Genomic DNA, 224,391 nt, shown 5'->3' with positions numbered 1-224,391 from the left:
GCAACCGAACAGGCATCCTCTGCCGAAGAAGCCTCCGCTTCGATGGAAGAGATGGCCGCCAACATCAAGCAGAACGCGGACAACGCGGCCCAGACCGAGAAGATCGCTCGCCAGTCCTCCAAGGATGCAGAGGCAAGCGGTGAAGCCGTCGGCCGTGCTGTCGTCGCCATGCGCACGATTGCGCAGAAGATTTCCATCGTTCAGGAAATCGCACGTCAGACCGACCTTCTGGCACTGAATGCCGCTGTTGAAGCCGCGCGAGCCGGTGAGCATGGCAAGGGCTTCGCCGTCGTCGCCTCCGAAGTGCGCAAGCTGGCAGAACGCAGCCAGGCGGCAGCCGCTGAAATCTCCTCGCTCTCCGGCGAGACGGTTCAGGTCGCGACCGAAGCCGGCGAAATGCTGAACCGTCTGGTTCCAGATATTCGCAAGACCGCGGAACTGGTTTCGGAGATCTCTGCCGCATGCCGCGAACAGGATATCGGAGCAAGTCAGATCAACGAAGCAATCCAGCAGCTCGACAAGGTGACGCAGCAGAACTCAGGTGCTTCCGAAGAAGTCTCTGCCACGTCCGAAGAACTGGCTGCGCAAGCCGAAGAGCTTCAGGCGAGCATCGCCTTCTTCAAGGTCGAACGCGCCGATGCACCTGCGGTTCGTCCAACGCCTCTCCATCAAGCATCGCCGGTGACAGCACTACGAAGTGCTGGAAAACCCGCAACGCCAGGCCGTCGCCCTGCCCCGACGAGTGCGGTCCATGCCCAACAAGCGCGTGCCAAGGGTTTTGCCTTGGACATGTCCATGGGCGGCCCGGATGAGAACGACGGCGATTTCCGCCATGCTGGCTAACGAACACTATGGATGTGGGCCCCAGGCCCGCCTCCCCTGACCTGACGTAACAACCGCTCAATCGGCAATGTCGACCAAGACTTCTGGAGAAGACGCAAATGGCGAGCCCTACATCTACCATGCAATACGTGACGTTCAGCCTTGGCGAGGAAGTTTTCGCGGTTCCTGTGGACGTTGTTCGTGAAATCCTCGACCACGAAGAAGCCTTCAAGATCCCCCACGGCCCTGATTACCTGCTCGGCCTGAGGGATGTGCGCGGACAGGGCGTTCCGGTCATCGACCTTCGCCTGCGCCTTGGCATGACCAAGACCGTTAAGACCTCGCACACGCGCATTCTGGTGCTCGACATTCCTTTCGTCGACAAGGTGCTGGCGCTTGGTCTCGTTGCCGACAAGGTTTTTGAAGTCGCGCCTTTCAGGCAGGACCAGATCGAGACCGCACCAGACATCGGCATTCGCTGGAACTCCAGCTACATCGCCGGTGTCGTTCGCCGCGAAAGCGATTTCGTCGTCATCATCGATCTCGCAAAGCTTTTCTCTGGCGACGCCGGTGAGCTTGCCAAGGTCGACAACGGCCCGATGCGCGCAGCCTGAAAGGACGAGTCATTGAGTACCGCTGTTAGCGTCAACTTCGAAGATAGTCTGAGCACCCGCGATTTCCGCCAGCTATCCAGTTTCATTTATGATTATTGCGGGATCAAGATGACGGACGCCAAGCGTTCGATGCTGGAAGGCCGTCTGCGCAAGCGCTTGCGCGCAACAGGCTTTCGATCCTTTGGCGACTACTGCGAATACCTGTTCCGCCAGGACGGTCTGAAAGACGAGGTCATCTATCTCATCGACGTGGTGACGACGAACAAAACGGACTTCTTCCGCGAACCGAACCATTTTGATTTCCTCGAAAAAACCGCTCTTCCTACGCTCGCCAAGCAGGGGATCAGACAGCCCCGGACGTGGAGCTCCGCATGTTCGACGGGTGCTGAACCCTACACGATGGCGATGGTCATGGCGGAAGCCGTGGAGAGGGGTGTGATCTCCGATTTCAGCATTCTCGCGACGGACCTCTCGACAGACGTTTTGAAGAAGGCGCATTCCGGCATTTACAATCGTGACCTTCTGGAGCCTGTACCCTCCGCCTTGCAGCGCAAATACGTGATGCAGGCACGCGACAAACATCGCAGCGACGTCAGGATCTCGCCGAAGCTGCGCACCAAGGTCGGCTTCGCCCGCATGAACCTTATGAACCCGTCCTATGAGATCGGCGCGCCGGTCCATGTCATCTTCTGCCGCAACGTGCTGATCTACTTCGACAAGAAGACGCAGACCCACGTGCTGACCGAGCTTTGCAAGTGCCTGGCGCCGGGCGGTTACCTGATGATCGGGCATTCGGAATCTGTCACCGGCATCAATCTGCCGGTCAAGCAGGTCGCCAACACGGTTTTCCTCAAGCAGTAGGTTATCATGGTCAAAAAAGTACGCGTCCTCATTGTTGATGACTCTGCCAGCGTGAGACAGACGCTGACCGCGGTGCTAGAGGCAGATCCTGCGATCGAGGTCATTGGGGCAGCGTCTGATCCGTTCATGGCGGCGAAGAGGATCCAGGAAGACCTGCCCGACGTCATCACGCTCGATGTCGAAATGCCGCGCATGGACGGCATAACCTTTCTGCGGAAGATCATGTCGCAGCACCCGATCCCGGTCGTCATGTGCTCCTCCTTGACCGAAGCAGGCTCCGAAACGCTGATTCAGGCGCTGGAAGCCGGTGCCGTCGACGTCATTCTCAAGCCGCGCATCGGCGCTGCCGATCATCTGGCAGAATCCGCCTTGCGCATCTGCGAAGTCGTCAAGAGTGCGGCACATGCGCGCGTCAAGAGCGTGCGCGCCCAGCCTCGCGGGTCGAGCTCGCTTGGCACCCAGGCCAAGTTGACGGCAGATGCCGTGCTGCCGCCGCCGTCCGGCAAGGCGATGGCGCGCACCACCGAAATGGTGATCTGTGTCGGCGCCTCCACAGGCGGTACAGAAGCTTTGCGCGAAATGCTGGAGAGACTGCCGGCAAACTCACCGGGCATGGTCATCGTCCAGCATATGCCGGAAAAGTTCACAGCGGCATTCGCCAAGCGCCTGAATGGTCTTTGCGAAGTCGAGATCAAGGAAGCGGAAGATGGCGATCCGGTTTTGCGCGGCCACGTGCTGATCGCACCGGGCGACAAGCACATGCTTCTGGAGCGCCAGGGCGCGCGCTACCATGTGTCGGTCAGAAACGGCCCGCTCGTCTCCCGGCACCGGCCGTCGGTCGATGTTCTATTCCGCTCCGCCGCCCGCTCCGCCGGGTCTAACGCCATGGGCGTGATCATGACGGGCATGGGGGACGATGGCGCGCGCGGGATGCTGGAAATGCATCAGGCCGGAGCCTACACGATTGCGCAGGATGAAGCCTCCTGCATCGTCTTTGGCATGCCCAAGGAAGCGATTGCGCATGGCGGCGTCGACAAGATCGTTCCGCTCGATCAGATCGCCCGTGAAATCATGGCGGAAGACCACAGACGCTGACTTCTCGCACTTTCTCTTCAGACGCTGTTAACCATATTGTTGAATGATCGAACCGCACCATGAGATGGGTGCGGTTTCCTGCGCGATGATCGCCGCCTCCCTCTTTTTACGCTCGGGTTCATCATGGCAGTCATCACGTTCGCAAACACCAAGGGCGGTGCAGGCAAGACAACCGCAGTTCTTCTCTTGGCATCGGAGCTTGCGCGGCGGGGCTTGCGCGTCTGCGTGATCGACACCGACCCGCAGCGCTGGCTCTCGAAGTGGCGCGATAATGCCGACCACCGCATTGACCTTACGGTCATCACCTATGTTTCGATAACCACGCTGCAACAGCATGTGCTCGACAACCGCAAGAAGTTCGACCATGTGATCGTCGATCTGCCGGGCGCCCAGTCCCCGCTTCTGGCGACGGCAGTTGGCCTCTCCAATCACGTCATCATTCCGGTCCAGGGCAGCACGATGGATGCGCAGGGCGCAGCACAGGTGCTGGAACTGCTGCGCTATCTCGACGATCGCGCAGGCATCAAGATCCCGCACTCGGTGCTTTTGTCACGCGTGAATTCCATGGTGACCACGCGCGCGTTGCTGGCAGCAAAGGCGCTTCTGGCCAAGCGCGACGTCAACGTCCTCAACACGCCGATCATCGAACGTGCCGCCTTCCGCGACATGTTCGAGTTCCGCGGCTATCTCCACATGATGAACCCGTCACAGGTCAGCAACCTCGACAAGGCGCTTCAAAACAGCATGGCCTATGCCGATGAAGTGCTGAGACTTCTGCCGGCACAGGGAACTGTCAGGCTGTCTTCCGCAGCCTGATCCGGTCCACGTTCCGGGACGCCGATGCCTTAATCCTCTACTCGCGCTTGTAGTCGTCGTGCAGGCGGACGATATCGTCTTCGCCAAGATAGGAGCCGGTCTGGATTTCGATCAGTTCCAGCGGGATCTGGCCCTCATTTGCCAGGCGATGCGGCTTGCCGATCGGGATATAGACCGACTCGTTTTCCGTCAGAAGGCGGGTCTGGTCTTCAATCGTGACCGTCGCGGTGCCGCGAACGACGATCCAATGCTCTGAACGGTGATAGTGTTGCTGCAGCGAGATCCGGTGGCCCGGCTCGACCTTGACGTGGCTGACACGATAGCGGTGCCCGGAATCCGTCTGCTCGATATGACCCCATGGACGGTAGGCGCGCTTGTGCCGCTCCGTTTTCAAGGAATGATCGCCACTTTTCAGAGTTTCCACCAGGCCCTTGACGTCCTGAACACGATTCTTCGGCGTGACAAGAACCGCATCCTTCGTGGCAACGACGACGAGATCCTTGGCGCCGACGACAGTCGTCAACAGGCCGTTGGAATGCACGAGGCAACCTTCGGAATCGATAATGATCCCTTGCCCCTCGATCGCATTGTCAGCGCCATGCTTGTCGGCAATCTCCCAAATGGCATCCCAGCTACCAATATCGGACCAACGGAAATGCCCCCGCACGACGGCCATGCGTTTGGTGTTCTCGATGACAGCATAGTCGATCGAGTTCTTCGGCGAGGACTCAAAGCTTTCCTTGTGCAGGCGAACGAAACCGAGATCGACTTCCTGGTTCTCCACGGCCGCCTGAACTGCGGCCAGGATCTCTGGAGCATGGCTCCTCAACTCTTCGATCATGATGTCGGAGCGAAACAGGAAGTTGCCGGAATTCCAGAGATAGCCCTTCTCAACGTAGCTGACAGCACGCGCCTCATCCGGCTTTTCGACGAACGCTTCGACAACGCAAAGGTCCGGATTTCCGTTGATAGCTTCGCCAGGATTGATGTAGCCATAGGACGTACGCGGCTCGGTGGGCGTCAGGCCGAAGACCACGATGTTGCCCTGCTCTGCCGCTTGCGCACCCAGCCTCACGGCATCGGCGAAAAGATCACTGTCCAGCACCACATGGTCTGCCGCGAGCGCCAAAACGAGCGACCCTTTCTCGCGCCGATCCGCCAGCAATGCTGCGGCAGCCATGGCGGCAGCGCTGTCACGGCGCGCCGGTTCCAGAACGACGGTTGCTGGCAGATCGATCTCTTCGGCCTGTCGTCTTGCGAAGAAGCGAAAATCCTCGTTGGTGATCACCAGCGGTTCCGCATAGAGGCTTTTGTCGCTGACGCGCTTTAAGGTCTGCTGATATGTCGAAAGCTCTCCGACAAGAGGCTGGAACTGTTTGGGCAACTGATCCCGTGATACTGGCCAAAGTCTAGATCCAGCGCCGCCTGCCAGAAGTACTGGGGTGATCTTTCGAGATAGTTCCTTCACAAATAAAACCTTTCCAAGCTAAAAATGCCTGCGCCGACCATATAGATATTTCCCAACATCGCTATGACCGTTCTTGGGCGAATACGAAACTTATCAGCTCAACCCGTCAATAGTCTGTTGATCGAAATGGTTACTGCCCGACGCGGGGCCCCTAACGCCCTCCAAAGTGAGCGGTTCCGGCGGTATTCTGCTCTCCAAAACACACGAACCCGGGATTGCTCCCGGGTCCGATCGTCATTCATTGCATCTTGTCGTCATCATTCCGGCAGCGCGTAAGCGATGACGTAATCGCCGCGGTCGGGAGACTGGCGCGCGCCGCCAGCCGAAATAACGATGTACTGCTTGCCGGTCTTTGGCGACTTGTAGCTCATCGGGCCGCCCTGGCTGCCCACGGGAAGGCGGGCTTTCCATACTTCCTTGCCGGTCGCGGTGTCGAAGGCACGCAGATAGTAATCCTGCGTTCCGGCGATGAAGACAAGACCGCCCTGCGTGGCGAGCGTACCACCAAGGGTCGGCATGCCAATCGGGATCGGAAGACCCATCTTGATCCCGAGCGGGCCGGTATCTTCGACAGTGCCGACAGGAACCTGCCACTTGATCTGCTGTGTCTTCATGTCGATGGCGGTCATCGTGCCGTAGGGCGGCGCCTGGCAGGGAATGCCGAGTGCGGACAGGAAGCGGTTCTTGTCGACGGCATAAGGCGTTCCCTTCATCGGCACGAGGCCCATGCCGGTATTGACGCTCTCGCCACCGCTTGCTGTTGCCTTGGTCGGTGCGGCTTCCTTCATCTGGATCCACAGGCCGAGACGCATGTCGTTGACGAAGATGGTGTTCGTCGTCGGATCGGTCGATAGACCGCCCCAGTTCATACCACCAAGCGAGCCCGGGAAGCTGAGCGACAGGTCAGTGCCAGGCGCGGTATAGAGGCCGTCATAGCGCATGCCCTTGAAAGCAATGCGGCACAGAAGCTGATCGAATGGGGTCGCGCCCCACATATCCGCTTCGGTGAGCGTCTGCGCACCGATTTGCGGCATGCCGACGGAGCGTGGCTGTGTTGGCGCGTAACGCTCGTTTGGAATATTGGCCGGCTTGACCGGGACGTCTTCCACCTTGGTTAATGGCTGACCCGTGGCACGGTCGAGGACGTAGATCTGGCCAGCCTTGGTGCCGAAAACGAGAGCGGGCACGGTCGTACCATCCGTCTTCGGGAAGTCGATGAAGCTTGGCTGCATCGGCACGTCGAAATCCCAGAGGTCGTTGTGAACCGTCTGGTAAACCCACTTCTCACGACCCGTCGTGGCGTCAAGAGCGAGCATCGATGCGCCGTATTTATGGTCGAGCGGCGTGCGCGTTGCACCGTAAAGATCGACGGAGGGGCTGCCGACCGGCATGAAGACAGTGTTCAGCGCCGGATCATAGGACATTGCGGCCCACACATTCGGCGTGGAGCGCGTATAGGTCTGGCCTTCGGGCGGCAGCTTGGTGATCTCGGGGTTGCCCGGGTCGAAGGCCCAGCGCAGTTCGCCGGTCATCACATCGAAGCCACGCATCACGCCACCTGGCATATCGACCTGAACGTTGTCGGCGATGCGACCACCGACCACGACCGTGGTGCCCGCAAGCGTTGGTGCGGAGGTGAGCACATATTGCGGATCAGGCGCGTTGCCGAGCCCGACCTTCAAATCGACGCGACCATTGGTGCCAAAGTCCGGGCAAAACGCTCCAGTATCGGCATCAAGCGCAATCAGCTCAGCCGTGATCGTGTTCATTAGAATACGGCGCTGGCAAAGCGCACCGTCTGCAACAGTTACGGGCGTGACAGGCGTTGAGCCAGGTACGGTCGGCTGTTCCAACGGTGCCTTAGCATCGAAATAGGCAAGACCGCGGCAACGCATCCAGACGGACGACTTGGCGTTGATTTCCGTCTTCCACTTCTGAGCACCCGTATCGGCATCGAGAGCGATGACATTGTTGTGGGGTGTGCAAAGGAAAACGGTGTCGCCCACCTGTAGCGGCGTTTCCTGATCTTCCGCACCATTTGCACCGGGGCTGATCGGCGTATCGCCAGTGTGATAAGTCCAGGCGACCTTGAGGTCTTTGACATTGTCACGGGTGATCTGATCCAGAGCCACGAAACGGCTGCCGCCTACGGTATTGCCGTAATGCTCCCAGTTCTTCTGTTCATTGCCAGCCGTCACCGGAGTCAATTGAGCCGCCTCGCCCTTGAAGGCGACAGTTGGATGCGGCACGAACATGCCGGCAAAACCGGCACCGGAGGCGATGGCCAAGATGGCAGCAATGGCAAAGGAGGAACCATAGGCAGGTGTCTTACCCTGCGCGCGCCGCAAAAGCGGATAGGATAGCGCAACCACCGTTGCACCGACGCCGATCGCCAGCAAACGCGAGATCAGCGGCCAGAAGTGTAACCCTGCTTCCCACACCGCCCAGATGGCGGTGCCGATGAAAACAAGGCCGAAAAGAAGAGCGCCGGCAGGCTTGCGCAGGATGATCAGCAGGCCCGAGATGACGAGCGCTCCACCAGCCGTGACGAAATAGGGGCTGCCGCCAAGCGCAAAGAGCTTGCCGCCGCCGATGGCGAAGAACAAGCCCGCGGCAAGGATGACCACGCCCAGCACCAACAGCCATAATCTGGCTGGAAGTGAAAGTGAATTTGCAGATTTATTCATAGAGTCAATATCCGGTTGGAGAGCCACCGAAAAAAGGAAGGCTCGATAATCATTCGGTTTCCGGCACCGCCGGGACAGTTCGCAGGAAGAGTTTCTGGACGGAACCTCGATGAGGTTGGCGCAACCGAACAAGGACGATTGAGGGGAAAGACGTCCGCCGTGACAGTCATATCGATCCATTCATTGCATAGATCGTCGCCGACCCTGTGGCCGACGACCAAAATACCAGAACAAATCCTCCCAGGGTTCGGAGGACGAGACATTGCCGTCATCCAAAACCACTACCGGCGGTATAGCGTCGTCTGGGCCGGAATGACAATGGCGAAAGAGTCATTTTCATAAGGAGGACTTATCAATAGTCCCTCGGGCAGAAAAGCCTGTAAGCGGCGCAAACCACGAACTCCCGATGGTGTGGACGCGACATCAGCACAAGAGCGGCATTGCTCTCGCCCGTTATCCACACTGCGCCTGACGTCCGAAGCAAAGATTAACAAGAGGAATTGCAAACTAATCGATTGAATCTGTCTCGGTGGTTCTCGTCTTCAATTTTGCTGCAGTGAACAACATTCAGTCCTTGGCACCAGCGCCGAAAATACAATAACTACGGCAGAGATTTTATACTGTTGATAGCCGGAAAGTACCGCAAGCTCATGTCAGACTCGTCAAAGCCCGCCAGCACAAGAACATCGGTTACGGATCAGGAAGCCCTGGATTTCCATTCGGAAGGCCGTCCCGGCAAGCTTGAAATCGTTCCGACCAAGCCGATGGCAACGCAGCGGGATTTGTCGCTTGCCTATTCCCCTGGCGTCGCAGTCCCGGTGAAAGCGATCGCGGAAGATCCTGCCACCGCTTATGACTACACCACGCGCGGCAACATGGTGGCGGTCATTTCCAACGGAACTGCCATCCTTGGCCTCGGAAACCTCGGTGCGCTGGCGTCCAAACCGGTGATGGAAGGCAAATCCGTCCTCTTCAAGCGCTTTGCTGATGTCGACTCCATCGATCTGGAAGTGGACACGGAAGATGCAGACGCCTTCATCAATTGCGTGCGCTATCTCGGCCCTTCCTTCGGCGGCATCAACCTCGAAGATATCAAGGCGCCGGAATGTTTCATCATCGAAAGCCGTCTGCGCGAACTCATGGACATTCCGGTGTTCCATGATGATCAGCACGGTACCGCCATTATTGCTGCTGCCGGCCTCATCAATGCCATTGCGCTGACGGGCCGCGACTTCAACACCACCAAGCTCGTCTGCAACGGCGCAGGCGCGGCAGCGATCGCCTGTATGGACCTGATCAAGGCTATGGGTTTCAACCCTGCCAACATCACCATGTGCGATACCAAGGGCGTCATCTATCAGGGACGCACCGAGGGCATGAACCAGTGGAAGTCGGCTCATGCAACGAAGACCGACAACCGCACACTCGCAGAAGCGATGAAGGGTGCGGATGTGGTGTTCGGTCTCTCGCAGAAGGGCGCCTTCACCGAAGAGATGATCCGCTCCATGGCACCGAAGCCGATCATTTTCGCCATGGCCAATCCCGATCCGGAAATCACACCGGAAGAAGTCTCGCGCATTCGCGATGACGCCATCATGGCAACCGGGCGTTCGGATTATCCAAACCAGGTCAACAACGTTCTCGGCTTCCCTTACATCTTCCGCGGCGCGCTCGATGTGCGTGCAAGTCAGATCAATGACGAGATGAAGATCGCAGCCGCCCAGGCGCTCGCCGATCTCGCCCGCGAAGACGTGCCGGACGATGTGGCTGCTGCCTATCAGGGCAACCGTCCCCGCTTCGGGGCGCAATATATCATCCCTGTTCCCTTCGACCCCCGCCTGATTTCGGCGATCCCGGTCGCCGTCGCGAAGGCTGCAATCGAGACCGGCGTTGCGCGTCGCGTGCTCCCCGATCTCGATGCCTATGCCCGCGAACTATCTGCACGCCGCGACCCGATGGCATCCACCACGCAGCGCCTCTACGAGCGCATCCGCCGCTCGCCAAAGCGCGTGGTCTTCGCCGAAGCCGAAGAAGAGCAGGTCATGCGCGCGGCGATCTCGTTTACCGCGCAAGGGCTTGGCACCGCCATCCTTCTTGGGCGCGACGACATCATCAAGGCTAACGCCGAGCGCGCTGGCATCGATCTCGACCGTCCGAACATCAAGATCACCAACGCGCGCCTGTCCGAGCGGGTCGATTCCTACATCGATTACCTTTATGCCCGCCTGCAGCGCAAAGGCTTGCTGCTGCGCGATGTCCAGCGCCTGATCCACAACGACCGAAACCATTTTGCGTCTTGCATGGTGGCGATGGGCGATGCGGACGCGATGGTGACCGGCACGACACGAAACTACTCCACAGCGCTTGAAGATGTGCGCCGCTGCATCGACGTCAAGCCCGGCCACCGCGTCATCGGCGTCTCTCTTGTCGTCTCGCGCAATCGCACCGTCTTCGTCGCCGATACGGCCGTTCACGACATGCCGTCCGCCGAAGACCTAGCGGATATCGCGGAAGAAGCGGCAGGACTGGCGCGGCGTTTCGGCTACGAGCCGCGCGTTGCGATGCTTGCCTATTCCACCTTCGGCCATCCCGTTGGTGAGCGCTCCGACAAGGTTCGCGAAGCGGTTCGCATTCTCGACAAGCGCAATGTGAGCTTCGAGGTGGACGGTGAAATGGCGGCAGACATCGCCCTCAACCACCAAAAGATGCAGAGCCAGTATCCGTTCGCACGGCTCTCTGGACCGGCCAATGTTCTCGTCATGCCGGCGATCCATTCCGCGTCGATCTCGACGAAGATGCTGCAGGAACTTGGCGGTGCTACCGTGATCGGTCCGCTGCTGGTCGGTCTCGACAAGTCGGTGCAGATCACCGCCATGGGTGCAAAGGACAGCGATATCGTCAACATGGCCGCGATCGCGGCCTACAACGCCGGACGCTAATGCCAAGGGGGGTGCCCGGTGGGCCGGGCATCCTCGCTACGCGAAAGATCCCCTAGAATTTTCTGTCTCGAAAGCGTGATTTTTCGCGCGCAAAATAATTAGTCCATGCTAAAACGCCCCGCAAACATTCTCCAGTCTGGCGAATGCGCATGACGAAAAGCTGGATCCATAATGGCACTCTGCACAGGTCTGGAGCATAGAGCGTCGGGCATAAACAGTCTCTACAGGCGACTCACAAGCTCTCTGGTGAACAATCCGAACGCGGTGATTGCCCTTTTTGGCGTCTACTTTCTCATTCAGATCGCCGTTCGTCTCCTGCTCCCTCCGGCACTACGCATAGACGAAGCGCAGCAGGTGCTGTTTGCCCAGTGGCTGGCGTTTGGCTATGACGCCCAGCCGCCGCTCTACAACTGGTATCAGCAGGCAATCTTTGCGATCTTCGGCACCTCGATGCTGGGTCTCGCCGTTGCCAAGAACCTCATTCTTTTTCTGGTATTTGCGACCTATGTGAAACTGTCGGACCTCGTCTTGAGAGAGAAGTCTCTGGTCCTGGTTGCGTCACTGGCGTTCTTCGTGAGCCCTCAACTGTTCTGGCAAGCGCAGCGCGATCTCACCCACACGACAATGCTGATGCTGACCAGCCTTTGGGCGATCTATCTGAGCGTCCGGCTTCTTAAGACGCCAACCACGATGGGCTATGTGCTGACCGGAGTTGCGGTCGGCCTTGGGATGCTGTCGAAATACAATTTCGTTCTCATCCTTCCCGCGATCCTCCTTGCCGTCTGGCTTCATCCAAAGGGGCGCGAGCGCATCTTCGATTGGCGCATTCTGCTGACGATCGGGATCAGCCTGCTCGTCTTCCTGCCGCATTCGATATGGCTCTTCGACAACCTGCAATTTGCCTCGGATGTGACACTGCGGCGGATGGCGGAAGAGGCACCGGAAAGCCGGTGGATGCAGATCCTGACGGGCATCGCGCACGTCTTTTCGGGATCGGCGATTGTGATGATCCTGCCTGCACTGGTGCTTTTTGCGTCAAGTGTGAAGAGGACGGACACCACAGCCGGCGAGCAACAGGTCTCGCCTTGGCTCCGCTTCTTCCTGCATTACTTCATCGCGCTTGCAGCGGTTCTCCTCATCGTCATCATAGCAACGACGATGACGGAGGTGAGAGACAGATGGTTGCTCCCGCTCGTCATGCCATTCCCGATCCTCGCAGCGCTGTGGCTTGAACAGAGGTCATTCGATCCGGCCGTTTTCGTCAAGAAAGTTCTCCCCGTCTGCCTCGTCGTAATGGCCATTTTGCCAGTCGCTTTGATCGTCTCCGTGCCGGTCCAGGCGATGCTCGGCAAGACATCGAGATCCAACAACGACTGGCAGGTGTTCCGGCAGCATATTCAAGAGAAGGGAATCTCGCCTTCTCTCATCGTGACCTCCGACTGGTACACCGGTGGAAACCTGCGGTTTGTCTTTCCAGACACCACGGTTGCCACCACCACCTATGACGACTTCGATCCGGCCTTCGCGCTGTCGAGCGATCATCCCGTGTTGTTTGTCTGGGTTACCGGACGCGACCAGTCGGCTGGCATGGTGGATTGGCTGCAGGCGCAAATGGGTGTGACGTTGAGCGACGTAAGCGTCAACACATTCGAGGCGCCGATGTACTTTCCTGTCGAAGGCAAGATGCAGCGGTTCAGCTATGCTTTGATCACGCCGGACAATGTGGTGAAATCCCCGAAGTAGCCCTGAAGCACGACGCTGGCTCTTGAACTGCTGGGCGTGGACTTCCACGAAACGCCCCAGTCGACAAACAATATTCAAAAATGGTAGGCAAGCGACGGATTTGCGATCGGCGCTTATCTCGTTCCGAATGGATGAGACATGGATAGAAACGGCTCTCTGGGCAAATGCGAAGTGCTGGTTATCGGCACGGGGATCGTCGGCGTCATGTCGGCGCTTTATTTGCAGAATGAAGGGAAGTCCGTCACGCTTCTGGAGCGCGGCGAAATTGCCCGCGGCGCCAGTGCCGGCAATGCCGGCATCCTGGCCTTTCCGGAAATCATTCCGATGCCAGCCCCCGGGATCATGAAGAAGGCGCCGAAGTGGCTGATCGATCCGCTCGGCCCGCTCAGCGTTCCGCCGGCCTACGCCCACAAAATCGCACCTTGGCTATGGCGTTTCTGGAAAGCCAGTTCGCCGCGCATGTTCGAACATGGCATGCGGGTGCAGACGCGGATGATGGCGCTTGCCGCATCCGAGATGCAGCATGTGGCCGCGATGCCGGAACTGTCCTCCTTCATCTCCAACACCGGCACGCTCGATCTCTACGATACGAGCGCGAGCTTCGATGCGTCCAGCCATCACTGGGATGAGAAGGCCAAAGCCGGTTTCGTCTTCTCCAAGATCGGCCGCACCGAGATCGATGAGCTGCAGCCTGGTCTCGCGCCGCAGTTCAAGCACGCGGTCTATACGCCGTCAGGCCTTCAGGTCAGCGACCCTCACGAGTTTACCAAAGCCATAGCCGAACTCGTAATTGCGCGCGGTGCTAGCTTCAGAAAAGGTGAAGCCGTAAGGATCGAAGCGGTGGGCGAAAGCACCATCGTGACGCTTGCCAATGGCGACAAGATCGACGCTGACAAGGTGATCCTGGCAGCTGGCGCCTGGTCGAAGCCGCTTGCCGCATCTCTTGGCAATGACGTTCCGCTGGAAACCGAGCGTGGATACAACACCACCCTTCCCGCAGGCAGCTTCGATTTGAAACGCCAGATCTACTTCAACGACCATGCCTTTGTCGTCACGCCACTGTCGAGCGGCGTGCGTGTGGGGGGTGCCGTCGAACTCGGCGGCCTCGACCTTCCGCCGAACTTCCGCCGCTCCGAAGCGATGCTGAAGAAGGCGAGCCGCTTCCTGCCCGGCTTGAAAACCGAAGGCGGTCAGCAATGGATGGGGTTCCGCCCCTCGCTGCCGGACAGTCTTCCAGTGATTGGGCCGTCGCGCGCCGCGCGCTCCGTCATCTACGCCTTCGGCCACGGCCATCTCGGACTGACGCAATCAGCGGCCACAGCACGTCTTGTCACGGAACTGGTCTGCGAGCGCGATACGTCGATCACCGTCGACCCCTTCCGCGCCAATCGCTTCTCTTGAGCGACAGCATTGTGAAGTAAATTGACCTTACAGCATCGGCCCGAAAATCGGAATCGCTTTTCGGAAAGCACGATGCGTATATCAAAGAAGATGGTGCGCCCAACACGGCGCAGGGTGCTCTAAACGCAAAAGGCCCGCTTCGACAGCGGGCCTCTCATCATATGCTTCGATACGATCAGAACGGCGAATCCGGGAAGTAGAAGTCCTTCGCGTTGTCCTTCGTCACCAGCGTGGCATCCAGGATATAGGTGCCGCGAACCGGAACCTGATCGTAGAAGTTGGCAGCGGTCAGCTCCATGGCGGTTGCCACCATCGACGGCGGATAGAGAACGTCGACCGGGATCATCTTGTCGCCATCCATGACCTTCTTGATCATGTCCTTGGAGCCTGCACCGGCAACGACATACTGAATGTCGGTACGCTTGGCCTGCTCGATGGCCTGCAGAACGCCAACGGCCATGTCGTCATCCTGGCACCATACGACGTCGATCTTCGGATACTTCGTCAGATAGTCCTGCATCACCTTGAAGGCATCGTCGCGGTTCCAGTTGCCGAACTGGCGGTCGAGAACCTTCACCTTGGAGCCGGCAATGCCCTTGTCGAAACCGTCCTGGCGCTGCTGATCAATCGGGATCGGAAGACCGCGAATGATGACGACTTCAGCTTCTGGTGTCTTTTCCGCGATGTATTTGCCAGCGACTTCGCCGAGTGCCGGGTTGTTGCCGGCGACGTAGAGATCGCGCACGGTGTCGTCATTGACGCTTGGAGCGCGGTCAACGAGGGCGACGAACTTGCCGTTGCCTTTGACTTCCTTGATGGCGTTGACCAGCGGATCAGGATCGGACGGCAGGATGACCAGCGCATCGATGCCCTGGGTCTCGAGATCCTGTACCGCATTCGCCTGGGTTGCTGCATCGGGCGATGTCTTGACGATCACGTTGAGCCCCGGATGCTCCTGCATCAGAAGCTTGGCAACACGTTCGGCATGAAACACCACGCCCGATGTCCAGCCATGGTCGGCGGCCGGGATCGAAACGCCGATCGTGACCTTCTTGTCTTCCGCATGTGCTGCCCCCGCCAGCGCCACCATGGCGACAGCCATTCCCAACAGTCTTTTACGCATGTGTCTTCCTCCCAACAGATAAGGTCTCGATTCCGAAGCCGGGCGACCTTTCGACCCGGTGTTTCCGGAGCGCTTTGCGTCCGATGGACAATCAGAAGCGCTCCAAGACTTTGAGCAAGCCGCCCCGCCTTGGGGCAGCCAGCTGTCACCGCTGGCGCATCAGCGAACGCTGTACCAACATGGCGATGATGATGATCGCACCCTGGATGGCACCAATCAGATACTCGCTGATGAAGTTGGAGAGCAGCATGATGTTGCCGACGAGTTCGAGAATGAAAGCGCCGCAAATGGTGCCCCATACGCGCCCTGCCCCGCCCTTCAGCGCCGTGCCACCAACGACGACGGCCGTAATCGCCTGCAATTCCCACATCATGCCCGTCGTGGCGGATGTGGAGCCAAGGCGCGGTACGTAGAGAAGGACGGCGATCGCGACGCAAAGTCCCTGGATAACGAAAGCGATGGTGCGGACGCGGTTGACGGCGACGCCCGAATATTTGGCAACGTCGCGGTTCGATCCGACTGCGGTCACATGCCGGCCATAGCGCGTGCGGTAGAGGATGAAAGCCGCAATCGCCGTCACCGCGAGAATGACGATGATCGGAACGGGAATGCCGAAGATCGTACCAAAATAGGCAGGTCGATACATGCTCTGCAACTGTGGTTCGCGCAGCGTGATCGCGCCGCCCTGGGACAGCCATGTCGTCAGGCCGCGAAAAACGCCCATCGTGCCAAGCGTTGCAATGAAAGGCTCGATCTTGCCGACCGTTGTGATCAGGCCGTTGGCAAGACCACAGAGCGAACCGGCAATGACGGTGAACACGATCGCCGCTGTCAGCATCAGTGCGGGGTCGGTAATCGTGCCGGAATTCATCAGCAGGATCATAAGGCTTGCAACGAAGGCAACCATGGATCCAACCGAGAGATCGAGGTCTCCGGCGGAGATGACGAAGGTGGCGCCGACGGCGATGATCGCAATGAAAGCGCTACGGGTTGCGACATTGGCCAGATTGTTGATGCTGATGAAGTTCGGGTTGACCAGCGCGCCGACGATCAAAAGCAGTAACAGCGCAACAAAGGGCGCCACGGCGCGTAAATCCACGTCACGAAAGGATCGCGACCGGCGGACACTCTTTTCCTTGCCGTCTTCACTTACACTCATACCCACAACAGACCTCCCGTCCTGCCCCTGTTGCCCGCGACGACCCCTTAATTGACAGGGTCGTTCAGGCGGCTGTTTTTGTTTTCAATCCGGCGGCATAGCGCATGATTTCGTGTTCGTTGATCTCGTCACCCTCGAGCATGCCGACGATCCGACCTTCGCGCATCACCGCAACGCGGGTGCAAAGTCCGATGACTTCCTGCATTTCGGAAGAGACGACGATGATCGAATGACCGTCTCGCGCAAGCGCCGAGATGAAATGATAAATTTGCTGCTTGGTACCGACATCGATGCCGCGTGTCGGCTCGTCGATGATGATGATCTTCGGCTCGGTCTCCATGACTTTCGCCAACAGAAGCTTCTGCTGGTTGCCACCGGACATGCGGCCAACCATCACATTGCCGTCTCGCACACGGATGTCGAAGCGACGGCGCGCCTTTTCCAGCGCTCTCGCCTCACTGCCGGAGCTGAGATAGCCGAAGCGGCCATGCCGGTCGAGCGATTGCAAGGTGAGATTGAGACCCATTCCCGAGCCAAGCAAGAGGCCCTTGGATTTGCGATCCTTGGTCATGTAAGCCAGCCCCGCATCGATCGACGCGTGCAGATCATGCGACGGCAGCGTGATGCCATTGGCCTCCACCTCTCCCGCCTGGCTTGCCTTGATACCGACGATCGCCTCCATCAACTCCGTTCGGCCGGAGCCGATCAGACCGGAGAAGCCGAGGATTTCGCCTTTGCGCAGTTCGAAACTGGCGTCCTTCACATAACCCGTGGAGAGGCCTTTGACATTGAGCACAATCTGTTCGTCGACGTCCGGCTCGCGTTTTGCAGGGTAGAGGCTCGAAAGCTCGCGACCCACCATAAGCTGGGCGATCGCCTCGCCATCCAGCATCGAGGTGGGCGCAGTCTTCACCCAATGGCCGTCGCGAAGCACGGTCACCCGGTCGGTCAGTTCCATCACCTCATCCAGCTTGTGCGAGACGAAGACAAAACTGGTCCCCTGGTCGCGCAGCTTACGCACCTGTTTGAAGAGGTAATTCGTCTCCTCGCGGGAAAGAACGGCGGTTGGCTCATCCATGAAGACGATGCGCGCTTCCCGGCTAATAGCCTTGGCGATCTCCACCATCTGTTTTTCCGCGATGGAGAGGCTCGAGATCATCGCGTCTTCATCGACATGACAGTTGAGGATATCGAGAATGCGCCGCGTCTCCGCCCGCATGAACTTTCTGTCGAGCACGCCGAAGCGGGTCACCTCGCGGCCGAGGAAGATGCTTTCGGCCACGGTCAGGTGGTCCGCAAGGTTGAATTCCTGATGAATGATGACGATGCCGAGTGCCTCTGCGGCGCCGTTTGGCGGCAGCTTCACAGGATGCCCGTCCAGAAGGATTTCACCGGAGTTTGGCTGCTCGAAGCCGGAGAGGACCTTGACCAGCGTCGATTTACCGGCACCGTTCTCACCCATCAATGCATGGATCTCGCCTGCCTTCAGCTCAAAATTGACGCTGAAGAGGACCTGAACTCCATTGAACGATTTTGAAACCCGGCGCGCGCATAGCACAGCATTGCCGTTCTCGACGGTTTCCATCCCACTCCTCCATGCGGCTCCCATTCCGCAAGGCTGGTGTAAACCTTTACATGATCGATGTAAAGGTTTACATTCGCAGTTGTTACACAGATGTGATCAATCCATTTGACGCAACGCGCGGCGTGTGTAGTGTCCGGTCGCAGATAGACCCGAGGCTTATCTTTGTCCAATTCGCCACCAGCCACGATAGAAGATGTAGCCCGTATTGCGGAGGTATCGATTGCCACCGTGTCGCGCGCCATCCACAACCCTGAAAAGGTTGCCAATTCTACACGGTTGAAGGTCAATCAAGCCATTGCCGTCACAGGCTACACCACCAACGCGGTGGCGCGTAGCCTGAGACTCGGCCGCTCGAATATGATTCTTGTGGTCGCACCCGATATCGGCGACCCCAACTTTTCCAATATTCTCATTGGACTGGAGAACGAGGCAAGGGCGCACGGCTATGGCATATTGATCGGCCACACCCAGAACGATGCCCAACGCGGTCTGGAATATCTGAAATTCCTCAACGCCAACCAGACGGCCGGCCTTATCCTTTTTACCGGCATATTGCCCTTCGGCCATCAGGCCATGACGGCGCGCCTTCCACCGAGCGTCGGCGTTTTCGAGCCGATCTTCAATGGCGGGATCCCCTATGTCGGCGTCAACGATACCGCAGGCGCTCGAAAAGTCGTGGATATGCTGATTGCCGAGGGCCACGAGCACATCGCCTTCATTGGCGATTCCAGAGTCCGCCTTGCCTATATGCGAAGACGCGCAGGGTTCGACGAAGGGATGGACGCGGCTGGACTTCCCAAAAGTAGCCGCATGATCCTGGAAGGTGATGGGACACTGGAAAGCGGCAGGCTGGCGGTGGAGCAGCTGTTCATGCGCGACAGGTTGCCGACGGCCTTCATGTGCGTCAACGACCAGACAGCCATTGGCGTCATGATCGGCCTCTCCGCCCGCGGCTATGATGTGCCGGACGATTTTTCGGTCACGGGCTTTGACGATATTCCGCAAGCCGTCTTCATGTCGCCGCCGCTCACGACCATTCGCCAGCCCCGCAGCGCCATCGGCAAACATGCAATGGCGCTTCTGTTGCAGCTTCTCAACAATGAAGAGCCGACCCAACAGGAAGTGTTGCTGACACCCGATCTGGTGGTGAGAAACTCCGTCGCAGCACCTTCTCGGCGCAGCCACAAGTCACGCGACAAAAGCTAGACGCCGATCGACGGATTACGAGAGGCCTTTAGTACGTATCGCGGCGTGCGGCTTCTTCGGTCTGGGATTGCGCCCAGAGCTGCGCCTGGACCGCGTTCTGGAATTCCATGACCTCGTGGCGCATGGCTGTGTCGTCGTAGCCAAGTTCTGTCAGATGCGCAGCAAGCGCGCGGCACTCATCCCGCCAGAACCGATTGGCCTGATCCCCTTGGAGGGTCTCCAGCATGTCAACGCAACGCTGAATGTCGCGGACACGATTTTTGACGGGAAACGCAATTACTTCGGAACGCTTGGACACACGTACACCTGACAGCTTGAGAATCGGTTCCCAAGTTTTACGGTCTACATAGTTAACGAAGTCTGCAGAGGCGAAGCGGAACCGGTTATCGGCAACGGGACGTCACGGTTTGCTTAGGATTCTCGTCACGGGCGACCGCGCGAGGGTGCATTCTCTGATGCGAAAATATCCTTGTTGAGCAGATTTTTACCTTGAAACCTTACCTGAATTTCATGTTCAGCGGGGTATTTGAGCCTATTACTTGGTTGAAACGATGCCAATTTGCCCATATATTTTATGGAAAAAGAACCGATGAAAAATTGTATCCCACAAACTGGGATAGCATCAGGCGAGGAGAGAGACATGTACGCGCCCCGCGTTTTCGTCAGCATGATCTGCGCCTTACTGGTGTTCGCAGTGGCGACCTATTGGATCCATGGCTCGTTCTACACGACGTTGATACAGACGGCCATCTCGCTTGTCGTCATTCAGATCTGCTACTTCATCGGTGTCGTCTTCATGGTATCGCGCGAGAAGAAGCGCATGCGCAAGACACTGGAATTTCAGAAGGATCGACCTGCTTCAGCCGACCAGGCAGGCCCGGACCCCATCTCGGCCGTCAGTCGTCATCGCCCGACGCTGAAGGACATCTGACCGCGCTGACCTCCTTAAGCGCTTTGAATATATTTCGCAGGTGCGAAATAGCACTTTCCTCTCCTCATCCCTGACATGTTTTCTCGGCAGTAATCGTGTCGAATGCTGAAGAACGGGAGCGAAGTCATGGGCTCACAATCCATCTGCGTCATCATAGCGGCTAAAAACGCGTCATCGACGATCGCCGAGGCGATCCGATCAGCGCTGGTGGAGCCGGAAGTCTCGGAGGTCGTTGTCATCGATGATGCATCCACCGACGACACGTTTCAGGTTGCGAAGCAATGCGATGATGGAACGGGACGGCTGATTGTCGAGCGCTTCGATATCAATCGCGGTCCCTCTGCCGCGCGCAATCATGCGATCGGCATTTCGTCGGCGCCGCTGATCAGCATTCTGGATGCTGACGATTTCTTTTTCCAAGGCCGCTTTGCTGCAATGGTTGCGGAGGACGACTGGGATCTGGTCGCGGACAATATTGCCTTCATTCAGCAAGGGTCACCTTCGGCCACCAATATCATTCCCCGTCGCTTTGCTCCCCAGCATCACTTCCTGACGCTTACGGAATTCGTGACGGGGAATATTTCGACGAGAGGAATTGAGCGCGGTGAAACCGGCTTTCTGAAACCCGTCATCCGCCGATCGTTTCTCGACCAGCACCAGCTTCGCTATGACGAAGCTCTGCGGCTTGGTGAGGATTACGAACTCTACGTTCGGGCACTCGCCTCAGGCGCACGATACAAGGTCATCCGCAATTGCGGTTACGGTGCCATCGTGCGCGGCAATTCTTTGAGCGGACGACACAGCACGCAGGATCTGAGGCTGCTCTACGAGGCCGATCGCAAGATTCTTGCCGACTACGCTCTCTCTGCGGAAGAACAATCGGTGCTGAAGGAGCATGAGCGGCACATTCGGGAGAAGTTCGAGTTACGGGATTTCCTCGACGCCAAATCACAGCGTGGCTTGGGTGGCGCCATGGTTCATGCATTGCGGCGCCTTCCCGCCGTTCCTGCCATCACTAACGGGATTTGGCACGACAAGACAGCGCGCTTGCGCAAGAAGCCCACTCAGCCCGCCGATATCCGTTATCTCCTGAAAGGAACGCCGCTGTCTTCCTGAAGGAAAAAGCGGCGTGTTTCGTTTCAGAAGTAGTCGCGCTTGACTGTCTCGAGAACCGCCTGAAAGCGCTCCTTACGCTCTTCCAGCCGTCCGTCGGGGCTCAGTCTTGGCTCTGCGCGGCTTGCCTGCCATAGCGCCAGAATCGACGGAGCGGCGAGAACCTGCTTTGCCAGTTTGCGCAGCGGGCGTTGGGTCTCGGCACGGACAAGCACATCGCCATCGTCATGTGGCGCTGCAGGTGTGTGTTCGACGATGACCGGCGGTGGCGGCGGCGGAAAGCTCATGCCCCAGAACTTCGAACCCTTCTTTGCAGCTTCTGCGCGTGTGGACACGGGAATGTAACGAGGCTCGTAGGTGACGCCGACGCTTCCTGCCCAGTCACTCCACTTGAAGCTGTTGATCGATTGCGAGGTGCTGACCGCTACCCAGGGAACGCGAAACGCATCGGCAAGGATCGCGCCATGCATGGATTCGGCAACGATCATTTCCGACTGGGCAATCTGCTTGATGACGGATTTCGCCTCTCCTCTCGGATCGAGATAGGTGAGACCAGCCGGTTCGCACACAGTGTCCCACATGCCGAACTCCGCCGATTCCCAATGAGGAACGAAGGTCTTTTTATAGATCTTCTGCAGGTTCTGGAACTCCTGCATCTCCGTCACCATCACGGCAGGATCGACGATGCCCTTCTCGGGCGCCAGTCCAAGCTTGGCGGCGGTCATTTCACCGCGCACGCAACGAATATCCCAGAGATCGGGGTTTGATGTATCGGGCACGGCCCCATAGCCATATCCGCTGCCGATCACCAGCTTGCGCTGGCCGGGGGGGAAGAGCACATCGTTGAGAACGGTGCCGACGCCGACGAGCAGAACATCCGGATGAACATCGCGAAGCCCCGGCAGCAGGAAATCCCAGAGCCAGAGATTGAGGTCGTCGCCGAAATTCCCGTGATGGGATTCCCAATGGTAAGGTTTCATGGATTTCTCCTGAGTGAAAAAAGGGCCTGAAAGAAAGCCGCGAAAGAGACGATCACTTCGAGCGGACGATCTTGCCGGCCCCAAGTTCGAAGGCTGCACGCAAGATCGCAGGATCACGCATCATCCACTTGAACAGAAGGCCAAGCTCCGGCGCCTTGCGACGCCTCAGCTTGCCGGCCTGGCTCCAGAGTGCCTGTCTGCGCGCCGTATTCTTGTAGGAGGCGATGGAAGCCACATCGGCAGGACGTTTGGAAAAACGACTTTGCAAGGTGTCGAGTGCGACCCAGGTGTTGAACTGCTGACGCAGAAATTCCGGCGAGGTGTTGTCGATGCTGTGGAAGATGTTCACACCCATGCCGCGTGCCGCACCGGCATCGTCACATAGAAGGGTGCGCCTGGATGCAAGAATGCAGTCGCAGAAGAAGAGCACGTCCTCTGCCGCCAGCCGAAGCGCGGGATCGAAACGGATCTTTTCGAAGAGCGGCCTGCCGATGACCATGCAGGAAAGATGGAGGAAGCTCCAGTTGCGCAGCATGACGCTGGCGAGATCCGGCAGCTCGATGACACGCGGTGATTCGCTCAGACGGGCGGCACCCTCGTTCTTTTCGAGCTCCGACATGGCGAAGTGATAATAGAACTCATCGCTTGCCTGCATGGACGCCCAGTAGCATTCGCCTTCGAACCGATCGAGGCTGAGCTCTGCATTTTTCAGGTGCTCCGGCGTCCAGATATCGTCCGAATCAAGAAAGGCCACATAGCGCGTTTCGGCCGGCACATGATCGAGCCCGGTATTGCGCGCACCACCTGGACCGGCATTTGCCTGCTTGACCACCTTAATGCGGTTTTTCTGCTCTTCAGTCAGCTCCGCCAGTTCATTTTCAATGGGATACGGCGATTCGTCGTCGACAATGACGAGATCGAAATCCTGGCACGCTTGAGAAAAAACTGATGCGAGCGCTCGACCGAGTATGCCATGCTTCTTCTGGTAGTATGGAATAACGACTGTAAATTTCGCCATTGTTTCGCCCCTTGTTTCATCAAGAAGTGTCGGGCCCGCCGTAGACTTACGGCCCCGATGAGTGGCAACCCTCCCGCCGGCTCCACGATTTTTGCCGGCCTCCAGACACAGGATGGACCCATGCCTCCAGCCCCAAGCGTCAAAACCATCACGGCCAATGTCGGCTGGAGCGTGCTCTCAAAGACAGGCACATTCGGGCTTAAATTTGTCACAGTCCCGATTCTTGCACGTTTGCTGACACCGGAAGAATTCGGCGTTGTCGCTGTCGGGCTCACTGTTGTGCAGTTTTTGACGATGATTGCAGGCGCTGGTCTGACCTCCGCTCTGATTGTGGAAAAGGAAGAGGATATGGATACGATCCATACGGTCTTCTGGGCCAATCTGGCGATTTCCTGCACCATGGCAGCCATCCTCTACTTTGGCGCAGAGTTCTTCGGTGGCCTCTTGGGTGCCGTGGAAAGCGCCTATCTGCTGCGCATCATGGCTTTCCTCATTCCGCTGCAACTGGCAGGCGATGTTGCCTATTCGCTTCTGGCGCGGCGGATGAATTTCAGCAAGGACGCCATCTGGAGCATGACGTCGGAAAGTGCTGCGGCCATCCTCGCCGTCGTGCTGGCCTTTGCCGGCTTCGGCGTTTGGGCTCTGATCATCCAGCTTTTCGCCGCAGCCCTCATCCGGCTTGTCGGGCTCTATGCCGTGTCGCGCTATACGCCGCGCCTCGTCATGAAGCCCAGACGGTTGATCCCGTTGCTCGGCTTCAGCTCGGGCCTGATGGGCTCGGAGATCGCCAACTTCGTCACCTTCCAGTCGCCGATGGTGATCATCGCCCGCTATCTCGGGCTTGCCGATGCTGGCGCCTATTCCGCCTCCAATCGCTTTGCCAGCATTCCCAACCAGGTCGTGCTTTCTGCAGTTATGGGCGTTCTTTTCCCGGCCTTCAGCCGCATGATGGACGACCGGCAGCGGCGGCGCGAAGCGCTGATGTTCAGTACGCAGGTGTTGACCGTCATCCTGGCACCGATGATGTTCGGCCTTTGGGCCGTTGCAGAACCGGCAATGCTGGTGATCTTCGGCCAGAACTGGGCCTATGCGTGGCCTGTGCTCGGCCTTCTTGCTCTGTCGAAAGCCATCCTCACCCCATGCAGCACCTTCATCCCCTATCTGAAGGGTGCCGGCTATGGGCGCGTGCTGTTCTGGTCAGCCACGATCCGCGCTGTCGTGACCACCGCTGCAGTCTGGGTTGCCGCTGTCTACGGATCGCTTATCGACGCGATGATCTGGCTCTGCATCGTCAATGCAGCAACGTTGATTGCCTATTCCTGGGCCGTGTTCAAGGCGAGCGAAACCCCCTTCTTCTCGGGCCTCTATGTCAGCAGCCGGCCAATGATCTCGGCTTTCGTCATGGCTCTTGCGGTCCGTTACATTCTGCAATGGACGGGCGACGCGCTGCCGCACGCATACATGCAGGTGCTCGTCGGCGCTGTTGCTGGCGGTGTGATCTACGGCGTTCTGATCCTGCTGACCGAACGCACATTGCTGCAAAAGATCATCGGTCTCGTAAGATCGCGCAAAGACCACGGGGCCCCTGCCCCGATCACCAGCTAATGGGGCGGCACGGGCTGTCGAAGCGATTCTGTCGTCAATGCCGTGAGAAAATACGGCGGACTCCGGAGTTTATTTTGCAATGCAGCATTACAGCTCTCCTCTCTTCAGCCTCAGGACACACCTCTGATGGCGGCACGATAGAGAAAATAAGAAAATAAAATCATACGCTTAGGACGAATAATCTGTTTTAGTAAAGTAGCATCCAGACATTTACCCCTAATATCTTGCGGCGCGATTTTCCCGCGCTGCCACATTTTGCCCTTAAGTGAAAACCAGACTTTTGCGCACGGGCTTCAAGTTCGCTCTGTGTGAAACGCGGTGAGGGGAGACACCGCCCAACTAGGGTAACTGATGTGACTGTTGATCAGAACCTATCTTCCCGTATCAATTTGATGCGCATAATTTTAATATCCGGCATCGTGTTCGTTCACGTGCCGCACGATCCGGAGACAAGTCCGTTTCTGGGTCTTTACGGATTTTTCGACTGGGTCCGGGTGTTTCTTGGTGATGCCCTGTTCCGCATTGGTGTGCCGTGCCTGAGCGCTATCTCGGGCTATCTGCTGTTCCGACGCGGCTGGAATGCCTTCAGCTATCCGGCAACGATCAAGTCCAAGACCAAGACGGTGCTTCTGCCATTCCTGCTGTGGAATGGTGGGCTTTTCATTGCGGTCATGCTGCTTCAGCGTGCAGGTATTGGCGTTGGCTATTTTCCTGACCTGTGGAATGCCAGCCCGCGCGAAATGCTGAGCCACGGCGTCGCGGTGGAAGAGCTGCCCGTCAATGTGCCGCTCTACTTCCTGCGCGATCTCTTCGTCTGCATTCTACTGTCGCCGCTTTTGGCGCTGCTGGTTCGTCGCTTTGCGCCACCGACGCTTGCCATTCTCTTGCTCCTGACGGCGATCCCGGATCTCAGTCTGCTGATCGTACAGAAGAAATCCATCCTGTTCAGCTTCACGCTCGGCATTGCGCTCGCACTCCACAAGATCGACCTGAAGATGCTCGATCCTTATGCCAAGCCGCTGACAGTGGTCACGCTGATCGTCGCCGCCGCGCTTGCCACCGCGCTCTATTGGACCGGCCCGGAATTTACCTTCGGCCTCAATCTCATGCGCAATTTGCTGGCCGTTTTCGGCGTGCTGGGCTTCTGGGTCGCCTCGTCCCTGCTCGTGCAAAACCGTCTTGGCCAGCGTCTATCGCAAACCGGCAGCCTGAGCTTCTGGATTTTCTGCGCCCATTATCCCCTGCTCGTCATCCTCTGGATGGTGTGGAACAAGGGAGATCTCGATTTCTATCCCGCCTTCTATATCGGCGCGGTGGCTTTGACCTTCGTGCTGCTGATCATCAGCAATGCGCAGGTCCGCGCCCGGCTGCCCTCGCTCTATGCAGTCCTGACCGGCAGCCGCAGCGGCAAGCCGAAGCCCCTTGCCTATAACGACGCGGCGGAAGCTGCCGCCGCTCGCCAATCTTCTGCCAATCCCGCCTATACGCAACGACGGAGGTAACACATGACCTACCCCGCCCTGTGCCAGCCGCGCATCATGGCTGCCGCATTGATCGCTATCACGCTCGGCTCATCTCCTGCCTTTTCCCAGGAAGAGAACGGCAAGTCCTTCATCGAGAACTTCGACAGCATGGACCGCTCTTTCTGGTACGTTTCCGATGGCTGGAACAACGGCCCGCACCAGAACTGCACGTGGTCCAAGAAGCTGGTCGCCTTCGAAAGCGGCCATCTGGAACTCGGCTTCAGCAATGAAAAGGCCGTAGACCGCAACTATTCCTGCGGAGAAATCCAGACCAAGGGCCGCTATCGCTACGGCACCTACGAAGCGCGCATCAAGACCGCGCCGGGCTCCGGCCTGAATTCGGCTTTCTTCACCTATATCGGGCCAACCGATAAGAAGCCGCACGACGAGATCGACATGGAGATCCTGGGCAAGAACAGCAATCAGGTCCAGCTGAACCAGTATATCTCGGCAAAGGGCGGCAACGAAAAGCTGGTGGATGTGCCGGGTGGTGCCGACAAGGGCTTTAATGATTACGCCTTCGTCTGGGAGCCGCAGCGACTGCGCTACTACGTGAACGGAAAGATGGTTCACGAGGTCACAGACCCATCGAAGATTCCGCAAAACGCCCAGAAAATCTTCTTCAGCCTGTGGGGTACCGATACGCTGAAAAGCTGGATGGGCAAGTTCGACTATTCCGGTCCTGTGACCATGCAGGTCGATCGCTTCGCCTTCACCGCGCTCGGCGACAAGTGCCAGTTTTCGGAATCCGTCGCCTGCCAAACCAACTGATGCAGACTGCCCAAAGTCAGACGAAGATGAACGGATCGGACATGACCCACATTCTCTATTTTGCGCATGATCTGGCAGACCCTGCCATCCGTCGTCGCGTCATGACGCTGCGGGCCGGTGGCGCGACCGTCAGCCTCGCGGGTTTCAAGCGCGCGGATAACGGGCTGGCCGACGTCGATGGCCTTGCCCCGATCGATCTCGGACAAACGGCCGATGGCCGATTTGCCCAGCGGATCGCCTGCGTGGCAAAAGCAAGCCTCACGCTTTCGAGCAAACTGTCTGCGGTGAAGAAGCCCGACGTCATCATCGCACGCAATCTGGAAATGCTGTCGCTTGCCCGGCGCGCCGTGAGCCATTTCGGTGCGGACGTCCCGGTCGTCTACGAGTGTCTCGACATCCACAGGCTTCTTTTGAACGACGGGCTGCCTGGCAAACTGCTGAACGCTGTTCAGCGTGCGCTTGGCCGGAACGTCAAACTCCTCATCACCAGTTCACCGGCATTCGTGGAGAATTATTTCAAGCCGCGTTCCGGTCTGAACCTTCCTGTGCTTTTGCAGGAAAACAAGGTCCTGGCGTTGGATGGCGGCGACATCAGCGCCCCGTCCCCGCGCCTGCCACAAGCGGGAGAGCCGTGGAAGATCGGCTGGTTCGGGGCGTTGCGCTGCCGCAAATCACTCCAGATCCTGGCCGATTTCGCCGCAAAGATGGACGGCAAGGTCGAAGTGGTCTTGCGCGGCCGCCCGGCCTATTCCGAATTCGATGACTTCGACGGCTTCGTTGAACGCGCGCCTCATCTTGCGTTCCACGGCGCCTATAGAAATCCGGAGGATCTGGCGTCGATCTACAACGATGTCCAGTTCACCTGGGCCATCGACTTTTTCGAAGAAGGGCAGAACTCAAGCTGGCTCTTGCCAAACCGGCTTTATGAAGGCTGCCTCCATGGTGCCCTGCCAATTGCGGTCGCCGGCACCGAAACCGCGCGCTTTCTGCAGCAGCGTAATATCGGGCATATTCTTGAGACGGCCGACGTCGCGTCGCTTGAAACACTGTTTTCTAAATTGAGCGATGCCTCCTATCTCCAAAGCTTCCAAAGGCTCGCAGCAATCGACCGGCAGCAATGGATCACCGATCGAAACGACTGCCGCGAGCTTGTCCGCGTGCTTCAGTCCTTGACCATGCGAACCGACGGTCGGCCGGTCGATGCAGTTCCTTCGATGGCTTTGAGCGGGAGGACATCATGAAATCAGTCTCTGTTCCCGGGGTGAAGACTTTGATCGTCATTCCCTGCCTCAACGAGGCACGAACGATCGACGATCTGCTGTTGAAATTTTCCAGCACGTTGAACCATCCGGAAGATCGCATCATCGTCGCAGACGGCGGCAGCACGGATGGAACGCGTGACATCGTTGCCGATTTTTCCCGGCAGGATCAGCGTGTCATTCTGCTTGCCAACCCAAAGCGCATCCAGAGCGCGGGCATCAACCTCGCGGTCGAAGTCTTCGGAGAGGGCTACGACTATATGATCCGTATCGATGCGCATGGCGACTATCCTGACGATTATTGCCATCGCCTGCTGGAAGATGCCGTCGCGACGGGTGCGGATTCCGTTGTTGTCGCCATGGATACGGTCGGCCATGGCACGTTCCAGAAGGCCACGGCGGTTGCGCAGAATTCCAAGCTCGGCAATGGCGGTTCGAAGCATCGCGAAGGCGCCAAGGGTCGCTGGATCGATCACGGCCACCATGCCCTGATGCGGATCGAGGCGTTCAAGGCCGTCGGCGGCTATGATGAAAGCTTCAGTCACAATGAAGACGCCGAGCTGGACCACCGCTTGCGCAAGGCGGGCTTTCGCATCTGGATGACCGACAAGACGCGCATGACCTACTATCCGCGTGCCAGCATCGGTCCGCTCTTCCGCCAATATATGGCTTATGGCCGAGGCCGGGCGAAGAACCTCTTGAAGCACCGCACCATTCCAAAAATCCGCCAGATGATCCCGCTTGCGGTGCTGCCCTGTGCTGCGCTTGCGCTCTTCGGCTTCGTCCACTGGATCGCCCTTGTCCCGCTTTGCCTCTGGATTGCCGCATGTCTGGCTTATGGGGTGTGGATGGCAATTGCAGAGAAAAACCCCCACGGGCCGCTCGCGGCCGTTTCGGCTATGACCATGCATCTGGCCTGGTCGACAGGTTTCTGGCGTGAGCTTCTGGGCTCCATCACCACGCTCCAGCCACTGGCAGGAAAGGCTGTCTCGTGACGTATGATCCCGTAACTCCTGTGAAAGTCGATATCGGCATCTGCACCTATCGCCGCCCGATGGTGGTGGATACGCTGCTCTCGCTGTTTCGGCTTGACGTTCCGCAGCGCGTGTCGGTGCGCCTGATCGTGGCGGATAATGACGCCGAACCCTCGGCGCGCGCGTTGATCGACGCGTTGCGCGAGCGTTCACCCTTCCCGATCCATTACGTCCATTGCCCGAAGTCCAACATTTCCATTGCCCGAAACGCTTGCCTTTCTGAATGCGACGCCGATTTTCTGGCCTTCATCGACGATGATGAAACGGCACCGGCAAACTGGCTGACCGAGCTTTTGAAGACGGCGCAGGAGACGCAAGCCGATGCCGTGCTCGGCCCTGTGACAGCGCTCTATGCCAATGATGCGCCGGGCTGGATGAAGAAGGGCGACTTCCACTCCACCCGGCCTGTCTGGGTGAGTGGGGAGATCATCACCGGCTACACATGCAACACACTGCTGCGCATGGCGTCCCCTGCGGTGAATGGTCGGCGCTTCGCCCTGTCGCTCGGACAAAGCGGCGGGGAAGACACGCATTTCTTCACGAATATGCATCTGGACGGTGGACGCATCGCTTATTCGGAAAACGCCCTGCTGACAGAACCGGTACCGCAAAGCCGCGCCAGCTTTATGTGGCTTGCGAAGCGGCGTTTTCGCTCCGGCCAGACGCATGGACGGTTGCAGGCGGAGCAGAGGACAGGGCTCCGGCGCTTGCCGCTGATCGTTTCGACGGCGGCAAAGATCACCTATTGCGCCACCACCACGCTAGTCACCGCTTTCGATCCCGTCCGTCGCAGCCGTTCGGCTCTGCGCACCGCACTTCATGCCGGATCGCTGAGCGGCATCTTTGGCGTTCGTGAAATCCGCCAATACGGCGCCGTGGAGGCTGCATGAGCGCATTGCCGACCGAACCGGATGTGACCTTCGTCATCGCCGCCTACAACGCCGCCGACACGATTGTCGCTGCCATCGACAGCGCTCTTGCGCAAGACAATGTCACGCTTGAGGTCGTAGTGGTGGATGACTGCTCGCCGGACGACACGCGCGCTGTCGTACAGGCAGTTGTCGAGCGCGATCCCCGTGTCAAGCTGATTGCCCTCGACAACAATCTTGGCCCCGGCGGTGCGCGCAATGCCGGGATCGATGCCGCGCAGGGGCGTTGGATCGCGGTGCTCGATTCCGACGACATGGTCTATTCGGATCGCATGGCGCAGATGATCTTGCGCGCTGAAAAAGCCAATGCGGATATCGCCGTCGATAATCTGGATGTCGTTTACAGCGACGGACGCCCGCGCGAGACGATGTTCGATCCCGCCTTTCTTGAAGCGAAACGGGTCCTCACACTTGAAGACTTCATCCGCTCCAACATCCTCTTCAAGTCCACTTTCAATTTTGGCTACATAAAGCCGATTTTCCGTCGTGAGTTCCTAAACGACCACGGCCTCCGCTTCCGCCATGACCTGCGCATCGGCGAGGATTACCTTCTTCTGGCGTCAGCGCTCGCGTCCGGTGCCTCCTGTGTCATCGAACCGATGCCGGGATATGTTTATAATATCCGGCAGGGCTCCATTTCGCGCGTGCTCGAACTCCATCATGTTGATGCGATGATCGCCGCAGACAAGGAATTCCTGCGCCAGTTCACGCTTCTGCCGGCGGCGATGGACGCGCAGGTCGAGCGAACAAAAAGTCTTATCCAGGCGAGGCACTTCCTGATGCTGGTCGACAGCATCAAACGGCGCTCCGTCCCAGACACGATCAGGATCGCGCTTCGCGACCCTGCCGCACTCAAACACCTCCGCATGCCGATTTCCGTCAGACTGCAAAAGCTCAAGAAAACGCTTCTTCCTTCAGCCTTATCTTCGGCAACGCCGGCCAGAAACTGAACGCTGCGGTGAGTAAGCGAGGCAATCAACTGCCGCGCGTCCCGCGCCCATAAAAATGACAAGGTAGGTCCATGAACCAGAAAACCTTTAGATCGAACGGCCATTTTCCGGATCCTGCAAAGGATTCCGACACCTTTATCGACCTCGACCGCCTATGGGCTGCTGTGGTGCGCCGGGCCAATATCATTGGCGCTTGCGTCGTTGCAAGCATGGTTCTGGCTGGACTTTATCTCGTTCTGGCGACCCCTGTTTATACCGCGATGACCCAGGTGCTTCTTGATGAAAGCCTGTCTCGTTACGCTGAGGAGGAAAGCCCCGTCCCCGCGGCCCAGGTCATCGACAACCGGATTGCCAGCGCTGTCGAAATCCTGAAGTCGAAAGAGATGGCTCTGACCGTCGTGGACAAGGCAAGGCTTGACGAGAACGACACCATCGTCAACCCGCCGACTGGCCCGGTCGAACTTGTCAAATCTTCCGTCAAGGCCGTGGTCGATCTCGTGACACCGAGCGACACGCCCGCGTCGGAAGAGGCGATCCGCAACGGCAAGCGGGAAAAGGCGGCTGCCGTGATCCAGCAGGCTTTGACGGTGGAACGCGTCGGCCGGAGCTCGGTCATCGCAATCTCGATCCGCTCCACGGACCGCCAGCTTGCCGCCAACATCGCCAAGACCTATGCGAATTCCTATCTGACCGAGCAGTTGAACGCCAATTTCGACGCTTCGGAACGCGCTTCGGTCTGGCTGCAGGAACGTCTGACGGATCTCAACCAGCGCGCCCAAGCCGCTTCTCTGGCCGTCGAGAAATACAAGGCCGACAACAACATCGTATCCTCACGCGGGGAGTTGATGTCCGAAGGTCAGCTTGCCGATCTGAATGGGCAACTGATTGCTGCCCAGGCCGATGCGGCGACGGCACAGGCCCGCTACTCTCAGTACAAATCGATCATCGATCAGGGCCCGGACAACGCGGTCAATAACGCGGTGGTGTCGGCACGTGACACGGACAATACGGTCATTCAGGACCTGCGCAAACGCTACATCGGCATTTCGGACCGAGAGCGCGGCGTGATCCAGCAGTTTGGCAAGGATCACCCGCAGGCCATCGCTCTCGAGGCTGAGAAAAAGGATCTGGCGGGCCAGATCTACCAGGAACTTCAGCAGTTGACTGGTAGCTTCAAGAATGAATACGATGTCACCCAGTCGCGTGTGCAGTCGCTGCGCGATAACATTGATCGCGTTGCCGGCAGCAATTCCCAGACCAATATGACGATGGTCAAACTTCGGGAACTGGAACAGCAGGCTACCGCGCTGAAGACGCTTTACGAATCCTATCTCGGCCGCTTCGAGGAGGCATCGCAGAAGCAGTCCTTCCCGATTGCCAAGGCACGCGTCATTTCAGAAGCCGGCCTGCCGACATCGCCCTCCAGCCCGAAGAAGACCATGACGATGGCGCTTTCGATCGTGCTGGGCCTGATGCTGGGTGGCGGTCTGGCGGCGGTGCTGGAATTCCGCGATCGCTATTTCCACACCGGCGCCGACGTGCGTGACAATCTGCGGATGCGCTTCCTGGGCTACCTGCCGTTCATTGGCGAGAAGGGGGTCGAGACCGGAAAGTCGGAAACTGGCGCGGCCACGCCGGATGTGCCTGATACCAATATCGAAGATAACGGGCAGGTCTCATTCCAAAAGATGCTGCGGCTTGCCGTCGACAGCCCGCGCTCCAGCTTCACCGAGACGCTGCGCAACGTGAAACTGACAGCCGATGTGGTGATCCAGGAGCGGCAGTGCCGCGTGATCGGCGTGATCTCCTGCCTGCCAAATGAAGGCAAGTCGGTCGTCGCACTCAATCTCGCGGGGCTCATTGCCACCACCGGCAAGCGCACGCTGGTGGTGGATGCCGATATTCGCAATCCTGGTCTCAGCCGTATGCTGACCACGCGCCAGTCGGCCGGTCTTGTCGAAGTGGTTTTGGATGATGTTCCTTGGACCAAAGCCGTCAAGGTCGATAGCCGAACCAAGATGGGCATTCTGCCAGTCTCCGTCAGCAACCAGTTTGCCCATTCGAGCGAGCTGCTGGCATCTGCTGGCATGCGCAAGTTCATGGAGTCTGCGCGTGAAGCCTGCGACTACATCATCGTCGACTTGGCGCCTGTCGTTCCGGTGATCGATGCCAAGGCCTTCGCCTCGCAGGTGGATGGATTCGTCTTCGTCACAGAATGGGGCAAGACGCCAATCCAGATGGTTCAGAACCTGATGAACCACGAACCGGAAATCGCCAGCAAGACGCTCGGCATCGTTCTGAACAAGACGGATATGACAGAGCTTCAGCGCTATGCAGACCCGGGCGGCTCGGAACATTACCACGAGCAGTTCGGCGCCTATTACGGCGATGCGAAGAAGCCCGTGCCGGAAACGGTCTGATCAAGCAACAAGATGCCCGCCCTCAAGCGGGCATTTTCTTGTTCCCAAGCGCTATCGCGGGGTGGATTTCGAATTCTTTTTCCGACTTTATGTGGGCTCAGCCGATCTCACGCAGGATGATGACCCATGACCTCGCCTATCGCTTACGTTTCCCGCGCAACCGATGACGAGGAGGCGAGTTGGATCGACACCCTGGCGAAGGCAATGCCGGAAGAAAAGATCGTCTCCATTCGACAGATGACGGACGCCGAACGTCACGCCGCCGAGGTCGCCATCGTCGCCAATCCTGATCCCGCCGATATCGCCCAGCTCCCCGGATTGACATGGATCCACAGCCTTTGGGCGGGCGTGGAGCGCATTGTTTCGGAACTCGGGCCGACAGCGCCGCCCATTGTGCGTCTGACCGATCCGGAACTGGCGCGCGTCATGGGAGAGGCGGTGCTCGCCTGGACCTATTACCTGCATCGCGACATGCCGGCCTACCGCCAGCAGCAGGAAAAGAAGGTCTGGAAAGATCTCGAATACCGCCATCCGAAAGACGTGACGGTTGGTCTTGTCGGGCTAGGCCTGCTCGGCACCGAATCTGCAAAACGCCTGCGGGGCGCCGGCTTCAATGTCATGGGCTGGAGCCGCTCGCTCAAAGACCTGGAAGGCGTGACAACACGGTCTGGTGAAGATGGGCTGAACGAGCTTCTCGAAAAAAGCGATATCGTCGTCTGCCTCGTTCCGTTGACTTCCGAGACCCGCGGCCTGATCAATGCCGGCCGTTTGCAGCGTATGAAGGCGGGCGCATCGATCATCAATTTCGCCAGGGGAGCTGTTATCGTCGCCGATGACCTCTTGGCATCGCTTGAGAGTGGCCATCTCGGTCATGCCGTGCTCGATGTTTTCGAGAAAGAACCGCTCGACGAAGGTTCACCGTTCTGGAGCCATCCGAGCGTTACGGTCCTCCCCCACATCTCGGCACCGACCGACCGCAGCTCCTCTGCCGCAATCGTCGCGCAGAATATTCGCGACTGGCGGAGGACGGGAGAATTGCCGACGACGGTCGATATGCAAAAAGGCTACTGACGCAGGCAAGGCATCGGCTTCAAGCGTATCGCGATCTGAAAGACCGCGACACGTGCTCATGACGGATCAGGAATTGCTCATCGCCTGACCGATGGCGTAGCGCACATCGTTTTCGTTGTAAGGCTTGCAAAGCAGGACGGCACCGGCCGGTGCATTCTTCGGCAGGAAATTGTCCCCCGTGGCGAAGACCACGGCGATCTCCGGCTTGCGCTGCTTGACGAGCACGGCAAGCTCCGCACCGCCCATATCCGGCAGCCCGAGATCGGTCACCAGAATGTCGATCTCCTCCCGATCCAGCAGATCGAGCGCCTGCGTTGCGTTCGCGGCTTCGACCACTGCATGGCCGACTTCGGTCAGAATGTCCGTGGTGTTCATACGGATCAGGTCGTCATCCTCGACCAGCAGGACACGCAACGCGTCCTTAGCCTCGACCTTCGCAGTCGGTTCGCTCGCCACCGCCTGATCAGGGGCGCGGTCACGGGTCGATTCGGCTCTCTGCTTCTGATTGGCAATCACATGGCGCAGTCGGCGTGCCAGCGCTTCGCGCGTATAGGGCTTTGAGAGGAGCTCGACGCCAGGATCCAGCTTGCCGCCATGGACGATGGAGTTTTCCGTATAGCCGGAGGTAAAGAGGATGGCGAGATGCGGCATGCGCTCCTTGACGCGGCGCGCCATCTCGCTGCTCTTCAATGGCCCAGGCATGACGACATCGGTAAAGATGACGTCGATCGGCACGCCGCTTTCGGCAACCGTTAGGCCGGCCTGCGCGTCGCGCGCCGTCAGAACCCGGTAGCCAAGATCGGTCAGCATCTCGACGACAGTGCCGCGGACTTCGTCGTCATCCTCCACGACGAGCACCGTTTCCGAACCGCCGACGACGGGCCCGTTGTGAACGACAATCTCTCTGTCTTCGTCCGCCATGGAGCGTGGCAGATAGATGCGTACAGTGGTTCCCTGCCCCAGCTCCGAGTAAATCTTCACATGGCCGCCCGACTGCTTGACGAACCCATAGACCATCGACAGGCCAAGGCCGGTGCCCTTGCCTTCCGGCTTGGTGGAGAAGAAGGGTTCGAAGACGCGGTCGAGGATTTCCGGTTTCATGCCGGAGCCGGTATCGGTCACCGCGAGCATGACATATTGGCCAGGCTCTACCTCCGCATGATTGCGCGCATAGTCCATATCAAGCGAGGCATTGCCAACTTCGATCGTCAGCTTGCCTGTCCCTTCCATGGCGTCGCGCGCGTTGATCGCGAGGTTGAGAAGTGCGTTTTCGACCTGGGTCGGATCGGCATAGGTATTCCACAGGCCGCCAGCGGTGATGACCTCGACCTCGACGGCCTCGCCAAGCGAGCGTCTCAAAAGATCGTCCATGCCGGCGACGAAGCGACCGACATTGATGACGCGTGGCTCAAGTGCCTGACGACGACCGAAGGCCAGAAGCTGGCTTGCGAGCTTCGCACCGCGACTGACGCCAGCAAGCGCATTGCCGACGCGGCGTTCGGCTCTTTCATTGCCGGCCACATCCTTGGCAAGAAGCTGGAGATTTCCGGCTATGACCTGGAGCAGGTTGTTGAAATCATGCGCGACGCCGCCGGTCAGTTGGCCGATCGCTTCCATCTTCTGCGCCTGCTGCAACGCAAGTTCTGTCTGACGACGCTCGGCAATTTCTTTCTCGACGCGGGCTTCAAGCCCTTCGTTCAGCTGACGAAGCTGGTCTTCGGCGCGAATACGGTGACGGATTTCGCGCTCAAGACTGGCGGCATGCTCCTTCAGCGCCACCTCGGCGCTGCGCTGCTCGGTAATATCGGTATGAACGCCCACCCACTCGGTGATCTCGCCATGCGCATCGATGATCGGCACGCCGCGAATGGCAAAGGTGCGATAAACGCCATCGCGCCGGCGGACGCGATGCTCCCAGACATAAGTTGCCTTTGCCGCGACGGCACGGTTCCAGCTGTCGATCGATCCTTCACGATCTCCAGGATGAACCGCTTCTGCCCAGCCGAAGCCTTGATATTCGTCGTAGCTTTGACCGGTCAGTTGCGACCAGGCGGGCTGTTCACCACTCATCCGGCCTTCGGGGCTGTTCGTCCATAGAACACCGTGGACGGCTTCGACAGCAGCCTTGAACCGACTGTTGCTGAGGAGGATTTCGCGCTCGGCCTGCTTCCTCGTCTCGATATCGATGATCAGGATGTAGCAGCCGTCCACCTCGCCCCTGTGGTCGTGTCTCGGCACGTATCGGATTTCAGCCGCATGCTGCTTGCCGTCAGGACGCTGTATGCTGGTGTCGGAGACGATATGCTCGCCTGCCATGGAGCGCTGAATGAATGGCTTGCGCTCGTTGAAGAATGCCTCACCCACGACGTCCACGACGCGTTTGCCAAGCACGTCTTCTGGTGCCCAACCGAACCAGTCGAGATAGCCCTGATTGGCAAAGCGATAGGTGTAGTTGAGGTCGATAAAACCGACGAGGATCGGCAAGGCAGAGGTGAGACGGCTCAGTTCTTCGCGACTAGCGGCCAGTGCCTGGACAGTCTTCACCTTCTCGGTGTTTTCAAGAACAGTGCACAGGACGCCTTCGACGATGCCTACATCATTGTAGATCGGCGTGTAGAAGAGATCGAAGACGACCTCCTCCGGCGTACCGTTGCGGTTAAGGACCATTTTCTGATCGCGAAAGGACTGCACCTCTCCACGAAAACCCGCCTCCAGGATCTTTTCGTTCCAGTCCCAGATTTCCGGCCATATGCCGTTGACCGTGCCGCCGAGCGCGTGCGGATGATAGTTCCCGGCAATTTCGGTGTAGCCGTCATTATAGATCATCACATGATCCGGCCCCCACATCAAAACCTGCGGGATGGGTGAGTTGACCACCGAGTTCACCTTCAGGCGAAGGATCTGCGGCCATTCGGCAATCGGCCCGAGCGACGTCTTCGACCAGTCAAAAGCGCGTACCAAGGCACCCGCCTCTCCGCCACCGACAGGCCAACTCGCAAACGCACCCATATCAGTCATGCAAATTCACCAACAAGAACTTCGACTTGCCACGCCAAGTCTTGAATACAGGAAATGGAAGCAGGCTCTCGCTTATCCATTTGAATGGACTTATCAAGCTCTTTTTCATGTGTGATGCAAGAGGTATGACGATCATATGACTAACCGATGTCTGTCAACCGGTTCAGCAGACCTCTTGCTGCCGCCTTTCCTGTGGCAAAACAGGCTGTTAGAAGGTATCCACCGGTGGTTGCCTCCCAGTCCAGCATCTCGCCTGCGACGAAGAATCCCGGCAAGGATTTCAGCATATAGTTCTGATCGATACCTTCCCAGCGAATCCCACCAGCACTTGATATCGCCTCGGCAATTGGACGAGGTGCGGAAACAGCAAGTGGAACCGCCTTGATCAACCGAGCCAGCTCGCTCGCGGACATCTCCTGTGGTGATGCGCATTCGCGCAACAGCGCGACCTTGACGGGAGACAGCCCGACGCTTTTACGAAGCCTGTTCGAGAAACTGTCCTTGCTGGAGGCCCGCGCCAGATCCCGCGCAACGCGCTCCTCGGAGCGACCAGGGGCCAGATCGATCGTGAGGACAGTCCGACGGCCTTCGCGAAGACTGTCTCGCAAAGCGGCAGCGTGCGCATAGATCAGGGCACCCTCGACCCCGTGCCGGGTGATGACGAACTCTCCTTCGAAGCGACCCGCATCGGACGTGGTGACGACGGATTTGAGCGGCTCGCCAGAAAAGCGCTCGCGAAAATGCTCGCTCCAGGCGACATCGAAGCCGCAATTGGCTGGCTGGAAATCCGCAACGTCCACGCCTGCTTCCCGCAGTCCCTGCACCCACTCACCCGTCGAGCCAAGCCTCGGCCAGCTTGCGCCACCGAGCGCAAGCAAAACAGCATCCGGCTTGATTTCGATTTTCCCATCCGGCGTCTCGAAAAGAAGCGCGCCGTCATGCAGCCCGACCCAGCGATGGCGCACCTTGACCGCAACGCCCCGCTCTGTGAGTCGGTTGAGCCACGCCCGCAACAAAGGCGAGCCTTTCATCGCCTTCGGAAAGACACGGCCGGAGGTTCCGACAAAAGTCTCCTGCCCCAGCCCCCCCGCCCAGTCGCGCAGCATCTGCGGTGTAAACGCGTCCAGCGCGCTTTTAAGGCGGGCTTCTGAAGCGCCAAAGCGCGTGGTAAAGCGGGCGTAATCCTCGCCATGGGTGATGTTGAGGCCGGACTTTCCGGCCATCAGAAATTTGCGCGCGACGGTCGGCATCGATTCATAAACAGTCACGTCCACGTCCGACGTAGATAGTTCCTCGGCAGCCATCAGACCTGCCGGACCTCCACCGATGATCGCAATCTGTTTTCTGTGCATTGCCAACGACTATCCTTCGACTGTTCGATGTTCTTAAAGCATGTCGCGCAAAACTGTGCAGCGGTTTTACGAGAACGACATGCGACAAGACAAAGAATGAAGGCGTGAGGGGGAATCTGAAAGATCGCCACGTGCTTTCGAACGTTTGCCGCAACGCGTATATGCGCTATTGAGGCGTCATGTTCACGCTGATCCGGACGGAAACTTTCGAACAGGACATCAAGAAGAGTCGCTTTATCGCGACGGCAGGCCCTGTTGCCAATGAGGAAGCCGCAAGACGCTTCATCGCCGACCATTCGGACCCGGCGGCCAACCACAATTGCTGGGCATGGCGCATCGGCCAAAGTTATCGTTTCAACGACGACGGCGAACCATCAGGAACAGCGGGCAAGCCAATCCTCCAGGCGATCGACGGGAACGAACTCGACAGCATCGCAGTGGTCGTCACACGCTGGTTCGGCGGAATCCTGCTGGGCAGTGGCGGCCTTGTGCGCGCCTATGGCGGAACGGCGGCGTCCTGTCTGAGGGATGCCGAGAAAACCGTCATTATTCCCGCCTATCAACTGACTTTGACCTGCGGCTTTTCCGACCTCGCGCTGGTCAAGTCCCGCCTTCTATCCGTTGAGCATCTGGTCATCGAGGACGAGACATTCACGGGCGCGGGGGCAGACCTCAGCGTCAGTGTGCCTTCGAGCGAAGCGCAACGCGTTGCGCGCATGATTCAGGACATCACCAGTGGGCGTATCCTTCTGCCGTTGCCGGAATAGGGCCATCCCCCGCCGCGCTGGCGTGTGGCGCAAATCATGCTATGAGGCTTCGCATGTCTGGCCAATTGCAAAACCCGATCTATAATCCGCCGCTGGAGCCCTATATCTCGATCCTTCACCGGGATGAGAGCCTGCTGGTGCTGGACAAGCCAAGCGGGCTGCTGTCGGTACCAGGGCGAGATCCCGCACTTGCCGACAGCCTCGCAACTCGCGTTCAAAAACAGTTCCCCTCTGCCTTGATGATCAACCGGCTCGACAAGGATACCTCCGGCATCGTCTTGATGTCGTTGCACAAAAAGGCCCATGCTGCCATCGCGAGCCAGTTCGAAAGCCGGACGACGAAAAAAATCTACCAGGCAATCGTCTGGGGCGAAGTGAAGGGCGAAAGTGGCGACATCGATCTTCCGCTGGCGATCGACCCGGACAACAAGCCGCGGCACCGGGTGGACCAGGATAATGGACGTCCGTCACAGACGCAGTGGCGTGTTCTGGAACGCCTGCCGCTTCCCGCGACGCGTCTCGAACTGCGTCCTCTAACCGGCCGAACGCATCAGCTGCGAGTGCATCTGAAGGCGCTTGGTCATCCTATTCTTGGCGATGAATTCTACGCCAGCGGCGAGGCCCTTGCCGCATCGGAGCGGCTTCTTCTGCACGCCGAAGAACTGAGCTTCCAACATCCGGACGGTCACGATGTGACCTTTCACGTCCCCGCGCCCTTCTGAGACGAGCCATGGCAAGGAAAGATGAAAGTCAAGAATTTGTCGTTGATTTCGTCGGCGGAGCAGTCGGTCACCGATTGCGCTCGGGTGAAGGGCGGGGACAGGCTTTGCCGAAGGCCGCCGGTTTCACCAAAGGCCGCACGCCCACAATCGTCGACGCGACGGCGGGTCTCGGCCGCGACGCGTTTCTGCTTGCCTCGCTTGGCGCGCATGTCACGCTGATCGAGCGGTCTCCGGAGATGCATGCCCATCTGCAAGATGGAATTGCCAGAGCGCTCGCCGCAGGCGGCATTTATCAAGAGATCGCCTCCAGAATGACGCTTCGTCACGGGGACTCCAGAGAGTTGCTGAAGACCTTGTCGCCAGACGTGGTGGTGGTCGATCCGATGCACCCGCCCCGCCACAACAGCGCGCTGGTGAAAAAAGAAATGCGGGTGCTGCGCGATGTGGTGGGTTCAGACCCGGACCAGCTGGAACTGATGGAAGCGGCGTTGCAGTCCGCGAACAAAAGAGTGGTCCTGAAATGGCCGCTTCGGGCGGCGCTTATGGAGGGGCTTCAAAAGCCCTCCCATCAGATTTGCGGAAAGAACACGCGCTATGACGTGTTCATGGTGTTCAGAGCTGAGGTTTCCGACGATTAACGGAACACCGGCTTGCGCTGCGCGTTCATCAAAAGCTCATGACGCGAGGCAAAATCACCGAAAAGTTTGCGAAGACGCTTCTCTTCGGTCTCATCCAGTCGATAGCGACGGCAAAACTCCATCACGCTCAAAATTGGCTTGACCTCGGTAGTGTCAAGCTCGTCCTTGTCCAATCTTTGCATAATGCCCTCCTAACCGACGCAGCTAAACGCCGCTCGCAGAAGAACGTTCCAAGGTAAATCGTGTGGACGAGAAATTACATAAGACTGTACACGCGCCGATCAAGTTTTCTTGACGGACGTTGATGCAACTTAAAAAGCGCCGAAATGTTCCCGGTCGGCTCAATTAAACCGGAAGGGAGTTCCATGCCGCGCGTTCGAAACCTGCTGACCACCACACTTCTGTCTGCCATCCTTGCCGTTCCAGGCTACGCCTTGGCGCAATCTGCGAGCCCTGTAGAAACGAACCCACCGCATGGGACGAACCAGAAGCCCGCTTTTGAAGGACAGACACGCGCACCACAGCCGGACAAAATGCCGTCGCTGCAAAAGACCGTTGTTGCCGATGACCTTCCCCATCTCTGGTCGATGGCTCTCTTGCCAGATGGCCGGATGCTCGTCTTGGCGAAGGAAGGTGCCATGCACATCGTCAAGGATGGCAAGGCCGGACCTGCGATCGAGGGCGTGCCCGAAGTCGCCTCTGACGGCCAGGGTGGTCTTCTCGACATTGCGTTGGCGCCTGATTTCGAAACGTCAGGAATGATCTACTTCTCCTTCTCCGAACCGCGCGATGGCGGCAACGGCACGTCGGTGGCTTCGGCAAAGCTGGTCGAGAAGGATGGCACGGCAGCGCTTGAGAACACCGCAGTCATCTTCCGTCAAACGCCCACCTATGACGGAGACAAGCACTTCGGCTCTCGTCTCGTCTTCGGAAATAATGGCGAGCTTTATGTCACCGTTGGCGAGCGTTCCGACAAGGAGCCACGCGTCCAAGCGCAGGATCTCTCCAGCGGACTGGGCAAGGTGTTCCGCATCGACACCAGCGGTAAAGCACTCCAGGATAATCCTTTCGTCGGCCGCGAAAACGCCCTGCCCGAAATCTGGAGCTATGGTCATCGCAACATCCAATCCGCAGCCCTCGATGGCGAAGGGCGCCTTTGGACCGTCGAACACGGTCCGAAGGGCGGTGATGAGTTGAACCTTCCAAAGGCCGGACTGAACTATGGCTGGCCGGTCATCACCTACGGCATCGAATATAGCGGCGACAAGGTCGGTGAAGGCGCGACCGCCAAGGAAGGCATGGAGCAGCCCACCTACTACTGGGATCCGGTCGTCGGCCCCTCTGGCATGGTCTACTATAATGGCGATGCCATTCCGGAGTGGAAGGGCTCGTTCCTGATCGGCGGCCTGGTCACTCAGGGTCTCGTGGTTCTGAAGATGGATGGCGACAAGGTGGTTTCGGAAGGCCGTCTGCCGTTGGAAGCGCGCATACGCGATGTCGAGCTCGGCAAGGACGGCGCAATCTACGCCGTGACCGAAGAGCGCGGCGGCGGAAAGTCACAGATCATCCGTCTGGCGCCGGACGCCTGATCCTCCGGAGTCTGATCAAATTCACAGGAGCGGGCATGTCCCGCTCCTTTTTCTGGAACGGACACCTGTTCAGCGCAGTTATTTGAGAAAACTCGAAGGCAGCGCCAAATCATGAACCAGCACCCCGCCCGGCTCCTCAAGAAAATCGGTCTAACCTATGTCAGCGACCAGGAACCCGGCATCGCCCGTGAGCGGCGCGGCAAGGGATTTTCCTACAGGCTTCCAGACGGAACATTGCTTTCCGACAAGATCGAAATTACACGCATACGGTCACTTGCCATCCCGCCCGCCTATCAACGCGTCTGGATCTGCATCGAGCCCTCGGGCCATCTTCAGGCGACCGGCTTCGATGCGAGAGGGCGAAAGCAGTATCGCTATCATGTCGACTGGCACGCATTTCGCGGTGAAACCAAGTTCTTCCAGTTGAAGTCGTTCGGCGAGGCATTGCCCGCCATTCGCCGCCGGGCGCTCTCCGATATCGAGAAGGACATCAACAGCCAGAACAGAACGCTCGCAGCGTTGGTTCTTCTTCTTGACGCGGCCTACCTGCGCGTTGGTAACAAGACCTATCTTGAAAGCAACGGCACCTATGGTGCAACGACGCTTCTGAAGCGCCATGTGTCGCTCGGCGAGACGATTGAACTTCGTTTTATCGCCAAGGGTGGACAGAAGGTGCGCCGCAGCCTTCGGCACCCAAAGCTGCAAAAGATTCTGGAAGAGATCGCTGATCTGCCCGGCAAACAGCTTTTCGTTTGGCAGGATGAAAACCACATGGTCCATCCCATCGATTCCAGCGCACTCAATAGCTACCTGTCCGAAACAGCGGGCGAAGGCATTTCAGCCAAGACCTTCCGCACCTGGGGCGGCACGCTGGCTGGCTTTTGCCACGCTGCAGAGCGCCTCGCGAGCGGCAGCGCGCCGACCATCAAGAGCATCTGCGAAGCAGCGGCAGAAGAGCTTTCCAACACGCCAGCCATCTGCCGCAAAAGCTATGTCCACCCATCCGTACTGGATCTTGCCACCGAGCCGAAAGCGATCAAACGGCTTGAGACCGTTTTGGAAACGCCGACAAAAGCCATATCGGGGCTAAGGGCAGACGAGCGTCGGCTTATCTCCTACCTCACCTAATTAAGCACTATCTTGATAACCAGGTTGAACCGTTCAGCCTCGTGTCAGCAAATCTCTCCAGAAGGCCTTCATTAGCCGGAAAAGTAAAAAGCGCTCATGCGCGCCCGGTACACTGATTGGCACGAGGAGAATGGGCGCGTGGCACCATTGACGGATCACCTGGACAGCAGCAAACTTCGCCGTCCTGAAATTGGCAGCATTACATTGAGCGTTATCACCGCTCTGTATTTGCTGTTCTTCATGAACCAGACATTCTGGTCGAAGGTGAACACCCATCTGTCTGCCTATCCCGTCGCGATCTACGCGCTCTATGTGGCCATGGGAGCGCTTTTTGCCGCACTCCTCATCACCTTCTCGGCGAAGTACATCATGAAGCCGGTTCTGATGGTGGTGATCGTCATTTCCGCGCTCTGCTCCTGGTTCATGGATCGCTTCGGTGCGGTGATCGACCGCGACATGGTGCGCAATGCCTTCGAGACCACAACCGGCGAAGCGAACAATCTGATCACCTCCGCCTTCCTCCTGCACATGGCGATCTACGCACTACTCCCCATCGTGCTTCTTGCTTTCGTGCGCATCCGCCACCGCCCGATCCTTGGAAAGCTATTCTGGAATACGCTGAGCGTCATCGCCTGCCTCGTCATCATTGGCGGCATGGCCGCGATGAATTCCAAGACCTTTACCACAGCGATCCGTCAGCACCGGGATATCGTCAAAAGCCTCAATCCAATTTCGCCGATGTTCGCCACGGCGCATTACTTCCAGATCGCCAACAAGGAAGCGCAGTTGACGGTGACGCAGACCGGTCTCGACGCGAGGGTACAGCCTCCTGTCGTTGCGGTCGGCAAGCCGCGTGTGACCGTGGTCGTGGCAGGGGAAACCGCGCGTGCTGCCAATTTCTCGCTGAATGGCTATGGCCGCGAAACCAACCCCGAACTCAAAAAGAAAGATGTGTTCTATTTTCCAAGCACGGTCAGTTGCGGCACCTCCACGGCAATCTCGCTTCCCTGCATGTTCTCTAAGTTCACCCGCTCGGAATATACCCACAGCAAGGCCCTTTCCAATGAGAACCTCATGGATGTTCTGGTGCATGCCGGGGTCGATGCGCAGTGGCTGGACAATGATACCGGAAGCAAGGGCGTAGCGGATCGCATTCCCTATTTCGATCTCAGCGCCACCCGCGATCCCACCTTCTGCAAGACGGGCGAATGCAGTGACGATATCTTCCTCGACAGGCTCGACAGCTGGCTCGACCGCGTCACCAAGGACAGCGTCATCGTGATCCACCAACTCGGCAGCCACGGTCCGTCCTACTACCTCCGTTATGGCGATCAGTTCAGGACATTCACGCCGGATTGCCGGACCTCGGAACTCGGCAATTGCAAGGACGAAGAGATCGTCAACGCCTACGACAATACGATCCTCTATACCGACCATTTCCTCTCTGCCATCATCGACAAGCTGAAGGCCCGCTCTGACAAGCTTGCGACCGGTATGCTCTACGCCTCCGACCATGGCGAGTCGCTTGGCGAAAACGGTCTCTATCTGCATGGTGCGCCTTACATGCTGGCACCGGCAGAGCAGACCCACGTGCCCTTCCTGGTATGGATGGACAATGACTTCGCACGTTCCATGGGTGTGGACCGGGCCTGCCTTGCCGATGAGGCAAAGGCTGGTGGCAAATCCCACGACAATTTCTTCCATAGTATTCTCGGGATGATGAACGTCTCCACCTCGGTCTACGACTCGTCGCTCGACGTCTTCCACGCCTGCCAGTCGAAGCCCACGACATGATGCGCCTGTGCCTTGACGACGAACCGCACGAAGCGATACGCATTGGCAGTTCGGGAGTGAGGTTGGTGTGCGCGTTCTGCTGGTTGAAGACGATCATGTGCTGGGAGAAGCACTAAGGGATCACGTGGCGGCAGCAGGGCATGCCGTGGATTGGTTCAAGACATTGGGCGAAGCCATGGCGGCGACCGAGACCGTGAGCTATGGTCTCATCCTGCTGGATTTGCGACTTCCCGATGGCGAGGGGCTCAGCCTCTTGCGGGCATTGCGCAAAGCCAACAATGCCGTCCCCGTAATCATCCTGACGGCCCATGATCAGGTCTCCGACCGGATCGAGGGCCTGAATGCCGGGGCGGACGACTATCTGGTCAAACCGTTCAATCTCGGCGAGCTGACAGCCCGGATGCTTGCCGTGTCCCGGCGCTATGAGGGACGCTCGACGCCGATCGTCAGATTGCCCGGCATTGAAATCGATCAGGCGGCCAAAAGTATTACGGTCAATGACCGCTCACTGACGCTGAGTGCGCGGGAATGGGCGGTGCTGGAAAAGCTCGTCGAGAGACCGGGCGCGCTTATCTCGAAAGCGCAGTTGCAGGAAACCTTGTATGAGTTCGGTGCCGAAATCGAGAGCAACACTGTCGAGGTCTATATCAGTCGGCTGCGCAAGAAGATCGGTTCCGATCGCGTGGAAACCGTAAGAGGGCTTGGTTATACAATTCGCTGATCTCATACCGTTTAAAACGGAGCCTCGTAAAACGAGCATGACGCGCCGGATGGTGCTCGCGCTGGTCAGCGTGCTGGCTATTTCCTGGATGGTCGCATCCGCCCTTGGCGTGATGGTCATGGAGGAAGAGTTTGCGGAAATCTTCGACAGCGGCGTCCAGGAAACAGCCGACCGGCTGCTACCGCTCGTGGCAGAAGATCTTCGCGAACGCAGCCCCGAAGCGCAACGGCGTCTCGGCCAGCCAACGACCGGCTCGGAATATCTGACCTATCAGGTGCGCGATCGCGACGGTGCTGTGCTGCTGCACTCGCATGAGAGCGCCAGAGAAGGCTTCGACGTGCCGCTGAGGCCGGGTTTTGCCGATACGGATACCCAACGAATCTATACCGTCGTTACGCCGGAGGGAGATCTTTATCTTCAGGTGGCCGACGCTTTCGCCAATCGCCGCGAAGCGATTGAGGAAGCGTCAACGGCGCTCATCCTTCCCGTTCTTGTCCTCATCCCGGCCAGCATCATTGCCGTCATTCTCGTCATCCGTCGCACGTTGGTGCCGATCCAGACGCTGAGAGACGACATTGCCCGCAAGGATGGCGGCAATCTCGCGCCGGTCGATTCCGGTTGCCTTCCGACCGAACTGGATCCGATCGCCCGCTCGGTCAATCTGCTGCTGGAGAGGTTGCGTTCAGCGCTGGAAGCAGAGCGTTCCTTCGCCTCCAACAGCGCGCATGAATTGCGAACGCCGATCGCCGGAGCGCTTGCCCAGGCGCAACGCTTAAAGGCGGATATTCCACCACACCTTGCCCCGCGCGTCGATCAGATCGAATTGTCGCTCTCCAATCTCGCGCAATTGTCCGAGAAGCTTTTGCAGATGTCACGCGCGGAGGCCGGTATCGGCATCTCCGATACGATCATCGATCTTCTCCCGGTGCTGGAACTCGTGGTGGAGGATATGAGCCGCTCAGAACTTGGCGCCGGACGCATTCACCTGCACCTTCCGGAGGACGGGCCGCTGAAAGCCAAGGTCGATCCGGACGCTTTCGGTATCGTTATTCGAAATCTCCTGGAAAATGCGCTGACGCATAGTCCCGAGGATTCGCCGGTCGATATCTATGTCGATAAGGACAGGTCCATTCGGATCGTCAATGACGGAACGCCGATCGATCCAGCACTTCTGCCGAGACTGACGACCCGCTTCATGCGCGGCCAGACCCAGGCGTCTGGGTCTGGCCTTGGCCTTGCGATCGTCGACAATCTGGCAAAGCGCATGAATGCGTCGCTTACTCTATCCTCGCCCGCCCCAGGTCGAGAAGAGGGCTTCGAAGCGAAGATCGATCTGCCGAAGCAGGCGTGAGGCCCTGGAGACAGCTCCAAGCCTCTTAGACTTTATCTTCTTGGATGTGAACATCGGTTGAAAGTGAACAGCCAGGATTGCTTTCACTCCGGTCTATCCTTTAAGTGATTCCAATGACCTATGAGTTCTCTTTATTGAAAGCCACAAGGCTCCTGCAGTCCCTGACGCGGGCTGGCGAGGCTTTGGCGCGTCTCGATGAAAGAGTCAGCCGATCTCCGATCAGAGACGGATTTCTGCAGCGACAGAATTTCCACGATGCCGTTTCCTCGCTTTGGGTCGATGGAGAACTGGTCCATGTCGAGGATCTCGTCTTGCACGATGCACGTATGGACATTCGAGCCCCGACGAACGAGATCGTCAATGCCCACCGTATTCTGAGGGCAAGGCGGCTGATGGAAAGTCATCCGCCGCAATGGGCGCTGAGCGATCACGGCATCGATCTCCTCCGCGGGAAAAACGTCCAGCCGCAGGCCGCCCCATCAAACCTGGTTTCGGATGGCGAAGAGGCGGACTTCAAAGAGCCAGAAGACGCGGACAAAGCTCTTGCCGATGAGCTGGCTCAGATGGACGCTGTGCTGTCACGCAGCACCGCCCTTGTCACAGATGCCTTGAGCTATCGCGGCCAGTCGGAGACGTCGATCCACAGCCCTGCCGGCGAACAATCAGATGAAGATAGCGAGGAAGAAAGACTTCATCGATGGCGGAAGCTTGTCGATCGCTATTCGGACTATCCGGCGGCGCTGCAGGCTGCCATTCTCCTCGATGCCTGGCGCGATATCCAGGTGTCGGACCGAAGCCCATGGCTGGGTCGGCAACTCGCAGCCGCGTCGCTGCGTGCCAGTGGTTTGACAATCCTGCCGGCGCTCAATAGCGGACTTCGCGCCATTCACAGAGAACGGCGCCATTCGCGCGACCAGGAAGAACGACTGGTCGCGATCCTTGATGGAATGATCGAAGCGGCCGAACTCGGCATGAAGGAACACGACCGTCTTTTGAACGGCAAGAGCCGGATGGAAAGACGGTTGGTCGGAAAGCGGTCAAATTCGCGACTGCCGGATCTGGTCGAACTGGTTCTGGCAAACCCAGTCGTCTCCACATCCATGATCGTCAAGGAACTTGGTACCACGCCACAGGGCGCGATGGTCCTTGCCAACCAGCTGGAGCTGCGCGAAATGACAGGCCGCGGACGTTTTAGGGCCTGGGGGATTTTGTAAGCCCTTTGCCACTACGGCATTGGCCCGAAAATCGGAACCGATTTCTGGAAAGCACGATGGGTCGGATCAAAAAGATAGAGCCCCGTGCCTCCCAAAGGACGCACGGGAGCTCTCGTTTCTAAATCGCAGATCAGCTTGCTATGGCGTAGCGCGCGTGGGAAAAGTTCGAGGCGAGCCTCGTATCTGCGCTGACGCGGAAGCGTCCCACCATGCTCGCAAGGTTTTCGGTTTCCTGCGACAGGCTTTGAGCAGCAGCGGTGGTTTCTTCCACCATCGCTGCGTTCTGCTGCGTAACCTTATCCATCTGATCGGCCGCCGACGAGACTTCTTTCAAGCTGACAGCCTGCTCACGGGCACCGGCTGCAATCTGGTTGATGGTCTGGCTCATCCCGAGAACCTGTTTGACGATCTTGCCAAGCGAATCGCCCGTTTCTTCAACCAGATGAACGCCGGTTTCGACCTGGCTGGACGAGGTGGAGATCAAGCCCTTGATCTCCTTTGCGGCATTGGCGGAGCGCTGCGCCAGTTCACGCACTTCCTGCGCAACCACCGCAAATCCCTTGCCTGCTTCGCCAGCGCGTGCGGCTTCGACACCCGCATTCAGCGCGAGAAGGTTCGTCTGGAATGCGATTTCATCGATGACGCTGATGATATTGCCAATCTTGCTGGACGATCCCTGGATTTCGGTCATCGCTGCGACGGCGCGGGCAACGACGTCGCCACCCCTTTCAGCATCCGCCCTGGCGCCATTAACGGTCGTTTGCGCATCCGTTGCACCATCGGCGGTGTCGTTCACACCACGAGTGACCTCGCTTAGGGCCGCAACGGTCTCTTCCAGAGCGGCGGCCTGCTGTTCGGTACGGCGAGCCAGATCGTTCGACGCGGTGGAGATTTCGCTCAGACCGGAGCGGATCGTGTAGACTGCGCTTACGACATTGCTGATCGTTTCTTCCAGCGCAGAAACCGAGATGTTGAAATTCTGGCGGATCGTGTCGAATTCAGGGGCGACCTTCTCGTTCATGCGAACCGTGAGGTCACCGCTTGCCAGAGAATTCAAGCGGCTCTGAACCAGCTCGACGAAGTGTCGGAGATCTTCAGCCTTGGCATTGTCGATGTCGCTCTGACGCTTGCGATCGGTTTCGACCTGGCGCTGGAGTTCTTCTTGCTCGGCCTGAACGTCTTCGCCGCGGGCAAGCGCAAAACGGAACTTTTCAAGTGATGCGGCCAGATTGCCAAGTTCATCCTGCTTGCCCGTCTGGGCAACCTGATCCTTGTAATTGCCATTGGCCATCTTGCCGACGGAACCCAGAACGGATGTCAGAGGCTTCTTGATCAGGATCTGCGTGGCAACGAGGATCACGCCAAGCGTCACTGCGAGAATGATCAGGCCACCGATCAGCATGCTATAGATCTGCTGCCAGACTGGCCCGGAGAAGACGGCCGAAGGCACATCCAGGACCGTTGCCCAGGTGGTGTTCATGCCGGGTGCCGTGAAGGGGTAGACGAGACGGACAGAACCGTCCGGGAGCCCCTCGATCACACGCATCTTGCCGTCGGCCAAGGCCTGCTTGACGAGATCGGCGCCGACATCGGAATAATCCTTCATCAGATTGTCGGCGTTGTCGTGGGCGAGCCACTTACCGTTGTTCGCGACCAGCATGACGTCGCCACCTTCGAACGGCTTGATCTGCGCCAAGCTCTTTGTCAGATCGCCGAGCTTGATATCAACGCCTGCGATGCCGACCATCGTTCCTGCGGCCTTGACTGGCACGGAGACGGAGGTGACGAGCTGCTTCGTGTTGGTCAGATAGGGCGAGGTGATGAGCGGTTTACCGGTCTTCACCACACCGCCGTAATATTCGTCCTCTGGCTTGATCTTCCAGGTTGAGAGACCGATCTTGCCACTGTCGTCCTTTGTCCAGTAGGGCGTGAAGATGCCCTCCTCGTTCAGAGCTTCCTTGCCGACCGTCGGCTTCGGGCTCTTGCCGTCGATCAGTTCACACATCCACGCGCCAAACACGTTCGGATATTGCGGCGCGACGGTCTCGATCATTGAAACGATGTCGGCGCGGCTGCGCGAACCGTTTTCGATGAAACCACCGATCGTGGCAGCAAGCGTTGCGCCTGCGGATGTTGCGACGGAGATGTCTCCAGCGATCTTCTCGCTGACTGAAGCAGCCTTCTCGGTTGCGAGCGCCATCACGTCACGCTCGGTCGCTGACTTCACGTTCATCACGTTAACCGCCGTGTAAGCAATCATGATGCCGGCAATAGCTGTTCCGGTAGCTAAGATAAGCTTTCCGGAAACGGAATTGAGAATCTTCTTCATGCGACGAGCCCCTCTAATTTTGGGGCGACGTTAATGTAAGATTTTAAACAATTCGCAAACAAACCGCGAAAAGAATAGTGCTGTCTGGCATTTAGGAATTTTGCACGATCGCCTCTGAGCTTAAGCGAAACGCGCGATTCTCTGCTTGAACTCTATTCCATCGCGATCGGCAAATCAGTTTCCGCGTCCGGGTCTGAAATAAAAAAGAGGCGGCCGTCGTCTGGCCGCCTGCTAGATGTTTGAACCGTAAGGTATAGCACGAAGAACGAGACTTGATGCACAGCGCAATTCTTGGCAATCGCGTCATGCGTCGAAGTCGGTAGTAGTCACGCCGAATAACGCGATGCGTACCAGTTTTGGAACAAGGTGTATTGGCTTTCCAGATGACGGCGCTGCGAGGCGCTCAATTCATCCGTCTCGTTGAAATGCAGCGTGTATTCGGTATCGCCGTTCAGAACCATCAGATACTTGTAGTGCAGAACGAGGTCAGGACCTTCATCATAGGTCGAGAGCACCGTCAGCGCCTCTTCCAGCTCGCGCGCTTCAACCCGTGCCGCTGCATCGCCCTTCGCGGCCTTTTCGCACAGAGCGACCAGATGCAGCACTTCCTTTGGCAGCGCGTTACCGATGCCGGTGATGGCACCGCCTGCACCGCAATTGACGAAGCCGTGGTAGACGCCCGTATCGACGCCGACCATGAGCGTCAGATCATCGTCACCGGCGGTGATGTTTTCCGCAGCGTAGGTCATGTCCTGCTTGCCCCCGAATTCCTTGAAGCCGATGAGGTTCGAATAGCGCGAGCGCAGATCGAAAAACAGATCAGCGCGGGTCGCAAAGCCATAATAGGGGCTGTTGTAGATCACCGCCGGAAGTCCGTTTGCCGCTTCGAGAATGGCGGAGAAATGGGCCTTCTGCGCAGAAACGGAAGACCCGCGGGAGAGAACGCGCGGAATGACCATCAAGCCCTTGGCGCCAACCTTTGCAGCGTGAGCAGCGTGGCTGACGGCCGACTTGGTGTTGATGGCGCCGGTGCCGACGATGACCGGAACACCCGCTTCAGCAAGACGCTGCACGCCTTCCTGGCGCTGCTCGTCTGTCAACAGCGGCCAATCGCCCATGGAGCCGCAATAGACGACTGCCGACATGCCGGCCGCGATGAGTTCCTTGCCCTTCTTCACCAGCAGGTCGAAGTCAGGCGTTCTGTCCGCCTTGCAAGGCGTCATGAGGGCGGGGATGCATCCGGTGAAGATCGTGCTGGCCATGGTTTCCAATCCTTTTGCGGCACCATAGCCGCCTGATACGCAGCCCTTGTAGCACCGGATTTCGATCTTGTCGACAAATAAAATACATGAAATCTGGGCGCAAATGCTGGGCGTTCCGCCAAAGGCGCTCTTTTTGAATTTAAAGGCTGAGATTGGCGCTTTGGCGAGTATCGGCCGTGATGTAGGAGCGGATCTGTGTGACGATCTGATCGGCATGCGCCCTGGCAAGCGCGTCCGCCTTTTCGACGTCCCGGTCGATGATCGCCTGAATCATGTCTTCATGCTCGCTGACATACTGGTTGGGCAGGACATCATTGAACGAGGAGTAGTAGAGGCGAAGGATGCGCCGTCCCTCGTCGAGCAGCCGAGTGAAGAGCTCGACATAGTGACGGTTGCCGCCAGCCTGCGCGATCGCGACATGAAAATCGCGGTTGGTGGAAATCATCGCAAGCGCGTCGCGTTGCTCGACAGCCAAGGCAAAGGCGCTTTGCAGGGTGCGGATCTGCGCGATATCAGCCTCTGTATGATTGGCCGCAGCAAGCCGAGTCGTAACGCGATACATCAGGGTCAATGCGTCGAAGAATTCCGGCAATCCGAGAAAATCGATCTGCGAGACGATGGTGGCGCGGTTGGTCAGCGTCGTGATCAGCCCTTCGGCGGAAAGACGGACCAGCGCCTCACGAATGGGCGTGCGCGACAGCGAAAAACGTTCGGAGAGTTGCAGTTCATCGATCGGACTGCCGGGCGCAAGCCGCAATTCGATGATCTCGTTGCGTAGCGTCTCGTAGACGGTGGAAACGCCAAAGCCTCTTCGGTGGGTCTGTTTTTCCCGCTCGTCCGCCTTCTCCACCTCTGCCATCAAACCATCCTTCAGTCTCGATCAAGACAGGCTTAGTCCAGAATCGCGCCTGATGGAAAGATCAAACCGCCCAACGATAACGCCGGGACAGTGCCCGGCGTTATCTTGATCGAGTTAGGCAGCGCGAAGCGACGCGCTCAATGGAATTTCGACATCGATTTCCAGTAGCGACATATGCTCGTCGCTGTCCATTTTCACATGGACCTTATCGCTATCGATCTGCACATGCTTGGCGATCGCCGCCAGAATTTCCTCACGCAGAATGACGACCAGATCCGAACCCTGATTGGTGCGCTCATGCGCAAGAAGGACTTGCAACCGTTCGCGTGCGACGGGTGCGGACTTCTGTTTGCGGAAAAGGTTGAAGATGCTCATGCGGCCCTCCCGAAAATCTTGGCAAAGATGCCGCGCTTTTCGCCGGGAATGGAAACCGGAATGTCTTCGCCCGACAGACGTCGTGCCGCATCGAAATAGGCCATGGCTGGCGCCGACTTGGCATCGGCTAGCGTGACCGGTGCACCAACGTTGGAAGCACGCAGCACGTCCATGCTTTCGGGAATGATGCCGATCAGCGGAATGGAAAGGATTTCCAGAACGTCATCGACCTTGAGCATGTCGCCGCGCTCGGCGCGGGCGGCATCGTAACGGGTCAGAAGCAGGTGCTTTTCCATCCGCTCGCCCCGTTCAGCCTTGATCGTCTTGGAATCAAGAAGGCCGATGATGCGGTCGGAGTCACGCACAGACGAGACTTCCGGATTGGTAACGACGACGGCGATATCCGCGTGCCGCATGGCAAGCGTTGCGCCGCGTTCGATACCCGCGGGACTATCGCAGATCACCCAATCGAAGTGCTTCTTGAGTTCGCTGATGACCCACTCGACACCTTCCGGCGTCAGATTGTCCTTGTCGCGCGTTTGCGAAGCCGGCAGCAGGAACAGCGTATCGAGACGCTTGTCGCGGATGAGCGCCTGCGTCAGCTTGGCGTCGCCCTGAATGACATTGACCAGATCGTAGACCACACGACGTTCCGCACCCATGACCAGATCGAGGTTGCGAAGACCGACGTCGAAATCCACGACGACGACCTTTTCCTTGTTCTGTGCCAGCGCTGCACCGAGGGCTGCGGTCGACGTCGTCTTTCCGACGCCTCCCTTTCCGGAGGTAACGACTACTACCTTCCCCATCCTGATCTCCTGTTTCCTGCCGCTTACGGCTTAATTGAGTTTGTCCGCCTTGATCGTATCGTTTTCCAGCCAGAGCTGGACGGCCTGCCCCCGAAGCTTCGGGTCGATATCTTCCGCAACCTTGTAAACACCGTCGATGGCAAGAAGCTCGGCTTCCAGCTTCTTGCAGAAAATGCGTGCCGAGGCGTTGCCGAGTGAACCCGCCATGGCGCGTCCGCGCAGCGCGCCATAGATATGGATCGAACCGCCGGCGATCACTTCTGCGCCGGAGGCGACGGAACCGACGATCGTCACATCGCCTTCCGGGAAGATGATCGACTGGCCCGAGCGCACCGGCTCGCTGATCATCAGCGACTGCACGACGCTGCGGATTTCGGTCACGGGTGCTCTTTGCTCCGCCGGCGCTTCCACCTCGGCAAGCGCCACCGGTTCAACCTCGACATCCGAGGCCGGCTTTCCGCCCTTGAGCGCGGGCGGCATACCGGTTTCGATCATCGACGGGCGTGCGCCCTCGATGCCCATGATGGCAACGTTGCGATTGTAAAGCTCGGCAAGCAAGGACTTCAGGCCCGCCTTGTCGAGCTTCAGGTCCGCCACATCCAGCACCACCGGACGTGACAGAAAGAACCCGGCAGAGCGCGCTGCCAGATCGTCCAGCCGCTCCAGCCAGACATCCAGCGGCGACTCGGGAGAAAGAACGACCGCCAGAAATGAGCGGCCCTTGATACGGATCGAACGCGAGTCTGTTAGCACTTTGGTCATCTTGGTAAAGAAATCGTTGATAGAGAGGTAGCGGTGATTTGGTTAACAAATGGTTAACGCGCGCCCTTGGCGGCGGCTAAAATTAACTTCGAGACCCCCTTGACCGAGCACCGGACTGAGTCGGTCGATCCGTGTGAAAAAGCCTGCTTATGCAGCTGCGGGAACCGGCCTCAATCCAGAAGGTTATAGGCCTATTCCGGGGGGATAAAATGGCCGAGAGTGCGACACGGGATTCATCGAAGGAACGGGAGTTTCTGATCGGTCTCGCGCGTGGCGTGGGCGGTGCGCTTCTCTTTGCGCTTCCCATGTTGATGACGATGGAGCTGTGGTTTCTCGGCTTCTACATGTCGCGGGAGAAACTGCTGCTTCTTTGCGTTCTCAACATCCCACTTCTGGTGGTGCTGGCAAAGCGTGTCGGCTTTGAGAAAACCTCCTCCTGGATCGAGGCGATCCGGGATGCGGTGACGGCCTATGGCCTTGCAATCATCGTCAGCGCCGCCATTCTTGCCCTCTTCGGCTTGATCAACCACCAGGCGACGACGAGCACGACGGTGGCAAAGATCGCGCTTCAGGCCGTTCCCGCCAGTATTGGCGCGCTTCTTGGCCGCAGCCAACTTGGCATGCATTCCGAAGACGATGACGAAGGCGACGACGCCGAGACGGAGACCAGCTACTTTGTTGAGCTGTTCATGATGATGGTCGGCGCTCTCTTCCTCGCGCTCAATGTCGCGCCGACTGAGGAGATGATCCTGATCGCCTACAAGATCACGCCCTATCAGACGCTGCTCACCGTACTCCTGTCGCTCACTCTGATGCATGGGTTTGTCTATGCCCTCCATTTCAAGGGCGGGCACGGCCACGCAGAAGACAGCGCCTGGTGGCACACCTTCATCCGCTTTACCATGCCGGGCTATGTCATCGCGCTTGGCATCAGCCTCTACTGCCTGTGGAGCTTCGAACGACTGACGGGAACATCCCTGTCGCAGATCGTCGCGGCCGTCGTCATCTTGGGTTTCCCCGCAGCCATCGGCGCTGCTTCGGCCCGCCTCGTGCTATGAGAACGCCATGACCAAATCCTCCGCAGACGGCCATATGGAAACATCCTCGCCCCACTGGATAGAGTGGGTCACCGGCATCATCTCATCGTTGCTCGTGATAGCACTCCTCGGCTGGATATCATGGGACATCTATCGCTATGACGACGCGAAAGCGGATTTCGAACTTTCCGTTGTCTCCGTAGAGCCCGCCAGCAACGGCTTCAGGGTGAACTTCGATATCCACAATGTCAGCCAGACAACCGCCGCAACGGTGCATGTGGTCGGCTCGCTGCGCAGCGCAGACGGAATGACGGATACGGCGGATGTGACCTTCGATTATGTTGCAGCCGAATCCCATGACAACGGGACGCTCTTCTTCAAGAGCGATCCGCAATCGGGCACGCTGGATCTGCGCGTAGGAGGCTTTACCGATCCTTGAAGATCAGAGCCGCTGTTCGGTTTCATGGTCGAACAGATGCAACGACGCTGGATCGATATTGAAGCCGACGCTGTCCCCCGCTTTCACATTGCTTCTTCCCTGAAGCGCCACCGTCATTTCCGGTTGCGTCGCCGTTGTCACGGAGGTCGCGGAGCCTGTGGTTTCCACAATGCCGACCGGCAGGGTGATCGTCGACGATCCGGGCGGTGCGAGCGTGATATGCTCCGGCCGGATACCTACGGTCACGCGTGCGCCCGGCGTGAAGGCGACGGGGGACATGATCGTCTGAGGTTCAGCCTTTCCACCAAAATTCAAAACCAGCGTTCGTCCGTCTTCCGCAGCGATAGCCGCTACAAAGTTCATCGCAGGAGAACCGATGAACCCTGCGACGAAGCGGTTGACCGGTCGATCGTAAAGCTCAAGCGGCGCGCCCTGCTGCTCGATTACGCCGGCGCGCATGACGACGACATGATCGGCCATGGTCATGGCTTCGATCTGGTCATGCGTGACATAGACGGAAGTTGCTCCGAGGCTGTTGTGCAATTTGCGAATTTCAGCGCGCATGTGAACGCGAAGCGCCGCGTCGAGATTGGACAGCGGCTCGTCGAAGAGAAACGCCTTGGGATTGCGGATGATGGCCCGCCCCATTGCGACGCGCTGGCGCTGGCCACCGGAAAGCTCACGCGGATAGCGGTTGAGGAGCGTGGTGAGGCCGGTGATCTGGGCGATCTCCTCCGCCTTTCGGCGTGCCTCGGCCTTAGAAACACCCTTCAACCGCAGCGAATAGGTGAGGTTCTTTTCCACTGTCATATGCGGATAGAGTGCATAGGACTGAAACACCATGGCGATATCGCGCATGCGCGGCGGCTGGCGGGTGATATCTTCGCCTTCGATGCGGATCGTGCCGCTCGAGATCGCCTCCAGCCCCGCAAGGGTGCGCAGCAGGGTCGACTTGCCACAGCCGGATGGCCCGACAAGCGCCACGAACTGGCCTTTCGGGATGGCGATATCGATGCCGCGCAGCGCGTGGTAGGCGCCGTAGTGTTTCTGGATGCCAGACAGTTCGATCTGCAATGTCATTTGAGCGCTCCGGATGTCAGACCGCTGACGATGCGGCGCTGAAGCAGGACGAAGATGATGAGAATGGGCGTTACATAGATCGCCGCGAAGGTCATGATGCCGGTCCAGTCGGAGGCATTCGGCCCGACGAAGAACTGCAGGCCGACCGTCGCAGGCTGGAAGGCCCTGTCGGTGATCAGCGAGCGCGAATAGACATATTCGCCCAAGGACTGAAGAAAGATGAGGATCGCCGAAACCAGAATGCCATTGCGGGCAAGCGGTACCGAGATGCGAAGGAATGCGCCAATGCGGCTGTTGCCATCCACCAGCGCTGCCTCTTCAAGCTCGCGCGGCACCTGGGTGAAGGCTGCCCGCACCAGAACGATATAGAGCGGCAGCTTGTTGGCAGCCGTTGCCAGGATGACGCCAGTGCGCGGCCATGACAGCAGGCCTAGCTGACTGAAAGCGACGAAGATCGGCGTCACCATCAGGGATGGCGGAAGGACCTGCAGCATCAGAACGAGGAAGAGTGCCAGATCCATCCAGACCGAGCGGACACGCGCCAGAGCGTAGGCACAACCCGTGCCGAAGAGCACGACAAGCGAGACCGTACCGAAAGCGATGATCAGCGAGTTCTGGATGAAGGTGTCCATGCCCATGTCGTTCCAGACACGGGTAACCTTCAACTCGGGATGATGCGGCCAGAGTGTCGGCGGGTTGGCGAAGGTCTCGGTGTTGGTCTTCAGCGCCGTGACATACATCCAATAGAGCGGGAAGAGGTAGATCGCGACGATAGCGATGGCGATGGCCAGCAGGAGCCAGCGTTTCCAGGGGGTGCTAGACAACATGTTCGTGCCTCGTCGAGCGGACATAAGCGGTGGCGACGACGATGACCAGAAGGGTCATCACGACGGAAACGACCGAGCCATGGCCGATGCGGTATTCGCGGAAGGCAAGCTCCCAGGACCAGTATTGCAGCACGTTGGAGGCATTCGACGGACCGCCTTGTGTCAGCGCCGCGAAAAGGTCGAACTGCTGCAGGGTGAAAATGATGCCAAGCGAAATGACGGCACCGAGCTGCGCCCGCATCATCGGCAGGGTGATGGTGAAGAAGCGCTGCAGCCGCGTCGCTCCATCCAGTTCCGCCGCCTCGTAGACGTCATCGGGGATCGAGGCGAGACCGACCGACAACAGGATCATGTTGAAGGGAACGCCGAGCCAGATATTGGCGATGATGACGGAGTAGATCGAGATCGATGGATCGGAGAGCCAGAAGATTTTCTGCTGGGTGATACCGAGTGATTGCAGGAGCCAGTTCACCACGCCGAAGTCACCGGCCAGAATCCAGCCCCAGATGGCACCGACCACCAGTCCCGGCATGATCCAGCCCGCAAGAAACAGGCCACGAAGCCATGAGGCGCCCGGAAAATCGAGCCGGAAGAACAATGCAAGCGCCAGGCCGATCCCCAGTTGGAAGATGACGGACAGGAAAACAAACAGGAAGGTGTTGCGCACGATCGGCATGAACAGCGGATCGTCGATGATTTCGCGGTAGTTATCGAGACCGACAAACGGGCGGTCGAAGGTGGCAATGGTGAAGAGATCGACGCTCTGGAACGAGATGACCAGATTGTATATCAACGGGAAAGCGGAAAAGGTAACGAGATAGGCGAGCGCGAACAGAACGAGCGCGCTGTCAAACCCGCCACCATCGCGGAAAACTCGATTGAAACGGAGCATTTCGCCTCCCGACATCTCATATGCGCGTTCCACCAAGTCGGACCGTGCGCTTCATCAGTTTGGAAACTGGCTGCGGACGTGGACGCGCCCGCAGCCTCTCGATCAAAGGACCGGACGTCCAGCCTATTTGAGGATCTTGTCGATCGACTTCTGCGCCGTCGTCAACGCATTTTCCGCTGTGGCTTGGCCGGTCAGCGTCGTTTGGATTGCGGTCTGGATCGCCTTTGAAATCTTCGACCAATCGGGGCTGGGGCCGCGATTGCGCGCAAACTTCATCGACTCCTCGAACACCTTGTACGCTTGCGGATATTTCGGATCCTCGACCTTCACCGGATAGGCGGGCACATAGCCGAAGTCGTTCCAGACACGCGGCATCTGCTCATACATATATTCGATGAACTTGAACGCTTCCTTCGGGTGCTTGGAGTTGGCAACGATGACGTTGTCGCCTTCACCCAGAGCCGAAGCATGCGGTGCTCCTTCTTTGGGAACAGGCAGGATCGCGACGCGATAATCGAATTTCGCATCTTTGCTCATGCGCGGCAGTTCCCATGGGCCGGAAATGCTCATGGCGGCGTTGCCGGCATTGAAGGTACCGGTCGAGTCCCACTGGCCGCGGATCAGCGTGTCCTTGGAGGCAAGTCCCTCATCGATGAACTTCTTCCAGAGTGTCAGCGCTTCCACACCGCCCGGAACATTGACCTTGTTGTAATCGCCGCCGGCCATCTGCAGCCATGGCAGGAACTGGAAGGTCCCTTCTTCGGTCGCTGCGGCGGAGAATGCCAAGCCATAAACGCCCTTATCGGGCTGCGTCAGCTTCTTGGCGGCATCATAAAGCTCGTTCCATGTCTGCGGCGGCTTGTCCGGGTCGAGCCCTGCGGCCTTGTACATGTCGGCATTGTAGTAGAGCGCGATGGTGTTTGCCCCGCGCGGAATGCCGTAGACGCCATCCTTGTAAATGACGGAGGCGAGCGGGCCAGGCAGGATCTGATCGAGCTTGATCACCGAGCTTTTGTCGATCATCGGCTTCATGTCGAGTAGCAGCTTGCGCGATGCAAAGAGCGCGACATCCGGGTTGTCGATATAGGTGACGTCCGGCGCTTCGCCTGTCGCCATGGCCTTGGCCAACTCGTTGACCATGTCCGGAAACTGGACCGATCGGACATTGACCTTGATGTCCGGGTTCTTCGCGGAAAATTCCTCCGCCATCTTGTAATGATATTCGCCCGGCCGATCGACGGTCCAGAGATTGATTTGAACCTGCTCGGCCCATGCGGGCGTCGACAATGCGGCAAGTGCAACTGCACCCATTAGCTTTGCAATAGTCATGATACTCCTCCTTTGATCATGATTGCGATGCCGGTTCCCCCCGGCTTGAGTCTTACAAAAGCGACGGGTCGCCGCCTCCATATTCTGCGGCGAGATCGACGAAGGACCCTCCCCGGCTGTGCTTCAGATAGTTGAGCGCATGAACCTGGCCCGTCATTTCCAGGCGATCGCGATAGACCGGATCATGCCAGCCTTCGATGTCGATGGAACCGGACCAGCTGGCCAGCCGAAGCTCGGAAATGATGTCGATCCAATTGCTGTCGCCAAAGCCCGGTGTGCGCATGAAGACAAAGGGATGCTTGCCAAAGATGCCGTGCTCCTTGATCACATCCCAACGGATGGTCGCGTCCTTGCCGTGGACGTGGAAAATCTTGTGCGCCCATTTGCGGATCTGCGGCAACGGGTCGATCAGATAGACCATCTGGTGGCAGGGCTCCCACTCCAGACCGATATTGTCATCCGGCGTCTCGTTGAACATCAGTTCCCAGGCATCCGGATTGTGGGCAATGTTCCAATCACCCGTTTGCCAATTGCCGTCCATGGCGCAGTTTTCAAAGGCGATCTTCACGCCCTTGTCGGCAGCGCGCTTCGCCAGTTCGCTCCATATTTCCCTGTAGCGTGGAAGGCTCTCCGGCAAGGGCTTGCCCCGGACGCGGCCGGTGAAGCCTGCCACACAGGTGGCGCCGAAATGATGGGCGTTGTCGATGCAGTCCTTCCAGCCTTGAAGGGTCTGGAGGTCCATCTCCGTCTCTTCCAGCGGATTGCCGAACATGCCGAGCGTCGAAATGGTGATGTCGCGGTCGCCGATGGCTTCGACGCAGCGCTTGCCAAGTTCCGCAAGGTCCTGGCCATTGGTCGTCTGCCAGAAAAACGGCTCAAAGCTCTCGAATCCAAGGTCGCCGATTTCCGAGATGCGTTCGGCGGCGTCCCCTTTTGTGGCACTGACCATGGTGCCGATGCGGACGGATTTTGCTGGATCGCTCATATTAGACCTCAAATCTCGATAGGAACACGCTGACCGGTGCGGGCGCTTTCAATCGCGCCCATGACCATGGCCAGGCTTTTGATATTGTCGGAAGATACGGTCTCTGGAACCGTCCCATTTTCGATGGCACGCAGGAATGACAAGAGCACGCTGGCATGCCCTTCCGTCTGCTCTTCACTCACATTTTCAGAAACGTTTACGGCGGAAGTTCCGCGCAGAAGCCCTTCGTCGCTTCCCGCTACGTTTGCCGAGAAACCATCCTCACCATCCCAAAGGATCATGCCCTTCGATCCGACCAGCCGCCACGTGCTTTCCCAGCTTGTCCGCTCGCCTTCGGCGCACCACGAGCCGCGATAGGTGAAGACCACGTCATTTGAAAGTTCGAAGATGGCGTTGGCCGATGCGCCATGGGCGTACCATGAGCCGGCTGGATTTCTCTCCACGCAGTAGACCGCCAGCGGGTTTTGATCGGCGACGAAACGCGCTGCATCGAAGGTGTGGATCGCCATATCCAGCAGCAACACATTTTGCATTTCCTCGCGGAAGCCGCCAAAGTGCGGCGCCAGGAAGAAGTCGCAATGAATGGCGGTCAACTCGCCGATCACGCCGTCCTGAACGGCGCGATGCAGACGGCGTATCCCCCTGATATAACGCCTGTTTTGAACAATGGCGTGGATTTTACCGGCACTTTCGGCAAGCTCCAGCAGCGTCTTCGCCTCTTCCAGGGAAGGCGCCATCGGCTTTTCGCTTAACACATGGCAGCCAGCAGCCAGACCAGTAGCAACCACGCCGAAACGGGCATCGGGGATAACGACGTCGAAAACCACGTCAGCTTTGGTCTTGGTGAGGACGTCTTCGAGATCGCTGCCGATAACGACGTCCTGGAGCGCGAACTCGTCGGCCAGCGCCTGGGCGACCTTCTCGTTCAGATCGACAAGACCGCATATGCGGATCGACGATTGCAAATCTGGATGTGAGGCGATCGCGCGCAGCCAGCCTTTGGCCATAGCTCCGCACCCGCACAAAACGGCATTCAATGTCACATTGTCCTCCCTGCCGCCCGCAAACTCCTCTTTGCGGAACCAGCTTTCGTAAACGTTTACGAGACTATGCTTAAGGTGCTAGATGTGTCAAGACCGTAGTGAAGGGCTTCTCTGGTTTGGAGCCGGGAGGACATGCATGAAGGGTATCCGCCAGCTCGCAGACTATCTGGACATCTCCATCGGCACCGTATCCCGCGCCTTGAATGGCAAGCCGGATGTGAACGACGATACCCGTCGCAGAGTGTTGGAGGCGGCAGAAAAGCTGGGCTACGTCGCGAACCAGTCCGGGCGCAGCCTGCGACAGGGTGCCACCAACGTCATCGGCCTGATGACCGGGTCCGACACGCAAGCGGTCGAAAACGCCGACAACTTTTTCCTGGGCGTGACGGATGGCTTGCAGAGTGTTTTCTCGACCCACAATCTCGACCTCATCGTCCTGCCTTGTCCTGCGGAAGAGGATCCCGACGAGTATTTGAAGCGCATGGTGGCAAGGCGCATGGTGGATGCGATGGTCATTTCGTCCACCAGCCGGATCGACAAGCGCGTCGACTTCCTCAAGCAGACGCGCCTGCCCTTCGTCACCCTGGGGCGAACGGGTTCCAGCACCGATCACGCCTGGATCGATCTCGATTTCGAAGGTGTGGCAAGAACCGCCGTGGCTCGCCTTGCGGCCGCCGGTCACCGTTCGATTGCCGTTGCAGCACCCGACACCGACATCAATCTTGGCTATATCTTCCTGGAGGGCTATCGCAAGGGTCTGGAGGACGCGTCTCTCCCCTATGACGAACAGCTCATCATTCGAGCCAGGTCCAGCGAACAGGGTGGCTATCACGCGGCAAGCGAGTGGCTGCAGATGCGGCCACGCCCAACGGCCCTGATTCTGATTTACGAGTTGATGGCAATCGGTCTCTACCGGCGCCTTGCAGAGGTGAAACTTCGCGCTGGACAGGATCTCGCTGTCATCGGCTTTCGCGAGGGCCCGAGCGGCCAATTTCTCGAGCCCAGGTTGACGAGTTTCCGCATGTCGCTGCGCGATCTCGGCGTCTCCGTCGGCAAGACCCTGCTATCGACCATGCCGGCCTATAGCAGCTTCTATCCGCAACAGCCCAAACACATCGTCTGGCCGATGCAGCTCATTCCGGGTGACAGCGATATCACCAACCTGCAATCCAGGTGATATCCGGCCGCGCAGTTTCCGCGGCCGGATATCTATGATCAATCAAGCTTCCAGCCAGCGCACCTGCTCAGGCGTGAGCTTGATATCGAGCGCCGACAGGCTGTCTTCCAGCTCAGCAATGGTGCGCGGGCCGATCAGCGGAATGACGGGGAAGGGCTGCGCGATCACATAGGCGAGCGCGATGTGGATCGGGTGACGGCCAAGCTTCTTGGCAAGCTCGATTGCCCGGTCGCGGCGCTCGAAATTGCGCTCGGAGTACCAGACGCGCACGATCTCCTCATCGTCCCGCTTGTCGCGGCCGGCCCTGTCGGTGAAGAAGCCTCGGCCCTGGCTGGACCAAGCAAAGTTTGGGATCTGGCGCTCTTTAGCCCATTCTTTCCAAGGCTCGTCGGCGGCTGCGACACATCCCGCCCAGATCGGGTCCAGCATTTCGGCCAGCGAGAAATTGTTGGAAAGCGCGCCCGGCGCGGTCTTGCCGGTCTTTTCAGCATAGGCGATTGCCTCGTCCATGCGCTGGCGCGTCCAGTTCGAACCGCCAAAAATGCCGCGAATGCGCCCGCGTTGTACTTCGGCATCCATCGCATCGACGAACTCACCGACGGGCACATCGGTATTGTCGCGGTGCATGAAATAGATATCGACATAATCCGTCTTCAGCCGGTTCAAAGACTGGTCGAGCTGCTTGGCAATCATATCGGGATAGCAAAGCGGCGAATGCGCGCCTTTGCCGATCAGCACGATGTCTTCGCGCGGTACGTTGCGGCTGGTGTGCCAGTCGCCAAAAATCGCTTCCGTCTTGCCGCCGCCATAGACGAAGGCGGTGTCGAAGAGATTACCGCCTGCCTCATAGAAGCTGTCGAGGGTGAGCGATGCGGAAGCAAAGTTCGGGAAGAACTCAAAACCGAGCGCCACGACCGATGCGGGCTTGGCGACGCCCGGAATCTGACGCTTAGGTACGGAATTGCCCGGCGCAACCTTGCCGCCTGCAATGTTGAGAACGCGCTTGGACGCACTCTCCACGCCATATTCCAGTCCAACCGACGCGCGCCACTGATCCATGACCCGCAGATTTCCGAGCGTGTCGGCCCAGCTCATGCCGGGATAGGCGAATTCCTGGGACTGGTTGCGAATGGCCTCACCTGCAGCGTCCACCTCGAAGGAGTAGAGATAACGATCTTCGGCAACCTCAATGGTCTGGCGGTCCTTGCCCTTGATCACATCGATCTTCCCGACACCCCCCTTATGGCCGGAGGCGAACCAGAAGTCCTGCACTTCAATGCGGCCTTCCGACCCGATGATGCGCAGCACATTGTCCTGGTTCGCCATGATCGAGCAGGACACTTCAGCGATGATCTCGTTCGGAAACTTCAGCACCGCCGAGGCCCATTCATCGACCCCCGACTGCCCGAGATGTGCGACGCCGGACACTTTGGTGGGCTCCAGAAACGGCTGACCGGACACGGCACCGGCAATCAGCCGCGCCATAGACACAGGATAGCCACCGACATCGAGAATGCCGCCGCCAGCACTCTCATTGGCAAACAGGCGGTGATCGGCGCGGAAGCTGCCCATGCTGAAGCCGAAGCTGGAGCGGATGATCCTCACCTCGCCAATCGCGCCGCCCTTGACCAGCTCGACGATCCTGGCGGTCTGTGGATGCAGACGGTACATATAGGCTTCACCGGCAAAAACGCCTGCCTTCTTCGCCTCGTGGAAAATAGCCTCGGCATCATAGGCGGAAAGCGCAATCGGCTTTTCCACCAGCACATGCTTGCCGGCACGGATCGCCTTGATCGCCCATTCGGCGTGGCCGGTGTGCGGGGTTGCGATATAGACTGCATCGATCTCTGCATCGGACAGCAGCGCATCGTAGCCATTGACGATGCGGGCACCGGGGAAGCCATCGCTCAGGCCCGGCCGATCCGGATTGCGCGTTGCGATCGCCACGAGCTTGCCGGTCGTCGAATGGGCAACGCTCTCCGCAAAGGTCTTTGCGATGGTGCCGGGTCCGATAATGCCCCAGCGGATAGGTTGAAGGTCGGGCATGATATTCCTCGTCTGCTTTGGATGTGAATTTGGTTTAGCGCAGGCGCGTGCCGTCGCTATCGAACAGGAAGGCCTTGTTGGCCGGAACGGAAATCATGAGCCGGTCGAGCTTGCCGACATGGCGGGACTCGGGGCGCTCGATGATCAACGGCAACTCTTCCGCCAGATGTGCATAGACGTAGCTGGTATTGCCAAGATGTTCGGCGACATCGACGGCAACCGTCAAATCTGCAGCCTTGCCGGCATCCTCGAAATGCTCCGGGCGAATACCGAGCGTGATGGGCGCGCCGATCCCAGGCCGCCCTGCTACCGGCAAGGTCAGTGAGAAGGTCGGCGCGTGGTCCAGGGTGATCGTCACGCCCTCGGCGGTCTCGTGAGCGACCTTGCCCGGCAGAAAGTTCATTTTCGGCGATCCGACGAAGCCTGCGACGAAGCGATTTTCGGGATCGTCATAGAGATCGAGCGGCGCGCCGACCTGCTCGATCTTGCCGCCGCGCAGCACCACGATCTTGTCGGCAAGCGTCATGGCTTCCGTCTGGTCGTGGGTGACGTAGATCATCGTCGTGCCGAGCTGCTTGTGCAGTTTGGAGATTTCCACCCGCATCTGGACACGCAGTTCCGCATCGAGATTGGAGAGCGGCTCGTCGAAGAGAAACACCTGCGGTTCGCGCACGATGGCACGTCCAATGGCAACACGCTGCCGCTGACCGCCGGAGAGCTGCTTTGGCCTGCGTTGCATCAACTCGTTGATCTGCAGGATTTCGGCGGCACGCTGAACGCGCGCTTCCGTATCCGCCTTGGGATTGCCATTCATGCGAAGACCGAAGGACAGATTTTCTTCAACCGTCATATGCGGATAGAGCGCATAGGACTGGAAGACCATGGCAATACCGCGATCGGCTGGCTCGGCATCATTGACGACTTTGCCGCCGATCTCGATCTTGCCATCCGAGATATCCTCCAAGCCGGCGATCATGCGAAGCAGGGTCGATTTACCGCAGCCGGAGGGGCCGACGAAAACGACAAATTCGCCATCTAAGATTTCCAGGTTCGCGCCGTGGATAACCTCGAGCGAACCATAGCGTTTGACGACGTTTTTAAGTGAAAGTCCCGCCATGCGGCTCCTCCCGGATTACTTGACGGCGCCGGCTGAAATGCCGGCGATGAAGTGGCGCTGCAACACCACGAAGATGACGAGAATGGGCGCGGTCAGCAGCACCGCTCCGGCCATGATCCCGCCCCACGAGACCTTGGTGAGACCGATCAGCGTGCCTAGTGCCACAGGTGCCGTCATCATCCCTGGACGGGAGTTGATGAGCAGCGGCCAGAGATAGTTGTTCCACGAGGCGAGAAACAGGATGATCGAAAGAGCGGCCATGGTGGGGCGCGCCAGCGGCAGCGCTATGCGCAGAAAGATTTGCCACTCTTTCACCCCTTCCACACGCGCGGCGTCGAACAGCTCACCCGGCATCATGGAAAAGGACTGGCGCATGAAGAGCACGCCGAGCGAGTTGAACAGAGGCGGGACGATCAGCGCCACCCATGTATTCCCGAGCTTGAACTCTCGGGCCACCATGATGAATTGCGGAATGACGACGACCGCATAGGGCAAGGTGATAGTGCCGATGATAATCGCAACCACCACCGAACGTCCGGCGAAGCGATAGCGTGCCAAGGCCCATCCTGCCATCGACGTCAGCATGACGGAGAGGACCGTGTAGATCACCGCCACCGTGATCGAGATGAACATCGCGCGCAGAAAATCGGTATCGGCCTGCAGGTTCTGGAAGTTCTCGATAAAATGCGTCGACGGGATCAGCTCGATATTTGGACTGAAGATGCCGTAATCCGGCATGGTCGAGAAGACGAACATCATCCACAGCGGGAAAAGCCAGATCAGCGCAAGTGGCGTGAGGGCCGCGTGCAACGCGATTTTCTGCCAGAGAAGCGATCTTGATTTCGATCTCATTTCTGCTCCCTCCCGACCCAGAGATTGAAGAGCGATATGACGATGGCAAGGGCTGCAATCGTGTAGGCAATCGCCGAGGCATAGCCGAAGTTGAGCGAGGTGAAGCCCTGGCGGTAAAGGAAGATGCCGAGCGTCTCCGTGCCACCACCCGGGCCGCCACGATTGGTGATGAGGAACGGTTCGGTGAAGAGCTGCATCGTGCCGATAACCGAAAGCACCATGCAGAAGATGATGATGGGTTTCAGAAGCGGCAGCGTGATGTGGAAAAACTGCTGGCGTTTGCTGACCCGGTCCAGCCGCGCCGCCTCATAGACGTCGCCGGGGATGGATTGCAGTCCGGCCAGGATGATAATGGCGTTGTAGCCTGCCCAGCGCCACGTAACGGCAATGATGATCAGCGCCATGGCAGCGGTCGCATTGTCGAACCAGGAGATGGGCGAGAGACCAACATTCACGAGCATCTTGTTGATGATGCCGAAATCGGCACTGAACATCAGACGGAAGACGGCGGCGTAAGCGACCTCACCCACGACGACCGGAGCGAAAAAGGCAAAGCGATAAAGCGGCCGTGCTTTCAGAAGCGGCGAGTTCAGCAGCACGGCCATGATGGTGGCCAGTGCGATCATGATCGGCACCTGGATGACGAGAATGATTAGCGTGTTGTAGAGCGCATTGTAAAAGGCCGGATCGCCGATCAGGCGTCCCCAATTCATCGTCGGCGCGAAACGCCATGGATTGACGCGCGTGTTTTGGAACGACAGCAGAAACGAGTTGATGATCGGCCAGAGCCAGAATGTCGTGAAGGTCAAGAGATAGGGCGCAAGAAACGCATAGGCGACCCTGGTTCTGATGGGCATCTTCACCTCCCGAACGATAATTTGCATGAGGGCTGAGCCTATCCGGGCGCCCCGTGCAAGGGGCGCCCGGCTCTGGTTCAGCTTGGGAGATCACTGTGTAGCGGGAAGACCCGTTGCGGATTCGATCTGCTTGGCGGCATCATCGAGTGCCGTCTTGGCGTCCGGGTAGCCGCCTGCCAGATATTTCGTCTGGACGGCGCGGTAGATGCCCTCCGCATCCGACTGGTAGGCCGTGCCTCTGCTTGGCTTGATCTTCGGCAGGGTCGCCAGAATATCCGTCCACACGGCCTGGCCGCCCCAATAGGGCTGCGGCTCCTTGACGAAGGGATCGTTGACGGCAGACAGAAGCGACGGAACGAGACCGAACGACTTCAGCATCATGACCTGGCCTTCATTCGTCGTCAGCGCGTAATCCACGAACTTCCAGGCCGCTTCCTTGTTCTGCGAAACGGAGCTGATGGCGAGCGACGAGCCGCCAAGGTTTGCCGCACGTGGACCATCTGCCGTCAGGCTCGGCATCGGATAGACGCCCCACTTGCCGGACAAGTCCGGAGAGCCGGAGCGGATCGAGCCTTCATACCAGCCGCCATACATCTGGCTTGCGACCTTGCCGGCGGTATTGGCCTGGATCTTTTCATCCCAGATCGCCGCGGTGATGATGCCCGCATCCTTCATCTGTTTCAGCTTTTCAAGCGTCGCAACGCAGGCTGGCTGATTGATGGTGATGGACTGGCCATCTGTCGAAAAGTAACCGCAGCCCTGTTCGTTGGAGATCATGCGAAACCATTCGCTGTCGCCGTTGAAGTCGGCCTGCGTCATGACTACGCCGGGATTGGCCTCCATGACCTTCCTGCCAGCGGCAATGAAATCGTCCCAGGTCTTGATGGTGGCCGGATCGACGCCGGCCTTCTCGTAGAAGTCGCGGCGGTAGAAAACCGCCACCGGACCGGAATCCCACGGAACGGCGTAGGCAACGCCATCAACTTCCAGTTCGGTACGCTTGAATTCGGGGAAAAGCGCCTGCTTTTCAGCCGTGTAGCCAAGTGCCTTTACATCGGTGAAACAATCCGGGAAACGGCTCCAGAAGACTTCCGCCTCAAAGTTTTCAACGGTTACGATATCCGGCAAGCCTTCGCCACCGGCGGCGCAGGCGGCAAGCGCCTTGTCATAAACCTGGTTGTTGCCAAGATCCTGGACATCCACCTTGATGTCCGGATTGGCCTTGTTGAAGCCTTCCAAAGTGGATTTCAACGCCGATGCGGCGACGTTCCAGCTCCAGATCGTGATGGTGGTTTGGGCAGACGCGGGTGCAGCCGCAAGCAGGGCAAGCGATACCGCCACGCCCGTGATTTTAAAGCACATTGAAAACCTCCCTTTTTCAATTGCCGTTCTTAAGCGAACATGTGCAGAGTAGCGGGGTGGCGAAATCTGTCTCGTAAAATGGGAACGTGAATTTGTCGAAAAGTAAGATCGAGGAAAAAGCCGTCTATCAGCCGGGTGCAAGCAGCATCGAGGGTTGGCCCACGACGCTCCAGTTTTTCTACGCCCACCCACCCGTCATGCTGATGCCCCACTGGCACGCGCAGGTGGAAGTGAATTACGTCATGTCCGGCAGCGTTCACTATCGCATGGGCGACCACACGTTCCGTATGAGCGCGGGGCAGATGTGCCTCTTCTGGGGCGGACAACCGCATCAGATGGACGAATCCTCTGACGATTCCTTTTACGCCGGCGCACATCTGCCGCTCTTCCACTTCTTCCGCATGCGTCTTCCACCCGCCGTCTCCGCCATGTTGATGGGCGGTGCGACCATGCTGACGGAGGTGACGGGGAAGGCAGATGATGAAAACTTCGCCCGATGGCGGGATTATGCGAAGTCGGGTGACACCGCCAAGGCCGAGAATGCTGTCCAGGAACTGATCCTGCGTGTCGAGCGCATGTTCATGGAGCCTTACAATGTCATTTCCCCAGCCTCCTCGGCCTCAAAGACGACCAGTCAGGACAATGCCGCATCCGTTGCGGTGGCACGGATGTGCGATTTCATCGCCGCCAATTTTCTGGAAGATATTGACGCGACGGATATCGCCCGGGTGGCGAACCTGCACCCAAAATACGCGATGAACGTCTTTCGCAAGTCGACCGGCATGACGCTGATGAAGTATCTGACACTTCTCCGGCTCTCCCGCGCCCAGGCCATGCTCGTCAACGGTAAGGACAATATTCTCAGCATCGCGATGGAAAGCGGCTTCGGTTCGGTGAGTGCTTTTAACAAGGCCTTCCGCCAGATTGCCGGCATTCCGCCATCGGGGTTTCGCCGCGGCTCCAGTGGCTACTTCCAATGAGTTGCGAGACATCGCCATTGCAGGCCTGAGACAATCTGACAAAGGCATATTCGTTAATCGCAATTTAACTATTGCAAGCGCGGCAAAGATCACTATTTTCCCTGCTGCGCTGCAACATTCATCTCTCCTTTGCAGCGCAGTCGCATGCAATTCAACGCGACGGCATTCGCCGCCGGCACATTCAGTGTCCATTCTTCTAGGGAGATTTATTCATGACGATTTCCGTCTCGACACCTTTTACAGGACATGAAACCAGCGCCCCTTTTGCAGGCAAAATCGCCTCGGCGCGTAACGCTGCAGGTTATACGGTCGATCAGTTGGCCCTGACCTGCGGGCTGACCTCACAGGAAATTCTGGCTCTCGAAACGGGCGCAGACAGTGATCCCTCGCGACTGAGACGCGTTGCGAACGCTCTTCAGCTTCCGTTGACCGCCGTTCTCTAAAACGATCCTTCAAGATCGAAAAAGGGCGCCTGCCGGCGGATGCCGCATGCAGGCGCCCTTTTTTATATCCAATATTTCTTATCCTCCCCGCCCTTCCATTTTCCGTTATGATGCACCAAATGCCCTGCATTGAAGTGGGAGCGCTGCCGCCTCTTCAATCACGCAAAGGCGGAGAGGCGAGCACATGGCTCTTGTGGAAACCGTAAACATTCCAAACCCTGTCGAAGAGAACGCGCTGTGGCCACATCAGCGAAGCGATGTGCTCGACTGGCTGGTGACTGGGACGAGCGATAGCCGCTACATCGACAATATTTTCGTCGAGATGTGCGGGCGACTGAGAAGCCAGGGCATCTCGATTGCGCGGGCATCGATGAATTTTCTCGTACAACATCCGCAATGGCGCGGCGCGCGCATCTTGTGGAACCGGGGCGAGAAGGAAGCGGAGTTTGCGACCTATGCCTATGGTAGCGAAACCACGGCAGAATATCTCAACAGCCCGCTCTATGACATTCACAAGGGGGCGGACGAGGTCCGGCAGGCGCTTTATCTGCCAGGCCCGATCGATCCGGACTACCAGATCTATCGGGATTTGCGCGAAGAAGGCCTGACGGAATATGTCGCCTGGCCGCTTGAGCACACATTCGGCAAACGCCACGTGGTCACCTTTGCCAGCGATCGTGCGAACGGATTTCTCGAATCCGAGATCGAGCAGTTGAAAAGCCTGGTGCCTGCCATCTCTCTCGTCTCGGAAATACGGCTGAAGAACCGCATGGCCCGCACATTGCTGGAAACCTATGTCGGCCCGCATGCCAGCCAGGAAATTCTGGAGGGCGCGACGCGAAGGGGCAGCGGTAATACGGTGAGCGCGGTGATCATGATCTGCGACCTGCGCGACTTTACGCGCATCTCCGACCTTTGGCCGCGTGACGATGTGATCGAATTGCTGAACGGCTATTTCGATGCGCTGGCGGAGCCGATCGAGAAGCACGGCGGCGAAATTTTGAAGTTTATGGGTGACGGTCTGCTGGCCATCTTTCCGTTGAACAATGCCGATGCAGGACCGAACCTCATCGCCGCCATTCGCGAGGCGCAGACTGCGCTTGAGGAATTGAACACCAGCAATATCGACAAGGGCCACGAGCCGTTCGGCTATGGTATCGGCGTTCATGTCGGCGATGTCATGTATGGCAATATCGGCTCCAAGAGCCGGCTCGATTTCACGGTCATCGGCCCGGCGGTCAATATTGCCTCGCGCCTGGAAACCCTGACCAAAACGGTTCGCAGGCAGGTTCTGCTCTCCGAAGATTTCGTCGCGATGATCGACAACAAGAGCGAATTCGACAGCATCGGGCCACAACTGCTGCGTGGCCTTGAGCATCCGGTGGGGGTCTACGCCTTGAAGAGCCCGCCGCACGAGGCGCCGCAGACCTGAGATGAGCGACGAGCCGACCGAGACCGCTCCCACGAGCCGCATGCTGACATGGGCCAGGAACTCCACGATCTACCGTCTGGAAAGGCGAATGATGACGGAGCGGCAGCTTTTCGATGCCATTTCCCGCAAGGCCAAAGAGAAATTCGACGACATCTCCGCAGAGCAGATCCGCGCTTTGGCCGACTCCGCGGTGCGGTTTGCCTATGAGATCAAGGCGCTGGACGATAATGCCTTTGCCGAAATCACCACCCGCTCCGCGGTGCGCAGCGGAAAATCCAAGCGGGCGATCGCCCAGAAGCTCAATCAGAAAGGCGTCAGCAAGGACATTGTAGAACACGCTCTCGAAGCGAGCGACGATCTTTACGCAGCCGTCGTGCTGGCACGTAAGAGAAGGTTTGGTCCGTTCCGCCGCGAAGACGAGGTGGACGAGAAGCGGATGAACAAGGAAATCTCGGCTTTTGCCAGAGGCGGTTACAGCTTCGAGTTGGCAAGCCGCGTCTATTCCATGGCTCTCGATGAGGCGGAAGACATTCTCGCCTCGCGTTGATGTCGGGCTCAGGGAGCCGGCTTTGTCTTGAGATAGGCGATGATGTTGTCGATCTCCGTTTCACTCCAGAGGCCGAAGAAACGCATCGCGGTGCCCGGCACCTTCTTCTTCGGGCTTGAGAGAAACTCCCGTAACGCCTCTTCATTCCAGACAAGACCGCCTGCCCCCGCATCCTTCATGGCCTGCGAGTAATGCGGATAGTCGGCAACGGAACCCGCCTGCCTTCCCACAACGCCCATCAGGTGTGGTCCGAGACGCGTCCGGGGCGTATCGACGTTGTGACAGTTTGAGCATTTGCCAAAAGCGCGTTCACCCGCCGCCGGATCGCCATCGGCATAAGCCCCCGTCGTAGAAAGCAACACGAGCGAAACGGCAAGCGACAAGATTGGCTTCATGGGATTTCTCTGGTCCGGTAACGAAAACGCCCTCCCCGCTATATAGCGACGAGGGCGATTGTTGCTCATGCGGCATTTTGACGTGGCCGCGATGATGCCGATCAGCCGTTAGCTGGCGTCAGGGTCACGGATGTGCCGGTCGCAGCAAGGTTCAGACCAACCTGGCCGGTGACGCTGACAGTCTGCAGCTGGATCGAGCCAGCAGTACCGCCGACCAGGATGTTTGCACCGACGCCGACGCCAACTGTCGCCTCAGCCGTTGCGCCCTGGTAGAGGCCGGACAGCGAACCGCGGTGATAACCAGCCGTCGGAGCGAACACTGCCCAGACCAGTTTGCCCTGCGTGGTAAAGCCGAGATCTACACCCATCTTGCGGATGACGCCCGTGTAGCTGTCGGTGCGGCGCGCGCCAACGGTGGACTTGAACGTGCATTCCAGTTCCTTGGCCGAACCGATCACGTAGCCAACACCGCCGCCAACGTCGCAGGTCAGATAGCCGATCTTAACGCCATTACGGTCATCGCTGTCCTGGTAGGTTTCGCGGTACGGCGCCAGATCGGCTGCGACTGCGCTGATCGGACCGCTCAATCCAAGTGTCATGGCAGCAAAAGTAACGGCAAAAGTCTTTTTCATCTGTTTTCTCCTGTTTTATTCTGTGACCCAACAGCCCTGAAGTCTTTGTCGGACATTCAATTGCGCACACCCAAAATGGTTCCAACGATTTGATCCAAAGCCCTCAAGCAGGTGGAGAATCTCGTCCATCGCCCCAGCACCGATAATGGACTAGAAGTCCAATTGGGCGGGATGATGGCACCCAGATACCGCGTCTAAAGGCAAGCTTCAGTTGTCTCCATCGTGTCGACTGGGGAGTTGGACGTGGTCTTCGCAAAGCATCGCGCCCAGCGTCACGGAGCGGGCGCATCCCTGCACCTTCGAAGGAGTGCAGCGAGCTAGCCAGCAGCCGACATCTGGAGAAGATCCGTATTGATCGTCGCTTTCAGCGGCAGGTGATCGGAGGCAACACGCGCCAGCGCGCTGTCATGGGCTTCAACCTTCTCGATCATACCTTCGCGATTGGAGATGATGCGATCAAGCGCGAGAACGGGAAGTCCGGAGGGAAAACTCGGCACCGCGGGCGGCAAGGTCCCAAAGGCCTCGCGGAAGGTATTGAGCGATGAGCCATTGCCCAGCCGCCACTCGTTCAAATCGCCCATCAACACGGTTGGCTGCGCTTCCCGCTTGTTCAGCAACTCCACCAGGGCCTTGGCCTGCTGAGCGCGGGAATGCCGCAGCAGGCCGAAATGCGCAGCGATGATGCGGAGCGTTCCCGCGAGCTTCAGGTCCAACTCCACCACAAGTGCACCGCGCGGCTCTAACCCAGGCAGTTTGACCGTGTGAACATCGCGGACCGCGCCTTCGCGGAACAGCACCACATTGCCGTGCCAGCCATGCGCCTTGCTGGTGCCTGCCACCTGCACCGGCGTCAGCCCGCACTCACGTTCAAGCCGCCCGAGATCCAGCAGGCCCGTCCGCTCGCCAAATCGACTATCGGCCTCCTGGAGCGCGACGACGTCGGCTCGCAACTCGTGAATAACCCTGCAAATGCGATCGGGGTCAAACTTGCCGTCGCGACCGATGCATTTGTGCACATTGTAGGAGGCGACGACCGGAGAGGTCTCCTTGATCGAGACCTCGTCTATACAGCGCCGGTTCTTGCGGTTGCGCAGCGACGAAATGAAAACTGCAGGGAGACTATCGTTTTTCGGTCGCATCGTTTTCCTGTCGTAAGCGCCGTGCGTCTTTGGGACGCACAAGGGACGCACTGTTCCTTCAATCGACGCATGGTCGCGTCATGGGTTCAACCCGATGCCGATGTCAAAGGTAAGGCGAGGCCAACCACAATATCCGTTCTGTCAGACGAACGAGGAACGGCCTTGCCCTCAACTCTTCCAGCTTCACCGGCGTTGCATTCTCGAGTGCCAGACCTATTCGCTCCGACACCGTGTTCGCAAAGCCTTCATCCAGAACTTCCATATCCACCTCAAAGTTCAATCGAAGTGATCGAGGATCGAGATTTGACGAGCCGACATAGGACCAGCGATCATCGATCACCAGAAGCTTGGAGTGATTGAATTGGCCGGTGGCGCGCCATATGCGGCAGTAACTCCTCAGCAACTGATCGAACTGTGCCGTCATGGCACGATCGACCAGCATCAGGTTGTTGGTCGCCGGAACGATGATGTCGACCGCGACGCCTCGACGCGCGGCCGTCGTTAGGGCGGAAATCAGTTCGCGATCCGGCAGGAAATAGGGCGACATGATGCGGATCGAGGACCGGGCGATGGAGAACGCACCCATCAGCATCTTATGGCTCGTCTCGATGCTGTTATCCGGTCCGGAAGCAACCGCGCGCATCAGGATCGGCTGACCGGGAACGCCGTCGGGAATGGTGATATCCCACACAGGTCCGTCCAGACGCTCGCCGCTTGCAAAGCGCCAGTCCTCGGCTGCGACCGTGAAAAGATCGGCGACGATCGGCCCCTGGACCTTGAAATGCGTGTCGTGCGACTGTTTGTCTCCATGGAACTCGCGGGTGAAGCCTTCGCGAATATTCATGCCGCCGGTAAAGGCGATCTTGCCATCGACGATGAGGATCTTGCGGTGCGTACGCAGATTGGCATAGGGCAGCCGCAGCCCCATGATCACATTGCCATTGAAGACCGCGGATTTGATCTCTTCCAGCCGCAGTTTGGAGAGGATGCTTGGTACTGAGTATCGCGCGCCGACAGCGTCGACGAGCACACGAACCTCGACACCCCGTTCTTTGGCGCGGGCGAGTGCCGCGACGACGCGAAGCCCGATCCGGTCGTGATCAAGAATATAGGTTTCCAGGATGATCGACCGGCGCGCATGACCGATGGCGTCAAGCATGGCCGCATAGGCCTCGTCTCCATCGGACAGGGTCTCGATGGTGTTGCCTGTGGTCAGCGCCGCACGCGTCACTCGGTCACCCACGGTCTTCATCGCCACAAAGCGTCGGCCGAAACGCTCGACGACCAGGGCGTTGTCCGCGTCGAACCGCGCCACCCGGTCCATGATCGTGCCATGCATCAAAGACCGCTGTTGCCCAAGGTTGCTGCGCCTGATGCGGTTGATGCCGGCAATGGCATAGAGCAACGCGCCGATGATGGGAGACAGCACGATCACGCCGACCCAACCCAGCGCTGAGCGCACTTCCTGTTTGGTCATTGTGGCATGGACCGCAGCCACGGTCCCCATGACAAGCGAGAGCAGTGCGAGAACGTGGGGCCAGTAGGCTTCGAACAATGCGATCATGACCTGAATATAGCGATCAAGAGCAAAGCCGCAACGACCTGAATCACGAGAGAAAACAACTGACTTGTAATCAAATTCAATTTACCTTACGAGCATTAGACATCATGCAAATCGGTATGACGCCCATGCGTTTGAGACACATCGCTCTTCTTGCCTGCGCCGGTCTAATGCTTGCGGGCTGTAACGAAACGCTTGAAACCGTCGAGCGTGACGTGTCTCATGTCAAAAACAAGGTCGATTATCCCCTCGCCCCCACCATCCTTGCCGAGATGGACAAGAAGAACATGGATCGCAATGCGCCGATCATGATTCGCATCTTGAAGGAAGAAGGCAAGCTGGAAGTCTGGAAGGCGCGACGCGACAACCGGTTCGAGGTGATTGCGTCCTACGATATCTGCGCCTGGTCCGGCAAACTCGGACCGAAGGTCAAAGAGGGGGACAGGCAGGCGCCAGAAGGGTTCTACAACCTTTCTCCCGGCCACATGAATCCCTATTCGAACTACTATCTTTCGATCAATACCGGCTTCCCGAACCGCTACGATCAGGCGAACGGCCGCAACGGCACGAACCTGATGATCCATGGTGCTTGCTCGTCATCGGGCTGCTATTCCATGACCGACGCGCAGATGCTGGAAATCTACGCTTTCGCGCGCGACGCCTTCAAGGGTGGCCAGAAGACGATCCAGCTTCAGGCGCTGCCATTCCGCATGACCGCGGAAAATATGGCACGCCACCACAAAAGCGAGAATTACGAATTCTGGAAGATGCTGAAGGTCGGCTACGATCATTTCGAAGTCACCAAGCGTCCGCCCGAGGTGAATGTCTGCGAGAAGAAATACGTCTTCAATCAGCAGGCGCAGGGTGGGCAGTTCAACGCTGCTGCAACCTGCCCCGCCATGAGCACGCCGCCGGCACTCGCCAGCACAATGGTCAGCTACAACAAGACCTACGACCTTGCCTATGACAAGGCGATGAAGAAGTTCGACGGTATGGTCTGGTATGATCCGACCGAGGCCGAGCGCAAGGTTCTGGTGGCAGAAAAGCGCAAAGGTCGCGAACCGGCTTACGCGCCCACCGGCTCGGCGCTGAAAGCCGGCAAGCTGATGAAGGAAACCGAATTCGCCGCACTGATGGAAAAGAAGGCGGCAAAGGGGATTTCCGCAACCGGGGCTACTGCCATTGCCTCGGCATCTGGTTCAACACCGCGCACGACCGCTCCGGCATCGCAGCCAACGCCATCCCAGCCTGCGGTCGCTGCCCGCCCGACATCCGTCATGCTCGCAGCCGCGGCACAGGTTCAGACGCAGCCAGCACCAGCGGCAGCAGCGCAGGCCATCCCCGTTCCCGCCGTCAACCCGCTCGCATTTAGCGCAACGGCACAGGAAGAACCGGCAAAGAAACCGTTCTGGAAGTTCTGGGCCAAGGAGTGACCTTGGCAACCGACGCCGTCTTCGATCTGAAGGGGCTGAAATGCCCCCTTCCGGTTTTGCGCAGTCGCAAGAAGCTTTCCGCTATGCTCCCTAATGAAGACCTGGTTGTCGAGACGACCGACCCTCTGGCGGTTATCGATATTCCCCATATGTGCCGGGAAGATGGTCATATTCTTCTCGAGACAATCAAGACCGTGGACGGCCACCGGTTTCGCATTCGCCGCGGTTGAGCGCGTAAGCCGCTCTTAAAGTAAGGTCTACGCAAAACTGCGCAGCGGTTTGCAATACCGACATGCGAAAAAAACAAAAGCTTGAAGCGTCGGAAGCGAATCTGAAGGATCGCGACACGTTTTAAGCCGTTCCACGATCCAATAGAGGTATCCTGGAACCAACATTCGCGCTTTCGTGTTTCCCACCCGAGTTCATGAGGGGAAAATGACGGAAAACGGCGCAAGTCCCAATACATCAAAAAGACAAATCTGGTCGGCGTCATTTGGCAGCTCACCGATCATTGGCACCGCCATCCACGACGGTCATCTCCTGCGCGATGATCTCCTCGATACGATGGCGCTTTCCGATGCAGAACGGCTTTATGAGGAAGATCCTTATACCGGTGAGATGATCAGCGGCCTGACAAACAGGATCATAGGGCAGCGATCGCGCTTCGAGATCGACCTCAATCGTGCAAGGGACGCCGCGATCTATCTCACGCCGGACCAGTCCTGGGGACTGGAGGTCTGGCGCACGCGTCCATCCGACGCCGCCATTGACGCGTCACTCGCCGTTCATGACGACTATTACGCGATGCTGTCGGCCTTTCTCGATCGGATCGAAAGGTCACATGGTCGCTTTATCCTTTTGGACGTTCACAGCTACAATCACCGCCGCCAAGGCGCCGATGGGCCTGTCACTGCGCAGGAAAACGCGCCCGACATTAATATCGGCACCATCTCCATGGATCGCAGCCGCTGGGCCTTTGCGGTGGACGCCGTGATGGAGCACTTCGCCTCGGCTGAGATCGGTGGCCGCAAGCTGGACGTTCGTGAAAATGTTGCATTTCAGGGACGCGGCGAACAAACGCGCTTCGTTCATGAGACCTATCCGGACACCGGATGCGCCATTGCCATCGAGTTCAAGAAGATCTTCATGGACGAGTGGACCGGAGAACCGGACACACGGGTCATCGCCGATATTCGCCGCACGATGATCGCGTTGGAAGCGGTGCTCGAACGGTTGCTGCGAGAGCGCCGATGAGCAGTGTCTCCCCGATCATGCAGGCAAAAGAAGAGCCGCTGCTGTCGCAAATCTCAACTGCTTTGTCTGAGGGACAGGCAATCCGCAAGGATGTCGGCAAGGATGGTCGTCTTCATATCGACAGGCCGCTTCCGTTCCTGTGCCTGCACTTGACTTACGGAACGAAGAATCTTGCAGCGCGCGACATTGCCTCTGCCAATGCATCCTACCTCATCGCCTCGAGCTTGAGCGAAGCCGCCCCGATCATCCAGGCGATCGGCAATGAAATGGTCAAGCGCTTCGGCGCCTTCGTCGTCCTCGATATCGGTGAATTGGAGCACGATATCCTGCTGGCTGACGACTCCCCCTTCCTGCCGCATTACGAGGTCGCCGTTTCCGCGACCACGGAACCCGAGACGCAGAATGCCCGAAAAGCCTTCATCAAGGCGATTTGCGATGCCGAGGTCCGGTTCCGCACCCCGCGCATCACGCGGCCGGAACCCGCACAGGACCCGATCTTGCGGCTGAGAGAGGCTGGTATTTCTTTCCCCTGCATCAGCGTTCGCTTCGCGCCCATCTATCGTCAGCCGGAATCAGGTACCGACTATCCCGGTCTTCGCGAAACGATGATTGCCGATCTCTTCGATGCAGGGCTTCGCGCTTTCTCAGCCTTCGCGACAGAAACGAACACACTGAACATCACCACTCATCGGGCGCTCGGGCGAAAAGCGTTTGTCGATGCGGTGCGCCGTGCCGATCGCTCGGTTGATGAAATCGCTCAATCCTTCGATTTCCTCCTGTCGGTCACACCGATCAATGCGCGTCAGGCCTTCGAGGAATTCAAGCAAAGCGATTTCGAGTATGCGCCGCATTTCCTCTATCGCCCGCTGGGCGTCGACGTGGAAGAGCAGAAGCGCAAGCTCTATTCGGTCGCCTTCGACCATCTGGAAGACCCGGTCCTCTATCATCTTTACCGCGAGAAGCAGCAGGAGATCGACCTGCAGCTGACGATGCTCGCCCACTTGCACAAGCGACAATATACCGATTTTGGCCGTGCGCTTTACAATTCGGTCGAGCCGGAACTGCTGACGCTCGCGCTCGATGTTCTCGCGCGGTGTAAGATGCCTGCCAATGAAGACGATATCCCGATGGTCGGCTGCTACGAAGTTGCGCAAAAGGCCCGCGAGATGGTCGACGCCTATCATCAGGAGGAGGCGAGCTTCAAGGCGCGCGTCGAAATCCGTGATGACCTTCCGCCGGGCCTGATGGTGACTGGCGAAAAGCTGCTGATTTCCCGCCATACAGTCATGGAACAGCGCCGCCTCGACGCCTTGCTGCATCACGAGATCGGCGTTCACCTGCTCACCTACTTCAACGGTTCGGCTCAGGGTCTACGCCTCTTTCGCAGCGGTCTTTCCGGCTATGAGGGTGTGCAGGAAGGCTTAGCCGTGCTGGCCGAACATCTTTCGGGCGGCATGACACGCCAGCGCCTTCGCCTCGTCGCCGGACGCGTCGTCGCCTGTGCTGCCATGCTCGATGGGGCAAGTTTCGTCGAGACCTATCGACTGGTCACGGATGAGCATCATTTTGATCAGGCGAATGCCTTCAACATGGTGCTGCGCGTCTATCGCGGCGGCGGGCTGCCGAAGGACGCCATCTATCTTCGTGGGCTGAGCGAAATCCTCCACCATCTTCGTAAAGGCGGCGCTCTTGATCCCTTCTGGATGGGCAAGATTTCGGCGGCCCATTTCCCCATCATGCAGGAGCTTTCGCTCCGCGGCCTGTTGCGGCCGCCCGGCATCCGGCCGGCCTTTCTCTCGCTGACACGCGCCAACGAACGGCTCGAAAAAATACGATCAGGACTTTCCATCGCCGAAATGGCCACGCTTTAAGGAGGGGACCATGCGCCTAGCGTTTTTTGTCAATTCAATCGAAGGCGAACATCCAAGCTACGCCACAGGGCTTCTGGCCATGGCCGCCCTCAATCGCGGCCACGAGGTCATCTATCTGACGCCTGGGGACTTTACCTTGCGCCCGGATGACACGCTTGTCGTCCATGCGCTCGTCATGCCGAAGCAGAAATACAAGAAGGTGGAGGCTTTCCACGCGGCCCTGCAGGAACGGCAATTGCAGCGCGAGACGATCGATATCGAAGAGATCGACGCGTTGATGCTGCGCAACGACCCGTCGCTCGATCAGACCGCACGGCCATGGGCCGTCCACTCCGGCATTCTCTTCGGGCGACTGGCGGAGCAGCGAGGTGTGATTGTTCTTAACGATCCGGAAGGTCTGGCGCTGGCTCAGAACAAACTCTACTTCCAAAGCTTCCCTGAGATCGTTCGTCCAACGACGCTGATTTCGCGCAACGTTGAGGAAATTCGCGCTTTCGCTGATGCCCACCCCAAGGGCGTCATCGTCAAACCCTTGCAGGGTTCCGGCGGCAAGAACGTTTTCAAGATCGGCTCTTCCAAGGAAACCAACCTGAATCAGATATTCGAGGCGGTTAGTATCGAAGGCTATCTCATTGCCCAAGCCTATCTGCCCGCTGCGAAAAGCGGCGATATCCGCTTCTTCATGATGAATGGCAAGCCCTTGATGCGTGACGGGGCCTATGCCGCACTTCGTCGTGTTCCGGCCAAGGGCGATCTTCGTTCGAACATCCACGCCTCCGGCACGGCGGAAGCGGTCGAGGTCAATGACGATGTGCTCGCGCTTGCGGAAATGATGCGGCCGAAGCTGGTTGAGGACGGCATGTTCCTCGTCGGCCTCGATATCGTCGGCGACAAGATCCTGGAGGTGAATGTCTTTTCCCCTGGCGGCCTCGGCCATATCCGCGAACTCACCAATGTGGATTTCACCGATACAGTCATCGAGGCAGTGGAGAAGAAAGTCTCCATGCAGGCGGCCTCAGCCGGCATGTTGAGCAACCGGATACTGGCGACGCTGTAATGCGACTTGCGGCACCATCATTCGGGAAAATCCGTTTGACCGAATCCAGTGCCTTGCCTAACTGTTCCGGCATCATCCCTCTTGCCGGAACGATCCTTGCCATGAAACCGGGCCAACTCGCCGCCTATCTCTTTCTTGCCGTGGCGTGGGGCTTTTCCTTCATGCTCGTGCTTCATACCGTCGGCGCTTTTGGCTGGGTGGGGGCCGTCTCGCTCAGATGCTTCATCGCCAGCATCACGCTCTATCTCGTCGCCAAGGCAATCGGTCGTCACCTGGATTTCTCCGCCGGATGGCGCGCCTTCGCGATGGTGGGGGCAACAACCGTTGCCGGCCAGCTGATTGGCCTCTCTTACGCCACGCCACTGATCGGTACGGCAATGGCTGCCATTCTCGTCGCCAGCATCCCGCTGTTTTCCATGCTGATCGGCCAGTTCTGGGGCTTGGAGAAGATATCCGCGCAGTCGCTCCTTGGTATTGCTTTCGGTATTCTCGGCATCGTTATTCTGGTGGGCTTCCCTGCTGTTCCGGTCACGCAAGCATTCGTGCTCGGCTGCATTTCCTGCATGCTCGGCTGCCTCTGCGCCGCCTTCGGCAGCAATTATGCCAGCCGCTACCTGAAAGGCACCGGCTCTTGGGAAATCACCATCGGCTCGTTCTTCGCCGGTGGCGTCGTTACTTTGCCCCTGTTTGCCGTGGTGCCGATCACCACCATGCCGTCTCTCCTCGATATCGGCTACCTCTTCGCCCTCGCCATATTGATGAGCGCGCTGACCTACATCACCTATTTCCGGCTGGTCGCCACGATCGGCGCGACCAAGACGATCAGCGTGGAATTCGTGGTGACCGTCATTGCCGTCTTCATCGGCGCATTTTTGCTGGATGAGCCGCTATCGGTAGCGCAATTCGTCGGGGCCGGTATCATCATCATCGGTTGCGCCCTGGTGCTCGGCGTTCTTCCTCCCCGCAAACGCGCGCCCGTCGTTCCAGATTTATGATCATATGCGAATATTTCGTTTTAGACGGCCCTCAACATCCGTCCGATTTCGATGTATGATCAGGACGTTGTGATAAATGCGAGCGCCCGAGGATTTGTCGCCGGTCCCATTTGCCTGAAACCAATTAAAGTACTGAAGCTGCTTTGGCTTTTATGGTAATCCTACATCCAGCAATGGTATAGAAAAGCATGGCAAGCGACCCAAACAATCCGGATTTCAGCGAAAATCGATTCGCCATGGTGAAGACCTCCGCTGACCTGGAGCGACCTGAAGCCGATAGCAGTATCCGCGTCGGTCGCGAGGGTCGTGAGTTTTGCATCTATCCCGCCCAGCTCGGTTATGACCTTCAGGAAGAACTCGATTTCCTGTCCAATCGCGTTATGGAGCCGAACGTCTTTTTTACCGGGCGACTGCTCGCACCCGCCATGCCGCGCATCGATGACCGTTCCGTTCGCTTCGCTCTGATGCGGGATGAAAATGGCACGCGCAGCCGCATGCGGTTTCTCATGCCTTTTACCGTCGAGAAGCCCGGCTTCTCCGTCGGCCCTTCCATCTTGCGGGCCTGGGCCAATCCGTTTGGTCCGCTAGGAACGCCGCTTGTCGACATCGAGGGCGCAGGCGAAACGATCGACAATCTCATCGATGCTCTGATGCAGGCGGAACTGAGACTGCCCAAGGTGCTCGTCCTTCCGCTGGTTCGGCTGAATGGCCCCTTCGTGCGAATGATCCGGACGATCGCCATGACGCGCAACCTTCCGGTTGCGACCGCCGAACGTGACAGACGACCGCTTCTGGAAAACGGTCCGGATGCCGACAGCTTTCTCCACAGCCGGCTTTCGTCCAATGAGCGGGCGCTTCTGAAGGCGAAATGGTCTGATCTTGAAGCAATGGGAGAGGTCACCTATGACGTCGCCCGTCAGGCGCGTGACGTGCGCATGCGGATGGAAGAATTTCTGGCGCTCGAGGCGCATGGCGCGAGTAACCGCAAACGCAATGCGCTCGTTACCGATCGCTACCGCACCGCCTTCGCCCGCGAAGCCATCAACAACCTGGCAGAAATCGACTCCGCGCGTATTCATACGCTGAACTTGAACGGTGAAGCGATCGCTTCCGTCGTCACCCTCATGGCCATGGGCGAGGCCTATATCTGGAAGGCGGCGTTCAACGCGCGCTACGCCAACTATATGCCGGAGCGGCTTCTTTCCCATCGGCTGACCGAATGGCAGCTTGACGATGCCAACATCATTCGGACCGACAGCTGCGTTCCAGACGAAGAACTGCCCGTGAACCAATTGTGGGGCACCGATGCGGAGATGGGAACGCTGGTCATCGGCCTTTCGGAAAATAGCGACCGTGACGTGCGTCAGGTAGCAGCCCAGGTGCATATGTACCGAAATACCCGCAATCTGGCCAAGGCACTGCGCGAGCGCATCATGTCGCTTGGACGCAAGGCATAGACTTGTTCGATCGTAGCGGTTGTTAATTCATAGATTGCTTTCTAACCTGTACATTCAGCCGCATTCAGATGCGACCGGATGGAGAGATGAACGTTTTTGTCTTTGCAGAAGTGGCGCCCGGAAGGGCGCGGCCACCGGCGCAGGACATAACGCAACAGGGAGACAGGCATGACGGAGGAAAAGTCGGTGATGGATTGGGAGAAACTGGCAGAGAAAGAACTCAAGCGGTCTCCCGACACATTGACCTGGCAGACCCCCGAGGGCATTGCCGTCAAGCCGCTCTACACTGCGCAAGACCTGGAGAAGGTCTCCCACCTCGATAGCTTGCCGGGTTTCAAGCCCTTCGTCCGTGGCCCACGGGCGACGATGTATGCAGGCCGCCCCTGGACGATCCGCCAATATGCCGGCTTCTCAACCGCTGAAGAATCGAACGCGTTCTACAAACGCAATCTGGCCGCCGGTCAAAAAGGCCTTTCCGTCGCCTTCGATCTAGCCACCCACCGCGGCTATGACAGCGACCACGAGCGCGTTGTCGGCGATGTCGGCAAGGCGGGTGTCGCGATCGATTCCGTCGAGGACATGAACATCCTGTTTGACGGCATTCCCTTGAAGGATATGTCGGTCTCCATGACGATGAATGGCGCAGTGATCCCGATTCTTGCCTCCTTCATCGTCGCCGGTGAGGAACAGGGATGCGCACGCGCCGAGCTTTCCGGCACCATACAGAACGACATTCTCAAAGAATTCATGGTGCGTAACACCTATATCTACCCGCCGGAACCCTCGATGCGGATCATTGCCGACATCATCGAATATACGGCGCGTGAAATGCCGCGCTTCAATTCCATCTCCATCTCCGGTTATCACATGCAGGAGGCCGGTGCGACGCTGGTACAGGAACTGGCCTTCACATTGGCCGACGGTCGCGAATATGTGCGGGCCGCTCTGAAGAAGGGACTGAACGTCGACGATTTCGCTGGCCGCCTCTCCTTCTTCTTCGCCATCGGCATGAACTTCTTCATGGAAGCAGCAAAGCTTCGCGCTGCCCGCCTGCTCTGGTCGCGGATCATGGAGGAGTTCAAACCGCAAAAGGCATCCTCGATGATGCTGCGCACCCACTGCCAGACCTCCGGAGTGTCGCTTCAGGAGCAGGACCCGTTCAACAACGTCATACGCACGGCCTATGAGGCGCTCTCCGCCGTGCTTGGCGGCACGCAATCGCTTCACACCAATGCACTCGATGAGGCGATGGCGCTGCCGACCGATTTTTCCGCGCGCATTGCCCGCAACACCCAGCTCATTCTCCAGCACGAAACGGGTGTCACCAAGGTCGTCGATCCGCTCGCAGGCTCCTACTATGTCGAGAGCCTGACGAACGAGCTTGCGGAAAAAGCCTGGTCGCTCATCGAAGAGGTGGAGCAACTGGGTGGCATGACCAAGGCTGTCGATGACGGCTTGCCCAAGCGGCTGATCGAAGAGGCTGCAACAAAGCGCCAGGCCGCCGTCGACCGCGGTGAAGAGATCATCGTCGGCGTCAACAAGTTCCGTCTGGAAAATGAAGAACCGCTCGACATTCTGGATATCGACAACTCCGCGGTTCGGGCGTCCCAGATCAAGCGGTTGGAAACCGTGCGACGCCAGCGCAACCCGAGGGATGTCGAAAACACCTTGGCAACGCTTTCGGACGTCGCACGCACGGGACAAGGAAATCTGCTCGAAGCGGCTGTCGAAGCAGCGCGTGCAAGGGCGACCGTCGGCGAAATTTCCGACGCCATGCGTGCAATCTTCGGAGATCATTTAGCAGTCCCGGAAGTCGTCCACGATGTGTACGGCGCCGCCTATGAGGACGATCCGGAATTTGCCACCTTGCGCAACCGGATCGGCGAACTGTCGAACAGCGTAGGTGGCAAGCCGCGGATGATGGTCGCCAAGCTCGGCCAGGACGGGCACGACCGCGGCGCGAAGATCATCGCATCCGCCTTCGGCGATATCGGCTTTGATGTGCTCGCAGGGCCGCTCTTCCAGACGCCAGAGGAAGCGGCCGAGCTCGCGGTCAACAACAAGGTGCATGTGGTTGGCATGTCATCGCTCGCTGCGGGCCACAAAACGCTTGCGCCGCAGCTTGTCGAAGCTTTGAAGGCCAAGGGCGCAGAGAACATCATCGTCATCGTCGGCGGCGTCATTCCGCGTCAGGACTACGAGTTTCTGCTGAACCATGGTGTGGCTGCGGTCTTCGGCCCCGGCACCAACGTATTGGAAGCCGCCCGTGCGGTTATCGACCTGATGCAGGGTCGTTTGCGTAACGCGTGACTGCGACACACCAACCCTAATATCAAACCAAGTGTTGGGACGATGCTGTAGAGATGCTCTCGGCACCTCAACAAAAAAGCGATGGATTTTCACCCATCGCTTATTCTTTTTCTCAATGTGAAAGGGCGGCCTTACTCGGCAGCCTTCTCCAATTCGGAAGGCTGTTCGCCTTCTGCCTCTTCGGCGCCTGCCGTACGGCGTGGGCGGCGAGGACGCGGGCTGGTGCTGCGTGTGCGGCGCGGTGCGCGCTCGCCTGCACCGGCTTCAGCCTGGGCTTCCTCTTCAACGGCCACTTCCTTTGGCGTGCCTTCGATCACGGGCTGCGGTGCAGAGCTTGCATCGTAAACCGGTGCGATGACAACGGGTGATGCGGCAACGGCTTCTGCGCCCTCTTCGGCCTGCGCTTCGCGCGGCTGACGTTCAGGGCGATTTGGACGTTCGCGGCGATCGCGACGTTCACCACGGTCCGGACGATCTTGCCGTTCCTGACGCTCTGGCCGCTCTTGGCGCTCCTGACGTTCGGGCTGGTCCTGACGCTGCGCGCGCTGTTCGTTCTGCTCATGCGCGACGGGCAGCACAACGACGACGTCGTCATTGTCATTGCCGTCCATATCGTCGCCGTCACGGTCATTGCCGTACTCGCCGCGATCGTCGCGCTGGAAGCGTTCCTGCATCTGCGCCTGGGCGGATGCGATGATACGATTATAATGTTCAGCGTGCTGCAGGTAGTTTTCCGCCATGACGCGGTCGCCGGAGCTTTGAGCATCACGTGCGAGCGCGGCGTACTTTTCCGCAATATGCTGGGCAGTGCCGCGAATCTTCACATCGGGGCCGGAACTATCATAGGTTCTGGTCAGCGGATTTCCACCTTTACGGTTGAAATTGTTATTGTTTCCGCCGCCATTATTATTGTTGTTGTTGTTATTACGCCCCCGGCCGCGCTTGTTTTGCTGTCCTGGCCTCATCAATTGCTCACCTGAATTCTGTTGTGCTGACAATTATCGTTTTTCGATGCGATCCGGCAAGGAATTAGCCCTCTCCTGAACCGCGACCATTACGCGTCCTGCTCTCACAAGAGACAAGACTTCGCGTTTGCCGACCTGATGCGCATATGCTGCATCTAGCCGCTTGCGAACAAAGTTTCCTGAATCACATGCCGGAAATGCCCAGCCTTTCAGAGTTCTCCAAGAGAACCCGCTTCGGGACTGATCCAAACCCTGACGAATCTTATTTCGCCCTCAGCCACCCGGCATGTGGCCGCAAACTAGCCCGCTTCCTGCGGAAATCCAAGCCTTTTCTTTTGCTTTGCAAAATATCCTTGAACAAAACACCCGCAGCTGTTTTTTGACCTATCTGCGGAATATCAATACGCGATCGTTGCCGCCATAGTCTTTGACGCGGTCCACGCAATCATATCCCTGCGATGCAAATATGGTCGTTACATCTGCCATTTGATCGTAGCCTATTTCGACCCCGACCACTCCACCACTTTCGAGAAAATCCACTGCTTTTTCAGCTATAACTCTATAGGGGAGAAGGCCATCCGCACCGCCATCCAGGGCGATCAAGGGATCAAACTCGCGAACTTCGCGATCCAATGTATCGATGACATCTTTTCTAATATAAGGCGGGTTTGACAAGATTATGTCGAAGCGCCCGGAAATACGGTCGAACCAGTCGCTTTCCACCGTCTCGAACCGAGTCTCAAGCCCAAATCTTTCCGCATTGCGAAATGCAGTTGCCAGGGCATCCGTCGATACATCGCTGCCGACCCCCGTGGCTTCAGGAATAGAATGCAACAGCGACAGGCATATGGCGCCAGTGCCAATCCCCATATCGAGAATGCGCGCCTCGCCCTTTTGCGCAACCACGGCCCGCAGATGCGGCAACACCGCCTCGACCAGCACTTCGGTATCCGGCCTCGGTTCAAGCGTCCCGGCCGACATGAGAAAGTCCAGACCGTAGAATTCGCGGTGTCCCAGGATGCGGTGGACGGGCTCTCCTTTTTCCCGCCGCGCGATCAGCTCTTCTATCCGGCGTACTTCATCAGGATGAACGGGCCGAGACCCCTTCAGAACGAAATCGGTCAGAGAAAAGCCGATCACGTCGCCAATCAATATCCGCGCATCCATCGAAGGATCGGCAATGCCCGCAACAGCCAGGCGGCGCTTTGCATCGGCCACCAGAGCTAGAACGGTCGTCTCGACGCTCACTGCTGCTCGCCAAGCTGAGCCAACTGGCCCGCCTGATAATCGGCAATCAACGCATCGACCAACTCATCGATATCGCCTTCGATCATGCGATCGAGCTTGTAGAGCGTGAGGTTGATGCGGTGGTCCGTCACCCGACCCTGCGGGAAGTTGTAGGTGCGGATGCGCTCTGAGCGATCGCCCGAACCGACCTGGCTCTTACGGTCGGCGGAGCGCTCGCTGTCGGCCTTCTGCCGCTCGATATCGTAAAGCCTGGAGCGCAGAACCTGCATGGCCTTGGCGCGGTTCTGGTGTTGCGACTTTTCCGATGAGGTGACGATGAGACCGGTCGGCAGATGGGTGATGCGCACGGCAGAGTCGGTCGTGTTGACGTGCTGACCACCGGCACCGGATGCCCGCATCGTATCGATGCGGATATCTTCCGGGCGGATTTCGATGTCGATATCTTCGGCTTCCGGCAACACGGCGACGGTTGCCGCAGACGTGTGAATGCGCCCGCCCGCTTCCGTTTCCGGCACACGCTGAACACGGTGAACGCCGGATTCGAATTTCAGCTTGGAGAACACGCCGCGGCCAGTAATCGTGGCAATGATTTCCTTGAAGCCGCCCGCTTCCCCTTCGCTTGAGGACAGCACTTCCACCTTCCACCCCTTGCCGCTGGCGAAACGCTCATACATGCGGAAGAGATCGCCGGCAAAGAGCGCGGCTTCGGATCCACCCGTACCTGCGCGGATTTCAAGGATCGCGCTTCTCTCGTCCGCCGCGTCCTTCGGCAGCAAAAGGATCTGCATCTCCTTCTCCAACGCTTCGATGCGTTCGGAAAGCTCGGGCAGTTCGGCTTCGGCCAGTTCGCGCATGTCGCGATCCATCGTCTTGTCGGACAGGATCGCTTCCAGATCGGCAGCCTCAGCCTTGGCCTTCTCATATTCCCGGATGGTCTTTACCACGGGCTGCAATTCCGAATACTCGGACGCAAGCTTGACATAGACATCCGCGGCCGGGCCTGCGGACATACGCGCTTCGATCTCGCCGAAGCGGCGTTCAAGCTCACGCATTTTCTCGACGGGAAGCTTCGCCACCTGTCACATACTCCACTTTTTATAATCGTGCTTAGATAGGGATCGAATGGGTCGAAGCAAACCGCACCAGCAAATCACGCGTACTTTCCAATGATTTGCTGTCATCGAGCGCCGCATTCAACTCTTCCGCCAGCAGCCCGGCATCGACCCCAAGCAGCATCGCCTTTACCGGGCCGATCGCCGTTGGCGACATGGAAATCGACCGGAACCCGAGCCCGATCAACGCCATGGCAGACAATGGCTTGCTTGCCATTTCACCGCAGAGCGTCACCGGGGTATTGTTGCGTTCGCCAGCCCGAATGATGTCGCGCAGAATGCGAAGGAACGGCTTGCCCAGATTGTCGAAGCGATCCGAGACACGGGCGTTACCGCGATCCACCGCCATCGCAAATTGGAACAGATCGTTCGATCCGACCGAAACGAAATCCACTTCGGACATCAGCTCGTCGAGCTGCCACATCAGCGACGGCACTTCCAGCATCACACCGAATTGCAGCTTGCGCGGCAGCGCGTGACTGAACTTAGAAAGATGCTGAACTTCCTTCTGCATCAACTCGCGAACCGCGTGAATTTCCGAGACTTCCGTCACCATCGGCAACATCATCTTCAATTCCGCGCCGGAGGCCGCACGCAGGAGCGCCCGCATCTGGGTGCGAAGCAAGCCCGGACGGTCGAGCGACAGACGGATGGCGCGCCATCCGAGAGCCGGATTTTCTTCCTCCTGGCCCCGCATATAGGAGACGACCTTATCGCCGCCGATATCAAGCGTGCGGAAGGTCACCGGCTTGCCCTTGGCCTGGCGCAGGACGCTTCGGTAGAAGGCCTCCTGCTCCTCGCCCTTCGGCATGTTCGATGCGATCATGAACTGCAGTTCGGTGCGGAAGAGACCGATACCGTCCGCGCCGGACTCTTCCAACTGCGGAAGATCGACCAGCAGGCCGGCATTCATCTTCAGGCTGACCTTCTGGCCATCCTTCGTGATCGGCTCCACGTCACGCAGTGCACGGAACTGTTCCTGGCGGCGGGCACGGAGGCGAACCTTCTCTTCATAGGCGCGCTGCAGGTCTGTGACAGGCCGCAAATGCACCTTGCCGTCGTCGCCATCGATGATGATCGGGTCGTTGTTTTCGGCCAGCGCCACGATGCCGGTTGCCTGGCCGATGACGGGAATACCCATGGCACGGGCAACGATCACCACATGGCTGGTGACCGCACCGTCTTCCAGCACCAGACCACGCAGCTTTTCACGCGGATAATCCAGAAGCTCGGCAGCACCCATGGCACGCGCCAATACGATGGCGTCGAGAGGAAATTCGTGGTCTGGGGCTCTGCCACCAAAGCCCATCAACTGACGCAGCAAGCGGTTGGCCAGGTCGTCGAAATCATGCATCCGCTCGCGCAGATACGGATCGGTCAGGCGCATCATGCGCGCCTTGGTGTCGCTCTGCACCTTCTCGACCGCAGCCTCAGCCGTCAGGCCGTTGCGGATCGCCTCTTCCATACGGCGCACCCAGCCCTGGTCGTGGGCAAACATGCGGTAGGTTTCCAGCACCTCGCGATGCTCGCCTTCGGTGGCGACATCACGGCGCTGCAACATGTCGTCGATCGAAATGCGCAGCGAGCCGATGGCTTCGGCAAGGCGACGAATTTCGGTATCGGCGTCTTCGTTCAGAAGGTTGGTGACGACGATGCGGGGATCGTGGAGAACCACGTGACCAAGGCCGATGCCTTCACCATAGGCGTCGCCATCGATGGAGACCGCTCTGGTCAGGTCCAATTCCACGCCGGGGCGGGTGATTTTCTTCAATTCGCCGCTCGCCACGATTTCCGCAATAAGCATTGCGGTTGTCTCAAGCGCTTCAACTTCATCCTCCCGGTATGTTCGGCTGGTCTTGTTCTGAACGACAAGAACGCCAAGAGTGCGACCGGATCTCAAAATCGGCACACCGAGGAAGGAATGATAAATTTCTTCACCCGTTTCAGGGAGATAGCGGAAAGCGGGATGCGCCTGCGCATCGGAAAGATTGAGCGGCTGAGCGGAAGCGGCAATGGTACCGACAAGGCCTTGCCCCATTTTCAACTGGGCAAGATGGACCGCATCCTTGTTCAGGCCTTCGGTGGCATAAAGCTCGAGAATGCTGTCGGAGCGAAGCACGTAAACGGAACACACTTCGGCAACCATGTTGCTGGCGATCTGCCGGACAATCTGGTCGAGGCGCTCCTGCGGCTCAAGATGCTCCGCCATCATTTCGCGAAGCCGCCTGAGAAGGACACGCGGACCTGCGGAAAGGTCTCTCATCGCGCATGCTCCCGAATGCCGATCGTGCAAACCATTGCGGCGGGCACGAAAGGCTCAATCAAATTTAAGGCGTACCGCCCCCGACCTTCAAGCCGAAAGCGACACTTGCATCAGAATACCGCTTTTCGGAAAGAATCGAATAACGTGTACTGACGTTCAAGAATCAACTTTTATCCAGACCGTAAGCAGAATGCAAAGTGCGAACTGCAAGTTCGGCATAGGCGCCGTCGATCAGGATCGAAATCTTGATTTCCGAGGTGGTGATAGCCTTGATGTTGATGTTCTTTTCAGCCAACGCCTTGAACGCGCTTGCGGCAACGCCCGCATGGCTGCGCATGCCGATACCGATGACCGACACCTTGGCAAGGCCGGTTTCGTTCTGCACCACGTCAAAGCCGATCTGCGCCTTGTTGTCTTCCAGAACCTTCAGCGCCTTGGGAGCGTCGCCGGAGGGAACCGTAAAGGTCATGTCCGTGCGCGAACCATCTTCGGAGATGTTCTGCACGATCATATCGACATTGATATGCGCTTCAGCGAGCGGGCCGAAGATGGCGGCAGAAACGCCGGGGCGGTCCGAGAGGCGACGCAGCGAGATTTGCGCTTCATCCTTGGCATAGGCGATGCCGGTTACGACTTCCTGTTCCACGATTTCATCCTCGTCACAAATCAAAGTACCGGGCGGGTTGATAAGGTCACCCATGCCCGGCGCATCGGGATCTTCAAAACTGGAGCGCACGAAGGTACGAACCTTGTGCACCATGGCAAGCTCGACCGAACGGACCTGCAAAACCTTGGCGCCAAGCGACGCCATTTCGAGCATTTCCTCAAACGCCACCTTTTTCAGGCGCCGCGCCTTGGGCTCGATGCGCGGGTCGGTCGTGTAGACGCCATCAACATCGGTGTAGATGTCGCAGCGATCGGCCTTGACGCCAGCGGCGATGGCAACGGCGGAGGTATCGGAACCACCACGGCCGAGTGTTGCAATGCGATTGTCCGGGCCGAGACCCTGGAAGCCGGCGATGACGGCCACCTGACCCTCGCCCATGCGGCGAATGATATCGGAACCGTCAATGTCGAGAATGCGGGCAGCGCCATGGGCGTTGTCGGTGCGGATTGGAATCTGCCAGCCCTGCCAGGAGCGGGCATTCACACCCATCGACTGAAGCGCGATCGCCAGAAGACCGGATGTGACCTGCTCGCCGGATGCAACGACGGCATCATATTCACGAGCATCGTAAAAGGACGCGGAGCCACTGGCACCGGCGACTTTTGGCGTGTTCTGCACCCAGTCGACCAGTTCATTGGTTTTTCCGGACATGGCCGAAACCACCACGGCCACTTCATGGCCGGCATCCACTTCACGTTTCACATGCCGCGCGACATTGTGAATACGTTCGAGGTTTGCGACGGACGTACCGCCGAATTTCATGACAATGCGAGCCATAGCCTAGACCAGTACCATCCCACTGCGCCGCGCGAGCGGCAGATAAGCACACACCCCGTTTCCCCCGGAAAGACCGGGCTGTCAGGTTGCGGGTCTCTTAGCGAAAAGGATAAGGCCATGCAATGCCGTTTGTGAACCATGCGGTACGGTTGTGGACGCGTGCTCGTGCCGCGCTCCAGACAAGCCTTTGCGCCAAAATCGGCAAGCGTACCGTCCCGCACTGTACAAATGCGGGCAATCGCAGTAAAAGCGCGCCACATGAATTGGCCATAGTGGCCCTCAACGGCCTGTGTGGCGTCGTCCGTTTGGGACAAATGCAGGCATCCATATTCCGAAAGACGGTAGATGACAGACACTCAGGGTATCGCCCCTGCGATTGCGCAGGCGTTGGAAAAGCGCGGCTATAAAGACTTGACCCCCGTTCAGCAGGCCATGCTGGACCCGGAGCTTGCCGACAAGGATGCGCTGGTTTCGGCGCAGACCGGCTCTGGCAAGACGGTCGCTTTCGGCATTGCGCTGGCGCGGACCCTGCTCACGAAGGGCGACCGGTTCGGCGCGGCCGCGGCCCCGCTGGCTCTCGCCATTGCCCCAACCCGCGAACTCGCCATGCAGGTGAAGCGCGAGCTTGAGTGGCTCTATGAATTTGCCGGCGTTTCGATCGCCTCCTGTGTGGGTGGTATGGATATCCGTAACGAGCGCCGGGCGCTGGAACGCGGCTCCCATATCGTCGTCGGTACGCCTGGCCGTATCTGCGACCACATCAAGCGCGGCGCACTCAACCTGTCGTCGCTGCGTGCCGTGGTGCTCGACGAAGCAGACGAAATGCTCGATCTCGGATTCCGCGAGGATCTCGAATTCATTCTGGAGGAATCTCCGGAAGATCGCCGCACACTGATGTTCTCCGCCACCGTTCCGCGCAGCATTGCCAAGCTTGCCGAAAGCTACCAGAAGAACGCGGTGCGCATCGCCTCTGCATCCGAACAGAAGCAGCACGTCGATATCGAATACCGCGCCATGATGGTCGCCCCTTCGGATCGTGAGCACGCCATCATCAACGCGCTGCGTTTCTACGAGGCGCGCAACGCCATCGTCTTCTGCTCGACACGTGCTGCCGTCAACCACCTGACAGCGCGCCTCAACAATCGTGGTTTCTCTGTCGTCGCCCTTTCCGGTGAGCTATCGCAGAACGAGCGCACGCACGCGCTTCAGGCCATGCGTGACGGCCGCGCCCGCGTTTGCGTGGCCACCGATGTGGCTGCTCGCGGTATCGACCTCCCCGGCCTAGAACTCGTGATCCACGCTGATCTGCCGACCAATTCCGAAACGCTTCTTCACCGCTCGGGCCGCACGGGCCGTGCTGGACAGAAGGGTGTCAGCGCGATCGTCGTTCCCATCAACCAGCGCCGCAAGGCCGAGCGACTCCTCGAAGGCGCGAAGGTCAGCCCCGCCTGGGTTCATCCGCCTTCTGCCGACGAGATCGTCGAACGCGATGGCGCGCGCCTTCTGGCAGATCCGTCGCTGAACGAAGCGGTTACCGATGAAGAACGCGATTTCGTCACCAAGCTTCTGGAGCAGCATGGCGCTGAAAAGGTCGCTGCGGCCTTCGTGCGCATGTACCACTCCGGCCGCTCTGCCCCTGAAGACATTGCCGAAGTTGCGCTGGATGGCCGCAAGCCGCGTCGCGACAGCTTCGAAACTGTCGAGAACAACGCGCCGCGCCGTGAACGCTCCGACTTTGCCGATAGCGCCTGGTTCACCCTTTCGGTCGGGCGCAAGCAGAATGCCGAGCCGCGCTGGCTGATCCCCATGCTCTGCCGTTTCGGCAAGCTGACGCGTCAGGATATCGGCGCGATCCGCATGCAGCAGACGGAAACCTATGTGGAACTGGCAGCTGACGCCGTCGACCGCTTCGAGTCCGCTCTCGGCAAAGACATGACGCTCGAGAAGGGCATCCGGGTTAAGGCCATGGAAGGCAAGCCGGAAATGACCGGAAAGCCCCGCGAGGACACCCGTCCGCCAAAGGCTCAAAAGAAATTTGCAGGCAAGGGTGATTTCGGTGGCGAGCGCCGGGGCGAAGACAAGCCCTGGAAGAAAAAAGCCAACGCCACCGGCGACAAACCCGCCAAGTTCGAAGGCAAGAAAGACAAGCCCTTCGAAAAGCGCGGACCTAAGAAAAAAGACCCCGCATAAAGAAAGCCCGGCGCGAAGCCGGGCTTTTTAGTTTTAACGGTTTTCGCAGTTACGATCTCCGGGGCGGCACCACATTCCGCCGCCCTGATTGGACGGCTCCAGTTGCTGCTCCTGCCAGCGACGTTGGCGCTCGCCATCATTCCAGTTGCGATCACGCTCGCCATCTCTGTTGCGGTCGCGCTCCCAACGGGGGCGATCGCCGTCACGGTCACGTTGACGCTCCCTGTCTCGCTCCATCCGCTGCTCCTCACGCTCACGACGGTCACGGTCGCCCTGATTCCAATGGCCGTAACGCTCTTCCCAGCGTCCGTCATTGGGGCCAGGACCGCGCCTGTCGCGCCATTCTTCCCGCGGCGGACGCGGACGATCGCGATCGGCCCATGGCGGCGGCGCATTCCAGTAGCCACCGGCAGGCGGCGGGCGACGCCAGCGATCGCGCTCGCGGTAGAAGTCACGGTCGCGATAGTAGCGATCCCAATAGCGGCCCACTTCGAAGGTGATGACCGGAACACCCAGATCGCGATAGTAGCGTGGCTCGACATAGACACGGTTCTGGCGATAGAGCGCCTGAATGTAGCGCCCGGCCACCCAGCCGCGTCCATAGCTAAACGACACGTCGCACCAGGGCGTATCGGACAGGCAGCCGTGGATAGTGAGCGGCGCGCCATCCGGAATGACCACGACGGCAGGATAGGCGGTGCTCGGGCCGGAGCGCATGTTGACGTTTGCGGTCGCAAATCCGCGCGTCGCTGCTTCAGCGAGCGCAGGTGCGGCCATGAGCGCCAGGAGCGCAATCGCTCCAAATAGTTTCTTCTTCACTTTTTTCTCCTCAAGCAAAGGCCTGGCCACCGATGTCGGCAATCAGTATGGGAAAAATACGCTCCCCTTGCTGAACGCAGCATGAAACGAAAAGCCCGCTAAAACAGTTCCTTGCGTCGATGGATCGCGGTGAATGATCCCAGCTGTGGAAGCCCGACCCTTGACTTCACCACCCAATCATCCGACTTCAGGCTAGAAGACATTCAGGAGATGACCATGAGCGAGACCGCGAAAACGACGATCGACCAGAGCGAAGTGGATCGCTTTTCCGCCATGGCCGCAGAGTGGTGGAGCCCGACCGGGAAATTCCGTCCGCTGCACAAATTCAATCCCGTCAGGCTCGAATTTATCCGCAACCGGGTGTGTGAAAATTTTGGCCGCGACCCGAAGGCTCATCGGCCGCTGGAGGGTTTGCGCTTCCTCGACATCGGCTGTGGGGGCGGGCTGCTGTCCGAGCCGATGGCTCGCATGGGCGCCGAGGTCGTTGGCGCCGATCCTTCTGAGAAAAATATCGGCATTGCGTCTACCCATGCGCGCGAAAGCGGCGTTCCCGTCGACTATCGGGCAGTGACCGCCGAACAGTTGCAGGCGGCGGGTGAGACGTTTGACGTGATCCTCAACATGGAGGTGGTCGAGCACGTGGCCGACGTGAACCTCTTTCTAAACACCTGCGCGCAGATGGTTCGCCCCGGCGGGCTGATGTTCGTCGCAACAATCAACAGAACGCTGAAGGCACGCGCACTCGCCATCTTTGCTGCCGAAAATGTCTTGAAGTGGTTGCCACGCGGAACACATCAATATGAAAAGCTGGTGCGACCCGAGGAAGTAGAACGTCCTTTAACCGCCAACGGCCTGGAGATCGTTCACCGCACCGGCGTTTTCTACAACGTCCTGCAGGACCGGTGGAACCTGTCCCCCGATATGGATGTCAACTACATGATGCTGGCCAAACGCCCGGCCTGAGAGCGTGTTTGAAGCCGAGGCTTCAATTCACATCGTCGGGGAGAAGGGGAAGAGGTGCTACCTCGATTCCTTCGTCCACAAGCGCTTTCACATCCTCTATGGATGCCTGACCGATGATGCCGCGCTCTTGCGCCTCACCGTAGTGGATTTTGCGGGCCTCTTCCGGAAATTTGTCACCGACATCTTCGGCGCTGGCCCGGATGCTCGCGACCGTTTCCCTGATTTTTGCCAGGACTTCCTTTTTCCCCGCATCCATCGCCAGCGTGTGCATCGCCTCTTTCTTCCGTCCGGTCGAGACTGAAGGCGCCATCAGTGTCTTGTCGATGGCCTGTGAATTGCACACCGGGCAGCTAACGAGCCCACGCTCGCGCTGGCTATCGAAATCGGCGCTGCCCGAGAACCATCCATCGAAGGCATGCGCATGGTCACAGGTCAGCGAGTAGCGGATCAAGCAAGCGCACTCCGCGAAGCCGCCCTGGACGCCACCGTATCGAGTTGAAAGTCGCGCGCGTTCTTCAGGTTGGGGATCTTGCCTCGAACGGCGGAAACCTGTTCAGGATCGATATCGGCAACGATGATCTCTTCACCAGCACCGCCGGCAGAAGCCAGCACCCTGCCCCAAGGGTCGATGATCATCGAATGGCCAAAGGTTTCACGGCCATCTTCATGCTGCCCGCCCTGAGCCGCGGCGATGACGAAGGCACCATTTTCGATGGCGCGCGCACGCAGAAGAATTTCCCAATGGGCTTCGCCGGTCTGCTTGGTAAAGGCTGCAGGAACCGTCAGAACCTGCGCGCCGGCGACGGCTTCCGCACGGAAGAGCGACGGGAAGCGGACGTCGTAGCAGATGGCGAAACCAAAGGTCGCCAGCGGAAGTTCCGCAACGCGTGCTGCTTCACCCGGCTGATAGGTGGCGCTTTCACGCCAGCTCTCGCCATTGTCGAGATCGACATCGAACATGTGGATCTTGTCATAGGTGCAGATGCGGTCTCCATCCGGTGCAAAGAGAAAACCACGATTGGCGATCTTGCCGTCGGGACGTGCAATCGCCGTGGAGCCCACATGAACATAGATCCCGAGTTCACGCGCAAGCTTGGCTGCGGTGGAAACGATGATGTCGCAGGTCTCGTCTTTCAAAACGGCCTGGAGTGCGGCACGGTCGCGCTGCAAAGCGCCGGTCATCTCAGGCGTCTGCACATAGACGGCACCTTGCGCCACAGCGTCGCGCACCAGCCTCTCCATGGCTTCGGCGTTTCGCTTCGGATCCGTTCCGGAGCACATCTGGATTGCGGCGGCCTTGAAGCTCATGTCTCTCTTCCCAATGTCCATTTGAAATGATCGGCTGTTAAGCTGCCAGAAGCGGATCGAGCTTTCCGTCACGATCGAGCGCGTGAAGATCGTCGCAGCCACCGACATGCTGCTCGCCGATGAAGATCTGCGGGAAGGTGTTACGACCGGACTTGTCCATCATTTCTTGGCGATATTGCGGATTTTCCGTCGCATTATATTCGGTGAAATTCACGTTCTTGCTCTGCAACAGGGCCTTGGCGCGGGCGCAATAGCCGCAGAAATCGCGCGTATAGATCGTAACGGATGCCATATATCTCAACCTCTAAAGCTGCGTGGAGCATGAATTTTGCGTCTCATATAGGCCCGGATATGGCCATTGCAAAGGTCAAAACCGTCACTTGCGCCGCGCCTGATTTTTTCAGCCGCTTTGCCGCCGCCGAGACCGTGGCGCCAGTGGTGCAGACATCGTCAACGAGCACCACACGCTTGCCGAAAATCTCGGCCTCCTGCCCCGGCGAAAGCGCAAAGGCGCCTTGCACGTTCTTCTTTCGCGCAACAGCCGAAAGCCCTACCTGACGGCTGGTCGACTTCACCCTGATCAGGGTCGCCGGCAGAAAAGGCTTTCCGGCAATCGCCGCAAGATGCCTGGCAAGTTCGGCGGATTGATTGAAGCGGCGCGAGAAAAACCGCCAGCGATGAAGCGGAACAGGAATGATGCAATCACATTGAGTAAGCGCTTCGCCGCCTGCTCGTGCCATCCACAATGCCATCAGGCCAGCGAGGTCCGTGCGGTCCTGATATTTCAACTGGTGGACCAATTTGCGGGCCGGACCGTCGTAAATCGTCGCGGACCTGAGGCGATCGAAGCTCGGCGGATTGGATATGGCTTCCGCGCAGACCATTCCTTCGCCGTGATCATAGACGAAGGGGATGCCGAGAACCTCGCAATAGGGCCGCTCGATGAATTTTATCTCTGGCCAGCATTGAACACAGAAGGCCCCGGCGCCACCTGTGGCGCGACCGCAGCCTGCACAGGCCGGCGGGTAGATGACATCACTGACATAGCGAAGCAGCCGATGCAGGGGCCCTACGACAATCTGCCTTGAAATCATCGCCTTCCCCTTATGCTCCCGCGCTTGACAATAGGGGGAAAGGGGTGCCTTTGCGACAGCAAAGTTATCACAGGTTCGCCAATGGACATTCTTTTCGACCCTCAACTTATTGAACGCCACCGCGAGCGCGCATTGCAGATTGGAGATCGTCAGGCTCACTTTTTGCTGAATATTGCTGCAGACGAAATCGCCGACCGCATTGCGATCGTCGAGCGCCATTTCGATACCGCGATCGAGCTGCATGGCGCGACGGGTGTTACCGCCCAGCGGGTCATGGAAACCGGCAAGGTAGGCTCGATGACCCGGATCGAGACCAGCGACGAATTTCTTGTCCGTGAGCCGAACTCGAAAATCTCATCCCTCGAAGACCTCGGGCTTGAGCCTGCTTCCGCCAACCTCGTGATCTCACCGCTCTCGCTGCATTTGACCAATGACACGCCGGGAACGCTGATCCAGATTTGCAAGGCGCTGAAGCCGGATGGCCTGTTTCTCGCCGCCCTTCCCGGCAGCGGCACGCTGCAGGAACTTCGCGACGTTCTTCTGGCAACGGAGGTGGAACTGCTTGGCGGCGCAAGCCCACGCGTCATTCCCTTTGCTGATGTGCGCGATATCGGCGCGCTCTTGCAGCGCGCGGGATTTGCCTTGCCGGTCACGGATACGGAAACCTATACGGTGCGCTACGATTCCATCTTCCCGCTGATGCGCGACCTGCGCGCCATGGGCATGGCAAATCCGCTTATGGGCCGCAGCCGTACGCCGCTTACCCGACGCTTCTTCATGCGTGCAGCAGAGCTTTACGCGGAACGATACAGCGATCCAGATGGACGGATCAGGGCCACCTTCTCCCTCATCTACATGTCAGGATGGGCACCGCATGAGAGCCAGCAGAAGCCGCTGAAACCCGGCTCTGCCAACGTCAGGCTTGCAGATGCATTGAAGGGAAAAAGCTCCTGAAGGTGGCCCGCTTGTGCTTAAAAGCGGATACTTTCAGGAGGGCAAGGCGTTGGTGAGGGCTTCGACAATGGTCGTCAACACGCCCAGGAGACTGTCACGCACGCCACCCAGTCCAAGAATCAAGGCGCCGCCAATAATGCCGATCAGAAGGCCATATTCCACGGCGGTCGCGCCGCGCGTATCAGTGACGAAATTCCAAAAGTAACGCGAGATACAATTTTTTCCGTGCAAATCACAAACCCCTGCCGGACAGACGCAATAGAAACGTCCTCAATCAACATGCTTGCGATAATGGATCAACAACATATCTATTTCGTTACCGTGCCTTCGACTTTTCTCCGATAGGTAGTGAACCAGTGGCATTGGTTGTTGCTGTACTAAAGAGACGCTTAAACCACGCCCCATATCTTGCAATACTGACCTATTGCGAGACGGATCAGCAGTCGCGCCCGCTGTTATAGCCATCTACGATGCAGACGGACCCGGGCATGGGCTGGGTGATGCTGCGACGAATGCTGTAGGTCGTTGGCTGATCGCCGCGCTTGATCGAACCGGTGCTGATCATGTCGATATTGTCCGGCACCTGCGCAAAGCGTGCGGGCGAGGTCTTGCCGGCCAGCATCGGCGTTACGATCAATGAGAGCGCGATTGCCACCATGCCAAACAAAAGCGCAACGTTTAAAACGCCGATCCGGCGTGACTTGGCGGAATAAGACTGGCGGTCTTCAACGGTTTTCCAGAAATCCTCATTCATCACTCGGCCTCACTACGCGCCATTTACCAAATCTTCAGCACTGCAATGTGCCAGAGCTTGCTAAACGATCGGTTAACGGCGTGCCGTTTCGGGACGCGTAGGCGGGTTGAAAAGCGCTGCTTTCCAGCCTTTTCACAGAAATTTCAGAGAAGATCCTGAAGGTAGGGGATGAGAGGCTCGTCAGCAGGCGGCATGGGGTAGTCGCGCAGAGCCTGCGGCCTGACCCATTTTACAATCTGGCCTTCCCGCCCATGGGGTATGCCTTCATAGCGGCGACAGACGTAAAGCGGCATCAGCAGATGAAACGTCTCATAGGTGTGGCTGGCAAAGGTGAGCGGTGCAAGGCAGGCGACCTTGGTGGTAATGCCGAGCTCTTCGTTCAGTTCACGCACCAGCGTCTCTTCAGGCGTTTCGCCCTGCTCGACCTTGCCACCGGGAAATTCCCAGAGTCCGGCAAGCGACTTGCCCTCCGGTCGCTGAGCGAGAAGTATCCGGCCATCGTGATCCACAAGGGCGCAAGCCGCGACAAGCAGGATCTTCTTGAACGGCTCATCCATCACGAATTGTCCTTGCCCCAATAGCGATAGGTATAAGCCTCTTCGAAACCGAACTTCTCATAAAGAGCGAGCGCCGGCACATTGGTTGAGACGACCTGCAGCCACGCCGTCTTTGCGCCGCTGATCCGAGCCCAACGCAATGCCGAGGTGAGGATTTCACTGCCTACACCCATGCGCCGCGCAGCGCTTGCTACTTCGAGGGAAAGAACACCTGCGAGATCATTGTCCTGCACACAGATGACGGTGGCGTGCGGATCACCTTCTACCTCTTCCTTGATGAAGAGGCCGAGATTGGGCTTGATCGAACTGACGATCTCAGCGATCGGAGAGCGGAGGGATAGGTCTTCGTTGCCCACCTTGAGACTCGCTTCTACGAACCTGCCGATATCGTGGGTCGGGAGATGGGCCATGGTCTCCGGCAATTCGGCGTTAACCAGATCGGCCGTCATCACCTTTACCTCTTCGAAAACGGTCCAGCCATTATCGTAGAGGTGCGCCCTGAGTTCAGGCGGCATCAGCGTCGTCTCGCGAATGATCAGCGGTCTGCCAAAATCCTCGAAGCGACGGCGCGCCTTTTCCAGTCGCACATCGCAATTGCCGTAATCGGACGGATCCAGAGGCACGACACAATTGATGCGCTTGGAGGGATGCGAGCCCGTCAACCGGATTTGCCAACTGCCATCATAAATGACCGACGAAGCCGGCCAGGCACGAAAGCTCACCGCCTCCAGGCGGCGAACGAGCGGCAAATTGACGGCACTGCTATGCATGGGTTTGGCCTCCACCGTTTAGCTCCGGTAGTCGCCGTTGATTTCGACATATTCCTTGGTGAGATCGCAAGTCCAAACTGTAGCCGTGCCACTACCAAGCCCGATATCCACCTTTACCGGAATATCCTGCTGCTTCATCACGGCAGTGGCTTCCGCTTCGGAATAGGACGGGTCGCGTTCACCATTGACGGCAACACGCACATGTCCGAACGAAATGGCCAGCCGGTCACGATCGGCAAGCTCGCCGGACTTGCCGACGGCCATGACGATGCGGCCCCAATTGGCGTCTTCTCCGGCAACTGCTGTTTTGACCAGCGGAGAGTTGGCGATGGAAAGCGCAATCTTCTTGGCGGCAGCATCGCTTTCAGCGCCGGTGACCGTCACTTCCACCATCTTGCGCGCGCCTTCGCCGTCCCGCACGACCTGAAGAGCGAGGTCTTTAAGGAGGTCGTTAAGTGCGGCACGGAAGCCTTCGAGCTGCGCATCGTCAGCGTTTTCGATACGCGCCTGACCGTCGGCAGCAGCAGCGCCGGTGGCAAACAGCATCAAGGTATCGGAGGTCGATGTATCGCTGTCGACCGTCACGGAGTTGAACGTCGGGCCGACGCCTGCGGACAAAAGCGCCTGCAAGGCGGGCGATGCAATGTCGGCGTCAGTCACGACGTAGGAAAGCATGGTCGCCATGTCGGGTGCGATCATGCCCGCACCCTTGGCGATACCATTGATCGTGACCTCAACGGCGCCGATCTTGGCGGTGCGCGTTGCGACCTTCGGATAGGTATCCGTGGTCATGATGGCCTTTGCGGCTTCGAGCCAGAAATCGCCCTTGGCATCGGCATTCATCTGATCGAGAACGCCGGCAAATTTCGAAGCGTCGAGCGGTTCGCCGATCACACCGGTGGATGCCAGAAACACTTCTCTTTCGCTGCACCCGACGGCGGCGGCGGCGGATTTACCCGTCAGCTCGGTCGCTGCCCTGCCCTTCTGTCCGGTAAATGCGTTCGCGTTACCGGAATTGACCACGACCGCCCGCGCGATGCCGCCCGCAAGGTTGGCACGGCAATAATCCACCGGTGCGGATGGACAACGGGACTTGGTGAACACGCCAGCAACGGCGGCCGGTTCGTCAAACACCATCAAGAGAACGTCGGTTCGGTTCTTGTACTTGATGCCAGCAGCAGCCGTCGCCATGCGCACACCGCGGATGACGGGCATCTCAGGATAGGATTTTGGAGCAAGTGGGGAGACGGCAGCGGACATGGAATCGACCTGCGTTAGGAAAGACAATGCTGGAAGCGAGAAAAGGGCGGCTGAACGCCGCCCTCATGCGTGAGGCACTTACTGCTGCGGCTGAGCGTCTTGCGCCTTATTGACCTCGTCGTATTCCTTGCGGAGCGTTTCGTCCTTGATATCGACCTTCTGTTCGGCCTTGGCCTTCTTGATGAGATCCATATACTTGTCACGCATGACGAGTTGGCGAACCTGCGGCTCGACCTGCTCGAAGGCTGGCGGAGGCGAGATGCGCTTGTCTTCGACCTTGATGACGTGGAAACCGAATTGCGACTTGACCGGCTCCTTGGTGTAGGCGCCCTTCTCCAGCTTGAATGCGGCTTCTTCGAATTCCGGAACCATGCGGCCCTTGCCGAACCAGCCGAGATCGCCGCCGTCATCCTTGTTGGAGTCGGTCGACTTTTCCTTTGCCAGTTCCGCGAAATCCTTGCCGGCATCGAGCTGCTTGATCACGTCTTTGGCTTCTTCTTCCGTCGCGACCAGAATGTGGGCAGCCTTGACTTCTTCTTCCTTCGGAAGTGCGGCGACTTCCTTGTCGTAACGTGCCTTCACTTCGGCATCGGTGATCGCGTCAGCCACGTGCTTGCGGAAATAGGCGTTGTGCAATTCGCGGTCGGAGATGAAATTCAGGCGCTTTTTAAAGTCGTCGGTCTTGTCCAGACCTTCGGCAGTCGCACCCTCCACCAGCAGCTTCACTTCGATCGCACTGGAAAGAGCGGCAACCTTCTTCTGCTCATCCGGGAGCTGAGCCAGCTGGGAGTCGAGATTGCTCATGGCCAGATCGAGTTCCGACTGACGAATCTCGAGATCGCCGACCGTGGCCACCACGGCATCTTCCTGGGCGAAGGCAGGGAAGTGAAGACCAAGCCCGGCCACGATCACGGCAGCGGCGATTCTATTGTAGCGCAACATATTGAACCTTTCGGAGACAAAGCCGGCTCCAGACGTGGTTTTCCGGCTGAAAAAACTTCCAAACACCGGAATGTGGCCATTCTGTAACGGGCAGAACCGTTGACATCATTTGCCCCCCCTCTTATCTGTCACGCAATCTCGCGTCCAGATGCGTTTCGGGGTGTCGTTCGTCATTTGTGCGTTATTGCCGATGACGCTGAAAGCGCCCGACGAAACGAAATTTCAGAAAGGGCCAGTTGGATGGTCAGTCTCGGCGGCATCGCCCGCAAATTGTTTGGCTCGTCAAACGATCGCCGCGTTCGTTCCTATCGCACCAATATTGCAGCCATCGGCGCGCTCGAAGATGAGTTGAAGGCGCTCTCCGATGAGGCGCTTGCCGCAAAGACGGTGGAATTTCGCCAGCAGCTGGCCGAAGGCAAGACACTCGACAGCCTGCTGATCCCAGCCTTTGCCGTTGCGCGCGAGGCTTCGCGTCGCGTTCTCGGCATGCGTCCCTTCGACGTTCAGTTGACCGGCGGTATGATCCTTCATCAAGGCGCGATCGCCGAAATGAAAACCGGTGAAGGCAAGACGCTGGTGGCGACACTTGCTGTCTACCTCAACGCACTTGCCGGCAACGGCGTGCATGTGGTGACGGTCAACGACTACCTCGCCAAGCGCGATGCCAGCATCATGGGCCGCCTCTACGGCTTCCTCGGCCTGACCACCGGCGTGATCGTGCATGGCCTGGACGACGACGAGCGCCGCGACGCTTATGCCTGCGACATCACCTACGCGACGAACAACGAACTCGGCTTCGATTATCTTCGCGATAACATGAAGTACGACAAGGCGCAGATGGTCCAGCGCGGCCACAACTACGCCATCGTCGACGAAGTAGACTCCATCCTCGTCGACGAAGCGCGCACGCCGCTGATCATTTCCGGTCCGCTGGATGACCGCTCCGATCTCTACAACACGATCGACGCCTTCATTCCGATGTTGACGCCGGAAGATTATGAAATCGACGAGAAGCAGCGCTCGGCAAACTTCTCCGAGCAGGGCACCGAAAAGCTTGAAAATCTTCTGCGCGACGCAGGCCTTCTCAAGGGTGAATCGCTCTATGACGTGGAGAACGTGGCCATCGTTCACCACATCAACAACGCTCTGAAGGCACACAAGCTGTTCCAGCGCGACAAGGACTACATCGTCCGCAACGGCGAGATCGTCATCATCGACGAATTCACCGGCCGCATGATGCCGGGTCGCCGTTACTCCGAAGGTCAGCACCAGGCGCTTGAGGCCAAGGAAAAGGTGCAGATCCAGCCGGAAAACCAGACGCTGTCGTCCGTCACCTTCCAGAACTATTTCCGCATGTACACCAAGCTTGCCGGCATGACCGGTACGGCCTCGACGGAAGCGGAAGAGTTCAACAACATCTACGGCCTCGACGTCGTGGAAGTCCCGACAAACCTGCCGATCCAGCGTATCGACGAAGACGACGAGGTTTACCGGACCGGCGAAGAGAAGTTCAAGGCGATCATCGAAGAGATCCGTGCAGCGCATGAGCGCAATCAGCCGGTTCTCGTCGGCACGACCTCGATCGAAAAATCCGAGCTGCTCGCCACCATGCTGCGCCAGACGGGCTTTGAGAACTTCCAGGTTCTGAACGCCCGCTACCATGAGCAGGAAGCCTATATCGTCTCGCAGGCAGGTGTGCCTGGTGCTGTGACCATCGCCACCAACATGGCGGGCCGCGGTACGGACATCCAGCTTGGCGGCAACGTCGACATGCGCCTTGAGCGCGAACTGGAAGGCATGGAGCCTGGTCAGGAGCGCGACGCCAAGGAACAGGCGATCCGCGACGAGATCAAGGTTCTGAAGGAAAAGGCGCTTGCGGGCGGTGGCCTCTACGTCATCGCCACCGAGCGTCACGAAAGCCGCCGTATCGACAACCAGCTGCGCGGCCGCTCCGGTCGTCAGGGCGACCCGGGACGCTCGAAGTTCTATCTGTCGCTCCAGGATGACCTGATGCGCATCTTCGGATCCGACCGTATGGACTCGATGCTGCAGAAGCTGGGCCTCAAGGAAGGCGAAGCGATCGTCCATCCGTGGATCAACAAGGCCCTCGAACGCGCGCAGAAGAAGGTGGAAGCCCGCAACTTCGAAACGCGTAAGAACCTGCTGAAGTACGACGACGTTCTCAACGACCAGCGTAAGGTCATCTTCGAACAGCGCCTCGAGCTGATGGAAGCCGACAATATCGGCGAGACCGCAGCGGACATGCGCAACGAAGTGATCGAAGCTCTCGTCGGCAAGCACATCCCTGAAAACGCCTATGCGGAACAGTGGGATATCGAAGGCCTGAAGGCTGGCGTTCAGCAGTCCCTCAACCTCGACCTGCCGCTCGACGATTGGGCCAAGGAAGAGGGTATTGCCGAAGACGATATTCTTCAGCGCATCACCGAAGCTGCAGACAAGGTCATGACAGATAAGGCCGAGCGCTTCGGTCCAGAAGTAATGACCTATGTCGAGCGCTCCGTCATTCTGCAGACGATCGACCATCTGTGGCGCGAACACATCGTCAACCTCGACCACCTACGCTCTGTCGTCGGCTTCCGAGGTTACGCACAGCGCGATCCGCTTCAGGAATACAAGGCGGAAGCCTTCGAACTCTTCCAGGCCTTGCTCGCCAATCTGCGTGAAGCGGTGACTGCCCAGCTGATGCGTGTCGAACTGATGCGCGATCCGCCACCGCCCGCCGAGCTTCCGGAAATGACGGCGCATCATCTCGACCCGATCACCGGTGAGGATGAATTTGCCGTGGCCTCCGCCGGCAATGGAGACGTCTATGTTCCACCGGAACAGCGCAATCCAAACGATCCGTCCACATGGGGCAAGATCGGTCGCAACGAGGCCTGCCCATGCGGATCGGGCAAGAAGTACAAGCACTGCCACGGTGTTTTCGAGCAGGCTTGATCCTTACCGTTGAAAACAATGAGCGCGTCATCTGAGTTTAAATCAGGTGGCGCGCTTTTCTTTTAAGGTCACGCCATGGGACAGCCCCACGGTGACCGCTTTTCCTCACAGACTGTGAAACCGATCTTAAGGCTTGAGCGGAAGTTGAAGGGCCAGTGTCTTCAACTCCAGCGTCCAAGCCTCGCGAGCCTCGGCGGTGGTGAGGTTGTGATCGGCCTTAGGGATCGTGACGACCTTAGGCGTGCCGTATGAACCTCTCAACAGGCGCCCGCGCCGGCAGAAGTTGCGCTCAAGCATTCCAAAACCAGCGTCTCCCTCGGAGTAGATTAAGGTGACCCTTGTATCGTTTTGGGCCAGCTTGCCGAAGTCGCGCGAGAGCGAACGGGCGCGCTCGGAAAAATAAGGGTACTTCACTGAAAGCGGGGTGAGAAAGGAAAACGCCTTCCCCACCAACGCCTTGAAAAGATTGGAGAGGCCGCTTACCACGCGCACCTCACCCCGCATCACCCGCTTCCAGAGCGCTCCACTCATAAACTTGGAGCCATATCCAGACAGCGACTGACGGGTTGAGCGGAGAAACAGGTTCACATCTACGTCGGCTGGAATATAGAGATCGTAGAGATTGACCGGCACGCAGCCCTTGATCCGCGGGTCTTTTACGGCGCTCTTGAAGGCGACCCACGCGCCGCTGCAACGTCCGGTCACGACGACGGGAAGCTGGTTTTCCGCTTCGAGAAAATCGACGGCAGCCATGACGTCGGTCAATTGGCTCGCATGATAGAGAATCTGCTCCGGCGCGCCCGCAGCAGGCGGGCTGTCGGCAACATTTGCTCCATCGAAGCGAAGCGAGGCAATGCCTTGGCGGGCAAGGTCTCTGCACATTTGAGCTGATATACGCCCCCATCCCGACATGCGTTCATAGCCTGTTGGAGACACGATGACGGTGGCACCTTGTCGCTGACCAAGGGGTTCGCAGACGATGCCGTAGAGCCGTTTGTGATCGCCAAAGCGGACCGGGCGCTCTTGAAACCCGTCGCCCGTCAGTGGTTGCGAAGAGAGACCTTGCAACAATACTTCCTGCTGCGGCATTGCAGTCTTGCCGCTCTGCTTTGCCGCGACGTCGGCAGCCCAGCCAGAGAGCATCTCGATGGCCTTCAGGGACGGAACCGAGAAAAGCACGTCGCGTACAAAGTTGTTGTAGCCGGGAAACACCACCGACCGCAGTTCGGTATCCAGAGCGGCAAGATGGGTTGCGAACTGCTCGTCGGCCGGACGGTTCTCCTGCTTCAAGAGAAAAATATTGCGTGCAGGTACGCTTGTGGAAGACGATATGGCGATGGTGCGAAGACTGGCGGCGAGACTATCAGGGAAGACCTGTTCGCCCATGGCGGGGCCTGATGCGTGCGCCCTATGCTGCAGGGCATCGGGATTGGCGACACGACTTAAGGCCACGAACTCTCGAAGCCAGTGACGACCGGACAAAGCGGGAGCGGCAAGCGCAAGACCAACCACATTGTCCATGGTTTCCGCAGCTTTCCAGGCCAGCAGCGCGCCAAGACCATGGCCGATGAGGATCAATTGGCGGACCTGAGACAGCTCCCGCAGTTTCGCTGCTGCCCCGCGAATGCTGTCGAGCCATAGATCGAGACCCTTGTCGTAGTCGACTGGATCGATTGCGTCACCCGTTCCGGGATAGTCGAAGCGCATGCTCGAGAGGCCGCGCGTCGCAAGATCGCCAGCAAGCAATCGCCAGAATTTACGTGCGCATAACTCTTCAAAGCCCCAGGAACTGACGAACAGGACCGCCGTGTCGGCACCCTCACCGCTCAAGGAAACATCCGCCGGCTTATAAAGACCGACCGTGTTCGCAAATGTAACCGGATGGTCGACAGGTGTCTGCTGCGTAGACACATACATCTGACTGGAGGCGAAACCGGCGTTCATGTTCAATTCCCCTGCTTGCACCTATGGAGCAAAAGCAAAAATCGGACAATCGGCTAAATAAAATCTAAAGATACTGTGTTTTTCCAAAGTTATTACTTTAGAGAGCCTGAAGATGTAGATGATCCGGCCTCTGCGCCTCAACCAGAAGTGCGTTCAACCGTTCGTAGTAACGCGATGCTTCAGCCGTCCCTTTAAAGCCCCGGATACCTGGAAAAAGTTTATCGCGCTCCGCCCACCAATTTCCATGACCGATCTTCAGCGCCTTTTCCATCACCCCGGCGAGCGATCCGGCCACACTTGGATCATAGCACCAGCCCGTTTTCATATCTTCCACGATCTCGGGTGTACCGCCAAGATTGGTGGCGATGATCGGCACACCATAGGCCGCGGCTTCGATCAGGATGAGGCTTTGAGGCTCGCGCCAGCGAGAAGGTAGAATGACAGCATCCGCCACTCCGTAGACCTCCTCCGGCGGCGTAAAGCCCATGAAGGTGACTGGCGCGCCGTCGGCGATGGACTGCAGGTGACGGACATAATCTTCTCGGCCTCGACCCGCAACAATAAGCTTGGCAGAGCCGCGGTTCGGCATGTCGACAAAGGCGCGGATGAGATCTTCGATGCCCTTTTCTTCCGACAGAGCCCCGAGATAGCCAAAGGTGAAAATATCACTACGGGCGCTATCGCGTCCAACGGAAGGCCTATGAAGCTTATCCTCTCGGAGGTTCTCGTTCCTCAGCACATGCCAGTCCGCTTTGGTGAGAACGCCTGCCCGAAGATAGGTCTGTTTAAGCGCCTCGCTTACCGCGATCGCGGTCATTCCATCGCCATCCGATTTTAGTCTCGACGTCAGAACACGACATTTGAGGCACGGGGTATCGCAATTTCCGCCAGCGTTGAACATGCTCGATTTTGGACAAAGCAGAGCGTAGTCATGCAGATGCACACATAAGGGAATATTCAATTGCCGGCTGGCCTCGAAGAGCGCCGGTTGCATGCGTGCCGAGTTATGCGCGTAGACGAGGTCCACCTGCTCACGCGCAAATATTTCCCTGATTTCCTTGGCTGAAACGGCGCCCACTGACGCCTTGAGATGCCAGCGCGCCTTCTCGATGCGTCCAACCAACGGTTTTTTATGTCCAGGGAGGTAGCTGTTGTGCCAATTCACCCGGACGACTCTGATACCGTCTTCACCCGTCGCTTCGCCCGTCGGCGCTAGCCTGTCGCCGCTCATACCGAGCGAGAGAACGAAGACCTCGTGATGGCGCGCCAACTCCCGAGCGCACATACGCGCCACGATCTCCGCACCGCCCTCTTCCTGGGGCGCGAATGTCTGGGCTACGATACAAATCCGCATCGACTGGATTCACTTTCTTTCAACTGGCGCTCTGCCAGCCGACTATTACATTTAAGTATCTTCAATTTTACTTAAAGCTGCTCGACAATATCAAGAAGGCGACCTGCGCTCCTGTCCCAAGAAAATTCTTGAGCACGCTGGTAGCCACGCTCTATCATCTTTGCACGATGTTCTGGATTGTGCAAAACCTCGTTGATCGCGCGCGCTATGTCGTCCGGCCGAAGGGGATCGAAGAACAGTGCCGCATCGCCGCAGACCTCCCGGGTCGGCGGAATGTCCGAAGCCAATACAGGGCAACCCAGCAACATGGCCTCCAGCGGCGGAATGCCGAACCCCTCATAGAGGCTGGGAAAAAGAAGCGCCGTCGCTCCGGCATAAAGTCCAGCAATTTCCTCATCGGACAGGCGGCCTGTGAAGACGATCTTATCGGTGACAGAATTTGCTTCCGGTTCGGACGTCTCATAGGATTGAAAAACGCTGGATGCGGGCGCGCCTGCGATGACGAACCTGGGCGCTGCTGAACCCATCATCCGGATAGCGTCCATGGCGCGCCTAATATTCTTGTTCGGCGTACGCGAGCCGACGAACAGGAGATAGGGCTCATCCGCAAGTCCCAATCGCGACACGACAGTCTCATCCCTGGCAACCACAGCCATGTGCTCGCAGCTGTTAGAAACGACAGCGACATCCTTAGTGCCGAAGGCGCTTTCGAGCTCTCGCTTTGAAAACTCCGATACCGTGGCGATTTTTCCGCGGCGCGCAAGAAGACGGCCCAACAACCCGTGAACCAGCCGGTACTTGCGCGAAAAATTCTCCGGCGTGCGAAAAATCATCGCGTCGTGAACGACTGTGACCGCGCGCGAGTGAAGGATGGGGCCGCTATTTCCAAGGTTGATAAGCCTGCCGTGCCGGGCGGCTTTGTAGAGGTTCGTCTGTTCCCATACATGCCCGGAAGACCGGCCCGCAGCCCGCTGTGTGATCGCACGCAGCGGCAGTCTTTCCGTGGCTCCCTCCGGCGTTAGCAGCACCCACTCGTCCGCGGTGGGGTTTTCGGCCAGCCGTTTGTCGAGAGCAATGACGACTTCCCGGGCAAAGCGCTGAACCCCACTCGTCGTTTGAGTGAGGAAGCGCCCATTGATGAAGGTGGTCATGCCAGCACACGAACCTCGGCGGTTTGCTTGCCCGTTATCTGGTCATAGAGATCGACAATATCGCCGTTCATCCTGTCGCTCTGATAACGGGATAGAAAACGCATATATCCCGCAAGCCCCATCTCGCGCCAACCCGCTCTATCGCGCGCCACGATCGTTTGCGCCAGAGCGTCACTATCGCCAGCGGGAACCAGAAAGCCCGTCTGCCCATGGCGTACGATCGAGCGAAGGCCACCGACTGCAGAAGCAATCACCGGCTTCCTGGCACGCATTGCTTCCACCGCAACAAGGCCAAAACCCTCCCAACGCGACGGCATGACCACAACGTCGCAGGCATTCATGTAGCCTGCAATCTCCTCGGGCGATTTCCATCCCAAAAGCTCGACATTGTCCGGAACAGAGATGGGCTTGTTTTGCTCTTCCTTCGTCGTGACATGAGCACCGATGACTTTGACTGCGACCTCGCGACCGAGCGACTGGACGGCTTTCAAAAGCACATCGACACCCTTTTGCCGATCAAGGCGTCCAACAAACAGCACCTTGAGACGCGGATCGCTCCATTCCACCGGAACGGCGACGGGCCGATTGCTCGACAGGCCGTTTTCGATCACAACCATCCGGTCGGGAGAAATACCGGCTTCGATCCCTCTGTCATATTCGTGCTGTGAGATGGCGACGATCTTCTGGCACAAGGGCGCAAGCAGGCGCTCACCCAGCTTTGCGACGGGACGCAGAGGGCCAAGCGTCTCCATGTCGAAAGACCATCCATGCGGACAGTAGACGACAGGGGGGAAATTTCGATTGAGCGCGCCGACTAAGCGCACCGCCAGACCTGCGAAGGTCGAATGGGCATGCACCACGTCCGGACGAAACGATTGCACCTCTTCCGTGACTGCACGTGCCAGCGCCGCAAGGGATTTGTACCGGCCATTCCTTCGGAACGTGGCGATACAGGACAATGGAATATTTTGCACATGAGACAAGTGTCGGTCTGGGACGATAACCCTGATATTTGCTGCGCCGTATTTTGCCACCTGATGGGGCGCCACCTCACTGAGATATGTCGCAGGCCCACCCGGCAGTGTTTCAAAAACGTGCAGAACCCTCATTGTCTCTTCCCTTGGGCCACCCATTGACTTGGGTATACGCGGCGTTGTTGTTTTTGTTGCCCAGCGATTTTGTAAAACAGAATTCATGCGCTCGCCACCGATTTGCTCAACTGCGCCCTTCCTCCCGACTTCGAAGTGAAGAACTCTTGATTGATGCAATGACTTTAGACATGCTTTCTCAAGGAAGGTTTATTCAACATATTTAAAGAGTTGTTTGCGATTTAGGAACAATTGTAACGAACCACTCCCGATCAACGAGGGGAAGACGCGTGAAAATCTGCATCGTCTCGCAGACTTTTGCTCCCCAGGAAGAGGGAGGCGCTGAGATATCTGCACGCGCGGGAGCAATCGAGCTCGCCAAGACGCATGATGTGACCGTACTGGCGCTCGGAAAAGTCGGCGACCCTCTGGTGCCGCCAGGGGAAACCAGACTTGCCGGCAATGTACGCGTGGTTCGACTGCCCTGGAAGAACAGCTACCTGCCCGGCCACCTCAAGCCCTCGGTGAACTTTGCTCGTCGTGCCGCATGGCATCTGCGCACGGCCTTCGGCGCGCTTTGCGTGGAAGGACTTGCAGAATTTTTCAGGCGCGAGAATTTCAATCTCATCTACGCGCAAAACTCCTCCTATATGCAGCCTGCGATTTTTCAGGCAGCCGAGGACGCAGGGATACCGATCTGTCTGCATCTCCGAGACTACGCCTTGCTCTGTCCCAAGACCAGCATGTTCCGCAGGGAGGACAATTGCATAACGCCTTGCTTCGACTGCAGCCTGATCAATCGTCGCTTGAGACTACGCGGAAACGGCATGACGGTCATTGCCGTCAGCAACTTCGTGAAGCAGCGTTTCATCGAAAACGGTGTTTTGGTTGAAGCTGACTGGCATGTCATGCACAACAAGAACACGCCGCTGCAATCCTTCGACACAAGCGCCATTGGACGCACAACACCGGTGGAGCGCGTGTTTACCTTCGGTTACCTCGGTGCGCTGGCAAAAGAAAAGGGCGTTCCCGACTTGATCAAGGCCTTCAAGGCTTTGCCTGCAGGGAGCAATGCCCGTCTGGTCCTCGCGGGACGCGGTCGCCCGGGTGAGGAAGACCGTATCAAACGTCTTGGCTCAGTGGCCAATGTCGAGTTTCGCGGTTTCGTCACACCTCAGGAAATCTATCGCATCGCCGATGCTGTCGTCGTTCCCTCGCTTTGGCACGAGCCGCAAAGCCGTATCCTCGTTGAGGCTGGCGTCTATGGTGTTCCCGTCATCGGCAGCACGAGAGGCGGAACGCCGGAAATCATCGAAGCAGGAAAAACCGGCTGGTGCTACGATCCGGAGCAGCCGGGCGCGCTTGCTGGACTGCTGGCGAAAGCAGTCTCAATAGGCCCGGAGCGTTGGTGGCAGAGACGCGACGATCTGTTTCCAGGGATCGCCTCATTTGATGGCACAGCGGAGCAATCCGGTTATTATGACCGCCTGGAAAAGATTCTGACCAAAGCCGCTGTCGGCAAGACGGCGTAAATGTCCTTCACCGATCAACAAACATGGTCAACAATATCTTAAGAGATTTTGGGCATGGTGATGGCAACGAAACGTAGCCTGAACCGACGCGGGTTCAGCTGGCCGATTTTGCAGCCCGGCACGTGAACAAGGCTTGGAAATGTCCAATCTCGCTTGGCTCATCCTCATTCTCGGCTGGTTGATCTTCGTCCTCTATTACATCAGCTCCTTCTTGCGATGGGGTGTGCTGACACTCTCCTCCTATTTCTGGCTTCGTTACACCGTCCTGCCAGTCCTCATCATGCCCATCTTCGCCGGCTCGGAGAAGAATATGGAGGCGGTTGGTGGTGCAATCTTTGCTATCCGGCAGCACCTCGACCAGGCCTTCTTTCTCTCGGTGCTTGGCGTCGTCTTTCTCATTGTCGGCATGGGCCTTGCAACATTCAGCTCAGGCCGAAGCTACCTCTTCGACTTCATTGAAAGCGGTTACTCTTTCTGGCAGACGCGGACCGGCGCTTGGGCGTCCTTCCTCATCATTCTTCTGGCAACGGCGGGGCTGTTCGCTCTCGGAGTCCGGCCCTTCGAGGGTCGCGAATTCGCGTTCGAAAACCCCTCGATCCGCCCGGTCATCAATCTCTACGCTGTCATTCTTCCGACCACCGCGATCAGCCTGCTGGTCTATGGTTTTGCCGGGGGCCGGAAATTCATTGCCATGGGCCTCTTCTGCAGCGTCCTTGGCTTGATGATCGGTACGCGCGGCGCCAGTATCGAAGCGCTCTTCGCCTTCGTCATTTGCATCATCATCGCCTACCGATACCGCAACCTTCTCGTCTTCGGTGCTTCCGCCTTCGCGTTTATCCTTGTCGCTGTAGGCCTCGGCATATTGCGCTCGTCTGCGGAGGGCCAGGCGGCACCCGACTTGATCGACAGCCTGAGCGCCCAGATCTTCTACGGCAACAACTTCTCGGATTTTCGCGACTACGCGTGGATCTTGAGCGGCTTCAAAGGCCAGTTCTACCACGGCATGACCTATCTGGCCGGTTACACCGCACTGATCCCCGCCTTCATCAGCGAGTTTCGAAACGACTACCGCACCGGCGTCATCACCACGACGCTCGCAGGGCTTGATCCCGAATTCCATGCAGGCCTGCGCCCCACCCTCTTCGGCGAGGCCTACCTCAATTTCGGCATCCCAGGCATCATTTTTGCCGCAACGCTTTTTGGCTTCTACTTCGGCAAGCTGCATCTTTGGGTCCACACGGACCTGCCACGCAATGGCCTAGGCGTGCGGCGCGTGGCCTGCGGTTACATCGCGTTCCTGTTCCTGTTCAACGCGGTCTTCACCCCGAGCTTCTACTACGTCTATGTTGTGTCGGCGTGGCTCCTGGGCGGCATCATCCTGTCGTGGCTTCTCACTGTCCCAGATCGCACGGATACCAACGACCTCCCCTCGGCAGGCTGATCACCCCTCCGCCGATGTGCGAAACCGCCCTTTGGGATTATCGCGCCAGAAGGTGCCCAGCCAGGCATCCGTCGATGGTGGACGGAAGGCGCCAAATCCCGACGTCGGAGAGAAGGTCATTTCCCCGAAAACCGGTCCCGACGGCTTGTCGTAAAAGTCAATGCGGACGAATTCGAAGCCCTGCGCCAAGGTGCGGGCCGCGGCGAGAATGGCATCGAGATGCGGCGGACGCGGCAATTCCTTGTCTTCCATCGGGTAGTAATGGCCGAAGGACAGCTTATTCCAATGTTCGTCATAAAAGCAGCGGCGGTGATCGCTGAAGCGGGCCGTATCGATCTGGATGCAGGGAATATCGTCTTCGAAACAGAACAGCTTGTAGTCCACCGGAGCTTCGCCATTCTCGCCGATGAAGCGCTCGATGAAGAGTTCCGGTTCGATATGGTTGTACCATTCTTCCGCAAGACGCCAGGCGGTACGCCCCTGTAGCCATAGGTCGCACTTCTCCTTGGCGCCGACGAGATCGTCAGGCCCATAGACGAAGATGTTCCGATCCGAACCGTGATTGACCTTGATCACATAGGGAAACGGCAAGGGCGGACAATCGTCGAGGTTCTTGCCCCGCCAAAGCGTCGGCGTCACCCACTCTTCACCCAGAACCTTGGCGACATGGGCTTTGACAGCGATCTTATCGCTCAGCATGATCAATCGCGGATCGTCCGCTGGTTCACGCCACGCAATCTTGCGCGCAACCAGGTGTTCGTTGAGCGTCTTGGGGTTATTGATGTTGGGCCAAAGCCGGTGATAGCGGTAATACTGCAGTTGGGTCGCCTGTTTGATCGGCAGGCTGTGTATGGTGGCGTGATAGAGCGCCTTTAGAAGCTTCCCCAACACGGTTTTCTGCGGTTGACCGACTGCCATGCCCATCCCCTCTAGCCTGCCCTCAGCAGGCGTCAATTGCTTTAAATATTCCTTGAAGCTCGCCACAGCATGAGCGCCGAAACACTCGCTGTGATCAGGGCCGTCAGGAGCGCTGCGAGCCCCGCTCCCATGAAACCCAACGTACTGATGAGAAGAAAACTCATGCCGATCGAGATAATAACGCTGGAAAGATTGACGACGGCGTAATGGCCGTCCTTTCTGAGGCTGCTCATGCCAAAACCCATGAGATCGGTGCAGGCGCGGACCGCAGCCGTGACCAGCAGCAGGGCAAAAACACCCTCGTGCTCAATAAGCGCAGGCATGTTCATGACCTCCACCACCACGCTTCCCGCAACGAAAATCGCCACGCCGAGAATGAGGCCGGCCACGGCCGTCTTGGTAAATTGCCGGACCATCATCCGCCGCCATTCCGCAGCGGAGCCGTCGTTGTAAGCCTTGAATAATTTTGGGATGGCGATCTGCAGGACAGCCGTCGAGATCAACGTCTGCAACGCATTGGCCAGCGACCAATAGAAGGTGTAGACACCCGTCAATGACAAGGTCAGCAACAGCGAAATGATATAGCGGTCGGCATAGACAAGCCCGACATTGCAAATCTCGCTGATATGGATCATCCAGGAGCGGCGCATACGGCTCTTGATCCAGTCATAGCGCACTGGCGCTTTGGCGATGCGCGCGAGCGGCCAATGGCGCAGGGCGTAAAACAGGCCGACAAACATGCCGATATACCCGAGCGACCAGCCGACGAACACTGTTTCAACGTTGCGGAATGCTGGGAAGGCGAGACCCAAAGCAATCACGGGCAAGACCCAGGACGTCGTTCGCAGGAAGAAAAGGATATTGGCGGCGCTTGCCATCTCCTTGGAGATCAAGGGCATGTGGATGTCGCAGGCGATCGTCTCTAGCCAGACGATGATCAGGATGACGACATATAGAGGTTTGATCGGATAACCGAGCGTGAACGCCGTAACGACGGCCAACAGCGTCATTAGGGACAGGGACGCAATCGTCACCGCAAGCCGTGTCTTCATATAGGCGCCGGTCACGCCGTTCGATTTACCACTGACATCACGGGCGATGAAGTAATTGAGTCCCCATCCGAGGATCGCCGGCGCGGTGGTGACGACGCCAAGGGCCAGGCCATAGATGCCCGCCGCCTCCAGCCCCATGAACTTAACGATATAGAAGGAGAGTGCGAAGCGCAGAACGAGCGTCGATCCGCGAAGTCCGGTATTGAAGAGAATGCTGAGGCCTGTGGCTCCAAGGACCTTCTGCCAGAATGGGATGCGCTTCATGGCGAGATGCCTACTGTCTGCCAAGACCGGGCCTCAATAATGCAGGCCGGTACGGTCTTGGCGAACCACCCGTGCCTGCTTGAGCCCACTTTCTTCGAGAGCCACGAGCGAGAGAACAGTGCTTCCGGCATCGTCCTCATTTTGCATGAGAACGACCTCGTCGATCATCTTGGCAATCGGTGCGGAGATGGGATGCGCACTGGCAATCCCGCCATCGACAACGATAAGATCGAAAGCCTCGTTTTCCTCGCTCACCATTTTGCCCGACAGATGAGCCTGGAGATCAGCACCAGCGGGCAGGAATTTCATCAGCGCCGTGTCTTCGAAATCGACAATTCTCCCACGCTCATCACCATCTATGACAGCGTTGTCTGCGGCGGCGGAGGATGCGTCCAGCAACATGCGCGTCAATGCCGGATCACGGCTTGCACCGTCCGCCAACAATACGCGCCGTCCCAAGCGCGCGGCAGCGTGGGCCAGATTGAATGCCGTATGCGAGGCGCGATTTTGCGGTCCGACGGCAGCCACCAGCACCGCATATCCCTGTGCCAAAGGAACCGAAGAGCACAGTTCCTTCACAAGCCCCGCATAGTCATCCTTCTCATTGGCCAGAAGCGCGCGGCTGCGCTTGGCAGGTATGATGCCTGACGCAAAAGTTACGGGTTCGGGAACAGGCTCTGGCAAAGCAACAGGTGCAACCGTCGAAACCGGCGTCGATGGAACAGTCTGAAGCTTTTCTTCAGGCGGCGTGATCGCAGGCTTTTCCGGCTTCGCCCTCTTGAAGCGATTGACAATGGAAGGGGTAGCAGCAGCGACCGCCGAGCTTCGTCCCCCGAACTGGTCGCGCAGCACCAGAATACCGGCTGCCAGGATCATGCCAAAGAGTCCGGCACCGGTGGCGAGCAAGGCTCTCGGCGGTCCGGCCTTCTTCAACGGCGCCTCGGCAACGGAGATGATCCGCGAATTTTCCGTCGGCGTTCCCTGCTGCTCGGAAAGCTGGCGCGTCCGCAGCAGGAAGGATTCGTAGACGGCACGATCGCTGTCGAGCTTGCGCTGAAGCTCGCGCAGTTGCACCATCGTGCTTTCTTCGCCGTTTTGATTGCGCGTCAGCCGGTCAAGATTGGCCTGAAGAAGGGCCAACTGGTTTTTCAGCCGGTCGAGATTGCGCGACGTGGTGGTGGAGAAATTGCGAAGCTGGTCGTCGAGGATGGTGGCAAGCGACTGCGTTCTCGCTCTTGCGGCCTGAAGCGCTGGATGCTGCGCGCCGAGCGAGGTTGCGAGAACGGCCTGTTCCTCCTGGCTTTGCTGGTACCGGGCCCTGAGCGAAATGATCGATGGAGTCAGTGAGGAATCGGGGATCGATCGCAGATATTGCCGGTCGTTACGCGCCTGCCTCAGTTCGGAAACCAGCGCCTCGTTCTCTGCAATCGTGCCGGATAGACGCGCAATCTCCGCATTGGTGTCGGAAATCTGCTGCTCGATATCGGGACGCCCGGCGACGTTGGCGAGGTTGTGGGTTGCCCTGTAGGCCTGAACGGCACGGTCGCCATCTTCCACGGCCTTTCGCAGTTGCTCCAACTGTGCGGAGAGGCCACCGCCCGTGCGCTTCAGCGTGTCGGCATTCATCTCCGAACGGAGTTCCAGGTAGGTATCGGCAATCGTATTGGCGAGCTTTGCCGCCTGCTCCGGGCTGCTGGATCTCACAGTGACATTGACGATGAAGCTCTTGCCGACGATCGCAACAGACTCGGCCTTGCGCAGTCTGTCGACCGCAAGCTGTGTGCGGCTTTTGCTGTCGGTATATTCGGAATTGTAAGCACCGAAGTCTGGATCGTTCTGCAGATTTTCCTTTTCGACGACGCGGGTCAGAAGCTCATTCGACGTCAGCAGATATTGCTGGTTCAGCACGTGAGAATCGACCGCACGCGGCTGGGCGGTCAGATCGCTTTCCAAGATCCTGGAGCCTTCCGGATCAAGCAGGATTTGGGTGGTCGCAGAATAGTAATTGGGGATGAGCAGCGACACGCCGAAGGCGGCAGCTGCCAGAAGCAGTCCGCTCAAAAGGATAATGAGGATATTACGCCATAGAAGAGCGAAGAGCCGCAGCAGGTTTTCCGGTCCATGCGTGGGTTCGCGATAGTTCGCCCCGTCCATCACGCCCTGATTCATCGCCATCTCAGTTCACCGGCCCATAACGCAAACACATAAAAGCAGACGAGGAACTGGTGAGGACAACATCACCATGACCCGCGCAACAGAGATGTCCAAGCTTTAAAGATGGCCGCTTCAGTATATCGGCGCTCCAGCACAGACACTCTCTGGATCACCCTAGAACAGCACCTGTTAACATACCGTTTGTCGGGTGTTGGCGAGCCATCATGCAAGAAGGCCGCGGAGCAGGCGGCTCCCCGGCCTTCAATGTCTGTGCTGACCGTCGAAACCTCAGACGGCGATTTCGCGTCGCTCGCGATCGGTGATGATCGAGAGGTCGAGGATCTTCTGCAGGTTGGCCGCGTGACGGAAATCAGGATCGGCGACCCCACCTTCCATCACGGCCTTGGCGAATTTCTCGTAATTGGTCGGCACGGGTTCCGGCTCGATATCCCTCCAGACCGCCTTTTCGATATCCTCGCCAAGGCAACCGCGCAGCGTCGAATATTCCGGCGTATGAACGACCTCAAGCGCGCCCTTGTCGCCATGCAGGCGCAGGCGAAGCTCGTTGAGGTGGCCGGTCGCCCAACGGGTAGCGTGAATGACGCCCATGGCCCCGTTCTGCAATTCCGCCGTCATGGTGAAGCTGTCATTTGCATCGAGATCATAGACGTCGATGCGGTTGCCCTCATACTTGTCGAAGGTCTTCAGACGCGTGAAGATGCGCTCCACATCACTTCCCGCACCATAGGACGCAAAGTCGAGAATGTGGATGCCGACATCGCCCAGCACGCCGTTTGAGCCGTGCTTGGTCGACAGGCGCCAGAGCCATTTGCTCTCCGTCATCCAGTCGCCCCAGGCTTTCGACACCAGCCAGCTCTGGAGATAGGATGCTTCCAGGTGGCGAAGCTTGCCGATGCGGCCGTCCAGCACCATCTTGCGCGCTTCCTGTAGCGGCGCCACATTGCGATAGGTGAGGTTGACCATGGCAACGAGACCGGCCTGTTCGGCGGCATCCGCCATTTCGGCAGCCTTGCCATAGGTTTCCGCCAGCGGCTTTTCGCAGAAGACGTGTTTACCGGCAGCCAGCAGCTTGAGGCTGGTTGGGTGGTGGATTGCGTCCGGCGTGACGTTCGCCACCGCATCAAACTCGCCCCAGGCCAGGGCATCATCCAGCGAGGTGAAGGTCAGCGGAATATTGTGGCGTGCGGCAAAGGCGCGGACGATTACCTCGTCCACATCGACAGCCGCGACGGTTTCCACACCGGAAATCTGAGAGAAGTGGGTGGCGTGCGTGTTCGCCATGCCACCGGTACCGAGAATAAGAAGCTTCATGATGGATTACCTGTAACCTGCTTCACCAGCCTGGTGCAGTTTGGGGCCGCGCTCTTCGATAGGCTCAAGCGCCTTATCGACAGGCACGTTCGGGGCGTCGTGGATGCTCTTCAGCGCGCCTGCCGGATTGTAGGCCCACTTGACCGAGTTGCTGATGACCTTCTGAATGTTGGCGTCATGGTAGGTGGGATATGTTTCATGTCCCGGACGGAAATAGAAGATGTTGCCCGCACCGCGGCGCCATGTGAGACCGGAGCGGAAAACCTCGCCGCCCTGGAACCAGGAAATAAATACGGTTTCAAGGGGCTCCGGCACGGAGAATTGCTCCCCGTACATTTCCTCGTTTTCCAGTTCGAAATGATCTGGCAGGCCGGCGGCGATCGGGTGGCGGGGATTGATGGTCCAGATGCGTTCACGCTCGCCGGCCTCGCGCCACTTCAAGGCGCAAGGCGTGCCCATCAGCCGCTTGAACGGCTTGGAGAAGTGACCCGAGTGGAGAACGATGAGACCCATGCCTTCCCAGACGCGCTTGGCCACGCGCTCGACAATTTCATCCTGAACGGCGCCATGGTCCTTGTGGCCCCACCAGACCAGCACATCGGTCTGGTCCAATCTCGCCTGCGAAAGCCCGTGCTCGGGCTCCTGCAGGGTGGCGGTCGTCGCATTGATCTCCGGGTCCTTGTTCAGGGCATCGGCAATCGTGTTGTGCATGCCGTTGGGATACACAGCACGAACCGTCTCGTTGATATGCTCGTGGATGTTCTCGCCCCAGACGACGGTATTGATGGTCATAGATATGCTCCTTGATGAACCAGCGCGGGTTGTTAACGCCGGTGAACTGAAATTGATCAGGCGGCTCCGCGTGTTTCTGCACATTTGAGAGAAACACCTGCCTGATCGAAACGGTGAATGTGCTCCGGCAAGGGTGAGAGCTTGAGTTTTTCGCCGGGCGCTCGGTGCGAAACGCCCTCCTCGCGCACGACAAGCGGCTCGTCCCCGCCGATATCGACATAGATGTAGCTATCGGAGCCGAGCATTTCGGAGTGAACGATTTCGCCCGTCCAGCCGCCAGCCCCATCGGAAACGACGATATGCTCCGGCCGCACACCGATCGAATGCGCGCCATGGCTTTCGGCCAAACGTCCGCCGATGAAATTCATCTTCGGCGAGCCGATGAAGCCGGCGACGAAGGTGTTGACCGGGGTTTCGTAAAGCTCGAGCGGCGTGCCGACCTGCTCGACACGGCCGTCCCGCAACACGCAAATTCTGTCAGCAAGCGTCATCGCCTCCACCTGATCGTGGGTAACGTAGATCATGGTCGTGTCATGCATGCTACGGTGGAGCTTGGCAATTTCAAGACGGGTCGCGACACGAAGAGCCGCATCGAGATTGGAGAGCGGCTCGTCGAAGAGGAAGACCTTGGGATCGCGAACGATAGCGCGTCCAATCGCCACACGCTGGCGCTGGCCGCCGGAAAGCTGTTTGGGCAGACGTTCGAGATAGGGCGTCAGCTGCAGCATCTCGGCGGCCGCTTCCACGCGCTTGCGCCTCTCTTGCTTGCTGGAGCCGGCGAGCTTCATGCCGAAGGCCATGTTCTCGAAAACGGTCATATGCGGATAAAGCGCATAGGACTGAAAGACCATGGCAACACCGCGCTTGGCAGGTGTGAGGCGATTGACCACCTCACCCTCGAAGGAGAGTTCACCGCCGGTAATTTCCTCCAGGCCGCAGATGAGACGCAACAGCGTCGATTTCCCGCAGCCGGATGGGCCGACAAAGACCATGAATTCGCCGGAGCGGATATCCATGTCGATGCCTTTGATCACCTCGAAAGCGCCAAAGGATTTGCGCAAGTTGCGCAGTTGAATGCTGGTCATGAGATTTCTCCTAGCCTTTGACGCCGCCGGCGGTGAGGCCGGAAATGATGCGTCGCTGGAAGATCAGAACGAGGATGACGAGTGGGACGGTGACGATGACGGAGGCCGCCATGATCGTTCCCCAGGGAATTTCAAACTGCGAGCTTCCCGAAAGCAGGGCAATCGCCACCGGAACCGTGCGTTGATCGTTCGATGAGGTGAAAGTGAGCGCGAAGAGGAACTCGTTCCAGGCCGCGATGAAGGCGAGAAGCCCCGTCGTGACCAGCGCCGGCCACATCAGCGGCAGGAAAACCTGCGTGATGATGACCCACGGCGAGGCACCATCGACGATCGCCGCCTCTTCGATTTCCACAGGCAGATCCCGCATGAAGGTCGTCAGAACCCAGACGGTAAAGGGTAGAGTGAAGATCATGTAGGAGAAGATCAGCGCCAGCGGCGTGTTGAACAGACCCGCCCAGCGGATCAATTCAAAGAGGCCGGCCAGCACCGCGATCTGCGGAAACATCGAGACCGAGAGGATCGTCAGCAGCAGCAGCGCGCGGCCCCGAAAGCGAACGCGGGCAAGCGCGTAAGCCGCCGTTACCGCAAGAAGCAGGGATAGTGCCACGACGCAGGTTGCCACCATCAGCGAGTTGCCGAGATTGCGCAGGAAGCTGTCATTGGCGAGCACGTCGGCATAATTGCCGAAAGAGAAGCTCTTCGGCAGATAGTTGATTTCGAAGAGAGCCGTGCCGGATTTGAAACTCGTCAGGATGGCATAATAGAAGGGGAAGACTGCCACCACGATGATGATGGCGACGAGCGCATAAAAGGCGGTGTTTTTCACAACCGTCGAAGCTGTCATTTTGCGCCTCCATCGGTGTTGACGCGGCCAAGCCACATATAGACGATGGTGATCGAGGCGATGATGAGAAACAGCATCGTCGAGACCGCCGCACCATAGGCGAATTTGTCGAAGTCGAAGAGGTTTTCGCGTGCCAGCACCGACAAGGTGCGCGTCTGGGCGTTGTTGGGCGTCAGGATGTAGATGAGGTCGAAGACGCGCATCGCATCCAGCATGCGGAAGATGACCGCGACCATGAGCGCCGGGCGGATCATCGGCAGTGTGACGCGCCAAAACACCTTGATCGGGTGGATGCCATCGACCTTGGCTGCCTCGTACATATCCTTCGGCACCATCTGCAAACCGGCAAGGATGAGGAGCGCCATGAAGGGCGTCGTCTTCCACACGTCGACGATCAGCACGGCGGTCATTGCGGTCTCGGGATTTGCCGTCCATGCGATCTTCTGGCTGATGAGGCCAAGGCTCAGCATCATGTCGTTCAAGATGCCGAACTGGTCGTTCAGCATCCAGGACCACATGCGGGCCGACACGATGGTGGGAATGGCCCAGGGAATAAGGATCGCGGCACGCACGAGGCCTCGGCCCTTGAATTCGGCGTTCAACACCAGCGCAACGATGAGACCGAGGACCGTTTCAAGCGACACGGAGACGATGGTGAATTTTACCGTGTTCCAGGCAGCGCCCCAGAAGACCGGATCTGCCAGGAGACCACGATAGACGGTGCGACCACTGCTGAGCGTAATCCACGAAATGTAGTTCTTGAGGCCGACGAATTGGGCGCCGGAGAGATTGGTCAGAGAGGCGTCCGTCAGACTGAACCAGACGGTTCTGACGAGAGGCCAGCCCGCGACAAGCGCGAGCACGAGAAAGGTCGGGGCGAGGAACAGCCAGGCTGAGCGCAGCCTCTCGGACTGCAGGTCGGAGCCGACCATCGCCGCCTGTCGATCAAGGACAGTTGTTTTCATGAGAGCTTCCACCGATTGGACGGGAGGCGAAGCGGCGAGCGATGCCGCTTCGCGTTGACAGTGTTACCAGCCACTGCCCTTGAGATCGGTCAGCTCGACTTCGAGAAGTTCGAGGTTTTCGGCAGCCGTGCCGGAGCCGGAGAGCGTGTTGTGCACAGCGCCCCAGAACTTCGACGAGACCTCGTTGTACTTCACCTTGGTTGCCGCGGACGGGCGCGGAACCGCCGTCTCGAAGATCGGCTTCCACTGCGGCATGAAGGGCTGCGCAGCAGCCACATCCTTGTCGTCGTAAAGCGCTGCAATGGTGGGCATGTTGGAGAGTTCCACCGCCCGCTTCTTCTGCGTTTCGGCAGAGGTCAGGAACTTGACCAGTTCGATGGCTGCATCCTGGCTCTTCGAATATTTCGAGACAGCGACGTTCCAGCCACCCAGGGTCGAAGCAGGTGCCTCACCGTCTGCGCCCGCTGGCAGCGGCGCGACGCTGAACTTGCCCTTGATGGCGCTATCCGCGCCATTGCCGAGAGCATAGGCATAGGGCCAGTTGCGCATGAAGACGGAGTTGCCCGTCTGCCAGACGCCGCGGGCTTCCTCCTCCTTGTAGGCCAATGCGCCCTGGGGCGAAATCGTGCCGATCCAGCTTTTCGCCATATCGAGAGCGGCAGCGGCCTTCTCGTTATTGATGGTGATGTCGCCATTGGTCTCGACGATATGTCCACCGCCAGCGGACGCCACCCATTCGAGCGCGTTGCAGGTCAGGCCTTCATAAGCGCTGCCTTGGAACACGAAGCCCCACATATCCTTCTGACCGGCTGCACGTTCCTTGTCCTGAATTTCCTTGGCAGTCTCTGCCATCTCTTTCCAGGTCTTCGGCGGCTGCTTGCCGTATTTGTCGAGCAGATCCTTGCGATAGAACATCGCCGGCGCATCGGTGTACATCGGCATGGCCACGAGCTTGCCGTCCACGGTTTGCGAAGCGACCACGGATGGGAAATGCTGACCGATGACGTCCTTGGCCGCAGCCGTCAGATCGACGAACTGATCGGCAAGTTGTGGCGCCCAGACGATATCAGTCTGGTAGACATCCACATCCGTGTTCCCGGCTGCAAGCCAAAGGCGATACTGGCTGAACTGTTCGCTGGACGATGGCGGCATCGTCACCAGCTTCACCTTGTGGCCGCTCTGCTTTTCGAACTCGGCCAGACGCTCGCGAATGAAGTTCAGGTTTTTGCCGGTGGAATTGGCTGCCATGGCGATCTCGGCAGCTTGCGCTGATGCCGCAAAGGCCAAAAGGCTACCGCACAGCAACAAGGCCCTCTTAGAAAAGTTCGTCATCATTCTCCTCCCTGTGAAACTTTGACGATATGTAAATTGAAAACGCTTTCAATTTTTCGAAGCTTACAATTCCTCTTCCGCCTGTCAATAGCGGATGAAATGGTATTTTTCCGCATTGACACGCCCTTGAAGGTACCGCTGCAGAGAAGTCTCTGAATTTAAATACTTCATCTTCATTTTCTAATTTTAAATCGCTTTCGATTTTTGTTGCTTGAAAAATTCTGTTTGAGCTAGCATGCAGATGAAAACGGCGGACATCATGAAGCTCAAGGAATTCGCAGAACAGGTCGGCCTTTCTCCGACGACGGTCAGCCGCGCCCTTGGGGGTTATCCGGAGGTTCGCCAGGAAACCCGCGAGCGGGTGATGGAGGCTGCCCGCAGGCTCGGCTATCGTCCCAATGCCAATGCGGTCAGGCTCGTGACCGGGCGCGCGGGCGCCATCGGCGTCGTCATGGGTCGTAGCGGCGGCGGGCACTTCTTCTCGGAATTCATGGGCGGCATGGCTGCGCGTCTCGAAGGCCAGGAAACCGACATTCTTGTCAGCGTCGCCATCGACAACAATCTCGATGAGGAACTGGCGATCTTCAACCGTCTGGCCGCCAGCGGCAAGGTGGATGGCATCGTCGTCCACTCGCCCCGCCCGGCGGATGAGCGCGTGGCCCTGCTGAACCGGCTGGGCGTGCCCTTTATCGTGCATGGCAGGTCAAAGACGTCGTTTCCGCATGCCTGGCTGGATATCGACAATCGCGACGTCACATACCGCCCCACCATGCATTTTCTCGAGCGCGGACACCGCCGCATAGCCCTCATCAATGGACCGAAAGGCCGAACATTCGTCAACGACCGCGAACAGGGATTTGCGGACGCTCTTTCGGAATACGGACTTTCACCCGACCCGAAGCTGATGATGAACGAGCATTTCAGCGAAGAGACGGCCTTTCGATTTGCCCGCGCACTTCTGGAGCAACCATCGCGCCCCACTGCCTTCGTTGCTGGAGCGATGATGACGGCTCAAGGCGTTTATCGTGCCGCGACGCAACTGGGTCTCGTCATCGGCAAGGACGTGTCCGTCATCGCTCATGACGATGTGTTTCCCTACCTGACGCCTGAAAGCATGCTGCCACCGCTATCCACCACGCGGTCATCCATGCGTATGGCCGGCATGCGCGTGACCGAACTTCTCCTCCAGATCATCTCTGGCAGACCGATTCAGGAATGCCAGGAACTGTGGCCGGTGGAGTTGATCCTGCGTCAGTCCACCGGCTCAGCGTCCTGAAAGACAATAGCAAAGCTCCTCAGGCTTTGCTGGGCTCAGCCATCTGTCGATGCTGTTTCGCCAGCGTCCAACCGATGACGATGTCCCGTCGCCCCTCACCATTGCATGGAGCGCGAACTCCTTCTCCAATTGTGGCTCAGACTTATCGCATTCCTTACGGCTTGATGACGACTTTGATGCAGCCATCGTCCTTGTTCTTGAAGGTTTCGTAAAGGCCGGGCCCTTCCTCCAGTGTCGCGCGATGGGTGATGACGAAGGATGGATCGATCTCGCCTTTCAGCACACGGTCCATCAACATCGGCAGGTAGCGCTGGACGGGTGTCTGCGCCATGCGAAGGGTCAAGCCGCGATTGATGGCAGAGCCCATCGGAATCTTATCGAGAAACCCGCCATAGACACCGACGATGGAAACAGTGCCGAAGTTGCGGCAGCAGTGAATGGCCTGACGCAGCACATGGGGCCGATCGGTCCCCATAAAGGTTGCGACCTTGATCCGGTCAATGCGCGAGTCCCAGCTGGCTGAAGGGTCTGCCTCTGTTCCGACAGCATCGATGCAGGCATCTGCGCCACGCCCGCCGGTCAGTTGCATGATCTCGTCATAGATATCGGTTTGCAGATAGTTCAGCGTCAGCGCACCGGAAGCCGCCGCAAGCGCGAGGCGCTCCGCCACACTGTCGACGGCAATTACGCGCGCAGCACCCAGCATGTAAGCAGAGCGGATCGCCATCTGACCGACCGGTCCACAGCCCCATATGGCAACCGTCTCGCCGGGTTGGATATTGCAGAATTCCGCCGCCATGTATCCTGTCGGAAAGATGTCGGAGAGAAAGAGAGCCTGCTCATCGGTCAAGCCGTCGGGCACCTTGATTGGCCCCACATCTGCATAGGGGACCCGAAGATATTCCGCCTGACCGCCGCTATAGCCGCCAAGCATATGCGTATAGCCAAAAAGACCGGCGGGGGAATTGCCCCACATCTTCTTGGCTTTCTCCTTGTCGGGATTACTGTTCTCGCAACCGGAAAAGAAGCCGCGCTGACAAAAGAAGCAATGCCCGCAGGAAATGGTGAACGGCACGACGACGCGGTCGCCGACCTGCAGCTTGCTGTTTCCTTTGCCGACTTCAACGACCTCACCCATGGCCTCATGGCCCATGACATCGCCGGAATGCATGTCAGGCACGGAGCCTTGATACAGATGAAGATCGGAGCCGCAGATCGCGCAAGCGGTTACTTTGATGATGGCATCCCGATCATCCTCAATGACGGGATCGGGCACGGTTTCGCATCGGATATCGTGTTTGCCGTGCCAGGTCAGTGCCTTCATAACATTCTCCTCTGGTTCGCTTGGTGTAGCGCTTCTTCGAACCAGAGCTTTTTGAGATTGTTCCTGACAGGGCGTCAGCCGGCAGCAATCAAGCCACTCGAAAAGACCAAGGCGCAACGACATATCGCGGCCTTGCTGTGGGGGATAACCCGTCTGTAGCGGTTACTGGATATCCAGCAGACGTTCCAGATAGCGGCGTTCCACATCCGCAGGCGGGTTGTTGCCGAGCTTCTCACGGATTGCTTCGAGAATCTCACGTGCGCGCTGCACGTCGATTTCATCCGGTACCCGAACCTGTGAATCACCGAAATCCGGGCCGGAATTGGCGCGCGGACGGCCAAGCGGATCGCGGCCGTTCTGGTCGCCCTGCCCCATCATGCCCTGCTGACCCTGGCCAGGCTGTTGGCCCTGCTGACGCATGGCCTGCATGATCTGGCCCATCATATCCTGCGCGCCCTGGCGCAGCGCATTCAGCGCATTGCCCTGACCTTCGACAGCCCGTTCGCCACGGCCCTGCCCCAGCGCTTCACCGGCGCCCTTCATTTCCTGCTCGGCCTTGCCGAAATTCTGACCGGGCTCCATGCCGAGATCGCGAAGGCCCTTTTGCAGGTCACCGAGCTGCTTGCCCAGTCCCTCCTGCTGCTGGCGCAGGTTTTTCAACGCCTCGCGAAGTTGCTGGGCGGTCATCTGATCGGGGTTTTGCCCCTGTCCATTCTGCGGCTGGCCATTCTGCTGCTCGCCGTTCTGGCCTTGCTGATCTTGCGGCTGCTGGCCGTTCTCGCCCATCTGCTGCTCGCCGCCCTCTTCGCCCTGCTGAGGATCGCCGCGCTGCATGCGATCGCGCAGCGCCTGGTCGAGCTTGAAGGTCTCGTCCATCAGCTTCTGTTGCTGCTGCATGATCTCGCCCAGCTTGTCGATCTGCTGGCGCAACTGGCTATTTTCCTGCTGCTGTTGGCCCTGCTGGCTCCGCTGCGGGCGACCGGCCTGCAGGTTGTTCATCATCCGCTGCATCTGCGACAGCATTTCCTGCGCGGCATCGCGGTTGCCGGAACGGGCCAGGTTCTCGATCTGGTTCATCATGTTTTCCAGATCGCGCTGACGAAGCACGTTCTGCGCCTGCTGGTTCATGTTGCCCTGGGGTGCATTCTGCATGCGCTGCGCGAGTTCCTTCATGAACTCGTTCATCGCCTCGCGAAGCTCCTGCATCAGCTTGGCTATCTCCTCATCCGGTGCCTTGCGTTCCAGTGCCTGAGACAGGGCATCCTGCGCATCGCGCAAGCGCTTTTCCGCCTGCGACAGATCACCGTCTTCGATACCCAAAGCGATTTCCCAGAGATAGTCCGCCGTATTCTTCAGCATCTCCTCATTATAGGCGAGCTTCATGCGCGCCTGCGCCGATTGCAGCAGGAGGTAGTGCGTCTTGTTGGGGATGGTCTCTTCCGGACGCAGACTGACCGCCTCATTATAGGCGATCGCCTTTGGCATCTGGCGTGTATCGAGCGAGAAAATCTGCCGCTGTTCTGCGACCGAGGCCGCGAGTGGCTCGGAGAAATTGCGCCCCGGAAGGATCATTTCCTGCGGAGGGCTCTTGCCCGTCTGACCTGCGCCATCGGTTGCGACGAGCGTAATGCGGACGCGTTTTCCCGCCATCGGATGTTCGGTGAGATTGCGGCTCGTCACGCCCTTCATGTCACGCGGATTCTGGCGCGGAAGATCAAGCTTGTATTCCGGAGGCGGATAAAGCGGCGTGGCGTCAGCCTGAATGTCGAGGGGCTCGATGACGGCATGGGCTTCACGCACGCCATAATCGTCCTTGGCGGTGAAGCCGATCTCCAGCGCACCATTGGCCGCACGGCGCGGCAGATTGTCAAAAGCGATGACCGGCGGCTTGTCCGGAATGATGTTGAAGAACCAGGACTGGCCGTTCGCCTCGATGGTGCCGCTCTCCTTAAACTCCATCGTAAAGGTGCGCGGCGCGACTGCGGTCTGGCCCTCGGGGTTTGGCTGGGCAGGCGCAACAGCGACGGTCGCCTTTTCCTGCGCGCCTTCCGGCGCAAGCTTTTGCAACTCGCCGGCCTCGTCAGGCTCGAAGGTGACCTCCTCCTGGCCCGCACCACCCGTCATGCGGATCGTCAGCTTGGAGGATTGCGGAACGGAGACCGCGTCGGCGCGATCGGCATTCTGGCTGGTGAGAAAAATGGGCGCCCGACCGGTATAGGATGGCGGCGTCACCCAGGCATCGAGACGGATATCCGGGTTCAGCGGCCCGGAGGCCGGACGGCTGCGAAATGCATCGGCAATGCTGCCTGCACCATTCGAATAGGAAAAGCCGAACGCAGCAACAAGGAGCAGCGCCGGGATCGCACGAAGCGCCATCCGGTCGTGGCGGGCGATATCCGGGCGCGGCAAACCTGCATCGAGCGCGGCGATCCGCTCGGCCATGCGCGCCTGGTGCTCTTGCCACAGCGCGCGCGCAATGGGGGTGTCGAAAGCGGGCTCGTCTTCCTGCACGCCGACCGGCTGGTGGGGAAGACCGTTGCGCTCTTCAAGCAGGCGCGAGGCTTCTTCCTTCGAAGGCCAGCGCAGACGCGCAATCGGCAGAAGCGCGCTGAGGAACGTAAAGACGACAATAAAAACGACGGCCCAGCGCAAGAGGTCAGGCATCTGCCGGAACAGGCCGAACCAACCAAGCGAGAGAAACACCGCGGCGACCGAGAGCGGCAGAAGCGTCTTCGGCGCAAGGCGCTCGGCAAACAGAACGAGTTTCGCAAAGAACCGTTTGGCCGCCACGCGCCGTGCCAGCTCAGGTCTCTTGTCGAAAGCGCCTTTTCCGCCTTGCCTGGTGGTCATCAATCCGTTCTCCCGGTCTGGCCACACGATCTCGCCGCCAATCTCGTCAATGACGCAGCCGCGAAATCTTTCAGTGCAACAGCGTGCAGGATAGCATTGTTTGTGGCGAAGACGAGGGCAAGCCAGCGCTTGCCCTGCTTTTTTCGTCCAGTTCGCCTAATCGTGATAGACGCCCTCAGTCGAGCCAAGCCGGCACGGAGTCGAGCGCGATCAGTTCTTCATAGGTGCCGCGCGGGCGAATGACATGGAACTGGTCTCCGCTGACCAGCACCTCCGGCACCAGAAGCCGCGAGTTGTAAGTCCCGGCCTGCACCGCGCCATAGGCACCGGCAGAGCTGACGGCAATGAGATCACCGGGCTCAGGTTCTGCCATCTCGCGATCAAGCGCCAGATAATCGCCCGTCTCGCAGACCGGCCCCACCACATCCGCCTTGATGCGCGGCGCATCGGCGGACGGCTGCACGACGGGGCGAATGCCGTGATAGGCTTCATAAAGCGTCGGACGGATGAGGTCGTTCATCGCCGCATCGACGATGACGAATGACTTCTCCCCGCCATCCTTCACGTAAAGAACTTCGGTCACGAGGATCCCGGCATTGCCGACAATCAGGCGGCCGGGCTCGGTGACGATCTTGCAGTTGAGGCTCTTCAGCTCGTTCTTGACGATATGCGCATAGGCATCCGGCAGGGGGGGCGGATTGTTGTCGTCCTTGTAGGGAATGCCTAAGCCCCCACCGATATCCACATGGCTGATCGTGTGACCATCACCGCGCAACGACTCCACCAACTCGCGCAGCAGTCGGAACGCATCTTCGAAAGGCTGCAGCTCGGTAATCTGGCTGCCGATATGCATGTCGATGCCGCTGACATCGATGCCGGGAAGTGTCGCGGCATGGGCATAGACGGCCCGCGCCCGCTGATAGGAAATCCCGAACTTGTTTTCCTTCTTGCCGGTCGAAATCTTGGCGTGCGTCTTGGCATCCACATCCGGGTTGATGCGGAAGGAGACATGCGCCTTCTTGGCCGCCTTTACCGCGCACAGATTGAGAACCTCGAGTTCCGGCTCCGATTCCACGTTGAAGCAATAGATGCCGGCCTCCAGCGCCAGATCCATTTCGGCCGGCGTCTTGCCGACGCCGGAAAACATGATGCGGCTTGCCGGAACGCCAGCGGCCAGCGCACGACGAAGCTCACCGCCTGATACGACGTCGATCCCCGCGCCAAGTTTTGCCAGCGTCTTCAGCACGGCCTGGTTGGAGTTCGCCTTCATGGCATAGCAGACCATCGCATCCACATCGCTGAAGGCCTCGGAGAAGACCTTGTAGTGACGCTCGAGCGTCGCCGTCGAGTAGACGTAGAAGGGCGTTCCAACAGCCTTGGCGATTTCGGGCACGGGAACGTTTTCGGCGTGCAGCACGCCGTCGATGTAATGAAAATGGTTCACGGCTGTAATCCGTTACAGAAGCTTGTCGAGAATGAAGGGGCGTTCCGGCGTCGTTTCCACCTTGCCGTTTGTGCGCTGGTTGCGCTGCTCGACCGGCGTGCTCGGCGCATCGAGATCGCCCTTGCGGCCACAGCTGGAGAGAGCAAGACCTGCAGCGAGCGCCACGCTGACCGGAATGATGATACTGCGAGAGGTTTTAAGGAGCATGGACCCGTCCAAAGGAAATCTTTGCATCTCTGATAACGAAAAACAGGGAGCTTGTGCACCCTGTTTCTTGTGATGGTGGCGTAACGCCAGATTGATCGGTTGCTCGATCAGTTGCGACCGCGCCACCAGGCGATCTGCTTGCGCACCTCAGACGGCGCCGTACCGCCGAAGCTGGTGCGGCTTGCCACCGACGCCTCGACCGACAGCACGTCGAAGACGCTGGCGGTGATCGCCGAATTGATTGCCTGCAATTCCTCAAGCGAAAGATCGGCCAGATCGCAACCCTTCTTTTCCGCAAGCGCCACCGCATGTCCGGTCGCGTGATGCGCATCGCGGAATGGCAGACCCGCCTCGCGCACCAGCCAGTCGGCAAGATCCGTCGCGGTCGAGTAACCGGAACCGGCAGCGGCACGCATGCGATCAGCGCGCACTTCCAGATCGCGGATCATGCCAGTCATGGCGGCAATCGCAAGCTCCAGGCTCTCCGCCGCATCGAAGACCTGTTCCTTGTCTTCCTGCATATCCTTGGAATAGGCGAGAGGCAGACCCTTCATCACGGTGAGAAGCGCGACCAGCGAGCCATTGATACGGCCGGTCTTGGCGCGCACCAGTTCCGCGGCATCAGGGTTCTTCTTCTGCGGCATGATGGAGGAGCCGGTGGAGAAAGCATCCGAAAGGCGAATGAAGCCGAATTGCGGTGTCGACCAGATGACGATCTCTTCCGCCAGGCGCGAAAGATGCGTGGCGCAGATGGATGCGATCGAAAGAAACTCCAGCGCGAAGTCACGATCCGACACCGTATCGATGGAATTGCGCGTCGGCTCGCGGAATCCGAGCGCATTCGCCGTCATATGGCGGTCGATCGGGTAGCCGGTTCCGGCAAGCGCCGCAGCGCCGATCGGGCTTTCATCCAGATGCTCGATAGCATGGCGAACGCGGGCGCGGTCGCGGCCAAACATTTCGACATAGGCCATGCAGTGATGACCAAAGGTGACGGGCTGTGCCGTCTGCAGGTGTGTAAAGCCCGGCATCACCGTATCGGCATGCTGCTCGGCGCGGTCGAGGAAGGCCGCGATCAAAGCGCTCAACATGGCTTCGGTCTTCTGCAACTCTTCCTTGACCCAGAGGCGGAAATCGAGTGCAACCTGGTCGTTACGCGAACGCGCCGTGTGCAAGCGTCCAGCGGCGGGTCCGATAAGATGTGCGAGACGCGCCTCGATGTTCATGTGAATGTCTTCGAGCTTGCGCGAAAACTCAAAGGTCCCTGCCTCGATTTCTGACAGGATCGTGTTCAGACCCTCGATGATCTTGTCTTTATCTTCGGCCGAAATAATGCCTTTTGCGGCAAGCATGGTGGCGTGGGCGATGGAGCCTCGGATATCCTGGGCGTAAAGCTTCTTGTCGAAGCCGATGGAGGCATTTATCTCTTCCATGATGGCTGAGGGACCGGAAGCAAAGCGTCCGCCCCACATCTGGTTGGAGGATTTTTGTTCTGCGCCGTCAGCCATTGTGCATGCCCTGGAGTATTCGATGACAGAAAAAAGACCTTTCAGACTTCCTTCCGTCAGACTTGTTGCAATTGCCGCCATCGCCGGCATTGTCTGCGGCGGGGGAGTGGTGTTGTTCAGGCATATTGGGTCTGAAGGACAGGTTCAAGGGGCAGCGGTGGCGGATGCGGCTTTATGTGAGGGCGCGGCCAAGCGCATTGCCAGCATCGAGCCCCTGCTGAAAGGCCAGATCGCGGCGATGTCGCCAACCGATAAGCCCCGTGTCATTCCGCTCTCCTTCAAATCGGCCGACGGCACGGCGATGACGCAAGCGGATCTCAAAGGCAAAACCGTTCTTCTGAATCTCTGGGCCACATGGTGTGTCCCCTGCCGCGAGGAGATGCCCGCTCTCAACGCTTTGGAGAAGGAAAAAGGCAGCGACGCATTCGAAGTCGTGACGATCAATATCGACAATGGCGAGGATGAGAAGCCGAAAGCCTTCATGAGCGAATACAAGATCGATTCGCTGAAGCTTTACCGCGATAGCTCCATGGGCGTGTTCAATGCCTTGAAAAAAGAAGGCCTTGCCTTCGGCCTGCCGGCAACGCTGCTTCTAGATGACAAGGGCTGCCTGCTCGCTTCCATGAACGGCCCGGCCGCTTGGGACAGCCCCGACGCCAAGGCGCTGGTAACGGCAGCAACCTCCCCCTGATCAGCGTGTCGGGACTGGGATCTCGCCACGGTAATCGTAAAAGCCGCGGCCGGATTTGCGGCCAAGCCAGCCGGCTTCGACATATTTGACCAGCAACGGGCACGGGCGATATTTGCTGTCGGCCAGGCCATCATGCAGTACCTGCATGATCGAAAGACAAGTGTCGAGACCGATGAAGTCGGCAAGCTGCAGCGGACCCATGGGGTGGTTTGCACCAAGTTTCATGGCGGTATCGATGGCTTCCACCGTGCCAACGCCTTCATAAAGCGTATAGATCGCCTCGTTGATCATCGGCAGAAGAATGCGGTTGACGATGAAGGCCGGGAAATCTTCCGCAACGGTAATCGCCTTATCCAGCGAGCGGACATAATCCTTGGCCGTCTCGAAGGTCTTTTCGCCGGTGGCAATGCCGCGCACCAGTTCGACGAGCTTCATCACCGGTACCGGGTTCATGAAGTGAATGCCCATGAACTGTTCGGGGCGGTCGGTCGCAGACGCCAGGCGGGTAATGGATAGGGACGAGGTGTTGGTGGCAAGCAGGGCTTCAGGTTTCAGCACTGGGCAGACCTGAGCGTAGATCTTGCGCTTGACCTCTTCGTTCTCGGTAGCGGCCTCGATGACGAGATCCATTGCCGCCAGATCGTTCAGATCGGAAGACCCGCCGATCAGGCCGAGCGCGGACTTGCGCGCATCGTCCTCAAGCTTGCCGTTGGAGACCTGTCTCGCAAGATTGCCGTTGATGGTGGCCAGCCCCGCCTCGATGCGGTCCTTGGAGACATCGTAGATATGCACCTTGTAGCCTGCGAGAGCCGACACATGCGCGATGCCGCAGCCCATCTGACCGGCTCCGATAACACCGATGTTCTTGATTGGGGCTGTCATGCGTTTATCTCCTGTCGGGTTGGTCTCAGCGCTCATGGCGTCGAAGCGCGTCTTGGTCTTTCAGACTGACCCGGTCGCGCTTCAGATCTTCGTTGTTGCGCATATTGCCACAAAACGAAAGCGGCGCGTCTTTAAAAACGCGCCGCTTCCCATCATTGCGGTTATCAGATTGCTTTTTCAAGCTCTGGAAGGGCTTCGAAGAGGTCTGCGACGAGACCGTAATCGGCAACCTGGAAGATTGGTGCCTCTTCGTCCTTGTTGATGGCGACGATGACCTTTGAGTCCTTCATACCCGCAAGATGCTGGATGGCGCCGGAGATGCCGCAAGCAATGTAAAGCTGCGGAGCGACCACCTTGCCCGTCTGGCCAACCTGCCAGTCGTTCGGCGCGTAACCGGCATCGACGGCAGCGCGCGATGCGCCGACGGCGGCACCAAGCTTGTCGGCAACCGGCAAAATGACTTCCTTGAACTTCTCCGAAGAACCAAGCGCGCGACCGCCCGAGATGATGATCTTGGCAGAGGTGAGCTCCGGACGGTCGGACGAAGCAAGCGCGTCCGAAACGAAGGAGGAAACGCCAGGGTTCTCGGCAGCCGAGACGGATTCGACGGAGGCAGAACCGCCAGCCTGAGCCGGAGCAAAGGACGCGGTACGAACGGTGATGACCTTCTTGGCGTCGGTCGACTGAACCGTCTGGATCGCGTTACCGGCATAGATCGGACGCTTGAAGGTATCGGAGGACACGACGTCCGTGATTTCGGAAATCTGCGCCACATCGAGAAGCGCTGCCACGCGGGGCAGCACGTTCTTGGCCGAGGCCGTCGCGGGGGCGATGATCACATCATAGGACGCGGCCAGCGAAACGATCAGAGCAGCCAGCGGCTCGGCCAACTGGTTGGCGTAGGATGCGTCGTCGGCAAGTAGCACCTTGGAAACGCCGGAAAGCTTCGCAGCTTCATCGGCTGCCGCTTTGGCGCCCAAGCCGGCGACCAGCACATGCACGTCACCACCAATTTGCGTTGCCGCCGTCAGCGTCTTTGCCGTCTGGTCGGAAAGGGTTGCATTGTCGTGTTCTGCCAGAAGAAGAATGGCCATGGTTTATCTCCCTTTCACTTTCCTTAAAGGACGCCGTCGGCTTTTAGCTTGGACACCAGTTCAGAGACGGATCCAACCTTGACGCCTGCTTTGCGGCCAGCGGGCTCTTCGGTCTTCAAAACCTTGAGGCGCGGAGCGATGTCGACGCCGAAATCGGCTGGCGACTTCTTGTCGAGCGGCTTCTTCTTGGCCTTCATGATGTTCGGCAGCGACGCATAACGCGGCTCGTTAAGGCGAAGGTCAGTGGTGACGACGGCCGGCAGCTTCAGCTCGACAGTCTGCAGACCACCATCCACTTCGCGGGTCACAGCAACCTTGCCATCGGACGGCTCAACTTTGGAAGCAAACGTGCCCTGGCCCCAGCCCAAGAGCGCCGCCAGCATCTGGCCGGTCTGGTTGGAATCGTCGTCGATCGCCTGCTTGCCGACAATGACGAGACCTGGATTTTCCGCCTCGACGACACCCTTCAAGAGCTTGGCAACAGCGAGCGGCTCAACGGTCTCGTCGGTCTCGATAAGGATGGCGCGGTCGGCACCCATAGCGAGTGCCGTACGCAGCGTCTCCTCAGCCTTTGCAGGGCCGATGGACACGACGATCACTTCCTCGGCCTTGCCAGCCTCTTTCAGGCGCAGGGCTTCCTCGACGGAGATTTCGTCAAAAGGGTTCATCGACATCTTGACGTTGGCAAGCTCTACACCGGAGCCATCCGCCTTGACGCGGATCTTCACGTTGTAGTCCACCACACGCTTCACTGGGACAAGAATCTTCATCGGCAGCCTTCTTTCAACTCCTGACCGTAAAGCGCGTACGCAAACGGTCCTCCTGACAATCAAGTTGAGCCATGGATACGCATTTTTCCAATGAGATCAACGGAACAATGCTCATGACGCGATGCACTCACGAAATATCTTACGTTGACGTGAACGTAAATACTCGCTCTCAGAATAATTTTCACGGAATACTATCGGATGGCCGTTCCGTTTGCGACACGCCAGCGTCTTGCAGCCCCTGATTTTTGTGCTGAACCGCCCGCGGCGTGACCAGTGTCCGGTCAAACAGTGGAACGCCGCTTCGACGAAAGAAAACGACAAGGATCGCCCCCGTCAGAATGCCTCCGACATGTGCAGCCCAGGAGACGCTTTCTTCCGGGCTCAAGAGTAACATGACGAATTGCTGGCCGACCCACAACGCCAATGGAATAAAGGCTGGAAGCGGCACCGGAATGCGCATGAAGACCAGCACCCAGACCCGCACGCGCGGATGCAGCAGAAGGTAGGCGGCGACCACGCCGGAGACAGCGCCAGATGCCCCGATCAGCGGACCCTGGGACTGTGGCGCGATAAAACCGTGAAGCAGCGCACCTGCGGCGGCGCAGGCAAGATAGAAGATCAGGAAACCGAGATGGCCGAACGCATCTTTCACATTGTCGCCGAATACCCAGAGAAACACCATGTTCGAGGCGAGGTGCCAAAAACTCAGATGCAGGAACGCATAGGTAAAGATCGTCGCATCTTTCGGCACCAATACCAGCGCAGGGTCGAGCGAAGCATAGTCGAACAGAACGGCGGGAATGAAACCTAGGCCCAGCACCGCAGCGCTCGCCTGCTGATCGCTCGAAAATGCGCCAACGACCAGCCAGACGAGAATGTTGATGCCGATCAGCGACACCGTCACATATTGCAGCTTGATGTGCTTCAGCGAGTTCGCATCATGCAGCGGGATGAACATGGAATGCGACCTCTGCTTTTACGCTCAACTCAGCGGTTCTTTCCGGGTACCCAGAGGACATCCGCCCTTATCGCGTCCGCATTATGATTGGCGAAACGCGCGGCAACGAAGAGGAAATCGGACAGGCGGTTGATGTACTTCAGCGCAGCGGGGCTGACGATCTCGTCTTCCATCTTCGCGAGCTCCACCATACGGCGCTCCGCCCGTCTCGACACCGTGCGGGCCAGATGCAGATGCGCCGCCGCGGCTGAACCGCCGGGCAGCACGAAGGAGGTGAGAGCCGACAGCGTGTCGTTCAAAGCATCGATCTCCTTTTCGATGCGGGTGACCTGCGATTCGACGATCCTCAATGGCTCGTAAGACAAGGGCTTGCCATCATCGGGCGTGGCCAAATCTGCCCCCAGATCGAAAAGATCGTTCTGAATGCGAAACAGCATCGCATCGAGCTCCGTCAAATCGGCGGTATGTAGCCGCGACATGCCGATGACCGAATTGGTCTCGTCCACGTCACCATAGCTTTCCACGCGCAGATCATATTTCGCCCGGCGCGGCCCGGAGACCAACGCCGTGGTGCCGTCATCGCCCGTCCGAGTGTAAATCTTGTTGAGTTTCACCATATCAGCGCCCTCCTCCTGTCAGCCACAAGGTCAGCATGATCAAAACGATCGCCACGGCCTGCAGAATAAGCCGCAACTGCATCAACTGGTTGGAACGGTTGGCATCGGTCCCCTTCAACATGTTGAACAGACCGCGAATGAGAACCAGCACGACCAGCCCCATGACAATGACCGCAAGCACGGTGGTAAAGCTGGACATCCTATTGCCTCCCTCAGCATGTCGCGCAAAATGGTTAGCGTTCTTTGCGATAACGGCGACTGCAAAGCGTTCTAACGGATGAGATGGCGATTTAGCTAGTCGAACTTGCGAAGAAGTCTGTAAAATAGAGAAGCTGGTAGTAGACGTTTCAACAACACACCCTGCTTTGCAGGCGTAGTGATCACGTAATGCGGCTTTGGACGACGTGCCGTCAAAGCATGATGCAGGTCCTTGTACACCGCTTCGGGACCGAGCTTATGCTTGTTGACCGGTCCGCTGCCTTCCAGCCGGGCAAGCTGGCGTCTGTATTCCTGCGCATGCGCCGAATTCTCGATATCGATATTGGCCTTTATATGCTTCAGGGCCGTCGCCGTAAAATTCGAAGCGATAGGGCCGGGCTCGATGAGGCTGACATGGATACCGCTGCCCTCCAACTCCATACGCAAGGTGATACCGAGCCCTTCCAAAGCAAATTTCGACGCGTTGTAAGCGCCGCGATATCGATAGGGCACCAGCCCAAGGATGGAAGAGCAATGAACGATTCGCCCCTGCCCTCGTCTGCGCATGAACGGAATGACACGGCAGGTCAGGTCGTGCCAGCCGAAGACATTGGTCTCGAATTGCTGGCGCAGCACCGCGACAGAAATATCCTCTACCGCGCCCGCCTGTCCATAAGCGCCATTGTTGAAGAGCGCATCGATGCGGTCGCCGGTGCGGGCTGCGACCTCATCCACCAAAGCGGCAATGGTTTCCGGCCGGGTATAGTCCATGATCAGCACTTCGATGCCCTGACCTTCCAATGCCGCCATATCCTCAGTTCGGCGCACCGTGGCGAAGACCCGCCAGCCATCACGGTGAAGCGCGCCGGCGCAATAAGCACCAATCCCGGTGGAGCATCCGGTGATGATGATGACGGGCTTTTCAGACATGGTATCCTCGACACTTCAACAAGCAGGCAAAGAAGCTTGCGTCCCGTTGAATAGCGCACAATTCTTATCGGTAAAATGGAACCGATGCATGGTTTCGGGCGCTATACAATTCGAAACACATTTCCCATATTTCATTGCTCGTTACGAATGAAATTCTGATCAAGGAGGTGACATGGCTGCCGCTTTAAGCCTCGCCCGCAAAGTTGCCTACGACGCCTATATCCACTTTGCCGAGGATGATGGCTGGGCCATGGCGAGCCATGTGGCGCTCTCCGGACTGCTGGCTCTTTTCCCGTTCCTGATTTTCGGGACGGCACTTGCAAGCTTTCTCGGTGCGGATCAGTTTTCGGAAACGGCGGTTCATCTGATCTTCGACACGTGGCCGGAGGCCATTGCCGGTCCGCTTGCGGCGCAGGTTCAGCAGGTTCTGACGATACCGCGTGGCGGGCTTTTGACCATCTCGGTTCTGGCGGCAGCTTACTTCGCCTCCAATGGCGTCGAAGCCATCCGCATTTCACTGAACCGCGCATACCGCGTGACCGAGACCCGCTGGTGGTACATCACCCGTCTTCTCAGCCTCTTCTATGTCGTGCTGGCCGTCATCATCTTTGCCGGCATCAGCATCGTCCTGGTTGCCGTTCCTGTCGCTTTAAAATTCGTCGAAACCCGCTCTTCCCTTCTGACAGAGGTGTTGCAACTGGTTTCCAATCTCGGCCTTTACGGGACTATCGTGGTCTTGACCGCGGGCCTGGTCGCAGCGCATTTGTGGCTGCCAGCAGGGCGCCGCAAACTGTGGGACGTTCTGCCCGGTATTCTGCTGACGATGATTTTCTGGATCATCGGCGCTGCCATCTTTGCCTACTACCTGGCCACCTTCGCCAACTATGCCGCCACCTATGCGGGTCTCGCCTCGGTGATGATCGTCCTCGTCTTCCTCTACATGGTCGGCGTGATCTTCATGCTGGGTGCTGAGGTCAATGCGGCGCTGATGAAGTACCGCGTTCGCCGGGTGGTGAAGGCTGGCATCCGCACCGGCAGCCTCAGACGGGCGCTAGAGGCCGACGAAGCGGCGGATATCTAAGAGCGTACAACCCGCGTCACGCAGGACCGCCAGCCCGGTGCTGCCTTCGCTCTTCGACAACTTGCGCCCATCTGGCCCTAAAATCAGGCGGTGATGATGATACTCCGGCACCGGCAGATCGAGCAGCGCCTGGAGCAGCCTATGTACGGACGTGGCATGGAATAAATCGAGCCCACGCACGACCTTTGTCACGCCCTGCAGCGCATCATCGATGACGACGGACAGGTGATAGCTGGACGGGGCATCGGACCGGGACAGAACCACATCGCCCCAGGCGGCCGGATCGGCCTTGATCGATATCTCTCTGCCCTGCCCCAACTCCAACCAGACCAAAGGATCTGAAAGCTGCGCCAGCGCTCTGTCCATATTCAGGCGCCAGGCATGTTTTGCGCCCGACGCCAGCAAGGCTTTGACCTCTTGGGGGCCACGTTCCTTGTCCAGTGGCGGATAGAGCGGTGCACCATCCGGATCGCGCGGCCAGCTTCGACCGGCTGATTCGTACTCCGAAACAAATGCCTTGATCTCGCCGCGGCTCATGAAGGCCGGATAGACCAGTCCCATCTCGATAAGACGATCCAGCGCCGCACGATATTCCAAAAAATGCTCCGATTGCCGCCGAACAGGCTCTTCCCACGTCAAGCCGAGCCAGCGCAAATCCTGATAGATACCCTGCTCGAAAGCAGGGGTGCAGCGCGTCAAATCGATATCTTCGATACGCAGCAGAAAGAGCCCACCTTGCGCGACGGCCATCTCATGGTTCAGGAAAGCCGAAAGCGCATGGCCCAGATGCAGCGGGCCGTTGGGACTGGGCGCAAAGCGAAAGACTGGATTTTGACGAATGGGTGAAGTCATGGTGTCTTCTGCCACGTTTTGCGGCGAAATGTCATTATGGACCGGGTTCTGAAATGAAGATCATCCAATCCACGGCCGATATCGAAGAGGGTGTGTCCGCACTTCGCCTGATCGATCCACGGCTGAAACCGGTGATCGAGCGGGCGGGTGAAATCCCGCTCAGGCTGAACGAGGCCGGATTTGCCGGATTGGCGCATATCATCGTCTCGCAGATGGTCTCCCGGGCAAGCGCCGATGCCATCTGGCGCCGCATGGTGGCGGGAACGGGAGTGATGACAGCGGAGCGTTTTCTTGCCGTGGATGAGGCGACCCTCTCAAGCTTCGGCTTGTCGAATGCCAAACGGACAACACTCTTGTCACTCGCCGCGGCAGTTGCCGCAGGCGAGCTGGATCTGATCGAACTCAGCCACCTCGAACCAACCGTCGCGATGCAACGATTGACGGCCCTGAAAGGCATCGGTCCTTGGACGGCGGAGGTCTATCTAATGTTCTGCGGCGGGCACGCCGATATCTTCCCCGCGGGCGATGTGGCGCTTCAGGCCGCCGTGATGCACGCCTTCGCGCTGGACGCCCGCCCGAGCCGAAACGAACTCGCCGAAAGGGCGCTTTTCTGGTCGCCATGGCAGTCGGTCGCCGCGCGCGTTTTCTGGGCCTATTACGCCGCGATCACCCGGCGCGATGCGCTACCGATTGCCTGAAATCCGCCTTTCTTTCCGCGCTTCATTTAGAGGCTTCACAATCCTGTAACAACAGACCTAATATACAGATGTAGATGCAGAATCGCTCAGGAGACGCCCTTGACGATTGCAGTTTCACCACAGGCCCTGCCGGCGCTCGTCCTGAACGCAGACTATAGGCCACTGAGTTATTATCCCTTGTCGCTCTGGTCCTGGCAGGACGCGATCAAGGCAGTCTTCCTCGACCGTGTGAACATCATCGCGGAATACGACCACGCGGTGTGCTCTCCCAGTTTTTCGATGCGATTGCCGAGCGTCGTCAGCCTCAAGACCTATGTCCAGCCAACGCGAAACCCCGCATTCACCCGCTTCAACGTGTTCCTTCGCGACAAGTTCGAGTGCCAGTATTGCGGATCTCGCGACGACCTGACCTTCGACCACGTCATCCCCCGCGCCCACGGCGGAGAGACGACGTGGCACAATGTCGTCGCGGCCTGCTCTCCCTGCAACCTGAAAAAGGGCAGCAAGCTACCGAAACAGGCTGGCATGTTCCCGCATCAGCATCCCTACCAGCCAACGGTTCAGGACCTGCACAACAACGGACGGTCTTTCCCGCCGAACTACCTGCACGAAAGCTGGATGGACTATCTCTACTGGGATACCGAACTGCAGCCCTGACTTTTTCAGGACTGCCTCCGACGGCAAAGGTATACGCGACTTCTGTGGCCCTCGTACCCTTCGAGCGGCCCAAACGGCGTGCAACGGCTACAGCATCGGCCCGAAGATCGAGACCGAGTTTCGGAAAGCACGATGCGTAGAGTCTCAGAAATAGAGGGCACTTTGTGCGTCCAGTAGGACGCAAAGTGCCCTTAAGCTTGTTGCAATAACAGGATCCACGCCAAAAGCTTAAAGCGAACCGCGCGCTTCACACATCGCGGTGCCCTCTAAGTCCGTATTTGTCTTTGATCAGACGCTTTTGCGGCTCGCACCCCAGAACGCGATTCCGGCAAGTACTGCGCTTGCGATCACGTTCCAGCCTGCAAATGAGAGCCCCAGAACACGTAACGCTGCCTCGTTGCAAGACGGGGCCTTGATGGCGTTGAGGTCATTCAAGAGATTGCCGGCATTGGTGGTGATGGAGGGGGCGCCGGTCGCACAGGTCGTCGGACCCGGCCAAAAGCCCCATTCAACACCCGAATGATAGACGCCAAGCCCGAGCCCAATGAGCATGGCGACGCCGATCACGACGAGCAGCACGCGCGTCACGGCAGCCGGCAGCTTAAAGATGCTGGCGAGGATGGCAAGGACGCCGATCGGGATCGCATAATAGTACGGCTCACGCTGCAACAGGCAAAGCGCGCAGGGCGTATAGCCGCCAATATGCTGAAATCCCAAAGCCGACCCAACGGTAAAGATCATACCCGCCGTGACGAGCAACGCCGAAACCATGCGGCTTTTTTCTGCTGAAACACCTACGCTCATCATCGTCCTCATAACGCCAAAATCCTGCAAACCACCTGAACAGGTGGAAACTAAGGCACCCCGCTTCGGAGAAGTTCAGCGTCTCCACGAACGAGGTCTTGCAAAAGAACGCCTGAAAGCGAGCCAAGCGAAATTGAACGATCGCGACGCACTTCGTGGCGGAAAGCACCATCGCTCTAATCCAGTCCCACCCGAACTGCAATCCTCAGAACCGCCGCTCCCGCGGCAGACAAGCAAAGTTTCATCAAACGAAATTTTCAGCAAAAACAGGTTGACCAAAGACCCGCGGTTCGTATAGTCCGCCGCATACCAACCGACACGCTTCGGAGTTGCCCCTTTGGCGGAATTGGTAGACGCGCCTGACTCAAAATCAGGTTCCGAAAGGAGTGCTGGTTCGATTCCGGCAAGGGGCACCATCATATTTTTCAAGCCACTGAGAAAGCTGCGCTTTTAGGCGCTTTTTGTGTCACTTTTTGACAACCTCAGAGCGTGGAGCGACACTCGCGCGCTTTGGCCGAATCTGCGTCGAGATGGACTCGCGCTAATCCGATCTCCCTTTCGTGCAGTCATGCCTTCTGGGTTTTTCACATGGCATGAACTGCGAACCGCAGCGGATGGCCGGGCAAGAATACTTGCTGCGTCGTACTTTACCTATCGAGGTCAAAGATTACATTCTATTTCACGGGGAAGACATCTCGCTTGCAATGTATGTGGAGAGCGCGCAGCGGTCAGTCGCTAACCTTAGCACCGTTGGGAATTCCAGCTTTGTCCGAAGCAAAGCGGTCAATGCCCTAGAAACAAGTACAACCGTCGAGCAGCATGTTCCGATCACCAGAATGACCGCCAACGAAATGCCGCCGGTCGATTCTTCTATCGTCGATTAATCGCTATAGGTGTAATACCTTACGGAGAGATCACGTTGTTCAGTTCGCCGGCTTTTTGCTTCCCGGTTTTGTCACCGCCGGAATGTTGCAGCCTTTGCGTCTCAGATTGGCTTCAATCGCGTTGACTTTGCCTTTCGTGACGGCCACCTGACCTTCCTTATCACCACCGAAGGTGCTCGACATCGGAACGCCTATTAGAAAGACGCCAAAAGCATCGCCTGTTGCGGCATCGTTCTGTTGCTTGGAGACGGCCAATAGAGCGGTTTGCTCCTTCAGGTATTCCTGCGCCAATGATTGGCAGTCCATGTTGCCATAAGCGGCCATCGGCACATCGACTGGAACAATAGCATCTGGTCTTTTTGCACAGGCGGTCACGGCCAGTCCTGCGACCAGCAGCGTCAAAATCTTTTTCATGATGTCCCTTTACCCCTTGGAGACGCCCCTACGTCCCTTGATCAACGATACAACGTAAGATCGAGATCGAGTCAATAGTTTGCTGGGGTAGGATGCAGGTGTCCAAGGGCTTATTGGAAACTACGAAGATTCATCCATCAATCAACTGGCCATCCGAGATATCGATACCCAACATCGTACCTGCGAATACGAAGAGCAGAAGAACAGTCCGGTTGCTCAACGCTGATTTCATAAAGCGGTGCGCCACTTCTGCATAGATCGACTGGGCCAGTCGCTTCTTATAGCTCCTGTTCAGCCAGGAAAACCATGACCGGACGGGAAGGAAGGTCTTGTCTCCGATGCCGTCGATCAGAACGAGTGCACCGTTCTTCTCGTCCACGACGATATTCTTCAGGTGCACGTCCACGGCAACAATCTCGCTCTTGACCAGCCAGTCCAGGAATTCCGAAAGCGCAGCATCCGTCTGCTGGCTGTATTGCCCGCTCTCGATCGCATCCTGAAGGGTCATCGCAAGGGCACCGTTCCTCCGGCGCACAGCCTTCACGAGAATGCCCGTGCCCCTGTCGGTGGAAACGACGCCTGCAAAATGCTGGAGATGGCGCGCGGTTCTGGGGCCTTCATGTGCGACCCGTTCATACTCTCTCAATTCGCGCCGCAGTGGCACGATAGCCTTATAAAAACGCCGCACTAGATATAGCAGCCGGATGTTCTGGAAGTAGCGGCGTGGCGGTATCTTTGTCTGCACCTTCACGAGCATATTGGTACCGGGAAGAGCATAGACCTCACGCGACATGCCGGACGCCAGCGGCTTTTCCAGAAGCCTTAACGGGGATCGGGAATCATCGCCTACCGACGCCAATACCGACATCACTGTCTCCTGCTGTCACAAATATGAAATATTCCTCATATTTCATATTTGTGCGAGATAAAAGCGTCGTTTGCGAGAAGGCGGGCCTATCGCGTGGCAGTGTGAACCACAGATAAGCAAAAGGCGCACCGCGAGCGGCGCGCCTTTGCAAACAGAAAACATGGTCGAGCGAATTACAGGCTGCGGCCGATATCCAGGAACTTCTGACGACGTTCGGCGCGAAGCTGGCTGCCGGTTTGCGCCGTCAGTTCTTTCAACGCAGATTCGATTGTTTTCCCCGTTGCGGCGATCACGCCTGAAGGATCGCGATGGGCGCCACCGATTGGCTCCGGGATGATACCGTCGATGACGCCGAGCGCCTTCAGGTCATCCGAAGTGATCTTCATGTTGGTCGCGGCCTCCTTGGCGCGGGTTGAGTCGCGCCAGAGGATGGAGGCTGCGCCTTCGGGGGAGATCACCGAATAGATTGCGTGTTCGAGCATGTACACACGGTTGCCGGTGGCGATCGCGATGGCGCCACCGGAGCCGCCTTCGCCGATGACGACGGACACGATCGGCACCTTGACGTTCAGGCACATTTCCGTCGACCGGGCGATGGCTTCCGCCTGGCCGCGTTCTTCAGCACCGACACCTGGATAAGCGCCGGCGGTATCGATGAGCGTCACGACGGGTAGAGAGAAGCGGTCCGCAAGTTCCAGAACGCGGATCGCCTTGCGGTACCCTTCCGGACGCGGGCTACCAAAATTGTGCTTGAGCCGCGACTTCGTGTCGTTGCCCTTTTCCTGACCGATAATGGCGACCGGTTGGCCGTTGAAACGGCCAAGACCTGCCTGGATGGCGGCATCTTCGGCAAATTTGCGGTCGCCGGCCAGCGGCGTGAAGTCGGTGAAGAGCGCGCTCGCATAGTCGATGAAGTGAGGGCGCTGCGGGTGGCGGGCCACCTGCGTCTTCTGCCAGGCATTCAGCTTGGAATAGATGTCCTGCATCGCGTCGTTGACGCGCGCTTCCAAACGCGAAATTTCCTCGGACGTATCTATGCTCTCGTCTTCTGCGGCCAGTTTCTTCAGTTCAAGAATCTTGCCTTCCAGGTCCGAAATGGGTTTTTCGAAGTCGAGATAGCTGAGCATGAGATCCGTTTCCGATCGTTTTGCGCAAGGTTTGACCGGGCTCTCCCGGCGGTTCCGGTCGCTCTAATCAAGGTTTTTGCCCTGTTTGGCAAGAGGGTGGTGCGTTTGTACCAACTCTTGGAGGCGTTCTTCCAACACATGTGTGTATATTTGTGTCGTTGAAATGTCCGAATGGCCCAGCAGTTCCTGCACTGCGCGCAGATCCGCGCCGTTCTGCAGAAGATGGCTGGCAAAGGCGTGCCTCAGCACATGCGGCGAGACGGCCGAGGGGGTGAGGCCGGCGCGGATGGCGATATCCTTCAGGTCGCGGGCAAACACCTGACGGGGCAGATGCCCCTCCTTGCTGGCAGAGGGAAACAGCCACGGGCTTTCTTCGTCTGACTTGCCCTTCGGCGCGAGCGCCTTGCGGGCTTCATCATATCTTTCCATCGCCTCTATCGCCGTTCGTGACAACAAGACGACGCGATCCTTGTTGCCCTTACCGCGGATCATCAGGAAACGGCCTTCGTATCGCAGGACCTTGGCCGGCAAGGAGACCAGTTCGCTAACACGCATGCCCGTTGCATAGAGCAGTTCCAGCAGAAGATGCATGCGGATGCGCGCCAGTTGCCCCGGCCCTTCCAGGCTCGCTTCTTCCGCGGCTTTGGCGAGAAGTGCTGTGACGCTGGCGACACTCATGGTTTTTGGAAGAGATCGACCTTTGCGTGGCGCGTCCAATATGCCGGTCGGATCGTCGGTGCGAACACCCTCCGAATAGAGAAACTTGTAAAACTGCCGGAGCGCGGAGAGGCGCCGTGCCTGCGAGGATGCGGCAAAGCCTTGGGCGGAGAGATGGGCGAGATAGGCGGAGAGGTCGGCGGTCGTTGCCTCGGTCAACGACGCCTGGCGCGATGAGAGAAACGCCATCAGGTCGGTGAGATCGCGCTCATAGGAGGCAAGCGTGTTCATCGCCGCACCGCGCTCGGCGCTCATCATTTCCAGAAAGCCTTCCAGTCGTGCATGATCCTGGCGAGACATGGCTTGCCTGCTCCTCAAGGTGTCGGCGGGTTGAGGCGCTCGGAAGGAATGCGCACCGTGACTTCCCGTTCGCGCGGTTTGACCAGTGAAACAAGCGATACCATGCTTCCATAGATAATGCCGGCGATGGCCGCGAGGATGAAGATGAAACGGAAAAGGGTGGGCATGATCACTCCGCAGCACTTGGTCGCCTTGCCTGTGGGAACATCTTGGCAAGGGCATGGCGTGGCTGGCCTTCCGCATGACAATCGGTGTCATCCGGCCAGGCTATTTCTATGGCCTAAAGCGCGCCGCGATCCTTCGGATTCGCGCTTTAGGCTTTAGGTTCCTGTTTCATCGCATGTCGTCATCGCAAAACCGCTGCACACTTCTGCGCGACATGCTTATAAGGCGCGATTTGGCTTGACGCTTGGTAAACATTTGAAGATACCGAAGCCAAATGGGCCATCATTCATGAGCGAAACCAACTTATCTCTTCCCCAGAGCCTGGGAGAAAAAGCACGTGCCGCCCTTGGCAGGCGCAACATCGTCTTCGTCGGGCTCATGGGTGCGGGAAAATCCGCAATCGGCAGGTCGGTCGCGCAGCAGTTGAGGATCCCCTTCGTCGATACGGATGACGAGATCGAGCGCGTCTCGCGCATGACGATCTCGGAGCTTTTCGCTAGCTACGGCGAAGACGAATTTCGGGCGCTGGAAACGCGCGTGATCAAGCGCCTGTTGCGTGGTGGACCCAAGGTCGTCTCCACCGGTGGTGGGGCCTTCATCAATGAGAATACCCGTAGACATATAAAGCGTGGCGGCGTTTCGCTCTGGCTGAAAGCCGATCTTGAAGTGCTGTGGGAACGTGTCAACAAGCGGGACCATCGCCCCTTGCTGAAGACCGAGAACCCCAAGGCAACGCTGGCGGCACTGATGGAAAAGCGTTACCCCATCTATTGCGAAGCCGACGTCACCATCGAATCCCGCGATGTTCGCAAGGACATCATCGCCACGGAAGTTCTAGAAGCCATCGCCAGCCTCACCAAGAAAGCCTGATGCCATGCCCTCTGCCATCCAGACCGAAGAGCGCCTTGTTCATGTTCCGCTGGGTGAACGCGCCTATGATATCCTTATCGGACCTGGCCTGATCGGCCGGGCCGGTGGAGAAATTTCCTCGCGGCTGAAAGGCAAGCGCGCCGCCATCATCACTGATGAGCATGTCGCGCCGCTCTATCTCGAAACCCTGATGGATGGTCTGCAGACCGACGGCATCGAGGCCGTATCGCTGACGCTGCCGGCAGGCGAAAAGACCAAGAGCTTCGATCATCTCGTCACTGTCTGCGATGCCATCCTTGCTGCGCGGATTGAGCGGAACGATGCGGTCATCGCGCTCGGCGGCGGCGTCATCGGTGATCTGGCGGGCTTCGCAGCCGGCATCGTTCGCCGTGGTGTACGCTTCGTGCAAATTCCAACATCGCTTCTGGCGCAGGTCGATTCCTCCGTCGGCGGCAAGACCGGCATCAACAGCCGCCACGGCAAAAACCTCGTCGGCGTCTTTCATCAGCCGGATCTGGTGCTGGCCGATACCGCAGTTCTCGATACGCTGAGCCCGCGCGAGTTTCGTGCAGGCTACGCCGAAGTGGTCAAATACGGCCTGATCGACAAACCAGATTTCTTCTCCTGGCTTGAGAAGAACTGGGCGGAGATCGAGAAGGGCGGCCCGGCTCGCATCGAGGCGATCGCCACGAGCTGCCAGGCGAAGTCGGACGTCGTTGTCGCGGATGAGAAGGAAAACGGTGTTCGCGCGCTGTTGAATCTCGGTCATACCTTCGGCCACGCTCTGGAAGCGGCAACCGAATATAACAGTGAACGGCTGGTTCACGGAGAAGGCGTTGCCATCGGCATGGTGCTGGCGCACCAGTTCTCTGCTCGCATGAATCTTGCAAGCCCGGATGATGCAACCCGCGTCGAAGCACATCTGAAAGCAGTGGGGCTGCCCACCTCGATGAAGGATATCCCCGGCACACTTCCGCCGGTCGAAACGTTGATGGCGGCCATCGCCCAGGACAAGAAGATCAAGGGCGGCAAGCTGACCTTCATCCTGACCCACGGCATCGGCCAGTCTTTCGTGGCGGACGATGTTGCAGCATCTGAAGTGCAGAGCTTCCTGTCGGAAAAGCATCCGGGCTAAAGCTGCAACGGCTTACGGTCGCTGTAGACAATCAAAACCGCGTCGGTTCGCCGGGCGCCGCTGCTTCGATGGCCAGCGCATGCAGGCCGGCATCCAGCTCGGGCTTCAACAGTCCGTTAATGGCACGGTGGCGGTCCACCCGAGACTTGCCTGAGAACTGCTCAGACACTATCTGAACACGCATATGCGTCTCGCCTGTGCCGGTCATATCCGGCTGGTGTCCGGCATGCGTATGGCTTTCATCAATGACATTCAGGCGATCCGGCAAAAATGCCTCCCGCAGCTTGTTTTCCATGCGTTGGCGCAGGGACATGGCATCCATCTCCTGATGATCACGTTGGTTGGAGCCTGTCTGGCAATTCGGCGACGGAGAGCCGATGGGTTACCAAACAGGCCTAAAGGGGCTACCTAAAAGCCTGCAACATTCCGCTTTGTCAATTCTTGTTGTGCACCCTTTTGCGCACCATAATTGGGATATCATGAAACTGGATTCGAAATACTTCGACCGCATCCGCACGCGTCGCAAGAGAGACCAACCGCCGGAGGCTCAAGCCCCCGTGTGTCAGTGGGATGGATGCGACAAGCCTGGTAATCACCGCGCACCCGTCGGCCGCAATGCCGAGGGGCAATTCTTCATGTTCTGTTTTGAGCATGTGAAGGAATACAACAAGGGCTACAATTATTTTTCGGGCCTCTCCGACAGCGAGATTGCCCGCTACCAGAAGGAAGCAATCACCGGCCACCGCCCCACATGGACGGTGGGGGTGAACAAGACAGCGCGCGACAGCCCGCTTCATTCGACCTTGCGTTCGGGTGCTGCAAATGCGCGCATCCGGGATCCTTTTGGCTTCACCAATGGTTTTGGCGACGGAAGGGCGGGCGGCCAGCGCATTCAGCCGGACCGCAAACTGAAAACACTGGAAGCGAAAGCCTTCGACACGCTCGGTCTGGAGGCTGGCGCCAAGCAGGAAGACATCAAACGACGCTATAAGGAGCTTGTCAAAAAGCACCATCCTGATGCTAATGGTGGCGATCGCGGTTCGGAAGAGCGTTTTCGGGCTGTCATTCAAGCCTACCAATTGTTAAAGCAATCGGGTTTCTGCTAAGCCCTTTTGGTAATTGCCTTATGAAGATTTGGCCGGGTGGTTGCTACCCGCCTTGGAGACGTGATGAGCAAAATTGACCTTGATATTACCAACCTGCCGGATACGACTGTTTCTGTCCGTGAGGTCTTCGGTATCGATACGGATCTGCGTGTTCCGGCTTACAGCCAGGGCGACGCCTACGTGCCCGATCTGGATCCGGATTATCTTTTCGACCGCGATACGACACTGGCGATCCTTGCAGGCTTTGCTCATAACCGACGTGTCATGGTGTCCGGCTTCCATGGCACCGGTAAGTCCACCCATATCGAACAGGTCGCAGCGCGCCTCAACTGGCCGTGCGTTCGCGTCAATCTCGACAGCCATGTCTCTCGTATCGACCTCGTCGGCAAGGACGCCATCGTTCTGAAGGACGGCAAGCAGGTCACCGAGTTCAAGGACGGCATCTTGCCCTGGGCTTACCAGCACAATGTCGCGCTCGTCTTCGACGAGTATGATGCCGGCCGCCCCGACGTCATGTTCGTTATTCAACGTGTTCTAGAATCGTCCGGCCGCCTGACGCTGCTCGATCAGAGCCGCGTGATCCGCCCTCACCCGGCCTTCCGTATCTTCGCAACCGCCAACACCGTTGGCCTCGGCGATACGACCGGCCTTTACCACGGCACGCAGCAGATCAACCAGGCGCAGATGGACCGCTGGTCGGTCGTTACGACGCTGAACTATCTGCCGCATGAGCAGGAAGTGAATATCATCGTTGCCAAGGTGAAGAGCCTCGACACCGAGAAGGGTCGCGAAACCGCATCGAAGATGGTCCGGGTTGCCGATCTCACCCGCTCGGCCTTCATCAATGGCGACCTCTCGACCGTGATGAGCCCGCGTACCGTCATCACCTGGGCAGAGAACGCAGAAATCTTTGGCGACCTCGCCTTTGCCTTCCGCGTTACCTTCCTTAACAAGTGCGATGAGCTGGAGCGGACGCTCGTGGCAGAGCAGTACCAGCGCGCTTTCGGCGTCGAGCTCAAGGAAAGCGCGGCAAACATCGTTCTCAGCGCCTGATCCTTCCGGCGAAAGCCGGGAGATCACTAGAGCATTTCCAGCAAGAGTGGCATCGGTCTTGCGTCCGGAAATGCGCAGATTAAAGCGTGAAGACGAAGACGCTCCCGCGTGACTTTCGAAGTCTGCGCGGAGCGTTCAGAATCGACAGGAAAGACCATGGCAGCGCGCGGCGACAATGTGAGACCCAAATCCGGTACGGTGATCGATACCGAACCGCTGCGTCAGGCGATCACCGGCTGCGTGCGGTCTGTCGCGGGTAGTTCCGAAGTCGAAGTGGTTTTCGCCAATGAGCGTCCGGGCCTTGCCGGCGAGCGCATGCGGCTACCGGAAATCTCCAAGAAGCCGACGGCACAGGAAGTGGCGATCACCCGCGGACTTGGCGATTCCATGGCGCTTCGCCTTGCCTGCCACGATAGTGATGTGCATGCCACGATGTCGCCGCAGGGTGCCGATGCACGGCAGATCTTCGATGCTGTCGAACAGGCACGTGTCGAATCCATCGGCGCGCTTCGCATGCCAGGCATGGCGAACAACATTCGTGCGATGAACACGGAGAAATACGCCAAGGCGAACTTTGGCGCGATCAACACCCAGGAAGATGCACCGATTGCCGAGGCTGTTGCGCTGCTGGTCCGCGAGAAGCTGACCGGTGAAAAGCCGCCGGAAAGTGCAGGCAAAATCCTCGATGTCTGGCGCCCCTTTATCGAAGACAAGGCGTCTGGTGATCTCAAGGATCTCTCCTCCGTCATCGAAGACCAGAAGGCGTTTTCCAAGCTTGTTCGTAAAATGCTGACCTCCATGCAGATGGCGGAGGATTTTGGCGACGAGAATGACGAGCCGGAATCGCAGGAAGCCGAATCCGACGAAGACCAGCCGCGCAGCAACGAGCAGCAGGAAGAACAGGTCGAGGAAGACGCGGGCTCCGATGCCGCCCCTGCGGAGGAGAGCGAAGCCTCTCAGGAACAGATGGAAGATGGCGAGATGGATGGCGCCGAGATGTCGGAGGACGAAATGTCCGACGATCTCGATGAGGATTCCGAGACGCCCGGCGAAACCCGCCGCCCGAACAGCCCCTTCGACGATTTCAACGAGAAGGTCGACTACCGCATCTTCACCCAGGAATTCGACGAGGAAATTCATGCTGAGGAACTCTGCGACGAAGCGGAGCTGGATCGCCTGCGCGCCTTCCTCGACAAGCAGTTGGCGCACCTTCAAGGCGCCGTCGGGCGCTTGGCAAACCGTCTGCAGCGCCGCCTGATGGCGCAGCAGAACCGCTCCTGGGATTTCGATCTGGAAGAGGGCTACCTCGATCCGGCACGTCTCGTGCGACTCATCATCGATCCGATGCAGCCGCTTTCCTTCAAGAAGGAACGCGATACGAAATTCCGCGACACGGTCGTTTCGCTCGTCATCGACAATTCTGGCTCCATGCGCGGTCGACCGATCACGGTTGCCGCGACTTGTGCCGATATCCTCGCCCGCACGCTGGAACGCTCCGGCGTGAAGGTGGAAATCCTCGGCTTCACCACCAAGGCGTGGAAAGGTGGGCAGTCGCGCGAGCAATGGCTTGCCAGCGGCAAGCCGCCATCGCCCGGCCGTCTGAACGACCTGCGCCACATCATCTACAAGAGCGCGGATGCGCCGTGGCGCCGTGCGCGGCGCAATCTCGGCCTGATGATGCGCGAGGGCTTGCTCAAGGAAAACATCGACGGCGAAGCACTGATGTGGGCGCATAACCGCCTGATCAACCGCCCGGAGCAACGCAAGATCATGATGATGATCTCCGACGGCGCGCCGGTGGACGACTCAACGCTGTCGGTCAATCCGGGCAACTATCTCGAACGGCATCTACGCGCCGTCATCGAGCAGATCGAGACGCGATCGCCTGTCGAACTTTTGGCGATTGGCATCGGCCACGACGTGACGCGCTACTATCGCCGCGCCGTCACGATCGTGGACGCGGACGAACTGGCGGGCGCCATGACCGAGCAACTTGCCGCTCTCTTCGAGGATACCAGCACAAGCTCCGGCAAGCCGTCGCGCAGGATGCGCCGTGCGGGATAAGACACGTCGCAGCGGGGGCGTTTTCCCCCGCCGATCGTTCGCACGCCCCGTCGCTACGCTGGCTTTTGTTCTTGCCATTCTCAGCTCGGCGGCAATCGGCGCCTCCTCTCCTGAAGTTGCTGTGACCTCTTCGCCAATCCGGGATTTTCTCACCGGATCGAGTGAAAGGCACTTCGGCAAGCTCGAATTTATCGGCGGACTGTCCATGCGCTCGTCCGACCCTGATTTCGGGGCAATTTCGAGTGTGCGCTTTCGAGCGGACGGACGCAGCTTCGTTGCCGTTCTGGATACCGGCCACTGGATGACTGGCGAGATTGAGCGCGATAGCAAGACCGGGGCTCTTTCCGGCGTGTCGATGTTGCATATCGATCCGATGCTGAACGAGAATGGAACCGCCGCGCGCAGAAAGGTGGACATGGATGCGGAGGGCTTGGCAGTACGCGGCGATCGTCTCTATGTCAGCTATGAACAGTTCCACCGCATCGGCATTTATCCCGACAAGGATCTCGCCGGTGCCAAGCCACGCGGCAGGCTTCCCCATCTCATTCCCAACAACGCCCTGAAACGCAATGCCGGGCTGGAGACACTTGTTGCCTCGACGGAGAACTCGCCGCTCAAAGGCGCACTGGTTGCGGTGGCGGAAGACAGCGTCGACAGAAACGGTAATCTTTACGCCGCTATACTGGACGGGCCGCTGAAGGGGCTGTTTGCCGTCAAGAAGCATGGTGATTTCGCCGCGACAGACGGCGCTTTCCTGCCCAATGGCGACCTGCTTTTGCTGGAGCGCCGCTTCAATTTCAGCGAAGGAGCAGGCATGCGCATCCGCCGTATTGAGGGCCAGGATATTCGTCCAGGCGCTGTCGTCGATGGCGAAACGCTGATAGAGGCCGGCCCGTCCTATCAGATCGACAATATGGAAGGCATTGACGTCGTGCCTCAGCCGGATGGGTCCACCCATCTCATCCTTGTCTCGGACGACAACCACTCGTTCCTGCAACGAAACCTGATGCTGGAATTCAAGCTGAATCAATCAGACTCTTGAGAAACCCAACTCGGCCAGCCGCTTCTGCGCGGTCGGCGGCATGGGCAGGTCGGGATTGTTGCGCGCTGTCTCGATGAGCAGTTCGTCGCTCGCCTTTTCCGTCACCTCGATCAACGTCTTGAAGAAGGTATCCGGATCGAGACCGGGCTGGATCGGCGGCAGAATGCGCACCTTGAAGTGCCCCGGATAGCGCATGGTGGACCGGCGTGGCCAGAAAAGGCCGGGATGCATGGCAACGGGGACCACCGGCACTTTCAGATCGCGGTAAAGACGCGCAATGCCGTAGCGATATTCCGGCTCTGCCCCCGGTGGACGGCGCGTGCCTTCCGGATAGATGATCAACTCGCGACCCTTCGCCATCTCCTCCTTGGCGCGGTCCATGACCTTCAGCATTGCCTTGCCGCGCGCAGCACGATTGACCGGGATCATGCGCTGCTTGGCGACATACCAGCCAAAAAGCGGTATCCACATCAGTTCACGCTTCAGGATATAGACCGGGTCTTTCAGGTCCGGCAGCAGCGCGTAGGTGTCCCAGAAGGACTGGTGCTTGGGCGCGAAGATGCAGCCGGTTTGCGGAATATTTTCCAGACCCTCGACCTCGAAAGTCGTTCCGACGATCGTCTTCATCAGCCAATGGTTGGAACGTGCCCAGTTCTTCGGGATCTCATAGGCAAGCTTGCGCGGCACGATGAAGTAGATCGGCGTCAGCACGATCATGCGTAGGATGAGATTGAGATAGAAGAAGGTGTTGAACAGAACCGAACGTAGTCTGAGCATGTGTCTGGCGTCTCCGGGCGCTTGAGCCGAAGACGGGTGCCTCTTCACGCCAGCGCAGATGGGCAACGCCTACACGAAACCGGGGCCATGCAGCAAGAGCTATCCAGCGAGAAGGTCGTGGCCGAGACGGCACAAGGTTTTCCGGATCGACCGTTCAGTCTCTCAGGCCATTGCCCTTGCCGATGCCCGTCAGGTCGCGAAGTGCGGCGACGACGAATTTCGCGTATTCGGAGATCATGGTGCGCAACACGTCGGGATTGGCGAACCAGTTGGTGCGGCTCAAATCCGAGTTGATGACGGGATAGGCGATGAACTCGGTATTGGGGCTGGCGCTTCTAAGCTCATGCAGGCTCCGATGCATATGGTAATTATTGGTGACGACGACGATCGAGGTGTAGCCCTTGTCGCGTATCCACCCTGCGGCCTCATTGGCATTGCCAATCGTGTCGATCGCCTTGTAGCCCATGTCGACGCAGCAGGCGAAGAGATCGGGAGAACTCTGCGTCATCCTCCTGATTTGCGCGCGCGTCGTCGATGGGTTGACGCCTGAAATGAGCAGCCGCTTTCCGACCTTATCGCGCAACAACCCGACCGCCTGGTCAATCCGCTGGTAACCTCCGGTCAGGACAATGATGGCATCGGCTCTCGCGCCTTCCGGCGGTCGCATGGTCGCAACGGAATCGGCAAACCACAAAAATCCGCCGAAAACGGCACCGGCAGTGACGACGAAAACGAGGATGGCTATACGGATGAAGCGGCGCAACGGCCCGCGTCGCGAGAACATTCGGTTCCGCGGCGAATCAGCCATATGATCATGCCGGTCTATGCGACTCATTGCCATGAGTTACCATAAGCAGGGACTATGGCAAGGAACAGGCGGTTGTGCCCGGTCCTCTACCACCAACGCCCTATAAGCCATCGCTCTTCGACGGGTCGGAACGGATGCGGTCGATCTCATCGATGGTGCGAATGACCGTCATGCGCGCCGTAATCGTCGTCAGCAACGAGATGATGATCATCGTCATCAGGATACCGAGATAACCGTCGATGCCGACCGAGAATGAGCCGAACAAGGCGGTCGCCTGATCGCTTTGCGGCGTTGCAAGCGATCGCGACTGCCAGAAGCCTGCCGCAAGAAAGACGAACGCCGCGACAGCACTGCCGGCACCTGACCCCTTGAGACTGATCTTCAGAAAGTGCTTCTGGAATTCTCGCGCGACGAAGCCGCTTTCGGCGCCGACGAAATGCAGAACCTCGACAATGTGCCGGTTGCCGGAGAGTGCACCGCGCGTGGCAAAGATCACCGTCAGCACCATGGCGGTAAAGACCAGCACCAGCACGCCGACACCGATCATCACCGTCGTATGGGCCATGGACACCAGACGATCCACCCAGGTGCGGTGATCATCCAGAAAGGCCTGCGGGATTTCGGTCTTCAGCATTGCCCGCATGGCTTCGAAATCCGGCGGGTTGTTTTCATCGATGGTAATGATGACAAGACGCGGCACCGGCAGTTCGGAGAGATCAAGCCCCGAGCCCAGCCAAGGCTCCAGGAGGCGGCTCGTCGCGGCATCGTCCATGATCGTGCCTTCGCGCGTGCCGACGAAACCCAGCGCCAGATTGCGGGCCTTGTTGAGCGCCGCATTCATATCGAGCCCGTCCTCGGGCTTGATCTGAATGGTGATCTCCCGCGAGATCTGGCTCTGCCAGCTGGCGGCGGTGGCGCGTACCATGCTGACGGCACCGAGCGTCAGACAGGCGAGAAAGGCCATGATGGCGATGACGACGATCAGCGCGTTGCCCTGAATGTTGGATGGCGGCAGGATAGGCGCCATCGGGCGGATGCGCATCTGCGGTGCGCCCTGCTGCGGTGCTCTCGGCTTCAGCGTCTTACGGTTCATCTCATTCATAGATGTCGAGCCGCCCTTCGGTCAGAATCATCCGGCGCGCATCAACCTGATCCATCAAGCCAAAATCGTGCGTGGCGATGACGACGGCGGTGCCCAGCCGGTTGAGTTCCAGAAAGAGATTGAGCAGCCGCTTGGCCATGGGCGGATCAACGTTTCCGGTCGGCTCATCGGCCAACAGGATTTCAGGCTGATCCATCAGCGCGCGCGCGATCGCGGCACGCTGCTTTTCGCCGCCCGAAAGAATGGCGGGAAGAACGTTGACCCGCTCTCCCAGACCGACCCACTTCAAAAGCTCGATGACATCGTTGCGATAGGCGCTTTCTTCCTTGCCGCGGACACGCAAAGGCAAGGCGACATTCTCATAGGTCGTCAGATGATCAAGGAGGCGAAAATCCTGAAAGACGATGCCGACGCGTCGACGCAGCATCGGAAGCTCGCTTCTCGGGATGCGCGAGATGTCGCGATTGAACATGCGGATATGACCGCGCGTCGGCTGCAGCGACATGAGCAGCAGGCGCAGAAGCGTCGTCTTGCCCGCACCGGACGGCCCGGTCAGGAACTGAAAGGAACCCTTGGGAATATCGAAGGTCATGTCCCTGAGAATTTCCGGGCCCATGCCGTAACGCAGCCCGACATTTTCGAAATGGATCAACGCTTTTCCAGTCTCTTTCTTTTCCGATCCGCTTGAGCGTCTTCAAATCTCCGCCCTGCCGCTTTTTGCCCGCAAACGGCGGGAAACGCGGCTCGACTCAGTCGATCTTTGCGAAGCGTTAACCAATTAAATTTACGACTGGTCAAGATTCCTTTCAATGCCCGGGGTGAACTCGGGCTGAAAAACTGACCAAGGGAACTTCATGGCTATGTTCCGTCCATTTCGCAAACAATCGGCACATGATTACGACCTTTTGATGCCAGATGCGCCTGCTGCCCGGCCAAAGACAAGAGCCGTGACGCGACAGGAAACGATCGACGCCGACTTCGTGACCGTAAAGGAAACGGTGTTTCGTGACTACGGAAACGACAATCGACGCGCGGCTTATCAACAAGGCAAGCCCAGGACCGTCGGTGCGCTCGAGACATTTCAGGCGATGATCGCGTGGATCGATCGCAAGCTTTCCTCGCTTTCGGTCGACGGCTATTCGGCCGTCGTCGCGGCAGCAGCCGTCGGCATGTTCTTTATGTCCGGTGGATTTTCCGTGCTTCCGACGGAAAGACCGACCGTCGAGGCACCGCCTGAACCACTTGCCATCTCGCATATCAGCATTACCCCGCAGGATGCTGGCGGGATGGAAGTCCTGGTCATCAATGGCATTGTCGACAACAGAACCGACAACATTCAGGAGATTCCGTCCATCCGTGCCGACCTCTTTGCGGCGAAAGGTGAAAAGGTCGCCAGCATGCTGATCGAGCCGCCCATCATCGAGATCGGTCCTGGCCAGAGCCATGGTTTCTCGGCAAAACTGCGCCATCCCGGTGGAAAAACGCCAGAAATCAAGCTTTCCTTTATCGAAACGGATGCTTCCGCCCGCTGACTGTGCTACCGCAGCCCCTTCATTTCATCCGCCGGCAGGTTCTGTCTGGCTGCGAAGCAATGCAGGAGACACAATGCCCGTCGTTCGTGGAAAAAACATCGAGCCGCTTTACACCGCCGACCAGATCGCAGAGCGCAACCGCGACATGGCAAAGCACATCGCCCAGGGCCCGACAAAGGACCTGCTGGTCATTGCGGTGTTGAAGGGCTCCTTCATTTTCGCTGCCGACCTCATCCGCGCGCTGCACGATAGCGGCCTTGCACCGGAAGTCGAATTCATCACGCTTTCCAGCTACGGCACCGGCACCGTTTCGCAAGGCGTCAAGATCGTCAAGGATATCGACAGCGACGTGAAGGACCGCGACGTTCTTCTGATCGACGATATTCTCGAATCCGGTCGCACACTGCGTTTTGCCAAGGAACTGCTTTTCGAGCGTGGCGCCCGCAACGTCTCCATCGCCGTGCTTTTGGACAAGAAGGTCAAGCGCAAGGAAGATCTGGAGGCTGATTTCGTCGGCTTCGAATGCCCGGACTACTTCGTCGTCGGCTACGGCATGGATGTGGCCTATGCCTTCCGCGAATTGCCTTTCGTCGGCGTCGTCACTGGTGACGCAGAGTAAGTCTGTCTCTTCTCGATAAAACCGCAACAACGAAAAAGGGCTCTCGAAGGAGCCCTTAACGACATCACGCGGCGTCTGCCACGCCATCATGCGCAGATGGCTGCTTGACCTTGAACAGCAGCCTGTCGGTACCGGAGGTCACCTTGACGGTGGAACCATCCGGAACCTCGCCACCCAGGATCATCTCGGCCAGCCTGTCCTGAACGGACTTCTGAATGACACGCTTCAGCGGGCGTGCACCATATGCAGGGTCGTAACCCTTGTTGGCCAGCCAGATCCGGGCATCCTCATCCAGATCGAGCGTCACCTTGCGATCGCTGAGCAGCGAGACGAGGCGGCGAAGCTGGATATCGACAATCGCACCCATCTCATCGCGATGCAGGCGATGGAAGAGGATGATGTCGTCGATACGGTTCAGGAATTCGGGGCGGAAGTGACCGCGCACGCGCTCCATCACCATTTCGCGGACCGACTCCACCGTGTCGCTGTCGCCCATCTGCGTCAGGAACTCCGAACCGAGGTTCGACGTCATGATGATGATGGTGTTCTTGAAATCGACGGTGCGGCCCTGGCCATCGGTCAGACGGCCGTCATCCAGCACCTGCAACAGGACGTTGAAGACGTCCGGATGCGCCTTTTCGATCTCATCGAACAGCACGACCTGGTACGGGCGGCGGCGAACCGCTTCCGTCAGAGCCCCGCCTTCTTCATAGCCGACATAGCCGGGAGGCGCACCGATCAGCCGGGCAACGGAGTGCTTCTCCATATATTCCGACATGTCGAGGCGAACCATCGCGGTTTCGTCGTCGAAGAGGAAGCGCGCCAAGGCCTTGGTCAGCTCCGTCTTACCCACGCCCGTCGGGCCGAGGAAGATAAAGGAGCCGATCGGACGGTTCGGGTCCTGAAGACCGGCACGCGCACGGCGCACCGCCTTCGACACGGCCTGAACCGCTTCGCCCTGGCCGACCACGGACTTGCCGAGTTCGTCTTCCATGCGCAGCAGCTTCTCGCGCTGACCTTCCAGCATCCTGTCGACGGGAATGCCCGTCCAGCGGGAGACGACATGGGCAATATTGTCCGCCGTCACCACTTCCTGAACCATGGAGGCGGCACCGTTGCTGTCGCGCTCTTCCGCCGTCGCCAGTTCCTTTTCCAGGCCTGGAATGATGCCGTAGGTCAACTCACCGGCGCGCTGGAATTGACCGTTGCGCTGGGCAATCGCCAATTCGTTGCGTGCTTCGTCGAGCTGCTTCTTCAGATCCGCAGCATGTCCGAGCTTCTGCTTTTCCGCCTGCCAACGGGCCGTCAGGGCATCCGCCTTTTCCTCCGTATCGGTCAGCTCATCCTCTAGCTTCTTCAGCCGGTCGGCGGAAGACGCATCCGTCTCCTGCTTCAAGGCTTCGCGCTCGATCTTGAGCTGGATGATGCGACGATCCAGTTCGTCGAGCTCCTCCGGCTTGGAGTCCACCTGCATGCGAAGACGCGATGCGGCTTCGTCCATCAGGTCGATGGCCTTATCCGGCAGGAAGCGATCGGTGATGTAGCGGTTCGAAAGCGTCGCAGCCGCAACCAGGGCCGAATCCGAGATACGGACCTTGTGATGCTGCTCATACTTTTCCTTCAAACCACGCAGGATCGAGATCGTGTCCTCGACCGTTGGCTCGTCAACCAGAACCGGCTGGAAGCGACGGGCAAGTGCCGGATCTTTTTCCACATGCTTGCGATATTCATCGAGCGTGGTTGCACCGACGCAGTGAAGCTCGCCACGGGCAAGAGCAGGCTTCAGGAGGTTGGACGCATCCATTGCGCCATCCGCCTTGCCGGCTCCAACCAGCGTGTGCATCTCATCGATGAAAAGGATGATGCCACCTGCTTCGGCCTGAACCTCGTTCAGCACAGCCTTCAGACGTTCCTCAAACTCACCGCGATACTTCGCACCGGCAATCAGCGCGCCCATGTCGAGCGCCATGAGCTTCTTGTCTTTCAAGCTTTCCGGCACGTCGCCATTGATAATGCGCAACGCCAGACCTTCGGCGATGGCCGTCTTACCGACGCCCGGTTCACCGATCAGCACGGGGTTGTTCTTGGTGCGGCGCGACAGAACCTGGATCGTGCGGCGAATTTCGTCATCGCGACCGATCACCGGATCGAGCTTGCCTTCGCGCGCTTCCTCCGTCAGATCACGGGCGAATTTCTTCAGCGCATCGAAGCCCTGTTCGGCATTGGCGCTATCGGCCGTGCGGCCCTTGCGGATATCATTGATCGCCTGATTGAGCGCCTGCGCCGTCACCCCCGCCTTCTTGAGTGACGAGGAGGTGGACGCGGAGGTCTCGATCGCGAGCGCTTGTAGCAAACGCTCGACGGTCACGAAGCTGTCGCCTGCCTTTTTCGACACGTCTTCAGCGGTCGCAAAGACCTTCGCAAGCGGCGCTGTCAGCGAGAGGCCGCCATTGCCGCCGGAAACCTTGGGCAGTTTGGCCAGCGCCGCATCATTGGCAAGCCGCGCTTCCTTTGCATCGCCACCTGCGCGCTCGATCAGCGAGGACGCCATTCCCTGGTCGTCATCGAGCAGCGCCTTGAGCACATGCTCGGCTGCGAACTGCTGGTGGTTTTGCGCCAGCGCATAGGTCTGGGCGGATTGAAGAAATCCGCGGACCCGCTCTGAGTATTTTTCAATGTTCATATTCATAGCCTCCTTTGCCGGCCTGCCCGCTTTCGGCACAGATCGGAACGTTGGGATTGGAGCCCCCGTAAGCGGCAGACCCCTTTTCGGCATCTCACATCTTGGATTTGCAAGTGCCGCGAAGCCTTGGCGCATTTGATCGCCGCAGCTTGCTTAGCCAGAATATGGTGGGTGTTTTCATGCCTTTAAAGAGCATGCGGCAGTTACGCATGCAAAATACTGCGGCCTGCTTCAGGCAGACGGCGAAAGCCGCAGAAGCGACAGGTCCGCAAACCCATCGCGCAGTGTGTCCGCTGTCTCATCAGGCCGCGAGAGCGCGAGCCACGGCAAGGCGGATATCCGGCAGTGCGAAGGGCTTGGGAACGACGTCGATGATCTTGGTAACGAGATCGTCCGCACGCTCACGCTGTTCGGCATATCCCGTCATCAGCAGGATTTTGAGGTTGGGATATTGCGTCGAGGCACGATGCGCCAGTTCGATCCCGTCCATCACCGGCATGCGGATATCGGACAGGAGAAGATCGAAATCCTGTTCGCTCAGTTTTTCGAACCCCTGCTCGCCATCGGCGGCCTCATGGGTTTCGTGTCCATCCAGGCGAAGTGCCCGGGCGACAAACGTACGCAGAGCGTCTTCATCTTCGGTAATGAGAATTCTGGCCATCTTCCATTGCTCCTGGTATTCATTCCAGCGAGCCCAAACTCGGTCATTTCCCTTTGCAATAAGTAAATGACGGTGAGGCCACCGGTGGCATGGTTAACAACCCATGCCACAATGCGTTCCACCCCATCCAAGGCAGACCCGATAACTGATGAGTGAAGACATGGCAGCAAGAGCTGTGCACAGCGCGGCAATGCAGGAACGCGCCGAAAGGGATATGGCCCGCATGGGTGTCGATGCGGCATTTATTTCCAGACTGGTCGAGACCTTTTACGAGCGTGTCCGTGCGCATGACACGCTCGGACCTGTCTTCGACAACCGGCTTTCAGGCCGCTGGCCGGAGCACATGGAAAAGATGAAGAGCTTCTGGTCTTCCGTCGCATTCAAGACCGGGGCCTATGGCGGAAAGCCGGTCCAGGCGCATATGGGGGTCGGCGGCATGAGCGCCGATCTTTTTCCCCAATGGCTGACATTGTTTTCGCAGACGCTGGATGAGATCGCGCCAACGGGGCAAGCGCATGCATGGTTCATGCAGACCGCCGACCGCATCGCCAGAAGTCTGACACTCTCGCTCTTCTACAACCCCGCTTTCGACGATCCGACACGCGGCACCTGACGAATTTGCAGATCTCAACTTGGGGTTACCCAAGGCTGGCCGAAATATCACCACTATTGTCTTGAAGGCTGCAATCGGACGTGGTTATTACATCGGCGGGAGGCGTACCAAGCGGTTCGCCGAAGCTTCAGTCAAGGCAATCAGTGATGGATCGCAGATCGTTTATTAGAAACGCGGGCGCCGCCAGCGCAGGCGTTACAGCAGCAGCCCTCGCAGCACCCGCTATTGCGCAGGAAAACCCGCAGATCACATGGCGCATGACATCCTCTTTCACCAAGGGGCTGGATATTCTCTTTGGCGCGGGGCAGCTGGTTGCCGATCATGTGAAAGAAGCCTCGGGCGGCAACTTCGTCATCCAACATTTTGCCGGGGGTGAAATTGTCCCGGCGCTCCAGGCTGCAGATGCAGTCAGCGCCGGAACGGTCGAGATGGCCCATACCTGCTCCTATTATTATGTCGGCAAAGACCCGACTTTCGCGCTCGGCACCGCCATTCCCTTCGGTCTCAATGCTCGCCAGACCAATGCCTGGTTCAATCAGGCCGGCGGCAACGATCTGCTGAACGCATTTTTTGCCAAGCACAACATCTATTCCATCCTGCTCGGCAACACCGGCGCACAGATGGGCGGCTGGTTCCGCAAGGAAATCAACACCATCGATGACCTGAAGGGTCTGAAGATGCGTATCGCCGGACTTGCCGGCCAGGTCATGCAGAAGGTTGGCGTCACGCCGCAGCAGATTGCCGGCGGTGATGTTTATGCCGCCCTTGAAAAGGGCACGATCGACGCCACCGAATTTGTCGGCCCTTATGACGACCAGAAGCTCGGCTTCTATAAGGTCGCCAAATATTACTACTATCCCGCTTGGTGGGAGGGTGGCCCCGCGGTTCACGCCTTCATCAATCTCGAGAAGTACAACAGCCTGCCGGAAAACTACAAGCGCATCCTGAAAGACGCCTGCGCCGCGGGTAACGCCTACATGCTGGAGCGCTACGACGCGCAGAACCCGAAGGCGCTCAAGGAACTCGTGGCTCAAGGCGCGATCCTTCGCCCGTTCAGCCAGGAAATCCTCGATGTCTGCCACAAGGCAGCGGTCGAGACCTATGCCGGCATTTCTTCGGTGAACCCGGACTTCAAGACCATCTACGAAAGCCAGCAGGCCTTCAAGAAGGATGCCTATCTCTGGGCGCAGATCGCCGAATACACCTATGACACCTACATGATGATCCAGCAGCGCAACGGCACGCTTTAGCTTCATCTGTGCAATGTCTATGAAGGCCATCCGTCGAGTGCGGGTGGCCTTTCTGTTTTCAGGCTACAGCATCGGCGCGAAAATCGGACTCGATTTTCGGAAACCACGATGCGTCGATTCAAAAAGGCAAAGCGTCCTTTGTGCCTCCAATAGGACGCACGGCGCTTTAAACAAGAAGGGGCGCGACTTTCATCGCGCCCCTTTCATTGTGTGCCAGCTTCAGAAATCAGACGAGATCGAAGCGGTCGGCGTTCATCACCTTGTTCCAAGCAGCAACGAAGTCCTTGGTGAACTTGCGGCCGGCATCGGCGGAGGCATAGACCTCGGCGAAGGCGCGCAGCTGCGAGTGCGAACCGAAGATCAGGTCGACACGCGTACCGGTCCACTTCACTTCGTTGGTGTTGCGGTCACGGGCCTCGTAGATGCCTTTCTCGCCAGCGACCGGAGCCCACTGGGTGCTCATGTCGAGAAGGTTGACGAAGAAGTCGTTCGTCAGAACTTCGGGACGATCAGTGAAGACGCCATGCTCTGGCTTGCCGACGTTGAGAACACGAAGGCCACCCAAGAGCGCCGTCATTTCAGGACCGGTCAGGGTCAGCAGGTGCGCACGGTCGATCAGTGCTTCCTCTGCCTTCATGAACTGATGGCGCTTCTCGTTGACATAGTTGCGGAAGCCATCGATGCGTGGCTCGAGTGCGGCGAAGGAGGCAACATCGGTCTGCTCCTGCGAGGCATCGGCGCGGCCAGGCGTGAACGGTACGGTTACATCCTGTCCGCCAGCCTTCGCGGCCTTTTCGATTCCGGCAGCACCCGCCAGCACGATGAGATCGGCAAGCGAGATCTGCTTGCCGCCCGTCTGAGCCGCGTTGAAGTCACGCTGGACGCCTTCGAGAACCGAGAGAACCTTTGCCAACTGCTCAGGCTGGTTGGCTTCCCAGTTCTTCTGCGGCTCCAGGCGAATGCGTGCGCCATTGGCACCGCCACGCTTGTCCGAACCACGGAAGGACGAGGCGGACGCCCAGGCAGTGGACACCAGTTCCTGCACCGAAAGACCGGTCGCCAGAACCTTTGCCTTCAACTCGGCAATGTCCTGATCGTCGATCAGCGGATGGTTCACAGCCGGAACGACGTCCTGCCAGATCAGATCTTCGGCCGGAACTTCCGGACCAAGGTAGCGAACCTTCGGACCCATGTCGCGATGGGTCAGCTTGAACCATGCGCGGGCAAAAGCATCGGCGAACTGTTCCGGATGCTCCAGGAAGCGACGCGAAATCTTCTCATATTCCGGGTCGAAGCGCAGCGAGAGGTCCGTCGTCAGCATGGTTGGCAGCTTCTTCTTCGACGGATCGAAGGCATCGGGAATGGACGGCTCTGCATTCTTCGCCACCCACTGCTTTGCGCCAGCCGGGCTCGTGGTCAGTTCCCACTCGAAACCGAAGAGGTTTTCGAAGAAGAAGTTGCTCCACTGGGTCGGCGTCTGCGTCCAGGTGACTTCCGGTCCACCGGTAATGGCATCCTTGCCGACGCCCGTGCCGAACTTGCTCTTCCAGCCGAGACCCTGGTCCTCAAGCGCGCCACCTTCCGGCTCTGCGCCGATCAGCGACGGGTCGCCCGCACCATGGGTCTTGCCGAAGGTGTGGCCGCCTGCAATGAGTGCCACCGTTTCCTCGTCATTCATCGCCATGCGGGCGAAGGTTTCGCGGATATCGCGGGCTGCGGCAACCGGATCCGGATTGCCGTTCGGGCCTTCCGGGTTGACGTAGATGAGACCCATCTGCACCGCGCCGAGCGGTTCGGAGAGCTGGCGCTCGCCGCTGTAGCGCTCATCGCCAAGCCATGTGCCTTCCGGGCCCCAGTAGAGCTCTTCCGGTTCCCACACGTCTGCACGACCGCCGGCAAAACCGAAGGTCTTGAAACCCATGGATTCGAGCGCGACATTGCCCGTCAGGATCATCAGGTCGGCCCAGGAAATCTTGTTGCCGTACTTCTGCTTGATCGGCCACAGGAGACGACGCGCCTTGTCGAGGTTGGCATTGTCCGGCCAGCTGTTGAGGGGCGCGAAGCGCTGCTGGCCCATGCCGGCACCGCCGCGGCCATCGGTGATGCGATAGGTACCGGCGCTGTGCCAGGCCATACGAACGAAGAGACCGCCGTAATGGCCGAAGTCGGCTGGCCACCAGTCCTGGGAGTCCGTCATCAGCGCGTGAAGATCGTTCTTGACGGCATCAAGGTCTAGCGACTTGAACGCTTCGGCATAATCGAAGTCCTTGCCCATCGGGTCGGACAGGCTGGAATGCTGGTGAAGCTTCTGGATATCCAGCTGATCCGGCCACCAGTCACGATTGCCTCTTCCACGCGGGGAAGAATGGGCGACGGGACACTTGCCCGCGGCTGCGTTGGGATTGTCCATGATGTTCTCCTGCTTTGCTCAATCAAGTCATCAAATTTAATGAAGCGCGGTTGCGGAAATAATATGAGCCGCTCGCTCGTCGCGCTATGATCCCATCTTCGAAGACGGAAGCAGCGCGGCGCTCCTCGCGGTTCATGTCTTAGCCAATAGATGTGATAGTTTTAAGTTGGATTTACCGATTGCATCGATAGGAAATGATTATCGACATCATCTTTCAGCCTGCTCAGGCGGCAATTCCGAGGGAGACCAGCAAGAGAGGAAAAAAGCAGCAAAAATATTCTCCATCGCCGCATCTTTTTGAACGTTTCTGCCGTTTAAGGCGTCACGCTTTGTGGGATGACACATCAACCGGAGCGATGTTATCCGGACATAGGGAAAAGGAAATACCAATGGGCTTGCTCAAGACAATCGTAACGACGGCCGCAACCACGATTGCACTCCACGCCGTGCTGATCTCTCCTTCTGCCGCGGGAGAAAACCTCGATCAGATCAAGTCCGCCGGCGTCATCAAGATCGGCACCGAGGGTACGTACGCTCCTTTCACCTTTCATGATGCCAGCGGCAAGCTTGTCGGCTTCGATGTCGAAATCGGCCAGGCCGTCGCAGAGAAGCTTGGGGTGAAGCCGGAATTCATCGAAGGCAAGTGGGATGGCCTGATCGCTGGTCTTGATTCCAAGCGCTATGATGCCGTCATCAACCAGGTTGGCATCACAGAAGCGCGCAAGCAGAAATACGCTTTCTCCGAGCCTTACATTGCTTCGAAAGCCGTGCTGATCGTCAGCGACAAGAATACCGATATCAAGGGCTTTGAAGACCTGAAGGGCAAGAAGTCGGCGCAATCGCTGACCAGCAACTTCGGCAAGCTTGCGACCGAAGCGGGCGCAGAACTCGTCGGCACCGACGGTTTCGACCAGTCGATCCAGCTGGTTTTGACCGGCCGCGCCGATGCGACCGTCAATGACAGCCTGTCCTTCCTGGACTTCAAAAAGAAGCAGCCGCAGGCACCGGTAAAGATCGTCGCCGAAAAGCCGGACGCGGACTATTCCGGCATCATCGTTCGCAAGGGCGATGAGGAACTGGTCGCCGCCATCAACAAGGCGCTGGAAGAGATCAAGGCCGACGGTACTTACAAGAAGATTTCCGACACCTATTTCGGTCAGGACGTTTCCAAGTAAGCTCTTTCTAAATAGCGGATGCGTCGCATCTGCTATATCCTCCCTTATAGATCATTCGCAGACGAAGTCCGGCAACAGCCGGGCTTCCTTTTTGTTTTGAGGGTTTCTTCGTGCCGCATTGGCTGCAATTGATGATGGATTCGCTCCCCACGCTTCTGTGGGCCGGGGTGAAGTTCACAATACCGCTGACCCTGCTCTCCTTCGTCCTTGGCCTGGCACTCGGGCTGGCGACAGCGGTCGCGCGGCTGTTCGGTCCGGCGCCCGTTGTTCTCCTCGCACGCTTCTACGTTTGGGTGATCCGGGGAACGCCTCTTCTCGTCCAACTCTTCGTCATCTTCTACGGACTGCCGAGCATCGGCATTCTTCTCGATGCTTTTCCCGCAGCGCTCATCGGCTTCACGCTGAATGTCGGCGCCTATACATCCGAGATCATTCGCGCCGCCATTTCGTCCGTGCCCAAGGGACAGTGGGAAGCTGCTTTCTCGACGGGAATGAATTGGCGTCAGGCCATGCAGCGCACGATCTTGCCGCAAGCAGGGCGCGTTGCCGTGCCGCCTCTGTCGAACACCTTCATCTCGCTGGTGAAAGATACCTCGCTTGCAGCGGCAATCACCGTGCCGGAACTCTTCCAGTCCGCTCAGCGCATCGTTGCCACGACATACGAACCGTTGATCCTCTACATCGAAGCAGCTCTCATCTACCTTGCCCTGAGTTCCGTTTTATCGGCCCTGCAGGCGCGACTTGAAACCCGCTTTGCCCGATATGGCGGCATGATGGAGAGCAACCGATGATCGAACTCAATGCCATCGAAAAGCGCTTCGGCGATGTCGTAATCCTCAAGGACATCACGCTCGGCTTTCCAGAAGGCAGCGTGACGGCTCTCGTCGGGCCTTCGGGCGGCGGCAAGAGCACGCTTCTGCGCTGCATCAACCTTCTTGAACTGCCAAGCGAAGGCACCGTGCGGATCGGTACCGATCGCGTCTCCTTCCATCACGGTCGAAAGGTCGCGTGGCAGGAAATTCAAAAAATTCGCCGCCAGACGGGTATGGTGTTCCAGAACTTCCAGCTCTTCCCGCACAAAACCGCGATCGAGAATGTCATGGAAGGCCTGCTCGTCGTGCAAAAATGGCCGATGGAAAAGGCCCGTTCGAGAGCGATGGAGCTGTTGACAAAGGTCGGCATGGCGCACAAGGCGGATGCCTGGCCTGCAAACCTGTCGGGCGGCCAGCAGCAGCGCGTCGCCATTGCCCGCGCGCTTGCGCCCTCGCCCAAGGTGCTGCTCTGCGACGAACCCACCTCTGCGCTCGATCCGGAACTGTCGGCGGAAGTGGTCGAGGTCCTGGGCCAACTGGCGCGGGAAGGCACGACCATGGTCATGGCGACACATGATCTGCGCCTTGCGTCAACGATCGCCGGTCTCGTCGTGTTTCTGGAAGCCGGCAAGGTGGTTGAGACCGGCAGTTCCGACGCCATCTTCCGCAATCCGCAGCAGGAGCGGACACGACGTTTCGTCTCATCCATCAATGCGGCACAGACGTTGTCATAAGTCTTCTCGAGCTTTCAACTTCGCTCGACACGTTCCAGGTAGCTATTAGGCGCTAGAGGTAACGCGCCCAGCGACCGCTTTGCGCGCCCGCTCGCCGTGTCAAATCTGCGTGAGCAGGACGGGAAGACGGGTGCACAGGCTTCGGTCATATTGCGTGGCAACATTTTATAAGCATTTATAAAGAAAAGCCTATTAGCCATCATTCAAATAATAAGGACCAAATCTGCGCGGGCGCGAGAAACCGCTTGATTTTAAAAACGAACGTTCGTACTTAAATTCCCACAAAGGACGTTTCATGGCTAGAACCCGCAAGATCAGCACCGACGATATTCTCGACGCCGCCGAGCGCGTTGTCATGCGCGACGGGGCGGCGGGACTCTCCATCGATGCGGTGGCGCAGGAAGCCGGCGTCAGCAAATCGCGGGTCGTCTATGACCACAAGTCGAAAAGTGCGCTTCTCGAAGCTCTGATCGATCGGCACATGTCCGCTGAGGAGGCCCGTATTCGCGACGCCGTCGGCTCGCACAGCGAGGCTCCTCACCCCGAGCTTTTCGGCCGGATCAGTCTGGCGGAAGAGGCACCGGACGATATCGACCGCGCCGTTTGCTTCGCCATTTCAGCCGCCATGTCCAGCGAGGAAAATGTTCATGAGCGCATGCGGGCATGGACGAAGGCCGACCTCGAGGCGATGAAAGCCGGGCCGCGCCCGAAAGCAGCCCTTCTCACCTATCTTGCCCTCACGGGTCTTTGTTGCATGGAGCTCTTCGATTTCCACCGCTGGGAGACCAGCGAGCGACACGAGATTCTGGATGGCATCAAAGACATCTACGCTTCCTTACCCGATAAAAAATGACGATCGCTCGATGCGATGAAGACAAGGATTGAAAAAATGCTGAGCAGAAAAGCTTTGCCCCGCCTTGCGAGCCTGTTCCTTGGTGGCATGATCGTGCTGTCGGGACCGTCGCTGCAAGCGCAGGAAGGCGGCATGCAAATGCCCCCGCCCGCCGTTGGCGTTCTCGAATTGAAGGCACGCGCCGTTCCTGTCGTCAACGAATTGCCAGGCCGCGTCGCCGCAACGCGCGTAGCGGAAGTGCGCGCCCGCGTTTCCGGCATTCTTCTGGAACGTGTCTTCCAGCAGGGCACCTTGGTGCAGAAGGACGACATTCTCTACCGCATCGATCCGAAGCTCTTCAAGGTGCGGGTGGAGAGCGCCCAGGCAGCGCTGCAGCGCGCGCAGGCAACGCAGGCCAACGCCCGCCAGCAACTGGAACGCCAGAAGAACCTGCGCGAACGCAATGTCGCGACCGGCATCGAATACGACACGGCCGCTGTGAACCTTGCACAGGCGGACGCCGATGTCGCGCTCCAGCAGGCGGCACTCGATGAAGCCAAGATCAACCTCGATTATACGGAGGTCCGCGCGCCCATTACCGGCATCATCGGTGCGGCACTGGTGACCGAAGGCGCGCTGGTGACAGCGGATGGCACTCAGAACCTCGCGCTGATCCAGCAGATCGACCCAATCTATGCGGATTTCACCCAATCGGCGCAGGACATGCTGGCGTTGAAGCGTGCGGTGGAAGACGGCAAGCTGGCAAGCCCCGCCCCGGATCAGGCAAGTGTCCGTCTCGTCTTCGATGACGGCACTGTCTATGCCGACGCCGGCCGCCTGCTCTTTGCCAGCGCCAGCGTCGATGCCACCACCGGCCAAGTGACGCTGCGTGCAGAATTCCCCAATCCGAAGCGCAACCTTTTGCCCGGCATGTATGTGCGCGTGCGCATCGAACAGGCCGTACGCCAGGACGCCATCACCATTCCCCAACGCGCCGTTCTTCGCAACGCCGAGGGCAAGCCGATGGTCTATATCGCCAAGGATGACGGCACGGCCGAAGCCCGCCCGATCGAACTCGGACAGGCTGTCGATACCGAATGGGTTGTCGATAAGGGTCTGTCGGCGGGTGAAAAGATCATCGTCGACGGTGCACAGAAGGTTCAGCCTGGCGGCAAGATCGCAGCAGAACCCTGGCAGCCGCAAAAGCCTGCCGATGCCGCAGCTCAACCGCCGAAGCAGTAAGGTCACCTCATGGCACAGCTATTCATCAGACGGCCGATCCTTGCCTGGGTCTTCGCGCTGTTCATCTCGATTGCCGGCATCATCGCCATCCCCTTCCTGCCGATCGCGCAGTATCCGAAGGTGGCACCGCCGCAGTTGACGATCTCCACCAGCTATCCCGGCGCCTCGCCGCAGGAAATCTATCAGGGCGTGACCCGTCTCATCGAAGACGAGTTGAACGGTGTCGAAGGACTGATGTATTTCGAATCCACCTCGGATACGGCAGGTCAGGTCTCGATCAACGCCACCTTCCAGGCCGGAACCAACATCAACCAGGCCTCGGTGGATGTGCAGAACGCCATCCGCCGCGTGGAGGCACGCCTTCCTTCTGCCGTCGCCTCGCAAGGTGTGACCGTCGAAGAAGCCTCCTCCGGCTTCCTCATGTTCATTACGCTCACCTCCACCGATGGGACGATGGATGAGGTGGCGCTTGGCGACTATCTCAACCGCAACGTTCTTGGCGAATTGCGCCGTATCGACGGTGTTGGCCGCGCCCAGCTGTTCTCCGCCCAGCGCGCCATGCGTGTCTGGATCGATGCCGACAAACTTGTCGGCCTCAATCTGACGGCCGCCGATATCAACAGCGCGATCACTGCCCAGAACGCCCAGGTGGCAGCAGGCCAGATCGGTGCAGCACCCAATCCGGTCTCTCAGGATTTGACGGCAACCGTTCTCGTCAAGGGACAGCTGACCGACACGAAAGAGTTCGGCAACATCGTCCTGCGCGCCAACCCGGACGGCAGTTCCGTTCGCTTGAAGGACGTAGCCCGGATCGAACTTGGTGCAGAAACCTACAACTTCTCGAGTCGCCTGAACGGCCAGCCGAGTGCTGCCGTCGGTATTCAGCTTTCCTCCACCGGCAATGCGGTCGCTACCTCGAAAGCGGTGACGGCGAAGCTCGAAGAGCTGTCGCGCTTTTTCCCTTCGGGCGTCGCCTACAGCGTTCCCTATGACACCAGCCCCTTCGTTTCCGCATCCATCGAGAAGGTGATGCACACGCTGGTGGAAGCCATCATCCTCGTTTTCGTGGTGATGTTCGTCTTCCTGCAGAACTTCCGCTACACGGTCATCCCGACACTCGTGGTGCCGGTGGCGCTGCTCGGCACCTGCGCCATCATGTATGCGACGGGCTTCTCCATCAACGTGCTGACGATGTTTGCCATGGTGCTTGCCATCGGTATCCTCGTCGATGACGCCATCGTCGTGGTCGAAAATGTCGAACGCATCATGGCCGAGGAAGGTCTGTCTCCCAAGGCCGCGACGCAAAAGGCGATGCGCCAGATCACCGGCGCCATCCTAGGCATCACACTGGTTCTTTCCTGCGTTTTCATTCCCATGGCCTTCTTCCCGGGATCGACAGGCATCATCTACCGCCAGTTCAGCTTGACCATGGTGGTGTCGATCCTGTTCTCGGCCTTCCTCGCCCTGTCGCTGACGCCTGCGCTCTGCGCGACGTTCCTCAAGCCCATTCCAAAGGGACATCATGAAAAGCGTGGCATCGGCGGCTGGTTCAACCGCAAGTTCGACAGCCTGACGAACGGCTATACGAAGACGGCAACCGGCACGGCCAAGCGAGCAGGCCGGATGATGGTGATCTATCTGGCACTGGTCGCGGGTCTCGGCTATCTCTTCATCAACCTGCCAAGTGCCTTCGTGCCGGATGAAGACCAGGGCTTCCTGATCGTGGACATCCAGGGCCCACCAGAGGCCAGCGCCAACCGCACGCTCGCGTCCATCAAGCAGATCGAGACGATCTTCAAGGCCGACCCCGCGGTGAAGGATATTGTCGCGATCCAGGGCTTCAGCTTCTCCGGCAACGGCGCCAATGCTGCCCTTGCCTTCGTAACGCTGAAGGATTGGAGCGAGCGTGGTGCCGGCAACTCGGCGCAGGATATCGCCAACCGGGCCAACATGAAGCTCTTCGGTCTGAAGGATGCGACAACCTTTGCCCTTTCGCCTCCACCGATCGAAGGCTTCGGTACGTCCGGCGGCTTCTCCTTCCGTCTGCAGGACCGTAACGGCATCGGCCAGGCTGCCCTCTCTGCCGCAGCCGCAGAGCTGATGCAGAAGGCGAGCCAAAGTCCGATCCTGACGGGCATGCGTATCGAAGGTCTGCCGGACGCGGCCCAGGTGCTGCTGGTGATCGACCGTGAAAAGGCCAACACCTTTGGCGTGACCTTTGCGGATATCAACAACACCATCACCGCCAATCTCGGATCGTCCTATATCAATGACTTCCCGAATGCCGGCCGCATGCAGCGCGTCATCGTGCAGGCGCAGGACCGCGATCGCCTTCAGGTGGAAGATCTGCTGAAGCTCAATGTCCGCAACTCGAGCGGCGGCATGGTGCCTTTGAGCTCCTTTGCCATTGCCCAGTGGCAGAAGGGTTCGCCACAGGTCGTCGGCTATAACGGCTATCCGACGATCCGTATCTCCGGCGCTCCGGCTCCGGGCAACTCCACGGGCGCGGCGATCACCGAGATGGAACGCATCGCTTCGGAACTTCCGGCCGGTGTCGGTTACGAATGGACGGGCCAGGCGCTTGAGGAAATCAAGTCTGGCTCCCAGGCACCCTTCCTCTTCGGCCTCAGCATTCTTTTCGTCTTCCTTCTTCTGGCAGGCCTCTACGAAAGCTGGTCCATTCCGCTTGCGGTCATGCTGGTCGTTCCGCTCGGCATCATCGGCTCGGTCCTGGCGGTCATGGTGCGGGATATGCCGAACGACATCTACTTCAAGGTGGGTCTGATCGCGATCATCGGTCTCTCGGCCAAGAACGCGATCCTGATCGTCGAATTCGCCAAGGACTATTATGCGGAAGGCAAGTCGCTCCTGGATTCTGCGGTTCAGGCCGCACGCGTCCGCTTCCGCCCGATCATCATGACCTCGCTTGCCTTTACACTCGGCGTGGTACCCTTGGCGATTGCGACAGGCCCAAGTGCGGCAAGTCAGAACGCCATCGGCACCGGTGTTCTGGGCGGCATGATCTCGGCCACAATCCTTGCGGTCTTCTTCGTTCCCGCCTTCTTCGTCTTCGTCCTGACGCTCATGCGCACCAAGCGGCCTGTCACGGAGCACGAGGAAAAACAGGAGCCACCGCCGCAGGCCACCCAAACCCACTCCTCCTGACGAAGATCGATTGAAACACGAACGCCGCGAATGGAAACATCCGCGGCGTTTTCGTTTGTCAGACAGGATGAATTTCGACGGGCCGCTACTTCGTCCCAACCTCGTCCTCGACATGAGCGGCAATCTTTTCCAGCAGGACATCGCGAATGCCGATGGCTTTCAGGTGCTCGACCGTGTTGAAGACATAATCCGAGTTGGGTCCCGAGCTGCCCTCTGCATTTCGGATGATCGAGGCGGCATCATCCACCTTCAGACCACCGACATATTGCGGGTGGCAAGGGTCTGCCACATAGGTCAGCGCGTTCAGCCGTCGACCGTCCTCAAGGCTCACCATGATCAGGCGTTCCTTGTAGACATTCGTCACCAGTTCTCGCTCCCGCAGATAATCGAGCACAGGCTTGCGGCCCGATGCCTTGACCCGAAAAGCAACGCCAAGGCAGGACCCGCCGCGCTCAAGACCCAGCACCAGCCCCGGCCTTTCCTCCGTACCGCGGTAGTGGTTGGAGCGGATGCAAAGCGCCCGCCGGTAGCCGAATAAGCGCGCCCGTTGACGCTCCTCAAAAGGGAAGCCGGGGTTCCACATCAGCGAACCGTAGCCAAAGACCCAAAAATCGTCCATATCGCACGCCAAATCACTATTATACGCTGCGCAGCATTGGAGATCATCATGGCAACGTCAAGCCAATCCCGTACAGGCAGAAAATTCCTTTTTCTCGGGCTCGGCATCGTGCTTGTCATCGCCATCTACACGGCGGGTTGGTTTTACGCCGCCAACAGGCTGGAAGAAAAGGTGATCAAGGCGATTGCGCCCGGCGGCACGTCCAGCATCAAGGGTGAATGCACCGACATGGCCTTCCGCGGCTATCCTTTCCGCATCGGCCTCTTCTGCTCCAAGGTGAATGTGGAAGATACCAAAACCGGGGTGACCACATCCTTCGGCGCTCTGCGCTCTGCAGCCCAGGTCTACGCACCGGGCCACATCGTCTGGGAGCTGGATTCGCCAGCTGAAATCCGCACACCGCATGGCCTCACGGTCTCGGCGCAATGGGCGAACCTGCAATCCAGCCTCGTCACCAAGCTCAAGGGCATCGATCGCACGTCGCTGGTGATCGACGGATTGAAGGCGCAAGCCGTCTCGTCTGTGACCAACCAGACCATCGACTTCGACGCCGCCAAAACCGAGGTTCATCTGCGCCAGAACGGCGCCGATCTCGATGGCGCAGTAACGCTGAACGACGCCGCCACAGTCGTTCAGGGCTGGCCGCAGATCCTGCCCCGCCTCAACGCCATTGCCGACGTCACTCTTGCCGGCAAGGCCGGTATGATCGACGGCAGCGATACGACCGGCCTTTACGGTGCAAGCGGCGAATTGCGCCGGGTGATGCTCGATATTGGCGATGGTCGCATCATGCGCATCAGCGGCCCGTTCGCCTTCGACGATCAAGGCTATCTGTCGGGCAAGTTCAAGCTGGAGATCGAAAAGCTGGGTGACTGGGCCGACAATGCCAAACAGGCCTTCCCGCAGCTTCAGTCCACCATCGACACCGCCCGCAAGCTTCTTGGCGCGCTCGCAGGTGGCGGTGATCATACATCCGTCGATCTGGTGGTCGATCGCGGCCGCGCTACCGTCAGCGGCTTCATTCCGCTCGGCAAGATCCCCCCGATCTGACGATCGGGGGTTCATCGAGGCTCACAAAGCGCTTACTTCTTCTGGTCGAGCGAATGGCGGCCAAAGTCCGGCGCGTCGACATCCTGACCCGCCTGAATAATGGAGCGTCGGACAGCACGGGTGCGGGTGAAAAGCTCGAACAGCTTGTCGCCCTCGCCCCAGCGAATTGCCCGCTGTAGATAGGCCAGATCTTCTGAAAACCGTGCCAGCATCTCAAGGATCGCATCCTTGTTGTGCAGGCAGATATCGCGCCACATGGTTGGGTCGGACGCCGCCAGGCGGGTGAAATCGCGAAAGCCGGAGGCGGAGTATTTGATAACTTCCGATTCCGTTACCGTCGAAAGATCGTCCGCGGTGCCGACGATGTTGTAGGCGATGATATGCGGAAGATGCGAGACGATCGCCAGCACCTTGTCGTGGTGCTCTGGGTCCATCTCGTCAACGCGCGAACCGAGCGCCAGCCAGAAACCTTTCAGGCGATCGAGAGCGGCAGCATCCGTGCCGGGCAGCGGCGTGAAGATGCACCAGCGATCGCGGAAGAGACCGGCAAACCCGGCATCCGGGCCGGATTTTTCCGTCCCCGCCAAAGGGTGGCCCGGAATAAAATGCACATGCTGCGGCATATGCGGCGCCATCTGGGCAATCACGGATGCCTTGGTGGAACCGACATCGGTGACGATCGCGCCCGCCTTCAGGTGCGGCGCGATCTGCTTAGCCACGTCCTCCGATGCGCCGACGGGAACCGAGACGATGACGAGATCGGCCTCCCTTACGGCATCGGCCACCGAAGTGGTGTAGGATGTCCCAAGCTCCAGTTCCTCGGCACGCTTCAGCGTCTCTTCGCTGCGCGTCGAGACCACCACCTCGCGTGCGAGGCCAAGCTCTTTGATGTCGCGGGCAATGGACGAGCCGATCAGGCCGATACCGATCAGCGCGATGCGTTCAAACAGAATGTCTGCCATCACGCCTGACCCATAAACTCTTTGAGGGCGGCGATGACGCCGAGATTGGCCTCTTCCGAGCCGACCGTCATGCGTAGCGCATTGGCAAAGCCGTAACCCCGCACGGCACGTAAGATATAGCCACGACTGCTCAGGAATTCGTCGGCATCGGCTGCACGCTTGCCGTCCTGATCCGGGAAATGGATGAGAATGAAGTTGGTGACGGACGGCGTGACCTTGAGGCCAAGCTCGGTGAAGACCGAGGTCAGCCGGTCGAGCCAGTGCAGATTATGTGCCACGGCCTGCTGCATGAAGGCCTGATCGCGGATGGCGGCGGCACCCGCAGCAATGGCCGGCGCATTCATGTTGAACGGTCCACGCACGCGGTTCAGCGCATCGATGATGGCAGCCGGTGCATACATCCAGCCGACGCGCAGCGCTGCCAGTCCATAGACCTTGGAGAAGGTACGGGTCATGACGACGTTGCCGTTGCCGGAAACGAGCTCAAGCCCCGCCTCGTAATCGTTCTTGCGCACATATTCGGCGTAGGCCGCATCGAGAACCAGGATAACATTTTTCGGCAAAGTCGCCTGCAGGCGACGAATTTCGGACACGGGAATGTAGGTGCCCGTGGGATTGCCTGGATTGGCAATGAACACCATCTTCGTCCTTGGCGTAACCGCGTCGATGATCGCATCGACATTGACCGTGCAATCCGTTTCCTTGACGGTGACCGGCGTGGCGCCTGCGCCCATGATCTGGATCTTGTAGACGAGAAAGCCGTGTTCGGTGATGATCGCCTCATCGCCTGCGCCAAGATAGACGTGGCAGAGCAGGCCGAGCAGTTCATCCGAACCGTTGCCGCAGATGATGTTGGCCGGGTTCAGGCCGTGAACACCGGCAATCGCCTGACGCAGCGCCACCGCCTGACCGTCCGGATAGATCTCCAGATTGGACGCAGCCGCCTTGAAGGCTTCGATGGCTTTGGGGCTTGGGCCGAGCGGCGTTTCATTGGAGGAGAGCTTATAGACCTTCGCCACACCGTCCACATGCTCCTTACCCGGAACATAAGCGGCGATATCCAGGATGCCTGGACGTGGAACAGGTTGGTTAAGCTCTGCACTCATTTCATCGACCTTCGGAAAAGCACCGGGAAATCCGGCCTGACAATGCCGAAGGCATTAGACTGGAAGCAGCCCTTTGTCGAGTATCAGCGCGTCTTTTGCTGCTCGAGGTCGCGTGTCAATTTCGTCCGAGTGCTTGGCACGCCCTGCGGCGCCAGCACCGGCACGAAGACACGGCGGGACGCGCGCTGCGTCACGGGTAGCCCCTGATAGAGACGCTTTTGGGCTTCCACGATGATCACGCCGGAAAAGACCGGCCAGAGCCTTCGCCCCATCGTTTCCAGATAGCGACGGAACTTCAGCACGGAGCGGACCTTGGACGGAGGGAAGAACAGCGCTTCGGACGAGGCGCCGGGGGTGAAGTTCGTCTCGCGCAAAAGTGCCGTCAACTGGCTGCGGGAATAGGGTCGGCCTGAACCAAAGGGCGTATGCTCTACGCGTGCCCAGACACCGCGCCGGTTCGGCACCACGATGACCAGCCGCCCGCCAGGCGCCAACACTCTCCAGAGTTCCTTCAGCGCCTCACGCGGATTTTCGACGAATTCCAGCGAGTGGATCATCAGCACGCGGTCGATCGAGGAATCAGGCAGCGGCAGCTCCTCATCGAACACCAGCGCGGTGGAGGAAAGCTCACCCGCCGGCCAGTTCACCGCGCCCTGCCCTGCGGGCATGAAGGCAAAGGTGCGCTCGGTATCGTGGCGAAACCGGTCGAGAAACGGCACGGCATAGCCGAGCCCCACCAGCCGCTCATCCGGCAGCGAAGGCCAGAGCGTTGAAAGCGCCATGGTGATCGCCTGTTCGGCAGAACGGCCAAGGGGGGAATGATAGAATTCGCGCAGATCGACGATATCGGTGTTCATGGCTGGAATGTAGCGGCTCGCGAAAGGACTTCAAGCTTGGACTTCAAGCACGCCTCACCTAAATAGAGGAGACTGGTTTTCAATGCGAATAAAGGGAGCGAACCATGAAGCCGCTGGATATCGAGGTCTTTCCGTGCCGAAGCGACAATTTCGGCGTGCTGTTGCATGACAGCGAAAGCGGCACAACGATTTCCATCGACGCCCCCGAGGAAGCGCCGATTCTCGACGCGCTTAACCGCCGCGGCTGGCAGTTGACCCACATCTTCACCACCCACCACCACCAGGATCATGTGGAGGCCAATCTCGCTTTGAAAGAGCGTTTCCACTGCGAAATCCGTGGACCGCATGACGAGGCTATCGCCATTCCCGGTCTCGACAAGACCGCAGCCGACGGCGACGAATTCGAGATTGCCGGACGCCGCGTGCAGATCATCTCAACGCCCGGTCATACCGCAGGACATATCTGCTACTATCTTCCCGACGATGGCCTGCTCTTCGCCGCCGATACGCTGTTTGCCATGGGCTGCGGCCGCCTGTTCGAGCGCCCGGCCGTTGACATGTGGCACTCGTTCCAGAAGCTGATGGCGCTGCCGGACGAGACGCGGGTCTATTTCGGCCATGAATACACGCTTTCGAATGCGCGCTTCGCGGTCACCGTCGACCCGGAGAATGAGGCATTGACGCGCCGCCTGAGCGAAGTCGAAGCCTTGCGCAGCGAGGGCCGCTTCACCATTCCGACGACCATTGCACTCGAGAAACAAACCAACCCCTATATGCGCGTGGCTGACGCCAGCATTCGCGCCCATCTTGGTCTGGAAGGTGCGACAGACGAGGATGTCTTTGCCGAGATCAGAGCCCGCAAGGACAAGTTCTAATGGCAGTAGAACCGTCCGCCGCCGCCATTATCGCCGCGCTCAACCTCGAACCGCATCCCGAAGGCGGCTTTTATCGCCAGACCTTTCGCGATTCTAATGGAGAAAAGCGAGGCCACTCGACAGCGATCTATTATCTGCTCGAAAAAGGCCAGCGCTCGCACTGGCACAAGGTGATCGATGCCGTGGAAATCTGGCACTACTATGCCGGCGCCCCGCTATCGCTCCATTTGTCCGAAGACGGCAAGCGTGTGACGACCGCGCGGCTTGGGCCTGGGGTGCTCGACGGTGAGCAACCGCAGGCGATCGTTCCGGCAAACTGGTGGCAGGCCGCAGAAAGCCTTGGCGATTTCACGCTCGTCGGCTGCACGGTGGCGCCTGGCTTCGTGTTCGACAGTTTCGTCATGGCCGAACCCGGCTGGGAGCCGGGCTAATCCTTTCGACATCAGCCGCCATATTTCGTGGCGGTGATGTAGACTTGGCCGACCTTGGTTGGAATGCGGGCATAGACAGGTGCGTAGAGGTCCATATTGTTGGCCTTGGCAAACCACACTTCCATAGAGATCGACTTCAGATATTCGATGTCCTTGCGGCCCTTGCGGAAGCCGGATTTCGGCACATAACGCATATTGCAGACAACGGCGTCGCCTGAATACCCGTTGGTCTTGAACGGCTTCGTTCCACTGGAACTCAACACCAGATCAAGACGCGACTCGCCGTCATAGATCGGCAGGCGGCTCGGGCAGATGCGCCCACCGACCGGGAAGATCAGGCCGGAAATCGGATCGAGCACGGAACGCAGGTCACGATCCTTCACATCCACCCAATTGTCTGGCCGGGATTTCGGCGCTGGATCGATGGTCGTGGAAGTCACGTTGCCGTTGCGATACTGCACATCATAGGTGCGGGTGCGCTTGCCGTCTTTGTAGACCAATGAATATTCATTGGCCTGCATGCGATTGCCGCGCTTTGCCCCGGAGACGGTGGTCTTGCCGGAGATATCCTTTAGCACGCTGGCGATACCTGCGGAACTGAATGAGCCGGAAATCGAATAGGTCGAGCCATTCATCTTCGTCGAGAAATTGGCGCGCGCGATCGGTAACACCCCAAGCGCGATGGAATATTCGCTGTCATGGCGCGATTCGGCAGCGAAGGATGGCGTGAGGCCGCAAAGCACCAGCGCTGCAGCGGCAAAAAGTCTTTGTGCATTGACGATCATGAAGATAAACCTCGGCGGCACCAAAAGCCGCGCATTTCCGGCGATCATATACGCGCACTTGTGGCAATAAAAAAGCGGAAGCCACAGCAAAACCGGTGAAATCGCGCACAAAACGGCGCGAGCGGCTTGACTGCACGGGCAGGCCTGACTATAGAACCGCAACTTTCCAATCATCGGCTGTTGGATTGCAAACCGGATTTTGCCGGAGAGCAGACTGATAGCCATACAGTGACAACGAATAGGTGTACCCATGTCCCGTGTATGCGAATTGACCGGCAAGGGCGTCCAGACGGGCAATAACGTCAGCCACGCCAATAACAGAACCAAGCGCCGGTTCCTCCCGAACCTTTGCCAGGTTACTCTGATTTCCGATTCTCTCGGCCAGCGTTTCCGTCTGCGCGTTTCCGCAGCGGCTCTGCGTTCCGTTGAACATCGTGGCGGCCTTGATGCCTTCCTTCTGAAGTCTGACGAAAACGATCTCTCGATGCGCGCCCGTCTGCTGCGTCGCCAGATCGCAAAGAAGACCGCTGAAGCCGCTTAATCGCAGCTCAGACGTCTATCCTTTTCAAAAGGCTTGAATGGCTCTGCCGCTCAAGCCTTTTGTCTGTTTTGGGGTTGGCTGTTGCCTCGGCATTCGCCGTCCCCACTTCTCACGCAATGCTGCAGGGTCTCAGAGACGCTTGCCGCTTGCATATGTTCGCTCCAACTGGTGGCATCACCCAGGATAAAAAAATGCCTTACCTGCGCCAAACGCTTATCTATGTGATCCTGATGACCCTCGTCGTCGTCGCATCGAATATCCTCGTTCAGTATCCGCTGTCCGGCACGCTCGTCGGCATCAATCTTGGCGATCTGCTGACGTGGGGTGCTTTCACCTATCCTATCGCCTTTCTGGTGACCGATCTGACCAACCGACAGTTCGGCCCCTCCATTGCGCGCCGTGTCGTGCTGGCAGGCTTTGTTGTCGGCGTCACGTTGTCCTTCTGGACCTCGCTGCCGCGGATCGCGATTGCGTCCGGCACCGCCTATCTGATCGGCCAGCTGCTGGATATTGCCGTCTTCAATCGCCTGCGTCGCCAAAGCTGGTGGCGTGCGCCTCTGGCGGGCTCCATGTTCGGCTCCGTGCTGGATACCGCCCTGTTCTTCTCGATTGCTTTTGCGGCGAGCTTCGCCTTCATCGGCCCGAACGATGCCTTCGCCATAGAGAACGCGCCGATCCTCGGCATCTTCTCACTCGAGGCCCCACGCTGGATATCCTGGGCGCTTGGCGACCTGACGGTCAAGGTTGTGGTGGGTCTCGTTCTGCTGCTGCCCTATGGCGCTCTGATGAACACGCTTAAGCCCATGCCGCCGGCACGCTCTGTCTAAGCGAAGGCAGTCAAAATCGACGATAACAACGTGAAGCAGCGGAGGTTGATCGCCCCGCTGCTTTTGCGTTTTAAGGCCATGTGTGTGAGCTAGAATTTCAGCCGTTCACGAAAGAAAACAAGGGCTACGATCAGCCCTGTCGAAGCGCCGATCAGCACGTCGAGAAACCGCGCAAGTCCCGCGACCTGTGGCCCCATCAACAGCACCAGCATCGCGGATGCGCCAGCCTGGATTGGCACCACCGGAGGCATGCCGAACGCAACGGCGATCATCATAGCGATGAAGGTGGCTGACGCCATTCTAAGCTCTGCAAGGTCCGCCGGGATGACGAGCGCGAGTTCGCCAACAACAATGCCGACGGTGACGCCGACGATCAAACCCATGCCTTGGCGGATCTGACTTGGGATGCCCGGTGCCAAGCATATCAGAGCGCTGATGGCAGCAAAAACTGGCTGCTGATGGCCAAGAAGATGGCGGGAGGCCCAGAACGCAAAAGCGGCAGCCAGGCTGCCGCAAATGCACGGGTGAAAGCTGATCTGAGACGCTCGGCGATCTGCCTGAGCATCGATCAGTCCTTCTTTGACGGAACGACGCGCAGAGCCAGTTCGCGAAGCTGTGTCGGCGTTGCCGGAGACGGCGCGTTCATCAGAAGGTCCTGTGCCTGCTGGTTCATCGGGAACAACGTGATTTCGCGCAGGTTCTTTGCACCGACCAGCAGCATGACCACACGGTCGATACCAAAGGCGCAACCGCCATGCGGAGGAGCGCCGTACTGGAAGGCACGGTAGAGGCCGCCGAAGCGCTCTTCCACGTCTGCTTGGCTGAGACCAACCTTTTCGAACGCCTTGACCATCAGCTCAGGCGACTGGTTACGGATGGAGCCCGACGCAATTTCGAAGCCATTGCAAACGGCGTCATACTGGTAGGCCTTGATCGACAGCGGGTCCTGACCTTCAAGCGCTTCCATTCCGCCCTGCGGCATGGAGAAGGGGTTGTGGGCAAAGTCGATCTTCTTGTCTTCTTCGTTGTATTCGAAGAAGGGGAAGTCGACGATCCAGCAGAGCTCGAAGCGGTCGCGATCAACGAGGTTCAGTTCCTCGCCAGCGCGGGTGCGGGCCTCACCGGCAAACTTGTAGAACTTGGCAGGATCGCCAGCCACGAAGAAGCAGGCATCACCGGCTTCCAGACCAAGCTGCGTGCGCAGCGCCTCGGTGCGCTCCTCGCCGATGTTCTTGGCGAGCGGACCGGAGCCTGCGATCTTGCCGTCTTCTTCCTTCCAGAAGATGTAGCCGAGACCTGGCTGGCCCTGGCCCTGCGCCCAGGCATTCATGCGGTCGCAGAACGCGCGGCTGCCGCCGGTCTTTGCAGGAATGGCCCAGACTTCGACCTTCGGGTTCGACGCGATCATATTGGCGAAGACCTTGAAGCCGGAACCGGCGAAATGCTCGGTCACCGCCTGCATGACGATCGGGTTGCGCAGGTCCGGCTTGTCGGAACCATATTTGCGGATCGCCTCATCGTAAGGAATGCGCGGCCATTCTTTCGTCACCGGCTTGCCTTCGGCAAACTGCTCCAGAACCGACGTCATCATCGGCTCCATGGTTGCCCAGACGTCTTCCTGCGTCACGAAACTCATTTCCACGTCGAGCTGGTAGAACTCGCCCGGCAGACGGTCAGCACGCGGGTCTTCATCGCGGAAGCACGGCGCGATCTGGAAGTAGCGGTCGAAGCCGGCAACCATCAGAAGCTGCTTGTACTGCTGCGGCGCCTGCGGCAGGGCAAAGAACTTGCCTTCGTGGATACGGCTCGGCACGAGAAAGTCGCGCGCGCCTTCCGGAGAAGAGGCCGTCAGAATCGGCGTCGTATATTCGGCAAAGCCGGCCTCGGCCATGCCGTTGCGCATGGCGGAGATGATCTGTGTGCGCTTGACGATGTTCTTGTGCAGCGTCTCGCGGCGAAGATCGAGGAAGCGATACTTCAGGCGAACGTCTTCCGGATAGTCCGGCTCGCCGAATACTGGCAGCGGCAATTCCTTCGCAACGCCCAGCACTTCGATCTCTTGTGCATAGAGTTCGATCTCACCGGTTGCCATCGCCTTGTTGACGGTGTCTTCCGAACGCGCCTTGACCTTGCCGTCGATGCGGATCACCCATTCGCCGCGCACGGTTTCAGCCGCCTTGAAAGCCGGGCTGTCCGGATCGGCAACCACCTGGGTAATGCCGTAATGATCGCGAAGGTCGATGAAGAGAACGCCGCCATGGTCTCGAACGCGATGCACCCAACCGGAAAGACGAACTGTCTCGCCGACATGAGACTTGCGAAGAGCGGCACAGGTGTGGCTGCGATAGCGATGCATGATTGTATCCTGAAGAAGCGTGTCATGGCCTCGGGGGCCGACTTACGAAATTTGGCGGAAAAGCGCATGGCTGAACCGATTTGTCAAGGAAAAGCGCCATGCGCGAGGCTTTGCCGTCTAGCCTGGAAATTCTCGCGAAACTCGAAAGCGAGCCGGATCAAGGAGAAAATGCAGAAGAAGATCGACAATTGGAGGGGCAAAGCGCTCAGTAAAGCGGCCTCTCATATTGACATGTGGCCCCCAAAGAGAAAGTAAGACGGAGTGTTTTCCAGGACTGGCCGAACGTAATGATTGAAACGACTGCAGCACTCGCCGACGCCTGCAAGGAGCTGGCGAAATCGGAATTCGTCACCATCGATACGGAGTTTCTCCGCGAAACAACCTTCTGGCCGCAGCTCTGTCTCGTCCAGATGGCAAGCCCCACGCTCGAAGTGCTGGTGGACCCGATGGCGAAGGGTATCGATCTGACGCCGCTCTTCGACCTGATGGCCGATGCGAATGTCGTAAAAGTCTTCCACGCTGCCCGTCAGGATATCGAGATCATCCATCACCTCGGCAGGCTCATCCCCCACCCGATCTTCGATACACAGGTTGCAGCCATGGTCTGCGGCTTCGGCGATTCGATCTCCTACGATCAGCTGGTGCAGAAGACCAAGAACGTCCAGATCGACAAGTCATCCCGCTTTACCGATTGGAGCCACCGTCCGCTCTCGGAAAAGCAGCTGGATTATGCGCTGGCAGACGTCACTCATCTTCGCGATGTCTATCTGGCGCTGAAGGCGCAGCTTGAGCGTGAAGGCCGTTCGTCTTGGCTCAAGGAAGAGATGGATATCCTTGAAGCGCGTGAGACCTATGACATGCATCCCGACGATGCATGGCTGCGATTGAAGTCGCGTCTTCGCAAGCCGACCGAGCTTGCTATCCTGAAATTCGTCGCTGCCTGGAGAGAGCGCGAGGCGCGCTCGCGCAACGTTCCGCGTTCGCGCGTGCTGAAGGACGACGCGATTTTTGAAATCGCCCAGCAACAGCCGAAGGACGCGGAAGCACTCTCGCGCCTGCGCACCATCCCGAAAGGGTGGGAACGCTCCACCTCCGGCACAGCGATCATCGAGACGGTCAATGCAGCGCTCGCCCTTCCCAAGGCCGACATGCCGCAGGCGCCCCGCCACAGCCATTCTCCCGAAGGCTCTGGTGCCGCTGTAGAGTTGCTGAAGGTGCTTTTGAAGTTGACGGCGGATAAGCATGGCGTCGCCGCCAAGGTGATCGCCAATAGCGACGATCTCGACAAGATCGCGTCTGAAGGCGAGAAGGCCGAGGTTCAGGCGCTTTCCGGCTGGCGGCGCGAACTCTTCGGTGAGCCTGCTTTGAAGCTCATCCGTGGTGAAGTCGCGCTTCGCTTTGCAGGCAAGAAAGTCGAGGCCGTCGAAATGCCGGCCCAGGATCAGGCCACCGAATAAGTCATCGGTGAAAAGCCGGGGTCGTGCAAAACTGCCACAACTGCGCCTCTTCCTGAGTGATCGCTTAAACATCTCTTTTGGCGGCACCTGATCCGCATTATCATCCCGCACCGGGAGGAATCGACCTGCTCACTTGGGAGGAAGTGGCACCCCTATCCCCTCAATTAAGGGCAGACGATGAGAAAAATTCTGGCGATGCTGGACTATGTCGTGTTGTTTCTGGCGGTTGCCGGAAGCGGCGTGGTCTATGCATTCCTCGAATATGGCGGCGGTGCATTCATCGGGGCAACCTACGCCCTGTTTGCTTGCGCGCCGATCCTTGCCTTCGAGCGTGGCCATATCCTGCCCGGCCTGTCCAAGAAGATCAGCATGCTGCCAACGCCCGCCTACATCGCGGTCGGCATGGTTGTTTATGTCATTCTCGTCTTTTGCGGCTTCGGTCTCGGCGGTACCATCCTCTGGGCAACCGGCGTTCTTCCCACAAGCTGGGCGCGCGCGGTGCATGCGGAACTGCAGACCATGGTGTTTACGCTCGGCGTGTGCGCCATCATCGTCTTCATCATGCGCGTGCGTGAGCTTTTGGGACGCGATATCTTCATCGATCTTATCCTGGGGCGCTATCGCAGGCCGGTCAGCGAAGAGCGCGTGTTCCTCTTCATCGATCTCGTCGGCTCCACATCCTTTGCCGAAACCCACGGCGATCTCAAAGCCCAGGAATTTCTGGGCGCGCTCTTTTCCGCCTATGCCGCTCCGGTCAGAAAGCATGGCGGGATCATCGACGACTATATTGGCGATGCTGCCATCATCACCTGGCCCTATCATCTCGCGATCCGGCGTGCCGCCTGCATCAACTGTGTGTTCGACATTCTGTCGGAAATCGAAAGCAGCCGTGCCACCTGGATCGCCAGTTTCGGTACTGTCCCGAAGCTCCGCTTTGCCATTCACGGTGGCCCGGTGATCACGGCAGAAATCGGCGTCGATCATCACAAGATCACCTATTTCGGCGATACGGTGAACACGACGGCGCGGCTGGAATCGCTGAGCAAGATGCTCGGCCATCCCATTCTGATCTCGTCCGACCTCGCCCATCAACTTCTGCTGCCCAAGGGCATCAGGAGCCAGTATCTCGGCGAACACGCCGTCAAGGGTCGCGGCCAGACGCTCGGCGTCTGCGCGCTCAGCCGCCAGCCGGCTTTGTAAAAGAACACCGTCATCAAAGCTTCAAAACGGTTTTGCGCGCCTGTCACAAAGCCCGCCTATCGGTCCGTTGCTCCTCTACAGCATCGGCCCGAAAATCGGAATCGATTTTCGGAAAGCACGATGCGTAGATTCAAAAAGTTAGAGCGTCCTTTGTGCGTCCTAAAGGACGCAAGGCGCTCTATGCAACAGACAGGTATGTTCCATGAAAAAAATCCTGCTTTCTTCCGCTGTTTTCTTCACGCTCGGCACCCTTCACGCGCTTGCCGCTGAGAAGGAGTTTCCGGCAAAGCTCGTCTCTCAAGCAGTTTTGCCAGCCAACACCATCATCCCCGCACCGGCCGATGCTCCAGACTTTTTGAAAAGTGCAGGTAAGTTCACCACGGCGGACCGCAAGCGTGCCGAAGGTATCGGCACCGTGCCCGGCAAGGATGGCGTCCGTCCCACTGGCCTCTCCATGCCGTTTAACGGCCAGGCAATGCAGGGCTTTTCCGGCATTAAGGCTATGGAAGACGGCACCTTCTGGAGCCTGTCCGACAACGGCTTTGGCTCGAAGCTGAACTCTAGTGACGCCATGTTGATGCTGCACCATTTGAAGTTCGATTGGGACGCTGGCAAGGTCAACGCGGTTGAGACGGTCTTCCTGTCCGATCCCGACAAGAAGGCTCCCTTCCCGATCGTCATGGAAGGCTCGGACAAGCGCTATCTGACCGGCGCAGACTTCGACGTGGAATCGATCCAGCCGGTCGCGGACGGCTTCTGGGTCGGTGAAGAATTCGGTCCTTACATTCTGAAATTCAGCCGCGATGGCAAGCTGACGGATGTGATTGCGACCAAGGCCGGCGACACCGAGGTCAAGTCTCCCGACAATCCAACGCTGACCCTTCCCGGCAATCCCACCCAGAAGCTGCCCGTCTTCAACCTGAAGCGCTCCGGTGGCTTTGAGGGCATGGCGCTCTCCAAGGATGGGACGAAGCTCTACGGCCTGCTGGAAGGCCCGCTCTACGCCGCAGACGGTCAGGTCGAAAAGACGGAAGACGGTGCGACGGGCCTGCGTATCATCGAACTCGACGTCGCCTCCAAGGCGTGGACGGGCCGGACCTGGCTCTATCCGCTGGCAGGAGGCGGCGAGGCGATCGGCGACTTCAACATGCTGGACGACAGCACTGCGCTGGTGATCGAACGCGACAATGGCGCCGGCACGGCAGACAAGGCCTGCGCCGACCCGAAGAAACCGGAGGCCAACTGCTTTGCAGTTCCTGCCAAGGTGAAGCGCATCTACAAGATCGAGTTCAACGATGCGAATGTCGGCAAGGCTGCCCGCAAGATCGGCTATATCGACCTGATGAAGATTGCTGATCCCGACAAGAAGGCCCGTCAGGGTTCTGAAAACGGCATCTACACGATGCCGTTCGTCACCATTGAAAATGTCGACCGTGTCGATGCCAGCCACATCATCGTCGGCAACGACAACAACCTGCCCTTCTCGGCCGGCCGTGCGCTGGACAAGGCAGACGACAACGAGTTCGTCATTCTCGATGTGAAAGATCTGCTGGACGCAAAGTGATGCAAAGGAGCGTCGCTGTCTCGGCGGCGCTCTTTCCACCACGGCTGGATGACGATCAGAAACTCAAACCGGTCACCCAGTCGGCGATCTCAGACTTATTCGAAAATGAAAGCCAGCCGCTTGCCCGTGAGCTTCGCCAGTTGCTGCAGACGTCCCTCAAGACGTTCGCCAGCAAAATCGCAGTACTCATGCGGTACCACGAATTCCAGATCGAGATCGGGATTCTCCGACACTCGGAAGCGCAAGTGGTCAACGACGCCCGGCATGGAAGCCGAGAAAAGGTAGACGACGCGCAGCAGTCCGCCCAGCAGCTTGGCAAGCTCGAGCAGACGAGGCCCGGCCATGTCGGCCAGCGACTGGGTGGTGCCGTTATCGTTCAGGCCTTCGAAGCGATAGTAATTTGCGAGCGCGATGAAGGCGCGGCCTGGATGGGTGATCGAAACAAAGGATGAGTGGGCAATGACGTTCAGTGCCTGGAGGCCGCGGTAATCTGGATGGGCGCGCCAGCTGATATCTGCCAGGAGACAGGCCGCCTGTCGGTAGCGCCGCTCTTCTTCCGTTTCATCGATACCGAAAACGGGCACGGTTCTGCCCGTCCAATCCGCCAGCTCGCGCGCATGCTCGGGAGACCTGGCGCGCAGGACCGCCAGTTCATCGGCAGCAACCAGCAACGGATCGGCGGCTTTGTCTGTCTCGGATAGAAGCGAATAGAGATAGCCCTCACGCACGCCTTGGGCCGAAAAAGCAATCTTTGCCGGCTTCATCACCTCGAGAACTTCGCGCATGGCAATCGCGCCGAAGGGAAGAAGCGATCGGCGGTTCTTGGAGACAGCCTGCCACGCCGGGTCCTTGCTGTCCTTGGAGGCGATGACCTCGTTCAGGAAATTCAGTATCTCCTGCAGAGGAAGCTCATAGCCCTGCATCATATGCAGGGGATAATGGGTGATCTCCATATGGAGCTTGGCGATGTTGCGCCATGTGCCGCCGACGGCATAGAAGGTCCGGCCTTCCCCTGCTGACAGCAAAGCGGCGCTCTTCTTGACCTGCTTTTTGGCAAAAGCCGTAGCCTTTTCGAGCGAACCGCCCGCCTGTTCTGACAGTCGAAGACCGCCGAGCGGAAGCGTGATCCCCTTGCCGCAGGCATCACCCTTGATATCGATCAGTTCAAGAGATCCGCCGCCCAAGTCCCCGGCAATGCCATCGGGGTCGTGGAAACCGCCAATGACGCCATAGGCAGAGTAGAGTGCCTCGCGCTCGCCGGAAAGAACCTCGATCTCGCAACCGAGGATCGCCTCCGCGTCGCGAATGAAGTCCGGACCGTTTTCCGCTTCTCGTGCGGCGGCAGTGGCCAACACATGCACCTGGGTGGCCTGTGCCTGATCGGACAGTGCGCGGAAACGGCGCAACGTCATCAGCGCTCGTCGCACCCCTTCGTCGTCCATCCGCCCGGTCAGGGCCAGCCCTTTGCCAAGGCCGCAAAGAACCTTTTCGTTGAACAGCACCACAGGCGCGCGCGAGAGACCTTCATAGACGACAAGGCGAACCGAGTTCGAACCGATGTCGATGACGGAAACGGGGGCATAGCCGACAAGCCGCCCCTGTGCTTCTGATCGTGTCATTCAGCCTGTTTCTTGCGGGAAGAAATCAACCCGGCAATCAGTTTTGGCGCACTGGATTTCAAAGCTTCACCACGTCCGGACAGGCTGGGATTGGTCATGAAATAGTGCTGCGCGTTGAACGGTTCCTCGCCCTTGCGCACTTCGATACGCCTGGACGTTCCGTCGGGAAGTATCTCGTAGCTTTGCTGGTTGTCAATGAGATTGCCGAGCATGATCTGTGAAAGAACCTGCTCATGCACAGTCGGATTGACGAGCGGCACAAGGGTTTCGACACGGCGATCAAGGTTTCTCGGCATCATGTCGGCAGAGCCGATATAGACCAGCGCCTTGTCCGATGGCAGGCCGTGACCGTTGCCGAAACAGAAGATGCGGCTGTGTTCCAGGAAGCGACCGACGATCGATTTGACGCGGATATTATCCGAAAGTCCAGGCACCTGCGGGCGAAGGCAGCAGATGCCGCGCACCACGAGATCGATTTCCACGCCTGCGGCACTGGCGCGATAAAGCGCGTCGATGATCTCCGGATCGACCAGAGAATTCATCTTCATCCAGATCGCAGCCGGCGCGCCATTCTTGGCGTGCTCGATTTCATCATTGATGTGCTTGAGGATGCGCGGACGCAGCGTATAGGGCGAGACCGCCAGCTTCATCCCTTCTTCCGGCTCGCCATAGCCGGTGATGAAGTTGAAGATATTGGCCATGTCGTGGGCAATCTTCGGATTGCAGGTGAAGAAGGACAGGTCGGTATAGATCTTCGCCGTGACGGGGTGATAGTTGCCGGTGCCGAGGTGGCAGTAGGTGCGCAGCTTGCCATCTTCACGGCGCACGACCATCGACATCTTCGCATGGGTCTTGAGTTCAATGAAGCCGAACACGACCTGCACGCCAGCACGCTCAAGGTCGCGCGCCCAGCGGATGTTGGCTTCTTCATCGAAGCGGGCCTTGAGTTCGACCAGCGCCGTCACCGACTTTCCAAGCTCGGCGGCATCGATCAGGGCGCGGACGATCGGGCTGTCATTGGAGGTTCGGTAAAGCGTCTGCTTGATCGCCAGAACATCCGGATCGCGAGCAGCCTGTATCAGGAACTGTACGACGACGTCGAAGCTTTCGTAAGGATGGTGAACCACCATATCCTTTTCGCGAATGGCGGCGAGGCAGTCGCCCATATGTTCGCGCACGCGCTCCGGGAAGCGGGCATTATAGGCTTCGAACTTGAGGTCTTCTCTCGGCGCCTTGGCGAGTTCCGAAATGGTGTTGAGCGCCAGAAGACCAGGAAGAACCGCCACACGATTTTCCGGCACGTCGAGTTCGTGAACCACAAACTGGCGCAGGGAATGCGGCATTTCACTGTCGGTCTCGATGCGGATCACCGAGCCGCGACGACGGCGTTTGAGAGCGCTTTCGAAGTAGCGCACCAGATCTTCCGCCTCTTCCTCCAGCTCGATATCGCTGTCACGGATGATGCGAAAGGTGCCGAAGCCCCGAACGGTGTATCCAGGATAGAGCCTGTGGATGAAGAGGCCGACCGAATCTTCCAACGTGATGTAGCGGATCGCGCTCTTGTCGTCGGGCAGGCGGATGAAGCGGTCGAGTGCCGTCGGAAGACGCAGCAACGCCGTCATCGGCTCGCGTCCATTGACGCTGTCCAGCTGCAGACCCATCGAGAAACCGAGATTGGGAATGAACGGGAAAGGATGCGCCGGATCGATAGACAGCGGCGTCAGAACGGGGAAAATCCGTTCCTCGAACTCGTTCTCAAGCCAGGTGCGGTCTTCGTCCGAAAGCGCGCCCGGACGAACAATGTAGATATCTTCCTTGGCCAGATACTGTTGCAGAACGGCAAGCGAAGCCTGCTGCTCCATCTGGAGATTGTCGATTTCCTTGAGAATATCTTCAAGCTGCTCGGCGGGCGTCCTGCCATCCGGTGTCTTGATGGTGACGGACTGGCGTACCTGGCCTTCGAGGCCGGCAACGCGCACCATGAAGAATTCATCCAGGTTGGCGGCGGAAATGGACAGGAAGCGCAGTCGTTCCAGAAGCGGATGCGCGGGGTTCAGCGTCTCTTCCAGCACGCGGCGGTTGAACTGCAACCAGGAGAATTCGCGGTTCACAAATCGAGTGGGGCTGTCCCAGAGATTTTCAACCTCCGCTGCCTGTGCCGATTGACCGCCTGCCAATTCTTCCTGTACCGCCGAATCCATCAAGTCGCCCACCCTTTGTCAGTTTCCATGCCCGTATAACAGTTTGACGACGGAACTATGACAGTCAATCGTCCTGCGAAGCGGCACCCAATTCGTTCAGCACCTCGGCCGCGAGCGCCCGACTGATGCGCGTCCCACGCGAAAGTGCCAGACGATCCAGCCGTTCCACGATGATCTGCGCCGTGTCCAGCGAACGCTCCATTCTGGCCACGATATAGCTGACAAGTTTGTCATCCATGTAAAGCTGCCGGTCGGCGAAGAGCTTCATCAGCACCTGCGCCAGAAGGTCCTCGTCCGGCTCGCCGATCTCCACCACCGTCGCCGCTTTCAAGCGCGAACGAAGATCCGGAAGCGTGACAGGCCATGCAGCCGGCCATTGCCGGGTCGTGATCAAAAGCGAAGTCCCGTTTTCACGCACGCTGTTGATCACGTGGAAAAGCTCGGTGTCGTCGAATCCAACACGATCGGCATCTTCGAAAAGAACCGAACCTTGCTCGGCAGCGCGCGCGGCATCCGATCCCTTGTCAGGTTTGATCTCGACGGCACCGCTGGTGTTCCTCCAGATCGCAGCGAGATGCGACTTTCCCGACCCTGGCGGACCAGCCAGAATGACGACCGGAGACGGCCATTTCGGCCATTCGTCCACAATGCTGACCGCTGCGTCCAGCGGAGCGGCCACCAGCAAATCGTCACGGCCCGTCGCGCTGCTATGGGAGAAGGCAAGCGGCAACTGTTCGGCCTTTGGCCGGAACGGGCCGGGCTTATCATTCTCGTTCATCAATCAGCTCTGGAGTCGATCTGCGCATCGATCTTCTGCGATGGCACGATGTCGGGTTGCCACGGCAGATTGGCGGCGCGACCATGATAGAGATCGCTTTCCAGATATCGCGACAATGCGAAGCGAACCAAGACGCCAACCGCGGCCGCGGCCGGCACAGCAACCAACAGGCCGACAAAGCCGAATAGCGCACCGAAGGCAAACAGAGCGAACATCAACCAGACCGGGTGCAGGCCGACGCTGCTGCCGACGAGCTTCGGCTGAAGGATATTGCCCTCGATGAACTGACCGGAGAAGAACACCGCCAGCGTCAGGATCACGTAGATATAGTCCGGCCAGAACTGGACGAGCGCAATCCCGATGGCAAGGACCAGACCTACCATCGAGCCGATATAGGGGATGAAGCTGATGGCGCCGGCAAACATGCCGATGAGAAGGCCGAAGTTGAGGCCGACGAGCGACAGGCCGACTGCATAGTAGACACCGAGAATGATGCAAAGCGAGCCTTGGCCGCGGATGAAGCCGGCGATGGTAGCATCCATGTCACGCGCAATCTGGCGAACCGTCGCGACATGATCGCGCGGCACCCAGCTATCGACCTTGTCGATCATCCGATCCCAGTCCAGGAGCAGATAGAAGGCGACAACCGGGGTGACGACCAGAAGCGAAATCACATCGATCAGCGACTTGCCGGAATTCCAGATCTGCGTCAGCAAGGTGCCGATAAAGCCTGCCCCTTCGGCGAGAAGCTTGGAGAAGTTCTCCTTCACCGTGTCGATCTGGGCGCTGACCCAGGCGGGCAGCAGGTTGGTATCCGCTCCGGCAATCAGATTCTGCAGCGACGAGATGTAGGACGGAATGCGGGTGATGAAGTCCGACGCCTGCGCCGCGATCAACGGAATGATGATGATCAAAGATAGCGCGAACAGGAGCACGAAGGAAATCAGAATGAAGATGCTCGCCATCATGCGGCTTAAGCCCCGGCGCTCCAGCCAGTCGGCCACAGGATCGAGGAAATAGGCAAGCGCCATGCCTGCAACGAAGGGCAGCAGAATCGAGCTGAACACCATCAGGAAAACAACGAAGACGGCAAGCGCGCCCAGCCAGAAGAATATCTGGCGTCTTAGATTGATGCCTCTGATGTGTGGCTGCATCTCATTTCCCTTCGCGGCACGTGACGCCTCATAACGCACTGCAACGAGATAGGATGCGCCGCTAGGAGAGGTCAAGGGTTGCGGCAGGTGGTCAGACACCTCAACAGCGCATTGCTCAATGCTCTGCCGCGGGTAAAATGGTACGAAAATCGGGGGCCGCAGCGCTCTTACCCTTGCATCAGCACCCATCTCATGCGAATGGCGAGCCCAAGAAAACCAGCGGAGACGAGAGCCATGAGCCAGTCGGGCAAGAACGGTCTTACCTACAGCGATGCAGGCGTGGATATCGATGCCGGAAACCTGATGGTCGAGAAGATCAAGCCGGCCGTGCGCTCCACCCGCCGCCCGGGTGCGGATGGCGAAATCGGCGGCTTCGGTGGCCTGTTCGACCTGAAAGCCGCAGGCTTCACCGATCCTGTTCTGGTTGCCGCCAATGATGGCGTCGGCACCAAGCTGAAGATCGCGATCGACGCGAACTTCCACGATACCGTCGGTATCGACCTCGTGGCCATGTGCGTCAACGATCTGGTCGTCCAGGGTGCAGAACCTCTCTTCTTCCTCGACTATTTTGCCACGGGAAAGCTCGATCCGGATCAGGGTGCCGCCATCGTCAACGGTATTGCTGCGGGTTGCCTGGAATCCGGTTGCGCGCTGATCGGCGGCGAAACGGCTGAAATGCCGGGCATGTATTCCGATGGCGACTATGATCTCGCGGGCTTTGCCGTTGGCGCTGCCGAACGTGGAAAGCTTCTGCCGGCAGGCGACATTGCCGAGGGCGACGTGATCCTCGGTCTTTCTTCGTCGGGCGTTCACTCCAACGGCTTCTCGCTGGTTCGCAAGATCGTGTCGCTCTCCGGCCTTGGCTGGGATGCGCCAGCACCCTTCGCAGACGGCAAGAAGCTCGGCGAAGCACTGCTGACACCGACGCGCATCTATGTGAAGCCGCTTTTGAAGGCGATCCGCGAGACCGGTGCGTTGAAGGCGCTCGCCCACATCACCGGCGGCGGTTTTCCCGAGAATATTCCGCGCGTTCTGCCCAAGCATCTGGCTGCAGAAATCGATCTCGAATCCATCGACGTGCCTGCGGTATTCTCCTGGCTTGCAAAGACCGGCGGCGTTGCGGCAAACGAGATGCTCCGCACCTTCAACTGCGGCGTCGGCATGATCGTCGTCGTCTCCGCAGAGAATGCCAAGGTCGTGACAGACGCCTTGACCGCCGAGGGCGAGACCGTGTTCCCACTGGGGCGCATGGTTGCCCGTGAAGAAGGCGCGCATGGCACGATCTACAAGGGCACGCTCGCACTATGAGCCTCAGCGCTCCCCGCAAGCGCGTCGTCGTCTTCATCTCAGGCGGCGGCTCCAACATGGTGGCGCTGGCGCAAGCCTGCCGTGAGCCGGATTTTCCCGCAGAGGTCGCTTGCGTCATTTCCGACAAGCCGACGGCCGGCGGGCTTGCCAAGGCGCAAGGCTTAGGCATTCCGACGCTGGTCTTCGAGCGCAAGAACTATGCGAGCAAGGGTGAGCATGAAGCTGCGATCCTCGCAGCCCTTGGAGAGCTCGCGCCCGATATCATCTGCCTTGCGGGCTATATGCGCCTGATCTCTGGCGAGTTCATCGCGCCCTATGAGGGGCGCATCATCAACATCCATCCCTCGCTTCTGCCGCTTTTCCCCGGCCTCCACACCCATCAGCGCGCCATCGACAGCGGCATGAAGATCACCGGCTGTACCGTGCATTTCGTCACCGAAGGCATGGATGAAGGGCCGATCATCGGCCAGGCCGCCGTCCCTGTTACCGCTGGCAACACGGCCGACAGCCTCGCCGCACGTGTGCTTACCGTCGAGCACAAGCTCTATCCGCTTGCCCTCCGTTTGCTGGCGGAAGGCAAGGTTCGGATGGACGGCGGGAAGGTCGTCCGGGACTCAGACGTCAGTTCCGAACTCCAATCGCTTGTTTCGATCTGATCCAAGACGCCAATCTATAATCCTGGTGATCGGGTCGCCATCCCGTATGACGACGACGCTGCATCATCATCACCAGCGTTTCAACCCAAGAAGCTTCTCGCCAAGGGGATTGAGTTCTGCGGTCTCCGCATTGTGCTTTTCCCACTCGCGTGGATCGCCGGGAAAAGCATCGCGGCGCGGATGATCGCGTTCTTTCCATAGCCGAATGCGCTCCTGGCGCTCAGCTTCGTTATCGAACTCGGCGGGGTGCATCGAGATATATTGCGCCATGCGCACACGATGATCGGAATGGTTTGGTCTGACGCCGTGCGCCAGCAGCGAGTTGAAGATCATCAAGTCACCCGGCTGCATATCGATATTGACGATGGAAAGGCCGGCCATGTCCGGATGCATCGGATCACGATCGTCGGGCTGCGTTTTCACCCATTCGTCAAAGCGCTCGAAAAGATACGGCACGCATTGGAAGCCGCCGACGTCGCCATCTTGTTTCTGCAGGCTCAAAACACCCTGCACGCCAATTGGCAATGGCCGAATGGAGGTATCGACATCCCAATGGATGAAGCCGTTCGGATTGCCTTTCACCTTCTTCGGCGGATTGAGATTGGCGCGATCGATAGTGACCCAAAGGTCCTCCCGATCCCAGATATCGACGAAGATATCGTAGACGCGCTGCTCCATCCGATTGTCCCAGAGGTATTGGTGATTATAGATCTCCAGCATACCTGTGTTGTTGAGCTCCTTCATCTTGTGTTCGCGTCGCTGCGGCGCGTACCATGTGGACGGGTCCTTGGGGTCTTTCTCGTCAAAGCGCCAAAGGAGATCCACAAGCCGCTCTACATTGGCCGCAGGCACCGCCTGACGGACAATGATGTAGCCCTTCGTGATCCAGTGCTCCCAATCGGCCTTGGACAGAACGCGCAGCGGCAATGTCTTGCTGATCTCCTTGAGCTGCGTCGTGGCATTCGTCGTCGGGTGGCTGTCCCGTTTCATGGCGGCGGTGGATTGCATGTTCGTCTCCCATCGAAATCTCCCTGAACACCAAGGCGATTTGAAAAGAGTAATCGACGCGACGCCTTCATGTTGTCGAAGGCTGGCAATTTCTGATACTATTCTGGCATCCATAATTCTCGGGATGCGCGATGCGATCTTATCTCGAACATCTTATCGTGTCCCCTGGGTCTTCCTGGAGCCGGCTGAACAGGCGCCTTGAGGATGAAATTCCATTCGAATGGCATCACCATCCCGAATTTGAACTGACACTGACGCTCAACTCGCGCGGCCAGCGCTTCGTCGGCGACCATGTCGGTCGCTACGACGATGGCGATCTGGTTCTCATCGGGCCGAACCTGCCGCACACCTGGGCATCGAGAGAAAAGGTGCGTGAAGGCGAACCGCATACCGCGCTCGTCTTCTGGTTCAGTCGCGAATGGATCGAACAACTGACGACCGAAACCGCCGAATTGCGTCCTATCCACCGCCTGATCGACCGCGCCGCCAGTGGTCTTGCTTTCGACCGATCCATTGGATTATCGCTCGCAGCGGATTTCGAAGCGATCTTTTCCAGAGCGCCAGCCCAGAGCCTGTTCGGCCTGCTCGACCTTCTGCTGCGCCTATCCGAATTAGAGGCGCAACCACTGTCAGCAACCGCGCCAGCCCAGGCAGAGGCCGGTCGCGAGCGGATCGACCGGGTGTTGCAACACCTGCACCAATCCTATCAAGAGCCGCTGCGGATGGAAGACCTTGCTGAGATTGCCGCACTCAGCGTCTCCGGCCTGCACCGACTGTTCCGCAAACACACGCAGTCCAACGTCTCGGACTATCTGATCGGCTTACGGATCGGCGAAGCCTGCTCGCGCCTGTCAGCAACCCGGCAGCCTATCCAGCACATCGCGGCTGAGGTTGGCTACGCCTCGCTTGCCAACTTCAATCGGCAATTCCGGCGGCTGCGTGGGATGTCACCACGCGCTTACCGCGCTTCGTTTCAACGGTAACGCAGACGGGCCCGAAAGGCGCAGAGCCTTTTCGCCATGAGCTCCCTGTTACAGGCTCGCCCGGTTGAGCATGGCCCATTGCAGCATGATGATCGTCTTGGAATCGGTGATCTCGCCGGATGCGATCATGCCATAGGCGGCGTCGAGTGGGACGGTCAGGACTTCGATGTCCTCCCCCTCGTTTTCAAGGCCGCCACCCTCTCCCGCCTTCACATCAAGATCGACACGGGCGTAGAAGAGGCTGACCTTTTCGGTCAATGTGCCGGGGCTGGCATAAGTGTCGAAGAGATAGCGCGGCGCGCTGACGGCATAGCCGGTTTCTTCCATGGATTCGCGGCGAATGGCCTCGTCAGGATGATCGCCATCGGTCAGACCAGCGGGGATTTCCAGCATGAAGCTCGGGTCGCCATTCACATAGGCGCCGGGGCGGAACTGGCGAACGAGAACGACTTCGCCCCGTTTCGGATCGAAAAGCAGGATCGCGGCAGCGACTCCGTGATCATGCACCTCGCGATGGATGCGGAACGTGCGCCCGTCACGGGCCTGCTGTTCGAAAATCATCGTCTGCAAGTGGATGAAGTTCTTCCAAACCGTCTGCTTTTCGATGAGCTTGACGCGCGCCTCGTCATCGACCTGCGATACTGGACCAGCAGTGGACCGCATCATGAAACTCCCATCAGGCTCTCTTCAGCCACACCTTGTTATCGTGGAACGCCGCGCCGCCATAGGGAGCAACAGCATCGGCTCCCGTCAAGACATTGATACCCTCACCGTCAAGATGTGCCTTATTGGGCCAGAGCCCTTCGGCGATCAACACGCCGGGGCGAGCGCCCTCGACGATCTTAGCATGAATGCGCACATCGCCGCGCGCATTGCCGATCTGGACCACATCCCCTTCTGCGATGTCGAGGCGCAGAGCATCGACGGGGGAAATCATCAGTTCCGGGCGACCTTCTTTCTGCACCGAGGTCTTCGTTTCAGCGAAGGTGGAATTCAAGAAGTTGCGAGCTGGAGACGTGGCAAGCCGGAAAGGATGCTCGGCGTCGACCGTTTCGATCACATCCACCTGATCCGGGAATTTTGGAAACGCGTCGGCAGGCCCCATGACGCCGACATTTTTAGGCGGCTTGTTGGGTGACGGGCCGTTCTGCCAGTCCGGACTGAAACGGAACTTGCCGTCGCCATAGCCGAAGCCTTGCAGATAGTGCGCGACCTCGAATTCCGGCTGCGCATCGATCCACTTCTCCTCGGCCAGATTGTCGAAGCTGCCCCAGCCGCTTGCTTGAAGGATCGTCTCGACATGCTCGCGCTCGCTCAGCCCAAAGCCCGGCATGTGATCGACACCAAGGCGCTTTGCGAGCTCCTCGATGACGAAGAGGTTTGTCCGCACTGTCTCCGGTGGCTCGACCAGCTTGGGACCGAGCAGAATATGGTTCTGCCCGCCGGCGCGGTAGAGATCGTCATGCTCAAGAAACATGGTGGCCGGCAGAACGATATCGGCAATATCTGCCGTCTCCGTCATGAACTGCTCATGCACGGCGACAAACAGATCCTCGCGCAGGAAGCCCTGCTTGACCAGCCTCTGCTCTGGACAGACATTGGCCGGATTGGTGTTCTGGATCAGCATGGCCGTCACCGGTCCGCCGCCGCGCAATGCTTCGGCGTCGCCCGTCAGGATGCGGCCGACCTGCGACTGATCGAGCTGGCGGACATTCGGATCGGCATAGGCCGTTCCCATCAACTCCGCCTTGTTCAGCCGGAAGATATCGCCGTTGTTATGAAACGCGCCGCCGCCCTCATATTGCCAGGAGCCGAGAACGGTGGCGATCGACAGTGCCGCATGCATGGCGACCGCACCGTTGCGTTGGCGGGCAAAGCCATAGCCAAGGCGGAAGAAGCTTTTTTTCGTCGTTCCGACGAGCCTTGCGAAAGCCTCGATCTCTTCCGCCGAAAGCCCCGTGATTTCGGCAGCCCATTGCGGGGTCCTCGACGCAAGATGCGCTTCGAGCCCGGCCGGATCGTCGGCAAATTTCGCCATATAGGCGCGGTCGGCATAACCATCGCGAAACGCGATGTGCATGACGGCGCAGGCAAGCGCCGCATCCGTACCCGGCCGCACCACAAGCTTCATATCCGCCTGCTTCATCGTCGGGTTGTCATAGATATCGACGACAACGATCTTCGCACCGCGTTCCTTGCGGGCCTTGACCGCATGGGTCATGACATTGACCTGGGTGGCAACCGCATTGGTACCCCAGATGACGACGACATCGGCCTTTGCCATCTCGCGCGGGTCCGGTCCGCGCAAGGCACCTGTCCCCATCACATAGCCGGTCCAGGCCATATTGGTGCAGATGGAGCCGAAGAAGCCGGAATATGTCTTGGCGTGGCGCAGCCGCTCGATACTGTCGCGCTGCACCTGCCCCATCGTGCCGGCGTAAAAATAAGGCCACACGGCCTCGGCACCATGCGCCGCTTCCGCCTTGATGAAGGCGTTGGCGATCTCGTCCAGCGCATCGTCCCAACCGATCTCCTGCCAGTCGCCAGCACCCTTCGCGCCCTTACGGCGCTTCGGCGTCAGCAACCGGCCCGGATGATAGATCCGCTCCGAATATCGAGCTACCTTGGCGCAGATCACGCCCGCGGTGTAGGTGTTGGCGTTCGCACCACGCACCCGGCCAATACGGCCATCGGCGTTGATATCGACCTCCAGCGCGCAAGCGCTCGGACAGTCGTGCGGACAGACGGTATGGCCGACGCGGGTGGCATCGGTCACGGCTTTGGCGGAAATCGGGGTCGCAACGTTCATAGATTTTCTATATTGCATGTGCGAGATCGCCAAAAGGGCGAAGTGACGCACATCAAGATAATTCATAAAAGGCATCGCCCCCGATGAACTACCGGCACATCTACCACGCAGGCAACTTTGCCGATGTTCTCAAACATGCGGTCCTGGCCCGGCTCGTTCGCTATCTGCAGAACAAGGACAAGGCGTTTCGCGTGCTTGATACGCATGCCGGCATAGGCCTGTATGACCTCTCGTCCGAAGAGGCGCAGAAGACGGGCGAATGGCAGACCGGCATCGGCAAGCTTCTGGAAGCCGATCTTCCGGCAGAGGTCGCGGAACTGATGGAGCCTTATCTCTCAGCCATTCGGGAATTGAACCCGGAGGGCGGGCTCAAATACTATCCAGGCTCTCCAAAGCTTGCCCGGATGCTGTTCCGCCCCCAGGATCGTCTTTCAGCCATGGAGTTGCACCCGGACGATTTTCGCGCACTCTCACGCCTCTTCGAAGGCGACTATCAGGCGCGCGTTACCGAACTCGATGGCTGGCTTTCGCTTGGCGCGCATCTGCCGCCGAAGGAAAAGCGCGGCCTCGTTCTGGTCGATCCCCCCTTCGAGAAAGAAAACGAATATGAGCGCCTGGCGGACGGTCTGCACAAGGCCTATCGCCGCTTTGCCACCGGAACCTATTGCCTGTGGTATCCGCTGAAGAAGAATGCACCGATCAAGGACTTCCACGAGCGCCTGCAATCCTATGAGATTCCCAAAATGCTTTGCACCGAGCTATCGGTCAGAAGTGACCGGCTGGAGGGTTTGAGCGGATCCGGCCTTATCATCGTCAACCCGCCCTACACGCTGAAGGACGAGTTGCACGCGATGCTGCCCGTGCTGAAGGCGATCATGGCGCAGGACCGATACGCGTCACATCGCGCCTTCTGGCTGCGCGGCGAAGAGTAAGAACGGCTACTTCTGCTGTAGCCGCCTCTCCTCCCGCTCGGCCGCCGCCAGCTGGGAGCGTTCGAAAAACAGGATGATGAACAGGCCGATGACGAAGGGGATGATCAGGTAGAACAGGCGGAAGACGAGAAGTGCGGCGATGACGTCTGCGGGGTTCATATCCGGCAGACCCATGACGAAAACGAGCTCGAGCACGCCAAGCCCGCCCGGCGCATGCGAAATCAGTGCGGCGGAAAATGAAATCAGGAAAATCCCCAGGATCACCATGAAGCCTGGATTGCCAAGCTCGGGCAGTGCAAAATAGATGATACCGGCCGCGCCGATCAATTCGATCGGGCCTATGACCAACTGCTGAACAACCAGTTTCGGCACCGGGTAGAACAGCGTGAAGGAGCCGATCTTGAGCGGCCTCAGCTTCATCAGACTTCCGAAAACGTAAAGCGCGACGATGGCAAGCAGCAGGATTCCTGTGGTGCGCGAGGCTTCCACCGGCAAAACATCGACAAAACGCTCGGTGATATCCGGCTCATAAACCAGGATGAAGCCGATCAGCATCAGCGTGCCGATGACGAAGGTGAAGGAGCAAAGCGCAACGAGAACGCCGACTTCCGCAGCACTCAACCCTTTGGAGGTGTAGGCGCGGTAACGCACCACGGCACCGGAAAACACGGACGCGCCGACATTATGGGATAGGGCATAGGTGGTAAACGAGGTCAAGGTGATGAACCACCAGCCGACCTTGCGCTTCAGATGCTGCAGTGCGATTCGGTCGTATCCGGCAAGAGCGGCATAGGCGACCAGCGTGCAGAGCCCCGACATCATCCAGTGATGCATGCTGATGGCGCTGAGGCTGTCCCAGACGTCATCGAGCGAGAGATGGCGCAATTCCTTATAGAGCAGCCACACCGAAAAGCAGATCGTCGCAATCCCGATGACGGGCCAGAGATACTTTTTCATTTTCATGCGGACATGCCCAGGCTCGATCCTCCCTCCGGCAAGGCGTGATGCCGGATTCGACAAGCTTATTCGTTATACTAACTCCGGTTCAACACGAAGGATGCCGGAGAGATGATTTTTCGGTGGTCTGTTTGCCATAGGCAGAAGATGGTATAAAACCCGAAGCCTGTTCAACAAATCGTCATCCTTGCCAGAAAGACAGCGCCCTCGATGAAACAGTATTTCGGTTTTATCGCACTCGGCGCACTGTCATTGGCAGCGGCTGGCTGGGTGTTTCTGGGCCAACCCCAGCCGGCGTCCGGTCCTGCGACCCAGCAAACCGCACCCCCCTCAGTGCCAAGCGCACAAGACACAGCTAAAACCTCGGAAACAGGCTTCGATTTCTACGTCCTGTCGCTCTCCTGGTCTCCAGCATTCTGTGCCAGTGACGCCGGACGCAACAGCCGGCAGCAATGCGGCTCGGATCGAAAGTTCGGTTTCGTGGTTCATGGTCTCTGGCCTCAGAATGACCAAGGCTATCCGGAATTCTGCGGCGCGGACAAAAACGAGCGCGTGCCTGACAACCTTGGACGAAGCATGTTCGACATCATGCCGTCCATGGGGCTGATCGGCCACCAGTGGCGCAAGCATGGCAGTTGCAGTGGCCTGACGCAGAAACAATATTTCGACAAGACACGTGATGCCTATGACCGCATCAAGATACCTGCCGACCTCTCAACCGGGGATCAGAGCAAGCGGCTTTCCGCCGACGCTATCGAATCCGCTTTTGTGGATGCCAATCCTGGCATGACAAAGAGTGGCATCGCTATCAGCTGCGAAGGTCCGCGACTGGAGGAGGTGCGGATCTGCCTGTCCAAGACCTTGTCCTTCCGCGATTGCCCTGAGGTCGATCGCCAGGGCTGCCGGTCGAATGCCGCAGAGATCATTCCCATCCGATAGTGAAACAGGAAAAACCAATGGAACTGCTTTATGCTCCTGCCTCCCCCTATTCCGCCAAGGTGCGCATGGCGGCGCGCTATCTGGATATCGGCATCACCGATGTTCGCGTCGATACCAATGCCGAACCCGCTACGTTGATCGACAACAATCCGCTGGGCAAGATCCCCGTGCTGCTGCATGAGGGTGGCTCGGTCTACGACAGTGTCGCGATCATGCATTATCTCGATCGCTTGTCTGGCGGAAAGCTCTACCCGAAAAAGCATGCCAAGCGCACCGAGGCCGAAATCCTCGAAGCACTTTGCGACGGTGTGACGGATTGCCTGCTGGCGATCGTTTACGAAAAGCGCTTCCGCCCGGAAGAGAAGGTTCACCAGGAGTGGATCGACAAGCAATGGCGCAAGGTGGTGAAGGCGCTTGATTTCCTGAACGACAATCTGCCGAAGACCGGCAAGAAGCTGAATGGGGGCCACTTCGCCCTTGCTGCGATGATCGGCTATCTCGATTTGCGCTTCAGTGGACAGTGGGCGGATGGCCGCAAGCGGCTCGCGGACTGGCCGGAAAAATTCGGCAAGAAGTTCAAGCAGTATACGGAACTGAAATCCGCCGCCTGATCGCCGAATTTTACTCGATGTGGAAACAGAAAAGCCGGGGAGAACCCCGGCTTTTCCGCATACTGTCTGGCAGATTAGAACTTGACGCCGATACCAGCCTTGACGCTGTGGTCGTCGAAGCCGCGCGAGACGTTGCCACCGTTGATGGCGAAGTCCTTGTCCTGGTAATCGGTGTAACGATACTCAAGACGTGCCGTGATGTTGTCGGTGACGAGAGCTTCGACACCGGCACCAACCGTGTAGCCGAGAGCCGTCTTGTCGTCCTTGCTGCCGGTTGCAGTGTCACGAATTTCGTTGTTCGAAACTGCAAGACCACCCGTACCGTAGATCAGGAAGGGGTTCATGTCGTAACCGACGCGAGCGCGCAGCGAGCCGTTCAGCTTCTGCTTGCCTTCGAGGGTGCCGCCAGCGGAGCCCTTCTCATCGCCATAAGCGAGATCGGCTTCACCACCGTAAACGATCTGGCCGTTCTGCCAGTTGTAACCACCATAGAGGCCACCGCCGAAACCGTCAGCGTCGCGACCGTTGTTGCTGCCGCTGAAACGACCCCAGTCGTAGTTCACGGTACCACCGAGATATGCGCCAGACCAATCCTTGATCGGTGCGGGCTGCTCAACTGCGACCGGCGCCTGCGGAACTTCATTTACCGCATCGGCTGCCTGTGCTGCCGAGAAAGCTGCCGCGGCCATGGTAGAAGCCAAAAGTGTTGCAACGATAGTACGCATGCCATTCTCCTTTTCAAACCCGCGGGGGCACTCAAACACTCGGTCCCAACGCGGTACAAAACAGTTAGTTCCCTGCCCGTCTGGAAATGCAAAATGATGGGGGAATGAGGAAATCACAGAGCCAAAATGTGAATTGATTGAGGCACAGCCGTGACAGAAATTGGACGTTGCCAAAAGGACACAGAAATCTATTAAGGATAATGGATCGTTAATTTAAGCAAAGCGCGTTTTTACTTGTGTTTACATGAAATTAAGCTGGCAAAACTTGTGCCTGATAAATCTGTATAACGCCATTCGGATGTGGGCAAACCTCATGGTTTCGATTTATATCTACAGGTAAATGTGGAATAAGCAGAGCACGAGTCCGCTTTGACAGAGACTATACCGAAGACCGTCTTGATCACGGGTGCAGCGCGCCGCATCGGCAAAGCCATCGCCGATTATCTTGCTTGCGAAGGGTTTGCGGTGGCGATCCACGCACGTTCTTCTTTGGCCGAAGCCGAAGAGTTCGCTAACGATTTACGGCAAAAAGGTGGCAAGGCGGTCGTCTTACAGGCCGACCTCATGGATTGCGCCTCCACCGCCGAATTGATGGAAAAGGCAACAAAAGCCCTTGGACCTGTGGGGGTTCTCGTCAACAACGCCTCTGTTTTTCATAAAGACGAGGCCGAAAATTTTGACGCCGAGACCTTCGACGCGCATTTTGCCGTGCATGTGCGTGCGCCGTCCATCCTTTCAGCCGCATTTGCAAAGCAACTGCCGCAGGAGCATTCCGGCCTGATCGTCAACATTATCGACCAACGCGTGTTGGCGCTCAATCCGCGCTTCTATTCCTACACATTGTCCAAGGCAGCGCTTTGGGCCGCAACGCAGACACTCGCGCAAAGTTTTGCGCCACGCATCCGGGTCAACGCCATCGGCCCTGGCCCAACGTTTAAAAATGAGAGACAGAGCCCCGAGGACTTTCAGGCGCAGGTCGACGCCCTTATATTGAAGAGAGGTCCGAAGCCCGATGAGTTCGGGCGGACGATTCGCTTTCTTTACGATACCCCCTCGATGACCGGCCAGATGATCGCACTCGACGGGGGACAGCATCTTGGCTGGGAAACCCCGGACGTGGCGGAGATTAATGAATGAACGGAAAGAAGCTGCCGGATGGCGGTGTTCTCTTCGATGAAACCGACGACGATGAAGACGATGTTGCACTTTCCACCGCCGATGTCGCCGTGGAGCGGGACAGCGCCGGCATCGACTGGAACGCCGGCTGGAAGAACGAGTCCGGCCTGAAGGGCATGGATCTGATTGGCGAATTCGTCAAACACCTGCCCAACAATCCCGGCGTCTATCGCATGTTCAACGAGGCTGGCGACGTTCTTTATGTCGGCAAGGCGCGCTCGCTGAAGAAGCGTGTCAGCAACTACGCCCAAGGCCGTGTGCATTCCAACCGCATCGGCCAGATGGTGCGGCTGACGACTCATATGGAGTTCGTCACCACCCGCACCGAAACGGAAGCGCTGCTGCTGGAAGCCAACCTCATCAAGCGCTTCCGCCCACGCTTCAACGTGCTGTTGCGCGATGACAAGTCGTTTCCTTATATTCTGATCACGGCCGACAATCGAGCGCCGGCGATCTTCAAGCATCGCGGTGCAAGAGCGCGCAAGGGCGCCTATTTCGGTCCCTTCGCCTCTGCCGGTGCGGTCGGTCGAACCATCAATTCGCTGCAGCGCGCCTTCCTGATCCGTACCTGCACCGACAGCGTGTTCGAGAGCCGCACACGGCCTTGCCTGCTCTATCAAATCAAGCGCTGTTCAGGCCCTTGCACCCATGAGGTCAGCGACGAGGCCTATGCAGAGCTCGTGCAGGAAGCCAAGGACTTCCTTTCCGGCAAAAGCCAGAGCGTGAAGTCGACGATTGCCCGGCAGATGAACGAGGCCTCGGAAGATCTCGATTTCGAGCGCGCCGCGATCTATCGCGATCGTCTTGCCGCGCTCTCGCACGTTCAGAGTCACCAGGGCATCAACCCTGCCGGGATTGATGAGGCTGACGTCTTCGCCATCCATCACGAAGGTGGCGTGTCGTGCATTCAGGTCTTCTTCTTCCGCACCGGCCAGAACTGGGGCAACCGCGCTTACTTCCCCAAGGCCGACCCGTCGCTTCCTGGCTCGGAAATTCTCAATGCTTTCCTGGCACAGTTCTACGATGACAAGCCGGTGCCGAGGCAGATTCTTTTGTCTGAAACTGTGGACGAACAGGAATTGCTGGCTGCAGCCTTTAGCGAAAAGGCCGGTCACAAGGTCGTCCTTTCGGTGCCGCAGCGCGGCGAAAAAAAGGACATTGTCGATCATGTGCTGGGCAATGCTCGCGAAGCCCATGGCCGCAAGCTCGCCGAGACCTCGTCTCAAGCGCGCCTGCTGAAAGGCTTCGCCGAGACCTTCGGTATGCCTTACATCCCGCGCCGCATCGAGATCTACGATAACTCCCACATCATGGGCACCAATGCGGTGGGCGGCATGGTGGTGGCAGGGCCGGACGGCTTTGTTAAAAACCAGTATCGCAAATTCAACATCAAATCGACGGACATCACCCCCGGCGACGACTTCGGCATGATGCGCGAGGTGATGACGCGTCGTTTTTCCCGCCTGCTGAAAGAAGAAGGCAGGCCCGACCGCAGCCAGCCTGTGTCTCCGGAAGATGCCGCAGATATGCCGTTTCCGGCCTGGCCCGATGTAATCCTGATCGACGGCGGTCAAGGCCAGATGTCAGCGGTACGTGCCATTCTCGATGAACTCGGCATTCGTGACTGCGTCACCGCGATTGGCGTTGCCAAGGGTGTCGACCGCGATGCCGGTCGCGAGCGCTTCTTCACCGATACGCGCAGCGACTTTTCGCTGCCACCGCGCGATCCCGTTCTTTACTTCGTGCAGCGCCTGCGCGACGAAGCGCACCGCTTTGCCATCGGCTCGCATCGGGCGCGGCGCAAGAAGGAGATGATCAAGAATCCTCTCGATGAAGTGAGCGGCATCGGACCAGGGAGAAAGCGCGCCCTTCTGCAGCATTTCGGCACGGCGAAAGCCGTGTCGCGTGCAGCGCTCAGCGATCTGATGGCTGTGGGCGGCATTTCAGAAACTGTCGCAAAACAGATATACAATCACTTCCATGAGAGCGGCCGCGAGTGACGCGGCGGCTTTTGCCGCCGCCCGCTAAAAAAACACAAAGAGGTGTTGACGCTTCAACCGCAGGGCGTCATCAACGCTCTGATATCGATAGACAGGTTTTCCATGGCTTCGCGCGCATACAACATCCCGAATCTCCTGACCTACGGCCGCATTCTGGCCGTACCGGTCATCGTTTTGTGTTTCTTCGTCGAAGGAAAACTCGAAAGTTCGGATTTCGCGCGATGGACCGCGCTCTGGCTGTTCATCATCGCCTCCATCACCGATTTCCTCGATGGCTATCTGGCGCGCATCTGGAACCAGACCTCCAATATCGGCCGCATGCTCGACCCCATCGCCGACAAGCTCTTGATCGCCTCGATCCTGCTGCTTCTGGCAGCCGACGGCACGATTGCAGGCTGGTCGCTCTGGGCAGCGATTACCATCCTTTGCCGTGAAATTCTCGTTTCGGGCCTACGCGAATATCTCGCAGCGCTGAAGGTGTCCGTGCCTGTGACGCGGATTGCAAAGTGGAAAACCACGATCCAGATGGTGGCCATCGCTTTCCTTCTGGCCGGACCGGCGGGCGACACGATCCTGCCCTACACCACCGAGATCGGCATCGGCCTTCTGTGGATCGCCGCAGCGCTGACGATCTATACCGGCTATGACTACTTCAAGGCTGGCCTGCGCCACATCGTGGATGAAGAGTGATGACCCATATCGTTTATTTCGCCTGGGTGCGCGAAAAGATCGGTAAATCGGAGGAGGATATCGACCTTCCCGCTGAAGTGAAGACGGCGCGCGAACTGATCCTTTACCTGAAAGGTCTTGGCGAAGAATACGAGGCGGCCTTCGAATATCCGAATGTCATTCGCGTCGCGGTCAATCAGGAGCATATCGAGCATCACGAAAGCATCGTCGGCGCGCGGGAGATCGGCATTTTCCCGCCCATGACCGGTGGCTGACCGATGGGCGTGACCCCGACCATCCGCGTTCAGGCGGAAGACTTCGACCCTGCCGCAGAAGCCAGGCTCTTGACGCGAGATGACGCAGGGATTGGTGCTGTTGTCACCTTCACCGGTCTCTGCCGTGATGAAGGCGGCGCCCTTTCTGCGCTGGAGCTCGAGCATTATCCGGGCATGGCAGAGGCGGAAATGACGCGGATCGCCAGGCTTGCCATCGAGCGCTTCGACCTTCGTGGCCTGACTGCGATCCATCGCTATGGCAAGATCGCCACCGGGGACAATATCGTCCTCGTCATCGCCGCCTCATCCCACCGCCAAGCCGCCTTCGATGGCGCGAACTTCGTCATGGACTATTTGAAGACCGCCGCTCCCTTCTGGAAGAAGGAGCACGGGACGGATGGGACTGCGGGCGGTTGGGTATCGGCTAAAGATGCCGATGATAGCGCCAAGGAAAAGTGGCGCTGAGGCTCTCGATCGTCTCCATGTAACCACATGAACGGTCTCAGACTTCGCCGAAGTGAAGCCAGAGACACCGTCGCTGGTTGGTTTTGAGCTGCTCCCTACTTCGCAACCCTCAGCAAGCGCAACGCATTCATGGTGACAAGTACCGTGGCGCCGGTATCGGCAAGGATTGCTGGCCACAGACCGGTGACACCGATGATGGTGGTGACGAGGAAGATGGCCTTCAGACCAAGCGAGATCGCAATGTTCTGATAAATATTGCGCATCGTCCGCTTGGAAAGATCGATCATTCGGGCGACATCGCCGACGCGCCCATGCAGGATGGCGGCGTCGGCCGTTTCCAACGCCACATCCGTTCCGCCACCCATCGCAATGCCGACATCGGCAGCGGCAAGTGCCGGCGCATCGTTGATGCCGTCGCCCACCTTGCCGACGACGAGACCCTGCTGCTTGAGTTCACCAACGATACGCTGCTTGTCCTCCGGCAGAAGGTCTGCGCGCACCTCGATGCCGAGCGTCTTGCCGATAGCGCTTGCCGTGCGGGCATTATCCCCCGTCAGCATCACGACCCTGACACCCGCATCCTTCAGCGCCTTCAAACCGTCAGCGGCATCCGCACGCGGCTCATCGCGCATGGCAATCGCACCGGCCAGTCTGCCATCCACCACGAGGACCGAAACCGTCTTGCCTTCATTACTCAGCGCACTGATCGCGGTCTGATCCGCCGTGGGAATATCCACCAACCCCGAGGCCGCTTTCGCCGAGCCAAGAAAGACCGACTGCCCTTCCACGGTGGCCGACACGCCCTTGCCGCCAAGCGCCTTGGCATCGCTGACCGCTGGAAGGGCGATCTGGTTCTCCGTGGCCCTTTCCAAGATCGCGATAGCAAGCGGATGGCTGGAGCCCGTCTCAAGCGCTGCTGCCAGACGAAGGGTCTCGGGTTCCGACAACGCGAAAGATACAATATCGGTGACCTTCGGCTTGCCTTCCGTCAGCGTGCCCGTCTTGTCGAGCGCCACCGCCGTCAGACGACCGAGCCCTTCCAATACAGCGCCTCCCTTCAACAACAAGCCTCTGCGTGCGCCTGCCGAAAGCGAGGCGGCGATGGCGGCGGGGGTGGAGATGACCAGCGCGCATGGGCAGCCGATCAGCAGAATGGCAAGGCCCTTATAGATCCATTCATCCCAGTTCGCCCCCCAGAGAAGCGGCGGCACAAGCGCAACCAGCGCGGCAACGACCACGACGCCTGGCGTGTAATATTTCGAGAAGCGATCGATGAAGCGCTCGGTCGGCGCCTTGCTTTCCTGCGCCTCCTCAACCAGCTTCACCACGCGCGAAATCGTGTTGTCGGCTGCGGCCGCCGTAACGCGGACCCGCAATGCAGCGTCACCGTTGACAGTGCCAGCAAACACGCTGTCGCCAGCGCTCTTTTGAGTAGGTACGCTCTCCCCCGTCACCGGCGCTTCGTTGATCGCGCTTTCGCCGGACACGATGACGCCGTCTGCCGATATGCGATCACCCGGACGAACAAGAATGATGGCGCCGATCTCAAGGCTTTCGGCCGGCACCTCGCTGGTTTTGCCCGCCTCTTCTAACAGTGCGGTCTTCGGAACGAGGGCGGCGAGCGACTTGATGCTGTCACGTGCCTTGCCAGCGGCCACGCCCTCCAGCAACTCGCCCACCAAAAACAGGAAGACGACGGCAGCGGCTTCTTCCGTCGCGTTGATGGCCAAGGCGCCAACGGCCGCAATGGTCATCAGCATTTCGATAGAGAAGGGCGTGCCGGCGAGCGCTGCCATGATGGCCCGGCGCGCAATCGGCACCAGGCCCACCAGCATGGCGATGGCGAAGGCATAAAACTGGATGGACGGCACAAGGTGGCCGATCACATAGGCCACCACCAGGGCGGCGCCGGCCAACAGCGTTGCACGCCCCTTCTTGCTTTTCCACCAGGGGCCGTCACTCGGCTCATGGTCATGGCCATGCAATCCCTCGACCGCGGCGGCACGGTCGCCTCGGTCCTGTTTGCCATGTTCGTGGCTATCGTGGTCGTGGGCATCGTGATCGTTGGCCGGGCTGGAATGCGTGTGGCTGTCGCCATTCGCATGGTCATGCGCATGACCCCCACAGCAGGCCCCACCATGGTTCGCCGATGTCTGGTTATCGACGTGGCGCCCAGCCAATCGCTCGACCGAATAGCCAAGGCCCCGAACCTTCTTTCCTATGGCATCGAGATCGCTCGTCTGATCGTGACGGATGCTCATCGTTCCCGCAGTGACGGAGACCGACACGTCTTCCACGCCCGGCATGCGCCGAACGGCAGTGTCGATCTTGCTGGCGCAAGAGGCGCAATCCATGCCGCCAACCCGAAATCTGGTCTGTAAATCCGTGCTCATCTCGTCGGTCCTCATTTTGCTGAACACGTCTTACGACCTCTAGCCACTAGAGCTACAAGACCAAAATGAGATTTCTCGCAAAATTCAACGCGGCATGTGCTGCATATAAATTGGTGAAGGGAACGGAAGAGATTTGATCCGGCCTTTCGCTTCCGCCATTTTTCGCTAGATTGTTTGGTGATCAGACTATCGGCATATCCTCCCTCCCGCCGATATGCCGAGAGAGAGCGATGCCCAGCCAGTCAACCGGACTTCTTTACGCCCTTGGGGCGTTTTCGATATTTGCCGTGCAGGATGGCATTTCCAAGCATCTCGGCCAGTACTACCCGCCGGTCTTTGTCGTGATGCTGCGCTACTGGGCCTTTGCGGTCTTCGCCGTGATTCTGGCCGCACGCTCTCACGATGGCCTGAAAGCCACGATGCGCTCCAAGCGGCTGTTGCTGCAGATCAGCCGTGGCGTGCTGCTTGCCGCGCAGATTGTTCTTTCGATTTTCTCCTTCAAGCTCGTGGGCCTGGCGCACACGCACTCCATCTTCGCCTGCATCCCGTTGATCGTCGCGGCACTTTCCGTGCCGATGCTGGGGGAAAAGGTCGGCTGGCGGCGCTGGTGCGCCATTCTGGTCGGCTTCATCGGCGTGCTGATCATCATCAACCCCGGCGAAACGGGCTTCGATCTGACCTTCCTGTTGACCTTCGTCGCCGCCTTCATGCTGGCGCTCTACGGTGTGATGACCAGGCTTGCCAGCCGCACCGATACAGCCATGACCAGCTTCTTTTACACCGGCGTTGCTGGCGCCGCAGCGCTGACGCTGGTCGGTCCCTTTTACTGGGTCAACATGGCTGCGCATGATTGGCTGTGGATGCTGGCGCTTTGCATCACCGGCATGAGCGGCCATTACCTTTTGATCCGCGCTTTCGAGCTGGCGGATGCGGCCTCGGTGCAGCCCTTCTCCTACTACCAGCTCGTGCTGGTCTCGATCGTCGGCGTCACGATCTATGGGGAAGTGCTGACCGCCCATATGGTTTTTGGCGCGGCGATCGTCATCGCAGCCGGCCTCTTCACCATTTGGCGCGAGCAACTCACAGCCAGAAGACGCCGACTTCAAGGACTATGAAAGCGCAGGCTGCCTCTGTGTGTCGGCAGCAGACATCGCCGCCTCGCATCGAAGCAGCATGCCATAAAGATCGCGCGGCTCGTCGGGATCGGCGAGAAGATCGAGTTCTTCGAAGAGACCCGTTTCCATCAGCTTGGAACGCACATAGCGCAGCGCTGAAAAATCCTCGATGGCAAAGCCGACACTGTCGAACAGCGTGATCTGCCGCTCGCTCGTGCGACCCACCGTCTTGCCCGCCATGACCTGCCACAGCTCGATGACCGGATGATCGGCATCCAGCTGCTGGATCTCCCCTTCGATCCGCGTCTGCGGCGGGTATTCCACGAAGATATCCGAGCGCAGCAGGATATCGCGGTGCAACTCCGTCTTGCCGGGACAATCACCACCAATCGCATTGATATGGACACCTGGGCCGACCATGTTGTCGGTCAGGATCGTGGCATATTGCTTGTCTGCGGTGACGGTGGTGATGATGTCTGCACCTTCGACAGCCTGCTCGGCGCTGTCGCAGATCGTGATCGAAAAACCGAGCCCGCGTAGGTTTGCCTCGCATTTACGGCTTGCCAACGGATCGATATCGTAAAGCCGCAGGTGATCGACGCCGAGAATTGCCTTGAACGCGCGGGCCTGGAACTCGCTCTGCGCACCGTTGCCGATGATCGCCATGGAGCGCGCATCCGCCCGGGCCAGATGTTTTGCCGCAACGGCAGAGGTGGCGGCGGTTCTAAGTGCTGTCAGGATCGTCATTTCGGACAGCAGCATCGGGTAGCCATTGCCGACATCGGACAGAACGCCGAAAGCCGTCACCGTCTGCCGGCCGTCGCGCGTATTTTTGGGATGCCCGTTGACATATTTGAAGCCGTAAAGCGTACCGTCGCTCGTCGGCATCAACTCGATCACCCCTTCCTGCGAGTGGGAGGCGACCCGCGGCGTCTTGTCGAAGGACTCCCAGCGCAGAAAATCCTCTTCGACAACGTCCGCAAGCTCGCGAAGAAAAGTGTCGATGCCAACGTTCAGCACCAGCTTCATCATATGATCGACGCTGACGAAGGGAACGATATTCAGTTTCGCAATGGCTGTCATGGTCAGTTCCTCCTCAACCTGCTCGTGTCGGACGGTCGAGAACGCGCTTGCCCATCAGGCTTGCGGTCAAATCCACCATCAGGGTCGCGGTGCGCCCACGTTCATCCAGAAACGGGTTCAACTCCACCAGATCGAGGCTGCTGACGAGACCGCTGTCATGCAGCATCTCCATCACCAGATGCGCCTCACGGAAAGAGGCGCCCCCCGGCACCGTCGTGCCGACAGCTGGCGCAATCGACGGATCGAGGAAATCGACATCGAAGCTGACATGCAGCAGCCCATTGGCCGCCTCGACCTTCGCCAGGAACTCCCGCAGCAGCGCGGCCACGCCATGCTCATCGATCATGCGCATGTCATGCACGGTGATCCCGGAATCCTTTAGCGCCGCACGCTCTGCCGGATCGACGCTTCGAATGCCGATCATGCAGACATTGTTCGGATCGACAGGATGCGAAAGCGGCGGGAAGTAACCTGCAAAGCCACGTCTCCCCGTGTAATAGGCGACCGGGGTGCCATGCAAATTACCGCTCTTCGTCGTCTCAAGCGTGTGAAAATCAGTGTGGGCGTCCAGCCAAAGCACGAAAAGTGGTCGCTCCTGCTCGGCAGCCCGGCGCGACAGCCCGGCAACCGTGCCGGCGGAGAGAGCGTGGTCACCGCCAAGGAAGATCGGCATGGCATTTGCACTTTCGAGATAGGCTGTCTCGATCAAGGCCTCGGTCCAGGCGACCGTTTCGGGAAGGTGATGCACCGCCGCGTTCGGATGCTGGAGATCGCGAAAAGGCGCCGGCGACACGTTACCGAGATCGCTGACATGATGCCCCAACTCTTCAAGCGCTACCTTCAGCCCCGCGACCCGAAGAGCGCTGGGCCCCATCTCGCATCCGAGCTGCCCTGCCCCAATCTGCAGCGGAACACCGATCAACTTGCAGTCCATCATGTCGTCTCCAGTTCCCGATTTTTGATCATGAAACCACACTAAGATGGCAGATTGAATAGTACTGATTGGCAAGTTTCCTGATTAGGCTTATCATTCTGATCAATAGTCCTGCCAAAATGGTTTGCCATGGATCAACTTGACGAAAAGCTCATCACGCTTCTGCGCCACAACGGACGACGAAGCATATCGGATCTGGCAATTGAAACCGGCGCCTCCCGCGCTACGATCCGCACGCGCATGGAGAAGCTGGAGCACAACGGCACGATCATCGGCTACACCGTTATCCTGCGCGCAGACGCGGTAGAAAACGCAATACGCGGCATCATGATGATCGAGATCGAAGGCCACGTCACCGACCGCGTCATCCGCGCCCTCGGCGGCATTTCGGAGGTTTCCGAAATCCACTCCACCAACGGCCGCTGGGACCTGATCGTCGAACTGAGCGCCGCAACGCTCACCGAGTTCGACGCAGTTCTCCGCCGCATCCGCCTCGTCCCTGGCATCACCGGCAGCGAAACCAGCCTGATCCTCTCGACACAGAGATCCACCAAAGCAAGGCTTTGACCTGAACCGAAAAACAAGCTTTGGAAAAAATGCATTTTTCAGCTTGCATAGCCAACCAAATCATCTATATGACGACCCACCAAACGAAAGCGCCCGGCGCTTCTCGGATTGGGGAATAGTTCAATGGTAGAACAGCGGACTCTGACTCCGTCGATCTTGGTTCGAATCCAGGTTCCCCAGCCAATTCTCCCTAAAATGTCTTAATTCCTTGATTTTCCAGTCGTGCCGGATATCGTTTTGGCATCATTGGCGACCTGATGCCCAGAACTGTAGCCCACAGGTGATGCCCACGCGCAATAGGCGCGCCGGCATCTCAGGTGGCAGGCAAGGGCAAAACCTCATGGCGATCCGCCACGACGTCGAGAATCTCACCCGCCGCGGCAACATCTTCTATTGGCGTGCGCGCGTCCCAAGCGCCTTCGTGAAATGCCAACCAGGCAGCCGGCTTTCATTGAGCCTTCACTGTTCTGATCATAAGAAAGCGCAGGCGATCGGCCGCAAGCTGAACATGCTGGTCGCCGAACTGATATTGCATTGGAAAAAGACCACGCTTACGTTGAGGCAGGTATTGTCGTCCGCTATCTGCTTCATCGCGGACTTCTTGCAATGAGGCCGACCGTTTGCCGTCTATCCAGAGGTGTACCTCACATTGGTCCGATGTCGATAGCTACTTCTCCGTCCCCGTAAACCCTTCCGGGACATCGCCGCGGAAATTGACGGGCGTATCTGTGTACTCACCGATATAGTCGGTTTCGACATTTGCCACTATGGAAGAAGACAAGGGAGCCAGGAGAACCAGGCCGCTTTTAGCCTAATCAAGAAGGCCGGTGCCCTGAATGCTCGCTCATGTGGCCGGGTTGCCGATCATCCGCAGGTGTCGGATCTCGACCGGCTTTGCCAGCAGTCTGTCTATCTGCGATAGAAGCGGTACGAGATGCGGCATTTTCATGTGCTGGTCGAGATGCCCTTGGCTTCTCCAGTTCTCGTAGAAAACGAAGACACAGTCATCTGCCGCATCCACATGGAAGTCGTAGTTGATGCAGCCGCCTTCCGCCCGTGTCGGGGCTACCTGACGACTTAGAATAGCCTGTAGCTCATCCCGGTATTCGGGGCGAGCCGTTACGGTTCCGATAATGGTAACGGTCATGATGCCGACTTCTTCTGGCTGAGGGCGACGGCCAGGATGATGATGCCGCCGCGGGCGATCAACTGCTGGCTGAATTCCAGACCCATCAGAATGAGGCCGTTGTTGATAAGCCCGATCATCAAGGCCCCGACAATGGTACCGACCACGGTACCCTTCCCGCCGAACAGGCTGGTGCCGCCAAGCACCGCCGCTGCGATGACCGAGAGTTCGTCACCCTCGCCAAGCTGGAAGCGGCCTGATTGCAGACGCCCTGCATACAGCATGCCTGCCAGAGCCGCTGCACAGGACGACATTACCAGAACCTTGAATTTGATGTTGCGGGTATCGATACCGGAATAGCGTGCAGCGGTTTCGCCGCCGCCGGTCGCGAGCACACGGCGACCAAATCCTGTGCGCCGCAGCACCATATGGCCGATGACGCCAAGCACGAGCATCCACACCAGCAGCACGGGAATCCGACCAAGATTGCCACCGCCGAACAGCCACGAATAGCCGGGCGAAAGGATCGGAACCGCAGCGGTCGCGGAAATCCACATGGCGACGCCCTTGGCGATGCCCATCATCGCCAGCGTCGTGAGAAAGGATGGAATGCCGATGCGCGTGGTCAGCCAGCCGTTGAAGGACCCGACCGCTAGACCTGTGGCAATCCCTGCCAGCACGCCTGCAAAAGGTCCGCCGACGGCTATCGCCATGGCGACGGTCACCGTCGTCAGGCCTGCCACCGCGCCGACCGAGAGATCGATCTCGCCCGCCGACAGCACGAAGGTGATGGCTATTGCCATGACAGCGATCATCGCCGTCTGGCGCACGATGTTGAGCAGATTGTTGGCTGTCAGGAAGCCCTTGTCGTTCAGCGTCACCGCGAACACGACGAAGATGGCGATGAAGCCGATATAGATGATGTTCTGGCGCCAGTTGGCGGCGAAAGCCTTAAGCATTGATCGTCTCCTGGGCTGCGAGCGCCCGCTGTATTTCGGTCTGGAGCTTTTGCTCCGCTGCCTGCAGGCGATGCGCCGGGTCGTCCACCGCCACTGCCGGATCGTCA

General features: G+C 58.5%; 204 protein-coding genes and 2 tRNA genes (1 of these 206 cut by a window edge). 96 read left to right on the top strand and 110 right to left on the bottom strand.

Annotation, left to right across the window (positions count from 1 at the left end):
• The 5 genes from ACTJKV_RS14895 to ACTJKV_RS14875 form a co-directional block, all read left to right on the top strand.
• A partial coding sequence (locus ACTJKV_RS14895; RefSeq protein ID WP_440598975.1) for a methyl-accepting chemotaxis protein occupies positions 1–843 on the top strand: 843 nt, incomplete at its 5' end.
• 98 nt (positions 844–941) lie between these two features.
• Positions 942–1,436 (top strand): chemotaxis protein CheW, encoded by a 495-nt coding sequence (locus ACTJKV_RS14890; RefSeq protein ID WP_062424057.1) that lies wholly within the window; start codon positions 942–944, stop codon positions 1,434–1,436.
• A 12-nt stretch (positions 1,437–1,448) separates the two neighbouring features.
• Positions 1,449–2,297, top strand: coding sequence for a CheR family methyltransferase (locus ACTJKV_RS14885; protein ID WP_440598974.1), 849 nt, complete (start codon positions 1,449–1,451; stop codon positions 2,295–2,297).
• 6 nt (positions 2,298–2,303) lie between these two features.
• A complete protein-coding gene (locus tag ACTJKV_RS14880) occupies positions 2,304–3,392 on the top strand; it encodes a protein-glutamate methylesterase/protein-glutamine glutaminase (protein ID WP_113180078.1) in 1,089 nt (362 codons plus the stop codon).
• A 123-nt stretch (positions 3,393–3,515) separates the two neighbouring features.
• Complete coding sequence (locus ACTJKV_RS14875; RefSeq protein WP_062424054.1) at positions 3,516–4,208, top strand: ParA family protein; 693 nt, start codon at positions 3,516–3,518, stop codon at positions 4,206–4,208.
• 37 nt (positions 4,209–4,245) lie between these two features.
• On the opposite strand, the gene ACTJKV_RS14870 is transcribed toward ACTJKV_RS14875, so the two are convergent.
• The gene (locus ACTJKV_RS14870) at positions 4,246–5,676 is read right to left on the bottom strand and encodes a mannose-1-phosphate guanylyltransferase/mannose-6-phosphate isomerase (RefSeq protein WP_440598973.1); all 1,431 of its coding nucleotides are present in this window, start codon (positions 5,674–5,676) and stop codon (positions 4,246–4,248) included.
• A gap of 257 nt (positions 5,677–5,933) precedes the next feature.
• On the bottom strand, positions 5,934–8,363 hold the full coding sequence (locus ACTJKV_RS14865) for a glucose/quinate/shikimate family membrane-bound PQQ-dependent dehydrogenase (protein WP_440598972.1): 2,430 nt from the start codon (positions 8,361–8,363) through the stop codon (positions 5,934–5,936).
• A 650-nt stretch (positions 8,364–9,013) separates the two neighbouring features.
• Between ACTJKV_RS14865 and ACTJKV_RS14860 the strand changes: the two genes are divergently transcribed.
• The 3 genes from ACTJKV_RS14860 to ACTJKV_RS14850 all read left to right on the top strand — a co-directional run bounded on the left by ACTJKV_RS14860 (position 9,014) and on the right by ACTJKV_RS14850 (position 14,446).
• Positions 9,014–11,302 carry an NADP-dependent malic enzyme gene (locus ACTJKV_RS14860; RefSeq protein WP_062445041.1) on the top strand — a complete coding sequence of 763 codons (2,289 nt, stop codon included), beginning with the start codon at positions 9,014–9,016 and terminating at the stop codon, positions 11,300–11,302.
• Positions 11,303–11,548: 246 nt separating this feature from the next.
• On the top strand, positions 11,549–13,045 hold the full coding sequence (locus ACTJKV_RS14855) for a glycosyltransferase family 39 protein (protein ID WP_440598971.1): 1,497 nt from the start codon (positions 11,549–11,551) through the stop codon (positions 13,043–13,045).
• A 138-nt stretch (positions 13,046–13,183) separates the two neighbouring features.
• Complete coding sequence (locus ACTJKV_RS14850) at positions 13,184–14,446, top strand: NAD(P)/FAD-dependent oxidoreductase (protein WP_440598970.1); 1,263 nt, start codon at positions 13,184–13,186, stop codon at positions 14,444–14,446.
• Positions 14,447–14,621: 175 nt separating this feature from the next.
• Here ACTJKV_RS14850 and ACTJKV_RS14845 read toward each other — a convergent pair whose 3' ends face one another.
• The 3 genes from ACTJKV_RS14845 to ACTJKV_RS14835 form a co-directional block, all read right to left on the bottom strand.
• Complete coding sequence (locus ACTJKV_RS14845; protein WP_062424047.1) at positions 14,622–15,569, bottom strand: substrate-binding domain-containing protein; 948 nt, start codon at positions 15,567–15,569, stop codon at positions 14,622–14,624.
• A gap of 145 nt (positions 15,570–15,714) precedes the next feature.
• A complete protein-coding gene (locus ACTJKV_RS14840) occupies positions 15,715–16,728 on the bottom strand; it encodes an ABC transporter permease (protein ID WP_062424046.1) in 1,014 nt (337 codons plus the stop codon).
• A gap of 64 nt (positions 16,729–16,792) precedes the next feature.
• Entirely contained in the window at positions 16,793–18,313 is a 1,521-nt protein-coding gene (locus ACTJKV_RS14835; protein WP_440598969.1) for a sugar ABC transporter ATP-binding protein, read from the bottom strand.
• 162 nt (positions 18,314–18,475) lie between these two features.
• Between ACTJKV_RS14835 and ACTJKV_RS14830 the strand changes: the two genes are divergently transcribed.
• Positions 18,476–19,519, top strand: a complete 1,044-nt coding sequence (locus ACTJKV_RS14830; RefSeq protein WP_062445031.1) for a LacI family DNA-binding transcriptional regulator — start codon at positions 18,476–18,478, stop codon at positions 19,517–19,519.
• A 28-nt stretch (positions 19,520–19,547) separates the two neighbouring features.
• Here ACTJKV_RS14830 and ACTJKV_RS14825 read toward each other — a convergent pair whose 3' ends face one another.
• Complete coding sequence (locus tag ACTJKV_RS14825) at positions 19,548–19,817, bottom strand: DUF6074 family protein (RefSeq protein WP_062424043.1); 270 nt, start codon at positions 19,815–19,817, stop codon at positions 19,548–19,550.
• Positions 19,818–20,159: 342 nt separating this feature from the next.
• On the opposite strand from ACTJKV_RS14825, the gene ACTJKV_RS14820 reads away from it, so the two are divergent.
• A complete protein-coding gene (locus ACTJKV_RS14820) occupies positions 20,160–20,450 on the top strand; it encodes an exopolysaccharide production repressor protein (RefSeq protein ID WP_440598968.1) in 291 nt (96 codons plus the stop codon).
• A 126-nt stretch (positions 20,451–20,576) separates the two neighbouring features.
• Positions 20,577–21,566, top strand: a complete 990-nt coding sequence (locus ACTJKV_RS14815) for a glycosyltransferase family 2 protein (RefSeq protein WP_440598967.1) — start codon at positions 20,577–20,579, stop codon at positions 21,564–21,566.
• Positions 21,567–21,589: 23 nt separating this feature from the next.
• On the opposite strand, the gene ACTJKV_RS14810 is transcribed toward ACTJKV_RS14815, so the two are convergent.
• Together ACTJKV_RS14810 and ACTJKV_RS14805 are read right to left on the bottom strand one after the other, a co-directional pair.
• The gene (locus ACTJKV_RS14810; protein ID WP_440598966.1) at positions 21,590–22,543 is read right to left on the bottom strand and encodes a polysaccharide pyruvyl transferase family protein; all 954 of its coding nucleotides are present in this window, start codon (positions 22,541–22,543) and stop codon (positions 21,590–21,592) included.
• A 52-nt stretch (positions 22,544–22,595) separates the two neighbouring features.
• Entirely contained in the window at positions 22,596–23,561 is a 966-nt protein-coding gene (locus ACTJKV_RS14805) for a glycosyltransferase family 2 protein (protein WP_440598965.1), read from the bottom strand.
• 120 nt (positions 23,562–23,681) lie between these two features.
• Here ACTJKV_RS14805 and ACTJKV_RS14800 point away from each other — a divergent pair, with 120 nt between their 5' ends.
• The 9 genes from ACTJKV_RS14800 (at position 23,682) to ACTJKV_RS14760 (ending at position 35,123) form a co-directional block, all read left to right on the top strand.
• Positions 23,682–25,166 carry a lipopolysaccharide biosynthesis protein gene (locus ACTJKV_RS14800; protein WP_440598964.1) on the top strand — a complete coding sequence of 495 codons (1,485 nt, stop codon included), beginning with the start codon at positions 23,682–23,684 and terminating at the stop codon, positions 25,164–25,166.
• Positions 25,167–25,558: 392 nt separating this feature from the next.
• Positions 25,559–26,668 carry an acyltransferase family protein gene (locus ACTJKV_RS14795; protein WP_440598963.1) on the top strand — a complete coding sequence of 370 codons (1,110 nt, stop codon included), beginning with the start codon at positions 25,559–25,561 and terminating at the stop codon, positions 26,666–26,668.
• A 36-nt stretch (positions 26,669–26,704) separates the two neighbouring features.
• Positions 26,705–27,460 (top strand): glycoside hydrolase family 16 protein, encoded by a 756-nt coding sequence (locus tag ACTJKV_RS14790; RefSeq protein ID WP_440598990.1) that lies wholly within the window; start codon positions 26,705–26,707, stop codon positions 27,458–27,460.
• A 41-nt stretch (positions 27,461–27,501) separates the two neighbouring features.
• Positions 27,502–28,701, top strand: a complete 1,200-nt coding sequence (locus tag ACTJKV_RS14785; protein ID WP_440598962.1) for a glycosyl transferase family 1 — start codon at positions 27,502–27,504, stop codon at positions 28,699–28,701.
• Positions 28,698–29,714, top strand: coding sequence for a glycosyltransferase family 2 protein (locus ACTJKV_RS14780; protein WP_440598961.1), 1,017 nt, complete (start codon positions 28,698–28,700; stop codon positions 29,712–29,714). Before ACTJKV_RS14785 ends, ACTJKV_RS14780 begins: the two co-directional genes overlap by 4 nt.
• Positions 29,711–30,643: a glycosyltransferase gene (locus ACTJKV_RS14775; RefSeq protein WP_440598960.1), complete on the top strand. Its 933-nt coding sequence runs from the start codon at positions 29,711–29,713 to the stop codon at positions 30,641–30,643. Before ACTJKV_RS14780 ends, ACTJKV_RS14775 begins: the two co-directional genes overlap by 4 nt.
• Positions 30,640–31,632: a glycosyltransferase family 2 protein gene (locus ACTJKV_RS14770; RefSeq protein WP_440598959.1), complete on the top strand. Its 993-nt coding sequence runs from the start codon at positions 30,640–30,642 to the stop codon at positions 31,630–31,632. Before ACTJKV_RS14775 ends, ACTJKV_RS14770 begins: the two co-directional genes overlap by 4 nt.
• Before the next feature lie 71 nt (positions 31,633–31,703).
• A complete protein-coding gene (locus ACTJKV_RS14765; RefSeq protein WP_440598958.1) occupies positions 31,704–34,052 on the top strand; it encodes a Wzz/FepE/Etk N-terminal domain-containing protein in 2,349 nt (782 codons plus the stop codon).
• 126 nt (positions 34,053–34,178) lie between these two features.
• On the top strand, positions 34,179–35,123 hold the full coding sequence (locus tag ACTJKV_RS14760) for a 2-hydroxyacid dehydrogenase (RefSeq protein WP_440598957.1): 945 nt from the start codon (positions 34,179–34,181) through the stop codon (positions 35,121–35,123).
• 66 nt (positions 35,124–35,189) lie between these two features.
• Here ACTJKV_RS14760 and ACTJKV_RS14755 read toward each other — a convergent pair whose 3' ends face one another.
• Positions 35,190–38,141, bottom strand: coding sequence for a response regulator (locus ACTJKV_RS14755; RefSeq protein ID WP_440598956.1), 2,952 nt, complete (start codon positions 38,139–38,141; stop codon positions 35,190–35,192).
• 140 nt (positions 38,142–38,281) lie between these two features.
• Positions 38,282–39,493 carry a TIGR03862 family flavoprotein gene (locus ACTJKV_RS14750; protein ID WP_440598955.1) on the bottom strand — a complete coding sequence of 404 codons (1,212 nt, stop codon included), beginning with the start codon at positions 39,491–39,493 and terminating at the stop codon, positions 38,282–38,284.
• A gap of 179 nt (positions 39,494–39,672) precedes the next feature.
• On the opposite strand from ACTJKV_RS14750, the gene ACTJKV_RS14745 reads away from it, so the two are divergent.
• The 3 genes from ACTJKV_RS14745 to ACTJKV_RS14735 are packed head-to-tail and all read left to right on the top strand — an operon-like array spanning position 39,673 to position 41,620.
• The gene (locus ACTJKV_RS14745) at positions 39,673–40,260 is read left to right on the top strand and encodes an IMPACT family protein (RefSeq protein WP_440598954.1); all 588 of its coding nucleotides are present in this window, start codon (positions 39,673–39,675) and stop codon (positions 40,258–40,260) included.
• A 53-nt stretch (positions 40,261–40,313) separates the two neighbouring features.
• On the top strand, positions 40,314–40,982 hold the full coding sequence (locus ACTJKV_RS14740; RefSeq protein ID WP_440598953.1) for an RluA family pseudouridine synthase: 669 nt from the start codon (positions 40,314–40,316) through the stop codon (positions 40,980–40,982).
• Positions 40,979–41,620 carry a class I SAM-dependent methyltransferase gene (locus tag ACTJKV_RS14735; protein ID WP_440598989.1) on the top strand — a complete coding sequence of 214 codons (642 nt, stop codon included), beginning with the start codon at positions 40,979–40,981 and terminating at the stop codon, positions 41,618–41,620. Before ACTJKV_RS14740 ends, ACTJKV_RS14735 begins: the two co-directional genes overlap by 4 nt.
• On the opposite strand, the gene ACTJKV_RS14730 is transcribed toward ACTJKV_RS14735, so the two are convergent.
• Positions 41,617–41,802 (bottom strand): hypothetical protein, encoded by a 186-nt coding sequence (locus ACTJKV_RS14730; RefSeq protein WP_062424028.1) that lies wholly within the window; start codon positions 41,800–41,802, stop codon positions 41,617–41,619. The two genes, ACTJKV_RS14735 and ACTJKV_RS14730, sit on opposite strands and share 4 nt — an antisense overlap.
• Positions 41,803–41,985: 183 nt before the next feature.
• On the opposite strand from ACTJKV_RS14730, the gene ACTJKV_RS14725 reads away from it, so the two are divergent.
• The 6 genes from ACTJKV_RS14725 to ACTJKV_RS14700 all read left to right on the top strand — a co-directional run bounded on the left by ACTJKV_RS14725 (position 41,986) and on the right by ACTJKV_RS14700 (position 49,417).
• Complete coding sequence (locus tag ACTJKV_RS14725) at positions 41,986–43,209, top strand: PQQ-dependent sugar dehydrogenase (protein ID WP_440598952.1); 1,224 nt, start codon at positions 41,986–41,988, stop codon at positions 43,207–43,209.
• Between the two features lie 111 nt (positions 43,210–43,320).
• On the top strand, positions 43,321–44,337 hold the full coding sequence (locus ACTJKV_RS14720; RefSeq protein WP_062600597.1) for a DNA topoisomerase IB: 1,017 nt from the start codon (positions 43,321–43,323) through the stop codon (positions 44,335–44,337).
• Between the two features lie 138 nt (positions 44,338–44,475).
• Positions 44,476–46,131 (top strand): phosphoethanolamine transferase, encoded by a 1,656-nt coding sequence (locus ACTJKV_RS14715; protein WP_440598951.1) that lies wholly within the window; start codon positions 44,476–44,478, stop codon positions 46,129–46,131.
• A gap of 67 nt (positions 46,132–46,198) precedes the next feature.
• Positions 46,199–46,852: a response regulator gene (locus tag ACTJKV_RS14710; RefSeq protein ID WP_062424025.1), complete on the top strand. Its 654-nt coding sequence runs from the start codon at positions 46,199–46,201 to the stop codon at positions 46,850–46,852.
• 37 nt (positions 46,853–46,889) lie between these two features.
• Positions 46,890–48,203: an ATP-binding protein gene (locus tag ACTJKV_RS14705; RefSeq protein ID WP_440598950.1), complete on the top strand. Its 1,314-nt coding sequence runs from the start codon at positions 46,890–46,892 to the stop codon at positions 48,201–48,203.
• A gap of 113 nt (positions 48,204–48,316) precedes the next feature.
• Complete coding sequence (locus ACTJKV_RS14700) at positions 48,317–49,417, top strand: RHE_PE00001 family protein (protein ID WP_440598949.1); 1,101 nt, start codon at positions 48,317–48,319, stop codon at positions 49,415–49,417.
• Between the two features lie 130 nt (positions 49,418–49,547).
• On the opposite strand, the gene ACTJKV_RS14695 is transcribed toward ACTJKV_RS14700, so the two are convergent.
• From ACTJKV_RS14695 to minC, 6 genes are all read right to left on the bottom strand, one after another.
• The gene (locus tag ACTJKV_RS14695) at positions 49,548–51,746 is read right to left on the bottom strand and encodes a methyl-accepting chemotaxis protein (RefSeq protein ID WP_440598948.1); all 2,199 of its coding nucleotides are present in this window, start codon (positions 51,744–51,746) and stop codon (positions 49,548–49,550) included.
• 326 nt (positions 51,747–52,072) lie between these two features.
• Positions 52,073–53,008, bottom strand: coding sequence for a dihydrodipicolinate synthase family protein (locus ACTJKV_RS14690; RefSeq protein ID WP_111847541.1), 936 nt, complete (start codon positions 53,006–53,008; stop codon positions 52,073–52,075).
• Positions 53,009–53,147: 139 nt separating this feature from the next.
• Positions 53,148–53,867 carry a GntR family transcriptional regulator gene (locus ACTJKV_RS14685; RefSeq protein WP_113261543.1) on the bottom strand — a complete coding sequence of 240 codons (720 nt, stop codon included), beginning with the start codon at positions 53,865–53,867 and terminating at the stop codon, positions 53,148–53,150.
• Positions 53,868–53,981: 114 nt separating this feature from the next.
• On the bottom strand, positions 53,982–54,242 hold the full coding sequence (minE, locus tag ACTJKV_RS14680) for a cell division topological specificity factor MinE (RefSeq protein WP_062424021.1): 261 nt from the start codon (positions 54,240–54,242) through the stop codon (positions 53,982–53,984).
• Positions 54,239–55,051: a septum site-determining protein MinD gene (gene minD / locus ACTJKV_RS14675; protein WP_062424020.1), complete on the bottom strand. Its 813-nt coding sequence runs from the start codon at positions 55,049–55,051 to the stop codon at positions 54,239–54,241. The genes minE and minD overlap by 4 nt, the downstream gene beginning before the upstream one ends.
• A gap of 30 nt (positions 55,052–55,081) precedes the next feature.
• A complete protein-coding gene (minC, locus tag ACTJKV_RS14670; protein ID WP_062424019.1) occupies positions 55,082–55,813 on the bottom strand; it encodes a septum site-determining protein MinC in 732 nt (243 codons plus the stop codon).
• Between the two features lie 209 nt (positions 55,814–56,022).
• Between minC and ACTJKV_RS14665 the strand changes: the two genes are divergently transcribed.
• Positions 56,023–56,871, top strand: a complete 849-nt coding sequence (locus ACTJKV_RS14665) for a TIGR02587 family membrane protein (RefSeq protein WP_112360370.1) — start codon at positions 56,023–56,025, stop codon at positions 56,869–56,871.
• Positions 56,872–56,878: 7 nt separating this feature from the next.
• Complete coding sequence (locus ACTJKV_RS14660) at positions 56,879–57,289, top strand: TIGR02588 family protein (protein WP_113272428.1); 411 nt, start codon at positions 56,879–56,881, stop codon at positions 57,287–57,289.
• 3 nt (positions 57,290–57,292) lie between these two features.
• Here the strand turns inward: ACTJKV_RS14660 and ACTJKV_RS14655 are convergent, their stop codons facing one another.
• The 6 genes from ACTJKV_RS14655 to ACTJKV_RS14630 form a co-directional block, all read right to left on the bottom strand.
• The gene (locus ACTJKV_RS14655) at positions 57,293–58,369 is read right to left on the bottom strand and encodes an ABC transporter ATP-binding protein (protein WP_440598947.1); all 1,077 of its coding nucleotides are present in this window, start codon (positions 58,367–58,369) and stop codon (positions 57,293–57,295) included.
• Positions 58,366–59,196 (bottom strand): carbohydrate ABC transporter permease, encoded by an 831-nt coding sequence (locus tag ACTJKV_RS14650; protein WP_113180051.1) that lies wholly within the window; start codon positions 59,194–59,196, stop codon positions 58,366–58,368. Before ACTJKV_RS14650 ends, ACTJKV_RS14655 begins: the two co-directional genes overlap by 4 nt.
• Positions 59,186–60,088 carry a carbohydrate ABC transporter permease gene (locus tag ACTJKV_RS14645; RefSeq protein ID WP_062424015.1) on the bottom strand — a complete coding sequence of 301 codons (903 nt, stop codon included), beginning with the start codon at positions 60,086–60,088 and terminating at the stop codon, positions 59,186–59,188. The genes ACTJKV_RS14650 and ACTJKV_RS14645 overlap by 11 nt, the downstream gene beginning before the upstream one ends.
• A 123-nt stretch (positions 60,089–60,211) precedes the next feature.
• Positions 60,212–61,417 carry an ABC transporter substrate-binding protein gene (locus tag ACTJKV_RS14640; RefSeq protein ID WP_440598946.1) on the bottom strand — a complete coding sequence of 402 codons (1,206 nt, stop codon included), beginning with the start codon at positions 61,415–61,417 and terminating at the stop codon, positions 60,212–60,214.
• Between the two features lie 52 nt (positions 61,418–61,469).
• Complete coding sequence (locus ACTJKV_RS14635) at positions 61,470–62,402, bottom strand: sugar phosphate isomerase/epimerase family protein (protein ID WP_440598945.1); 933 nt, start codon at positions 62,400–62,402, stop codon at positions 61,470–61,472.
• Between the two features lie 8 nt (positions 62,403–62,410).
• Positions 62,411–63,445 carry a Gfo/Idh/MocA family protein gene (locus ACTJKV_RS14630; RefSeq protein WP_440598944.1) on the bottom strand — a complete coding sequence of 345 codons (1,035 nt, stop codon included), beginning with the start codon at positions 63,443–63,445 and terminating at the stop codon, positions 62,411–62,413.
• A 136-nt stretch (positions 63,446–63,581) separates the two neighbouring features.
• On the opposite strand from ACTJKV_RS14630, the gene ACTJKV_RS14625 reads away from it, so the two are divergent.
• Complete coding sequence (locus ACTJKV_RS14625; protein WP_112519541.1) at positions 63,582–64,622, top strand: LacI family DNA-binding transcriptional regulator; 1,041 nt, start codon at positions 63,582–63,584, stop codon at positions 64,620–64,622.
• Between the two features lie 42 nt (positions 64,623–64,664).
• Here the strand turns inward: ACTJKV_RS14625 and ACTJKV_RS14620 are convergent, their stop codons facing one another.
• The 5 genes from ACTJKV_RS14620 to ACTJKV_RS14600 all read right to left on the bottom strand — a co-directional run bounded on the left by ACTJKV_RS14620 (position 64,665) and on the right by ACTJKV_RS14600 (position 70,856).
• Complete coding sequence (locus ACTJKV_RS14620; protein WP_440598943.1) at positions 64,665–66,668, bottom strand: aldo/keto reductase; 2,004 nt, start codon at positions 66,666–66,668, stop codon at positions 64,665–64,667.
• A gap of 34 nt (positions 66,669–66,702) precedes the next feature.
• Positions 66,703–67,785 carry an ABC transporter ATP-binding protein gene (locus ACTJKV_RS14615; protein WP_440598942.1) on the bottom strand — a complete coding sequence of 361 codons (1,083 nt, stop codon included), beginning with the start codon at positions 67,783–67,785 and terminating at the stop codon, positions 66,703–66,705.
• Between the two features lie 15 nt (positions 67,786–67,800).
• Complete coding sequence (locus ACTJKV_RS14610) at positions 67,801–68,637, bottom strand: carbohydrate ABC transporter permease (RefSeq protein ID WP_062424008.1); 837 nt, start codon at positions 68,635–68,637, stop codon at positions 67,801–67,803.
• Positions 68,634–69,494, bottom strand: coding sequence for a carbohydrate ABC transporter permease (locus ACTJKV_RS14605; RefSeq protein ID WP_440598941.1), 861 nt, complete (start codon positions 69,492–69,494; stop codon positions 68,634–68,636). The genes ACTJKV_RS14610 and ACTJKV_RS14605 overlap by 4 nt, the downstream gene beginning before the upstream one ends.
• 90 nt (positions 69,495–69,584) lie before the next feature.
• Positions 69,585–70,856, bottom strand: coding sequence for an ABC transporter substrate-binding protein (locus tag ACTJKV_RS14600; protein ID WP_440598940.1), 1,272 nt, complete (start codon positions 70,854–70,856; stop codon positions 69,585–69,587).
• Between the two features lie 86 nt (positions 70,857–70,942).
• On the opposite strand from ACTJKV_RS14600, the gene ACTJKV_RS14595 reads away from it, so the two are divergent.
• The 4 genes from ACTJKV_RS14595 (at position 70,943) to recX (ending at position 74,258) form a co-directional block, all read left to right on the top strand.
• Entirely contained in the window at positions 70,943–71,836 is an 894-nt protein-coding gene (locus ACTJKV_RS14595; protein ID WP_274101523.1) for a helix-turn-helix domain-containing protein, read from the top strand.
• Positions 71,837–72,048: 212 nt separating this feature from the next.
• A complete protein-coding gene (locus ACTJKV_RS14590; RefSeq protein WP_062444964.1) occupies positions 72,049–72,279 on the top strand; it encodes a helix-turn-helix domain-containing protein in 231 nt (76 codons plus the stop codon).
• 184 nt (positions 72,280–72,463) lie between these two features.
• A complete protein-coding gene (locus ACTJKV_RS14585) occupies positions 72,464–73,711 on the top strand; it encodes an adenylate/guanylate cyclase domain-containing protein (protein WP_440598939.1) in 1,248 nt (415 codons plus the stop codon).
• Position 73,712: 1 nt separating this feature from the next.
• Complete coding sequence (gene recX, locus ACTJKV_RS14580; protein ID WP_313058540.1) at positions 73,713–74,258, top strand: recombination regulator RecX; 546 nt, start codon at positions 73,713–73,715, stop codon at positions 74,256–74,258.
• An 8-nt stretch (positions 74,259–74,266) separates the two neighbouring features.
• Here recX and ACTJKV_RS14575 read toward each other — a convergent pair whose 3' ends face one another.
• The 4 genes from ACTJKV_RS14575 to cls form a co-directional block, all read right to left on the bottom strand.
• Positions 74,267–74,653 carry a c-type cytochrome gene (locus tag ACTJKV_RS14575; RefSeq protein ID WP_113265409.1) on the bottom strand — a complete coding sequence of 129 codons (387 nt, stop codon included), beginning with the start codon at positions 74,651–74,653 and terminating at the stop codon, positions 74,267–74,269.
• A 101-nt stretch (positions 74,654–74,754) separates the two neighbouring features.
• Positions 74,755–75,285 carry a DUF992 domain-containing protein gene (locus ACTJKV_RS14570; protein ID WP_112360382.1) on the bottom strand — a complete coding sequence of 177 codons (531 nt, stop codon included), beginning with the start codon at positions 75,283–75,285 and terminating at the stop codon, positions 74,755–74,757.
• A gap of 317 nt (positions 75,286–75,602) precedes the next feature.
• The gene (locus tag ACTJKV_RS14565; protein ID WP_440598938.1) at positions 75,603–76,424 is read right to left on the bottom strand and encodes an endonuclease/exonuclease/phosphatase family protein; all 822 of its coding nucleotides are present in this window, start codon (positions 76,422–76,424) and stop codon (positions 75,603–75,605) included.
• Positions 76,425–76,527: 103 nt separating this feature from the next.
• Entirely contained in the window at positions 76,528–77,988 is a 1,461-nt protein-coding gene (gene cls, locus ACTJKV_RS14560; RefSeq protein WP_062423999.1) for a cardiolipin synthase, read from the bottom strand.
• A 125-nt stretch (positions 77,989–78,113) separates the two neighbouring features.
• Between cls and ACTJKV_RS14555 the strand changes: the two genes are divergently transcribed.
• The 8 genes from ACTJKV_RS14555 to scpA all read left to right on the top strand — a co-directional run bounded on the left by ACTJKV_RS14555 (position 78,114) and on the right by scpA (position 88,362).
• The gene (locus ACTJKV_RS14555) at positions 78,114–79,418 is read left to right on the top strand and encodes a L,D-transpeptidase family protein (protein ID WP_440598988.1); all 1,305 of its coding nucleotides are present in this window, start codon (positions 78,114–78,116) and stop codon (positions 79,416–79,418) included.
• Complete coding sequence (locus ACTJKV_RS14550; protein ID WP_062423998.1) at positions 79,415–79,648, top strand: sulfurtransferase TusA family protein; 234 nt, start codon at positions 79,415–79,417, stop codon at positions 79,646–79,648. Before ACTJKV_RS14555 ends, ACTJKV_RS14550 begins: the two co-directional genes overlap by 4 nt.
• 205 nt (positions 79,649–79,853) lie before the next feature.
• Complete coding sequence (locus ACTJKV_RS14545) at positions 79,854–80,672, top strand: N-formylglutamate amidohydrolase (RefSeq protein WP_062423997.1); 819 nt, start codon at positions 79,854–79,856, stop codon at positions 80,670–80,672.
• Positions 80,673–80,689: 17 nt separating this feature from the next.
• Complete coding sequence (locus tag ACTJKV_RS14540) at positions 80,690–82,543, top strand: flavohemoglobin expression-modulating QEGLA motif protein (protein ID WP_440598987.1); 1,854 nt, start codon at positions 80,690–80,692, stop codon at positions 82,541–82,543.
• Between the two features lie 10 nt (positions 82,544–82,553).
• Positions 82,554–83,600, top strand: a complete 1,047-nt coding sequence (locus ACTJKV_RS14535) for a glutathione synthase (protein WP_440598937.1) — start codon at positions 82,554–82,556, stop codon at positions 83,598–83,600.
• A gap of 101 nt (positions 83,601–83,701) precedes the next feature.
• Positions 83,702–84,595: a DMT family transporter gene (locus tag ACTJKV_RS14530; protein ID WP_440598986.1), complete on the top strand. Its 894-nt coding sequence runs from the start codon at positions 83,702–83,704 to the stop codon at positions 84,593–84,595.
• A gap of 188 nt (positions 84,596–84,783) precedes the next feature.
• Positions 84,784–86,052 (top strand): GNAT family N-acetyltransferase, encoded by a 1,269-nt coding sequence (locus ACTJKV_RS14525; protein ID WP_440598936.1) that lies wholly within the window; start codon positions 84,784–84,786, stop codon positions 86,050–86,052.
• 168 nt (positions 86,053–86,220) lie between these two features.
• Positions 86,221–88,362: a methylmalonyl-CoA mutase gene (gene scpA, locus ACTJKV_RS14520; protein ID WP_440598935.1), complete on the top strand. Its 2,142-nt coding sequence runs from the start codon at positions 86,221–86,223 to the stop codon at positions 88,360–88,362.
• A gap of 131 nt (positions 88,363–88,493) precedes the next feature.
• Here scpA and ACTJKV_RS14515 read toward each other — a convergent pair whose 3' ends face one another.
• From ACTJKV_RS14515 to ACTJKV_RS14495, 5 genes are all read right to left on the bottom strand, one after another.
• A complete protein-coding gene (locus ACTJKV_RS14515; RefSeq protein ID WP_343106901.1) occupies positions 88,494–89,327 on the bottom strand; it encodes a DUF4167 domain-containing protein in 834 nt (277 codons plus the stop codon).
• Positions 89,328–89,711: 384 nt separating this feature from the next.
• The gene (prmC, locus tag ACTJKV_RS14510; RefSeq protein ID WP_440598934.1) at positions 89,712–90,575 is read right to left on the bottom strand and encodes a peptide chain release factor N(5)-glutamine methyltransferase; all 864 of its coding nucleotides are present in this window, start codon (positions 90,573–90,575) and stop codon (positions 89,712–89,714) included.
• Positions 90,572–91,651: a peptide chain release factor 1 gene (gene prfA, locus ACTJKV_RS14505; RefSeq protein ID WP_062423990.1), complete on the bottom strand. Its 1,080-nt coding sequence runs from the start codon at positions 91,649–91,651 to the stop codon at positions 90,572–90,574. Before prfA ends, prmC begins: the two co-directional genes overlap by 4 nt.
• A gap of 31 nt (positions 91,652–91,682) precedes the next feature.
• Positions 91,683–93,950, bottom strand: coding sequence for a phosphoenolpyruvate--protein phosphotransferase (gene ptsP / locus ACTJKV_RS14500; RefSeq protein WP_062423989.1), 2,268 nt, complete (start codon positions 93,948–93,950; stop codon positions 91,683–91,685).
• Positions 93,951–94,113: 163 nt separating this feature from the next.
• Positions 94,114–95,394 (bottom strand): aspartate kinase, encoded by a 1,281-nt coding sequence (locus ACTJKV_RS14495; RefSeq protein ID WP_062423988.1) that lies wholly within the window; start codon positions 95,392–95,394, stop codon positions 94,114–94,116.
• Positions 95,395–95,739: 345 nt separating this feature from the next.
• Between ACTJKV_RS14495 and ACTJKV_RS14490 the strand changes: the two genes are divergently transcribed.
• A complete protein-coding gene (locus ACTJKV_RS14490; RefSeq protein WP_144620295.1) occupies positions 95,740–97,584 on the top strand; it encodes a DEAD/DEAH box helicase in 1,845 nt (614 codons plus the stop codon).
• A gap of 33 nt (positions 97,585–97,617) precedes the next feature.
• Here the strand turns inward: ACTJKV_RS14490 and ACTJKV_RS14485 are convergent, their stop codons facing one another.
• Positions 97,618–98,403 carry an SH3 domain-containing protein gene (locus ACTJKV_RS14485; protein WP_440598933.1) on the bottom strand — a complete coding sequence of 262 codons (786 nt, stop codon included), beginning with the start codon at positions 98,401–98,403 and terminating at the stop codon, positions 97,618–97,620.
• Positions 98,404–98,619: 216 nt separating this feature from the next.
• Here ACTJKV_RS14485 and ubiG point away from each other — a divergent pair, with 216 nt between their 5' ends.
• On the top strand, positions 98,620–99,366 hold the full coding sequence (gene ubiG / locus ACTJKV_RS14480; protein WP_062423985.1) for a bifunctional 2-polyprenyl-6-hydroxyphenol methylase/3-demethylubiquinol 3-O-methyltransferase UbiG: 747 nt from the start codon (positions 98,620–98,622) through the stop codon (positions 99,364–99,366).
• Positions 99,367–99,388: 22 nt separating this feature from the next.
• Here ubiG and ACTJKV_RS14475 read toward each other — a convergent pair whose 3' ends face one another.
• From ACTJKV_RS14475 to ACTJKV_RS14460, 4 genes are read right to left on the bottom strand one after another with little or no spacing between them, the layout of a single operon-like run.
• The gene (locus ACTJKV_RS14475; RefSeq protein WP_062444933.1) at positions 99,389–99,817 is read right to left on the bottom strand and encodes a DUF1178 family protein; all 429 of its coding nucleotides are present in this window, start codon (positions 99,815–99,817) and stop codon (positions 99,389–99,391) included.
• Positions 99,814–100,674 (bottom strand): carbon-nitrogen hydrolase family protein, encoded by an 861-nt coding sequence (locus ACTJKV_RS14470; RefSeq protein WP_144620294.1) that lies wholly within the window; start codon positions 100,672–100,674, stop codon positions 99,814–99,816. The genes ACTJKV_RS14475 and ACTJKV_RS14470 overlap by 4 nt, the downstream gene beginning before the upstream one ends.
• A 37-nt stretch (positions 100,675–100,711) precedes the next feature.
• Positions 100,712–100,966: a glutaredoxin 3 gene (gene grxC, locus ACTJKV_RS14465; RefSeq protein ID WP_062423982.1), complete on the bottom strand. Its 255-nt coding sequence runs from the start codon at positions 100,964–100,966 to the stop codon at positions 100,712–100,714.
• 43 nt (positions 100,967–101,009) lie between these two features.
• Entirely contained in the window at positions 101,010–101,768 is a 759-nt protein-coding gene (locus ACTJKV_RS14460) for a ComF family protein (RefSeq protein ID WP_440598932.1), read from the bottom strand.
• 81 nt (positions 101,769–101,849) lie between these two features.
• Between ACTJKV_RS14460 and ACTJKV_RS14455 the strand changes: the two genes are divergently transcribed.
• A complete protein-coding gene (locus ACTJKV_RS14455; RefSeq protein ID WP_440598931.1) occupies positions 101,850–102,722 on the top strand; it encodes a methyltransferase domain-containing protein in 873 nt (290 codons plus the stop codon).
• A gap of 33 nt (positions 102,723–102,755) precedes the next feature.
• On the opposite strand, the gene ACTJKV_RS14450 is transcribed toward ACTJKV_RS14455, so the two are convergent.
• The 6 genes from ACTJKV_RS14450 to ACTJKV_RS14425 form a co-directional block, all read right to left on the bottom strand.
• Positions 102,756–102,953 carry a Flp family type IVb pilin gene (locus ACTJKV_RS14450; protein ID WP_062423979.1) on the bottom strand — a complete coding sequence of 66 codons (198 nt, stop codon included), beginning with the start codon at positions 102,951–102,953 and terminating at the stop codon, positions 102,756–102,758.
• 205 nt (positions 102,954–103,158) lie between these two features.
• Positions 103,159–103,476 (bottom strand): hypothetical protein, encoded by a 318-nt coding sequence (locus tag ACTJKV_RS14445; RefSeq protein ID WP_062423978.1) that lies wholly within the window; start codon positions 103,474–103,476, stop codon positions 103,159–103,161.
• Between the two features lie 143 nt (positions 103,477–103,619).
• A complete protein-coding gene (mutT, locus tag ACTJKV_RS14440; protein ID WP_440598930.1) occupies positions 103,620–104,033 on the bottom strand; it encodes an 8-oxo-dGTP diphosphatase MutT in 414 nt (137 codons plus the stop codon).
• Positions 104,033–104,803 carry a GNAT family N-acetyltransferase gene (locus tag ACTJKV_RS14435; RefSeq protein ID WP_062423976.1) on the bottom strand — a complete coding sequence of 257 codons (771 nt, stop codon included), beginning with the start codon at positions 104,801–104,803 and terminating at the stop codon, positions 104,033–104,035. The genes mutT and ACTJKV_RS14435 overlap by 1 nt, the downstream gene beginning before the upstream one ends.
• An 18-nt stretch (positions 104,804–104,821) precedes the next feature.
• Positions 104,822–106,063, bottom strand: coding sequence for a bifunctional glutamate N-acetyltransferase/amino-acid acetyltransferase ArgJ (gene argJ / locus ACTJKV_RS14430; RefSeq protein ID WP_440598929.1), 1,242 nt, complete (start codon positions 106,061–106,063; stop codon positions 104,822–104,824).
• 78 nt (positions 106,064–106,141) lie between these two features.
• Entirely contained in the window at positions 106,142–107,005 is an 864-nt protein-coding gene (locus tag ACTJKV_RS14425) for a peptidylprolyl isomerase (protein ID WP_062423974.1), read from the bottom strand.
• Between the two features lie 240 nt (positions 107,006–107,245).
• On the opposite strand from ACTJKV_RS14425, the gene secA reads away from it, so the two are divergent.
• Positions 107,246–109,963 carry a preprotein translocase subunit SecA gene (gene secA / locus ACTJKV_RS14420; protein ID WP_440598928.1) on the top strand — a complete coding sequence of 906 codons (2,718 nt, stop codon included), beginning with the start codon at positions 107,246–107,248 and terminating at the stop codon, positions 109,961–109,963.
• A 126-nt stretch (positions 109,964–110,089) separates the two neighbouring features.
• Here the strand turns inward: secA and ACTJKV_RS14415 are convergent, their stop codons facing one another.
• The 4 genes from ACTJKV_RS14415 to ACTJKV_RS14400 form a co-directional block, all read right to left on the bottom strand.
• Positions 110,090–111,907 (bottom strand): alpha/beta fold hydrolase, encoded by a 1,818-nt coding sequence (locus tag ACTJKV_RS14415; RefSeq protein WP_440598927.1) that lies wholly within the window; start codon positions 111,905–111,907, stop codon positions 110,090–110,092.
• A 97-nt stretch (positions 111,908–112,004) separates the two neighbouring features.
• Entirely contained in the window at positions 112,005–113,261 is a 1,257-nt protein-coding gene (locus ACTJKV_RS14410; protein ID WP_440598926.1) for a glycosyltransferase, read from the bottom strand.
• A 71-nt stretch (positions 113,262–113,332) separates the two neighbouring features.
• Positions 113,333–114,412, bottom strand: a complete 1,080-nt coding sequence (locus tag ACTJKV_RS14405; RefSeq protein WP_440598925.1) for a glycosyltransferase family 4 protein — start codon at positions 114,410–114,412, stop codon at positions 113,333–113,335.
• Complete coding sequence (locus ACTJKV_RS14400) at positions 114,409–115,521, bottom strand: glycosyltransferase (protein WP_162743381.1); 1,113 nt, start codon at positions 115,519–115,521, stop codon at positions 114,409–114,411. The genes ACTJKV_RS14405 and ACTJKV_RS14400 overlap by 4 nt, the downstream gene beginning before the upstream one ends.
• 269 nt (positions 115,522–115,790) lie before the next feature.
• On the opposite strand from ACTJKV_RS14400, the gene ACTJKV_RS14395 reads away from it, so the two are divergent.
• The gene (locus tag ACTJKV_RS14395; protein WP_440598924.1) at positions 115,791–117,032 is read left to right on the top strand and encodes a glycosyltransferase; all 1,242 of its coding nucleotides are present in this window, start codon (positions 115,791–115,793) and stop codon (positions 117,030–117,032) included.
• Between the two features lie 139 nt (positions 117,033–117,171).
• Positions 117,172–118,473 carry an O-antigen polymerase gene (locus ACTJKV_RS14390; RefSeq protein ID WP_440598923.1) on the top strand — a complete coding sequence of 434 codons (1,302 nt, stop codon included), beginning with the start codon at positions 117,172–117,174 and terminating at the stop codon, positions 118,471–118,473.
• Here ACTJKV_RS14390 and ACTJKV_RS14385 read toward each other — a convergent pair whose 3' ends face one another.
• The 9 genes from ACTJKV_RS14385 to ACTJKV_RS14345 all read right to left on the bottom strand — a co-directional run bounded on the left by ACTJKV_RS14385 (position 118,474) and on the right by ACTJKV_RS14345 (position 129,211).
• Positions 118,474–119,391, bottom strand: coding sequence for an ATP-grasp fold amidoligase family protein (locus ACTJKV_RS14385; protein ID WP_313590872.1), 918 nt, complete (start codon positions 119,389–119,391; stop codon positions 118,474–118,476). It lies immediately after the preceding gene.
• Positions 119,392–119,432: 41 nt separating this feature from the next.
• Positions 119,433–120,707, bottom strand: a complete 1,275-nt coding sequence (locus tag ACTJKV_RS14380) for a lipopolysaccharide biosynthesis protein (protein ID WP_440598922.1) — start codon at positions 120,705–120,707, stop codon at positions 119,433–119,435.
• 33 nt (positions 120,708–120,740) lie between these two features.
• Positions 120,741–122,882 (bottom strand): GumC family protein, encoded by a 2,142-nt coding sequence (locus ACTJKV_RS14375; protein ID WP_440598921.1) that lies wholly within the window; start codon positions 122,880–122,882, stop codon positions 120,741–120,743.
• A gap of 267 nt (positions 122,883–123,149) precedes the next feature.
• The gene (locus ACTJKV_RS14370; RefSeq protein ID WP_062423962.1) at positions 123,150–124,193 is read right to left on the bottom strand and encodes a Gfo/Idh/MocA family protein; all 1,044 of its coding nucleotides are present in this window, start codon (positions 124,191–124,193) and stop codon (positions 123,150–123,152) included.
• A 6-nt stretch (positions 124,194–124,199) separates the two neighbouring features.
• Positions 124,200–124,985, bottom strand: coding sequence for a ThuA domain-containing protein (locus ACTJKV_RS14365; protein WP_440598920.1), 786 nt, complete (start codon positions 124,983–124,985; stop codon positions 124,200–124,202).
• A gap of 56 nt (positions 124,986–125,041) precedes the next feature.
• Complete coding sequence (locus ACTJKV_RS14360) at positions 125,042–126,070, bottom strand: ABC transporter ATP-binding protein (RefSeq protein WP_440598919.1); 1,029 nt, start codon at positions 126,068–126,070, stop codon at positions 125,042–125,044.
• Between the two features lie 10 nt (positions 126,071–126,080).
• Positions 126,081–126,914 (bottom strand): carbohydrate ABC transporter permease, encoded by an 834-nt coding sequence (locus ACTJKV_RS14355; protein WP_062444893.1) that lies wholly within the window; start codon positions 126,912–126,914, stop codon positions 126,081–126,083.
• The gene (locus ACTJKV_RS14350) at positions 126,911–127,879 is read right to left on the bottom strand and encodes a carbohydrate ABC transporter permease (protein ID WP_343106919.1); all 969 of its coding nucleotides are present in this window, start codon (positions 127,877–127,879) and stop codon (positions 126,911–126,913) included. Before ACTJKV_RS14350 ends, ACTJKV_RS14355 begins: the two co-directional genes overlap by 4 nt.
• Before the next feature lie 63 nt (positions 127,880–127,942).
• Positions 127,943–129,211, bottom strand: a complete 1,269-nt coding sequence (locus ACTJKV_RS14345; protein WP_062445067.1) for an ABC transporter substrate-binding protein — start codon at positions 129,209–129,211, stop codon at positions 127,943–127,945.
• Between the two features lie 259 nt (positions 129,212–129,470).
• Between ACTJKV_RS14345 and ACTJKV_RS14340 the strand changes: the two genes are divergently transcribed.
• On the top strand, positions 129,471–130,487 hold the full coding sequence (locus ACTJKV_RS14340) for a substrate-binding domain-containing protein (protein ID WP_112953474.1): 1,017 nt from the start codon (positions 129,471–129,473) through the stop codon (positions 130,485–130,487).
• Between the two features lie 154 nt (positions 130,488–130,641).
• Here the strand turns inward: ACTJKV_RS14340 and ACTJKV_RS14335 are convergent, their stop codons facing one another.
• The 5 genes from ACTJKV_RS14335 to argH form a co-directional block, all read right to left on the bottom strand.
• Positions 130,642–131,811 (bottom strand): zinc-dependent alcohol dehydrogenase, encoded by a 1,170-nt coding sequence (locus tag ACTJKV_RS14335; RefSeq protein WP_343106920.1) that lies wholly within the window; start codon positions 131,809–131,811, stop codon positions 130,642–130,644.
• A gap of 162 nt (positions 131,812–131,973) precedes the next feature.
• A complete protein-coding gene (locus ACTJKV_RS14330) occupies positions 131,974–134,661 on the bottom strand; it encodes a TIGR02302 family protein (RefSeq protein WP_440598918.1) in 2,688 nt (895 codons plus the stop codon).
• Between the two features lie 175 nt (positions 134,662–134,836).
• Positions 134,837–136,105 (bottom strand): diaminopimelate decarboxylase, encoded by a 1,269-nt coding sequence (lysA, locus tag ACTJKV_RS14325; protein WP_440598917.1) that lies wholly within the window; start codon positions 136,103–136,105, stop codon positions 134,837–134,839.
• Between the two features lie 12 nt (positions 136,106–136,117).
• Positions 136,118–136,312 carry an LPS translocon maturation chaperone LptM gene (lptM, locus tag ACTJKV_RS14320; protein WP_062423954.1) on the bottom strand — a complete coding sequence of 65 codons (195 nt, stop codon included), beginning with the start codon at positions 136,310–136,312 and terminating at the stop codon, positions 136,118–136,120.
• Positions 136,313–136,419: 107 nt separating this feature from the next.
• Positions 136,420–137,820 carry an argininosuccinate lyase gene (argH, locus tag ACTJKV_RS14315; RefSeq protein WP_062423953.1) on the bottom strand — a complete coding sequence of 467 codons (1,401 nt, stop codon included), beginning with the start codon at positions 137,818–137,820 and terminating at the stop codon, positions 136,420–136,422.
• A 22-nt stretch (positions 137,821–137,842) separates the two neighbouring features.
• Here argH and tlpA point away from each other — a divergent pair, with 22 nt between their 5' ends.
• Positions 137,843–138,511, top strand: a complete 669-nt coding sequence (tlpA, locus tag ACTJKV_RS14310) for a thiol:disulfide interchange protein TlpA (RefSeq protein WP_111847533.1) — start codon at positions 137,843–137,845, stop codon at positions 138,509–138,511.
• Here tlpA and ACTJKV_RS14305 read toward each other — a convergent pair whose 3' ends face one another.
• The 7 genes from ACTJKV_RS14305 to ACTJKV_RS14275 form a co-directional block, all read right to left on the bottom strand.
• Positions 138,512–139,393 (bottom strand): 3-hydroxybutyryl-CoA dehydrogenase, encoded by an 882-nt coding sequence (locus tag ACTJKV_RS14305; RefSeq protein WP_062423952.1) that lies wholly within the window; start codon positions 139,391–139,393, stop codon positions 138,512–138,514.
• A 164-nt stretch (positions 139,394–139,557) separates the two neighbouring features.
• The gene (locus ACTJKV_RS14300; RefSeq protein ID WP_440598916.1) at positions 139,558–140,487 is read right to left on the bottom strand and encodes an electron transfer flavoprotein subunit alpha/FixB family protein; all 930 of its coding nucleotides are present in this window, start codon (positions 140,485–140,487) and stop codon (positions 139,558–139,560) included.
• 23 nt (positions 140,488–140,510) lie between these two features.
• On the bottom strand, positions 140,511–141,257 hold the full coding sequence (locus tag ACTJKV_RS14295) for an electron transfer flavoprotein subunit beta/FixA family protein (protein ID WP_062423950.1): 747 nt from the start codon (positions 141,255–141,257) through the stop codon (positions 140,511–140,513).
• Between the two features lie 181 nt (positions 141,258–141,438).
• Positions 141,439–142,215, bottom strand: coding sequence for a rhomboid family intramembrane serine protease (locus tag ACTJKV_RS14290; protein WP_440598915.1), 777 nt, complete (start codon positions 142,213–142,215; stop codon positions 141,439–141,441).
• A gap of 29 nt (positions 142,216–142,244) precedes the next feature.
• Complete coding sequence (locus ACTJKV_RS14285) at positions 142,245–142,832, bottom strand: cob(I)yrinic acid a,c-diamide adenosyltransferase (RefSeq protein ID WP_440598914.1); 588 nt, start codon at positions 142,830–142,832, stop codon at positions 142,245–142,247.
• 1 nt (position 142,833) lies between these two features.
• Positions 142,834–143,031 carry a twin transmembrane helix small protein gene (locus ACTJKV_RS14280; protein WP_062423947.1) on the bottom strand — a complete coding sequence of 66 codons (198 nt, stop codon included), beginning with the start codon at positions 143,029–143,031 and terminating at the stop codon, positions 142,834–142,836.
• Between the two features lie 95 nt (positions 143,032–143,126).
• Positions 143,127–143,960, bottom strand: coding sequence for an SDR family oxidoreductase (locus tag ACTJKV_RS14275; protein WP_312805267.1), 834 nt, complete (start codon positions 143,958–143,960; stop codon positions 143,127–143,129).
• 172 nt (positions 143,961–144,132) lie between these two features.
• Between ACTJKV_RS14275 and ACTJKV_RS14270 the strand changes: the two genes are divergently transcribed.
• On the top strand, positions 144,133–145,041 hold the full coding sequence (locus ACTJKV_RS14270; protein WP_062423945.1) for a YihY/virulence factor BrkB family protein: 909 nt from the start codon (positions 144,133–144,135) through the stop codon (positions 145,039–145,041).
• Here the strand turns inward: ACTJKV_RS14270 and gluQRS are convergent.
• Complete coding sequence (gluQRS, locus tag ACTJKV_RS14265; RefSeq protein WP_440598913.1) at positions 145,012–145,893, bottom strand: tRNA glutamyl-Q(34) synthetase GluQRS; 882 nt, start codon at positions 145,891–145,893, stop codon at positions 145,012–145,014. The two genes, ACTJKV_RS14270 and gluQRS, sit on opposite strands and share 30 nt — an antisense overlap.
• Positions 145,894–145,946: 53 nt before the next feature.
• Between gluQRS and ACTJKV_RS14260 the strand changes: the two genes are divergently transcribed.
• Complete coding sequence (locus tag ACTJKV_RS14260; protein ID WP_440598912.1) at positions 145,947–146,591, top strand: DNA-3-methyladenine glycosylase family protein; 645 nt, start codon at positions 145,947–145,949, stop codon at positions 146,589–146,591.
• 99 nt (positions 146,592–146,690) lie between these two features.
• Entirely contained in the window at positions 146,691–147,248 is a 558-nt protein-coding gene (locus ACTJKV_RS14255) for an HNH endonuclease (RefSeq protein WP_062423942.1), read from the top strand.
• Positions 147,249–147,536: 288 nt separating this feature from the next.
• Here ACTJKV_RS14255 and ACTJKV_RS14250 read toward each other — a convergent pair whose 3' ends face one another.
• Complete coding sequence (locus ACTJKV_RS14250) at positions 147,537–148,052, bottom strand: disulfide bond formation protein B (protein WP_440598911.1); 516 nt, start codon at positions 148,050–148,052, stop codon at positions 147,537–147,539.
• A gap of 331 nt (positions 148,053–148,383) precedes the next feature.
• On the opposite strand from ACTJKV_RS14250, the gene ACTJKV_RS14245 reads away from it, so the two are divergent.
• Both ACTJKV_RS14245 and ACTJKV_RS14240 read left to right on the top strand, forming a co-directional pair.
• A tRNA-Leu gene (locus ACTJKV_RS14245) sits at positions 148,384–148,468 on the top strand.
• 177 nt (positions 148,469–148,645) lie between these two features.
• Positions 148,646–148,936, top strand: coding sequence for a hypothetical protein (locus ACTJKV_RS14240; RefSeq protein ID WP_440598910.1), 291 nt, complete (start codon positions 148,646–148,648; stop codon positions 148,934–148,936).
• Between the two features lie 39 nt (positions 148,937–148,975).
• On the opposite strand, the gene ACTJKV_RS14235 is transcribed toward ACTJKV_RS14240, so the two are convergent.
• The 5 genes from ACTJKV_RS14235 to ACTJKV_RS14215 all read right to left on the bottom strand — a co-directional run bounded on the left by ACTJKV_RS14235 (position 148,976) and on the right by ACTJKV_RS14215 (position 152,529).
• Positions 148,976–149,350 carry a hypothetical protein gene (locus tag ACTJKV_RS14235; protein WP_440598909.1) on the bottom strand — a complete coding sequence of 125 codons (375 nt, stop codon included), beginning with the start codon at positions 149,348–149,350 and terminating at the stop codon, positions 148,976–148,978.
• A gap of 130 nt (positions 149,351–149,480) precedes the next feature.
• A complete protein-coding gene (locus ACTJKV_RS14230; RefSeq protein WP_274101590.1) occupies positions 149,481–150,218 on the bottom strand; it encodes a YrbL family protein in 738 nt (245 codons plus the stop codon).
• A 173-nt stretch (positions 150,219–150,391) separates the two neighbouring features.
• On the bottom strand, positions 150,392–151,345 hold the full coding sequence (locus ACTJKV_RS14225; RefSeq protein WP_313057033.1) for an acetyl-CoA carboxylase carboxyltransferase subunit alpha: 954 nt from the start codon (positions 151,343–151,345) through the stop codon (positions 150,392–150,394).
• 63 nt (positions 151,346–151,408) lie between these two features.
• Positions 151,409–152,362: a site-specific tyrosine recombinase XerD gene (xerD, locus tag ACTJKV_RS14220; protein WP_440598908.1), complete on the bottom strand. Its 954-nt coding sequence runs from the start codon at positions 152,360–152,362 to the stop codon at positions 151,409–151,411.
• Between the two features lie 14 nt (positions 152,363–152,376).
• The gene (locus ACTJKV_RS14215) at positions 152,377–152,529 is read right to left on the bottom strand and encodes a hypothetical protein (RefSeq protein ID WP_111847411.1); all 153 of its coding nucleotides are present in this window, start codon (positions 152,527–152,529) and stop codon (positions 152,377–152,379) included.
• Between the two features lie 286 nt (positions 152,530–152,815).
• On the opposite strand from ACTJKV_RS14215, the gene ACTJKV_RS14210 reads away from it, so the two are divergent.
• Positions 152,816–153,397, top strand: a complete 582-nt coding sequence (locus tag ACTJKV_RS14210) for a shikimate kinase (protein WP_113265482.1) — start codon at positions 152,816–152,818, stop codon at positions 153,395–153,397.
• Between the two features lie 4 nt (positions 153,398–153,401).
• Positions 153,402–154,532, top strand: a complete 1,131-nt coding sequence (aroB, locus tag ACTJKV_RS14205) for a 3-dehydroquinate synthase (RefSeq protein ID WP_440598907.1) — start codon at positions 153,402–153,404, stop codon at positions 154,530–154,532.
• Positions 154,533–154,563: 31 nt separating this feature from the next.
• On the opposite strand, the gene ACTJKV_RS14200 is transcribed toward aroB, so the two are convergent.
• Positions 154,564–154,845, bottom strand: coding sequence for a BolA family protein (locus ACTJKV_RS14200; RefSeq protein WP_440598906.1), 282 nt, complete (start codon positions 154,843–154,845; stop codon positions 154,564–154,566).
• A gap of 166 nt (positions 154,846–155,011) precedes the next feature.
• Between ACTJKV_RS14200 and ACTJKV_RS14195 the strand changes: the two genes are divergently transcribed.
• From ACTJKV_RS14195 to ACTJKV_RS14180, 4 genes are all read left to right on the top strand, one after another.
• The gene (locus tag ACTJKV_RS14195) at positions 155,012–155,638 is read left to right on the top strand and encodes a J domain-containing protein (RefSeq protein ID WP_062427625.1); all 627 of its coding nucleotides are present in this window, start codon (positions 155,012–155,014) and stop codon (positions 155,636–155,638) included.
• Between the two features lie 63 nt (positions 155,639–155,701).
• Entirely contained in the window at positions 155,702–156,691 is a 990-nt protein-coding gene (gene cobS / locus ACTJKV_RS14190) for a cobaltochelatase subunit CobS (protein ID WP_062427624.1), read from the top strand.
• Between the two features lie 156 nt (positions 156,692–156,847).
• Entirely contained in the window at positions 156,848–158,755 is a 1,908-nt protein-coding gene (cobT, locus tag ACTJKV_RS14185) for a cobaltochelatase subunit CobT (RefSeq protein ID WP_062427623.1), read from the top strand.
• 58 nt (positions 158,756–158,813) lie between these two features.
• Positions 158,814–159,797 (top strand): esterase-like activity of phytase family protein, encoded by a 984-nt coding sequence (locus tag ACTJKV_RS14180; RefSeq protein WP_440598985.1) that lies wholly within the window; start codon positions 158,814–158,816, stop codon positions 159,795–159,797.
• Here ACTJKV_RS14180 and ACTJKV_RS14175 read toward each other — a convergent pair.
• The 4 genes from ACTJKV_RS14175 to ftsE form a co-directional block, all read right to left on the bottom strand.
• Positions 159,786–160,574, bottom strand: coding sequence for a lysophospholipid acyltransferase family protein (locus ACTJKV_RS14175; RefSeq protein WP_062427622.1), 789 nt, complete (start codon positions 160,572–160,574; stop codon positions 159,786–159,788). The genes ACTJKV_RS14180 and ACTJKV_RS14175 overlap by 12 nt on opposite strands.
• A 154-nt stretch (positions 160,575–160,728) precedes the next feature.
• Positions 160,729–161,415, bottom strand: a complete 687-nt coding sequence (locus tag ACTJKV_RS14170) for a YdcF family protein (protein WP_062427621.1) — start codon at positions 161,413–161,415, stop codon at positions 160,729–160,731.
• Between the two features lie 67 nt (positions 161,416–161,482).
• Positions 161,483–162,484 (bottom strand): cell division protein FtsX, encoded by a 1,002-nt coding sequence (locus ACTJKV_RS14165; protein WP_062427620.1) that lies wholly within the window; start codon positions 162,482–162,484, stop codon positions 161,483–161,485.
• Positions 162,477–163,136, bottom strand: coding sequence for a cell division ATP-binding protein FtsE (ftsE, locus tag ACTJKV_RS14160; RefSeq protein ID WP_062427619.1), 660 nt, complete (start codon positions 163,134–163,136; stop codon positions 162,477–162,479). Before ftsE ends, ACTJKV_RS14165 begins: the two co-directional genes overlap by 8 nt.
• Before the next feature lie 208 nt (positions 163,137–163,344).
• Here ftsE and ACTJKV_RS14155 point away from each other — a divergent pair, with 208 nt between their 5' ends.
• Both ACTJKV_RS14155 and hpt read left to right on the top strand, forming a co-directional pair.
• Positions 163,345–164,016: a hypothetical protein gene (locus tag ACTJKV_RS14155; RefSeq protein WP_440598984.1), complete on the top strand. Its 672-nt coding sequence runs from the start codon at positions 163,345–163,347 to the stop codon at positions 164,014–164,016.
• Positions 164,017–164,089: 73 nt separating this feature from the next.
• Positions 164,090–164,635, top strand: a complete 546-nt coding sequence (gene hpt, locus ACTJKV_RS14150) for a hypoxanthine phosphoribosyltransferase (protein ID WP_062427617.1) — start codon at positions 164,090–164,092, stop codon at positions 164,633–164,635.
• 64 nt (positions 164,636–164,699) lie between these two features.
• Here hpt and clpB read toward each other — a convergent pair whose 3' ends face one another.
• Both clpB and ACTJKV_RS14140 read right to left on the bottom strand, forming a co-directional pair.
• Positions 164,700–167,318, bottom strand: a complete 2,619-nt coding sequence (clpB, locus tag ACTJKV_RS14145; protein ID WP_062427751.1) for an ATP-dependent chaperone ClpB — start codon at positions 167,316–167,318, stop codon at positions 164,700–164,702.
• Positions 167,319–167,619: 301 nt separating this feature from the next.
• Positions 167,620–167,979, bottom strand: a complete 360-nt coding sequence (locus ACTJKV_RS14140) for a response regulator (RefSeq protein ID WP_062427616.1) — start codon at positions 167,977–167,979, stop codon at positions 167,620–167,622.
• Between the two features lie 148 nt (positions 167,980–168,127).
• Between ACTJKV_RS14140 and ACTJKV_RS14135 the strand changes: the two genes are divergently transcribed.
• Both ACTJKV_RS14135 and ACTJKV_RS14130 read left to right on the top strand, forming a co-directional pair.
• On the top strand, positions 168,128–168,592 hold the full coding sequence (locus ACTJKV_RS14135) for a group III truncated hemoglobin (RefSeq protein ID WP_440598905.1): 465 nt from the start codon (positions 168,128–168,130) through the stop codon (positions 168,590–168,592).
• 146 nt (positions 168,593–168,738) lie between these two features.
• Positions 168,739–169,842: a TRAP transporter substrate-binding protein gene (locus ACTJKV_RS14130; RefSeq protein WP_440598904.1), complete on the top strand. Its 1,104-nt coding sequence runs from the start codon at positions 168,739–168,741 to the stop codon at positions 169,840–169,842.
• Between the two features lie 226 nt (positions 169,843–170,068).
• On the opposite strand, the gene katG is transcribed toward ACTJKV_RS14130, so the two are convergent.
• The gene (katG, locus tag ACTJKV_RS14125) at positions 170,069–172,252 is read right to left on the bottom strand and encodes a catalase/peroxidase HPI (protein WP_062600230.1); all 2,184 of its coding nucleotides are present in this window, start codon (positions 172,250–172,252) and stop codon (positions 170,069–170,071) included.
• A gap of 389 nt (positions 172,253–172,641) precedes the next feature.
• Between katG and ACTJKV_RS14120 the strand changes: the two genes are divergently transcribed.
• The 6 genes from ACTJKV_RS14120 (at position 172,642) to ACTJKV_RS14095 (ending at position 180,212) form a co-directional block, all read left to right on the top strand.
• Positions 172,642–173,427, top strand: coding sequence for an amino acid ABC transporter substrate-binding protein (locus ACTJKV_RS14120; protein WP_440598903.1), 786 nt, complete (start codon positions 172,642–172,644; stop codon positions 173,425–173,427).
• Positions 173,428–173,537: 110 nt separating this feature from the next.
• Positions 173,538–174,218: an amino acid ABC transporter permease gene (locus ACTJKV_RS14115; protein WP_130978097.1), complete on the top strand. Its 681-nt coding sequence runs from the start codon at positions 173,538–173,540 to the stop codon at positions 174,216–174,218.
• A complete protein-coding gene (locus ACTJKV_RS14110) occupies positions 174,215–174,973 on the top strand; it encodes an amino acid ABC transporter ATP-binding protein (RefSeq protein WP_440598902.1) in 759 nt (252 codons plus the stop codon). Before ACTJKV_RS14115 ends, ACTJKV_RS14110 begins: the two co-directional genes overlap by 4 nt.
• A 295-nt stretch (positions 174,974–175,268) precedes the next feature.
• On the top strand, positions 175,269–175,826 hold the full coding sequence (locus ACTJKV_RS14105) for a TetR/AcrR family transcriptional regulator (RefSeq protein WP_113179980.1): 558 nt from the start codon (positions 175,269–175,271) through the stop codon (positions 175,824–175,826).
• 87 nt (positions 175,827–175,913) lie between these two features.
• Complete coding sequence (locus tag ACTJKV_RS14100; RefSeq protein WP_440598983.1) at positions 175,914–177,047, top strand: efflux RND transporter periplasmic adaptor subunit; 1,134 nt, start codon at positions 175,914–175,916, stop codon at positions 177,045–177,047.
• Between the two features lie 9 nt (positions 177,048–177,056).
• Positions 177,057–180,212 (top strand): multidrug efflux RND transporter permease subunit, encoded by a 3,156-nt coding sequence (locus ACTJKV_RS14095; protein WP_440598901.1) that lies wholly within the window; start codon positions 177,057–177,059, stop codon positions 180,210–180,212.
• Between the two features lie 85 nt (positions 180,213–180,297).
• Here the strand turns inward: ACTJKV_RS14095 and ACTJKV_RS14090 are convergent, their stop codons facing one another.
• Positions 180,298–180,831 (bottom strand): gamma-glutamylcyclotransferase, encoded by a 534-nt coding sequence (locus tag ACTJKV_RS14090; RefSeq protein ID WP_440598900.1) that lies wholly within the window; start codon positions 180,829–180,831, stop codon positions 180,298–180,300.
• A gap of 48 nt (positions 180,832–180,879) precedes the next feature.
• On the opposite strand from ACTJKV_RS14090, the gene ACTJKV_RS14085 reads away from it, so the two are divergent.
• Positions 180,880–181,881, top strand: a complete 1,002-nt coding sequence (locus tag ACTJKV_RS14085; RefSeq protein WP_440598899.1) for a DUF2125 domain-containing protein — start codon at positions 180,880–180,882, stop codon at positions 181,879–181,881.
• Between the two features lie 32 nt (positions 181,882–181,913).
• Here ACTJKV_RS14085 and ACTJKV_RS14080 read toward each other — a convergent pair whose 3' ends face one another.
• From ACTJKV_RS14080 to ACTJKV_RS14070, 3 genes are all read right to left on the bottom strand, one after another.
• Positions 181,914–182,843: a prephenate/arogenate dehydrogenase family protein gene (locus ACTJKV_RS14080; protein WP_113261486.1), complete on the bottom strand. Its 930-nt coding sequence runs from the start codon at positions 182,841–182,843 to the stop codon at positions 181,914–181,916.
• A complete protein-coding gene (gene hisC, locus ACTJKV_RS14075; RefSeq protein WP_440598898.1) occupies positions 182,843–183,949 on the bottom strand; it encodes a histidinol-phosphate transaminase in 1,107 nt (368 codons plus the stop codon). The genes ACTJKV_RS14080 and hisC overlap by 1 nt, the downstream gene beginning before the upstream one ends.
• An 83-nt stretch (positions 183,950–184,032) precedes the next feature.
• The gene (locus tag ACTJKV_RS14070) at positions 184,033–184,806 is read right to left on the bottom strand and encodes a class I SAM-dependent methyltransferase (protein WP_112360690.1); all 774 of its coding nucleotides are present in this window, start codon (positions 184,804–184,806) and stop codon (positions 184,033–184,035) included.
• A 104-nt stretch (positions 184,807–184,910) separates the two neighbouring features.
• Between ACTJKV_RS14070 and gloB the strand changes: the two genes are divergently transcribed.
• Together gloB and ACTJKV_RS14060 are read left to right on the top strand one after the other, a co-directional pair.
• On the top strand, positions 184,911–185,681 hold the full coding sequence (gloB, locus tag ACTJKV_RS14065) for a hydroxyacylglutathione hydrolase (protein WP_313590825.1): 771 nt from the start codon (positions 184,911–184,913) through the stop codon (positions 185,679–185,681).
• The gene (locus ACTJKV_RS14060) at positions 185,681–186,112 is read left to right on the top strand and encodes a cupin domain-containing protein (RefSeq protein WP_153310775.1); all 432 of its coding nucleotides are present in this window, start codon (positions 185,681–185,683) and stop codon (positions 186,110–186,112) included. The genes gloB and ACTJKV_RS14060 overlap by 1 nt, the downstream gene beginning before the upstream one ends.
• Before the next feature lie 11 nt (positions 186,113–186,123).
• Here ACTJKV_RS14060 and ACTJKV_RS14055 read toward each other — a convergent pair whose 3' ends face one another.
• Positions 186,124–186,897, bottom strand: coding sequence for a DUF3108 domain-containing protein (locus ACTJKV_RS14055; protein ID WP_062427749.1), 774 nt, complete (start codon positions 186,895–186,897; stop codon positions 186,124–186,126).
• Positions 186,898–187,147: 250 nt separating this feature from the next.
• Here ACTJKV_RS14055 and rpmB point away from each other — a divergent pair, with 250 nt between their 5' ends.
• Together rpmB and ACTJKV_RS14045 are read left to right on the top strand one after the other, a co-directional pair.
• The gene (gene rpmB, locus ACTJKV_RS14050) at positions 187,148–187,438 is read left to right on the top strand and encodes a 50S ribosomal protein L28 (RefSeq protein ID WP_062427600.1); all 291 of its coding nucleotides are present in this window, start codon (positions 187,148–187,150) and stop codon (positions 187,436–187,438) included.
• Between the two features lie 191 nt (positions 187,439–187,629).
• Entirely contained in the window at positions 187,630–188,265 is a 636-nt protein-coding gene (locus ACTJKV_RS14045; RefSeq protein WP_111847389.1) for a queuosine precursor transporter, read from the top strand.
• 89 nt (positions 188,266–188,354) lie between these two features.
• On the opposite strand, the gene ACTJKV_RS14040 is transcribed toward ACTJKV_RS14045, so the two are convergent.
• Positions 188,355–188,684: an FUSC family protein gene (locus tag ACTJKV_RS14040; protein ID WP_440598897.1), complete on the bottom strand. Its 330-nt coding sequence runs from the start codon at positions 188,682–188,684 to the stop codon at positions 188,355–188,357.
• 149 nt (positions 188,685–188,833) lie between these two features.
• Positions 188,834–190,621, bottom strand: a complete 1,788-nt coding sequence (gene aspS, locus ACTJKV_RS14035) for an aspartate--tRNA ligase (RefSeq protein ID WP_062445346.1) — start codon at positions 190,619–190,621, stop codon at positions 188,834–188,836.
• A 287-nt stretch (positions 190,622–190,908) separates the two neighbouring features.
• Here aspS and rnd point away from each other — a divergent pair, with 287 nt between their 5' ends.
• The 3 genes from rnd to ACTJKV_RS14020 all read left to right on the top strand — a co-directional run bounded on the left by rnd (position 190,909) and on the right by ACTJKV_RS14020 (position 194,842).
• Positions 190,909–192,078, top strand: a complete 1,170-nt coding sequence (gene rnd, locus ACTJKV_RS14030) for a ribonuclease D (RefSeq protein WP_440598896.1) — start codon at positions 190,909–190,911, stop codon at positions 192,076–192,078.
• 177 nt (positions 192,079–192,255) lie between these two features.
• Positions 192,256–193,278, top strand: a complete 1,023-nt coding sequence (locus ACTJKV_RS14025; RefSeq protein WP_062427594.1) for an adenylate/guanylate cyclase domain-containing protein — start codon at positions 192,256–192,258, stop codon at positions 193,276–193,278.
• Between the two features lie 202 nt (positions 193,279–193,480).
• Positions 193,481–194,842, top strand: a complete 1,362-nt coding sequence (locus ACTJKV_RS14020) for an esterase-like activity of phytase family protein (protein WP_440598895.1) — start codon at positions 193,481–193,483, stop codon at positions 194,840–194,842.
• Positions 194,843–194,937: 95 nt separating this feature from the next.
• On the opposite strand, the gene ppx is transcribed toward ACTJKV_RS14020, so the two are convergent.
• The 4 genes from ppx to ACTJKV_RS14000 all read right to left on the bottom strand — a co-directional run bounded on the left by ppx (position 194,938) and on the right by ACTJKV_RS14000 (position 200,594).
• Positions 194,938–196,461 (bottom strand): exopolyphosphatase, encoded by a 1,524-nt coding sequence (gene ppx / locus ACTJKV_RS14015; RefSeq protein ID WP_440598894.1) that lies wholly within the window; start codon positions 196,459–196,461, stop codon positions 194,938–194,940.
• Positions 196,458–198,662: an RNA degradosome polyphosphate kinase gene (locus ACTJKV_RS14010; protein ID WP_113273944.1), complete on the bottom strand. Its 2,205-nt coding sequence runs from the start codon at positions 198,660–198,662 to the stop codon at positions 196,458–196,460. Before ACTJKV_RS14010 ends, ppx begins: the two co-directional genes overlap by 4 nt.
• Positions 198,663–198,726: 64 nt before the next feature.
• Entirely contained in the window at positions 198,727–199,440 is a 714-nt protein-coding gene (gene hdaA / locus ACTJKV_RS14005) for a DnaA regulatory inactivator HdaA (protein WP_113273945.1), read from the bottom strand.
• Positions 199,440–200,594, bottom strand: coding sequence for an AI-2E family transporter (locus tag ACTJKV_RS14000; protein WP_113273946.1), 1,155 nt, complete (start codon positions 200,592–200,594; stop codon positions 199,440–199,442). The genes hdaA and ACTJKV_RS14000 overlap by 1 nt, the downstream gene beginning before the upstream one ends.
• A 234-nt stretch (positions 200,595–200,828) precedes the next feature.
• On the opposite strand from ACTJKV_RS14000, the gene purM reads away from it, so the two are divergent.
• Positions 200,829–201,902 (top strand): phosphoribosylformylglycinamidine cyclo-ligase, encoded by a 1,074-nt coding sequence (gene purM / locus ACTJKV_RS13995; protein ID WP_440598893.1) that lies wholly within the window; start codon positions 200,829–200,831, stop codon positions 201,900–201,902.
• Entirely contained in the window at positions 201,899–202,558 is a 660-nt protein-coding gene (gene purN, locus ACTJKV_RS13990) for a phosphoribosylglycinamide formyltransferase (RefSeq protein ID WP_440598892.1), read from the top strand. The genes purM and purN overlap by 4 nt, the downstream gene beginning before the upstream one ends.
• A 69-nt stretch (positions 202,559–202,627) precedes the next feature.
• On the opposite strand, the gene ACTJKV_RS13985 is transcribed toward purN, so the two are convergent.
• Positions 202,628–203,566, bottom strand: coding sequence for a phytanoyl-CoA dioxygenase family protein (locus ACTJKV_RS13985; RefSeq protein ID WP_440598891.1), 939 nt, complete (start codon positions 203,564–203,566; stop codon positions 202,628–202,630).
• A gap of 131 nt (positions 203,567–203,697) precedes the next feature.
• Here ACTJKV_RS13985 and ACTJKV_RS13980 point away from each other — a divergent pair, with 131 nt between their 5' ends.
• A complete protein-coding gene (locus ACTJKV_RS13980; RefSeq protein ID WP_062427585.1) occupies positions 203,698–204,549 on the top strand; it encodes a helix-turn-helix domain-containing protein in 852 nt (283 codons plus the stop codon).
• Between the two features lie 48 nt (positions 204,550–204,597).
• Here the strand turns inward: ACTJKV_RS13980 and ACTJKV_RS13975 are convergent, their stop codons facing one another.
• Both ACTJKV_RS13975 and ACTJKV_RS13970 read right to left on the bottom strand, forming a co-directional pair.
• Positions 204,598–205,215 carry an NUDIX domain-containing protein gene (locus ACTJKV_RS13975; RefSeq protein WP_062427584.1) on the bottom strand — a complete coding sequence of 206 codons (618 nt, stop codon included), beginning with the start codon at positions 205,213–205,215 and terminating at the stop codon, positions 204,598–204,600.
• Between the two features lie 10 nt (positions 205,216–205,225).
• Entirely contained in the window at positions 205,226–207,424 is a 2,199-nt protein-coding gene (locus ACTJKV_RS13970; RefSeq protein WP_440598890.1) for a molybdopterin-containing oxidoreductase family protein, read from the bottom strand.
• A gap of 17 nt (positions 207,425–207,441) precedes the next feature.
• Here ACTJKV_RS13970 and ACTJKV_RS13965 point away from each other — a divergent pair, with 17 nt between their 5' ends.
• A complete protein-coding gene (locus tag ACTJKV_RS13965) occupies positions 207,442–208,290 on the top strand; it encodes a 23S rRNA (adenine(2030)-N(6))-methyltransferase RlmJ (protein ID WP_113175871.1) in 849 nt (282 codons plus the stop codon).
• Between the two features lie 6 nt (positions 208,291–208,296).
• On the opposite strand, the gene ACTJKV_RS13960 is transcribed toward ACTJKV_RS13965, so the two are convergent.
• Positions 208,297–209,253 carry a lysylphosphatidylglycerol synthase domain-containing protein gene (locus ACTJKV_RS13960; RefSeq protein WP_112953136.1) on the bottom strand — a complete coding sequence of 319 codons (957 nt, stop codon included), beginning with the start codon at positions 209,251–209,253 and terminating at the stop codon, positions 208,297–208,299.
• A gap of 204 nt (positions 209,254–209,457) precedes the next feature.
• On the opposite strand from ACTJKV_RS13960, the gene ACTJKV_RS13955 reads away from it, so the two are divergent.
• Both ACTJKV_RS13955 and ACTJKV_RS13950 read left to right on the top strand, forming a co-directional pair.
• The gene (locus tag ACTJKV_RS13955) at positions 209,458–210,186 is read left to right on the top strand and encodes a ribonuclease T2 family protein (RefSeq protein ID WP_440598889.1); all 729 of its coding nucleotides are present in this window, start codon (positions 209,458–209,460) and stop codon (positions 210,184–210,186) included.
• Positions 210,187–210,203: 17 nt separating this feature from the next.
• The gene (locus tag ACTJKV_RS13950; protein WP_440598888.1) at positions 210,204–210,797 is read left to right on the top strand and encodes a glutathione S-transferase family protein; all 594 of its coding nucleotides are present in this window, start codon (positions 210,204–210,206) and stop codon (positions 210,795–210,797) included.
• Between the two features lie 74 nt (positions 210,798–210,871).
• On the opposite strand, the gene ACTJKV_RS13945 is transcribed toward ACTJKV_RS13950, so the two are convergent.
• Positions 210,872–211,522: an outer membrane protein gene (locus ACTJKV_RS13945; RefSeq protein ID WP_062445385.1), complete on the bottom strand. Its 651-nt coding sequence runs from the start codon at positions 211,520–211,522 to the stop codon at positions 210,872–210,874.
• 369 nt (positions 211,523–211,891) lie between these two features.
• Between ACTJKV_RS13945 and ACTJKV_RS13940 the strand changes: the two genes are divergently transcribed.
• The 5 genes from ACTJKV_RS13940 to ACTJKV_RS13920 all read left to right on the top strand — a co-directional run bounded on the left by ACTJKV_RS13940 (position 211,892) and on the right by ACTJKV_RS13920 (position 216,107).
• Positions 211,892–212,659, top strand: a complete 768-nt coding sequence (locus tag ACTJKV_RS13940; protein ID WP_113227170.1) for an SDR family oxidoreductase — start codon at positions 211,892–211,894, stop codon at positions 212,657–212,659.
• Positions 212,656–214,698: an excinuclease ABC subunit UvrC gene (uvrC, locus tag ACTJKV_RS13935; protein ID WP_162739600.1), complete on the top strand. Its 2,043-nt coding sequence runs from the start codon at positions 212,656–212,658 to the stop codon at positions 214,696–214,698. Before ACTJKV_RS13940 ends, uvrC begins: the two co-directional genes overlap by 4 nt.
• Positions 214,699–214,800: 102 nt before the next feature.
• Positions 214,801–215,388 (top strand): CDP-diacylglycerol--glycerol-3-phosphate 3-phosphatidyltransferase, encoded by a 588-nt coding sequence (gene pgsA / locus ACTJKV_RS13930; protein ID WP_062427575.1) that lies wholly within the window; start codon positions 214,801–214,803, stop codon positions 215,386–215,388.
• Positions 215,388–215,642: a molybdopterin converting factor subunit 1 gene (gene moaD / locus ACTJKV_RS13925; RefSeq protein ID WP_153310789.1), complete on the top strand. Its 255-nt coding sequence runs from the start codon at positions 215,388–215,390 to the stop codon at positions 215,640–215,642. Before pgsA ends, moaD begins: the two co-directional genes overlap by 1 nt.
• Before the next feature lie 3 nt (positions 215,643–215,645).
• Positions 215,646–216,107, top strand: a complete 462-nt coding sequence (locus ACTJKV_RS13920; RefSeq protein WP_440598887.1) for a molybdenum cofactor biosynthesis protein MoaE — start codon at positions 215,646–215,648, stop codon at positions 216,105–216,107.
• A 95-nt stretch (positions 216,108–216,202) separates the two neighbouring features.
• Here ACTJKV_RS13920 and ACTJKV_RS13915 read toward each other — a convergent pair whose 3' ends face one another.
• Complete coding sequence (locus tag ACTJKV_RS13915) at positions 216,203–218,500, bottom strand: heavy metal translocating P-type ATPase (RefSeq protein WP_440598886.1); 2,298 nt, start codon at positions 218,498–218,500, stop codon at positions 216,203–216,205.
• Between the two features lie 230 nt (positions 218,501–218,730).
• Between ACTJKV_RS13915 and ACTJKV_RS13910 the strand changes: the two genes are divergently transcribed.
• Complete coding sequence (locus ACTJKV_RS13910; protein WP_440598885.1) at positions 218,731–219,615, top strand: DMT family transporter; 885 nt, start codon at positions 218,731–218,733, stop codon at positions 219,613–219,615.
• On the opposite strand, the gene ACTJKV_RS13905 is transcribed toward ACTJKV_RS13910, so the two are convergent.
• Together ACTJKV_RS13905 and rocF are read right to left on the bottom strand one after the other, a co-directional pair.
• Positions 219,610–220,698: an ornithine cyclodeaminase gene (locus tag ACTJKV_RS13905; RefSeq protein WP_440598884.1), complete on the bottom strand. Its 1,089-nt coding sequence runs from the start codon at positions 220,696–220,698 to the stop codon at positions 219,610–219,612. The genes ACTJKV_RS13910 and ACTJKV_RS13905 overlap by 6 nt on opposite strands.
• A gap of 13 nt (positions 220,699–220,711) precedes the next feature.
• Entirely contained in the window at positions 220,712–221,632 is a 921-nt protein-coding gene (gene rocF, locus ACTJKV_RS13900) for an arginase (protein ID WP_440598883.1), read from the bottom strand.
• Between the two features lie 129 nt (positions 221,633–221,761).
• Between rocF and ACTJKV_RS13895 the strand changes: the two genes are divergently transcribed.
• From ACTJKV_RS13895 to ACTJKV_RS13885, 3 genes are all read left to right on the top strand, one after another.
• Positions 221,762–222,199: an Lrp/AsnC family transcriptional regulator gene (locus tag ACTJKV_RS13895; RefSeq protein WP_112953152.1), complete on the top strand. Its 438-nt coding sequence runs from the start codon at positions 221,762–221,764 to the stop codon at positions 222,197–222,199.
• A gap of 109 nt (positions 222,200–222,308) precedes the next feature.
• Positions 222,309–222,382: transfer RNA gene (locus tag ACTJKV_RS13890), tRNA-Gln, on the top strand.
• Positions 222,383–222,539: 157 nt separating this feature from the next.
• Entirely contained in the window at positions 222,540–222,809 is a 270-nt protein-coding gene (locus ACTJKV_RS13885; protein ID WP_236769483.1) for a DUF6538 domain-containing protein, read from the top strand.
• A 234-nt stretch (positions 222,810–223,043) separates the two neighbouring features.
• Here the strand turns inward: ACTJKV_RS13885 and ACTJKV_RS13880 are convergent, their stop codons facing one another.
• The 3 genes in view from ACTJKV_RS13880 to ACTJKV_RS13870 are tightly spaced (each overlapping or abutting the next) and all read right to left on the bottom strand, a layout consistent with a single transcriptional unit that may run on beyond the window.
• Positions 223,044–223,346 (bottom strand): antibiotic biosynthesis monooxygenase, encoded by a 303-nt coding sequence (locus ACTJKV_RS13880; protein WP_113179965.1) that lies wholly within the window; start codon positions 223,344–223,346, stop codon positions 223,044–223,046.
• Complete coding sequence (locus ACTJKV_RS13875; RefSeq protein WP_112953155.1) at positions 223,343–224,284, bottom strand: ABC transporter permease; 942 nt, start codon at positions 224,282–224,284, stop codon at positions 223,343–223,345. The genes ACTJKV_RS13880 and ACTJKV_RS13875 overlap by 4 nt, the downstream gene beginning before the upstream one ends.
• On the bottom strand, positions 224,277–224,391 hold the end of the coding sequence (locus ACTJKV_RS13870; protein ID WP_313590783.1) for a sugar ABC transporter ATP-binding protein. 1,460 nt of this gene lie beyond the right edge of the window; the window shows 115 of its 1,575 coding nt (coding positions 1,461–1,575); its start codon lies beyond the right edge, outside the window; its stop codon occupies positions 224,277–224,279. The genes ACTJKV_RS13875 and ACTJKV_RS13870 overlap by 8 nt, the downstream gene beginning before the upstream one ends.

It is taken from the genome of Agrobacterium sp. 22117 (assembly GCF_052045735.1).
GTDB classification, from domain to species: Bacteria; Pseudomonadota; Alphaproteobacteria; order Rhizobiales; family Rhizobiaceae; genus Agrobacterium; species Agrobacterium cavarae.
Note: the sequence above shows the minus strand (reverse complement) of the source record. Positions and strands in the feature narration are given on the sequence as shown.

What these genes read in the sequence shown, in the direction of transcription:
- ACTJKV_RS14405 (WP_440598925.1), bottom strand. Translation starts at nt 114,412, where the DNA reads ATGACCACCTTCATCAATGGGCGCTTCCTCACTCAAACGACGAGTGGG.
- ACTJKV_RS14445 (WP_062423978.1), bottom strand. Translation starts at nt 103,476, where the DNA reads ATGAATGAGGATTTCTGGAAAACCGTTGAAGACCGCCAGTCTTATTCC.
- minD (WP_062424020.1), bottom strand. Translation starts at nt 55,051, where the DNA reads ATGGGGAAGGTAGTAGTCGTTACCTCCGGAAAGGGAGGCGTCGGAAAG.
- ACTJKV_RS14375 (WP_440598921.1), bottom strand. Translation starts at nt 122,882, where the DNA reads ATGGCGATGAATCAGGGCGTGATGGACGGGGCGAACTATCGCGAACCC.
- ACTJKV_RS14095 (WP_440598901.1), top strand. Translation starts at nt 177,057, where the DNA reads ATGGCACAGCTATTCATCAGACGGCCGATCCTTGCCTGGGTCTTCGCG.
- gluQRS (WP_440598913.1), bottom strand. Translation starts at nt 145,893, where the DNA reads ATGACTTCACCCATTCGTCAAAATCCAGTCTTTCGCTTTGCGCCCAGT.
- ACTJKV_RS14755 (WP_440598956.1), bottom strand. Translation starts at nt 38,141, where the DNA reads ATGACTGATATGGGTGCGTTTGCGAGTTGGCCTGTCGGTGGCGGAGAG.
- ACTJKV_RS14350 (WP_343106919.1), bottom strand. Translation starts at nt 127,879, where the DNA reads ATGAAAACAACTGTCCTTGATCGACAGGCGGCGATGGTCGGCTCCGAC.
- ACTJKV_RS14230 (WP_274101590.1), bottom strand. Translation starts at nt 150,218, where the DNA reads ATGTCGGTATTGGCGTCGGTAGGCGATGATTCCCGATCCCCGTTAAGG.
- grxC (WP_062423982.1), bottom strand. Translation starts at nt 100,966, where the DNA reads ATGGCATCCGTTACGATCTATACGCGCGATTTCTGCGGCTATTGCGCC.
- ACTJKV_RS14070 (WP_112360690.1), bottom strand. Translation starts at nt 184,806, where the DNA reads ATGAACACCGATATCGTCGATCTGCGCGAATTCTATCATTCCCCCCTT.
- ACTJKV_RS14780 (WP_440598961.1), top strand. Translation starts at nt 28,698, where the DNA reads ATGAAATCAGTCTCTGTTCCCGGGGTGAAGACTTTGATCGTCATTCCC.
- ACTJKV_RS14275 (WP_312805267.1), bottom strand. Translation starts at nt 143,960, where the DNA reads ATGTCTGAAAAGCCCGTCATCATCATCACCGGATGCTCCACCGGGATT.
- ACTJKV_RS14170 (WP_062427621.1), bottom strand. Translation starts at nt 161,415, where the DNA reads ATGGCAATGAGTCGCATAGACCGGCATGATCATATGGCTGATTCGCCG.
- ACTJKV_RS14195 (WP_062427625.1), top strand. Translation starts at nt 155,012, where the DNA reads ATGAAACTGGATTCGAAATACTTCGACCGCATCCGCACGCGTCGCAAG.
- ACTJKV_RS14570 (WP_112360382.1), bottom strand. Translation starts at nt 75,285, where the DNA reads ATGAAAAAGACTTTTGCCGTTACTTTTGCTGCCATGACACTTGGATTG.
- ACTJKV_RS14640 (WP_440598946.1), bottom strand. Translation starts at nt 61,417, where the DNA reads ATGACTATTGCAAAGCTAATGGGTGCAGTTGCACTTGCCGCATTGTCG.
- ACTJKV_RS14155 (WP_440598984.1), top strand. Translation starts at nt 163,345, where the DNA reads ATGTTCCGTCCATTTCGCAAACAATCGGCACATGATTACGACCTTTTG.
- ACTJKV_RS14260 (WP_440598912.1), top strand. Translation starts at nt 145,947, where the DNA reads ATGAAGATCATCCAATCCACGGCCGATATCGAAGAGGGTGTGTCCGCA.
- ACTJKV_RS14390 (WP_440598923.1), top strand. Translation starts at nt 117,172, where the DNA reads ATGTCCAATCTCGCTTGGCTCATCCTCATTCTCGGCTGGTTGATCTTC.
- aroB (WP_440598907.1), top strand. Translation starts at nt 153,402, where the DNA reads ATGCCCTCTGCCATCCAGACCGAAGAGCGCCTTGTTCATGTTCCGCTG.
- ACTJKV_RS14360 (WP_440598919.1), bottom strand. Translation starts at nt 126,070, where the DNA reads ATGACCAGCATTCAACTGCGCAACTTGCGCAAATCCTTTGGCGCTTTC.
- ACTJKV_RS14200 (WP_440598906.1), bottom strand. Translation starts at nt 154,845, where the DNA reads ATGTCCCTGCGCCAACGCATGGAAAACAAGCTGCGGGAGGCATTTTTG.
- ACTJKV_RS14635 (WP_440598945.1), bottom strand. Translation starts at nt 62,402, where the DNA reads ATGAGCGATCCAGCAAAATCCGTCCGCATCGGCACCATGGTCAGTGCC.
- ACTJKV_RS13955 (WP_440598889.1), top strand. Translation starts at nt 209,458, where the DNA reads ATGAAACAGTATTTCGGTTTTATCGCACTCGGCGCACTGTCATTGGCA.
- ACTJKV_RS14175 (WP_062427622.1), bottom strand. Translation starts at nt 160,574, where the DNA reads ATGCTCAGACTACGTTCGGTTCTGTTCAACACCTTCTTCTATCTCAAT.
- ACTJKV_RS14020 (WP_440598895.1), top strand. Translation starts at nt 193,481, where the DNA reads ATGAAAAAAATCCTGCTTTCTTCCGCTGTTTTCTTCACGCTCGGCACC.
- secA (WP_440598928.1), top strand. Translation starts at nt 107,246, where the DNA reads ATGGTCAGTCTCGGCGGCATCGCCCGCAAATTGTTTGGCTCGTCAAAC.
- ACTJKV_RS14725 (WP_440598952.1), top strand. Translation starts at nt 41,986, where the DNA reads ATGCCGCGCGTTCGAAACCTGCTGACCACCACACTTCTGTCTGCCATC.
- ACTJKV_RS14655 (WP_440598947.1), bottom strand. Translation starts at nt 58,369, where the DNA reads ATGACATTGCAGATCGAACTGTCTGGCATCCAGAAACACTACGGCGCC.
- ACTJKV_RS14865 (WP_440598972.1), bottom strand. Translation starts at nt 8,363, where the DNA reads ATGAATAAATCTGCAAATTCACTTTCACTTCCAGCCAGATTATGGCTG.
- ACTJKV_RS14270 (WP_062423945.1), top strand. Translation starts at nt 144,133, where the DNA reads ATGGCTGCCGCTTTAAGCCTCGCCCGCAAAGTTGCCTACGACGCCTAT.
- ACTJKV_RS14585 (WP_440598939.1), top strand. Translation starts at nt 72,464, where the DNA reads ATGGCTCTTGTGGAAACCGTAAACATTCCAAACCCTGTCGAAGAGAAC.
- ACTJKV_RS14695 (WP_440598948.1), bottom strand. Translation starts at nt 51,746, where the DNA reads ATGAAGAAGATTCTCAATTCCGTTTCCGGAAAGCTTATCTTAGCTACC.
- ACTJKV_RS14745 (WP_440598954.1), top strand. Translation starts at nt 39,673, where the DNA reads ATGTTCACGCTGATCCGGACGGAAACTTTCGAACAGGACATCAAGAAG.
- ACTJKV_RS14770 (WP_440598959.1), top strand. Translation starts at nt 30,640, where the DNA reads ATGAGCGCATTGCCGACCGAACCGGATGTGACCTTCGTCATCGCCGCC.
- ptsP (WP_062423989.1), bottom strand. Translation starts at nt 93,950, where the DNA reads ATGAGAGACCTTTCCGCAGGTCCGCGTGTCCTTCTCAGGCGGCTTCGC.
- tlpA (WP_111847533.1), top strand. Translation starts at nt 137,843, where the DNA reads ATGACAGAAAAAAGACCTTTCAGACTTCCTTCCGTCAGACTTGTTGCA.
- ACTJKV_RS14535 (WP_440598937.1), top strand. Translation starts at nt 82,554, where the DNA reads ATGCGCCTAGCGTTTTTTGTCAATTCAATCGAAGGCGAACATCCAAGC.
- ACTJKV_RS14285 (WP_440598914.1), bottom strand. Translation starts at nt 142,832, where the DNA reads ATGGTGAAACTCAACAAGATTTACACTCGGACGGGCGATGACGGCACC.
- ubiG (WP_062423985.1), top strand. Translation starts at nt 98,620, where the DNA reads ATGAGCGAGACCGCGAAAACGACGATCGACCAGAGCGAAGTGGATCGC.
- ACTJKV_RS14700 (WP_440598949.1), top strand. Translation starts at nt 48,317, where the DNA reads ATGACCTATGAGTTCTCTTTATTGAAAGCCACAAGGCTCCTGCAGTCC.
- ACTJKV_RS14235 (WP_440598909.1), bottom strand. Translation starts at nt 149,350, where the DNA reads ATGAAAAAGATTTTGACGCTGCTGGTCGCAGGACTGGCCGTGACCGCC.
- ACTJKV_RS13895 (WP_112953152.1), top strand. Translation starts at nt 221,762, where the DNA reads ATGGATCAACTTGACGAAAAGCTCATCACGCTTCTGCGCCACAACGGA.
- ACTJKV_RS14785 (WP_440598962.1), top strand. Translation starts at nt 27,502, where the DNA reads ATGACCCACATTCTCTATTTTGCGCATGATCTGGCAGACCCTGCCATC.
- ACTJKV_RS14610 (WP_062424008.1), bottom strand. Translation starts at nt 68,637, where the DNA reads ATGAGATCGAAATCAAGATCGCTTCTCTGGCAGAAAATCGCGTTGCAC.
- ACTJKV_RS14250 (WP_440598911.1), bottom strand. Translation starts at nt 148,052, where the DNA reads ATGAGCGTAGGTGTTTCAGCAGAAAAAAGCCGCATGGTTTCGGCGTTG.
- ACTJKV_RS14555 (WP_440598988.1), top strand. Translation starts at nt 78,114, where the DNA reads ATGCGTTTGAGACACATCGCTCTTCTTGCCTGCGCCGGTCTAATGCTT.
- ACTJKV_RS13885 (WP_236769483.1), top strand. Translation starts at nt 222,540, where the DNA reads ATGGCGATCCGCCACGACGTCGAGAATCTCACCCGCCGCGGCAACATC.
- ACTJKV_RS14425 (WP_062423974.1), bottom strand. Translation starts at nt 107,005, where the DNA reads ATGTTGCGCTACAATAGAATCGCCGCTGCCGTGATCGTGGCCGGGCTT.
- ACTJKV_RS14385 (WP_313590872.1), bottom strand. Translation starts at nt 119,391, where the DNA reads ATGGCAGTCGGTCAACCGCAGAAAACCGTGTTGGGGAAGCTTCTAAAG.
- ACTJKV_RS14460 (WP_440598932.1), bottom strand. Translation starts at nt 101,768, where the DNA reads ATGATTTCAAGGCAGATTGTCGTAGGGCCCCTGCATCGGCTGCTTCGC.
- hdaA (WP_113273945.1), bottom strand. Translation starts at nt 199,440, where the DNA reads ATGAACGAGAATGATAAGCCCGGCCCGTTCCGGCCAAAGGCCGAACAG.
- ACTJKV_RS14820 (WP_440598968.1), top strand. Translation starts at nt 20,160, where the DNA reads ATGTACGCGCCCCGCGTTTTCGTCAGCATGATCTGCGCCTTACTGGTG.
- ACTJKV_RS13985 (WP_440598891.1), bottom strand. Translation starts at nt 203,566, where the DNA reads ATGCAATCCACCGCCGCCATGAAACGGGACAGCCACCCGACGACGAAT.
- rocF (WP_440598883.1), bottom strand. Translation starts at nt 221,632, where the DNA reads ATGGACTGCAAGTTGATCGGTGTTCCGCTGCAGATTGGGGCAGGGCAG.
- ACTJKV_RS14410 (WP_440598926.1), bottom strand. Translation starts at nt 113,261, where the DNA reads ATGCGGATTTGTATCGTAGCCCAGACATTCGCGCCCCAGGAAGAGGGC.
- ACTJKV_RS14280 (WP_062423947.1), bottom strand. Translation starts at nt 143,031, where the DNA reads ATGTCCAGCTTTACCACCGTGCTTGCGGTCATTGTCATGGGGCTGGTC.
- ACTJKV_RS14380 (WP_440598922.1), bottom strand. Translation starts at nt 120,707, where the DNA reads ATGAAGCGCATCCCATTCTGGCAGAAGGTCCTTGGAGCCACAGGCCTC.
- ACTJKV_RS14875 (WP_062424054.1), top strand. Translation starts at nt 3,516, where the DNA reads ATGGCAGTCATCACGTTCGCAAACACCAAGGGCGGTGCAGGCAAGACA.
- ACTJKV_RS14215 (WP_111847411.1), bottom strand. Translation starts at nt 152,529, where the DNA reads ATGCCCACCCTTTTCCGTTTCATCTTCATCCTCGCGGCCATCGCCGGC.
- ACTJKV_RS14760 (WP_440598957.1), top strand. Translation starts at nt 34,179, where the DNA reads ATGACCTCGCCTATCGCTTACGTTTCCCGCGCAACCGATGACGAGGAG.
- ACTJKV_RS14455 (WP_440598931.1), top strand. Translation starts at nt 101,850, where the DNA reads ATGGACATTCTTTTCGACCCTCAACTTATTGAACGCCACCGCGAGCGC.
- ACTJKV_RS14010 (WP_113273944.1), bottom strand. Translation starts at nt 198,662, where the DNA reads ATGGATTCGGCGGTACAGGAAGAATTGGCAGGCGGTCAATCGGCACAG.
- ACTJKV_RS14080 (WP_113261486.1), bottom strand. Translation starts at nt 182,843, where the DNA reads ATGGCAGACATTCTGTTTGAACGCATCGCGCTGATCGGTATCGGCCTG.
- cobS (WP_062427624.1), top strand. Translation starts at nt 155,702, where the DNA reads ATGAGCAAAATTGACCTTGATATTACCAACCTGCCGGATACGACTGTT.
- ACTJKV_RS14620 (WP_440598943.1), bottom strand. Translation starts at nt 66,668, where the DNA reads ATGCCCGACCTTCAACCTATCCGCTGGGGCATTATCGGACCCGGCACC.
- ACTJKV_RS14490 (WP_144620295.1), top strand. Translation starts at nt 95,740, where the DNA reads ATGACAGACACTCAGGGTATCGCCCCTGCGATTGCGCAGGCGTTGGAA.
- ACTJKV_RS14810 (WP_440598966.1), bottom strand. Translation starts at nt 22,543, where the DNA reads ATGAAACCTTACCATTGGGAATCCCATCACGGGAATTTCGGCGACGAC.
- ACTJKV_RS14835 (WP_440598969.1), bottom strand. Translation starts at nt 18,313, where the DNA reads ATGGAAACCGTCGAGAACGGCAATGCTGTGCTATGCGCGCGCCGGGTT.
- ACTJKV_RS14690 (WP_111847541.1), bottom strand. Translation starts at nt 53,008, where the DNA reads ATGGCCAGCACGATCTTCACCGGATGCATCCCCGCCCTCATGACGCCT.
- hisC (WP_440598898.1), bottom strand. Translation starts at nt 183,949, where the DNA reads ATGAGTGCAGAGCTTAACCAACCTGTTCCACGTCCAGGCATCCTGGAT.
- recX (WP_313058540.1), top strand. Translation starts at nt 73,713, where the DNA reads ATGAGCGACGAGCCGACCGAGACCGCTCCCACGAGCCGCATGCTGACA.
- ACTJKV_RS14295 (WP_062423950.1), bottom strand. Translation starts at nt 141,257, where the DNA reads ATGAAGATTCTTGTCCCAGTGAAGCGTGTGGTGGACTACAACGTGAAG.
- ACTJKV_RS14565 (WP_440598938.1), bottom strand. Translation starts at nt 76,424, where the DNA reads ATGCGACCGAAAAACGATAGTCTCCCTGCAGTTTTCATTTCGTCGCTG.
- ACTJKV_RS14140 (WP_062427616.1), bottom strand. Translation starts at nt 167,979, where the DNA reads ATGGCCAGAATTCTCATTACCGAAGATGAAGACGCTCTGCGTACGTTT.
- ACTJKV_RS14130 (WP_440598904.1), top strand. Translation starts at nt 168,739, where the DNA reads ATGGATCGCAGATCGTTTATTAGAAACGCGGGCGCCGCCAGCGCAGGC.
- ACTJKV_RS13920 (WP_440598887.1), top strand. Translation starts at nt 215,646, where the DNA reads ATGGGCGTGACCCCGACCATCCGCGTTCAGGCGGAAGACTTCGACCCT.
- ACTJKV_RS13880 (WP_113179965.1), bottom strand. Translation starts at nt 223,346, where the DNA reads ATGACCGTTACCATTATCGGAACCGTAACGGCTCGCCCCGAATACCGG.
- rpmB (WP_062427600.1), top strand. Translation starts at nt 187,148, where the DNA reads ATGTCCCGTGTATGCGAATTGACCGGCAAGGGCGTCCAGACGGGCAAT.
- gloB (WP_313590825.1), top strand. Translation starts at nt 184,911, where the DNA reads ATGAAGCCGCTGGATATCGAGGTCTTTCCGTGCCGAAGCGACAATTTC.
- ACTJKV_RS13915 (WP_440598886.1), bottom strand. Translation starts at nt 218,500, where the DNA reads ATGAGCACGGATTTACAGACCAGATTTCGGGTTGGCGGCATGGATTGC.
- hpt (WP_062427617.1), top strand. Translation starts at nt 164,090, where the DNA reads ATGCCCGTCGTTCGTGGAAAAAACATCGAGCCGCTTTACACCGCCGAC.
- ACTJKV_RS14515 (WP_343106901.1), bottom strand. Translation starts at nt 89,327, where the DNA reads ATGAGGCCAGGACAGCAAAACAAGCGCGGCCGGGGGCGTAATAACAAC.
- ACTJKV_RS14720 (WP_062600597.1), top strand. Translation starts at nt 43,321, where the DNA reads ATGAACCAGCACCCCGCCCGGCTCCTCAAGAAAATCGGTCTAACCTAT.
- ACTJKV_RS14355 (WP_062444893.1), bottom strand. Translation starts at nt 126,914, where the DNA reads ATGACAGCTTCGACGGTTGTGAAAAACACCGCCTTTTATGCGCTCGTC.
- ACTJKV_RS14805 (WP_440598965.1), bottom strand. Translation starts at nt 23,561, where the DNA reads ATGGCGAAATTTACAGTCGTTATTCCATACTACCAGAAGAAGCATGGC.
- ACTJKV_RS14240 (WP_440598910.1), top strand. Translation starts at nt 148,646, where the DNA reads ATGAACTGCGAACCGCAGCGGATGGCCGGGCAAGAATACTTGCTGCGT.
- ACTJKV_RS14370 (WP_062423962.1), bottom strand. Translation starts at nt 124,193, where the DNA reads ATGAAGCTTCTTATTCTCGGTACCGGTGGCATGGCGAACACGCACGCC.
- cobT (WP_062427623.1), top strand. Translation starts at nt 156,848, where the DNA reads ATGGCAGCGCGCGGCGACAATGTGAGACCCAAATCCGGTACGGTGATC.
- ACTJKV_RS14840 (WP_062424046.1), bottom strand. Translation starts at nt 16,728, where the DNA reads ATGAGTGTAAGTGAAGACGGCAAGGAAAAGAGTGTCCGCCGGTCGCGA.
- ACTJKV_RS14590 (WP_062444964.1), top strand. Translation starts at nt 72,049, where the DNA reads ATGACGATTTCCGTCTCGACACCTTTTACAGGACATGAAACCAGCGCC.
- ACTJKV_RS14365 (WP_440598920.1), bottom strand. Translation starts at nt 124,985, where the DNA reads ATGACCATCAATACCGTCGTCTGGGGCGAGAACATCCACGAGCATATC.
- ACTJKV_RS14025 (WP_062427594.1), top strand. Translation starts at nt 192,256, where the DNA reads ATGAGAAAAATTCTGGCGATGCTGGACTATGTCGTGTTGTTTCTGGCG.
- ACTJKV_RS14685 (WP_113261543.1), bottom strand. Translation starts at nt 53,867, where the DNA reads ATGGCAGAGGTGGAGAAGGCGGACGAGCGGGAAAAACAGACCCACCGA.
- ACTJKV_RS13875 (WP_112953155.1), bottom strand. Translation starts at nt 224,284, where the DNA reads ATGCTTAAGGCTTTCGCCGCCAACTGGCGCCAGAACATCATCTATATC.
- clpB (WP_062427751.1), bottom strand. Translation starts at nt 167,318, where the DNA reads ATGAACATTGAAAAATACTCAGAGCGGGTCCGCGGATTTCTTCAATCC.
- ACTJKV_RS14705 (WP_440598950.1), top strand. Translation starts at nt 46,890, where the DNA reads ATGACGCGCCGGATGGTGCTCGCGCTGGTCAGCGTGCTGGCTATTTCC.
- ACTJKV_RS14750 (WP_440598955.1), bottom strand. Translation starts at nt 39,493, where the DNA reads ATGCACAGAAAACAGATTGCGATCATCGGTGGAGGTCCGGCAGGTCTG.
- rnd (WP_440598896.1), top strand. Translation starts at nt 190,909, where the DNA reads ATGATTGAAACGACTGCAGCACTCGCCGACGCCTGCAAGGAGCTGGCG.
- ACTJKV_RS14300 (WP_440598916.1), bottom strand. Translation starts at nt 140,487, where the DNA reads ATGGCCATTCTTCTTCTGGCAGAACACGACAATGCAACCCTTTCCGAC.
- ACTJKV_RS14850 (WP_440598970.1), top strand. Translation starts at nt 13,184, where the DNA reads ATGGATAGAAACGGCTCTCTGGGCAAATGCGAAGTGCTGGTTATCGGC.
- ACTJKV_RS14060 (WP_153310775.1), top strand. Translation starts at nt 185,681, where the DNA reads ATGGCAGTAGAACCGTCCGCCGCCGCCATTATCGCCGCGCTCAACCTC.
- ACTJKV_RS13945 (WP_062445385.1), bottom strand. Translation starts at nt 211,522, where the DNA reads ATGCGTACTATCGTTGCAACACTTTTGGCTTCTACCATGGCCGCGGCA.
- ACTJKV_RS14765 (WP_440598958.1), top strand. Translation starts at nt 31,704, where the DNA reads ATGAACCAGAAAACCTTTAGATCGAACGGCCATTTTCCGGATCCTGCA.
- ACTJKV_RS14305 (WP_062423952.1), bottom strand. Translation starts at nt 139,393, where the DNA reads ATGACAGCCCCAATCAAGAACATCGGTGTTATCGGAGCCGGTCAGATG.
- ACTJKV_RS14845 (WP_062424047.1), bottom strand. Translation starts at nt 15,569, where the DNA reads ATGCGTAAAAGACTGTTGGGAATGGCTGTCGCCATGGTGGCGCTGGCG.
- katG (WP_062600230.1), bottom strand. Translation starts at nt 172,252, where the DNA reads ATGGACAATCCCAACGCAGCCGCGGGCAAGTGTCCCGTCGCCCATTCT.
- ACTJKV_RS14335 (WP_343106920.1), bottom strand. Translation starts at nt 131,811, where the DNA reads ATGAAGGCACTGACCTGGCACGGCAAACACGATATCCGATGCGAAACC.
- ACTJKV_RS14615 (WP_440598942.1), bottom strand. Translation starts at nt 67,785, where the DNA reads ATGGCGGGACTTTCACTTAAAAACGTCGTCAAACGCTATGGTTCGCTC.
- aspS (WP_062445346.1), bottom strand. Translation starts at nt 190,621, where the DNA reads ATGCATCGCTATCGCAGCCACACCTGTGCCGCTCTTCGCAAGTCTCAT.
- ACTJKV_RS14800 (WP_440598964.1), top strand. Translation starts at nt 23,682, where the DNA reads ATGCCTCCAGCCCCAAGCGTCAAAACCATCACGGCCAATGTCGGCTGG.
- ACTJKV_RS14105 (WP_113179980.1), top strand. Translation starts at nt 175,269, where the DNA reads ATGGCTAGAACCCGCAAGATCAGCACCGACGATATTCTCGACGCCGCC.
- ACTJKV_RS14600 (WP_440598940.1), bottom strand. Translation starts at nt 70,856, where the DNA reads ATGTGCTTTAAAATCACGGGCGTGGCGGTATCGCTTGCCCTGCTTGCG.
- ACTJKV_RS14330 (WP_440598918.1), bottom strand. Translation starts at nt 134,661, where the DNA reads ATGACCACCAGGCAAGGCGGAAAAGGCGCTTTCGACAAGAGACCTGAG.
- ACTJKV_RS14540 (WP_440598987.1), top strand. Translation starts at nt 80,690, where the DNA reads ATGCAGGCAAAAGAAGAGCCGCTGCTGTCGCAAATCTCAACTGCTTTG.
- ACTJKV_RS14815 (WP_440598967.1), top strand. Translation starts at nt 20,577, where the DNA reads ATGGGCTCACAATCCATCTGCGTCATCATAGCGGCTAAAAACGCGTCA.
- lptM (WP_062423954.1), bottom strand. Translation starts at nt 136,312, where the DNA reads ATGCTCCTTAAAACCTCTCGCAGTATCATCATTCCGGTCAGCGTGGCG.
- moaD (WP_153310789.1), top strand. Translation starts at nt 215,388, where the DNA reads ATGACCCATATCGTTTATTTCGCCTGGGTGCGCGAAAAGATCGGTAAA.
- ACTJKV_RS14400 (WP_162743381.1), bottom strand. Translation starts at nt 115,521, where the DNA reads ATGAGGGTTCTGCACGTTTTTGAAACACTGCCGGGTGGGCCTGCGACA.
- ACTJKV_RS14890 (WP_062424057.1), top strand. Translation starts at nt 942, where the DNA reads ATGGCGAGCCCTACATCTACCATGCAATACGTGACGTTCAGCCTTGGC.
- minE (WP_062424021.1), bottom strand. Translation starts at nt 54,242, where the DNA reads ATGAGCATCTTCAACCTTTTCCGCAAACAGAAGTCCGCACCCGTCGCA.
- ACTJKV_RS13910 (WP_440598885.1), top strand. Translation starts at nt 218,731, where the DNA reads ATGCCCAGCCAGTCAACCGGACTTCTTTACGCCCTTGGGGCGTTTTCG.
- ACTJKV_RS13970 (WP_440598890.1), bottom strand. Translation starts at nt 207,424, where the DNA reads ATGAATTATCTTGATGTGCGTCACTTCGCCCTTTTGGCGATCTCGCAC.
- ppx (WP_440598894.1), bottom strand. Translation starts at nt 196,461, where the DNA reads ATGACACGATCAGAAGCACAGGGGCGGCTTGTCGGCTATGCCCCCGTT.
- ACTJKV_RS14530 (WP_440598986.1), top strand. Translation starts at nt 83,702, where the DNA reads ATGAAACCGGGCCAACTCGCCGCCTATCTCTTTCTTGCCGTGGCGTGG.
- ACTJKV_RS14120 (WP_440598903.1), top strand. Translation starts at nt 172,642, where the DNA reads ATGGGCTTGCTCAAGACAATCGTAACGACGGCCGCAACCACGATTGCA.
- ACTJKV_RS13965 (WP_113175871.1), top strand. Translation starts at nt 207,442, where the DNA reads ATGAACTACCGGCACATCTACCACGCAGGCAACTTTGCCGATGTTCTC.
- argJ (WP_440598929.1), bottom strand. Translation starts at nt 106,063, where the DNA reads ATGTCCGCTGCCGTCTCCCCACTTGCTCCAAAATCCTATCCTGAGATG.
- ACTJKV_RS14055 (WP_062427749.1), bottom strand. Translation starts at nt 186,897, where the DNA reads ATGATCGTCAATGCACAAAGACTTTTTGCCGCTGCAGCGCTGGTGCTT.
- ACTJKV_RS13980 (WP_062427585.1), top strand. Translation starts at nt 203,698, where the DNA reads ATGCGATCTTATCTCGAACATCTTATCGTGTCCCCTGGGTCTTCCTGG.
- purN (WP_440598892.1), top strand. Translation starts at nt 201,899, where the DNA reads ATGAGCCTCAGCGCTCCCCGCAAGCGCGTCGTCGTCTTCATCTCAGGC.
- ACTJKV_RS14000 (WP_113273946.1), bottom strand. Translation starts at nt 200,594, where the DNA reads ATGCAGCCACACATCAGAGGCATCAATCTAAGACGCCAGATATTCTTC.
- ACTJKV_RS14665 (WP_112360370.1), top strand. Translation starts at nt 56,023, where the DNA reads ATGGCCGAGAGTGCGACACGGGATTCATCGAAGGAACGGGAGTTTCTG.
- argH (WP_062423953.1), bottom strand. Translation starts at nt 137,820, where the DNA reads ATGGCTGACGGCGCAGAACAAAAATCCTCCAACCAGATGTGGGGCGGA.
- ACTJKV_RS14345 (WP_062445067.1), bottom strand. Translation starts at nt 129,211, where the DNA reads ATGACGAACTTTTCTAAGAGGGCCTTGTTGCTGTGCGGTAGCCTTTTG.
- ACTJKV_RS14045 (WP_111847389.1), top strand. Translation starts at nt 187,630, where the DNA reads ATGCCTTACCTGCGCCAAACGCTTATCTATGTGATCCTGATGACCCTC.
- uvrC (WP_162739600.1), top strand. Translation starts at nt 212,656, where the DNA reads ATGAACGGAAAGAAGCTGCCGGATGGCGGTGTTCTCTTCGATGAAACC.
- ACTJKV_RS14650 (WP_113180051.1), bottom strand. Translation starts at nt 59,196, where the DNA reads ATGTTGTCTAGCACCCCCTGGAAACGCTGGCTCCTGCTGGCCATCGCC.
- xerD (WP_440598908.1), bottom strand. Translation starts at nt 152,362, where the DNA reads ATGTCTCGCCAGGATCATGCACGACTGGAAGGCTTTCTGGAAATGATG.
- ACTJKV_RS14100 (WP_440598983.1), top strand. Translation starts at nt 175,914, where the DNA reads ATGATCGTGCTGTCGGGACCGTCGCTGCAAGCGCAGGAAGGCGGCATG.
- purM (WP_440598893.1), top strand. Translation starts at nt 200,829, where the DNA reads ATGAGCCAGTCGGGCAAGAACGGTCTTACCTACAGCGATGCAGGCGTG.
- ACTJKV_RS14470 (WP_144620294.1), bottom strand. Translation starts at nt 100,674, where the DNA reads ATGAGCTTCAAGGCCGCCGCAATCCAGATGTGCTCCGGAACGGATCCG.
- ACTJKV_RS14165 (WP_062427620.1), bottom strand. Translation starts at nt 162,484, where the DNA reads ATGAATGAGATGAACCGTAAGACGCTGAAGCCGAGAGCACCGCAGCAG.
- ACTJKV_RS13960 (WP_112953136.1), bottom strand. Translation starts at nt 209,253, where the DNA reads ATGAAAATGAAAAAGTATCTCTGGCCCGTCATCGGGATTGCGACGATC.
- ACTJKV_RS13975 (WP_062427584.1), bottom strand. Translation starts at nt 205,215, where the DNA reads ATGATGCGGTCCACTGCTGGTCCAGTATCGCAGGTCGATGACGAGGCG.
- ACTJKV_RS14660 (WP_113272428.1), top strand. Translation starts at nt 56,879, where the DNA reads ATGACCAAATCCTCCGCAGACGGCCATATGGAAACATCCTCGCCCCAC.
- ACTJKV_RS14605 (WP_440598941.1), bottom strand. Translation starts at nt 69,494, where the DNA reads ATGCCCATCAGAACCAGGGTCGCCTATGCGTTTCTTGCGCCCTATCTC.
- pgsA (WP_062427575.1), top strand. Translation starts at nt 214,801, where the DNA reads ATGGCTTCGCGCGCATACAACATCCCGAATCTCCTGACCTACGGCCGC.
- ACTJKV_RS14880 (WP_113180078.1), top strand. Translation starts at nt 2,304, where the DNA reads ATGGTCAAAAAAGTACGCGTCCTCATTGTTGATGACTCTGCCAGCGTG.
- ACTJKV_RS14730 (WP_062424028.1), bottom strand. Translation starts at nt 41,802, where the DNA reads ATGCAAAGATTGGACAAGGACGAGCTTGACACTACCGAGGTCAAGCCA.
- minC (WP_062424019.1), bottom strand. Translation starts at nt 55,813, where the DNA reads ATGACCAAAGTGCTAACAGACTCGCGTTCGATCCGTATCAAGGGCCGC.
- ACTJKV_RS14435 (WP_062423976.1), bottom strand. Translation starts at nt 104,803, where the DNA reads ATGCATAGCAGTGCCGTCAATTTGCCGCTCGTTCGCCGCCTGGAGGCG.
- ACTJKV_RS14415 (WP_440598927.1), bottom strand. Translation starts at nt 111,907, where the DNA reads ATGAACGCCGGTTTCGCCTCCAGTCAGATGTATGTGTCTACGCAGCAG.
- ACTJKV_RS14110 (WP_440598902.1), top strand. Translation starts at nt 174,215, where the DNA reads ATGATCGAACTCAATGCCATCGAAAAGCGCTTCGGCGATGTCGTAATC.
- ACTJKV_RS14340 (WP_112953474.1), top strand. Translation starts at nt 129,471, where the DNA reads ATGAAGCTCAAGGAATTCGCAGAACAGGTCGGCCTTTCTCCGACGACG.
- ACTJKV_RS14085 (WP_440598899.1), top strand. Translation starts at nt 180,880, where the DNA reads ATGGCAACGTCAAGCCAATCCCGTACAGGCAGAAAATTCCTTTTTCTC.
- ACTJKV_RS14525 (WP_440598936.1), top strand. Translation starts at nt 84,784, where the DNA reads ATGGCAAGCGACCCAAACAATCCGGATTTCAGCGAAAATCGATTCGCC.
- ACTJKV_RS14645 (WP_062424015.1), bottom strand. Translation starts at nt 60,088, where the DNA reads ATGCTCCGTTTCAATCGAGTTTTCCGCGATGGTGGCGGGTTTGACAGC.
- ACTJKV_RS14790 (WP_440598990.1), top strand. Translation starts at nt 26,705, where the DNA reads ATGGCTGCCGCATTGATCGCTATCACGCTCGGCTCATCTCCTGCCTTT.
- ACTJKV_RS14575 (WP_113265409.1), bottom strand. Translation starts at nt 74,653, where the DNA reads ATGAAGCCAATCTTGTCGCTTGCCGTTTCGCTCGTGTTGCTTTCTACG.
- ACTJKV_RS14740 (WP_440598953.1), top strand. Translation starts at nt 40,314, where the DNA reads ATGTCTGGCCAATTGCAAAACCCGATCTATAATCCGCCGCTGGAGCCC.
- ACTJKV_RS14210 (WP_113265482.1), top strand. Translation starts at nt 152,816, where the DNA reads ATGAGCGAAACCAACTTATCTCTTCCCCAGAGCCTGGGAGAAAAAGCA.
- ACTJKV_RS13905 (WP_440598884.1), bottom strand. Translation starts at nt 220,698, where the DNA reads ATGACAGCCATTGCGAAACTGAATATCGTTCCCTTCGTCAGCGTCGAT.
- ACTJKV_RS14545 (WP_062423997.1), top strand. Translation starts at nt 79,854, where the DNA reads ATGACGGAAAACGGCGCAAGTCCCAATACATCAAAAAGACAAATCTGG.
- ACTJKV_RS14135 (WP_440598905.1), top strand. Translation starts at nt 168,128, where the DNA reads ATGAGTGAAGACATGGCAGCAAGAGCTGTGCACAGCGCGGCAATGCAG.
- ACTJKV_RS14090 (WP_440598900.1), bottom strand. Translation starts at nt 180,831, where the DNA reads ATGGACGATTTTTGGGTCTTTGGCTACGGTTCGCTGATGTGGAACCCC.
- ACTJKV_RS13950 (WP_440598888.1), top strand. Translation starts at nt 210,204, where the DNA reads ATGGAACTGCTTTATGCTCCTGCCTCCCCCTATTCCGCCAAGGTGCGC.
- cls (WP_062423999.1), bottom strand. Translation starts at nt 77,988, where the DNA reads ATGATCGCATTGTTCGAAGCCTACTGGCCCCACGTTCTCGCACTGCTC.
- ACTJKV_RS14225 (WP_313057033.1), bottom strand. Translation starts at nt 151,345, where the DNA reads ATGCTCAGCTATCTCGACTTCGAAAAACCCATTTCGGACCTGGAAGGC.
- mutT (WP_440598930.1), bottom strand. Translation starts at nt 104,033, where the DNA reads ATGGATGAGCCGTTCAAGAAGATCCTGCTTGTCGCGGCTTGCGCCCTT.
- ACTJKV_RS14625 (WP_112519541.1), top strand. Translation starts at nt 63,582, where the DNA reads ATGAAGGGTATCCGCCAGCTCGCAGACTATCTGGACATCTCCATCGGC.
- ACTJKV_RS14495 (WP_062423988.1), bottom strand. Translation starts at nt 95,394, where the DNA reads ATGGCTCGCATTGTCATGAAATTCGGCGGTACGTCCGTCGCAAACCTC.
- ACTJKV_RS14860 (WP_062445041.1), top strand. Translation starts at nt 9,014, where the DNA reads ATGTCAGACTCGTCAAAGCCCGCCAGCACAAGAACATCGGTTACGGAT.
- scpA (WP_440598935.1), top strand. Translation starts at nt 86,221, where the DNA reads ATGACGGAGGAAAAGTCGGTGATGGATTGGGAGAAACTGGCAGAGAAA.
- ACTJKV_RS14795 (WP_440598963.1), top strand. Translation starts at nt 25,559, where the DNA reads ATGCGCATAATTTTAATATCCGGCATCGTGTTCGTTCACGTGCCGCAC.
- ACTJKV_RS14290 (WP_440598915.1), bottom strand. Translation starts at nt 142,215, where the DNA reads ATGTTCATCCCGCTGCATGATGCGAACTCGCTGAAGCACATCAAGCTG.